General features: G+C 71.6%; 180 protein-coding genes, 2 tRNA genes and 1 pseudogene (1 of these 183 only partly in view). 79 read left to right on the top strand and 104 right to left on the bottom strand.

Features of this window, described 5'->3' with window-relative positions; all coding sequences use genetic code 11:
* Together WMF12_RS24040 and hisS are read right to left on the bottom strand one after the other, a co-directional pair.
* A protein-coding gene (locus WMF12_RS24040; RefSeq protein WP_437873811.1) for a hypothetical protein crosses the window boundary here: on the bottom strand, positions 1–277 show its 5' end (the start). Its footprint begins 1508 nt before the window's first position; the window shows 277 of its 1785 coding nt (coding positions 1–277); its start codon is at positions 275–277; its stop codon lies beyond the left edge, outside the window.
* Positions 274–1536: a histidine--tRNA ligase gene (hisS, locus tag WMF12_RS24035; protein WP_437873810.1), complete on the bottom strand. Its 1263-nt coding sequence runs from the start codon at positions 1534–1536 to the stop codon at positions 274–276. The genes WMF12_RS24040 and hisS overlap by 4 nt, the downstream gene beginning before the upstream one ends.
* 138 nt (positions 1537–1674) lie before the next feature.
* On the opposite strand from hisS, the gene ruvX reads away from it, so the two are divergent.
* Positions 1675–2100 (top strand): Holliday junction resolvase RuvX, encoded by a 426-nt coding sequence (gene ruvX, locus WMF12_RS24030; protein WP_437873809.1) that lies wholly within the window; start codon positions 1675–1677, stop codon positions 2098–2100.
* Positions 2101–2107: 7 nt separating this feature from the next.
* Here the strand turns inward: ruvX and WMF12_RS24025 are convergent, their stop codons facing one another.
* Entirely contained in the window at positions 2108–3676 is a 1569-nt protein-coding gene (locus WMF12_RS24025) for a serine/threonine-protein kinase (RefSeq protein ID WP_437873808.1), read from the bottom strand.
* Positions 3677–4031: 355 nt separating this feature from the next.
* On the opposite strand from WMF12_RS24025, the gene rpsO reads away from it, so the two are divergent.
* From rpsO to WMF12_RS24000, 5 genes are all read left to right on the top strand, one after another.
* On the top strand, positions 4032–4298 hold the full coding sequence (gene rpsO, locus WMF12_RS24020) for a 30S ribosomal protein S15 (protein WP_272093461.1): 267 nt from the start codon (positions 4032–4034) through the stop codon (positions 4296–4298).
* Positions 4299–4853: 555 nt separating this feature from the next.
* Positions 4854–7127, top strand: a complete 2274-nt coding sequence (gene pnp, locus WMF12_RS24015; protein ID WP_437873807.1) for a polyribonucleotide nucleotidyltransferase — start codon at positions 4854–4856, stop codon at positions 7125–7127.
* Positions 7128–7417: 290 nt separating this feature from the next.
* Positions 7418–8845 carry a pyruvate kinase gene (gene pyk / locus WMF12_RS24010; protein WP_437873806.1) on the top strand — a complete coding sequence of 476 codons (1428 nt, stop codon included), beginning with the start codon at positions 7418–7420 and terminating at the stop codon, positions 8843–8845.
* On the top strand, positions 8842–10752 hold the full coding sequence (locus WMF12_RS24005; RefSeq protein WP_437873805.1) for a serine/threonine-protein kinase: 1911 nt from the start codon (positions 8842–8844) through the stop codon (positions 10750–10752). The genes pyk and WMF12_RS24005 overlap by 4 nt, the downstream gene beginning before the upstream one ends.
* An 85-nt stretch (positions 10753–10837) precedes the next feature.
* Positions 10838–11899, top strand: coding sequence for a hypothetical protein (locus tag WMF12_RS24000; RefSeq protein WP_437873804.1), 1062 nt, complete (start codon positions 10838–10840; stop codon positions 11897–11899).
* An 18-nt stretch (positions 11900–11917) separates the two neighbouring features.
* Here the strand turns inward: WMF12_RS24000 and WMF12_RS23995 are convergent, their stop codons facing one another.
* Entirely contained in the window at positions 11918–12676 is a 759-nt protein-coding gene (locus WMF12_RS23995; protein WP_437873803.1) for a class I SAM-dependent methyltransferase, read from the bottom strand.
* 96 nt (positions 12677–12772) lie between these two features.
* Here WMF12_RS23995 and WMF12_RS23990 point away from each other — a divergent pair, with 96 nt between their 5' ends.
* On the top strand, positions 12773–13270 hold the full coding sequence (locus WMF12_RS23990; protein WP_437738974.1) for a hypothetical protein: 498 nt from the start codon (positions 12773–12775) through the stop codon (positions 13268–13270).
* Between the two features lie 64 nt (positions 13271–13334).
* Here the strand turns inward: WMF12_RS23990 and WMF12_RS23985 are convergent, their stop codons facing one another.
* Together WMF12_RS23985 and WMF12_RS23980 are read right to left on the bottom strand one after the other, a co-directional pair.
* Positions 13335–18413 (bottom strand): translocation/assembly module TamB domain-containing protein, encoded by a 5079-nt coding sequence (locus WMF12_RS23985; RefSeq protein ID WP_437873802.1) that lies wholly within the window; start codon positions 18411–18413, stop codon positions 13335–13337.
* 210 nt (positions 18414–18623) lie between these two features.
* A complete protein-coding gene (locus WMF12_RS23980) occupies positions 18624–20330 on the bottom strand; it encodes a protein kinase domain-containing protein (protein ID WP_437738972.1) in 1707 nt (568 codons plus the stop codon).
* 350 nt (positions 20331–20680) lie between these two features.
* On the opposite strand from WMF12_RS23980, the gene WMF12_RS23975 reads away from it, so the two are divergent.
* Complete coding sequence (locus tag WMF12_RS23975) at positions 20681–22204, top strand: phytoene desaturase family protein (protein WP_437873799.1); 1524 nt, start codon at positions 20681–20683, stop codon at positions 22202–22204.
* Positions 22205–22430: 226 nt separating this feature from the next.
* On the opposite strand, the gene WMF12_RS23970 is transcribed toward WMF12_RS23975, so the two are convergent.
* Positions 22431–23786 (bottom strand): hypothetical protein, encoded by a 1356-nt coding sequence (locus tag WMF12_RS23970; protein WP_437873797.1) that lies wholly within the window; start codon positions 23784–23786, stop codon positions 22431–22433.
* A gap of 387 nt (positions 23787–24173) precedes the next feature.
* The gene (locus WMF12_RS23965; protein WP_437747935.1) at positions 24174–24767 is read right to left on the bottom strand and encodes a hypothetical protein; all 594 of its coding nucleotides are present in this window, start codon (positions 24765–24767) and stop codon (positions 24174–24176) included.
* 525 nt (positions 24768–25292) lie between these two features.
* On the opposite strand from WMF12_RS23965, the gene WMF12_RS23960 reads away from it, so the two are divergent.
* From WMF12_RS23960 to WMF12_RS23950, 3 genes are all read left to right on the top strand, one after another.
* Positions 25293–25805 (top strand): GNAT family N-acetyltransferase, encoded by a 513-nt coding sequence (locus tag WMF12_RS23960; RefSeq protein ID WP_437873796.1) that lies wholly within the window; start codon positions 25293–25295, stop codon positions 25803–25805.
* 150 nt (positions 25806–25955) lie between these two features.
* A complete protein-coding gene (locus tag WMF12_RS23955) occupies positions 25956–26564 on the top strand; it encodes a TetR family transcriptional regulator (protein ID WP_437747933.1) in 609 nt (202 codons plus the stop codon).
* 56 nt (positions 26565–26620) lie between these two features.
* Entirely contained in the window at positions 26621–27628 is a 1008-nt protein-coding gene (locus WMF12_RS23950) for a Rieske 2Fe-2S domain-containing protein (RefSeq protein ID WP_437873794.1), read from the top strand.
* A gap of 118 nt (positions 27629–27746) precedes the next feature.
* Here the strand turns inward: WMF12_RS23950 and WMF12_RS23945 are convergent, their stop codons facing one another.
* The 15 genes from WMF12_RS23945 to WMF12_RS23875 form a co-directional block, all read right to left on the bottom strand.
* Positions 27747–28553 (bottom strand): ferritin-like domain-containing protein, encoded by an 807-nt coding sequence (locus tag WMF12_RS23945; RefSeq protein WP_437873793.1) that lies wholly within the window; start codon positions 28551–28553, stop codon positions 27747–27749.
* 70 nt (positions 28554–28623) lie between these two features.
* Complete coding sequence (locus WMF12_RS23940; RefSeq protein WP_437873792.1) at positions 28624–29664, bottom strand: hypothetical protein; 1041 nt, start codon at positions 29662–29664, stop codon at positions 28624–28626.
* A gap of 219 nt (positions 29665–29883) precedes the next feature.
* Positions 29884–30591, bottom strand: coding sequence for a hypothetical protein (locus WMF12_RS23935; protein WP_437873791.1), 708 nt, complete (start codon positions 30589–30591; stop codon positions 29884–29886).
* Positions 30592–30932: 341 nt separating this feature from the next.
* Positions 30933–31271, bottom strand: coding sequence for a cytochrome C oxidase subunit IV family protein (locus tag WMF12_RS23930; RefSeq protein ID WP_437747928.1), 339 nt, complete (start codon positions 31269–31271; stop codon positions 30933–30935).
* Between the two features lie 15 nt (positions 31272–31286).
* Positions 31287–31952, bottom strand: coding sequence for a cytochrome c oxidase subunit 3 (locus tag WMF12_RS23925; protein ID WP_437873790.1), 666 nt, complete (start codon positions 31950–31952; stop codon positions 31287–31289).
* Positions 31927–33585, bottom strand: coding sequence for a cytochrome c oxidase subunit I (locus tag WMF12_RS23920; RefSeq protein WP_437873786.1), 1659 nt, complete (start codon positions 33583–33585; stop codon positions 31927–31929). Before WMF12_RS23920 ends, WMF12_RS23925 begins: the two co-directional genes overlap by 26 nt.
* Positions 33582–34673: a cytochrome c oxidase subunit II gene (gene coxB / locus WMF12_RS23915; protein ID WP_437873785.1), complete on the bottom strand. Its 1092-nt coding sequence runs from the start codon at positions 34671–34673 to the stop codon at positions 33582–33584. The genes WMF12_RS23920 and coxB overlap by 4 nt, the downstream gene beginning before the upstream one ends.
* Entirely contained in the window at positions 34670–35506 is an 837-nt protein-coding gene (locus tag WMF12_RS23910) for an SCO family protein (protein ID WP_437873784.1), read from the bottom strand. The genes coxB and WMF12_RS23910 overlap by 4 nt, the downstream gene beginning before the upstream one ends.
* Positions 35506–35898: a hypothetical protein gene (locus tag WMF12_RS23905; RefSeq protein WP_437873782.1), complete on the bottom strand. Its 393-nt coding sequence runs from the start codon at positions 35896–35898 to the stop codon at positions 35506–35508. The genes WMF12_RS23910 and WMF12_RS23905 overlap by 1 nt, the downstream gene beginning before the upstream one ends.
* The gene (locus WMF12_RS23900; RefSeq protein ID WP_437873781.1) at positions 35895–37082 is read right to left on the bottom strand and encodes a hypothetical protein; all 1188 of its coding nucleotides are present in this window, start codon (positions 37080–37082) and stop codon (positions 35895–35897) included. The genes WMF12_RS23905 and WMF12_RS23900 overlap by 4 nt, the downstream gene beginning before the upstream one ends.
* On the bottom strand, positions 37079–37711 hold the full coding sequence (locus tag WMF12_RS23895) for a c-type cytochrome (protein WP_437873780.1): 633 nt from the start codon (positions 37709–37711) through the stop codon (positions 37079–37081). Before WMF12_RS23895 ends, WMF12_RS23900 begins: the two co-directional genes overlap by 4 nt.
* Positions 37708–38241, bottom strand: a complete 534-nt coding sequence (locus tag WMF12_RS23890) for a DUF3341 domain-containing protein (protein WP_437873778.1) — start codon at positions 38239–38241, stop codon at positions 37708–37710. The genes WMF12_RS23895 and WMF12_RS23890 overlap by 4 nt, the downstream gene beginning before the upstream one ends.
* 1 nt (position 38242) lies before the next feature.
* Positions 38243–39589, bottom strand: a complete 1347-nt coding sequence (gene nrfD, locus WMF12_RS23885; RefSeq protein ID WP_437873777.1) for an NrfD/PsrC family molybdoenzyme membrane anchor subunit — start codon at positions 39587–39589, stop codon at positions 38243–38245.
* On the bottom strand, positions 39586–42609 hold the full coding sequence (locus WMF12_RS23880; protein WP_437873775.1) for a TAT-variant-translocated molybdopterin oxidoreductase: 3024 nt from the start codon (positions 42607–42609) through the stop codon (positions 39586–39588). The genes nrfD and WMF12_RS23880 overlap by 4 nt, the downstream gene beginning before the upstream one ends.
* Positions 42610–42764: 155 nt before the next feature.
* Positions 42765–43415 (bottom strand): cytochrome c3 family protein, encoded by a 651-nt coding sequence (locus tag WMF12_RS23875; protein WP_437747917.1) that lies wholly within the window; start codon positions 43413–43415, stop codon positions 42765–42767.
* A gap of 237 nt (positions 43416–43652) precedes the next feature.
* On the opposite strand from WMF12_RS23875, the gene WMF12_RS23870 reads away from it, so the two are divergent.
* Positions 43653–45116: a PQQ-dependent sugar dehydrogenase gene (locus WMF12_RS23870; protein ID WP_437873773.1), complete on the top strand. Its 1464-nt coding sequence runs from the start codon at positions 43653–43655 to the stop codon at positions 45114–45116.
* 73 nt (positions 45117–45189) lie between these two features.
* On the opposite strand, the gene WMF12_RS23865 is transcribed toward WMF12_RS23870, so the two are convergent.
* Positions 45190–46302: a hypothetical protein gene (locus WMF12_RS23865; protein WP_437873772.1), complete on the bottom strand. Its 1113-nt coding sequence runs from the start codon at positions 46300–46302 to the stop codon at positions 45190–45192.
* Positions 46303–46312: 10 nt separating this feature from the next.
* Positions 46313–47800, bottom strand: coding sequence for a serine/threonine-protein kinase (locus WMF12_RS23860; protein WP_437873771.1), 1488 nt, complete (start codon positions 47798–47800; stop codon positions 46313–46315).
* A 300-nt stretch (positions 47801–48100) separates the two neighbouring features.
* Between WMF12_RS23860 and WMF12_RS23855 the strand changes: the two genes are divergently transcribed.
* Positions 48101–48724 carry a TetR/AcrR family transcriptional regulator gene (locus WMF12_RS23855; RefSeq protein ID WP_437873770.1) on the top strand — a complete coding sequence of 208 codons (624 nt, stop codon included), beginning with the start codon at positions 48101–48103 and terminating at the stop codon, positions 48722–48724.
* Between the two features lie 111 nt (positions 48725–48835).
* Here WMF12_RS23855 and gcvA read toward each other — a convergent pair whose 3' ends face one another.
* On the bottom strand, positions 48836–49771 hold the full coding sequence (gene gcvA, locus WMF12_RS23850; RefSeq protein ID WP_437873767.1) for a transcriptional regulator GcvA: 936 nt from the start codon (positions 49769–49771) through the stop codon (positions 48836–48838).
* A 69-nt stretch (positions 49772–49840) separates the two neighbouring features.
* Between gcvA and WMF12_RS23845 the strand changes: the two genes are divergently transcribed.
* From WMF12_RS23845 to WMF12_RS23830, 4 genes are all read left to right on the top strand, one after another.
* Positions 49841–50491 carry a glutathione S-transferase family protein gene (locus WMF12_RS23845; protein ID WP_437873765.1) on the top strand — a complete coding sequence of 217 codons (651 nt, stop codon included), beginning with the start codon at positions 49841–49843 and terminating at the stop codon, positions 50489–50491.
* Between the two features lie 401 nt (positions 50492–50892).
* Positions 50893–51135 carry a hypothetical protein gene (locus WMF12_RS23840; protein WP_437873764.1) on the top strand — a complete coding sequence of 81 codons (243 nt, stop codon included), beginning with the start codon at positions 50893–50895 and terminating at the stop codon, positions 51133–51135.
* A gap of 20 nt (positions 51136–51155) precedes the next feature.
* Entirely contained in the window at positions 51156–51884 is a 729-nt protein-coding gene (locus WMF12_RS23835; RefSeq protein WP_437873763.1) for a hypothetical protein, read from the top strand.
* Positions 51830–52774: an SAM-dependent methyltransferase gene (locus WMF12_RS23830; RefSeq protein WP_437873762.1), complete on the top strand. Its 945-nt coding sequence runs from the start codon at positions 51830–51832 to the stop codon at positions 52772–52774. The genes WMF12_RS23835 and WMF12_RS23830 overlap by 55 nt, the downstream gene beginning before the upstream one ends.
* Positions 52775–52945: 171 nt before the next feature.
* Here WMF12_RS23830 and WMF12_RS23825 read toward each other — a convergent pair whose 3' ends face one another.
* The gene (locus WMF12_RS23825) at positions 52946–53425 is read right to left on the bottom strand and encodes a hypothetical protein (RefSeq protein WP_437873761.1); all 480 of its coding nucleotides are present in this window, start codon (positions 53423–53425) and stop codon (positions 52946–52948) included.
* A gap of 520 nt (positions 53426–53945) precedes the next feature.
* On the opposite strand from WMF12_RS23825, the gene WMF12_RS23820 reads away from it, so the two are divergent.
* From WMF12_RS23820 to lon, 4 genes are all read left to right on the top strand, one after another.
* Complete coding sequence (locus WMF12_RS23820; RefSeq protein WP_437747909.1) at positions 53946–54548, top strand: RNA polymerase sigma factor; 603 nt, start codon at positions 53946–53948, stop codon at positions 54546–54548.
* Complete coding sequence (locus WMF12_RS23815) at positions 54545–55417, top strand: tetratricopeptide repeat protein (RefSeq protein ID WP_437873760.1); 873 nt, start codon at positions 54545–54547, stop codon at positions 55415–55417. The genes WMF12_RS23820 and WMF12_RS23815 overlap by 4 nt, the downstream gene beginning before the upstream one ends.
* Positions 55418–55466: 49 nt before the next feature.
* Positions 55467–57227 carry an LA_2272 family surface repeat-containing protein gene (locus tag WMF12_RS23810; RefSeq protein WP_437873758.1) on the top strand — a complete coding sequence of 587 codons (1761 nt, stop codon included), beginning with the start codon at positions 55467–55469 and terminating at the stop codon, positions 57225–57227.
* 235 nt (positions 57228–57462) lie between these two features.
* A complete protein-coding gene (gene lon, locus WMF12_RS23805; RefSeq protein ID WP_437873756.1) occupies positions 57463–59862 on the top strand; it encodes an endopeptidase La in 2400 nt (799 codons plus the stop codon).
* 335 nt (positions 59863–60197) lie between these two features.
* Here lon and WMF12_RS23800 read toward each other — a convergent pair whose 3' ends face one another.
* Positions 60198–60743 (bottom strand): TetR/AcrR family transcriptional regulator, encoded by a 546-nt coding sequence (locus WMF12_RS23800; protein WP_437873755.1) that lies wholly within the window; start codon positions 60741–60743, stop codon positions 60198–60200.
* An 89-nt stretch (positions 60744–60832) separates the two neighbouring features.
* On the opposite strand from WMF12_RS23800, the gene WMF12_RS23795 reads away from it, so the two are divergent.
* Positions 60833–62086: an FAD-dependent monooxygenase gene (locus tag WMF12_RS23795; RefSeq protein ID WP_437873889.1), complete on the top strand. Its 1254-nt coding sequence runs from the start codon at positions 60833–60835 to the stop codon at positions 62084–62086.
* Positions 62087–62320: 234 nt separating this feature from the next.
* Here the strand turns inward: WMF12_RS23795 and WMF12_RS23790 are convergent, their stop codons facing one another.
* Positions 62321–63889 carry an aldehyde dehydrogenase family protein gene (locus WMF12_RS23790; RefSeq protein ID WP_437747904.1) on the bottom strand — a complete coding sequence of 523 codons (1569 nt, stop codon included), beginning with the start codon at positions 63887–63889 and terminating at the stop codon, positions 62321–62323.
* Positions 63890–64237: 348 nt separating this feature from the next.
* Between WMF12_RS23790 and glgB the strand changes: the two genes are divergently transcribed.
* Positions 64238–66472 (top strand): 1,4-alpha-glucan branching protein GlgB, encoded by a 2235-nt coding sequence (gene glgB, locus WMF12_RS23785; RefSeq protein WP_437873753.1) that lies wholly within the window; start codon positions 64238–64240, stop codon positions 66470–66472.
* A gap of 88 nt (positions 66473–66560) precedes the next feature.
* On the opposite strand, the gene WMF12_RS23780 is transcribed toward glgB, so the two are convergent.
* The 6 genes from WMF12_RS23780 to WMF12_RS23755 form a co-directional block, all read right to left on the bottom strand.
* The gene (locus WMF12_RS23780) at positions 66561–67190 is read right to left on the bottom strand and encodes a hypothetical protein (RefSeq protein WP_437873752.1); all 630 of its coding nucleotides are present in this window, start codon (positions 67188–67190) and stop codon (positions 66561–66563) included.
* Entirely contained in the window at positions 67187–67753 is a 567-nt protein-coding gene (locus WMF12_RS23775) for an FMN-binding protein (RefSeq protein WP_012237124.1), read from the bottom strand. The genes WMF12_RS23780 and WMF12_RS23775 overlap by 4 nt, the downstream gene beginning before the upstream one ends.
* A gap of 75 nt (positions 67754–67828) precedes the next feature.
* Entirely contained in the window at positions 67829–69196 is a 1368-nt protein-coding gene (locus WMF12_RS23770; RefSeq protein ID WP_437873751.1) for a protoporphyrinogen/coproporphyrinogen oxidase, read from the bottom strand.
* Positions 69197–69218: 22 nt separating this feature from the next.
* On the bottom strand, positions 69219–70664 hold the full coding sequence (locus tag WMF12_RS23765; protein WP_437873750.1) for a hypothetical protein: 1446 nt from the start codon (positions 70662–70664) through the stop codon (positions 69219–69221).
* Positions 70665–70730: 66 nt separating this feature from the next.
* Positions 70731–72341, bottom strand: coding sequence for a hypothetical protein (locus tag WMF12_RS23760; RefSeq protein WP_437873749.1), 1611 nt, complete (start codon positions 72339–72341; stop codon positions 70731–70733).
* Positions 72338–72601 (bottom strand): hypothetical protein, encoded by a 264-nt coding sequence (locus tag WMF12_RS23755; RefSeq protein ID WP_162144007.1) that lies wholly within the window; start codon positions 72599–72601, stop codon positions 72338–72340. Before WMF12_RS23755 ends, WMF12_RS23760 begins: the two co-directional genes overlap by 4 nt.
* Before the next feature lie 127 nt (positions 72602–72728).
* On the opposite strand from WMF12_RS23755, the gene WMF12_RS23750 reads away from it, so the two are divergent.
* Positions 72729–73424 (top strand): SMI1/KNR4 family protein, encoded by a 696-nt coding sequence (locus tag WMF12_RS23750; RefSeq protein WP_437873748.1) that lies wholly within the window; start codon positions 72729–72731, stop codon positions 73422–73424.
* A 194-nt stretch (positions 73425–73618) separates the two neighbouring features.
* On the top strand, positions 73619–75175 hold the full coding sequence (locus tag WMF12_RS23745) for a serine/threonine protein kinase (protein WP_437873747.1): 1557 nt from the start codon (positions 73619–73621) through the stop codon (positions 75173–75175).
* 182 nt (positions 75176–75357) lie between these two features.
* Here the strand turns inward: WMF12_RS23745 and infC are convergent, their stop codons facing one another.
* The 3 genes from infC to WMF12_RS23730 all read right to left on the bottom strand — a co-directional run bounded on the left by infC (position 75358) and on the right by WMF12_RS23730 (position 76763).
* Positions 75358–76077 carry a translation initiation factor IF-3 gene (infC, locus tag WMF12_RS23740; protein WP_437873746.1) on the bottom strand — a complete coding sequence of 240 codons (720 nt, stop codon included), beginning with the start codon at positions 76075–76077 and terminating at the stop codon, positions 75358–75360.
* A 244-nt stretch (positions 76078–76321) separates the two neighbouring features.
* Complete coding sequence (locus WMF12_RS23735; protein WP_437873745.1) at positions 76322–76657, bottom strand: hypothetical protein; 336 nt, start codon at positions 76655–76657, stop codon at positions 76322–76324.
* 34 nt (positions 76658–76691) lie between these two features.
* Positions 76692–76763: transfer RNA gene (locus WMF12_RS23730), tRNA-Val, on the bottom strand.
* Between the two features lie 485 nt (positions 76764–77248).
* Between WMF12_RS23730 and WMF12_RS23725 the strand changes: the two genes are divergently transcribed.
* From WMF12_RS23725 to WMF12_RS23685, 9 genes are all read left to right on the top strand, one after another.
* Positions 77249–78391 carry a transketolase gene (locus tag WMF12_RS23725; protein ID WP_437873744.1) on the top strand — a complete coding sequence of 381 codons (1143 nt, stop codon included), beginning with the start codon at positions 77249–77251 and terminating at the stop codon, positions 78389–78391.
* 202 nt (positions 78392–78593) lie between these two features.
* Positions 78594–79028, top strand: coding sequence for a preprotein translocase subunit YajC (yajC, locus tag WMF12_RS23720; RefSeq protein ID WP_437519798.1), 435 nt, complete (start codon positions 78594–78596; stop codon positions 79026–79028).
* 55 nt (positions 79029–79083) lie between these two features.
* A complete protein-coding gene (secD, locus tag WMF12_RS23715) occupies positions 79084–81237 on the top strand; it encodes a protein translocase subunit SecD (protein ID WP_437873742.1) in 2154 nt (717 codons plus the stop codon).
* 75 nt (positions 81238–81312) lie between these two features.
* Positions 81313–82554: a protein translocase subunit SecF gene (gene secF, locus WMF12_RS23710; RefSeq protein WP_437873741.1), complete on the top strand. Its 1242-nt coding sequence runs from the start codon at positions 81313–81315 to the stop codon at positions 82552–82554.
* 88 nt (positions 82555–82642) lie between these two features.
* Complete coding sequence (gene recJ / locus WMF12_RS23705) at positions 82643–84397, top strand: single-stranded-DNA-specific exonuclease RecJ (protein WP_437873739.1); 1755 nt, start codon at positions 82643–82645, stop codon at positions 84395–84397.
* A gap of 40 nt (positions 84398–84437) precedes the next feature.
* Positions 84438–85217, top strand: coding sequence for an ABC transporter ATP-binding protein (locus WMF12_RS23700; RefSeq protein WP_437555176.1), 780 nt, complete (start codon positions 84438–84440; stop codon positions 85215–85217).
* A 71-nt stretch (positions 85218–85288) separates the two neighbouring features.
* A complete protein-coding gene (locus tag WMF12_RS23695) occupies positions 85289–86362 on the top strand; it encodes an MlaD family protein (protein ID WP_437873738.1) in 1074 nt (357 codons plus the stop codon).
* A 141-nt stretch (positions 86363–86503) separates the two neighbouring features.
* Positions 86504–87646 carry a pyridoxal phosphate-dependent aminotransferase gene (locus WMF12_RS23690; RefSeq protein ID WP_437873737.1) on the top strand — a complete coding sequence of 381 codons (1143 nt, stop codon included), beginning with the start codon at positions 86504–86506 and terminating at the stop codon, positions 87644–87646.
* 368 nt (positions 87647–88014) lie between these two features.
* Positions 88015–88086 (top strand) — tRNA-Val (locus WMF12_RS23685).
* A 250-nt stretch (positions 88087–88336) separates the two neighbouring features.
* Here the strand turns inward: WMF12_RS23685 and WMF12_RS23680 are convergent.
* On the bottom strand, positions 88337–89299 hold the full coding sequence (locus tag WMF12_RS23680; protein ID WP_437873736.1) for a hypothetical protein: 963 nt from the start codon (positions 89297–89299) through the stop codon (positions 88337–88339).
* A 39-nt stretch (positions 89300–89338) separates the two neighbouring features.
* Complete coding sequence (locus WMF12_RS23675; protein WP_437873735.1) at positions 89339–90955, bottom strand: TIGR02266 family protein; 1617 nt, start codon at positions 90953–90955, stop codon at positions 89339–89341.
* A gap of 262 nt (positions 90956–91217) precedes the next feature.
* On the opposite strand from WMF12_RS23675, the gene WMF12_RS23670 reads away from it, so the two are divergent.
* The gene (locus WMF12_RS23670) at positions 91218–91583 is read left to right on the top strand and encodes a PilZ domain-containing protein (protein WP_012237106.1); all 366 of its coding nucleotides are present in this window, start codon (positions 91218–91220) and stop codon (positions 91581–91583) included.
* Positions 91584–91829: 246 nt separating this feature from the next.
* Here the strand turns inward: WMF12_RS23670 and WMF12_RS23665 are convergent, their stop codons facing one another.
* From WMF12_RS23665 to pilB, 6 genes are all read right to left on the bottom strand, one after another.
* On the bottom strand, positions 91830–93473 hold the full coding sequence (locus WMF12_RS23665; RefSeq protein ID WP_437873734.1) for an EB domain-containing protein: 1644 nt from the start codon (positions 93471–93473) through the stop codon (positions 91830–91832).
* A gap of 248 nt (positions 93474–93721) precedes the next feature.
* Positions 93722–94819 (bottom strand): OmpA family protein, encoded by a 1098-nt coding sequence (locus WMF12_RS23660; protein ID WP_437747883.1) that lies wholly within the window; start codon positions 94817–94819, stop codon positions 93722–93724.
* Positions 94820–94878: 59 nt separating this feature from the next.
* Positions 94879–95205, bottom strand: a complete 327-nt coding sequence (locus WMF12_RS23655; RefSeq protein WP_012237102.1) for a DUF4398 domain-containing protein — start codon at positions 95203–95205, stop codon at positions 94879–94881.
* 108 nt (positions 95206–95313) lie between these two features.
* Positions 95314–96006 carry a transcriptional repressor LexA gene (gene lexA / locus WMF12_RS23650; RefSeq protein WP_012237101.1) on the bottom strand — a complete coding sequence of 231 codons (693 nt, stop codon included), beginning with the start codon at positions 96004–96006 and terminating at the stop codon, positions 95314–95316.
* 188 nt (positions 96007–96194) lie between these two features.
* Positions 96195–97334, bottom strand: a complete 1140-nt coding sequence (locus tag WMF12_RS23645; protein ID WP_437873733.1) for a type IV pilus twitching motility protein PilT — start codon at positions 97332–97334, stop codon at positions 96195–96197.
* Positions 97335–97338: 4 nt separating this feature from the next.
* Complete coding sequence (gene pilB, locus WMF12_RS23640; protein WP_437747881.1) at positions 97339–99039, bottom strand: type IV-A pilus assembly ATPase PilB; 1701 nt, start codon at positions 99037–99039, stop codon at positions 97339–97341.
* 105 nt (positions 99040–99144) lie between these two features.
* On the opposite strand from pilB, the gene WMF12_RS23635 reads away from it, so the two are divergent.
* On the top strand, positions 99145–100368 hold the full coding sequence (locus WMF12_RS23635) for an FHA domain-containing protein (RefSeq protein ID WP_437873732.1): 1224 nt from the start codon (positions 99145–99147) through the stop codon (positions 100366–100368).
* Positions 100365–101708, top strand: coding sequence for a serine/threonine-protein kinase (locus WMF12_RS23630; protein ID WP_437873731.1), 1344 nt, complete (start codon positions 100365–100367; stop codon positions 101706–101708). Before WMF12_RS23635 ends, WMF12_RS23630 begins: the two co-directional genes overlap by 4 nt.
* 14 nt (positions 101709–101722) lie before the next feature.
* Here WMF12_RS23630 and WMF12_RS23625 read toward each other — a convergent pair whose 3' ends face one another.
* Entirely contained in the window at positions 101723–101911 is a 189-nt protein-coding gene (locus WMF12_RS23625) for a hypothetical protein (protein WP_437747878.1), read from the bottom strand.
* A 274-nt stretch (positions 101912–102185) separates the two neighbouring features.
* On the opposite strand from WMF12_RS23625, the gene WMF12_RS23620 reads away from it, so the two are divergent.
* On the top strand, positions 102186–104987 hold the full coding sequence (locus tag WMF12_RS23620; RefSeq protein WP_437873730.1) for a tetratricopeptide repeat protein: 2802 nt from the start codon (positions 102186–102188) through the stop codon (positions 104985–104987).
* Between the two features lie 114 nt (positions 104988–105101).
* Here WMF12_RS23620 and WMF12_RS23615 read toward each other — a convergent pair whose 3' ends face one another.
* Positions 105102–107249, bottom strand: a complete 2148-nt coding sequence (locus WMF12_RS23615; protein WP_437873729.1) for a M3 family metallopeptidase — start codon at positions 107247–107249, stop codon at positions 105102–105104.
* 188 nt (positions 107250–107437) lie between these two features.
* Positions 107438–108955 (bottom strand): PPC domain-containing protein, encoded by a 1518-nt coding sequence (locus WMF12_RS23610; protein WP_437873728.1) that lies wholly within the window; start codon positions 108953–108955, stop codon positions 107438–107440.
* Positions 108956–109399: 444 nt separating this feature from the next.
* Between WMF12_RS23610 and WMF12_RS23605 the strand changes: the two genes are divergently transcribed.
* Positions 109400–109675, top strand: coding sequence for a hypothetical protein (locus WMF12_RS23605; protein ID WP_437555147.1), 276 nt, complete (start codon positions 109400–109402; stop codon positions 109673–109675).
* 40 nt (positions 109676–109715) lie between these two features.
* Here the strand turns inward: WMF12_RS23605 and pruA are convergent, their stop codons facing one another.
* Positions 109716–111356 carry an L-glutamate gamma-semialdehyde dehydrogenase gene (gene pruA, locus WMF12_RS23600; protein ID WP_437873727.1) on the bottom strand — a complete coding sequence of 547 codons (1641 nt, stop codon included), beginning with the start codon at positions 111354–111356 and terminating at the stop codon, positions 109716–109718.
* A 198-nt stretch (positions 111357–111554) separates the two neighbouring features.
* Between pruA and WMF12_RS23595 the strand changes: the two genes are divergently transcribed.
* The gene (locus WMF12_RS23595) at positions 111555–112559 is read left to right on the top strand and encodes a DUF2804 domain-containing protein (RefSeq protein WP_437873726.1); all 1005 of its coding nucleotides are present in this window, start codon (positions 111555–111557) and stop codon (positions 112557–112559) included.
* 33 nt (positions 112560–112592) lie between these two features.
* On the opposite strand, the gene ligA is transcribed toward WMF12_RS23595, so the two are convergent.
* The gene (ligA, locus tag WMF12_RS23590; RefSeq protein WP_437747872.1) at positions 112593–114623 is read right to left on the bottom strand and encodes an NAD-dependent DNA ligase LigA; all 2031 of its coding nucleotides are present in this window, start codon (positions 114621–114623) and stop codon (positions 112593–112595) included.
* Positions 114624–114636: 13 nt separating this feature from the next.
* A complete protein-coding gene (locus tag WMF12_RS23585) occupies positions 114637–115122 on the bottom strand; it encodes an NUDIX hydrolase (RefSeq protein ID WP_437747871.1) in 486 nt (161 codons plus the stop codon).
* A gap of 152 nt (positions 115123–115274) precedes the next feature.
* Between WMF12_RS23585 and WMF12_RS23580 the strand changes: the two genes are divergently transcribed.
* Both WMF12_RS23580 and WMF12_RS23575 read left to right on the top strand, forming a co-directional pair.
* Positions 115275–116018 carry a hypothetical protein gene (locus tag WMF12_RS23580; RefSeq protein ID WP_437873725.1) on the top strand — a complete coding sequence of 248 codons (744 nt, stop codon included), beginning with the start codon at positions 115275–115277 and terminating at the stop codon, positions 116016–116018.
* A 62-nt stretch (positions 116019–116080) separates the two neighbouring features.
* On the top strand, positions 116081–116899 hold the full coding sequence (locus WMF12_RS23575) for a carbon-nitrogen hydrolase family protein (protein WP_437873724.1): 819 nt from the start codon (positions 116081–116083) through the stop codon (positions 116897–116899).
* 85 nt (positions 116900–116984) lie between these two features.
* Here WMF12_RS23575 and WMF12_RS23570 read toward each other — a convergent pair whose 3' ends face one another.
* The 3 genes from WMF12_RS23570 to WMF12_RS23560 form a co-directional block, all read right to left on the bottom strand.
* A complete protein-coding gene (locus WMF12_RS23570; protein WP_437873723.1) occupies positions 116985–117830 on the bottom strand; it encodes a helix-turn-helix domain-containing protein in 846 nt (281 codons plus the stop codon).
* A gap of 123 nt (positions 117831–117953) precedes the next feature.
* Positions 117954–119891 (bottom strand): DNA gyrase/topoisomerase IV subunit B, encoded by a 1938-nt coding sequence (locus tag WMF12_RS23565; protein WP_437873722.1) that lies wholly within the window; start codon positions 119889–119891, stop codon positions 117954–117956.
* A 2-nt stretch (positions 119892–119893) separates the two neighbouring features.
* Positions 119894–122296 carry a DNA gyrase/topoisomerase IV subunit A gene (locus WMF12_RS23560; RefSeq protein WP_437873721.1) on the bottom strand — a complete coding sequence of 801 codons (2403 nt, stop codon included), beginning with the start codon at positions 122294–122296 and terminating at the stop codon, positions 119894–119896.
* Positions 122297–122606: 310 nt separating this feature from the next.
* Here WMF12_RS23560 and bamA point away from each other — a divergent pair, with 310 nt between their 5' ends.
* Together bamA and WMF12_RS23550 are read left to right on the top strand one after the other, a co-directional pair.
* Positions 122607–125252 (top strand): outer membrane protein assembly factor BamA, encoded by a 2646-nt coding sequence (gene bamA / locus WMF12_RS23555; RefSeq protein WP_437747865.1) that lies wholly within the window; start codon positions 122607–122609, stop codon positions 125250–125252.
* 214 nt (positions 125253–125466) lie between these two features.
* Complete coding sequence (locus tag WMF12_RS23550) at positions 125467–126249, top strand: rhomboid family intramembrane serine protease (protein ID WP_437747864.1); 783 nt, start codon at positions 125467–125469, stop codon at positions 126247–126249.
* A gap of 42 nt (positions 126250–126291) precedes the next feature.
* On the opposite strand, the gene WMF12_RS23545 is transcribed toward WMF12_RS23550, so the two are convergent.
* The 9 genes from WMF12_RS23545 to WMF12_RS23505 all read right to left on the bottom strand — a co-directional run bounded on the left by WMF12_RS23545 (position 126292) and on the right by WMF12_RS23505 (position 138073).
* Positions 126292–126639 carry a hypothetical protein gene (locus tag WMF12_RS23545; protein ID WP_437873720.1) on the bottom strand — a complete coding sequence of 116 codons (348 nt, stop codon included), beginning with the start codon at positions 126637–126639 and terminating at the stop codon, positions 126292–126294.
* Between the two features lie 87 nt (positions 126640–126726).
* Positions 126727–128646, bottom strand: coding sequence for an RNA polymerase sigma factor RpoD (rpoD, locus tag WMF12_RS23540; protein ID WP_437301468.1), 1920 nt, complete (start codon positions 128644–128646; stop codon positions 126727–126729).
* A gap of 118 nt (positions 128647–128764) precedes the next feature.
* Positions 128765–130714 (bottom strand): DNA primase, encoded by a 1950-nt coding sequence (gene dnaG, locus WMF12_RS23535; protein ID WP_437873719.1) that lies wholly within the window; start codon positions 130712–130714, stop codon positions 128765–128767.
* Between the two features lie 199 nt (positions 130715–130913).
* Positions 130914–131471, bottom strand: a complete 558-nt coding sequence (atpC, locus tag WMF12_RS23530; RefSeq protein ID WP_437873718.1) for an ATP synthase F1 subunit epsilon — start codon at positions 131469–131471, stop codon at positions 130914–130916.
* A gap of 7 nt (positions 131472–131478) precedes the next feature.
* Entirely contained in the window at positions 131479–132903 is a 1425-nt protein-coding gene (gene atpD / locus WMF12_RS23525; RefSeq protein WP_437747860.1) for a F0F1 ATP synthase subunit beta, read from the bottom strand.
* A 242-nt stretch (positions 132904–133145) separates the two neighbouring features.
* Complete coding sequence (rsmA, locus tag WMF12_RS23520) at positions 133146–133976, bottom strand: 16S rRNA (adenine(1518)-N(6)/adenine(1519)-N(6))-dimethyltransferase RsmA (RefSeq protein ID WP_437747859.1); 831 nt, start codon at positions 133974–133976, stop codon at positions 133146–133148.
* A gap of 9 nt (positions 133977–133985) precedes the next feature.
* Positions 133986–135656, bottom strand: a complete 1671-nt coding sequence (locus tag WMF12_RS23515; RefSeq protein ID WP_437873717.1) for a DUF58 domain-containing protein — start codon at positions 135654–135656, stop codon at positions 133986–133988.
* Positions 135657–135662: 6 nt separating this feature from the next.
* Positions 135663–136640 carry an AAA family ATPase gene (locus tag WMF12_RS23510; protein ID WP_012237073.1) on the bottom strand — a complete coding sequence of 326 codons (978 nt, stop codon included), beginning with the start codon at positions 136638–136640 and terminating at the stop codon, positions 135663–135665.
* Positions 136637–138073: a DUF4350 domain-containing protein gene (locus tag WMF12_RS23505; protein ID WP_437873716.1), complete on the bottom strand. Its 1437-nt coding sequence runs from the start codon at positions 138071–138073 to the stop codon at positions 136637–136639. The genes WMF12_RS23510 and WMF12_RS23505 overlap by 4 nt, the downstream gene beginning before the upstream one ends.
* Before the next feature lie 282 nt (positions 138074–138355).
* On the opposite strand from WMF12_RS23505, the gene WMF12_RS23500 reads away from it, so the two are divergent.
* The 10 genes from WMF12_RS23500 to WMF12_RS23455 all read left to right on the top strand — a co-directional run bounded on the left by WMF12_RS23500 (position 138356) and on the right by WMF12_RS23455 (position 145527).
* Positions 138356–138538, top strand: a complete 183-nt coding sequence (locus WMF12_RS23500) for a hypothetical protein (protein WP_157906850.1) — start codon at positions 138356–138358, stop codon at positions 138536–138538.
* Between the two features lie 403 nt (positions 138539–138941).
* Positions 138942–139208 carry a 30S ribosomal protein S16 gene (rpsP, locus tag WMF12_RS23495; RefSeq protein WP_012237071.1) on the top strand — a complete coding sequence of 89 codons (267 nt, stop codon included), beginning with the start codon at positions 138942–138944 and terminating at the stop codon, positions 139206–139208.
* 1 nt (position 139209) lies between these two features.
* Positions 139210–139461: a KH domain-containing protein gene (locus WMF12_RS23490; protein WP_012237070.1), complete on the top strand. Its 252-nt coding sequence runs from the start codon at positions 139210–139212 to the stop codon at positions 139459–139461.
* A 12-nt stretch (positions 139462–139473) separates the two neighbouring features.
* Positions 139474–139986, top strand: a complete 513-nt coding sequence (rimM, locus tag WMF12_RS23485; RefSeq protein ID WP_437873715.1) for a ribosome maturation factor RimM — start codon at positions 139474–139476, stop codon at positions 139984–139986.
* A gap of 40 nt (positions 139987–140026) precedes the next feature.
* On the top strand, positions 140027–140821 hold the full coding sequence (gene trmD / locus WMF12_RS23480; RefSeq protein ID WP_437873714.1) for a tRNA (guanosine(37)-N1)-methyltransferase TrmD: 795 nt from the start codon (positions 140027–140029) through the stop codon (positions 140819–140821).
* Positions 140818–141393, top strand: coding sequence for an RNA methyltransferase (locus tag WMF12_RS23475; protein WP_437873713.1), 576 nt, complete (start codon positions 140818–140820; stop codon positions 141391–141393). The genes trmD and WMF12_RS23475 overlap by 4 nt, the downstream gene beginning before the upstream one ends.
* A gap of 71 nt (positions 141394–141464) precedes the next feature.
* The gene (gene queG / locus WMF12_RS23470; protein ID WP_437873712.1) at positions 141465–142646 is read left to right on the top strand and encodes a tRNA epoxyqueuosine(34) reductase QueG; all 1182 of its coding nucleotides are present in this window, start codon (positions 141465–141467) and stop codon (positions 142644–142646) included.
* A 72-nt stretch (positions 142647–142718) separates the two neighbouring features.
* On the top strand, positions 142719–143666 hold the full coding sequence (locus WMF12_RS23465) for a lysophospholipid acyltransferase family protein (protein WP_437747851.1): 948 nt from the start codon (positions 142719–142721) through the stop codon (positions 143664–143666).
* A gap of 89 nt (positions 143667–143755) precedes the next feature.
* Complete coding sequence (locus WMF12_RS23460) at positions 143756–144481, top strand: DUF72 domain-containing protein (RefSeq protein WP_437301456.1); 726 nt, start codon at positions 143756–143758, stop codon at positions 144479–144481.
* Positions 144478–145527, top strand: coding sequence for a hypothetical protein (locus tag WMF12_RS23455; protein ID WP_437873711.1), 1050 nt, complete (start codon positions 144478–144480; stop codon positions 145525–145527). The genes WMF12_RS23460 and WMF12_RS23455 overlap by 4 nt, the downstream gene beginning before the upstream one ends.
* A 319-nt stretch (positions 145528–145846) precedes the next feature.
* On the opposite strand, the gene rpmB is transcribed toward WMF12_RS23455, so the two are convergent.
* From rpmB to WMF12_RS23440, 3 genes are all read right to left on the bottom strand, one after another.
* Positions 145847–146071 carry a 50S ribosomal protein L28 gene (gene rpmB / locus WMF12_RS23450; RefSeq protein WP_012237062.1) on the bottom strand — a complete coding sequence of 75 codons (225 nt, stop codon included), beginning with the start codon at positions 146069–146071 and terminating at the stop codon, positions 145847–145849.
* Positions 146072–146392: 321 nt separating this feature from the next.
* Positions 146393–147475, bottom strand: a complete 1083-nt coding sequence (locus WMF12_RS23445; protein WP_437747849.1) for a hypothetical protein — start codon at positions 147473–147475, stop codon at positions 146393–146395.
* Positions 147476–147488: 13 nt separating this feature from the next.
* A complete protein-coding gene (locus WMF12_RS23440; protein WP_437873710.1) occupies positions 147489–148352 on the bottom strand; it encodes an N-formylglutamate amidohydrolase in 864 nt (287 codons plus the stop codon).
* A 158-nt stretch (positions 148353–148510) separates the two neighbouring features.
* Here WMF12_RS23440 and xerD point away from each other — a divergent pair, with 158 nt between their 5' ends.
* A complete protein-coding gene (gene xerD, locus WMF12_RS23435) occupies positions 148511–149401 on the top strand; it encodes a site-specific tyrosine recombinase XerD (protein ID WP_437873709.1) in 891 nt (296 codons plus the stop codon).
* 15 nt (positions 149402–149416) lie between these two features.
* Here the strand turns inward: xerD and WMF12_RS23430 are convergent, their stop codons facing one another.
* The 8 genes from WMF12_RS23430 to WMF12_RS23395 all read right to left on the bottom strand — a co-directional run bounded on the left by WMF12_RS23430 (position 149417) and on the right by WMF12_RS23395 (position 158519).
* A complete protein-coding gene (locus tag WMF12_RS23430) occupies positions 149417–151159 on the bottom strand; it encodes a serine/threonine protein kinase (RefSeq protein ID WP_437873708.1) in 1743 nt (580 codons plus the stop codon).
* 4 nt (positions 151160–151163) lie between these two features.
* Positions 151164–151793 carry a hypothetical protein gene (locus tag WMF12_RS23425; protein WP_437747845.1) on the bottom strand — a complete coding sequence of 210 codons (630 nt, stop codon included), beginning with the start codon at positions 151791–151793 and terminating at the stop codon, positions 151164–151166.
* A 160-nt stretch (positions 151794–151953) separates the two neighbouring features.
* Positions 151954–153000 carry a DUF4340 domain-containing protein gene (locus tag WMF12_RS23420; protein WP_437873707.1) on the bottom strand — a complete coding sequence of 349 codons (1047 nt, stop codon included), beginning with the start codon at positions 152998–153000 and terminating at the stop codon, positions 151954–151956.
* Complete coding sequence (locus WMF12_RS23415) at positions 152997–154982, bottom strand: Gldg family protein (RefSeq protein WP_437873706.1); 1986 nt, start codon at positions 154980–154982, stop codon at positions 152997–152999. Before WMF12_RS23415 ends, WMF12_RS23420 begins: the two co-directional genes overlap by 4 nt.
* A complete protein-coding gene (locus WMF12_RS23410; RefSeq protein ID WP_437747842.1) occupies positions 154979–155704 on the bottom strand; it encodes an ABC transporter permease in 726 nt (241 codons plus the stop codon). Before WMF12_RS23410 ends, WMF12_RS23415 begins: the two co-directional genes overlap by 4 nt.
* On the bottom strand, positions 155701–156771 hold the full coding sequence (locus tag WMF12_RS23405) for an ABC transporter ATP-binding protein (RefSeq protein ID WP_437873705.1): 1071 nt from the start codon (positions 156769–156771) through the stop codon (positions 155701–155703). The genes WMF12_RS23410 and WMF12_RS23405 overlap by 4 nt, the downstream gene beginning before the upstream one ends.
* A 275-nt stretch (positions 156772–157046) precedes the next feature.
* On the bottom strand, positions 157047–157937 hold the full coding sequence (locus WMF12_RS23400) for a hypothetical protein (protein ID WP_437747840.1): 891 nt from the start codon (positions 157935–157937) through the stop codon (positions 157047–157049).
* A 270-nt stretch (positions 157938–158207) separates the two neighbouring features.
* Positions 158208–158519, bottom strand: coding sequence for a cupin domain-containing protein (locus WMF12_RS23395; RefSeq protein ID WP_231865009.1), 312 nt, complete (start codon positions 158517–158519; stop codon positions 158208–158210).
* Between the two features lie 181 nt (positions 158520–158700).
* Here WMF12_RS23395 and WMF12_RS23390 point away from each other — a divergent pair, with 181 nt between their 5' ends.
* Positions 158701–159888 carry a BMP family ABC transporter substrate-binding protein gene (locus tag WMF12_RS23390; protein WP_437873704.1) on the top strand — a complete coding sequence of 396 codons (1188 nt, stop codon included), beginning with the start codon at positions 158701–158703 and terminating at the stop codon, positions 159886–159888.
* Positions 159889–160027: 139 nt separating this feature from the next.
* Here the strand turns inward: WMF12_RS23390 and WMF12_RS23385 are convergent, their stop codons facing one another.
* The 5 genes from WMF12_RS23385 to WMF12_RS23365 all read right to left on the bottom strand — a co-directional run bounded on the left by WMF12_RS23385 (position 160028) and on the right by WMF12_RS23365 (position 165161).
* Positions 160028–160702 (bottom strand): cysteine hydrolase family protein, encoded by a 675-nt coding sequence (locus WMF12_RS23385; RefSeq protein WP_437719281.1) that lies wholly within the window; start codon positions 160700–160702, stop codon positions 160028–160030.
* A complete protein-coding gene (locus WMF12_RS23380; RefSeq protein WP_437873888.1) occupies positions 160699–162288 on the bottom strand; it encodes an ABC transporter ATP-binding protein in 1590 nt (529 codons plus the stop codon). The genes WMF12_RS23385 and WMF12_RS23380 overlap by 4 nt, the downstream gene beginning before the upstream one ends.
* A gap of 2 nt (positions 162289–162290) precedes the next feature.
* Positions 162291–162986 carry a biuret amidohydrolase gene (gene biuH, locus WMF12_RS23375; protein WP_437873703.1) on the bottom strand — a complete coding sequence of 232 codons (696 nt, stop codon included), beginning with the start codon at positions 162984–162986 and terminating at the stop codon, positions 162291–162293.
* Between the two features lie 145 nt (positions 162987–163131).
* Positions 163132–164061, bottom strand: a complete 930-nt coding sequence (locus tag WMF12_RS23370) for an ABC transporter permease (protein ID WP_012237045.1) — start codon at positions 164059–164061, stop codon at positions 163132–163134.
* On the bottom strand, positions 164061–165161 hold the full coding sequence (locus WMF12_RS23365; protein ID WP_437873702.1) for an ABC transporter permease: 1101 nt from the start codon (positions 165159–165161) through the stop codon (positions 164061–164063). The genes WMF12_RS23370 and WMF12_RS23365 overlap by 1 nt, the downstream gene beginning before the upstream one ends.
* Before the next feature lie 485 nt (positions 165162–165646).
* Here WMF12_RS23365 and WMF12_RS23360 point away from each other — a divergent pair, with 485 nt between their 5' ends.
* The 4 genes from WMF12_RS23360 (at position 165647) to pbpC (ending at position 177859) form a co-directional block, all read left to right on the top strand.
* Positions 165647–166630, top strand: a complete 984-nt coding sequence (locus tag WMF12_RS23360; protein WP_437873701.1) for a hypothetical protein — start codon at positions 165647–165649, stop codon at positions 166628–166630.
* A gap of 539 nt (positions 166631–167169) precedes the next feature.
* Positions 167170–169302: a GH116 family glycosyl hydrolase gene (locus WMF12_RS23355; protein ID WP_437873700.1), complete on the top strand. Its 2133-nt coding sequence runs from the start codon at positions 167170–167172 to the stop codon at positions 169300–169302.
* Positions 169303–169504: 202 nt separating this feature from the next.
* A complete protein-coding gene (locus WMF12_RS23350; protein ID WP_437873699.1) occupies positions 169505–175273 on the top strand; it encodes an MG2 domain-containing protein in 5769 nt (1922 codons plus the stop codon).
* Between the two features lie 3 nt (positions 175274–175276).
* Positions 175277–177859, top strand: coding sequence for a penicillin-binding protein 1C (gene pbpC / locus WMF12_RS23345; protein ID WP_437873698.1), 2583 nt, complete (start codon positions 175277–175279; stop codon positions 177857–177859).
* 110 nt (positions 177860–177969) lie between these two features.
* Here the strand turns inward: pbpC and WMF12_RS23340 are convergent, their stop codons facing one another.
* Positions 177970–179244 (bottom strand): DUF1501 domain-containing protein, encoded by a 1275-nt coding sequence (locus WMF12_RS23340; RefSeq protein ID WP_437747832.1) that lies wholly within the window; start codon positions 179242–179244, stop codon positions 177970–177972.
* Positions 179245–179252: 8 nt separating this feature from the next.
* Positions 179253–181595: a DUF1588 domain-containing protein gene (locus WMF12_RS23335; RefSeq protein WP_437873697.1), complete on the bottom strand. Its 2343-nt coding sequence runs from the start codon at positions 181593–181595 to the stop codon at positions 179253–179255.
* A gap of 448 nt (positions 181596–182043) precedes the next feature.
* On the opposite strand from WMF12_RS23335, the gene WMF12_RS23330 reads away from it, so the two are divergent.
* Complete coding sequence (locus WMF12_RS23330; protein ID WP_437747830.1) at positions 182044–183345, top strand: sigma 54-interacting transcriptional regulator; 1302 nt, start codon at positions 182044–182046, stop codon at positions 183343–183345.
* A 32-nt stretch (positions 183346–183377) separates the two neighbouring features.
* On the opposite strand, the gene WMF12_RS23325 is transcribed toward WMF12_RS23330, so the two are convergent.
* The 3 genes from WMF12_RS23325 to WMF12_RS23315 form a co-directional block, all read right to left on the bottom strand.
* The gene (locus tag WMF12_RS23325; RefSeq protein WP_437873696.1) at positions 183378–184061 is read right to left on the bottom strand and encodes a hypothetical protein; all 684 of its coding nucleotides are present in this window, start codon (positions 184059–184061) and stop codon (positions 183378–183380) included.
* Between the two features lie 68 nt (positions 184062–184129).
* Positions 184130–185278, bottom strand: coding sequence for a GNAT family N-acetyltransferase (locus WMF12_RS23320; RefSeq protein WP_437873695.1), 1149 nt, complete (start codon positions 185276–185278; stop codon positions 184130–184132).
* Positions 185268–186404 carry a quinone-dependent dihydroorotate dehydrogenase gene (locus WMF12_RS23315; RefSeq protein WP_437747827.1) on the bottom strand — a complete coding sequence of 379 codons (1137 nt, stop codon included), beginning with the start codon at positions 186402–186404 and terminating at the stop codon, positions 185268–185270. The genes WMF12_RS23320 and WMF12_RS23315 overlap by 11 nt, the downstream gene beginning before the upstream one ends.
* Positions 186405–186689: 285 nt before the next feature.
* On the opposite strand from WMF12_RS23315, the gene WMF12_RS23310 reads away from it, so the two are divergent.
* Positions 186690–187982 (top strand): M18 family aminopeptidase, encoded by a 1293-nt coding sequence (locus WMF12_RS23310; RefSeq protein ID WP_437873887.1) that lies wholly within the window; start codon positions 186690–186692, stop codon positions 187980–187982.
* 215 nt (positions 187983–188197) lie between these two features.
* Here WMF12_RS23310 and WMF12_RS23305 read toward each other — a convergent pair whose 3' ends face one another.
* The gene (locus tag WMF12_RS23305) at positions 188198–189250 is read right to left on the bottom strand and encodes an agmatinase family protein (protein ID WP_437873694.1); all 1053 of its coding nucleotides are present in this window, start codon (positions 189248–189250) and stop codon (positions 188198–188200) included.
* Between the two features lie 497 nt (positions 189251–189747).
* Between WMF12_RS23305 and WMF12_RS23300 the strand changes: the two genes are divergently transcribed.
* Positions 189748–190692, top strand: a complete 945-nt coding sequence (locus WMF12_RS23300) for a fatty acid desaturase family protein (protein WP_437873693.1) — start codon at positions 189748–189750, stop codon at positions 190690–190692.
* A 242-nt stretch (positions 190693–190934) separates the two neighbouring features.
* Here WMF12_RS23300 and WMF12_RS23295 read toward each other — a convergent pair whose 3' ends face one another.
* Together WMF12_RS23295 and serC are read right to left on the bottom strand one after the other, a co-directional pair.
* Positions 190935–191255, bottom strand: a complete 321-nt coding sequence (locus tag WMF12_RS23295) for a KGG domain-containing protein (protein ID WP_044965509.1) — start codon at positions 191253–191255, stop codon at positions 190935–190937.
* A 546-nt stretch (positions 191256–191801) separates the two neighbouring features.
* Entirely contained in the window at positions 191802–192887 is a 1086-nt protein-coding gene (gene serC / locus WMF12_RS23290) for a 3-phosphoserine/phosphohydroxythreonine transaminase (protein ID WP_437873692.1), read from the bottom strand.
* A gap of 193 nt (positions 192888–193080) precedes the next feature.
* Between serC and WMF12_RS23285 the strand changes: the two genes are divergently transcribed.
* Both WMF12_RS23285 and WMF12_RS23280 read left to right on the top strand, forming a co-directional pair.
* Entirely contained in the window at positions 193081–194067 is a 987-nt protein-coding gene (locus WMF12_RS23285; RefSeq protein ID WP_437873691.1) for a ferritin-like domain-containing protein, read from the top strand.
* A 14-nt stretch (positions 194068–194081) separates the two neighbouring features.
* On the top strand, positions 194082–195248 hold the full coding sequence (locus tag WMF12_RS23280) for a 1-aminocyclopropane-1-carboxylate deaminase/D-cysteine desulfhydrase (RefSeq protein ID WP_437747822.1): 1167 nt from the start codon (positions 194082–194084) through the stop codon (positions 195246–195248).
* 36 nt (positions 195249–195284) lie between these two features.
* Here the strand turns inward: WMF12_RS23280 and WMF12_RS23275 are convergent, their stop codons facing one another.
* Positions 195285–195917, bottom strand: a complete 633-nt coding sequence (locus WMF12_RS23275) for a hypothetical protein (RefSeq protein ID WP_437873690.1) — start codon at positions 195915–195917, stop codon at positions 195285–195287.
* Between the two features lie 159 nt (positions 195918–196076).
* On the opposite strand from WMF12_RS23275, the gene WMF12_RS23270 reads away from it, so the two are divergent.
* A complete protein-coding gene (locus WMF12_RS23270; protein WP_437873689.1) occupies positions 196077–197288 on the top strand; it encodes a hypothetical protein in 1212 nt (403 codons plus the stop codon).
* Positions 197289–197351: 63 nt separating this feature from the next.
* Here the strand turns inward: WMF12_RS23270 and WMF12_RS23265 are convergent, their stop codons facing one another.
* Entirely contained in the window at positions 197352–198404 is a 1053-nt protein-coding gene (locus tag WMF12_RS23265; protein ID WP_437873688.1) for a rhomboid family intramembrane serine protease, read from the bottom strand.
* Positions 198405–198605: 201 nt separating this feature from the next.
* On the opposite strand from WMF12_RS23265, the gene apaG reads away from it, so the two are divergent.
* A complete protein-coding gene (gene apaG, locus WMF12_RS23260) occupies positions 198606–198989 on the top strand; it encodes a Co2+/Mg2+ efflux protein ApaG (protein WP_044965505.1) in 384 nt (127 codons plus the stop codon).
* A gap of 244 nt (positions 198990–199233) precedes the next feature.
* Here the strand turns inward: apaG and clpA are convergent, their stop codons facing one another.
* The 6 genes from clpA to WMF12_RS23230 form a co-directional block, all read right to left on the bottom strand.
* Positions 199234–201549, bottom strand: a complete 2316-nt coding sequence (gene clpA, locus WMF12_RS23255; protein WP_437747818.1) for an ATP-dependent Clp protease ATP-binding subunit ClpA — start codon at positions 201547–201549, stop codon at positions 199234–199236.
* Entirely contained in the window at positions 201546–201869 is a 324-nt protein-coding gene (gene clpS / locus WMF12_RS23250; RefSeq protein WP_272093285.1) for an ATP-dependent Clp protease adapter ClpS, read from the bottom strand. The genes clpA and clpS overlap by 4 nt, the downstream gene beginning before the upstream one ends.
* 273 nt (positions 201870–202142) lie before the next feature.
* On the bottom strand, positions 202143–204719 hold the full coding sequence (locus WMF12_RS23245; protein ID WP_437873687.1) for a glycogen/starch/alpha-glucan phosphorylase: 2577 nt from the start codon (positions 204717–204719) through the stop codon (positions 202143–202145).
* A 305-nt stretch (positions 204720–205024) separates the two neighbouring features.
* A complete protein-coding gene (locus WMF12_RS23240) occupies positions 205025–205339 on the bottom strand; it encodes a hypothetical protein (protein WP_437873686.1) in 315 nt (104 codons plus the stop codon).
* Positions 205340–205456: 117 nt separating this feature from the next.
* Positions 205457–206239: a DUF899 domain-containing protein gene (locus tag WMF12_RS23235; RefSeq protein ID WP_437873685.1), complete on the bottom strand. Its 783-nt coding sequence runs from the start codon at positions 206237–206239 to the stop codon at positions 205457–205459.
* Positions 206236–206388 (bottom strand): hypothetical protein, encoded by a 153-nt coding sequence (locus WMF12_RS23230; protein ID WP_437873684.1) that lies wholly within the window; start codon positions 206386–206388, stop codon positions 206236–206238. The genes WMF12_RS23235 and WMF12_RS23230 overlap by 4 nt, the downstream gene beginning before the upstream one ends.
* Positions 206389–206487: 99 nt before the next feature.
* Between WMF12_RS23230 and WMF12_RS23225 the strand changes: the two genes are divergently transcribed.
* From WMF12_RS23225 to lspA, 5 genes are all read left to right on the top strand, one after another.
* A complete protein-coding gene (locus WMF12_RS23225) occupies positions 206488–207801 on the top strand; it encodes a helix-turn-helix domain-containing protein (RefSeq protein ID WP_437873683.1) in 1314 nt (437 codons plus the stop codon).
* Positions 207802–207828: 27 nt separating this feature from the next.
* Complete coding sequence (locus WMF12_RS23220) at positions 207829–208482, top strand: Vgb family protein (protein ID WP_437873682.1); 654 nt, start codon at positions 207829–207831, stop codon at positions 208480–208482.
* A gap of 398 nt (positions 208483–208880) precedes the next feature.
* A complete protein-coding gene (locus WMF12_RS23215) occupies positions 208881–210530 on the top strand; it encodes a DUF1588 domain-containing protein (protein ID WP_437873681.1) in 1650 nt (549 codons plus the stop codon).
* A gap of 22 nt (positions 210531–210552) precedes the next feature.
* Positions 210553–211938, top strand: coding sequence for a DUF1552 domain-containing protein (locus WMF12_RS23210; RefSeq protein WP_437873680.1), 1386 nt, complete (start codon positions 210553–210555; stop codon positions 211936–211938).
* 105 nt (positions 211939–212043) lie between these two features.
* Positions 212044–212520, top strand: a complete 477-nt coding sequence (gene lspA, locus WMF12_RS23205) for a signal peptidase II (RefSeq protein WP_437873679.1) — start codon at positions 212044–212046, stop codon at positions 212518–212520.
* Positions 212521–212679: 159 nt separating this feature from the next.
* Here lspA and WMF12_RS23200 read toward each other — a convergent pair whose 3' ends face one another.
* The 3 genes from WMF12_RS23200 to WMF12_RS23190 all read right to left on the bottom strand — a co-directional run bounded on the left by WMF12_RS23200 (position 212680) and on the right by WMF12_RS23190 (position 215368).
* Positions 212680–213429 (bottom strand): hypothetical protein, encoded by a 750-nt coding sequence (locus WMF12_RS23200; protein ID WP_437873678.1) that lies wholly within the window; start codon positions 213427–213429, stop codon positions 212680–212682.
* Positions 213430–213475: 46 nt separating this feature from the next.
* Complete coding sequence (locus WMF12_RS23195) at positions 213476–213940, bottom strand: DUF3565 domain-containing protein (protein ID WP_437873677.1); 465 nt, start codon at positions 213938–213940, stop codon at positions 213476–213478.
* Between the two features lie 126 nt (positions 213941–214066).
* Positions 214067–215368: a ferritin-like domain-containing protein gene (locus tag WMF12_RS23190; protein WP_437873676.1), complete on the bottom strand. Its 1302-nt coding sequence runs from the start codon at positions 215366–215368 to the stop codon at positions 214067–214069.
* A gap of 329 nt (positions 215369–215697) precedes the next feature.
* On the opposite strand from WMF12_RS23190, the gene WMF12_RS23185 reads away from it, so the two are divergent.
* From WMF12_RS23185 to WMF12_RS23170, 4 genes are all read left to right on the top strand, one after another.
* Positions 215698–216795, top strand: coding sequence for a Nif3-like dinuclear metal center hexameric protein (locus WMF12_RS23185; RefSeq protein ID WP_437873675.1), 1098 nt, complete (start codon positions 215698–215700; stop codon positions 216793–216795).
* Between the two features lie 132 nt (positions 216796–216927).
* Positions 216928–217299, top strand: a complete 372-nt coding sequence (locus WMF12_RS23180) for a hypothetical protein (protein ID WP_437873674.1) — start codon at positions 216928–216930, stop codon at positions 217297–217299.
* Complete coding sequence (locus tag WMF12_RS23175; protein ID WP_437873673.1) at positions 217299–217769, top strand: hypothetical protein; 471 nt, start codon at positions 217299–217301, stop codon at positions 217767–217769. The genes WMF12_RS23180 and WMF12_RS23175 overlap by 1 nt, the downstream gene beginning before the upstream one ends.
* A 254-nt stretch (positions 217770–218023) precedes the next feature.
* Positions 218024–219493, top strand: a complete 1470-nt coding sequence (locus WMF12_RS23170) for an MATE family efflux transporter (protein ID WP_437873672.1) — start codon at positions 218024–218026, stop codon at positions 219491–219493.
* A 7-nt stretch (positions 219494–219500) separates the two neighbouring features.
* Here the strand turns inward: WMF12_RS23170 and nudC are convergent, their stop codons facing one another.
* From nudC to WMF12_RS23155, 3 genes and pseudogenes are all read right to left on the bottom strand, one after another.
* Positions 219501–220337 carry an NAD(+) diphosphatase gene (gene nudC, locus WMF12_RS23165; RefSeq protein WP_437873671.1) on the bottom strand — a complete coding sequence of 279 codons (837 nt, stop codon included), beginning with the start codon at positions 220335–220337 and terminating at the stop codon, positions 219501–219503.
* A 174-nt stretch (positions 220338–220511) separates the two neighbouring features.
* Positions 220512–220682 (bottom strand): annotated as a pseudogene (locus WMF12_RS23160) (hypothetical protein); the annotation flags it as partial.
* Between the two features lie 43 nt (positions 220683–220725).
* The gene (locus tag WMF12_RS23155; protein ID WP_437873670.1) at positions 220726–223389 is read right to left on the bottom strand and encodes an ATP-binding protein; all 2664 of its coding nucleotides are present in this window, start codon (positions 223387–223389) and stop codon (positions 220726–220728) included.
* Between the two features lie 123 nt (positions 223390–223512).
* On the opposite strand from WMF12_RS23155, the gene WMF12_RS23150 reads away from it, so the two are divergent.
* From WMF12_RS23150 to WMF12_RS23140, 3 genes are all read left to right on the top strand, one after another.
* A complete protein-coding gene (locus WMF12_RS23150; protein WP_437873669.1) occupies positions 223513–224022 on the top strand; it encodes a hypothetical protein in 510 nt (169 codons plus the stop codon).
* A gap of 357 nt (positions 224023–224379) precedes the next feature.
* A complete protein-coding gene (locus WMF12_RS23145; RefSeq protein WP_437873668.1) occupies positions 224380–226668 on the top strand; it encodes a protein kinase domain-containing protein in 2289 nt (762 codons plus the stop codon).
* Positions 226669–226732: 64 nt separating this feature from the next.
* A complete protein-coding gene (locus tag WMF12_RS23140; protein WP_012236999.1) occupies positions 226733–227056 on the top strand; it encodes a hypothetical protein in 324 nt (107 codons plus the stop codon).
* 16 nt (positions 227057–227072) lie between these two features.
* On the opposite strand, the gene WMF12_RS23135 is transcribed toward WMF12_RS23140, so the two are convergent.
* Positions 227073–227399: a rhodanese-like domain-containing protein gene (locus tag WMF12_RS23135; RefSeq protein ID WP_044968969.1), complete on the bottom strand. Its 327-nt coding sequence runs from the start codon at positions 227397–227399 to the stop codon at positions 227073–227075.
* Between the two features lie 81 nt (positions 227400–227480).
* Entirely contained in the window at positions 227481–230348 is a 2868-nt protein-coding gene (locus WMF12_RS23130; RefSeq protein WP_437873667.1) for a PAS domain S-box protein, read from the bottom strand.
* Positions 230349–230686 lie beyond the last annotated feature (338 nt).

The following is a 230686-nucleotide window of genomic DNA, read 5'->3' as shown; positions in this document are numbered from 1 at the left end:
GGGTCTGGATCGGGCTCTCCTCGGACGTCGGCGCCGCGTGCGTCTCCGGCGTGCCGGGCGGCGGCTTCGGCGGCGCGCTCGCGGGCGGCGGCTGCGTCATGCCGGGCTGGCCGAAGCCGAGCTGCGCCGCCGCGACGGACGGCGCGGCGAGCGCGGCCAGCGCCGCGGCGAGCGACAGCGCCGATCGCGCGCGCCGAGCGCGGCCCCGCCCCTCGCCCGCCGGCGCGCCGCGCGCCCCTCGCGAGCAGCCCTGCGCTCCCATCGCCTCGGAGGTCAACGCGCTCCCCGCTGGCCGCCGGGCGACGCCTCGAGGGCCCGATCCGCGAGCACGCGCGCCGCACCCTCCAGCGGGATCTCCTCCTGCACGTGCGCCACGAGATCCTTGATCTGGAGCACACCGCGCTCGATCTCCGCGTCGCCCAGGATCACGCAGAGCCGCGCGCCGAGGGAGTCCGCGCGCCGGAGCATCGCCTTGAGCCGCCCGCCGCGCCCGTCGAGCTCGACCGGGACGCCGAGCGCGCGCAGCTGCTTCGCCAGCACGAGCGCCTGATCCGCGCCGCTCTGGCCGAGCGGGGCGAGGAAGCAGCCAGGCCTGCGGCGGGGCGAGGCGTCGGGCATCATCGTGAGCAGCCGCTCCATCCCCATCGCGAAGCCGATCGCGGGCACGCTCGGCCCGCCGAGCCCCGCGACCATGGCGTCGTAGCGGCCGCCGCCCGCGAGCGTGCTCTGGGCGCCGAGATCGCCCGCGGTCGCCTTCACCTCGAAGAGCGTGCGCGTGTAGTAGTCGAGCCCCCGCACGAGCGACCGATCGACGACGTAGTTCACGCCGAGCACGTCGAGGCAGCGGCGCACGCCCTCCCAGTGCGCCCGGTCCGCGTCGTCGAGCAGATCGAGGATCGACGGCGCGTCGCGCGACACCTCGTGATCGCGCTGGTCCTTCGAGTCGAGGATGCGCAGGGGGTTCTTCTCGAGGCGGCGCTGCGAGTCCTCGCTGAGCTCGGCCTTGCGCGGCGTGTAGTGGGCGAGCAGCGCCTCGCGGTAGCGCTCGCGCGTGCCCGCGCTGCCGAGCGAGTTCACGTGAACCACGAACTCGCCGACCCCGATGTGCTGCAGGAAGCCGGCGACGAGGTCGATCGTCTCGGCGTCGCAGAGCGGCCCGGGATCGCCGAAGAGCTCGCAGCCGGCCTGGTAGAACTGGCGGTAGCGCCCCTTCGCCGGCCGCTCGCCGCGGAACATCGGGCCGAGGTAGTACCAGCGGGTGACCGGCTCCTTCGCGTGGACCGCGTGCTCGACGTAGGCGCGCGCGGCGCCCGCGGTGCCCTCGGGGCGGACGGTGAGCTGATCGCCGTGGCGTTCGAAGGAGTACATCTCCTTCTCGACCACGTCCGTCGTCTCCCCCATCTGGTGCCGGAAGAGCTCCGTTGGCTCGAGCAGCGGCGTGCGCACCTCGGCATAGCCGTGGAGCTCCGCGTGGAGGCGGAAGGCCCCCTCGAGCTTGTGCCAGCGCTCCACCTCTTCGGGGAGGATGTCGTTCATCCCCCGTACCGCGCGCAGTTCCATCGCGCGGCGCTTATGGTCGGTGCTGGCGAGCGGGTCAAGCCGGTCGGATGCTTCCGGGTTACGCTCGGGTCTCGCCGGCGCGTCGCCCGAGGGCTATGGGGTCTTTCCAGAGGCATGGCGAAGGCGAAGGCACGCGCTGCGGCGATCGATCTTGGGAAGGCCCGCGTGGGCGTGGCCGTGACCGACGAGCTCGGGCTCTACGCGCACCCGCGGCCGCTGCTCGACGGGCGAAACCGGAAGGCGCTCCTCACGGCCCTTGCAGCGCTCGCCCGGGACGAAGGCATCACCCGGTTCCTGGTGGGGCTGCCGCTCGAGATGAACGGGGACGAGGGGCCCGCCGCGCGGCGGGCGGTGGCCTTCGCGCAGGCGCTGGCGGACGCGGCCGGCGTCGAGGTGGAGCTCGTCGACGAACGGCTGACGACGGTCGAGGCGGCACGGCGGCTGCGCGACGGGGGCGTCTCGGGGCGGAAGAGCAAGGAGCGCGTCGACGGGGCGGCGGCGGCGCTGCTGCTCCAGGCGTGGCTCGACGGACGGCGGTAGGGCGGAGCTAGCGGCTCTCGCTGCGGAGCAAGAGGTACGCGCCGGCGGCGCCGACCGCGCCGACCGCGAACAGCACGACGTCCCACATGGGCCACGCGACGCCGGCCGCGCGCCGGAGGACGACGGCCTCCACCACCCGCACGAGCAGCGACGCGAAGCCGTACGCGCACAGGCCGACCACGATCGGCCGGCGCAGGTTGTCGGCCAGATCGACCGCCTTCATGCTGTTGTTCCAGACGGTCTTGCGCACGTGGCTCGCGCTGATCAGCGCGGGGGTGATCAGCGCGAAGCCGATCCCGGACGCGAGCAGGACGGCCTCGAGGCCCGTCAGGTTGTCGGTCACCTGGCCGCCGCGCGACAGGCGGATGATCGCGGTGACGAGCGTGATCAGGCTGCCGGCGACCCAGAAGAGGCCGAGCGCGAAGAGCAGCAGGATGAGCGGCCTCGCCATGCTCACCTGCTGCGCCTGGCGGAGCTGCATCGTCGGCGCCACGCGCGGCGCCGACGGCATCGACACGCGCGGCCCGGGCAACCCGGGGGCGTCGAGCTCCTTGGGCTCGGCCTCGCTGGTGTCGTAGAGCGCGAGCTCCGCGTCGAGCTCCTCCATCGTCTGGTACCGATGGCCGGGCTCCTTCGCCATGGCCCGCTGGATGATCATCTCGAGCGGCTCGGGGATGCTCGGCTCGAGCGAGCGCGGGCGGGGCGGGTCCTCGGTGAGGACCGCGGTGAGCGTCGCGGTCGGATCGTTGCGGTCGAACGGGCGGCTGCCGGTGAGGGCGCAGTAGAGGATCGCGCCGACGGCGTAGATGTCCGCCCGGTGATCGACGCGCTCGCCGCGGGCCTGCTCCGGCGCCATGTACGAGGGCGTGCCCATGATCATGCCGGTCTGCGTGAGCGCGGCGCCCGGCGCGTCGTCGACCTTGGAGATGCCGAAGTCGATCACCTTGGCCGTCGGCATCGCGAGGTCGCCGGTGAGGAACACGTTCTCCGGCTTCATGTCGCGGTGCACCACGCCCTTCGCGTGGGCCGCGGCGAGCGCCTTGCAGATCTGCCGGACGATGCGCACGGCGGGGCCGGTCTTCATCTTGCCGGCCTCGTTGAGGTAGTCGGCGAGCTCCTTGCCTTCGAGGAACTCGTTCACGAGGAACGGACGGCCCTCCGCGGTGCGGTGGACGTCGAAGACGGTGACGACGTACGGGCTCTGCACCGCGGCCGCGGCCTCGGCCTCGCGCTGGAAGCGCGAGATCACCTGGGGCTGCCGCGCGAACTCCGGGTGCAGCATCTTGATGGCGAACCGCTTGCTGGAGATCCGCGTGTGGCGCGCCTCGTAGACGCGCCCCATGCCGCCCTCGCCGACGACGCGCACGACCGTGTACGTCTCGTTGAGCGTCTTGCCGACGAGATCGTCGCGGAGCGCGTCGTCCTCCGACTCATCGAGCGTCGCGGCGTCGCGCGGGCAAACCCTGAACTCGGCCGGGTACCGGACCCCGCAGGTGGGGCAGACCTTGGGGGTCGAGTTGTCGCTCCCGGAGGTCGGGAGCGCCGTGGCGGAAGCGGAAGAGGAGAGGCTCGTCATCGCGTTCGCGATATGAAGGTCCGACTGCGAGCCGCGCGCGTCCGACTGCGGTCGGGAGGCTTCGTCGGGGGGCCGGATGGTGCCGGGCATCGCCGACCGAGGGTAACCAATCGGCCGTTCTGGGGGTGACAAATCGCGCGGCCGTGTCGACCGCGTTGACGGACCGAGGCACCTGCGTATACTCGCGCGCTCCTCAGCTCACTGGCCTGAACTTCGCGGGCTCCCGCCACTACGGGCGTGGGGCTCACATTCAGGCGTCACTTGGCCAGCCGCCGGTCCCGTTCTTCGGTTTTCGGAGAGGACGAGCCGGCCCGGACGCTCGGTAGCGCACCGGCAGGGCCATGGAGAGCCAGCCATGCTGCACTCGGTTCAGAAGACGGACATCATCCAGAAGTACGCGATCCACGACGGCGACACCGGGTCGCCGGAGGTCCAGATCGCCCTCCTCAGCGAGCGGATCAACCAGCTGCAGGAGCACTTCCGCACGCACCAGAAGGACCACCACTCCCGCCGCGGCCTGCTGAAGCTGGTGAGCCAGCGCCGTCGGCAGCTCGACTACCTGAAGCGCGTCGACATCGAGCGCTACCGCGGCCTCATCAGCCGCCTCAACCTCCGCAAGTAGCGCGATTCTCGGGCCGATCAGGCCTGAGGTCCCGGCGCGAGGCGTGTGCCGCACGCCCGCGCTGCGCGAAAGCAGGCGACCTCGCCTGCCGTCGGCCTGCCGGGCCTGTCTGTCCCACCTGCTGCTTCACCCCACTGCCGGCGGTTTGCCCCAGCGGCCCGTCCACGTGTGATCGGTCCTGCTCGCGGCCCGCACGCGTGCGGTCCGCCTCATCCGCGGCTCCGCGCCCGCCTTTCTGCACAAGCACCCCTGCGCGCGCGGTCGTTCCGGTCCCTTCCGTTCGGGAGGTTTTGCGGGACGCACCCCTGAACGCCTGCGTTTTGCGCTGGCGAGAGTGGAGCGGACGCTCTAAGGAGGTCACTCATTGACCACGGACCGGCGGGGCGATCGGGCCTCGCCGTTCCCGAGCGCGGGCTCCGCGCGTCTTCGTCTTCGCTTCGTGCGCAGCAGGTCGGCTCCTGCGCAGGAACCGAGGAAGAAGAGCAGCCCCTCGCGCTCGGCGTAGCGCCGCACGCAGCGGCCCTCGCGATCGTGCGAGAGAGAGCTGAAATCCCAATGTTCGTTCGTGAATCCGTCATGGTGGGTGGCCGTGCCCTCACCCTCGAGACCGGCCGCCTGGCCAAGCAGGCCCACGGGGCCGTGCTCGTCACCTACGGCGATACGATGGTGCTCGTGACCGCCGTCTCGCAGGACGAGCGGCCGGGCCTCGACTTCTTCCCCCTCACCTGCGAGTTCGTCGAGAAGACGTACGCCGCCGGCAAGATCCCCGGCGGCTTCTTCAAACGCGAGGCGCGCCAGCGCGAGGAGGAGATCCTCTCGAGCCGCCTCATGGATCGCCCGCTCCGCCCCCTCTTCCCGGAGGGCTTCAAGCGGGACACGCAGATCATCGCGACCGTCCTCTCCAGCGACAAGCAGAACAAGGCGGACGTCCTCGCGCTGACGGGGGCGAGCGCCGCGCTGCACATCTCGGACATCCCCTGGCACGGGCCGGTCGTGGGCGTGCGCGTGGGCCGGCTCGACGGCGAGTTCGTGGCGTACCCCACCGTCGCCGACATCGAGCGCTGCGACATCGACCTCGTCGTCGCCTGCTCGCGCGACGCGATCGTGATGGTCGAGGGCGGCGCCGCGGAGGCGACCGAGGCGGAGATCATCGACGCGCTGATGTTCGCGCACGAGACCGCGCAGCCGGTGATCGATCTGATCGAGAAGATGCGCGCCGCGGTGGGCAAGCCGAAGCGCGAGTTCGTCGCGCCGGCGCTGCCGGACGAGATCAAGCGGCGCGTCGCGCAGATCGTCGACGAGGACCTGAAGGCCGCGACGAAGGTGACCGACAAGAAGGCGCGCTACGACGGCTACAGCTCGCTCAAGAAGAAGCTGACCGAGACGCTCAACGCCGAGCTCGGCGCCGAGAAGCTCCTGCCCGTCCAGGGGCTCGTGAAGGCGGAGTTCGAGGAGCGCAAGGCGCACGTCGTCCGCACGTACGTGATCGAGGAGGGCAAGCGCATCGACGGCCGCGACGGCAAGAGCATCCGGCCGATCATGTGCGAGGTCGGCCTTCTGCCGCGCGTGCACGGCAGCGCCCTGTTCCAGCGCGGCGAGACGCAGGCGATCGTCACGACGACGCTCGGCACCTCGACCGATGAGCAGAAGATCGACGGGCTCATGGGGGAGACGTGGAAGCGCTTCTACCTCCACTACAACTTCCCCCCCTTCTCGACCGGCGAGACGAAGCCGCTCCGCGGCCCCGGCAGGCGCGAGATCGGCCACGGCGCGCTCGCCGAGCGCGCGCTCTCCCGGATGATCCCGGCGCCGGATCAGTTCCCGTACACGATCCGCATCGTGTCGGAGACGCTCGAGTCGAACGGCTCGTCGTCGATGGCGGCCGTCTGCGGCGGGTGCCTCTCGCTCATGGACGCGGGCGTGCCGATCAAGTCGCCCGTCGCGGGCATCGCGATGGGGCTCATCATGGAGGGCCAGCGCTACGCGGTGCTCTCGGACATCCTCGGCGACGAGGATCACCTCGGCGACATGGACTTCAAGGTCTGCGGCACGGCGCGCGGCGTGACCGCGATCCAGATGGACATCAAGATCGCGGGCCTGAGCCGGCAGATCCTGGCGCAGGCGCTGGATCAGGCGCGCGAGGGGCGGCTCCACATCCTGGGCAAGATGCTCGAGACGCTGCCGACCACGCGGCCCGAGCTCAGCCAGTACGCGCCGCGGATCACCACGGTGCGCGTGAAGCCCGACCAGATCCGGCTGATCATCGGCCCCGGCGGCAAGACCATCAAGGGCATCGTCGACCAGACCGGGGTCGCGATCGACGTCGAGGACGACGGCACGGTGAACGTCGCGTCGGCCGACTCCGACGCCGTGAAGAGGGCGCTTGACATCATCAAGGGCCTGACGGCCGAGCCCGAGGTCGGCGCGACCTACAAGGGGACGGTCAAGCGCATCACCGACTTCGGCGCCTTCGTCGAGATCCTCCCGAACACCGACGGCCTGCTGCACATCTCGGAGATGGCCCACACGCGCGTCGAGCGCGTCGAGGACGTCGTCAAGGAGGGAGATTCGCTCGACGTGAAGGTGCTGAGCGTCGATCGCGAGGGGAAGATCCGGCTGAGCCGGCGCGAGCTGCTCCCGCTCCCGGAAGGCGAGGAGGGCGATCGGGCGCGCGAGCGCATGGCGCAGGCGCGCGACGCCGGCCCGCCGCCGCGGCGCGATGGGCCGGGCGGGCGAGGCGGCGATCGCGGCGGCGATCGCGGATCGCGGCCCGGCCTGGAGCGCGATCGTGGCGGGCCGCCGCGCGAGCGCCGAGAGCGCCGCTCCTAGTCACAAGACCTCGAGGCGGGACCTCATGCCGCGCTGCGGCGCGCGCTCGAGCCGTCCCGCCGCTCACTCCCCTTCAGAGAGATCTCCGATTCGCAGCGATCCGCGGCCGTGCGCGCGGATCGCTGCTGCGCACGGCCGGACGCCGCGCTCCGCTGCTGCGTTGACGCGCGCGTGCGCCGCGCCGCGCCGCGGCTCATCCCCCAGCTGCTTTGTTGGAATCCGGTGAAGTCCGCATGGCCCGTTCACAATCAGGGTAGTGTCGCGACCCCTGCTCGTGGCATGCTCCGCCCGTGCTCGTACGCAGAGCGAAAATCGTCTGTACCATTGGCCCTTCGTGTGACTCTCAAACGACGCTGGAGCAGCTTATCCGCGCCGGTATGGATGTCGCTCGACTCAACTTCTCTCACGGCTCGCATGAGGATCATGGCAAAGCAATCGCCACGGTCCGTGCGGCTGCGGAGGCATGCGGGAAGCCTGTGGCGATCCTGCAGGACCTCTGCGGCCCGAAGATCCGAGCCGGTCGCTTCCCCGGCAACACCTTCGAGGTGGCTGACGGGGCTACCGTTTGGCTGACCGAGGCGAACAGGGACAGCCCTGTCGCGACGCCCGGCGAGATCCCGATCCTCTACGAGGGGCTCGCGTCCGATCTGCAGGCCGGCGACGTCATCCTGCTCGACGACGGCCGCGTCGTCGTCACCGTGACCAAGGTCGAAGGGGACCGCGTCCAGGCCGGCGTGACGCAGGGCGGACGCCTGCGCGATCGCGTCGGCGTCCACCTGCCCGCCAGGCGTGTGCGCATCTCCGCGCTCACCGAGAAGGACAAGGCCGACCTCAGCTTTGGCCTTGCGCAGGGGGTCGACTACGTCGCCCTCTCGTTCGTCCGCAACGCGGACGAGGTCCGGCACGTCCGCGACATCTGCGAGGCCTGGGGTCGCCCGACGCCGATCGTCTCCAAGATCGAGACGCCAGGCGCCATCGACAACCTCGAGGCGATCATCCTCGCCTCGGACGGGGTGATGGTCGCGCGCGGCGATCTCGGCGTGGAGTTCAACCCGGAGCGGGTGCCGATCATCCAGCGCGAGATCCTCGGCCTCGCCCGCGTGCACCAGAAGCCGGTCATCGTCGCTACCGAGATGCTCCAGTCGATGGTGACCGCGACGCGCCCGACGCGCGCCGAGGCGAGCGACGTGGCGACGGCCGTCTTCGACGGCACCGACGCGGTCATGCTCTCGCAGGAGACCGCGACCGGGGCGCACCCCCCGCTCGTCGTGCGGATGATGGCCCGCATCGTGACGGAGGCCGAGCAGAGCTCGTTCTACCGTTATCTCTCGAGCGAGCAGCCTGGCCAGCGCGCCAACGTCCCCGAGGCGACCGCGCGCAACGCGTGCGACATCGCGCGGGACATCGGCGCGAAGCTGATCGTCGCGTTCACCGAGAGCGGCCTCACCGCGCGGTACGCGTCGAAGGCGCGCCCCGTCGTGCCGATCGTCGCCTTCTCGCCGAACGAGACGACGCGCCGGCGCCTCGCGCTGCTCTGGGGCGTCGTGCCGTTCCCGATCGACGCGCTCCGGAACTCGGACGAGATGATCGAGCGCGCCACCGGGTACCTGCTTGCGAACGGCCTCGTCTCGCCGGGCGACAAGCTCGTCACCATCTTCGGCGCTCCTGTCGGCGTCTCGGGGTCGACCAACACGATTCGGGTGAAGGTCGTTGAATGAGCCTGCCCGCCCGCGATAGGGGCTCGTCGGGCGAGCAGGATTCCCTCTCCAGAAACGCGGGCGCAGACGTCCTCCCGAAGCTCGAGAAATACGAGCTGATCGAGGAGCTAGGCCACGGCGGGATGGCCACGGTCTACCGCGCCCGCGACCCGCGGCTCCGCCGCGAGGTCGCCGTCAAGATCATCCACAAGCACCTCCGGGAGAACGCGGAGGTCGGCACCCGCTTCGTCGCCGAGGCGCGCGCGGCGGCGAAGCTGCGCCACCCCGGCATCGTCGAGGTGTACGACGTCTCCAGCGAGCAGGACCGCGAGCGCTACCTCGTCGTCGAGCTGCTCCGCGGCGCCACGCTGCGCAAGATCCTGGGCGCCCACCGCGAGATGCCGGCCGAGATCGGCGCCGCGGTGGTGCTCGAGCTCTGCGACGCGCTGGAGCACGCGCACGCGTCGGGGATCATCCACCGCGACGTGAAACCGGAGAACGTGCTCGTCGAGCTGCCGTCCGACCGCGCCGGCGAGAGCCGGGACGGCGCGAGCGTGGTGATCAAGCTCACCGATTTCGGTATCGCCAAGATCCTCGACGCTCAGGGCGTCACCTCGACGGGGCAGGTGCTCGGCTCTCCGGCGCACATGGCGCCGGAGCAGATCGAGGGCGGCGAGGTCGACGCGCGCACCGACGTGTTCGCGCTCGGGGTGCTCTTCTACGAGTGTCTCGTCGGGCACCTGCCGTTCGAGGGCAAGAACCCGGCGCAGGTGCTCCGCAAGGTGCTCGAGGGGATCTACCCGGAGGCCGAGCGTGAGCGAGCCACCGTGGGCGCGCGCTGGAGCCGGATCATCGCGGGCGCCCTCGCGCACGACATCGCCGCCCGCCCGGCGAACCCTCGCGCGCTCGCGGATCAGATCAGGGCCGAGCTCACGGCGCTCGGGATCGCGGAGCCGCGCGCCGAGCTCGCCGCCTACTTCGCCGACCCGGCAGGCTACGCCGAGCGGCACGTCGCGCGGCTCGTCCCGTGCCTCGTGGCGCGCGCGGAGGCCGGCCGCAAGCGCGGCGACGTGCCCGGCGCGGCCGCCGACTACAACCGGGCGCTGGCCCTCGCGCCGAACGACCTCACCATCCTCAAGCGGCTCGCGAAGCTGAACGCGAGCCGCAACCGGCAGAAGCTCGCGCTGCGCGCGCTGCTCGTCGCGCTCGGGTCGGTGGCGCTCGGCCTCGCCGCGTTCACGATCGCCCGCGCGCTCCGCGACCCGCCGCCGGTGGACGGGGACGCGCTCGCGGCGGCCGAGCCGCCGCCGACGCCGCCGACGCCCATCGACGCTTTCATCCCGTCGCCGAACGTGCGCGCGGTCGCGCCGAGCGCCAGGGAGGTCGCGAGCGCGCCGCGGCCCCGCGCGCGGCCACCGTTGCCGCACATCCCGCCCTCGGCCGCGCCGACGGAGGACGTTCCGGCGGTGCGCGACGTCGTCTTCCAGATCGTCCCGAGCGGCGCCAGGCTGGTGCTCGATGGCGTCGAGATCAGCTGGTTCGGCGCGAACAAGGTCACGCCCCTCAAGATCGGCACACACACCGTTCACATCAGCGTGCCCAGCTCGCGGTGCTGCAAGCCGTACGCGGGCGTCATCTCGGTCGTGGCGCCGAAGCCCGGCGTCTCCGCGCCGCAGCGGATCATCCACAAGCTGGAGATCCTGCCCAGCACGATCGTCCTGAGCGGCGCGCCGCCGAGCGCGCAGGTCGCGTGCCCGCAGATCGGCCTGATCGGCTACGCGGGCACCCCGCAGGCCGTGACCTTGAACGACGTGTCCTGGAGCGGGAGCTGCCTCTTCACGCCCGCGTCGCCGGAGGCCGCGCCGCGCGTCGGCAACGTGACGCTGGTGGCCGGCGAGCCGAACACGGTTTCCTGGCCGTCCGGCTGACGGCATTGCCGTCATTGTGGCGTCCGCTCCGGAATTCTCAGCATCTTCGTCCAAACTCCGCTACATCACGGCGCACCCCTTCCGCATGGCTGCGCGAACTCCAGGCAGGAGATCTCCCGGCGCTCGCTTCCCATCGGTCGGGGGCTGCCGCGCCCTGCGCGCGCCGCGGTGCCTCGCGGCGGCGGCCGCCGCCGCCCTCGCGCTCTGCTTCGCGGCGCCGGCGCGCGCCGACGACGTGCAGCAGTTCGAGCTCGCCAAGACGCGCTTCGACGCCGGGCATTACGAGGAGGCCGTGAGCCGCTTCGCGGCGATGCTCGATCCCGCGAACGCGCCCTGCGAGCGCGGCCCGATCGAGGCGGAGGGCAAGCCGTGCAGGATCTCCGAGCCCGGCCTGGTCGAGCGGGCGCGCGGCCTCGCCGCCGCGGCGCTCGTGGCGCTGCGGCGCACGAGCGAGGCCGACGCGTACATCGAGAAGATCCTCCTCGACAACCCGGTGTACTCGCCGAACCCGGCGGTGTTCCAGCCCGAGGTCCTCGATCGGTTCACCGCGGTCCGGGCGCGCATCCGGGCGCGCATCGAGGAGGTGACGCGGCAGAAGGCCGAGGCGCAGCACGCGGCGCGGCTGCGGGTCGAGCGGAGCCGCGCGGACGAGCGCCGCTGGGTCGCCGAGATCCATCGCCTCGCCGGGCGCGAGCGGATCGTGGCGCAGAACTCCCGCTGGACCGCGATGCTGCCCTTCGGGGTGGGGCAGTTCCAGAACGGCGACGATGGGCTCGGGTGGTTCTTCCTGGTGAGCCAGGCCGTCGCCGGCGGGACCTCGATCGTCTCGGCGATCGCGCTGGCCAGCTACGAGAACGTCGACATCTCGCCGAGGTCCTCGGGGCAGGGCGGCGGCCCGATGCAGAGCGTCGACATCGACGCGCTGAACAGCCGTATCGGGACCGCCGCGGCCGTCAACCGCGTGGCCTTCGGGGCGTTCGCGACGCTCGTCGCGGCCGGGATCGCCCACGCGCAGATCACGTTCGTCCCCGAGCGGGTCTCCTTCCGGACGCGCCCCGTGCCGCCGCCGCCGCCGAGCTTCACCGCCGCGCCGACGATCTCCGTGGTCCCCGGCGGCATGGTCGCGGGGCTCACCGGACGGTTCTGACCGGGGGCGCCGCGCGGCTCACGCCTTCCGCGCGGCGGCGATCCAGAACCCGCCGAGCTGCGCGAGCGGCGTGTCGCACAGCGCCCACTCCGCCCGGTGCAGGAGGCGCCCGAGGCCCGGCACGCGCATCGCGGCCGCGAACGGCGTCACGATGCGCACCCCGCGCGAGGCGACGACGCGCACGCCGTCCGGCATCAGGGCGGCGGCGGCGGTCGGCGCGTCGAAGCGCGTGAAGACGGCGCTCTCCCGGGTCCTGTCGCTGATGGCGCCCGCCGGGCCGAGCCGCTTCACGAGCCCGCGCAGGCTGTAGGGGTTGTAGAACTCGGCGATCACGTGCCCGCCGGGCCGCACCACGCGCGCCATCTCCGACAGCGCGCGACGGACGTCCTCCACGTGGGCGAGCACCTTGAACGAGCACGCGACGTCGAAGCTCTCGTCGGCGAACGGCAGGTCGGTCGCGCTCCCCTCCACGACGTCGAGCCCGCGCTCCCGGGCGCGCTCGAGCATGCCGGGCGAGAGATCGACCCCGCGCGCGGCGCGCGCGAACGCGCCGATCCGCGCGAGCAGGAGCCCGGTCCCACACCCCACCTCGAGCACGTCGCGGCCCTCGCCGAAGCGGCGCACGAAGTCGACCTCGAGCGCGTCGACGAGGTCGTGGTAGCCCCCGGGATCGCGCCCTCCGCGCCGGGCCTCGTAGCGCGCCGAGAACTCGTCGTAGTACGCCCGCGTCGCGCGCAGGTGCTCGTCCGTGCCGACCTCTACCGTCTGGGCTCCCATGGGCCCGCTATAGTACTCCGCGCCGCGCGCTGCCCGCGCTCCTTGCGCTCCTTGCGATTCACCGCGCCGGGCCGCATCTCTCCTGCGAGGTGACCCATGAAACCCGGCGACCATCCCGATTTCTTCCGCTTCGCGCCGCCCCCAGGGACCTCCCGCGAGAGCTCGATCCGGCTCGATCGCGAGGGCCGTTTCTGGCACGACGGCGCCCGGGTCGACCATCCGGCGCTCGAGCGCGGGCTCCGGTCCTGGATCGGGCGGCACCCGGACGACGGCCGGCCGATCCTCACGAACGGCTACGACTGGTGTTACTTCCAGGCCGAGGACGCGCCGCTCTTCGTCGACGCGCTCCGGATCGGCGAGGGCGGCGCGGTCTCGCTGCTCCTGTTCGACGGCACGGAGGAGCCGCTCGATCCGGCGACGCTCTCCCTCGGCGAGGACGGCGTCGTGTACGCGCGCGCCCGGAGCGGCGCGCTCGAGGCGCGCTTCTCGCGCCACGCGCAGACGCAGCTCGCCCCGCTGCTCGTCGAGGCCGAGCCGCCCACGCTCTGCGTGGGCGGGCGCGAGGTCACGCTGCCCCCGCGGGCCGCGCGCTAGCCCCGCGCGCCGGAGATCCAGAGGAGGATCGCCGTCGCGCCGGGCCGATGCGGCCGCGCTCGGCTCAGTACCGGTGCTGCCAGAGCAGGTCGAGCATGCCCGAGGTCGCCTGGCGCGCGTCGACGCCCACCGTGCCGCGGAGCGTCCAGTGCTCGCTGAAGCGCCAGTCGATGGTGACCTCGGTCCGCGTGCCGCGCTCGCTCGCCGTCCCGCCAGGGGTCGGCCCGCTCGATCCCGTCGCGGCGCTCTGCTGCGCGCCTTCCTGGAAGGTGGCCAGCGCCGTCAGGTTGTCGCTCAGCCGGTAGACCACGCTCGTCCGCAGCGCGCCCTCGGACGTCGTCCCGAACCGCGTCGTCAGCCCGCGCAGCGGCGCGATGCCGCTCAGCAGCGCGTTGAACTGCGCCGACGCGATCTCGCTGCCGAGCGACGCCGCGACGCCGCCGGCCGCCAGGCCCGCGGGCGTCTGGGAGCCCGCGGCCTGCGCGCCCTCCGAGAAATCGGCGCCGAACAGGAGCCGCGCGAGGATGTCCTGCTGCGAGCTCGGCGGGCTCGAGGTGAAGCGCAGCGACCTGTCGGTGATGGGCCGGAGGTTGCCGTTGAAGGCGACGTGGATGCGCGTGCCGTCGGGGGCGTCCCAGTGCGCCGTGACGTTCAGGTGCGGGTTCGACGCCTCTTCCTCGCGCAGGCGCACGCGCCCGCCCTCGATCTCGAACGCCTTGCCGTAGATCTCGAGCTCGCCCCGCGTGACCACGATGCCGCCCGACACCCGCGTGTCCTCTCCGATCACGACGCGCGGCGGCGCGTCCTCGGCGCTCTGCAGGCGCAGCCTTAGCCCCGCGCCGCTGACGAACGCGTCGCGCACGTCGAACGCCACGGAGTAGCGGAGCGCGTCCGCCGCGCGCCGCTGCTTCTCCGGCCCGAGCGGCTGCGAGACGGAGATGTCGGGGTTGTCGCCGAGCGGCTGGACGTCGCGGCTGCTCGTCGCCGGCAGCGAGACGCGGAGCGTGGGGACCGTCGCGTACAGGGCGAGCTCGCCCGGCTTCTTCTCCGCGATGAACGACAGCGCCCCGGAGGCGGTCCCGAGCGGCACCCCCTCGAGCGTGAGCGGGAGGGCCTGGTCCTCGGCGATCGTCAGCGCCCCGGCGCCGTCGCGCAGCCCCAGCCCGGCGAGCCGGAACAGGGCCCAGCCCTGCGCCATCCCGGTCGTGCCCGCCGCGCGGAAGCCCTCGATCCGGAGGACGCCGCCCTCGGCCGTGATGCGGGCGGCCACGTCGCGCAGCTCCTGCCCGAGCTCCGGGATGTGCACGACGCCGTCCGTGACCTCCAGCTGGGCGCGGAGGTTGCCGTCCGCGTCGGACGGGCCACCGAGCTCGATGCGGAGGTTGCCGTCCAGCGTCCCATCGACCTTGCTCAGCAGGCCGCCGACCAGCGGCTGGAGCGCCGCGAGCCGGAAGCGCTCCGCGGAGATGGCGAGGTCCGTGCGCTCGCCGTCGAGGACCGGGATGAACCCGCCGCGGAAGCGCACGCTGGCGAAGGCGTTCGCGCGGATCTTGCCGCCGCGCCGGCCCTCGAGGGCGAGCTCGGTGACGCGGAGGTGCCCGCGCCCGGCCTCGCGCATCGGGTCGATCCGCAGCGCGAGCACGCCGCGCTCGAAGGCGAGGTCGCTCCCGAGCGTGACGCCCGGCACCGTGAGGCGCGCCTTGAGCGACGGCGCGATGTTGAGGCCGCGCATCTCGATCTCGCCGCTCACGCGCCCGGCGATGCCGCTGTCGGCGAGCAGGGGGATCTCGCCGAGCGGGACCTCGCGCAGCGTCGCGCGGAAGGAGCCGGTCCACGCCGGGGGCGGAGGCGCGCCTTTGAGCGCGCGCGCCGGGACGTCCGCGAGCAGGCGCTCGAGCGGGGCGAGCACCTCGGCGCTCACCGTCGCGATCTCGGCCGCGCCGCGCGTGACGTGCGCGTCCAGCGTGGCCTTCTCGCTGTCGTACGTGAGCCAAGCGTCGAGATCGGTGGGGAAAAGGAGATCCGTCGCGCTCGAGGCGCCCGGCGGCGCATAGGTCAAGCCCCACCAGAGGGTGCGCGCCGTCAGGAACGGACGCTCGATCGTGCCGCTTGCGTACGCGTCGATCCGCACCTCGCCGGCGAGCGGCGGGAGCGCCTCGCGCACGAACGAGGGCAGCGTGGCGAGCTGGTCCATCCCACGCCGCGGGATGGAGGCGTGCGCGGCGATGGGCGAGCGCAGGAGCGACGACCACCGGTCCGCGGGCGGCCCCGTGAGCGCCTCGAGATCGAGCTCGATCGCGCCGGAGACGTCGGCGAGCAGCCCGCCGTCGTACAGGGTCAGCGCGGCGTCCGCCTTGCCGGTCGCGCCGCTGAACGAGCCCTTGAGCTGCGCGTCGACGAAGCGCGACTCCCAGGCCGGGCGCTCGGCGCCCAGCCGATGAGGACCGGCGAGCGCGAGGCCGTGCGTCCGCACGAGCACGTCGTGCAGCGAAGGCAACGGATCGCCGGCCGCGCGCGACACCCCGAAGCTGGTCGTGAGCTTGCCGCGCACCTCGCTCACGATGTGCCCGATCGGCATGAGCTGCGCGAGGCAGCCGAGGTCCCAGTCGTTCGCGGCGACCTCGGCCTTCCCGACCAGGGTGGTCCAGGTCTTCGCGTGCAGGAGGGGCCCTTCCAGCGTGCCCTCGGCGCCGGACACACGCACGCTCGCGAGGGTGCCGGCGCACCGCGGGAGGGCGTCGTTCCACGCGCCGTTCGGCGGCTGCCCGCCGGTCCCGTTCGGTTGCGGCGATCTCGCGTCGATGCGCACCGACCCGTCGGCCTTGACCTGGTCGCGCTCGAAGGTCGCCGTGAGCTGCGCCGAGATGCCGGACAGGAACGCGACCTCGCCCCCCGTAAGGCCGAGCCGCACGTGGCCCGAGCGCCCGGTCTCGCGGTCCCGATCGAGCGCGACGTCGACCTCCGCGCGCCCGCGCACGCGGATCGGGATCCCGAGGATCCGGGCCACGCGGCCGACGTCGATGCCGTCGCCCCGGAGGCGTCCGGTCACGTCATCGCCCCGCACCGCGAGCCGGCCCTTCAGCGAGCCGAGCTCGGCCGAGGAGAGATCGAGCCCCTCGACGGCGAGCCCGCCGGCCGAGGAGGTGATCGCCGTGATCTTCCCCGCGACCGCGGCGCCGTCGCGCTTCAGCTGGAGCTCGACGTCGCGGAGGGCGAGGGGAGTGGCGCTCAGCCGCGCGGAGGCGCTCAGGGAGTCGTCGCCGTCGGTGAGCGTCGCGCGGAGCTTCGGCGAGGCGAGCGGGCCGGAGATCTGCGCGGTGACGTCGTCGAGCGCGTGGCCGCCGGCGAGCGCCTCCTTCCCGGAGAGCGAGGCGTCGATCGAGAGCGCGTCGATCGGCCCGGAGACCCGCCCCGCGACGCGCGCGCTGGCGAGCGCGACGTCCTGGCCGACCCGGAGCCCGGCGAACGCGCCTTCGACGCGCGCGTCGAGCGCTCCCTCGTGCAGGCTCCCCTCGACGCGCACGCGGCCGGCGCCGTCGACGGGCCCGGCGAGGCGCGGCGCCGCGGCGATCGCCGGGATGTCGGCCGTCGCCGTGAAGCGGAGGCCCTGCCCGCCCGGCAGGAAGGAGACGGCGGCGTCGATCGGCGCGCCCGGCTCATGGAGGTGCGCGCGCGCGTGGAGCTCGCCGCGGTCGAGCACGAGGTGGACGTCCGCCGCCGGCACGCGCTGCCCGAGCAGCGCGGTGGGCTCGGTCCGCGCCTCGACGGAGAGCCGGAGCAGGTCGCCGAGCTCGACGCGCACCCGGCCGTCCGCAGTGATCAAGGTCGCCGGCTCGGAGCCGCGCTCCAGCGCGGGCTTCGTCGCTTCGGCGCGGAGCCGGGCGGGCGCAACGCGGGGCAGGGCGGGCGCGGCGTGGGTCAGGGTGGGTACGGCGCGGGGCCGGGCGGGCGCGGCCGGGGCGGGCGCCGCGCCGGCCGGTACGGGCGCCGCGCCGGCCGGGGCGGGCGCCGCGCCGCTCGCCGTATCGGGCGAGAGGCGCACGCCGAAGAGCCGCAGATCGACGTCGCGCGCCTGGACCTCCGCGTCGAGCCGCACGGGCCCCGCCACGTCGAGCCGCCCGGTGAGGGCGAGGCCGCCGCCCGCGGGGCCGGCAGGATCCGCCGAGGCCGAGGCCACCACGTCGAGCTGAGGGAGGTGGCCGTTCACGGCCACGCGCGCGGAGATGGGCTCGGTGAGGGGGTGATCCGGGAGGAGGCTCCGCAGCTGCTCCGGCGTGGCGCGCGGGACGCTCACCTGCGCCTCGAGGTGCTCCTCGTCGAGCACGGCCCGCGCGGTGACCTCGACGTCGGCGAGCCGACCGGCGAAGCTGCTCCACATCCGGACCTCGTCCCCGGCGCGGAGGTGGTAGTTCGCCGTGCCCGCCGTCCTGGCCGGCAGGAACGCGCGATCCACGAGGCCCGTCTGATCGACGTCGACCGCGACGCCCTCCGGGCCGACGTGCACCGACCCGAAGAGCCGGCTGACATCGGCGTCCAGCGCGCGCGGCGGAGCGACCTGCCCGTGGACCCACCCGCGCCCGATCTCGACGTGCGAGAGGGCGACGACGACGTCGCGCGGAGGCCCCTCGGGCTTGGACGAGGGCGGGCTTCGCGGCGGCAGCGGCGTGAACGTGTCGCCGAGGGTGACGCCCCCCGCGCCGTTGTCCTGGACCAGCACGTCGGCCTGCTCGACCCGGATGTACGGGACCTCGATGCGGAGCGCGCCCGCGCCGAAGAGCGCGCCGCGGAGCATCGCGAGCACGTCGGCGCGCGCCTCGAGGCCGCTCGCGCGGATCACCTTGTTCCCGCGTGGATCGAGCGCGACCGCGGATCGGATCCGCACGCCGCCCAGGCCGAGCGCGTCGATCTCGTCAGCGACGATCCGCCCCTGGAACAGCGAGCCGAGGAGCCGGTTCGTGGCGTCGCGGGCCACGCGGCGCGCGGCGGGCGTGTCGAGGTGGAGCGCGACGCCGACGGCCGCGGCGCCCGCGAACGTCAGCGTGAGCCCGAGCGCCGCCGCGACGGCGGACGCAGCGCGGCGGGCGCGTCCCGGCGCGCGCGGTGCCGAGGAGCGCCGCGCCTCGGGTGCGGGGTCGGGCGTCACGGCGGGTAGCTTAGTACGCACGGGGCGCGGCGACCGTGCTGGCGCGCGGCGCGACGGCAGGCGGCGGAGGAACGCCGCGCCGCCGGGTCGAGCTCCTCGGGGGCGCGCCCGCGCCGGATCCACGCGCGCCGCAGGGAAGTCCTCGCCGGAGCTCCACGACCTGCGACACGCCGCCACGATGTGCGCCCGAGGCGCGCCGGAGCGGAGCGGTCAGCCGGCGAGCCGCTCGAGCTCCACGAAGAGCGTGCCGAGCTCCGGCTTCGATCGGAGCGGCGCGCAGAAGCGGCTGGCCAGGTGGAGCAGCTCGGCGTCGAGCTGATCGACCCTCCGCCCGATCTCGGCGATGCGCTCCTGGGACTCCCGGCGCCGCGCCTCGAGCTGCCGGTCGAGCTCTTCGAGGCGCTCGCGCAGCTTCTTGATCTGCGCGTCCACCTCGGCCACCTCGTGCTCGCGGGCGATCGCCTCGCTCTCCGCCTCGTAGTCCGCCTTGCGCGACGCATACCAGCCCTCGACGAGCTCGGCCAGCTTGCGGTAGCTGGCGGCGAGCTCGAGGTAGGGCTCGGCGAACCCGCACCGGCCCTCCCAGCGCACGGCCTCCTTGTGCGCGATCAGCACCTCGGGGACGAACGCCTGCGTCGCCGCGCTGAGCGGCGCCACCCTGGCGCGGAACGACCGGGCCTCCTCGCGCGTGAGCGAGGCGTCGACCGTGAGCGCGTCCATCGCCCGCCCGATCTGCATCCGGCCGTCGCGCCACTCCTCGGCGACGCCCTCGAGGCGCCGCTGCTCGTCGAGGGCCCTCGAGCGGAGGTCGGCGTGCTCCCGCACGACGCCGCGCAGCGCCTCGAGCTGCCGCTGGATGTCCACCGGCGCCGACGCGCCGAACGCGCGGGCCGTCATCCGCTCGAACAGCTCGAGCCGGCTGACCCAGGGATCGCGCCCGGCGCCCCTCGAGCGCACCGCCGAGTCGCGCGGCATCGCCTCCGGCGGCGGGGGGAGCGCGATCCGGCTCGCGGCCGCGATCTCCTCGAGCTCCGCGAGCACGCGGTACGCGTCGACGGGGCGCTCGGAGGGCTCCTTCGCCAGCAGGGCGCCGACGAGGCGGTCGAGCGCGTCCGGCATCTCCGGGGCCAGCTCCTTGAGGTGCGGCGGCTGCTCGTTCATGTGCTTCAGGATCCAGCTCGCCGGATCCGGGGCGTCGAACGGCAGCCGCTGCGTGATCATCTCGAACATGATGACCCCGAGCGAGTAGAGGTCCGCCGGGGGGCCAGCGTCGATCGTCGTGCTGCGCTCTGGCGCCATGTACTGCGGTGTGCCGAAGATCTCGCCGAGGTTCGTGAGGCGCGCGTCCTGCGCGCAGCGGGCGATGCCGAAGTCGAGGAGCTTCACCCAGTCGCCCTTCATCAGGAACACGTTCTCCGGCTTGAGATCGCGGTGCACGACGTCGAAGTCGTGCGCTCGGCCGAGGGCGCGCGCCATCTGCACCCAGATGGGCAGGGCCCGCGCGAGCGGCACCCGGCTGCGCTCCACGACGTCGGCGAGGCTCGTCCCCTGGAGCAGCTCCATCACCAGGAAGGGCAGCCCGTCGTCGGTGTCGCCCTGATCGAAGATCTCGATGATGTTCGGGTGCGCGAGCCGCTGCGCGTGCCGTGCCTCGCGCCGGAAGCGCTCCCGCGTCGTCGTGTCCTGCGCGAACTCGCGGTTCAGGATCTTGATGGCGCAGGGGGTGCCGATCAGCTTGTTGTATGCCCTGTAGACCGTGGCCATCCCGCCGATCCCGAGGCCCTGCTCGATGACGTACCGACCCGCGATCGACGTCCCGATGCGGGGATCCTTCTCGGAGACGAGCGACGAGCCGTCGATGAAGCAGAAGGCGCTGTCGGCCGGGTAACGCTGATGGCACTGCGGGCAGGTCTTCATAGCGGGCACGTCGGCTGCAAGGCTACACTCTACGGGGGGCCGCTCTCGAGGGTCAACGCTCGGCGCGCGCCTCGGCGTTTTGTCGAGTCGTGGTGTGCTGCGCTGCCTTGCCCTGCGTGATTCCGCGTAGCCCGGTGTCTCCTCGCGCGGCCCCGCGTTCTCCCATGTGGCACACGCGCCTCCTCGCATCCCGCGGCCTCCCCTCGCGTGGTCTCGCGTGCTCTCGCGTCTGCCAGCGTCTGCTGGCGTCTGCTAGCGTCTGCTAGCGTGATTCCAGCGCGGTTTTCGCGTGATTGCCGGCGGCGCGGCGCGCGCCGCGCGGGCTCTCCGCGATATGTTCTCGTGACGTCATGGACGAGGCTCCCTTGCGCGCGGTGGTGATCGGCTCCGGGGTCGGCGGCGCTGCCGCGGCGCTCCTCCTTGCGCACGCCGGCATCCCGACCCTGCTCGTCGAGAAGGAGCGCCGCCTGGGCGGCTCCTCTGCCGCTTACGAGAGGGACGGCTTCCGTGTCGACACAGCCACGCACATGCTCGGCTGTGGCGAGCAAGGCCCGGTCGGCGAGGTGCTCCGCCGCGTGGGCCAGGGCGATGCGATCACCTTCCAGCAGAGCGACGAGCCGGCGGCGCTCTGCTTCACGGGCGCCCGCGCCGGGACCGCGCGCGCTCGCCGCGTCGTCCTGCGGGCAGATCTCCTCCGGCTCGCCGGGACCGCCCTGGATCTCGCGCGCGGCCTCGACCTCACGCCGCTGGAGGCCGCGGGCGCCGCGCGTCTCTTCGCGCACGCGGCGGCGATGCGCGACGTCGATCTGGCCGCGTGTGACGACGTGACGGCCGAGGCGTACGTGGCCCGCTTCATCCCACGCGCCGCGGCCGCCGCTCGGCTCGGCGGGCTGCTTGGCCTGCCGCTGCTGCTGCCAGGAGCCGAGGCGTCTGCGGGCGAGGCGCTGTTCTCCTTGCGCCGGCTCGCCCGCGCCGGCCGGCAGCGTTATCCCGAGGGAGGCGCGTCGCGGATCCCCGAGGTCTTCTGCCGCCTGGCCCGGGAGCTCGGCGCTGCCGTGTGGACGGGCGCGACCGTACGCCGCGTGCTGGTGCACGATCGTCGCGTGCAGGGCGTCGAGTTCGAGGACGGAACGGCGCTCCCCGCGCGCATCGTGGTGAGCGCGGCCGGGCTCCTGCGCACGGTGTCGGGCCTCGTTGGCGAGCCGCACTTCCCCGACGCCTACGTGGCGCGCGTCCGTGCGATCGCGCCTCAACCGAGGCTGGTCGAGGTCAAGATCGGGCTGCGCAGGCGGCTCGTCTCGGCGGGCGCGCTCGCCGGTCTCGCCGGCGGCGCCGGCGCGCCGGCGTTTCCGTTCTATTGCCTCGCGCCGACGCGCTTCGACCCGTCGCTCGCGCCGCCTGGACATGAGCTCCTCTGCGCGTGCGCCGTACCGGGTGGGAGCGGCGGCGCCTCGCGCGGCGGACCCGGCGCGACGGTCGACGAGCTCTTGCGGGCGCTGTCGGCGGCGGTGCCCGGCGTGCTCTCCCAGGCGATCTTCGTCGACGGATCATCCCCGGACGGAGGCGGAGAGGCGTGCGCTCCGGGCGGCGAGCTCGCGTCGGGGACGGCGCAGACGCCTGGCCAGGTCGGCCGCGCGCGGCCGGCGGTGTACACGCCCGTGAGGGGGCTGTACCTCGCAGGGCGCGCGGCCGGCGGGCGCGGCGCGGGGATGGATCTCGCCGCCTCGAGCGCGATGGAGTGCGTCGACCGCATCCTCGTCGATCTCGGCCGCGATCTCGGCGCGCCCGCCCCGCCCGCGCTGGTCGACATCGCGGGCGATCTGCTCGGGCGCGCCGCGGGCTCCACCGCATCGTGGCTCACGCGCCCCCGCTAGAGCGGCGGTCACCCGCTTCGGATACGGGCCCATCTCGGCGTTTTCGGTGCTCAGCGCACAGGAGTGCGCTTGCGCGCCGAAAACGCCGATCTGGGCCCGTCTCCTGTGCGGGAGACCGCCGCTCTGCTGCCGCTCTGCTGCCGCTCTGCTGCCGCTCTGCTGCCGCTCTGCTGCCGCTCTGCTCTGGATGGTGCAGAGGTGGGCAGAAACCGCTCTGGCCCGCGCTTCAGCGCGTGGTCGTGGTGCCACGGTTGCCCCGCGCGAGCGCGTCGAGCGGCAGCTTCTGATCCTCGAACACGGCATCTAGCTCCTCGCTGCCCCGCTCTCGCACGCCGGAGCGCGGCGACAGCTCGGGGCGCACCGAGGACGCCGGGGCCATCCGCGCCGACAGGGGCCCCATCGTCTTGATCGACGGCGGGGGCTCGGCGCTCGAGAGCGCGCCGGGCGGGACGGAGCGCACCGAGGGGGGCGAGCTCGCCATCGTGCGCAAGGACGGCGGGCTCGGCAGGCTGCGCCTGGAGGAGGGCGGCCCCGCTTGCGCGCTCGACGGCATCGGCGTGGGTCGACGCGCCGCAGGGCCCCCTGGCAGAGGGCGCGACGAGGGGACCGGCGGCACGCTCGGCTGCGCGCGCGTCGACGGAGGTGGACCCGACAGGAGCTGTGAGCGCATCGACGGAGGCGGGCTCGACAGGGGCTCGGGGCGCGACGACGGAGGCAGGCTCGACAGGCGGCCGCTCCCGGCGGCCTCCGCATACGCATATGCGGGGCCCGAGAGCGAGCGGGCGGAGGGCGGCGGTGCCGATGGTGACCCGCCCGGCGCGTACGCGCTCGGCTGCGTGCGCGCCAGCGGCGGCGCGGAGGGCACCGACGGTGGGGAGCGGAACGAAGGCGGCGCGCTCGACGGGGGCACCGGCGTGAGCGCGTGGCTCGCGAGGGGCGCCCGGGCCGACGGCGGGGCGGCGGAGCGCGCCGATGGCGGCGGCAGCGTGCTCTGGCTCGTCGACCTCTCGCGGACCTGCGCCGCGAGGCGAGAATCCGCGCTCGCGCCCGCCCGCTGCGGTGCGCGGGAGTCCGCGCCCGAGGCCGCCTTGTGGCCGAGGGTCTCGCTGCGCTGCGCCCCGATCATCGTGTAGCGCCCGCCTCCCTCGTCGCGCCGACCCGCGTCGCGCTGCGCGTTCATCTCGCGCGTCTCGCGCAGCGCGCCGTTCAGCATCGCCTCGAGCTCTCGCTCGCTGACCTCCTCATCGAGCCGCAGCAGCGTCGAGTGGACGTCCCGGGCGAGCGCCTCGAAATCGGCGGGATCCCTCGCGTAGACGCTGTTGGACAGGAGGATCGCGAGCGGCCGCCGCTCGGCGGCGATCGTCGCGGCGGTGGCCGCGTCGCAGCGGTGCAGGAGCACCCCGCAGCCCGGCGCCACCGCGAGGCACAGGCTGAAGAGCGCCGGCCACGCGGGATCAAGGACCACAAGAATGCTGGGCACATGAAGCGGGGTTGCGGTGATCTGCGCGCGGCGGTCCATGGCAGCCCGAGGATAAACGAAACTGCCCGAGCGATCGTAGTTCTCTTTCTCTGAATCGGTCATTTTTACTCTGCTTGTACGTTCCGCGTACGTTCTGCGTACGTTCTGCGATGAGGCCAGTGGCGTCGATCTCCTACAGCTCGATTGCGTGTGCGCCATTCATTGCGGCGTCGCGTCATCACGTCGTCGCGACGTCGCGACGTCGCGTCATCGCGTCATGGCGTCACGGCGTCGTCGTCGTGACATCGACCTTTCGGCTCCCGCGTCCGCCCGGTGCGCGTCCTGCTCCGTGCGGGGGCGCGCGCGCCGCGCGCCTCCGCACGGATGAGCGGCGGAGGGCGCGCGGCGTGGCAACGCCGGTAGCGCGGTGGGCGTCGCGGGCTCGGTGGACGCGGGGAGACGACGTGGTGTGATGTCTGCGCGGCGCCGCCTCGCCCCGCGGCGCCGCGATCACAGCCCGGTATAGATGGTGGCGAAGGAGGCCGCCTCGCCGCGGAGAAGCAGGCTGAGCCGCGGGTTCGGCACCTTGAAGGTGTGAATCTTGGCGTTCCGCACGTCGAGCACCGCGAAGGCGCCGCCCGGCGTGCTCTCCGCGAGCCCGTTCATGAGCAGGTTCAGCACGACCGAGACGCGCTTGGACGACAGGGGCTCCCCGCGGAAATACATCTTGATGACATGCGGCGTCCCATCGATGACGAGCCCGAGCTCCGGGTTGACGTTGATCTCGAGATCGCCGAGGCGGTACGTCGACGTCGGCGGCTCGAACCATGTCATCCTCGTCGAGGCGAGGAACTTGCGATATCCGTTCACCACCGACGGGTAGATGCGGCGGCGCCGCTCGTCGTGCTGCGCGGCGAGGAAGCCGTCGAGCACGCTGGTGGGCTTTCCGCTCCTGTGCATGTCGACGATCGCCTCTCGCACCTGCCTGTAAAAGTCCGTGTGGAGCTCGTCCTTCCGCTCCTTGAACTCCCTGACGCCCGTCAGCTTGGGCGTCCCGGCCTTGAGAACGAAGTCGACAAAGTACGTGAGCGAGATCTTTTCCATGAAGTCTCCTCCAAAACGAAGCATTCCGGCGCGCCATTTACACGCTCGTGCGAGAGACACGCCGTCGCGCCGCGTTCTTGATGTCTACCATGGATAGTCATCTTCGACCCGTCGGGAAAGGGATCGATCGGACGGACATTGTCCCAACCCGTCAGGGGCGGACGGCCGTGCCTGCGGTCGTAAAAATATTTGTGATTACGTGTATTTGCGTCTGTCTTCGGGCGCCGGTTCACCCTGCGGCGCGGCCTTCCGCTAGGCTGTGCGAATGGCCATGACGAGAAGAGGCGCGCGCGGCGAAGGTAATCGACAGAATCCAGCTGTTGTCCAGGGGATGTCCTGTGGAGAACGCCTGTGGAGAACTGGAGAGGAAGGGTCGTTATCGAGGCGTCGACCCGGTCGGACATGGTCTGTCATAACCGCGTCCTCCTTGGCGCTTGACGCGGCTCGCGGGCGGGGGATCGCGCCGGACGCTGCCCCTTGCGCAGGCCGATCGGCGGAGGGGCGCCGGCCCGGCGGGGTGCGTCGATGATGGACGTCAGGCCGGAGCGCGCGGGGGATGAAGCGGGGATCCGCGCCGTCCACCTCGCGGCGTTTCCCTCGGCGCTCGAGGCGGATCTCGTGGACGGGCTGCGGGACGCGGGGCGCGCGGCCGTCTCGCTGGTCGCGGAGACGGACACGGGCATCGTCGGACATGTCCTGTTCAGCCCCGTGACGATCGCCGGCGACGGCGTCCCCGGCAAGGGCCTCGGCCTCGCGCCGCTCGCGGTCTCGACTGGGCTTGCGGGCCGCGGCATCGGCTCTGCGCTGGCGCGACGGGGGATCGCGGCGTGCAGGGACGCCGGCTTCGCGTTCGCCGTCGTCCTCGGATCGCCTGAGTACTACGCTCGGTTCGGGTTCAAGAAGGCCAGCCTGTACGGCCTCGGCAACGAGTACGCGGCGGACGAGGCGTTCATGGCGATCGAGCTCGCGCAGGGGGCGCTGGAGCGCGCCCGAGGCGTGGTCATCTACAGCCCCGAGTTCGGCGTCTTCACGACCTGAGCCCGAGCCCGGCGTCTTCACGACCTTGTCTCGCGTCCTCTCCGTCAGATCGCCCTGCCCGTCCCGACGGCGACCCCACCCCGCGCGCCCGGCGCCGACCAGGTGACGATCGGGCTTGCTAACATACATTCTCGAATGTATATGAGGTGGGTGCGACGGACGAAGGAGGAAGCAGCGGCGACCCGCGAGCAGATCCTCGACGCGGCGCTGCGCGTCTTCAGCCGCAAGGGATACTCGGCGGCGACGCTGCAGGACGTCGCGGCGGAAGCCGCGCTGACGCGGGGCGCGGTCTACTGGCACTTCAAGGGCAAGGTCGAGCTCTACTCGGCGCTGATCGGCGAGCGCTTCGCCAAGGCGAACGAGGTCTTCGCCGAGGCGCTCTCGCCCCGGTACGCGCCGCTCGAGTCGATCGAGCGCCTGCTCACGCGCTCGCTCGAGTACCTCGAGGAAGATCCAGAGTACCGCGCGGTCCTCTCGATCACGCTGTTCAAGACCGAGCTCACGCCCGAGCTGGAACCGGGATTCCAGCAGAAGATCGCGAACGCGCGCCGCCTCGTCGACATGGTCGCCGACCTCGTGCGAAAGGGCATCGCGGCCGGCCAGATCGACCGCGCCACCGACCCGAGGGCCGCGGCCCTCGCGGCCGTCAGCCTCGTGCACGGAGCGACCGCGCTGCACCTCATGGACCCGACGGCGCTGGAGTCCAGGGCCGTCGTGCGCCGCATGGTCGCGACGTTCCTGCGCGGGCTCCGGCGCTGAGGGCGTTTTTTGTGTCGATTTACATACATTCATGAATGTTTGCTGGAGGTGAGGTCATGTTCCTCAGGGAGTACTGGTATGTTGCCTGTGCGTCCTCGCAGCTCGGGGATGCCCCCCGCGCGGTCCGGGTCCTCGATCGGGACATCGTTGTATTTCGCGGAGACGGCCGCCGTCCCCGCGCGCTCGCGGATCGGTGCTGCCACCGCGGCGTCAAGCTGTCTCTCGGGCGCGTGGCCCGGGGAGAGCTTTCGTGCGGATACCACGGCTGGAGGTACGGCGGCGGCGGCGAGTGCGTGCACATCCCGTCGCTCGCGGGGGACAGGCGCATCCCCGAGAGGTGCGGTGTCCCCGCGTTCCCGTGCGCGGAGCAGGACGGGTATGTGTGGGTCTGGCTCGGCGAGGGCCACGGCGGAGCGCCGCCGCCCGCGCCGAGCATCGACGGCTTTGCGGCGCACCGCTGGGATCAGGGCTCGGTGGAGCTCGGGTGCTCGTCCATCAAAGGCCTGGAGAACAACCTCGACTGGTGTCATCCAGCGTTTGCGCACCCGTGGACCCACTGGCAGTTCTACACGGCGCTCTTCCGCGGCCTGCGCGAGGAGCTCCTCGAGCTGCGGCCGACGCTCGATGGGATGACGCTGCGCGGGCCGGTCCGCGAGGACGGCGGCGCGCCCGGGCAGCGGTCGCTGCAGACGCTGCTCTCGTTCAAGCTCCCCGACCGCGTCGAGGTGCGCTCGCTGGGAGGGCCCTCGCGCCGGATCGTCCTGCACTTCGTCCCGACCGCGCCCGATCGGTGCCGCCTGGAGTGGATGAGCGCGAGGGCGCTGCCCTTCGGGGCGCGCGTGCGCTTTCGCCAGGAAGAGCCGGCGATCCTCCGGCAAGACCGGCTCCTCCTGGAGAGCGCGGAGCACACCTGCGCGGAACAGGGGCCCCTCCGCGAGCACCACGTCGAGGCAGACGCGCCAGCGCTGCTCCTGCGCCGCATCCTCGAGTCGGCGGCGCGCGGCGAATGGGCGCAGAGGCGAGCGAGCCTGCCGGAACGGCGGGTGATCCGGGTGATGGCGTGACGGCGCGTCCGCGCAGGCTCCAGGCTGGCGGCGCTGTGCGCGAGGGCTGGCGGGGTCCGGCTCAGGGGGCGCGGCCGTCTTGCGGCGCCGCGCGGCGGATGGATGGGAGGCGCCCGGCTCAGGGGGGCGCGGCGGACCTGTCCGGCGCTGTCGCCGCGCGCCACGCGGCGGTCGCATCGAGGCCGTGCTCGCCGAAGCGAGGCGCGTAGTCCCGCTCCACGGCGCGCTCCAGGATCTCGCCGTACCGCGCGGGCGGCATCAGGCCCCAGGCGCGGTCGTCGTCGGAGATCGCCGCGCGCCTCGCGCCGCCAGGGGGCATGTAGCTCCTGCGCAGCCGCGTGAACATGCCGTGGAGCTCGCGCTCGACCAGCTGCCGCACGGCCGGCGCGCACGGCTGCTCGAACAGGTAACGGAGCAGCGTCCAGCCGAAGTCGCGGTGTCGCACCTCGTCGCGCAGGATGCGGTCGAGCGCCCGGCGCGCGACCGGCACGGTGCACCCCTCGCGGAGCACCTTGAAGAGCGGGACCGCGACCGTCTCCCCCAGGCAGAACACCTCGACGCCCGCCCGGGCGACGGCCATCTCGAGCGGCTCGTCTCCGCTGCTCCTGAGCCCGAGCGTCTCGCGGCGGAGCGCCGGCAAGGCGCCGCCGCCCGCGCGGGCGTGGACGCGATGGCTGAGGCGAGCGTGCGCGAGCTCGTCCTTGACGATGCGGAGGCCGTCGTCGATGAGATCCGGCGACGCGCCCATCTGGATCAGCCAGAGCGTGAGGTGCTGCGTGATCGCCGCCGAGCGGTACTCGGCCTCGACGCGCCGCCCCCACTCGGCCCGCACCGCGTCGCTCGCCGGAGGGAGGGGGGCGCGCTGCCCGCGCGGCGCCTCCGCGTCAGCGGCGCTGTCCTGGTCTGCGTCGGGGGCGTCCGTCATGGGATCACGCTAGGCGGGGGGTTTGAGGGCGGCAAGACGGGAGGCGGGCGCTCACCGCCCCCCGAGGAGCTCACGGCGACGCGCTCGGGCGCCCGCCAGGCGGCGCGCACACCTTCACGGTCGAGCCGCAGGCGTCACAGGCCTCCTTGTAACAGGGGTTGATGACGAGCTCCTGGCAGCGCGTCCCGCTCGGACACGCCTCGTCGACCTCGCAACCCTGGCTCGGGAAGCAGCCCGCCTCGGCCAGCACGGGGGTATTCGAGGCGTCGCCGCAGCCTGGCGTGAGCCAGCGACACGTCGGCCCGAGGTTGGCGCACGCGTCCTCGGTGGCGGCCGTGAGACAGAGGTCGGGGGGCGGCGGGTTGCAGAAGATCTCGGCTACCTGCCAGCTCCAGGTGTCCTTTTGCTGAACGCACACGGCCTCGGTCGGCATCGGGCCGCAGCCGGTCATCATCTCGTAGGGGCAGGGCCCGCTCGCTGCCACGCAGGGATCCCCGTCGGTCGGCATCACCTCGGGACACACCGGCGCCGGCGGGTTGCAGGCCGGTGAGATCGGTTCGGACCACGTGGCGTCGTCACCGCACGTCACCACCGAGGGGCAACCGGTGGCGTCATAGTGGCAGGTCGTCCCGGGCTCCGCGCAGGCGCCGCCGGCCTTCGGCACCTCCACGGGGCACTCCGGCGGCGGCGGGTTGCAGGCCGGCGAGATCGGGTCGGACCACGTGGCGTCGTCACCGCACGTCACCACCGAGGGGCAACCGGTGGTGTCATAGTTGCAGGTCTTCCCGGGCTGCTCGCAGGCGCTGCCGGCCTCCGGCACCTCCGCGGGGCACTCCGGTGGCTCCGGCGGGTTGCAGGCCACCGTGGGTTCCTCATACCACTCCCCGCGCACACACGTGCTGTCGATCGGGAGGCCGCACGACTCCTCACCATAGTTGCACGAAAGGCCGTCCTCCTCGCAGCTCGATCCGACCTCCGGCGCCGACTCGGGGCAGCCGCCGCTCGTCACCGTGGGATCGCACCCCGGCAGGGCCACCGCGCCCGCGAGCGAGGCCGCCGCGGCGACGGTCACGATGAACGGCGCCTTCAGCACCTTTCGCTTCTTCTGCATGAGCATGGTTCGACGGGTCCTTTCTTTGGCACAGGTTGGCGCAAGGTCACGTCCTCGCGCGCTCCAAGGCTGGGTCGAGCAAGCGAGGTGCCAGGGCGATCCGTGGCGGACCCGGGAGCGACGTCTGTCAGCAGCAGAGGAAAATGACGCCCTGGATGTGCCTCTCCACAGCGTTCGTGGGAGCCGGCGAGCGCTCTCCCGCTCGGGCCGTGAGCCGATTCAGCGGCAGGCGCTGATCTGCACGTCGTCGATGTTCCAGCCCGACATGGGCGCGCCGCCGAAGGCGATGACGGCGCTGTAGCCGAACCGCACGCGCAGGATCGAGCTCTTGTAGGGCGTCAGATCGTAGGTGACGCGCTTCCATCCGGACTCGGTGACATCGTCGTGCGGAGATTCGTAGACGATCCGCCAGCGCGATCCGTCGAAGACCTCGACGCGGGCCTTGTTGCGGTAGGTCGTGTTCAGCCATCGCCAGAACGACAGCGTGACTCGCCCGCTCACGAGCGCGTCGACGGCGGGGCTGGTCAGGTAGCGCTGCGGGTGCGGCGCGGTGACGCTCGGGCTGCCGCCGAGGACCACGCCCGCCACGCCGTCGTCGCCGGCCTCGGTGTGATCGCTCGCCGGATCGGGGAACCCCGCGCGCTGGTCGCTCGACGCCCTCGCAGGCCCGATCTCCCAACCCGCCGCGAGGCTCCACCGGGTCGCCTTGTCCGCGAAGGCCTCCGTGAAGAGGACCCGCGCGGAGCACGGCGCGCTCGGGTCGACGTTCCCGGGGGCGCCGCGGAACGCCGTCGGAGAGGCCGCCGCCCAGTCCAGCGCCAGAGAGCCGTCCCCCTCCGCGAGCCATGGCGCGTCCGCCGGGCCGGGAGTGCACGCGGCCGCGGCGAGGCCGCACAGGACGGCGGCCTGCCCAATCCACCTGTTCATGGTCGCTCCTACGAACGTTCAATGCCGGAGGCGCAGACACCCTTCCGCAGGGCCGTCGCGCGGCATCGAGAGCACGTGTTTGTAGGCCCGAACCGGGGCGGCGGATAGCCCACGTGAGCGGCGGCGGATGCGGTGAGATCGGCGTCGCGCCCTCCGACCACAGCGCAGCTCCCGCGTCGCGCGCCGAGCGGGGCCGCGCGTCCATCGCGACGCGCGACGGCGCCGCGCGGTCATCGCGACGCGCGACGTCGGCGAGACCCCGTCGCCGCGCGACGGCGGCCCGTTACGGCCCGCGCCGGCGGGCGCGCTCGCGCGATGGACGGATCACCGGGATGCAGCCGTCATCGGGGCGCGGCCGTGGCCCTGGGCAGCGGCGATGGCGGGATCGGCCTGCGCGTGATCGTCTCGCGGCTCGTCACGTCGCTGAGCATCAGCGTGAGCAAGAGGCCGAGCAGGAGCGCCGCCACGATCATCGGGAGCGCGTTCGCGAAGCGCTGCTCGATGAGGTGCATGAAGAAGAGCAGCACGAGCACCGTCTTCACCGTGGCGATGAGCAGCGCCGCGACGACATCGGCCTGGCCGAGGTGGGCCAGCGAGAGGAGGTACGAGGCCAGCGTGAGCCCCATCAGGAGGAGCCAGACGATCACGTAGGTCCGCGAGGAGAGGTGCTTGACGGTCATGGGCGCAACGTCCCGTTAGCGGTGCATCAGGTAGAGCATCGGCCAGAGGAATATCCAGATCACGTCGACGAGGTGCCAGTAGAGCCCGCCGAGCTCGACGTGCGTCTCGTTGCCCGCGCCGTACCGGCGCCGGAAGCACCCCCACGCGAGCCAGCCGAGGACCACGAGCCCCGCGGTCACGTGGATCGCGTGGAGCCCGGTCGTCAGGTAATAGAGCGTGAAGAACATCTTCGCGCCGGCATACGGGAGCTCCTCGAAGCGGTAGCCGGCGCCGGGGAAGATCCCCTCGTGGAAGTGCGCCGTGTACTCGACGCCCTTCAGCACGAGGAAGGCGAGGCCGAGCGCGATCGCGCCGAGCAGGAGGCGGCCGGCCCTCGCCGGCCGGTCGAGGCGCACGGCGTAGACGCTCAGCGCGACGAGCAGGCTGCTCGTCAGGAGGATCCCCGTGTTGGCCGTCCCGATGACGGCGTTGTTGTGCGCCACGCCGGCGGTGAACTCGGGGCCGAAGACCGCGCGGTAGGCGGCGTACAGGCCGAAGAGCCCGCCGAAGAGCAGGACCTCGCTGGCGAGGAAGATCCACATGCCGAAGTGCGCGGCGTGGGTCTGCTTCTCGAGGTCCTCGAACTGCATGGCCAGCCGCGCCGGGGCGAGCGGCTCAGCGGGCGGGTGAGACTCGGGCATGGGCCTCCTCGTCGGTCAGGTGGTAATCGTACGGGCCGCGATCGACGACCGGCGTCACGGGGAAGTTGTGCTCCGGCGGGATGGGCGGCGTCATCCACTCGTAGCTCCGGGACCTCCATGGATTGGCGGTGGCGCGCGGCCCCCAGCGCAGGGCGACAAGGAGGTTCACCAGGGCGAGCAGGAGCGCGCCCGAGAGCAGGAAGGCCCCGCCGGTCGAGAGCACGTTGAGCCACTGGTACTGCTCCGGGTAGCTGTAATAGCGGCGCGGCATCCCGGCGTTGCCCGCCAGGAACTGGGGGAGGAACGTCAGGATGAACCCCATGAAGACCCCGAACGACGTGAGCAGCCCCATCGACTCGGAGTAGGTGCGGCCGAACATCTTGGGGAACCAGTAGTGCGCCGCCGCGAGGAACGCGGTGAGCGTGCCGCCCACCATGATGAAATGGAAGTGGGCGACGACGAAGTAGGTGTCGTGCCAGTGGACGTCGAGCGACTGCGTGGCCACGGCGACGCCCGTCATGCCGCCGAAGACGAAGAGGAACAGGAACCAGAGGAAATAGAGCATCGGGGTGTTGAACTGGATGGCCCCCTTGTGCAGCGTCGCCACCCAGGTGAACACCTTGATGGCGGAGAAGATCGCGACGAACATCGAGAGCGCGCCGAAGATCCCGGCGTCGAGCTCGCTGATCCCGGCCACGAACATGTGGTGCCCCCACCCCGTGAACCCGATGAACGCGATGCCGAGCGACGAGAGCGCGATCGCCCAGTAGGACGCCGGCTGCCGCTGCGCGAAGGTGCAGACCACCTCGCTGATGACCCCGAGCGCCGGGAGCACCATGATGTAGACGGCGGGGTGCGAGTAGAACCAGAACAGGTGCTGGAACAGCACGGGGTCTCCGCCCAGCGTCGGGTCGAAGATGCCGAAATGGTAGATGTGGTCTATCCCGACGAGCAGGATCGTCAGGCCGAGGACGGGCGTCGCGAGCAGCATGATGATGCTCGTGCTGTAGATGGCCCACACGAAGAGCGGCACTCGCCCCCAGCCGATCCCGCGGGCGCGCATCGTGTGCGTCGTGGCGATGAAGTTCACCGCCGTCATGATCGACGAGGCGCCGAGGATGAAGATGCCGATCACGACCGGCAGGACGCCCGCGGGCGTGGTCGTGCTGTACGGCGGGTAGAACGTCCAGCCCGTGTCGGCGCCCCCGGCGATCGTCGCCCCCAGCGTGATGACGGCGCCGATCGCATAGACGTAGAGGCTCGCCAGGTTGAGGCGCGGGAAGGCGAGATCCTTGGCGCCGATCATGAGCGGGAGGGCGAAGTTCCCGAAGATGTTCGGGATCGACGGGATCATGAAGAGCCACACCATGACCACGCCGTGGAGCGTGAACATGCGGTTGTAGGTCGCCGCGCTGATCACGGTGGGCCCGGGGGTCAGGAGCTCGGTCCGGAGGACCAGCGCGAAGGCGCCGCCGAGCATCAGCATCGGCACGATCAGCGCGTAGAACATGAGCCCGATGCGCTTGTGATCGGTCGTGAGCAGCCACGAGCGCACGCCCGCGCGGGCGCGGAGATAGTCGGCGTCGTGCGCGCCGTGGATGGGCGCGGTCCCCTCGATCTCGTGGGCTGTCATGGCGTCACCCCCTCCGGCGCCGCGGCGCCCGTGTCGCTGACCCCGCCGTCCCACGGCACGACGGCGCCGCGCGGCACGTCGCGGATCGATTTCATGAGCTCGATGATCGCCGCGACGTCGGGCGGCGTGATCTGTCCCCGGAAAGACGGCATGACCGGCGTGAACCCGCGGTGCACCGCGGCGAGCGGATCCATGATGGACTCCGTGAGGTAGGCCTCGTCGGCGACGCGCTCGCCGCCGCCATCGAGCGGCACGACCGAGCGGTAGAGCCCGGCCCAGGTCGGGCCGACGTGCTGTGTTCCGTCGAGGGTGTGGCAGCGGAGGCAGCCGTGCGTCGCGGCGGCGTGCTCGCCGCGGCTCGGCATCGTCGGCTCCGCCTCGGCGAGCTCGTTCTCCGCCTCGGCGGCGGCCTCCTGCGCGAACGCCGGGGCGCTCGCCACCCCGCCCGCGAGCCAGCGCTCGTAGTCGGCCGGGTCGAGCGCGATCACCTGGCCGCGCATCTCCGAGTGGCTCGTACCGCAGAACTCCGTGCAGAGGATGGGGTACGCGCCGGGCTCGGTCGCCTCGAACCAGGCCGTTGTGTACCGGCCCGGGAGGACGTCCTGCTTGATGCGGAACGCGGGCACGTAGAAGCTGTGGATGACGTCGCGCGACGTCATGATGAGCCGGACCGGCCTCCGCGCGGGGACATAGAGCACCGAGATCTCGCTGTCTCCCCCCGGATAGGCGAACTTCCACATCCACTGCTTGGCCGTGACATAGACGTCGAGCGCGTCCTCCGGCGGCGTGCGCAGGTCGACGAACTGGCGCGTGCCGATGGTCCAGAACGTGAGGAACACGAAGCCCAGGCCGAAGAGCGACACCGTCTCCAGGAAGAGGGCGGGCCGCGCGAAGACCCCGGCGTGCGGCCGAGGCGTGTCCTCCAGCCGACGGCGATAGCGGATCAGGAAATACCCGCCGATGAGCGTGATGAGGGCGGCGCCGCCCATCGTCACGGAGATGACGAAGTAGTGCAGCCCGTCGATCTCGCGGGCGAGCGAGGAGCGCTGCTCGGGCAGGAAGAGCAGCTGGCGCAGGAGCTCGTTCATCGCGCGCGCCCCTCTCCCCTGCGCCGCCGCCCTTGCCAGCCGAAGAAGGCGATCACCGCGGCGGCCCACGCCAGGATGGCGGCCCCGCCGAGCCGCAGGAAGCCGGCCACATACGGGCCGTAGCGGCGGCTCGCGGGGTCGTAGCGATAACACGTCATGAGGACGCGCTCGAGGGGGGTGCCGATCTGCCCGCGGCTCGCCTCGAGGAGCGCGAGGCGGAGATCGAGGGAGGAGAACTCGATGCCATAGAGGACCCGTGAGATGCGGCCGTCCGGCGTGAGGACGAAGATGGCGGCGGGGTGCGCGTATTGCTCCGTCTGCGGGTCGTACCCGAACCGGAAGCCGAGATCGCCCGCGAGCGCGCGGATCTCGGGCAGCGCGCCGGTCAGGAAGGGCCAGGTCTCCCGCGTCGGCGCGCCGGCCATGCCCAGGGCCGACAGCGCGGATGTCCTCTTCCGCGCCGCGGACGCCGGGGTGTCCCGCGGATCGAAGCTCACCGTGAGCGCGCGGTAGTGCTCTCCCAGCCGGTAATCGAGCTTCGCCATGCCGGTGACCAGGCCGCGCAGCACGAGGCCGCAGAGCGTCGGGCAGCGGTAATAGGCGAGGACGAGGACGACCGGCCGGCGCCCGTCGAAGTGCTCGGCGAGCGGGGCGCGCCGCCCGTCCATGTCGGTGAAGGGGAGCGTCGTGTCGATGGCGTTCCCGAGGCGCTCGTCGATGTCGGCCTCGCGCGCCGCGGGCGGGAGCAATGGCCGATCCGCGGCGGCCGTGAGCGGCACGCCCGTGAACACGAGCGCGAGGAGCGCCGTGGTGGACAGGTGTTGCATCCTCATCAGCGGCTCTCCTCCACGACGAGATTCATCGCGTCCTCGATCGGGATCTGCACGAGCCCGCGGTCGCGGTCTGCCCAGCCGAAGCGCCCGAGCTCCTCGCGCTTCCGGTGGTTCAGCGCCGTGCCAAGGCCCTCCTCGCCCGTGGCCTCGCGCCGGAAGATCCGCTGATCCACCCCGGCCACCTCGCCGCGCGGCAGGGAGATCTCCTGGGAGCGCTCGGCGCTCCTTCCCGAGGGGCGGAGCTCCGCCTCGCGCCCGTGCAGGAGCATCCAGGACCAGAGGCCCAGGACGACGAAGATCACGACGACGGCGAACGCGACGGCGAGGATCGTCTTCCAGGGGACGACATCCTCTTCCTGGCGCACGTCGGGACGGCGGTAGTGGGACGTCATATGCTCTCGTAGCGGAGGGCGGCCGGCAGCGCCGGGTCGTTGACGGGGACGAGCGGCCTGCCGCGCACCCGCAGCGCGGCGAACGCGACGCACGGGCCGATCACGGCGAGGAGCGCCGCCAGGTCGAGCCAGTGGAACGGCGCGCGAGCGCCCGGGACCTCGGGCGCGACGAGCCAGTGCATGTCGAGGTAATGCGCGATGAAGATCCAGGCGGCGACGGCCGACAGCCAGGCTGGGCGCCGCTTGATCCCGTAGTTGAGCAGGATCGCGAAGGGGATCACGAACCGCGCGAGCACGAGCACGAGGGACGCGATCGCCCACGGACCGTGGGCGCGGAGCACGTAGAACTCCGCCTCTTCGGGCTTGTCCGCGATCCATATCAGCATGAACTGGAAGAACGCGGCGTAGGCCCAGAAGATGGTGAACGCGAGGAGCAGCCGGCCGAGCGCGTAGTAGTGCGACGCGCTCAGCCCGGGCAGGAGCCCGGCGCGCTCGGCGGCGAACGCCAGCACCGTGAGCAGCGCTATCGCGGCGACGAAGCCGCCGGCGAACACATAGACGGGGAACATCGTCGACACCCACGTCGGCGCGAGGGACATGAGCCAGTCGAAGGCCGCGAACGAGAGCGTGAGCCCGACGAGCGGGAGGCCGGCGACGCTGATCACGCGGAGGCGCCGGCTGTCCGCGAGCGCCGGGGTCGCGTCGCCCTGGATCGAGCCGCGCCGGAGCAGGGCGCCGAAGACGAGCCACACCGTGAAGTAGATCCCCGTCCTCACGAGGAAGAAGGGGAGGTTCAGGTAAGGCGTCTTGTGGAGCACGATGGATCGAACGTGCTCGTCGCCGATCGACTCGGGGTGGAGCCACTCCCCGTAGAGCGCGCCGAGGCCGAACAGGAGCGGGACGAACAGCGCGCAGAGGAGCGGCAGCGCCCCGACGATCGCCTCCGCGAGGCGGCGGACGGCCACAGGCCATGTCGCGGCCATGGCGTGGCAGATCATGAGAAAGAGGAGCGCCCCGACCGCCGTGGTCACGGCGAAGGCGTACGCCGCGAGGTACGCGTAGAAGAGCCGCTCCCGGTCCACGAACGCCCCGACGACGAGGAGCAGGGCGCCGAGGAGCGCGAGGCCGAGGGACCGCGTCACGATCGCGCGGCCGCCTCGGAAGACGGGGAATCGCCGGTTCACGGGAGCTCCTTCCGGGCGCGCTCGCGGAGGGGTGGGGGGAGCGCGTCGAGCGCGGTGCCGCGGCTCTTCCCGAGTGCCTTCACATAGGCCACGATCGCCCAGCGCTCCCTGAGCGGGACGTGCGGCTCGTACGAGCGCATGAGCCCGTAGCCCTCGACGATGACCTGGTAGATGCGCCCGGGCGGGAACGCCTGGACGCGCGGGTCGACGAGCGACGGCGGGCGCCGCAGCGTCATGTTGCGCGCGACCTCCGACTCGCCATCTCCGGCGACCCCGTGGCAGGCAGCGCAGAAGATCTCGTAGCGCTCCTTTCCGCGCCGGAGCAGCTCGATCGTCACCGTGACCGGGACGCGCGCCACGTACGCTCCGCCCGCGATCCCACGGGTGAGCCCGGGATCGCCGAGCACGCGATCGGTCGGTACGGTGCCCTCGGGCGGGCGGCGCATGGCCGAGCCGTCGTCGAAGAGCTCTGTCTCCTGGTAGGCCGTGTACCGCCGCTGGCGGAGCATGCGCTCGAGATCCAGCAGGTCCGCCTCGCCGGGCTCGGCGTCGGCCGAGGTCACCGGCGTGCAGGAGAGGCACAGCGCCGCGGCCAGACAGGAGAGCGAGAGGGGCAGTCCGCGCGTCATGATCGCTCCTTCCCGGCCCAGGCGACGGTGAGGGCGCCGAGATCGGTGAGATCGCGCTCGGTGATGGGGCTGATGAGCGCCGGGTCGCGGGCGTCGATGCCGATCCAGAACCGATCGATGGAGGCGCGCTCGAACCCGGGCACGTCGAACACCGGGTGCCAGAGCTCGGGCAGCCGCGAGAGGACGAGCAGGATGACGAACCCCGAGAGGGCGGCCGAGAGCACCAGCATCTCGAAGGTGATCGGGATGAACGCAGGGGCCGCGTGCCCCGGCCGCCCACCCACGTTGAGCGGGTAGTCGAACGCGTTGCAATACCACTGGACGAGGTAGCCTCCCGCGGTGCCCGCGAGCGCGAAGGGCAGGACGATCCAGTTGAGCGGCGAGCGGCGGAACCCGAGCGCCTGCTCGAGGCCGTGGATCGGGTACGGCGTGAACGCGTCGAGGCGCCGGTATCCGCGGCTCCTGAGCTCCGCGATCGCCTGGAGCATCGCCTCGGGCGTCTCGAACTCGGCGAGCAGACCTCTCCTCATCTCAGTGCTTCTCCTTGTGGCGGAGCTCGTGGTTCAGCTCCTTGACCTCGGCCACCGGCACGAAGGGGAAGAGGCGGAGGAAGATCAGGAAGAGGAGCAGGAAGAAGCTGATCGTCCCGGCGAACATCGAGATATCGACCCACGTCGGGTGATAGGCGTGCCACGCCGACGGGAGGAACTCGCGCTGCAGCGACAGGACGATGATCACGAACCGCTCGGACCACATCCCGACGTTCACGAGGATCGAGATGATCCAGAGAAGGATCATGTTCCTCCGGACCTTCGGGAACCACAGAAGCTGGGGCACGAGCACGTTGCAGATCATCTGCGCCCAGAAGACCGCGGCGTTCGGCCCCGTGGGGCGCGCGACGAAGAACTGGTAGATCTCGTACTCCGACGCGCTGTACCAGGCGGCGAAGAGCTCGATGATGTACGAGTAGATGACGATCCAGGCGGTGACGAGCGTCATCTTGCTCAGGTTGTCGATGTGCCTCTGGGTGACGACGTTCCCGAGGTGGAAGATCCGACGCGCCGGGATGAGCAGCGTCAGCACCATCGCGAAGCCGGAGAAGATGGCCCCGGCGACGAAGAACGGGGGGAAGATCGTCGCGTGCCAGCCCGGGACGAGCGCCATGGCGAAATCGGTGCTCACGATCGAGTGCACCGAGAGCACGAGCGGCGTCGCGAGCCCGGCGAGCAGCCCGTAGAGGAGCCGGTAGTGGCGGTACGCAGACGCGGAGCCGCGCCAGCCGAGCGACAGGACACCGTAGATGATCCGGCGGCGGCGGTCGGGGGCCCGGTCGCGGAGCGACGCGAAGTCGGGGACGAGCCCGACGTACCAGAAGACGAGAGAGACCGTGAAGTACGTGAAGATGGCCGCCGCGTCCCACGGCAGCGCGCTCTTGAACTGCGGCCAGGTCCCCAGCGTCGAGGGGTAGGGGACGAGCCAGTAGGCGAACCATGGCCGGCCGAGGTGCAGGAGCGGGTAGAGGCCCGCCTGCATGACGGCGAAGAGCGTCATCGCCTCGGCGAACCGGTTGATGCTCGTGCGCCAGCGCTGCTCCAGGAGGAGCAGGATCGCGGAGATGAACGTCCCCGCGTGGCCGATGCCGACCCAGAACACGAAGTTGATGATCCCGAACGCCCAGCCCACCGGGATGTTGTTGCCCCAGACCCCGATGCCGGTGGTGACGGTGTAGAGGACGGAGATCGCGAGCAGGACCGTCCCGGCGCCGGTGAGGGTGAACGCCGCCCACCACAGCCTGGATCGCGGCTTCCAGACGACCGACAGGAGCTCTTCGGAGAGCGCCTCGTCGGTGGGTCGCCCGAGGAGGAGAGGCTCCGTCACGGCTCTTCGATCTCCGGGTTCTTGTTGTTGACGCGCGCGAGGTACATGGTCCTCGGCCGGGTGCCCTGGTCGTGGAGCACCGCGTAGCTCCGCGGCTCGCCCCGCCACGCCACCATCGCCGTCTCTTCGTGCATGAGAGAGCCGAACTGGATCGCCTGCGTCGGACAGGCCTGCTGGCAGGCGGTGACGACCTCTCCCGGGCGGATCGGGCGGTCTTCGACCCGCGCGGCGATCTCCGCGCGGCGGATCCGCTGGACGCAGTACGTGCACTTCTCCATGACGCCGCGCTCCCGCACGGTCACGTCGGGGTTGCGCTGGAGCCTCGAGAGCCCGGCGTTGAACGCGTGAAGCTCGCCGTAATCGAACCAGTTGAAGCGGCGGACCTTGTACGGGCAGTTGTTCGAGCAGAACCGCGTCCCGACGCAGCGGTTGTAGGTCATCTCGTTGAGCCCGTCGGGGCTGTGCGTCGTCGCGTTCACGGGGCACACGTACTCGCACGGCGCCTTCTCGCAGTGCTGGCACATCATGGGCTGATGGACGACGGCCGTGTCGCGCGGGTCGTTCGATACGTACGAGTCGATGCGGAGCCAGTGCATCTCACGGCTGTTCAGGACCTCCTCCTTGCCGACCACGGGGACGTTGTTCTCGGCCTGGCACGCGACGACGCACGCGCTGCAGCCGGTGCAGATCGTGAGATCGATCGTCATGGCCCATTGATCCTTCAGCGGCCCGGGGGCCACCGCGGGCATGAGGGACGGCTGTGGCCCCTTCAGCGCTCCCGTGAAGCCGGGGTGCTCGCGGTAGACGGCGAGGGGGACCGAGAGCGCGACCGGGCGCCCCTCCAGGCGAAAGTGCGTCTGCGTCAGGGCGAGCTTGTGCTTCTGGTCGGGCCGCTTCGTCACCGAGACGCCCGCCGCGAAGAACGGCGTGGCCGCGGCGCGGAGCCGGTACGCGTCGGACCCCACCCCGGCGGCGATCGACTCGGCGCCGCTCCGCCCGTAACCGAGCTTGAGCGATACCGTCCTGTCGGCGTGCCCCGGCGCGACGAGGACCGGTATCGATATCTTCCGCCCCCCGAGCTCGAGATCGACGACATCCTCGCTCTCGACGCCGAGCGCCTTCGCCGTCTCCGGGCTGAGCAGCGCGGCGTTGTCCCAGGTGAGCTTCGTGATGGGATCCGGCAGCTCGAGCAACCACGGGTTGTTGGCGAACCGGCCGTCATAGACGCTCGCGTCGACCGAGAAGGCGACCTCGATGGCCTCCGCCGGCGGCGGGGCCGCCGCCGCGAGCTGCGCGAGCGCCGCGATCACGCCGTCGAGCCGCAGCGAGGCGTCCTCGCGCGGGGCCGCGGTGCCCTCGACGAGCCCGCGCCGGAGCGCGTCCTCCCAGAACGCGTCGAAATCGGCGCCGCCGCGGCGCGCGGCCCAGGCGTCGCGCAGGAGCTCTCGCGCGCTCCTCGGCGGCTCGCCCGCGAACACCGCGAGCACCTCGGAGGCGGTCTTGCCCTGGAAGAGCGGCTCGATGAGCGGCTGGACCAGCGAGGTCGTGCCGTCGTACGCGCGCGCGTCCCCCCAGGCCTCGAGATCGTGCGCGGCGGGCACGAACCAGTCGCAGCCGGCGGCGGTCTCGTCCTCGTAGAGGCCGAGGTAGACGCGGCTCGGGACGGAGCGGAGCAGCGCCGCGAGCTCGAGATCCGCGGGCGCCGTGTACGCCACGTTGTTCTCGAGGAGCACGAGCGTATCGACGGCGCCGCGGCGGATCTCCTCGGCGAGCGCCGTGAGGTCCTGCTCGGCGGCGCCGGCCGTGATCAAGGTCCCCGCGGTGGTCCACGCCGCGCGGTCGTTGCGGAGCGCCGCGTTCATGAGGTGCGCGAGCGCGTGCACCCCGGGAGGCTGCCGCTCCCCCGCGACGACGACGCTCGCCAGGCCGCCGCGCGCGAGGTCGCGCGCGAGGGCCCGGACGAAGCGCCTCTCCGCCTCGCTGACCCGCGCCCGGAGCGGCTCGAGCGCGCCGAGCGCCTGGGGAGGGATGAACCCCGGGCGCGCGCCCTCGGTGAGGAGCAGCTCGGCCGCGATCGCCGCGGCGATCGCCGGCACGTCGCTCGGCCGCTTGCGCAGGCGGTGATCGGCGATGCTCCCCGTCGGCGTCAGCCCGGGCTCGATCACATAGAGACGGTTCATGCTGCCCGTCGGCGAGCCGAGGCGCCTTCGCTCGGAGAACTGGCGCGCATACCGCGCGTGGAAAGGCATCGACGCGAGGAAGTCGGCGTCGAGCGCGAGGAGGACGTCCGCCGTCCGGAAGTCGTACTGCGCCTGGAGCGGAGCGCCGAAGGCGAGCTCGGCCCCGCGCGCCGGGTGCGCCGACCTCGCGGGCGCGTGGAACGTGAACCGGGCGGCCGGATAGCGCGCCTGGACGCGGCCGATGAGGTCGAGGACGAGCGGAGAGCCGGTGGGCCGAAGGACGAACCGGAGCCCGGCGCCGCCGTCGCTCCGCGCGCCCCCGAACTGCTGGACGAACGCCTGCCACGTCGCCGGGTCGTGGCCGCGCCGCGCCGCGCGCGCGCGGTGCTGATCGTACAGGCCGAGCACCGACGCCTGCTCGTAGGCGCCGGTGGAGCCGAGGCTCGCCGGGTGCTCCGGGTTGCCCTCGATCTTCGTCGGCCGCCCTTCGTGGCTCTCGACGAGGATGCCCGTGGCGAACCCGTCGAGATCGAGGCTGGTGGCGTAATACCGGAGGACGCCCGGCGTCACCTCGGGCGGCGTCGTCACGTAAGGGACGATCTTGTCCGCTGCCCTCGATCTGCACCCGGACACGCCGGCGAGCGCCATGCTCGCGCCGAGGAGCTTGAGCCAGCTCCGCCGGCTCACCGCGACGGGCTCGCCGCTGCCCCCCGGGAGCTCCCGCGCCGCGGCCTCGCGGAGCTCCGGTGACTCGAGGAGCTCCGCCAGGCTGCGCCAGTACGCTTTGCCGGTCTTGCCGTCGAGCGCGGCGCTCCACGGGGTCTGTCTCTGATCAGCCATCGTCCCTCTTCAGGTCATCGGTGGATCGGCGCCGCCGCCGTGGCGGCGCTCCGCTGCTCGCCGCCTGTTGGCCTTCTGTCTCGCGTGCTCTCGCAGGCTCCCTTTGTGTCTCGCGTGGATCCCTCGTTTGCCTCCCGCGCTGCGCCTGCGCGCGCTCACCTGTGGCAGGTCGAGCAGTGGACGAGGCTCCGCGCCCCGACCTCCTGCGCGATCTGCCGGCCGATTTGCTCCGCGTCGGGGCCGGGGTCCCAGTCCATGTCCACGATCGCGGAGAGCGGGCGGAGGTGACGCTCCGGCGCCCTGTGGCAGTCGAGGCACCAGCCCATCGTCATCGGCGTCGCCTGGCGGACGTCGGGCATCTGGTCCACGCGGCCGTGGCACGTCACGCAGCCGACGCCCTTGTTCACGTGGATCGCGTGGTTGAAATAGACGAAGTCGGGCACGTCGTTGACGCGGTTCCAGACGATCGGCGTGTCCGAGAAATAGCTGTTCCGGACGAGCTCGAGCTTGGGGCTCTGATTCCAGATCTGGCTGTGACAGCCCATGCAGAGGACGGTCGATGGCATGCCCGCCGTGGCCGTCCGCTCGACCGTGTGATGGCAGAACCGGCAATCGATGGCGTCGTCCTGCACGTGGTGCCTGTGATCGAACTGCACCGGCTGCTGCACGGGCAGGTTCTGTCCGGTGTTCCAGTCCGAGCGCACGTAGATCATCGGCGCTGACACGGCCGCCGCGCCGCCGAGGAAGACGGCGGCGATGGCGAGTCGGAAAGCGGTGTTGCTCCAGCGCGGAAAAACGGATGCCATGCTCTCGTGTGCTCGGCCTCGCTCGAAGTGCGGCGATGGGGCCAGCTCCATCGATATCGATGCGTGAATCGCGGGGCTCGTTTCGCGATCTCGCCACGCCCCGAACGCCGGCGCAGGCGCGTCAGGGGGGGCCGCAGCGGCGCCGTCCGGCGTGCGCGCGCGGCGGGCGGGGTGCGCGGGCGCCTCCAACACCGGATCTTCGCCGCCCTGGGCTTCGATCTACGATATCGTCAAGCCATGAGGCCGTCGAGCTCAACCCTGTCGCCCCTTCCGATCATCGCGCTCTCTCTGGCGGCCGAGCTCGCGTTCATCGCCTGCTCGCGCGAGGCGTCGATCTCTCCGCTGCCGCCCGGCACGACCGGCGGTGTCTCGTCGGCCGCAGCCGGCGGAGCAGGCGCGAGTGGGGGTGGCGGCAGCGGGGCTGGCGCGAGCGGCGCTGGCGGCAGCGGGGTGGGCGGCAGCGCCACTGGCGGCGGGACTGGCGCGAGCGGGGCTGGCGGCGGCGGCAGCGCCGCTGGCGGCGGCGGAGCTGGCGGGAGCGGCGGTGGTGAGCCCGTGGCGGGATTCAGCTGCGCGCCGCCGAGCGAGGACGAGGGCGCGCTGAAGCTCACCACGCTCGTCTCCGGTCTCGATCACCCGCTCCTCGTGAAATCCGCGCCGGGCGACCCCACGCGGCTCTTCCTCCTGACGCAGCCTGGCCAGATCCTCGTCCTCGACGATGGAGCGGCGGAGCCCAAGGTGTTTCTCGATATCCGGGATCGCGTCCTGTTCAATGACAACGGCGAGCGCGGCCTCCTCGGGCTCGCCTTCCACCCCGATTACGAGGACACCGGTCGCTTCTTCGTCCACTACACGGACAAGGCGACGGGCGGCAACGCGCGTGTGGTCGAGTTCGCGCGGGGAGAGCGACCGGACGTGGCCAGTCCAGACCCGGTGGCCACGCACCTCGAGGTCGTGGATCTGCATCGAAACCACAACGGCGGTTCGCTCGAGTTCAGCCCGATCGACGGCTTCCTCTATCTCGGGCTCGGCGATGGCGGGGACAACAACGACGCCGGCCCCAACCATGCGGACATCGGCAATGGCCAGGCGCTCACGACGCTGCTCGGGAAGATCCTTCGCCTCGACGTCTCGACACACCCGTACAGCATCCCGGAAGGGAACATGACGGGCGAAGGCGTCCTGCCCGAGATCTGGGACTATGGCTTGCGGAACCCGTACCGCTTCAGCTTCGACGCGTGCACGGGCGATCTCTACATCGCGGACGTCGGTCAGCGCCTCTGGGAAGAGATCAACATCGAGCCGGCCGGGCAGGGACGGAAGAACTACGGCTGGCGCCGGATGGAGGGCGCGCACTGCTTCATCCCCGCGGAGAGCTGCGATCTCGAGGGGACCATCACGCTCCCTGCCGTCGAGTACGGCCACGCCGGGCGGGTCATCGAGGATTGCTCGGTCACCGGCGGCTACGTCTACCGGGGCAGCGAGATCCCGTGGCTCCGGGGGAGCTACTTCTACGGTGATTACTGCAGCGGCAGGGTCTGGACGCTCACCTATGAGGCCGGGGTGGCCTCCGCGCCCGTCGACCGAACGGACGACCTCGGATCGTTCGGCTTCAGCATCGCCAGCTTCGGGCAGGACGGCGCCGGCGAGGTCTACGTCGTCGATCTCGGCGGCACCGTGTACCGGATCGATCCCGAATGAGCGCTCACGGCCCCCTCGCCGCGCGCCGCGGCGGCGCACCGCCGCGCGCGCCGGGCCGGCGCCGCGCCGGCGCTCACATGGACCAGCGGAGCCCGGCGTAGCGCGGGCCGATGACGAGCTCGGGCGGCGGCGCCGGCGTGGAGGCTGCCTGCTTCTCGGGCTGCACCGGCACCTTGCGGCCGCCGATGATGGCGAGCGGGATGCCGACGCCGGCGAGGACGAGCCCGCCGACGACGAGCCCGACCCCGGCGCCTTCCGCGCCGTCCTCCTCGTAGACCGTGTCGTCGGCGAACGGGTCGCTGGAGGTGTCGTACTCGCAGCCGTCGCCGGAGCACGAGGGGGTGGAGGCGATCACCAGGCCCCCGCCCAGGACGGCGACGGCGCCGAGGCTCGTCAGGACGATGCCCGTGACCATCATCCCCTTGCTGCGGCGCTTGGTCAGCGGCGCGGCCGGGCGCCCCGGTGCATACGCGGCGACCGGCGCGAACGGGGCGCCGCTCGCTCGCGGCGCGCCGGGGCCGCCCGGAGGGGGCGCGGCGGCGCCCGCAGGCGCGGCGGGGCCGCTCGGCGGGAGCGCGGCGTCGCGCGCCGGCGCGCCCGCGGGCAGCGGCGGGATGGCCAGCGTCTCCGAGGCGCCCGCCCGGGTGAGCTCCATGGATCTCGCGAAAGGCGCTCGGCCGGCGGCGGAGGCCTCGACCGTGTGTTTCCCGGGATCCACGGGCACCGGCGTGCCCCACTGCGCGCGCCCCACGAGGGCGCCGTCGCGCTTCACCTGGAGGTCGGCCGGGGAGTCGGCCGGCGCCGTGATCGTCAGCCGGATGAGCCGCGGCTCGAGCGCGGCGGCGCGCTGCCGCGCGACCTTCTCGCGCTCCAGCTGGCCGGCGGCCCTCGACGCGCCGGCCACCTCGAGGAACATCGACCAGGCGCTCGCCGTCCGGCCGAGCTGCTCGTAGCAGGCCGCGAGGTTGAACTGCGTGCCGATCCCCGGATCGAGCCGCTGGCTCTCCTCGAGCTTGGGGCACGCGTCGGCGTATTTGCCCTGGGCCATCAGCTGCTTGGCCGCGTCGAACAGGGCCTGCGCGGCCGCCGTGTCGGCCCTCGCGTCGCGGCCGCCCGCAAGGAGGGCGGCAAGGAACATCGCGAGCGCCAGCAGGCGCCCGAGGTGCTGCACGGGCAGGCTCGTCATGGTGGTGTCCTCACTTGCGATCGTCGAACAGGTTGCCGCCGGGCGGCGCAGCGGCCGGGGCGGCGGGCGGCCGGGGGGCCGGAGCCTGCGTGGCGTGCGTGGCGACCGGGGGGCGCGGTGCGGCGCTCGGCCGGCGCGGCGCCGCGGGCTTGCCGCTGGCCGGCGCCGCGGGGGGCGCAGGGGGGATCTCGGCCGGGCCCGGCGCCGCCGTGCGGTCGTCCACCGGCGCGGGGGCCTCGGCGCCGCCGGGCGTGACGGTCGGCGAGAGCGACGCGGGCGCGGTCGCCGGCTGTCCCGCGGCGTCCGCCGGCGACGGCGCCGCCGAGGCGCTGGCGGCCGGCTCGGTCGCTGCGCCGTCGCCGCGCGAGCGGGACGTCAGGAGCGCGAAGACCGCCACCGCGGCGATCAGCGACACGAAGACGCCGGCCGCGACGGCGAGCCCCACCGGCCGCTTTCGCGGCACGACCGTCCCGCTCCACGTCGGCGAGGTGTTCAGCGACGTGTTCACCACGGTCGGCGAGGTCACCCCGCTCGCCGAAGGGAGCTCTGGCCGCGGGGGCCCCGAGCTCCGCGAGATCCCGCTGATCCGGTCGACGGAGAGCCGGGCCCGCCCGGTCGCGAACGGCGCGAGCGCCTCGGCCAGCTCCCCGACATGGCGGAACCGCTGCTCCGGCAGCTTCTCGAGGCACTTGCGGATCACCGCCTCGAGCGCCGGGGGCACGTCGGAGCGGAACGCGGCGAGGGGGCTCGGGATCCCCTGCATGATCGCCACGCAGAGCTGCGGCATCGTCGCGCCGTCGAACGGCGGCGCGCCGGTGAGCAGCTCGAACAGGATGACGCCGAGCGACCAGATGTCGGTGCGCGCGTCGACGTCGCGCGAGGACTTGAGCTGCTCGGGCGACATGTAGAGCGGCGACCCCATGATGGCCTTCGTGTCGGTGATCCGCGGGTCGGAGCCGCCGGTCGCCACCTTCGAGATCCCGAAGTCGAGCACCTTCACGCACGGGGAGGCGTCCGCGCGCCGCGTGAGGAACAGGTTCGCCGGCTTGAGGTCGCGGTGGATGATGCCCGCGGCGTGCGCCTCGGCGAGCGCCTCGCAGGCCTGGAGGACGTACTCGACGGCCGCCTGCGGGGTCATCGGCCCGCCCGCGCGGAGCGCGTCGGCGAGGTCGCTGCCCGACAGGTACTCCATCACCATGTACGGCGTGCCGGAGTCGAGCGTCCCGACGTCGGTCACGCGCGCCACGTGCTCGCTCTTGACCTTCACCGCGGCGCGCGCCTCGCGCACGAAGCGCTCGGCGAGCGTGCGCGACTTCGCCGCCTCGGGCAGGAGCAGCTTGATCGCGACCCGCTCCTCCAGCTGGAGGTGGGTCGCGGCGACGACGACGCCCATCCCACCGGCGCCGATCACCCGCTCGACGCGGTACTTCTCGGCGATGACCTGCCCCGGTCGCACCAGCCCTTCGGCTTCGTCGTGTGTCGGCGCGGTGCTCGTCATGGCTCGGTCCCCTCGCACGCCGGACCGCGGATCCCGTGAACAGCGCGATCTTCGCGGAAAATCCGGTGCAAAGCCACCCCACGATAGCCGCCGGGCGTACGGCGATCAATCTCGGGGCTGGGCTCCGTCGCGCCGGCGCGGGCCGCGCGCCGTCGGGTTCGTGCCATCGCCAGCGCGCCGCCGCGCCCGTGCCAGCGCGCCGCGCCCGTGCCCGCGCGCCGTGGCGTCCCCATGGTCCCTGCCGGCCGCCCGCCAGGACGCTTCCCCCGGCCGTGAATCCGGGAGAACATCGCTCACCTCATGGAGCACGGTTACCCCGGCGGCGAAAGGGAGCGGCGCCAGCGGATCCTCGAGGCGACAGAGCGGCTCCTCCGCCGGTACGGGCCTGCCAAGACCACCGTCGCCGATATCGCGCGCGAGGCCGAGATCGCGGTCGGCGCCGTGTACCTGGAGTTCGCCTCGAAGGACGCCATCGTCGAGGAGCTCTCCCAGGGCGAGCACCGCGCCGTCATGGCCGCGATGCGCGCCGCCGCGGCCAGGGACGACGTGCCCTTTTGCGACCGGCTGCGGGCCGTGTTCGACGCCCGCGCGGGCGCTTTCCTGGAGCTCGCCGGCTCGGGCGCGCACGCGTGCGATCTCGTGCATTGCCAGAGCCGCGCCGTGAAGGCCGCCCACGCCCGCTTCCTCGACGAGGAGCGCGCGCTCCTCCGCGATCTCATCGCGCGCGGCGCCGGCGCCGGCGAGCTCGACGCCGCCGACCCCGAGCTCACAGCGCGCGCCCTCCTGCGCGCCTATGCGAGCTTCGCTCCTCCGTGGCTGTTCCAGGGCTCCCGCGAAGAGGTCGAGGCGATGCTGTCCGCGGTCCACCGGATCGTCCTTTACGGCCTCGTCGGTCGCGGGCCCGCCCGCAGGCCGGGGGGCTGACGCCGCGCCGTCCCATCCCAGCTCGCCTGTCGGCGGCGGCCCTCGCGCATCGAGTGAGAGTTGCTCTCTTCTGAGGAGGCGGATCGCGCGACGCGGGCGGGCGGCTGCGGCTCAGCGTCCGGGCCTGCGCAGGCTCGCGGCCTCGGATACGATCCAGTCCCTGAAGGCGGCCACCGGCTTTCGCCGCAGGCTCGCGCGCGTGCTCACGAGGAAGTAAGCGAGGCCCGTCGGCAGCGCCGGGAGCCTGGGAAAGAGCAGCACCAGGCGGCCGAGCTCGAGCTCTGCGGCCGCGAGCGACCAGCGCGCGAGCGCCACCCCCTGACCGCGCACCGCCGCGTCCACCAGCATCGACGAGTCGGTGAGCTGGCTCTGGCGCACCCGGGCCGGCAGGCGGCGCGAGCGCTCGCGAAACCAGCGGCCCCAGGCGTCGGGGTGGTCGTCCCCGAGCAACACCTCGTGGCTCAGGTCCTCGACGCGCCAGCGCGCGCGCTTGCTCGCGACGCTCGGCGCGGCGGCCACGATCAGGGCGTCGTCCGCCAGCTTGACGGTCAAAAGGCCCGGGTAGCTGCCGAGTCCATAACGAATGCCGATGTCCACCGGCTCTCTCGCGAGATCGACGAGGCGCTCGGTGGCGGAGATGCGCACGTCGACCTCCGGGTGGCTCACAAGGAACTGCCCGAGCCGCGGCACGAGCCAGCGCGCCCCGAACGACGGCGTGACGCTGACCGACACGGCGGGCCGCGCGTCCGCGGCGGGCCGCCGCAGGCGGGCGTTCGCCTCGCGCAGCCTGGCGAACACGACGCCCAGCTCCGCAGCCCAGCGCTCGCCGTCCTCCGTCAAGCTGATGCCGTGCGGCGAGCGCCGAAACAGCGCCGTCTCCAGGGTGTCCTCGAGGGCGCGGATCTGGTGGCTGACGGCGGCCTGGGTCACGCCCAGCTCGCGCGCCGCGCGGGTGACGCTCGAATGGCGCGCCGCGGCCTCGAACGCCTGAAGGGCGGTGAGCGACGGCAGCGGCGGAGGGTGATCCCCCGGGGCGGGGCTGGTCATGAGAAATTCTCATGTACCATGGAAAACATTCGTTCGCTCGTCCAGGCGCGCCGCGGTATCCCGGGAGTCATGAAGCTCTACCGACTCCGATATAGCCCCTTCGCCCGCAAAGTTCAGATGCTGCTCGACCTCCTGGGTCGCCCGTACGAGCTGGTCGAGGTGCCGTACGATGATCGCGACGAGCTGGCCCGCGTGACCGGTGGCTATATCTACGTGCCGGTGCTGGTCGGCGACGACGGCCGGGTGACGGTCGAGTCGCGGCGGATCTGCGAGCTCCTGCTCGAGGACCCTGCCGCCCGGCGCTTGACGCTCGACGTCCTCGAGGGCCCGGTCTGGGCCTACGCGGACTTCTGCGACGGACCGCTGGAGGACGTGCTGTTTCGAATCGCGTCGCCGCGCATCCGCGACGCCTGGGAGCGGCCGGGTCAGCGCGCCCTGTACACGCTGATCAAGGAGCGCAAGTTCGGCGCCGGCTGTATCGAGCAGTGGGAGCGCGACACCCCGGCGCTGCTCGATCGCGCGCGGACCCTGCTCTCGCCGACCGTCCGGACGCTGCAGCGAGCGCCGTTCCTGTTCGGCGAAGCCCCGAGCCTCGCGGACGCCGCGCTTTACGGCAACCTGGCGATGTTGTTCGAAGCGGACCGGGCGCTGCCCGGAGCGCTGGCGGCGGAGCTGCCGGGGTACATGTCCCGGCTCGAGCGGCTCGTCCCGTCGCGGTGACCCCGGGCTCCCCCGCCGCGCTCATTGCCTCGCTCATTCAGAAGGAAGGCGGATCGCGTAAGCACCTTTCTGTCATCTCACACGAAGGCGGGACGACGGGAAGGAGGGAAGAAAAAGCAATGATCTTCCCACCTTCATGTGAACTCTCTCAGAGAAAATGGGAGCACCACCCGGCTCGCCCGGTGGATTGACGCGCTCGCCTGCGCCACCCTACATACTCCTGGGGCGCCAGGCACACGGCCGCGCTCATGCCGATCACCGGTGCTGCTCGCAGCGCTCATCGGGGGCCGTCCGCTCTGCTGCGACCTCGTATTTCAGGGAGATGTGAAGTGAGCTATTCGGCAAATCAAGGCCCTGGCCTGGTCGCATACAACCTGACCCGGAGCGGCTACGAGTACCTCATGCGCCTCATCGATCTGGGCATCATCGAGGGGACGCTCGGCGCGATGGATCTGAGCCCTCAAATCAAGGAGATATTCAAGGCGCTCCACACCGTCGCTGCCGGCGGCGAGGTAAGGATAGTCATCGAGCATCGCGGCAACCCGGACATCGAGAACGAGCTCCAGCAGCGCATCGCGCAGGCGCGTCAGGACGCCAACGAGGTCAATGCGAAAAGCGGATACTATCTCACGATTGCGCCATAGCGCCGTGCGCGGGGGTCGCCATGAGCGGCGGAGCCATCTTTCAGCAGGCGTTGCGTGTCGTCGGCCGCAGCGCCCTCGGCCATCTCGAGCAGGCCGACGTGATCCGGGCGCTCGAGGCAGGCCGCTCCGGGCCGCTCGCGTTCGCTTATGCGGCGGGCGCGGAGGCCGGGCTGGCCCGTGACGCCCTCCTCGCGCGGGGCGCCGCGGTCTTCTTCAGCTTCTGCGCTGCAAACCTCGCGGACGACATCGCCGATGGGGAGTGCACGTACCTGGAACGGCCGACCCGCACCGGTCCGGCTGTCCAGTTCATCCTGCAGAATCTCGCGTTCGCGACGCTCGCGCGCGGCGCGGTGCCGTCCGACGCCGTGGCGCGCGCGGCCGCGGACCTCGTCGCGGCCGCCGGTGCGCAGCTCGCAGAGATGCGGACGACCGTCTGGACGGAGGCAGCGACACGCGAGGTCGCCGAGGCGATCGCAGGGCTCCAGTACGCGGCCTATCTGCGCATTCTCTGGGTCGGGACGCCCCTTGAGCCCTCTGCAGCGCGCGCCGGGCGCGGGCTCGGCATCGCGGCCCATGTGGCGCGCGATCTCGCCACGGGCGACCCGCGTATCCACGGCCTTGCTCCAGAAGAGCGCCGCGCGGTGACCCTCTGGGCGCGCGATCTCGCCATCTCTCTCGCGAAGGAGAGCCTCCGATGCATCGATGCTGCGCTGAGAACGATAGTGCCGACACTGGAAGCAGCCCTCTGAGCCTCACCGAGGAGCAGCAGGTCGTCGCGGCGTTTTATGATGAGAAGACGCGGCGCATCCTGGCCAAGTATGGCCCTGGGCCGCGCGTGCACTATCACACGGGGTTCAGCGATGGCGCCGTCGATCCACGATGGTCTCTCGATGAGCTGCGCGCGCGACTGGTCGAGTCGCAAGAGGCGCTGCTTGCCGAGGTGACGCGGCACATCGCGCCGCGCAGCGGCGGGATCGAGCTCCTCGACGTGGGCTGCGGCCTCGGCGGCGGCTCGCTGTACTGGGCGGAGTCGCTCCGAGCGCGCGTGACGGCGATCACGCTCGTCCCATCGCACGCGGCGGTCGTTCGCGCGTTGTCCAAGATGGCGGGGGTCGCGGACCGCGTGCGCGTCCTCGTGCGCGATGCGCACGCCTTGCCGGGCTCCGACCTGTTCGACGCGGCGGTCGCCATCGAGACGTCTTGCTATCTCGAGCGCCGCACCTGGTTCGAGCGGCTCGCGTCGTTGCTGAAGCCGGGCGGCTCAGCGCACATCGCCGACTGGTTCGTCGGTCGTCCCGAGGCGGCGCCCCGCGTCGACACATACTACCGCACGCGAATGGGCTCACCGGATGCATACCGCAGCGCGGCGCACGCCGCGGGGCTGCGAACTCTCCACTTCGAGACGTGGAGCGATCGGGTCGCCGGCTTCTGGTCGTTGAGCCGCGCCTGGTCGGAGGCTGCCATGATGGGGCGGCCCGTCGACGACCCGGAACGAGCGAGGCTCGAACGGTCACGCTCCGAGCACGCGCACCTCGGGGCGTCGTTCGCCAACGGCGATCTCCTGTATGGGCACATGATCGTTCAACGGGCGCCCCTGGGACGGCGGCTCGGCGCTGCGAGCTGGTCCTCGGCGACGTGAAGGACCTGCTCGCTCTGCAGGGGGCTCACCCCTCACCGTGGCGCTCGCATCGCGAAGGCGATGCCGCCCTGGAGCGAGCAGGGCTGAGACGATGAGGGGCGGGAGCGGCCCGTGAGGTCCCCCGATGAGCTCGCGCGCGGGGCGATGCGCCCCCGGGGAGCGCCGCGCGGCTCAGCTGCAGAGGCCCTCGACGCATGCGCTGCCGCTCGGGCAGTCGCAGTCCACCTCGCAGGAGAGGGCCGGCTCGGGCGGCGGCGCGCAATAGCCGGCCTCGCAGGACTCGCCCTCGGGGCACTCGCACGAGGCCGCGCACGGCGTCTTGCAGGTCCCTTCAACACACACGTCGCCGCTCGGGCAGTCGCACGACGCCTCGCAGGCCCCTGGCGAGCTCCCGTTGTCGCCGCCGCTGCTCGCGCTGTCTTCGCCGCCGCTGGTCGCCCCGCCCTCGTCCTCGCTGCCGCCGTCGTCCGAGGTGTCCTCGTCCCGATCCGGGCGCTCGACGTCGGGAGCGTCGGGAGCTCCGGGCTCGAAACAGTCGTCGTCATCCCAGTCGCAGTCTTCGCCAGTCTCGATGTAGCAACCGACTGTCGTCATCGAGAAGAAGGACAAAGAGAGACCGAGACCCCACTCGAAGGCCGTGCGCATGCTCATGTGTCATCACTCCTGATCAGCGATGGATCCAGGGCAGCGGCGCGGCTCGTCGGCGCGTCGCCCTCTGCCCACTCGGAGCTGCGTGCCCGCTGCCGCGCGCTCCGTTCAACGGGTCGCGCGCCTGCGCACGATCTCGACGGCCGCCGGTCCGGAGCTCCCGGGCGGCGGGATGGACCCCGGCGGTCGATCGCGCCCCCTGGCCGTCGATTTCGGCCGTCCGGATCCCCGGCGGTCGATTTTGCCGACCGGGGTTGAACGTTCCCGACCTCTCCGGGCACGAAACCGACGCGCCGACCATGAACGCTCTCCTCCACGCCGGGCACGACGGGGTGTGCCACATGTCGACCCGGGCTCTCGGACGCTTGTTGATGGCAAACGGGCAACGCCGCCGAGCGCGTTCGGGTGTAACGATGACGGCGCAGGGATGGACCGAGATGGGACGGAGCGAGCAGCGGGTTTTCCGGGCGCAGAGCCGTCCGGCGCCGACGAGCCCCCGCGCGCCGGGGAGAGGTGGCGCCCGATGAAGACCATGGCGCTCCTCATGCCGTTCTTCTTCTCCCGCGGCGCCGAGCGCGCGCAGGACGCGGAGGAGGAGCTCGTCGAGCGGCTGCGGCGCGGGGACGCCGCGGCGGTCGGCGAGGCGTACGACAGGCACTATGGCGCGGTGCGCGGGTTCGCTCGCCGCCTCACCGGCGACGACGCGTCCGCCGAGGACCTGGCCCACGACGTCTTCATCAGCCTGCCGCAGGCCGCGCAGCGGTTCCGCGGCGGCTCGTCGCTCAAGACGTTCCTTATCGCGATCGCGGTCAACCACGCCCGCCACCACCTCCGCGCGGCGGCGCGGCGCCGCGCGGCCATGGCGCGGCTCGCCCTGGAGCCGGACGAGGAGCACACGTCGAGCCCCGAGCGGGAAGCCGGCCGCGCCGCGCTCGCGCAGGCCCTGAACCGCGCCCTCGACGCGCTGCCGACGGCGCAGCGCGTGGCGTTCGTGCTCTGCGAGGTCGAGGAGCGCAGCGCGCGCGAGGCGTCCGAGATCATGGGCGTGCCCGAGGCCACCGTGCGCACGCGGCTGTTCCACGCCAAGCAGAAGCTCCGTACGCTGCTGGAAGAGAGGGCCCCATGAAGGACGACGTGCTCCGCGAGGCCGCGCGCGCCCTGCGCGCGGAGGCAGACGCGTCGCGCGGCCGCCGCGACGAGACGCGCGCCCGCGTGATGAGGAGCCTGAAGGCCCAGCGGGCCCGCCGCCTCGCGATGGTCCGCGTGGTGGTCCCGCTGGCCGCCGTGCTCGTCGGATCGGTCGCGTGGGCCTCGGCCGCGCGCTGGTTCCCAGGCGGCTGGGACGACCTCGCGTCGCGGCTCGGGCTGCGCGTCTCCGAGGCGCCCTACATTCCGCCCGCGCCGCCGCCGCAGCGCGCGCTGTCCGGGCCGCGGCACGCGACCGAGGCGCCCGCGCCGCCGGAGGCCGAGGCGCCCGCGCCGCCGGAGGCCGAGGCGAGCGCGGAGGCGGTCGCGCCGGAGCCGCCGCTGCTGCTTGCGCCGATCGCGGAGCCCCCGATCGCCCCTGCGCCGCCGCGCGCGCCGGTGCTGGCGGTCACGCCGGTCCGGTCGGCCTCGCGCCCGGTCGCGGCCGTCGCGCCGAGCGCCGCGCGCCTGCCGACCGCGCCGCGGCCGGCTGCGGCCGATCCGCAGGCTATCGAGCGTTCGCCGGCCGGCCCCGAAGCGGACGCGCTCTATCAGGCGGCGCACCGCGCGCACTTCGTCGAGCGCAACCCGGCGGCCGCGCTCGACGCGTGGAACGCGTACCTGGCCGCCGCCCCGCACGGCCGCTTCGCGGTGGAGGCCCAGTACAACCGCGCCCTCTGCCTCGTTCGCCTCGGCCGCAAGGACGAGGCGCGGCGGGCGCTCGATCCGTTCGCGCAGGGCGCCCTCGGCGGCTACCGCCAGGCCGAGTCGCGCTCGCTGATCGAGGCGATGCGCAGCGCGGACGAGTGAACGTCGCGGCGCGTGAACGAACGTGCTGCGAGCGGGCACAGCACGGTCGATGAACACACCCGCCCTCGCACCTCTCCCTGCGCCGCCGCGGGGCTCGCCGCGCCGTGACCGGAAGACGTCCGCGCGCGGCGCAGGCCTCCGCGCGGGCGTCCTCCTTCTGCACGCGCTCGCGGCCGCGGGCGCCCTAGCCGCCGTCACCGCGCCCCCCGCGCCTGCCCTCGCCGAGGAGCCGAGCGCCGCGGGCGTCGATCTCGTCGTCGACGGCGCGCCGTGGACGCTCGATCCCGACGCGGTGCGCGCCGCCATCGGGCGCGAGCTCGGCGCCGACGTCACGCTGGCCCGCGCGGCGACCGCCGGGCGCTCCACGCTGGTCCTCCGCGGCGAGCCCGACGGCCGCGTCACGCTGAGCCACAGCGCCGCGGACGGCCGCCGCATCGAGCGCACCATCGACGTGCCGGAGGATCCCGATCGCGCCGCCGAGGCGATCGCCCTGCTCGCGGGCAACCTCGTCCGGGACGAGGCAGCGGAGCTCGCGGCGGCGCTCGGCAAGCGCCCGCCCGAGGCGCCGCCGGCGGCGCAGCCATCGCCTGCGGCGCCCTCCGCGCCGCCCGCGGCCAGCCGGCCGACGCCGCCTCCTCGCGCCGCGCGTCCCGCGAAGGCCACGCGCCCCGCCCCAGCGCCACCGGAGCCTCCTCGGTGCGCGCTCCCCGGCGCGAAGGCCGTCCGCTTCGGCGCCGACGTCTTCCCGTATGTCGGCACCTCGACCTTCGACGGCACGAACGTCGTCCGCCGCTACTCGCTCAACCTCATCGCCGGGTACACGGCGGGCGTCGCGGGCCTCGAGCTCGGCGTCGGGGTCAACATCGCGTCGTCGTTCCTGTGCGGCGCCCAGCTCTCGTCCGGCGCCAACCTCGTGCTCGGTCCGGCGCGCGGCGCGCAGATCACGATGGGCCTCAACGTCGCCGGATCGCTCCGGGGCGCGCAGGTCGGCTCGTTCAACGTCGCCGTCGGCCCGGTCACGGGCGCACAGGGCGGCGTGTTCAACGTCGCCGTCGGGCCCGTGGACGGGGCGCAGCTCGGCATGGCCAACGTCGCGGCGGGCGCCGCGATAGACCTTCAGATCGGCGTCGCCAACGTGGCCGTGAGCGACGCGACCGACGTGCAGGTCGGCGTGGCCAACGTGGCCGCGGGCAAGTCGACCGGCACGCAGATAAGCCTGACCAACGTGGCCGCGGGCGAGTCGACCGGCACGCAGATAGGGCTCTTCAACATCGCCACCGGGAAGGTGGGGGGCGCGCAGATCGGCCTCGTCAACTACGCCGGCGACTCGCCGTTCTCGCTCGGGTTGTTCAACTTCATCCGCAACGGCCGCCTGCACGTGGACGTCTGGGGGCTCGAGTCCGGCATCGTGGTGGCTGGCGTCAAGCACGGGAGCGACCACTTCCACAACATCTACGGGATCGGCCTTCGCACGATCGGCAATCGCCCTCTCCTGGTCTCCGCGCTCGGCCTGGGCGGCCGCATCTCCATCCACCAGCGCGCCTATGTCGACCTCGACGTGCTCGGGTACACGCTCCACGAGCCCTCGACGCTCGAGTCCGCGGCCACGATCGCGCAGGCGCGCGCGCTCCTCGGCTTCCGCCTCTTCCCGGAGCTCGCGATCTTCGGGGGCCCCAGCTTCAACGTCTCGTTCAGCGGCACCCCGAAGGACGCCCAGCTGAGCCCCTACGGCAGCGCCCCCCTCGGCTCCGACGTCACCAGCACCGAGCGCGCCTGGCCCGGCCTCGTGCTCGGCGTACAGGCGTTCTGATCCGGCCGTCGCGCTCGCCGGCGGGGCGGGTTGACGGATGCGTGAACGAATTTACTTTTCGTTCATCGATTCATGGAGCTCGCCCGAGCGGTTGCTCGCGGCGGTCTACGTGAGCCCATCCGCGCGCTGCGCCGCCCTCACGGGCGGAGGAGCGGCGCGTTGTCCACGCAGTCCACCTGACCTTCGACCGATCCGGCAGGGATGGCGCGAGCCGACCGCTGCCACAGGAGTTCGCATGAGCCAGCTTCGCAGCGGCGCCAGCGCGCCTCGTTCTCCCTTTCCCCTGCTCCCGCTCCGCACCGGCGTCCTCTTTCCCGGCACCGTGCTCACGCTCCCGGTGGGGCGCCCCCGCTCGGTGGCGCTGCTCAACGCCGTCCACGCCGGCGACGTGATCGGCGTCATCGCGCAGCGCGATCCGAAGCGCGAGGATCCGCGGCGCGAGGACCTCCACGACATCGGCACGTTCGCGCGGGTCGTCGATATCTCGCGCGTCTCGAACGGCTACCGGCTGGTGATCGAGGGGCTCGATCGCTTCGCGCTCTCGGCCCTGGTCGAGACGGAGCCGACGTGGCGGGCCGAGGGCACCCTCGCGCCCGAGTTCCTCGGCGACGCCGAGGAGGCGCGCCTGCTCGCGGCGTCGCTGCGCGAGCGCGCCCGCGAGGTCGGCCCGAAGACGGGGACCAACCTCGCCGAGATCGCCGCCACGAGCCGGGCGGAGCCGGGCGTCTTCGCGGATCAGGTCGCCGGCGCGCTCGGCCTGCCCACCGAGAAGGAGATGGAGGTGCTCTCGGAGCTCCGCGTGGTGCCTCGGCTCCAGCGGGTCGCCGGCCTGCTCGCCGAGGCGTCCGCGCTGGCGGACCTGAAGAAGAAGATCGACGGCGACGTGCGGCGCGAGCTCGGCAAGGGCCAGCGCGAGGTGATCCTCCGCGAGCAGCTCCGGGCCATCCAGAAGGAGCTCGCGGGCGGCGAGGAGGGCGAGGACGAGCTGTCGGCCCTCCGGCGGCGCCTCGACGAGGCCGGGCTCCCCGAGGAGGCGCGCGCCGTCGCCGATCGGGAGCTCCGCCGGCTCGAGTCGGTCGGCCCGCAGAGCGCGGAGCACAACGTGATCCGCACGTACCTCGAGTGGATCGCGGACCTGCCGTGGAGCGCGAGGGCGGAGGTGAAGGACGACCTCGACGCGGTGAAGGCGAAGCTCGACGAGGATCACCGCGGCCTCGACGACGTGAAGCGCCGCATCCTGGAGCACATGGCGGTGCTCAAGCTGACCGGGAAGGCGCGCGCGACGATCCTGTGCTTCGCGGGCCCGCCCGGCGTGGGCAAGACCTCGCTCGGCCAGTCGATCGCCGACGCCACGGGCCGCCCGTTCGTGCGCATCTCGCTCGGCGGCGTGCACGACGAGGCGGAGCTGCGCGGCCACCGGAGGACGTACGTCGGCGCGCTGCCCGGCCGGATCGTGCACGCGCTGAAGAAGGCCAAGGTGAAGAACCCGATCGTGCTCCTCGACGAGGTCGACAAGCTCGGTGCCGGGTGGCGGGGCTCGCCCGAGGCGGCGCTGCTGGAGGTGCTCGATCCGGAGCAGAACCGGACGTTCGTCGACCACTACCTGGAGCTCCCGTTCGATCTGTCGGAGGTCGTCTTCCTCTGCACGGTGAACGACCTCGGCGCGCTCTCGGCGCCGCTGCGGGACCGGCTCGAGGTCATCGATCTGTCCGGCTACACGCCGGACGAGAAGATCGCGATCGCGCGGTCGCACCTCGTCCCGAAGCAGCTCAAGGAGCACGCGATCGACCCGGGGTCGCTGTCGATCTCGGACGAGGCGCTCGCGGCGATCGTGCGCGACTACACGCGCGAGGCCGGGGTGCGGCAGCTCGGCCGCGAGATCAAGAAGCTCTGCCGGGCGGTCGCGCTGGAGATCGCCCGCGCGGCGGACGGCAAGGCGCCGCGCGTGGTGGTCGAGGCGAGCGATCTCGGGACGTACCTTGGCAAGGTCCGGTTCTTCAGCGACGTGGCGGAGCGGACGAGCGTCGCTGGTGTTGCGACCGGGCTCGCCTGGACGCCGGTGGGCGGGGACATCCTGTTCATCGAGACGTCGCGGATGCCGGGGAAGGGGAGGGTCGAGATCACGGGTCAGCTCGGCGACGTGATGAAGGAGTCGGCGAAGGCGGCGCTCACCTACGTGCGCAGCCACGCCATCGAGCTCGGCGTCGACACGGCGAGGCTCGAGGCGGAGGACCTGCACATCCACGTCCCTGCGGGCGGCGTGCCCAAGGACGGGCCGTCCGCGGGCGTGACGATGTTCACGGCGCTGACGTCGCTCCTCTCCGCGCGGCGCGTGCGCTCGGACACGGCGATGACGGGCGAGTGCACGCTGCGCGGGCGGGTGCTGCCGGTCGGCGGGATCAAGTCCAAGGTGCTCGCGGCGCACCGCGCCGGGATCAAGCGGGTCGTCCTGCCGCAGAAGAACGCGCGCGACGCCGAGGAGATCCCGAAGGAGGTGCGGGCCGAGCTGGAGCTCATCTTCGTCGAGGACATGAGCCAGGTGATCGCGGCGGCGCTGGAAGAGGCGCCGATCGAGGCCGCGGGCACGGGCGGCGTGACCGGCGCGGCGGCGGGGGAGCCGGCGGCGGCTGCGTAGCGGAGAGGGAGAGGGGGGCTGAGCCGAGCCGCCGCGCCGGCGGGGGGCTGTGCGCGGCGGCGCGCGGGTGGGCGCTCGGCCATCCGCCAAGACTGGGGCGGGAGAGCTTGCGCATGAGCCACCGCCCGGCATGTCTCACTTCGGGCCATGCCTTCCGAGACGTTTCGTCGCGCGCCACACAAGGCGCGCCTGGGACGTGGAGCCTCCTGAGAGCTTATGGCACCTCGTTCGGTGCTCGCCGCGCCCACCCGCGCGCCGCCGCGCACAGCCCCCCGCCGTCGCTCACGTTGTCTTGTGGGCGCCGTTGGCCGAAGGGCGAGGCGTGCGTATGCGATTCATGACGTCGGCGCGAGCGCGGCGAGGGCGGCCTCGACAGCGAGCGACTTGACCTTCTCCATCGGCACGTCGGTGAACTCGATGACGCAGTCGGAGAGGCCGCCGATGGCGACGACGGCGCGGGCGCGGGCGGCGAGGGAGGGGCGCGGGCCGATGAGAAGGCGCATCAGGCGGCGGCGCCACTCGATCATGCGCATGCCGAGGTCGAGGTAGGCGAGCGTGGCGAGGTCGCGGACCACCATCGTGAGGGTGTCGCGGTGGCGGTGCAGGAGATCGAAGTAGTCGGCGAGCAGGACGCGCGGATCAGGCTGCGGGCCGCCCTCGCGCTCGGCGACGAACGCGTCCATCTCCGCGAGCAGCGGCTCGACGATGCTCGCGACCAGCGATTCGCGTGAGTCGAAGTGGTAGTAGAGCGCGGGCTTGGTGATGCCGAGGTGATCGGCGATCTCGCGCAGGCTGGTCCGCTGGACTCCCTGGCGCGCAAACAGCTCGCGCGCCACCGCCTGGATTCGCGCCTTGGTGTCGGAGGGCCGGGCTCGGGGCACCTGTGTAGTGTAGCCGCTTACTTACCGTTCGGTAAGCCTTGTGCAGGGTTGGGCCGCGTGCTTACCTATCGGTAAGTAAGGAGGGGCCCATGGAGATCCTCATTTCGGGCGCCAGCATCGCCGGTCCGGTGCTGGCCTACTGGCTCAAGCGGCACGGGTTTCGGCCCACGGTGGTGGAGCGCGCGCCGACGCTGCGCAAGACGGGCGGCCACGCGGTCGACCTGTTTCGGCCCGCGATGGACATCGTCGAGCGCATGGGCGTGCTGGCGCGGGTCGAGGCCAAGAAGACCGGCACCGAGCGCATGACGCTGCTGCGCGAGGGGGTGCAAGGGCAGGTCGACATCGACGTCGGCCGGCTGATGCACGCGGTGTCCGACCGCCACGTCGAGATCATGCGCGACGATCTCAGCGAGATCTTCCACGACGCGACCCGGGCCGACGTCGAGTACGTGTTCGGCGACTCGATCGCCTCGCTCGCCGAGGACGAGTCCGGTGTCGACGTGACGTTCGAGCGCGGCGCGCCGCGGCGCTTCGATCTGGTGATCGGCGCCGACGGGCTGCACTCGAACGTGCGACGGCTGGTGTTCGGCGAGGAGCGGCAGTTCGCCCGTTTCATCGGCGCCTACCTCGCGGTGATCTCGATCCCCAACTACTTGGGGCTGCACGACCACGCGATCGTGCTCGGCGGGGTCGGGCGGATGGCGGCGATCTACGGCTCGCACACGATCGACGACGCGCGCGCGGTGTTCCTGTTCCGCAGCCCGCGCGAGCTCGATGTCCACCACCGCGACGTCGCGCGGCAGAAGCAGTTGCTGCGCGAGGCGTTCGCCGGGGCCGGCTGGGAGGTGCCGCGGCTGATGGCCGAGCTCGATCGGACCCCGGCGTTCTACTTCGACTCGATCACGCAGCTGCGCATGGACTCGTGGTCACGCGGGCGCGTCACCCTGACCGGCGACGCCGGCTATTCGCCCGGGCCGGCGGTCGGCGGCAGCACCAGCCTCGCCGTGGTCGGCGCCTATATCCTCGCCGGCGAGCTGGCCGCGGCCGGCGGCGACCACGCGCGCGCGTTCCAGGCCTGCGAACGCAAGCTGGCCGACTACGTGCGCCGCAGCAGGGTGTTCGCGCTGAACGCCGCCAGGCGCCTGGTCCCGGGCAGCCAGCTCGAGCTGTGGGCGCTGGCGCAGATAGGCCGCCTGGTCAGCGTTGTGCCGCGCGGGGTGTCGCGCGCGCTGGCCAAGCTGAGCAGCCACGGGGTCCGGCTGCACGACTCGATTGCTCTCAAGGAATACGCGCGGGCGCCGGCGGCGGTCCGCCAGTCTGCTGTCCTTGCGGACGCGCCGTGACGCGGGCGGATCCTTGATGTGCCGCTCGGCGACGTCGATCTGCGGCGCCGAGCTCATCCGCCTTGCTCGCGGGCCAGCTCCTCCAGGGCCCGCGGCAGATCCTCGTGAGCGACGAGGCGCGCACGGCCCCCCGCGATGTCGGCGAGGTCCCGATCGAGCTCGGCGCGCTGCTCCGGCGTCTGGTCAGCCGACGTTCTCGAGGCTTCCCGCCGCCGCTGTCGACAGCGCCGCGCCCTAGAAGAGCTCCCCGATGCGCCGCAGGAAGCCGCCGCTCGAGAAGAGCGCGCGCATGCCTCGCTTGAACCAGCTGTACGACGACGCGGTGTAGGGGAACCAGGTCGGGTCCTTCGACCCCAGCGCGATGCGGTCCGCGTTGATGTGCTTGACGTCGCACATCTGCCGGAGCCCGTCCTCGCCCATCACCCGGCCGAAGCCGCTCTGCTTGACGCCGCCGAACGGCGCGTCGGGGAGGGCGCCGTTCATGAGCACGTCGTTCACCAGCACGCTGCCGGCCTGCAGGCGCTCGGCGAGCCGGCGGGCGTGATCGGTGTCCTCCGAGAAGACATAGGCGTTGAGGCCGAGGTGCGACTCGTTCGAGAGGCGGATCGCCTCCTCCTCGGTCGCGACCTGCATGAACGGCACGACCGGCCCGAAGATCTCCTCGGTCATCACCGTCATCGCATGATCGCAGCCCGCGAGGATCGTCGGCTCGAAGAACTGGCCCTGCCCCGGCGCGCGCTTGCCGCCGGCCTTCACGGTCGCCCCCTTGTCGACAGCGTCCTTGATGTGCCGCTCGGCGACGTCGATCTGCGGCGGGAAGATGATCGCCCCCACGTCGACGAACTCCTTGCCCGGATCGCCCTGGTTCAGCCCCTTCGTGATCTCGATGGTGCGCTCGAGCAGGCGATCGTGGATCTCGCGGTGCGCATAGACCCGCTCCACCGCGACGCACACCTGCCCCGCGTTCGCGAAGCCGCCGAAGACGATCGCCTGCGCCGTGCGCTCGATGTCCGCGTCCGCGCAGGCGATGAGCGGCGCCTTACCGCCGAGCTCCATCACGCACGGGATGAGGCGCTCGCCGCAGGCGGCGGCGACCTTCCTCCCGGTGCCGACGCTGCCGGTGAACAGGAGCATCTGGATGCCGCTGTCGATGAGCGCCGCGCCGGTCGGCCCGTAGCCGGTGACGACCTGGAACAGATCCTCGGGCATGCCCGCGCCGTCCCAGATCTCCTTCTGCTTGAGCGCGATGAGCGGCGTCACCTCGCTCGGCTTGAGCACGGCGGCGTTGCCGGCGACGATCGCCGCGAGCACGTCGCGCAGCGCGAGCTGGAACGGGAAGTTCCACGGCGAGATCACGCCGACCACGCCGCGAGGGACGTAGTGGACCCAGCTGCGCCGGTGCTTGAAGAGGTGGAGCTTGATCTCGTGCGGCTCGAGCGCCTTCGGGGCGACCTGCGCGAAGTACGTCGCCATGTCGGCCGCGACCAGGACCTCGTGCAGCAGCGCCTCGTGGCGCGGCTTGCCGCACTCGCGCGAGAGCAGATCGACGATCTCGTCCGTCCGATCGACGATGGCGTCGCGGAAGCGAAGGACGCGCTGGCAGCGCTCCTCCACGGGCAGCGCGCCCCACGCCTCCTGCGCGCGCCGCGCCCGGGCGACCGCGGCACGCACCTCCTCGGCGCTGGTGTTCGGGGCCTCTCCAAGGAGCTCCCCGGTCGCGGGCGCGTAGCTGCGGATCGCCGCGCCCCCGTGCCCGTTCATGCCAGGACCGCTGCCGTTGCCCCCGATCGGGCGTTCGCTCACCACCTGACCCATGTTCGATCCCTCCGCCTGTCGAGCCCGCGTCGCTTGCCGGATGGCCGCCGTGGCTCGCTGCTCGACGCCGGGACCCTACCCTTCCCGAGAAGGTACAGCAAATGAGCATTTGCGCTGTTTCCCGATGAATCCCGACGATTCTCGGCGTGCTCGCGGTCGATCCGGCCCACCGACATCCGCTGTTGCGCTGCGGACAAATGGTGAGCACACCGTGGTTGCGCCAGGGGGGACCGGCGCCGCAGGCCGCGCCGGTGTGCCCGGGTGAGCCTGGTCGGCGTCTCGGGCGGACTCTCGGCATGACGTCGGCGAGTGGAGCCGCTATAGGCGGACCCCGACATGTTGGAACAACGAGAACTCGATCTCATCGCGGCAGTCGAGCATCCGGATCCGCACCACGTGCTCGGCGCGCACGAAGACGAGGACGACCTGGTGGTCCGCGTCTTTCGGCCAGACGCCACCGAGATCGCGGTGGTCCCGGGCGACCCCAGGCTCCGGAGGCAGCCGATGGAGCGCGTCCACCCCGCGGGCCTCTTCGAGGCGCGCTTCCCCGGCGTGTCCTACCCCGCGGACGGACGCTTCCCGTACCAGATCGAGCTGCGCTTCGCGGACGGCAACTCCTCGGTGGAGCTCGACCCGTACGCGATGCCGCCGACGCTCGGGGACATCGATCGCCACCTCCTGGCCGAGGGGCGGCACTGGGAGCTCTACCGCGTCCTCGGCGCGCACGTGCGCGAGGTGGACGGGGTCTCCGGGACGTCGTTCGCGGTCTGGGCCCCGAACGCGCGGCGGGTGAGCGTCCTCGGCGACTTCAACCACTGGGACGGCCGCCGCCACGCGATGCGCCGGATGGGCGAGGGCTTCTGGGAGCTCTTCATCCCTGGCCTCGGCGAGGGCGCGCTCTACAAGTACGAGATCAAGACGCCGGAGGGGCACCTCACGGTGAAGACCGATCCCGTCGCCCAAGCGATGGAGCTCCGGCCGGCCACCGCCTCGCGGGTCTACACGAGCCGCTATGCGTTCCAGGACGGCGACTGGATGCAGGAGCGCGGCAAGATCGACTCCCGCAAGAAGCCGCTCACGATCTACGAGGTCCACGCCGGCTCCTGGCGGCGCGTGCCGGGCGAGGGCCCGCCGTACGAGGGCGGGATGCGCTGGATGACGTACCGCGAGCTCGCCGACCACCTCGTCGAGTACGTGGCCGAGCTCGGCTTCACGCACATCGAGCTCATGCCGGTCATGGAGCACCCCTTCGACGGGTCATGGGGTTACCAGGTGGCGGGCTACTTCGCCCCGACCAGCCGCTTCGGCGATCCCGACGACCTCCGCTACTTCATCGACCGCTGCCACCAGCGGGGGATCGGCGTGATCCTCGACTGGACCCCCGCGCACTTCCCCAAGGACGCGTGGGCGCTCGGGCGGTTCGACGGCACGGCGCTCTACGAGCACCTCGACCCGCGCCTCGGCGAGCACCGCGAGTGGAACACGTACATCTTCAACTACGGCCGCCACGAGGTGCGGAACTTCCTTGTGGCCAACGCGCTCTACTGGCTCGACGAGTTCCACATCGACGGCCTGCGGGTCGACGCGGTCGCCTCGATGCTCTACCTCGACTACGCCGCGCAGGGCGGCGACTGGGTGCCGAACCGGTATGGCGGCCGCGAGAACATCGAGGCCATCGACTTCATCCGGGAGCTGTCGAACCGGGTGCACGAGCGCTGTCCGGGCGCGATCCTCTGCGCGGAGGAGTCCACCGCCTGGCCGTCGGTGACCCACGCGACGTACGTCGGCGGGCTCGGCTTCGACTTCAAGTGGAACATGGGGTGGATGCACGACACGCTCGACTTCTTCAAGCACGAGCCCATCCACCGCGCCTTCCACTACCACCAGCTCACGTTCGGGCTGATCTATGCCTTCTCCGAGAAGTTCCTCCTGCCGCTGAGCCACGACGAGGTCGTGCACCTCAAGCGGGCGCTGCTCTCGAAGATGCCCGGCGACTACTGGCAGATGCTGGCGAACCTGCGCGCGCTCTACGGCTACATGTGGGCGCACCCGGGCAAGAAGCTGCTCTTCATGGGCGGTGAGATCGGCCAGTTCGCCGAGTGGAGCGAGAAGACGGAGCTCGACTGGGGCCTGCTCTCGGTGCCCGAGCACGCGGGGCTCAAGCGGCTCGTGACGGAGCTCAACGCGCTCTACAAGAAGTATCCGGCGATGTACGAGCTCGACGACGAGCACCACGGCTTCCGGTGGATCGACTGCACTGACCACATGCAGACCGTGATCTCGTTCATCCGCTACGGCGACGGCGCGGGAGATCAGATGTCGCCCTCGGGCACGCACGTCGTGTTCATCGGCAATTTCACGCCGGTCCCGCGCCATCACTACCGGATCGGCGTCCCGCGGCGCGGCGCCTACCTGGAGGTGCTCAACACCGATGCGGTCCAGTACGGCGGCAGCGGCGTGGGCAACCTGGGTCGCGTCGAGGTCGAGGACGTCCCGAGCCACGGGTTCCCGCAATCCATCGTGCTCTCGCTCCCGCCGCTGGGGGTGCTCTGGCTCGTCCCCGAGGGCTGAGGCCTCGTCCGGCGCGCTGGTAACCAGGTCCCCAGGGCGCCTTCGCTCGTCGGGGCGAGCGCGCGCCGCGCGGGGCGCGCGCGGCGGTTTACTGGGCCTGGGCCTCGTCGGCCGGCGCTGCCTCGCCTCGCCGCGAGCGCCTCGGCAGCCACATGTCCACGGTCGAGACGACCGCCATGGCGCCGAGCGACAGCAGCATCGCCACGCCGGAGATTGGCATCAGCGCCGCGGCGCCGGGCGCGCTCCGGATGAGCCATGGCGCCGCGATGTGCAGCCCGCTCGTGACGACGGCCGCCGCGACGCCCGCGGTGTGGAGCCACGACGGCAGGCGCGCGAGCAGCCAGAGGTGCGCGAGGATCAGCACGTAGACCGGCACCGAGAAGAGGTGGAAATGCGTCACCTCGAGCAGCTTCCGCTCGGAGATCTGCTCGACCAGGACGCGCGGCGCCTCCGGCGTTCCGGGGAGCTCGAGCTCCGGGCCCAGATCGAGCGCGGGCCCCTCGGCCGCCGCGGGCGCCTGGGTCGGGGCAGGCGGCGGCGCGGCGACCGCCGCGCCCGCGTAGTACGCGGCGGCCCCCGCGTCCTGCACCATCGCCCCGTAGAGGCGCCACGACACGAGCAGCCCGATGACCGACGCGAGCGCGAACGCCGAGTAGAGGAGCTTCGCGCCGAGCGAGAGCGACCTCAGCCGACCGGCTGAAGCTGTGAAATCCCTCACAGACCGCCGCGCTTCAGCGCGAGCTGGAGGACGAGCGCGTCGCGCTTGACGCCGAGGGCCACGGAGCGGGACGAGATGGATGCGCCCGACACGATGTCGATGTCCTTGCCCGCGGTGATCGGGTCGCCCGCCGTCTTGCCGCGGAACTGGGCGCGGAACCGATCGCCGCGGACCTCGTCGCCGTACGCCTCGCGGTACTCGAGGATCTCGATGCGCTCCACCGCGCCGGCCGTCGAGAACTGCACGGCGAAGTCGATCGGCTCGTGCATCCCCTTCTCTTCGTCCTTGATCGCGTAGCCGTCGATCTTGCCGTCGGACTCCGCGACGTACACCACCCACTCGCGCTTGACCGGCGCCCCCAGCTTCTTGCCGAGCTCCTGCGCCTCCGCGTCGCCGAGGACGACCTTGCGATAACCGACCTTCTTCGAGCTCGCGAAGAAGCTCTTCAGGACAGCAGGGACCGTCCAGTACGTCGCGCCGTGGGCGGGAAGCGCCGCCAGGATGAACGTGAGCGCCGCTGCTGCAGCGAAGTGGGCCGTGCGGAGGTCACGAGAAGGACGCATCAAGGCTCCGACGAAGCTGTCATTCGTGAAAGTCAAAGTCAACGGCGTTTGGGCCGCGGATTTGCGGCGCGGGCGTCAGTCGCGCACCTGCACGTCCAGGTAGCGCTCGGCGTTCAGCGCCCACGCTTCCGGGCTGCGGCCGGCCTCGACGTGCGCCACCGCGTCGGCCGCGATCGCGGCGCAGTGATCGAGGTTGCAGTGCAGGAAGAGCGCCTGCCGCCCGAAGGGGACCACGCCGAGCGCGGCGGCGCGGCGCATCGCGGCCCGCCAGTCCCGCAGCCAGCCGCGCCGGTAGAGCGGGTACACGCGGGGCACGAAGCGCTGCCGGGCCTCGAGCGGCGCCACCCCGCGCGGGGCGATGTCGGCGCGCACGAGCTGGTCGAGCAGCGCCTCGAGCGGCGGGCCCGAGGCGAAGTCGCGCCCGCTCCCCCAGGCCCCCTCGGGGATCTCGACGCACAGCACCGTCTCGCCCGGGCGGCGGAGATCGGGCGCGTAGTTCTGCAGCTCGGAGACGCGGCCGAACCAGAAGCGCGGGTCGGGGCAGTAGTAGGTCTCCGGGGCGCCGAGCCGCGCGCGCGGGTACGCCAGGTAGACCAGGTAGAGCCCGCGGTGCTCGAGCGGCGCGTCGGGCACGAGATCCGCGAGATCGCCGGCGAACAGGATCGGCGCCGCGCCGGCGCGCGCGCCCGCCCCGGCCAGACCGAGGGCGGTCCCGCACTCGGCCTCGACGCCGGCCTCCGCGAGGCGCGCCTCGAGGTACGTGATGAGCGACGAGATGCCCGCCGGCGGGTAGATGAACCGCGCGAGATCCGCCGAGGCGCGGCCGTGGGCGAGCCCCTTGAACAGCGCGAGCGGGCTCGTCGTGCTGATCCGCTTCTTCGCGACGGTCTGGGAGAGCTCGGACGGCGGGATGCCCCAGACCTTCTCGGCGTAGGGCCGGTAGAACGACGCGTAGGCCGCCGCGCCGACGCGGTCGCGCACGAACCGCTCGAAGCCGACGTCCTCGCCGGCGAGGGCGCGGTCGTGCTCCCAGCGGGCGAAGGCCGCGCGGCGGCCGCGCTGCGCCACGAACCCGAGGCCCATGGCGGCGCCGGCGCGGAGGCCGAGCGCGCGGAGCATCGAGGGCGCGCTCGGCGGGTAGGGGACGTGGCGCTCGCCGAGCACGAGCACCCCGCGGCGCGGGCGCGAGAGGAACGGGGAGCGCGCGTGCACCTCGCGGAAGAGCGGCTGATCGAGGGCGGCCGGGTGGAGCCGGTGCGAGCCGAGATCGCACGGCAGGCCGCGGAACGTCTCGGCGCCCGCGAGCCCGCCGGTCCGCGCCGCGCGCTCGAGGAGGCGAACGCGCCGGCCGGCCCGCGCGAGCAGCAGCGCGGCGTAGAGGCCGGAGATGCCGGCGCCGACCACGAGGCGCTCGGGCCCGGCGTCGTCTGGGCGGAGTGACATGGTGTGCCCGCGTCTGGCGCGCTCAGTACATGAACCCGAGGCCGAAATTGAGCTGCGTCTGGTCGAACCCGAGGGTGCGGTCGCGCAGCTGGTAGTCGGCCTTCACGACGACCCCCTGGGTCGGCCGGTACGAGGCGCCGAGCGTGAGCTCGCGGACGCCGTACGAGGCGTTGGCCTTGTAGCCCTCGGGCACCGCGGACTGCGTGTCGTACGCCTCGACGCGCGCGAACGGCAGGAGCTCGTGGCCCACGCCGAGCGGGCGGAGCACGTCGAACGCGGCCTCGACATAGCCGCCGCGGATCCGGGAGGCCACGGGGCTCGTGGGATCGATGAAGTTCGGCGCGCCGCCCTCGTTGAACGAGACCATCAGGGCGCGCGCCTCGGGGAGGTGCCACTCGGCGAACAGGACCCGCGTCTCCAGGCCGCTCCTGCGCCAGCGCGCGTCGAGCGACCAGCCGAGGACCGGGACCGACAGATCCACCGGGGTGCCATCGCGAAGGAAGAATTTGCCCTCGCCGTTCGGGCCAGCGTCGCTCGCGTACACCGACGCGCCCGCGACGACCCCGAGCAGCGGCTCGGCCTCGACGCGCGCGACGGCCGCCCATGCGTTGGCGCGGGCGAGCCCGCCGCTCTGCCGCCCGCCGGCGAGGCCGCCCGCGCGGAAGCCGAGCGGATCGAGGCCGGTCATGGCGTAGGCCTCGAAGCGCAGCCAGTCGAGCGGCTGCCCGAACGCGCCGATCCCGATCTCGCGCCACGTCGAGGGGATGACGAGGGTGTCGACCTTGGGCCTGACCACGCCGTGGAACACCGGCGGTTCGTGCCACTGGTTGATGATCCCCATCGGGACGAGCACGAGGCCCGCGCGCAGCCCGAGGGCGCGGCCTGCCGCGTTCCACTCGATGTAGGCCTGCTCCAGCTCCGCGGCGCCCGGGCAGCTCGCGCAGGAGATCGAGTGTTCGACCTCGAGCTCGACGTAGGACCGGATGTCGGCCGTGAACTCGTGCGCCACGAAGAGCACGAGGCGCGGGATGTCGGCGACCCACGCGCGCTCGCCCTCGCGGCCGGTCGTCGTGCCGCGGACATGCACCTCGCCGTAGCCGCCGACGGAGGTGCTGCTGGCGCTCGTCCCGGCGCTGCGGAACCGCTGCTCGGTCAGGCCGCGGACGAGCTCGTGCTCGGGCGCCTCTCCGGCGCCGAGACCGACGGCGGGCTTCCGGGGCTCCGGCGGCGGCGCGGCGTGCTCGGGCGGCAGGTCGAGGACCGGGCCATCCGACGCGGGCTGCGCGGCGGGGGCGGGCTGCGTGGCAGGCGCAGGCTGCGTGGCAGGCGCGGGCTGCGCGGCGGGGGCGGGCTGCGTGGCAGGCGCAGGCTGCGTGGCGGGCGCGGGCTGCGCGGCGGCGGCGAAGGGCAGCAGCGCGCCGAGGACGACGCCCGCGGAGCGAGGCCACAAGGACGTGATCGCTTTCATGACGAGGACCGGGAGCCCGGGGGGCGGGAGTCTTCGCGCCCTTGAAAACGGAGGTCAACCTCGTTTTCAGCGAGGGGGCGCGCCGTGCGGCGCGCGCGAGAGCGCGCCGCCTGCCGGAGGTCCGGCGGGCAGCGCCTCGAGCAGCGCGAGATCGCTCCAGAGCGCGTCGACGTAGCGCGAGCGCGGGCGCGCGAAGCGGATCGCGATCGTGTAGCCGCGGCCTGCGAGCGCGTCGCGCGCCTCCCGCGACAGCGCCTCGCTGGTGATGAGCGCGCCGCCCGGCCCGGCCTGCTCGACGTCGCGGACGAGCGCGGCGTCGTCGCGGACGCGCACGGGCAGCCGGCCCGGCGCGCCCTCCTGGATCATCCGGTCGAGGTCGCGCGTGAGCACCGGGCGCGGCGGCGCGCCGGCGTCGCGGAGGAAGCGCACGATCGCGGCCGCCGGCGAGGGCGCCTCGTGCTGGCGAGCGAGCGAGATCGCGTCGGCGAGCCATTGCGCCGCGAGGGCCGCGACGAGGGCGAAGGGCGCGGTGCCGCGGAGCGCGCGGTGGCGCGGAGCGCCCTCCGCCGCGGGGCGCGCCGCCGAGAGGGCCGCTGCGCCGGCGGCCATGGCGACGAGGAGGAGCGGGACGAGCGGGAGCCAGTGCCGCGGCTTGTAGGCGATGTTTTGCCCGAGGAGCGCCCAGAGGAAGTAAGCGAACGCGGAGGCCCAGAGCTCGGGCTGCTCGCGCAGCGCGCGCGCGGCCCGCTTTCGCGACGCGACGCGGAGCGCGCCCGCGGCGAGGAGCGCGATCAGGAGCGGCGCGCCGAGCCAGCGCGCCGCCGGCGCGTCGGGCCACGCTCCGCCGAGCCCGTTGGCCCAGATCCCCCAGATCACGCCGCGGAGGCGATCGAGCGGCGACGAGACGGTGATCGCCGTCCCTCCCCAGCGGGTGAAGTGCCCGAGCCCCTGGACCCACGTCGTCGCGACGAGGTCGCGCGGCGTCGCGATCAGCACGAGCGGCACGAGCCACGCGAGCGCGCCGGCCGCGAGGTCGCGGCCGCGCGCGAGCCACGCGAGGCGGCCGCCCTCGCCGCGGGCGATGACGGCGAGGCAGGCGAGCGCGAACGGGAAGTACGAGAGCCGCACGCCGAGCCCGACGCCGAGCAGCACGAGCGCCCAGGTGCGCGTGCGCGCCGCCGCGGCGGCGGTATCCAGCGGCGCGGCCGGAGCGGCCGCCCGCGCGCCGCGGGGGCGCCGCGCGCGGGCGCACAGCCAGAGCGCCGCGGTCACCGCCGCGGTGCCGGCCATGTCGCTGAGGAGCTTCTCGGACGACAGCCAGAGGAACGGCGAGGCGAGCGCGAGGACCCCGGCGAACACCGCGGCGCGCCGCCCGGCGACCTCGCGCGCGAGCAGGGCGGTGAAGGCGACGGCGGCCGCGCCGGACGCGGCGCTGACGAGGGCGAGCGCCGCGCGCGGCGTCGCGCCGAGCAGCGCGAGCCCCTTCGCCGCCGCGACGAACACGGGGTAGTACGGCGCGTGCGGGCGGAGCGCGGCCACGTCGAACCGCTCCACGCCGAGCGCGAACCGGAGCGCGTCGATGTCCTCGTCGTGATCGATGCGGAAGAGCAGGCGCGAGGCGAGCGCGGCGGCGGTGAGCGCGGCGAGCGCGAGGAGATCGCGCCGCTCTTCCCTCACGAGCCCGAGCCGGATCCCGAGCCGGGCGCGTGCGTCGGCGCGCCGCAGTCCGGCTGATCCACGCTGGCCGCCCCGGCGCTCGTGGTGGCGCCCGAGCCGGACCCCGAGCCGGGGAGCGGCGCCGCCGGCGTGTCGCACTGATCGAACAGCTCCTCGCCCGCGTAGTCGAGGCACGCGGTCGCGAGCGACGCGACGACGAACGTGGCGCCCGCCACGACGAACGCGGTGCGAAGCGATGCCCAGGAGCCCAAGCCAGCCACGCAAGCACCGTGCCGCTGACCCAAATGACTGTCAAGCGCGTGTGTCCCCCGGGTTGCGCCTGCGCGGCGGGGCGGAGCGTCGCTCGTTTTTTGCTCCTTCCGGCGCCGCGCGCGTAGGGTCGCGCGCATGGAGTGGCTCGAGTCGATGCACCGCATCCGCGCGCTCAAGCTGGAGCTCGCGCGGATGGATCCACGGCGGGGAATGCCGATCGCGCCGCCGGCCGGGGCTCCCGAGGAAGCGATCGCCGGCGTCGAGCGGCGCCTCGGGATGGCGCTGCCGCCGAGCTATCGGGAGCTGCTCTCGCGGCACGACGGCTGGCCGCAGCTGTTCGCCGGCGCCAGCCTGCTCGGGGTGCGCGCGCTCGCGCGCGGCTCGTACATGGACGTCGGGCGGATGGTGCTCGAGCACTGCGACGGCGAGGAGGTGCGCGGCGCGGGCGAGCGCGACGATGCGCCGGCGACCGTGCGCGGCCGCTATGGTGCGCGGAGCGCGCTCGTCCCGTTCGGCATCGACGCGGCGGCCGAGACGGTCTTCGCGTGGGATCCCGAGGCGAGGGCGCCAGACGGAGAGCTCGAGATCATCCTCTGGACGAACGACGTCGGGCTGCGCCTGTCGGGCTTCCCGGAGCTCCTCGACATGGTGAAGGACATGCTCGCCGCGGAGCTGGACGATCGCCGGAAGCGCGCCGTCGCGCAGGTCGCACAGATCGAGCCGGCGGCGCTCGCGCGCGGCGCGGTCGCGTCGAAGAGCCGCGTGCGCGCGGTGGCGGTGCCGCTCACACCTGCACCTCGCCCGTTCATGCGGAGCGCGCTCACGGGCTGAGCGCGCCTCGCCTCGCGAGCCTGGCCGCTGCGATGCCCGCGTAAGGCTGCGTCCAGGGGAGAGGGCGCGCGCTCGTGCGCGCTCGTGCGCGATCGTTACAGACCGCACTCTTTGCGCGCCTCGCCCGCGGGCTCCGATGAAGACGAGCCGGTTGTTTCCGCGCGCAGCGTGGGACGTGGTGTACTAGGTGGACCATGACGGATGCCCACCAGCAGCAGCGCTACCGGGTCATCGAGCGGCTAGCTTCGGGCGGCATGGCCGAGGTCTTCCTGGCGGAGAGCGCCGGGATCGAGGGGTTCAAGAAGCAGGTCGCGATCAAGCGCGTGCTCCCGCACCTCAGCGAGAAGAAGCGCTTCATCGCGATGTTCCTCGACGAAGCGCGGCTGTCTGCGCACCTCTCCCACTCCAACGTCGCGCAGGTGTTCGACATCGGCGTCGGCGACAACGCGTACTTCATCGTGATGGAGTACGTGGACGGCGCCGATCTGAAGGCGGTCCTCGAGTCGATGCGCAAGGCCGGCCGCACCCTCCCGGTCGAGTCCGCCGTGTTCATCACGGCGAAGCTCTGCGAGGGGCTCACGTACGCCCACGAGCTCAAGTCGGCCGACGGGCATCCGCTCCAGATCGTCCACCGGGACATGTCGCCTCCGAACGTGCTCATCACGAAGTACGGCGAGGTGAAGATCGTCGACTTCGGCCTCGCCAAGGCGACGAGCCAGCTCGAGAAGAGCGAGGCCGGGATCATCAAGGGCAAGTTCAGCTACCTCTCGCCCGAGGCCGCGCAGGGCCAGGAGGTCGATCACCGCACCGACATCTTCGCGCTCGGCGCGATCCTCTGGGAGATGCTCTCCGGGAAGCGGCTCTTCCTCGGCGACACCGACTACCAGACGGTCAAGCTCGTGCAGCAGGCGCAGATCCCGCCGCTCTCCGAGAGCAACAAGGCGGTCCCCCCCGAGCTCGATCGCATCATCGCCCGCTCGCTGGCCCGCGATCCCGTGGAGCGTTATGGCTCGGCGCGCGAGCTCGGCCGGGATCTCACGACCTTCCTGTACAGGTTCGGCAGGCCCGTCAGCGCCTACGACATCGCCGAGCACGTCCGCAGCGCCATGGCGCTCCGGAAGCGGGCTCCCACGTCGGACAAGGCGTCGTTCATCGACAGGCTCATCGAGGAGACGCTGCTCGAGTTCACGTCGCTCCCGGACGACAAGGCGGCGCCGAGCACCACGCGCCTGAACGAGCCGCTCAAGATCTCGGCCTTCGAGGACATCGGCAAGTGGGCCGACGAGATCAAGCTCTCGGCGCCGGGGGACAAGCTCTCGGCGTCGGGGGAGGACGTCATGCGGCGGTCCCTCGCCACCGTGTCGGTCGAGGAGGGCAACCTCGCCGCGCTCGAGGAGACGGGGTTCGGCCTTCCGCTCGCCCCTTCCTCCGGCGTCCCCTCGTCCAGGCCAGCGGGTCCGCTGCTCGCGCCGCCTGTGCCGGCGCATCCGCCGCTCGAGAGGCAAGCCGTGCCGACCCTGGCCTCCCCGCGGCCCGTACCCGAGATGCAGCGCCCTGCGCCGCCCACGCCGGCGCCTATCGCGCCGCTCGTCCCGGCCGCGCCGCTCGTCCCGGCCGCGCCGCGCGACCTGGAGCCGGATCTGGCCCCTCCAGCCAGGACCGGGGGCGGCGCGGTGAAGGCCGTGCTGCTCGTCGCCGCGCTCGCCGCCCTCGCCGCAGGCGCGTGGTTCGGCGGCCTGATCCCGCACTGACCCGGCGAAGGGAGCGTGCTCCTTGCGGCGCCCACGGCCGAGCCATGGGCGCTGCGTGCTGGGCGGCGGCGAGGTGGCCAGCGCACGAGCGCTCAGCGCATGTCAGCACGCGTCAACACGCCGCCCTTGCGAGGCGCGCCGCACCGTGATCGGCGTCGTGGCGCGCTCTCTCGCCGGATGCGTTACTCGGTCCCCTCCGCCTCGTCGTCCTCCTCGTCGTCCTGCTCCTCGAGCTCCCTCTCGAGCTTCTCGATCTCCTCGTCCTCCGTGTCGTCCTGGGCAGGAGCGGCGCGCCCTTCCTGGATCGCCTTCTGACGCGCTTTCTCCGCGGCGGCGCGGGCCTGGGCCACCTTCTGCAGGATCGCCGGCTTGGGCGCCATCATCAGCGTCATCGTGCGCTGCTCCATCATGGGGCGCACCTCGACGTTCGCGATCTCCTCGCAGTGCTGGACGATCCAGTCGAGCTGCTCCTGCGCCTTCTCCGGGTGGGTGATCTCTCGGCCGCGGAAGCGCACCGTGAACTTCACCTTGTGGCCTGCGCCGAGGAACCGGTGAGCAGCCCTGGTCTTGAACTCGAGATCGTGGTCGTCCGTCTTGGGACGGAGCTTGATCTCCTTGATCTCCACCACACTCTGCTTGCGCTTCGCCTCGCGGGCCTTCTTCTTCTCGTCGTACTTGTACTTGCCGAAGTCGAGGATCTTGCAGACCGGGGGATCCGCCTTCGGGTTGACCTCGACGAGGTCGAGCCCCTTCTCCTGTGCTCGGCGCAGCGCCTCGTGGGTCTGCATGATGCCGAGCATCTCGCCATCATCACCGATGACGCGGATCTCCGGGACGCGGATGCGCTGGTTGATGCGGATCTGCGGCCCCCGCTGGGCCTGCCGAGGGTCGAAGCGTCTCATCGCCATGTGATATTTCGCTGCCTCCTTGTGTTGTGTGCTCTTGAACGCGACGGTCCGCCGCTTCGCGACCGAGCCCGGTCGTGGCGTCCATCACCACGACAATGTCGCCTGACTCTGCGCCGCAGGCAACGGCAGCAAGCAGGGCGAGCGCCGCGGCGCATCGGCGCTCCGGGCCATGGCGCGCCGGGCTCGACGGGGGTGGGGAAGGGACTGCCGGGCGAGAGAGGCCGGCCGGAGCGGCAGGTCACGAACCCGATGCGCTCACGGCGAGCCGGGGGAGCTTCCGCGCTGCGGTTCGCCGGTCGGCGAGCTCCGCGAGCGGCATCGCCCCGAGGGCCTCGTCGAGGTCGCGCGACCGGAGGGCGGCCACGGCGTTCGCCGAAGAGCCATCCGGAGCGCTCGTCCGGACCAGCCCGATCCGGGCCGAGTCGTCGAAGTGGAAGGGGGTGTGAAGATCGGCGAGGCGCCCGTTGACGTGGGCGCCGAGGATGGGGCGGTTCTTGGCGATGTCGTCGGCGAGAGCCTTGCGCACCGTGGTGCGGGCCGCCGGGGCGGCCAGGGCTGCCTGATCGAGGGCCATGAAACCTCGCAGGCTTAGGTCTCCTGCTGATTTGTAGGCGCGGCCGGTTTCGAACCGGCGACCCCTACCGTGTCAAGGTAGTGCTCTACCACTGAGCTACGCGCCTATGTCCCGCCCGCTCGGCCCGAGGCCGACGAAACGGAGAGCGCCTCCTATCAAGGGGGGGGAAGTCCGTCAAGCGATATGTTTCCTGGGGGTCGCTTTTGTCGTGGCGGCCTGGTGCCTGGTGACCGGTTCCTGGTGTTCCTGGTGAAGGCTCGGGCGGCGGCCGTCCTCGCCCAGCCGGCTTGGTCGAGCGGCGGGTTCGCCGAACCGTCGATGCCGTCGATCGGTCGACGAGGCCCGGCGGCAGCCGCAGGCCGGGCGCGGCAGGCTTCCCCGGCGCGCTCGACGCGCCGGGCGAGCGACCGGTCGGGAGCCGAGCGCGGCGGAAGCTCATTGCGCGGTAGGAGCGTGAATTCTCGGAGTTACGTCCGGACACTGACGAACACCGACGATCGCGATCGCCGCGCTACTCCAGGCCGGCCGCTGCGCGGAGGCCGATCGCGCTCGCGCTTGACCTCGCGTGCGGCTCGGGCGACGAACGATGGGATGGCAGGGCCTGACGGTCTAGGCTCGCCGCCGGATCCGGCGGCGGTGATCGCACATGTCGAGGTGGCCGCGGGGAGCGCGCTGTTCGCCGCGCACGCGGCCGTGCCCGGCAATCTGCCGATCGAGCGCGCCGCGTGCGCCACCGAGGCGATCCGCGGCGCCGCTGCGCGCACGCGCGCCGGGCAGCGTGCGAGCGTCGTGCTGGGCGCCCACGAGCTCGTCGGGGCGCTCGCCGCGCTCGGCGAGGCGGCGGCGGTGCGGACGCCGGTCACCGTGCACGTCATCGAGCGCCGCGGCGGGCTCGCCGTCGGGCGCGACGAGCTCGCGCCTGCGCTCGACGTCGGCGCGGGGGTGCTCGTGACCTGGAGCAGCCAGGAGGCGGCCGACATGACGCTCGTGGCGCGGCGCGCCGCCGAGGACAGCGAGACGCCGTTCCTGCACCTCGTCGACGCGCTGCCGTCGGACGTGTCGGCCCTCGGCGGGGCGCGCGAGCTCGCGGCGCGCTTCCTCGGCTCCGAGCGGAGCGCGCCGACCTTCACCGACGCGGCGCCGGGCGAGAGCGACGGCGACGGGGGGCCTCGCCCGCAGGGCCGCGGCGTCGTCCGGAAGCGGGCCGAGCGGGGCTTCTGCGCGCGCGTTCCGTTCGCGCTCGCCAGCGCGATGCGGGAGCTCTGCGAGCTGACCGGCAGGCCGCTCGGCGCGATCGAGCGCGTCGACACCGCGGACGCGGAGGAGATCCTGGTCGTCGTGGGCTGCGCGTTCCCCGCGGCCCGCGAGGTCGTGCGCAGCCTGCGCGCGCAGGGCCGCCGCGTCGGCCTCGTGGGCGTGCGCGCGCTCCGCCCGTTCTTCGGCGCCGACGTGGTGAAGACGCTCGGGCGGGCCAAGGCCATCGTGGTCCTGGAGCCGCTCGACGTGCCGCTCGCGCCGTACGGGCCCGTCGCCGCCGCGGTGAAGGCGGCGTTCGCGGACGCGCTCACCTGGGCCCCGGGCTTCCCCAGCGTCGGGCGCATCCCGCCGATCCTCTCCGCGACGTTCGCGACGATCGACGGCACCATCACCGAACGCGACGTGCGCCTCTCGCTCGCGGAGATCGCGAGCGGGGAGCGCGCTCGCCGGCACATCGTGTTCGGCAGCGACGGCTGACGCCGCGCGGCAGCGGAAGAGCGGCAGGGGACGCAAGCGCGGAAAGGGCCGCCAGGCTGCATTCCCCGGACGCCCGGGTGAGCCTGCCCGCCTAGCTCCTTGCGCGACCCTTGGATCCTGGGTATGGAGGCGGGCCCCGGGGGGTTGGGAGAGGCCCGCAATTTGCGGGCGAGCCCGTCGGGGCCCGGAGACACGCGTCACCTTGGCAAGCTCAAACTGGTTCCAGCCGAACGCCGCCCCCGGGCGAGCGGGCAACGCGCCCGCGACGCCGGTCGAAGGTCAATCGCCGCCGTCCGGAGGGCAGGAGGCGCCGCCTTCTTCGCCGTTCGGCGGAGGGGCCTTCCAGTTCCTCATCCTGGCGCTGCCGCTGCTGCTCATCTTCGTGATGACGCGGAGCCAGAGCAAGAAGCAGAAGCAGCTCGAGTCGAGCCTCAAGGCGGGCGACCGGGTCGTCACGCAGTCCGGGCTCCTCGGCAGGATCATCGACATCAGCCCGAACTCCCCCAGGGTCAAGCTGGAGATCGCCCCCGGCGTGAACGTGCAGGTCCTGAAGAGCGCGATCCAGGGCCCCGATCCGGGCGAGGTCGCGGCGGCGGACGCCAAGGTCGCCGACGCGGCGAAGGAAAAGAAGTCGTAGGCCGGCGCTCGGCCCAACAGGAAGCTTTTTTGCCGCCCCCGCGGCGCCACACTCCATGCTCCTAAACATCTTCCAGTACGGGTTCGCCGGCGTCGCCGGCCTGTGCCTCCTCGGCGCTTGGCTCAGCCGATCGAAGCGCAGCGTCTTCGCCTGGGCGGCGCTCTCCGCCGGCGCCGCCGCGATCGCGGCCCACTACCACGTGTTCTGGGCCCTCGCGACCTTCGGCCTGATGGTGCCGTGGGCGCTGATCTGCGTCGGGCCGTGGATCGATTTCGGGTGGCGGGTAAAGACGGGCTTCGTCCTGTTCCTGGCGCTCGGCTCGGCGCTCGCCATCTACCCGACTTACCACGACGAGCGGTACGGCCGCCCCGTCCACACCGGCCTCTCGTCGGAGGAGGTCGCGGAGCAGGAGACCCGGGCGAGGGCCGGCGAGCTCGGGTTCAGCCGGTTCCTGACGTCGAACATCCCGTTCCGCCTGGTGCGCGGGCTCGATCTGAAGGGTGGTCTCCGCCTCGTCTACACGGTCGACGTCGACGAGGCGATCAGCGACAAGCGCGATCGGTACTACGACGACCTGCGCGCGGCGCTCGCGAAGTCGTTCGGGTTCCACGAGGGTGACAAGCCGCCGACGATCGAGGAGATGCAGAAGCTCCAGACGAAGCTCCGCATCGAGAAGTCGCGCGAGCAGGCGGACACGATCGCGATCACGTTCGACGACCCGGCGGACTCCGAGAAGATCAACGACGAGTTCCTGGCGAAGTTCCTGCACGAGCTGCAGCTCCAGCGCTCTGCGGATCGCCGCGTGGCGAAGTTCCGGATCCGCGACGAGGTCTCGAGCAGCATCCGTGAGCGGGCGGTGTCGCAGGCCAAGGAGACGGTGCTCCGCCGCGTCGACGGGCTCGGCCTCAAGGAGGCGAGCGTCTCCACGCGCGATGAGGACGTCATCATCGAGGTCCCCGGCGACGACGAGGCCGCGTTCACCACGATCCGCGAGATCATCAGCCAGACCGCGCGGCTCGAGTTCAAGATGGTCGACGACGACCAGGACTTCTTCGAGCCGATCGCGAGGAGCGCCAAGGAGGAGGACCTCCCGAAGGGGCTGACGTTCTCGATCGAGAACGCGCCGGTCGGCCCCGGGAAGACGAAGCCGGTCCACTTCGCCCGGATGGTGCGCGCGGAGCACGAGGAGATGCGCGACACGCTGAAGCGGCTGCGCGAGTGGGTCGGGACGCTCCAGGTCCCGGCGGACAACGAGGTCGGCTACGGCAAGCTGTACGAGTTCAACGAGGAGAAGGACGTCGTCGAGGAGATCGGCTGGCGGACGTATTTCCTCTTCAGCAAGGCCGAGATCACGGGCGACATGGTGCGCGACGCGCAGGCGCTCCCGGATCAGAGCGACGGCGGCCTCGGCGGCTGGTACGTGTCGATGGATTTCACCCCGACCGGCGCCGACCGGTTCGAGGACATCACCGGCAGGAACGTCAAACGGCGGTTCGCCATCATCCTCGACGAGAAGGTCGAGAGCGCGCCGGTCATCCAGACGAAGATCGGCGGCGGCCGCGCGCAGATCACGATGGGCTCGCAGAACCCCGATCAGCAGCTCCAGGACGCGCGCAAGCTCGAGCTGGTGCTCCGATCGGGCGCGCTGCCGGCCCCGATCTCCCCCTCGAACGAGCAGCGCATCGGCCCGTCGCTCGGCAAGGACGCGATCCAGCAGAGCATGAAGGGGGCCATCGCGAGCGGCCTGCTCGTCGTCGTGTTCATGGTGGTGATCTACAGCCGCGCCGGGCTGATCGCGGACATCGCCGTCATCTTCAACCTCATCCTGCAGGTCGCCGTCCTCGCGATGTTCGGGGCGTCGATGACGCTGCCCGGCATCGCCGGCCTGGTGCTCACCATGGGCATCGCGGTCGACGCCAACGTGCTGATCAACGAGCGCATCCGGGAGGAGCTGAGGAACGGCAAGAGCCCGCGCGCCGCGGTCGACATCGGTTACGACAAGGCGTTCAGCGCCATCCTCGACGGCCACGTGACCACGCTGATCTCGGGGCTCATCCTGGCGCAGTACGGCACCGGCCCCATCAAGGGCTTCGCGATCACGCTGATCGTCGGCATCGCGATCAGCCTGTTCACCGGGGTCGTCTGCACCCGCCTGATGTTCGACTGGGCGGTCCGCGGCCGAAAGATCAAGACGCTCTCGCTCGGCTGAGAACGAGGGCGCGCGAGCCGCTCTCCGACCTTATGAGGGAGAACGCGCGAGCGGCTCTCCGATTGAGACACGACGATGGAACTCATCAAACCTGGCCGTCAGTTCGACTTCATGGGCAAGCGCTGGCTCTTCATCGGGCTCAGCGGGGTGCTGCTCATCCTGTCGATCATCTCGTTCATCGTGCCGGGGCCGAAGCTCGGGACCGATTTCAAGGGAGGCACCGAGGTCGAGGTCGCCTTCCGGGCTCCGGTATCGAGCGCCGAGGTCCGCGAGGCCGTCACCAAGGCGGGCTTCGACTCCCCGGACATCGTGTCCGTCGCGGATCAGGCCAACCCGAACCGCTACCTCATCCGGGTCCACGAGGTCTCCGCCCTGTCGGAGCAGCAGAAGGCCGCGGTGCGCGATCGGCTGTGCCTGCCGCCGGAGAACGGCACCGTCCCCGAGGACCGCTGCCCGCCCGCGCTGCGCGCGACCGAGGTCAAGTTCAGCCCCGGCGGCGACAAGATCTCCACGCGCTACGACACCGCGCCCGACCTGGAGGGGATCAAGAAGCAGATCGAGGGCATCGAGGGGGTCGAGCTCAGGGCGGGCGCCAACAACCCGCTCGTCGTGAGCGAGCGCGACCACAAGGTCGAGCTCCACCTGAAGTCGAAGGGTGACCAGCTCATGGATGGCCTCCGGCAGCACCTCGGTGCGGACAAGGTGCCCGAGCAGGCGCTCCGGGTCGAGTGGATCGGCCCGAAGGCCGGCGCGCAGCTGCGCGACGCGGCCATCAAGAGCATCGCCATCACGATCTTCTTCATCATGGCGTACATCGCGTTCCGGTTCGACATCCGGTTCGCGCCCGGTGGCATCGTCGCGCTCGTGCACGACGTCGGCATCGCGCTCGGCGCGATGGTGATCACGCAGCGGGAGATCACCCTCTCCACGGTCGCGGCGCTGCTCACGATCGTCGGCTACTCGATCACGGACACGGTCGTCGTCTACGACCGGATCCGCGAGAACCTCGGGAAGCACCGGGACATGAGCTTCGCGGCCGTCATCAACTTCTCGCTCTCCGAGATGCTCGGGCGCACGATCCTCGTGTCCATGACGACGCTGCTGTCGCTCGTCATGTTCCTCTTCTACGGCACGGGCGTCATCCGGGACTTCGCGTTCACGCTCGTCGTCGGCATCGTCGTCGGCACGTACTCGTCGATCTACGTCGCGGCGCCGCTCACCGAGTGGATCGACCGCCGGTTCTTCGGCGCGAACGCGAGCAAGCGCAAGAAGGTCAGCCGCGTCCGCACGCAGAAGCGCGCCGACGCGGTCGTCTGAGCGCCTCGCCGGGGCCGCGCGGGGCCGCGCTGTCTGAACCGCCCCAGGCCATGGACACATCCCTCCCGTCGGTGTACCCGCTTCTGTGATGAGCACGGCCACGGAGGCGTGGAGGGAGCTCGCCGAGCGCGAGGCGCCGGCCTCGCCCGCGGCGGGGGGCGCCGCGCCCGTCGCGGATCCGGGCGAGGCGTCCGCCGAGGCGCTCGTGATGGCGCGCCAGCTGGGGCTGTCGATCACGGTAGCGGACATCCTGCACCGGGCCGGCTGGGCGCCTGACGAGGCGACCCGGCGCTTCCTCGACCCGCGGCTCTCGCACCTCACGTCGCCCGACGCGATGGCCGATCGCGAGGCGAGCGCGGAGCGGATCGCGCGCGCCGTGCGCGCCGGCGAGCGGATCGCCGTCTTCGGCGACTACGACTGCGACGGGATCACCGCGACCGCCATCATGACCGGCGGGCTGCGCGCCCTCTCGGGACAGGTGGTGCCGCTCCTCGCGACGCGCGCCGAAGGCAGCTACGGCCTCTCGGCGCCCGCGCTCGAGCGCGTGATGCGCGCCGGTCCCACGCTGCTCATCACGTGCGACTGCGGGTCCAGCGATCACGAGCGGCTGGCCGCGGCCCGCGCGGCCGGCATCGACTGCGTCGTCATCGATCACCACCTCGTGCCGGCCGAGCCGCTCCCCGCGATCGCCTTCCTGAACCCGCACCGCGCCGATTGCGGCTTCCCGTACAAGGGGCTCGCCTCCTGCGGGCTCGCGCTCTCGCTCCTGGCCGCCGTGCGCAAGAAGCTCGGTTCGTCGCTCGATATCCGCCCCTACCTCGACCTCGTGGCGATCGGCACGGTCGCCGACGTCGCTCCGCTGACCGGCGACAACCGCGCGCTCGTGCGGGCCGGCCTTGGCGTGCTCCAGACCGGGCCCCGTCCAGGGCTCCGCGCGCTCGCGGCGCTCGCCAACCTCGATCTCGGGCGCGGCGCGTCCGCCGAGGACGTCGCCTTCCGGATCGCGCCCCGCCTCAACGCGCCCGGTCGGCTCGGCGATCCCGACATCTCCCTGGAGCTCCTGCTCGCGCACGACGGCGTGACCGCCTCCGCGCTCGCCGCCACGGTGGAGCAGGCGCAGATGAAGCGGCGCGCGATCCAGGACGAGATGCTGACCTCCGCGCTCGCCGAGATCGAGCGCGCCGGGTTCGATCGGGATCCTGCGATCGTCATCGCGCGGCAGGGCTTCCACCCCGGCGTGGTCGGCATCGTCGCTGGCAGGATCACGGGTCGCTACGGCAAGCCGACGATCGTCATCGCGCTCGAGGGCGCGAAGGGGCGCGGCTCGGTGCGCGGTCCAGCGGGCGCGCGGCTCCACGACGCGCTCACCCGGTGCCGCGCCGAGCTCGTCGGCTTCGGCGGCCACCAGGCCGCGGCCGGCGTCGAGGTGCGCGCCGATCGCGTCGAGGCGCTCCGGGCGGCGTGGTGCGACGCCTTCCGCGAGCAGGACCTCCCGGCCGCCGCGGCGTTCGCGGCCGCCCACGTCCGGCTCGACGATCGCGACGATCCGGCGGCCGTGGCGCGCGATCTCGAGCGGCTCGAGCCGTGCGGCGAGGGCAACCGCCCGTCGTACGTCCTCGTGGCGGGCGCGGCCGTGCGCTCCGCGAGGAACCTGAAGGGCCACCTCAAGCTGGAGCTCACGTTCGCCCGCCGCGAGATCTCGTGCTTCGGGTTCGAGCTGGGCGAGCTCGCGCCGCGGTTCACCGGCAAGCGCGTCGACGTGGTGGGCCGCCTCCGGCGCGACGCCTGGCGCGGCGGGGACGCCGTCGAGATCAGGATCGAGCACGTCGCCGCGTCCGACTGAGCGTTCGCGGCGGGCCTCTGCGGCGTGCTAGCGTGAACGCGTGGCTGAGCCGCTGATCCGGTTCTCGCGTGTGCGCAAGGCCTTCGGTCCGAAGGTCATCTACCGCGATCTGAACCTCGAAGTGTACCCGGGCGAGACGATCACCATCATGGGCGGCTCGGGCGTCGGCAAGAGCGTCATGCTCAAGCTGCTCATCCGTCTGCTCGACGCCGATGGTGGATCTATCCAGTTTCACGGTGAGGAAATCACGCGCCTGAGCGAGTCGCGCATCGCTGGGGTGCGGCAGCGCATCGCGATGCTCTTCCAGGGCGGCGCCCTGTTCGACTCGATCTCGGTCGGTGAGAACGTCGCTTACGGCCTGCACGAGCACTACCGCAAGGAGATGACCGAGGCGCAGATCGCGGATCGGGTCAACTGGGCGCTGTCGCTGGTCGGCCTGCCGGGCATCGAGCAGATGCGCCCGGGGGACCTGTCCGGCGGCATGAAGAAGCGCGTCGGCCTCGCGCGCGCCATCGCGGTGCAGCCCGAGGTGCTCCTCTACGACGAGCCGACGACCGGCCTCGATCCGATCAACACCGAGCGCATCAACCACCTCATCAAGGGGCTGAAACAGGCGCTCAACGTGACGAGCATCGTGGTGACACACGACATGAAGAGCGCGTTCTCGATCTCGGATCGGATGGCGATGATCTTCCGCGGCGAGGTCATCGCGACCGGCACCCCGGACGAGTTCCGGAAGTCTACCGATCCGCATGTCGCCGATTTCATTACCGGGACCGCTCCGGTGAATGAGGACGTCCAGACGCTTCTCGGCGCGTGACGATCCCCCCGAGATCGCGCAAGATGCCCTTCTGCATGGGCAGAGCGCGCGATCTGAAGGTCGGACTCTTTGTGCTGGCGGGCCTTGTGCTCTCCGCCGTAGTCATTTTCCTGATAGGCGACGAGCGGCGGCTCTTCGACTCCTCCGTCGGCTTCACGACGAACTTCGCCGACGTCCAGGGGCTGAAGCCGGGCGCGCCCATCCGCATGGGAGGCATCGACATCGGTCACGTCGCCGAGGTCGGTTACGGCCCTGATCCGAAGGACGCCAAGATCTATGTGAAGCTCGAGATCGTCGAGAGCGAGGCGAGCCGGATCAAGACGGACAGCGTCGCCCAGATCGCGAACAAGGGCCTGCTCGGCGACAAGATGCTGGAGCTCACGAAGGGGCAGAGCCCGGACTCGGTGCCGCCTGGCGGCCACATCCCCGGCGAGGTGCCGACCGACGTGATGGGGAAGGTGACCGGCATGGCCGAGAAGGCCGAGGCGACGCTCGACAACATCCAGAAGGTCTCGGAGAACATCGCCGACGAGAAGCTGCACAGGGATCTCCGCGAGACGGTCGCCTCGGCGAACACGCTGATGAAGCAGGTGACCGAGGGGGAAGGCTACCCGCACCGCTTCCTGACCGATCCCGAGGAGGCCGAGCGCATCTCGCGCACCGTGCAGAGCCTCGATCGTCTCAGCACGGAGCTCGCGAGCGCGGTGCGCGAGGTGCGGGGGGTCGTCTCGCGGGTCAAGGAGGGGCCGGGGTTCGCGCACGACGTCATCTACGGCGACGGCCCGCAGAAGCAGATTCAGCAGTTCGGGAGCGCGGCGGACGAGGTCGCCATGACGCTGCGGGGCATCCGCGAGAGCGACAGCCTCGCGCACGACGCGCTCTATGGCGGCAAGGGCGACGGCGCCGAGGCGCTCGCCAACGTGACGGCGATGACCGGCGATCTGCGGGCGATCGTGCACGACATGAGGGCGGGCAAGGGGACCCTCGGCGCCCTGCTGGTCGATCCGTCGATCTACGAGGACATGAAGAGCCTCCTCGGAAACGTGCAGCGCAACGACGTGCTCCGCGCGCTCGTGCGCTACTCGATCAAGCAGGACGAGCAGAAGCCCGCGGTCCAGGTCGGCGGCGCCACGCCGTCGCCCTAGCGGCACATCCGAGCCGCCCGCGCAAGCGCCGGAGCGGTAGCGCCTTGCGTTATCTCAGGCCGCCCTCTATTCCTCAGTGTCTCGATGCCCAGGAAGCTCGCTGACCGTCTGTCGGCCGTCGCGCCCAGTGCAACGCTCGCCATGGCGGCGAGGGCCGCGCGCCTCCGCGCCGACGGGCACAAGGTCTTCTCCTTCGGCGTGGGCGAGCCTGACTTCGACACGCCGGAGCACATTCGTATCGCGGCGAAGGCGGCGCTGGACGCCGGCGCCACCCACTACACGGCCGTGTCCGGCATCTCCGAGCTGAAATCGGCGATCTGCGCCGCGACCGAGCAGCACCGCGGCTGGCGGCCGCTGCCGAGCCAGGTCACCGTGAGCTGCGGCGCGAAGCACGCGTTGTTCAACCTCGCGACCGCGCTCTTCGAGCCGGGAGACGAGGTCGTCATCCCCGCGCCCTACTGGGTGAGCTACCCGGAGCAGGTGCGCCTCGTCGGCGCCACGCCGGTTATCGTCAACACGACCGAGGAGATGGGGTTCCGCCTCACGGCGGACGCGCTCCAGGGCGCGCTTTCTCCGCGGGTGAAGGCGATCATCCTGTGCACGCCCTCCAATCCGACCGGCTCGGCGTATGCGGAAGAGCACCTGCTCCCGCTCTTGAGCGTGCTGCGGCGCCATGACTGCTGGATCGTCGTCGACGAGATCTATGCCGATCTCACCTACGACGGGTTCCAGCACGTGTCGCTCCCGGCGCTCGCGGAGGATCTCGCGCCGCGGGTCATCGTCGTCGACGGGGTCAGCAAGACCTTCGCCATGACGGGCTGGCGGATCGGCTGGAGCATCGCGCCGGCCGAGGTCGCGAGGGCGCTCGACGTGGTCCAGGGTCAGAGCACCACGAACGCGGCGGCCGTCTCCCAGGCGGCCGCTGTCGCCGCCCTGAACGGGCCCCGCGACGCGGTGTTCGCGATGCGCGCGGCGTTCGCCCGGCGGCGCTCGCTGATGGTCGAGGGGCTCAACGCCGTACCAGGGGTGCGCTGCAGGATGCCGGAAGGCGCGTTCTACGCGTTCGCCGACGTGCGCGGGCTCTGCGGGCGCGCTTTCCAGGGGACGACGCTCGCGAGCGACGAGGACGTGGCGACGTGGATGCTCGAGCAGGCGCACGTCGCCGCGGTCGCCGGCACCCCCTTCGGCGCGCCTGGGTACCTTCGCTTCTCGTATGCCTGCGATGAGGACCACATCGAAGCAGGCCTCGCCGCGCTCCGGCGCGCCGTCGCGACGCTCGATTGACCGCGCGCGTCGCTCTGCGCCGGTGCCCACGCGCGCGCTCGAAGAGCAGCGGCGCCCGTCCCCGATCGCTCGACCGCGACGCCACGCGGACGCGGCGGCCCGCCTGGCTCCGTGCCCCGGTCGCTCACGGGCGGCGCGCAGCCGGCGCGCGCGGGCCCCGCGGCCGGCTCGCTGGCCGCAGCCGCCAGACGCGCCTTCACAGGCGACCCACCGGTTCCGGGCCTACCCCACGGGCCGCCGGCTCCGGGTTTGACGGAGCGCCGCGAAGAAGTTCGGCATCGCCAGCGAGTTCTTCTTGTCGAACGCCGATGTTTGGGTTAAAAGCGCCACGTCTTTCCGAAACGGCCGGGTGACAACCGGCTGGCATCGGGCGCATAACTCAGCGGTAGAGTGCGTCCTTCACACGGACGAAGTCGCAGGTTCAAGTCCTGCTGCGCCCACCCCGATTCGCTCCCCTGGTGAGCTGGTTCCACGCGTCGAGCCGTCTGCGTGGCCGTGCCGCTCCCACTGGATATTGAGCGACTACTTCGGAGCATCGAGTCGCCCACGCGGCCGTGCATGGGACCTCCATGCGTGCCGGAAGCGCTGCGGATATGGCAGGGCGGAAGGCCGGTCGCCGCCGTCACGTCGAGGCGCGACAGCGGCGATGCAAGGGAACAGGCCGCTCCGGGGTTGGCGAGACGAAGGCGGTCAGCGAGCAGCGCTCGCGGCGGGCGGCGCTGCCGCCGCCTTGTCGTTCTTGCGCTTCTCGATGGCGCTGGCCGTCGCGCGAAGCTCCTTCTGGAGGGGGCCGCACCTGAGGCACCTGCGCGTCCGATGGCCCCGGCATGGCTGGGGGGTGCCCAGCGCCTTGATGTAATGGAGCGCGCGGACATCGCCCTCCTCGCGCGCCCTGGCGAGCATCGCCTTGGTGGGGCACTCCGTGAGGCGGCGCAGATCGTCGGCGACGAGCAGCGCCGGCGACGCGAGCTGCCGTACGCTGCTCTCCATCAGCCGTGTGCTCGCGTGGTCCCTGGGCCAATCGCCGAACTTCGGCGCGGTCACCACCTCGTAGAGCAGGTCGGGACCGCGGCTTCCCATGTGCTTGGCCATCAGATCGAACGCCGTGAGGGCGAGGTCCGGGGTGCCGTTCGCTGCCCTCAGGATGATCTGCTTGAGCTCGTCGTTCCCGGCCTCCTCGGGAGCGATCTCGAACAGCCGCTGCGCCGTGAGCAGCGCGGCCGCCATCGCCTTCTCGCGCCCCTGCGCGACCGCGAGCGCCCGGAGGACCGCAGCGTCTTCCGGATACCGCTGCGCGAGCGAGCCGAGCGCAGCGCTCCCTGCGGCCTGGGCGCTCTCGAGCTCCGCGGGCTGAGCGCGGGCAGGCGGCGCCTTCGCCGGGGCCTCGGGCTCCGCGGGCGCGAGCGCCGGCGCCGGCTCGGGGGCCGGCGCGCTGCTGCTCTCGCGGCCGCTGCTGCTGGGCGCGGCGGCCGGCGAAGGGCTCGGCGAGGCGCTGGCGCCCCCCTCGAGCGCCGTCACGGCCGTCGGATCGCGCAGCGCGACCGCGCCGCAGACGAGCCCGGTCGCGGCCAGCAGGCCCAGCGCGGCCAGCGTGGCGGCCGCCTTCGAGCGGCCCAGCCCTGATTCACCGACGTGACTCACCGAGCCGCTCATCGCAGCTGCCTCTCCCGCGGAGGACCCGCGGCCTGGTCATCAACCGTAGGGATCGTCGTTCTTCGGCGGCTTCGGCGCGGCCGGCCTGGGCCTGGGCGCCGCAGGCTTGGGCGCCGCGGGCGCCGCCGTCGCCGTGGGGGCCGCGGGCTCTGGCGCTGGGGTGGTCCCTGCAGGCTCCGCCGTCGCCTTGGGCGCCGCGGGCTCCGCCGTCGCCGGGGCCGCAGGCTCGGCCGTCACCTTGGGCGCCGCAGGCTCCGCGGTCGCTCCGAGGGGCGCGGTGGCGCTCGCCGTCGGCGCCGCCGGCGCTTCGGCGGTCGTCGTGGGCGCCGCCGTCGCGGCGGGCGCAGCCTTGTCCGTCGCTGCGGGCACGACCTCCGTCGGCTGAGGCTTCTCCGCCGGAGCCGCAGGTTTCTCCGCCGGAGCTGCAGGCTTCGCCGCGGGCTGCTCCGGTGCGGCCGGCGGGGTCGCGGGGGGCTTGTCGCTCTGCCCGAAGACGAGCCAGAGCGCGCCGCAGAGCGCCGCCGCGACCAGCAGGATCGTGAGCAGCCGCCCGGTGCCGCTGCTCTCCTCTTCCTGTGCGGGCGGAGCCTGGGCCGCGGGTGCGGCCTTGGCCGTGGCCGCCTTGTCTTCCTTGGGCTTGGCGGCCGCTGGCTTCGCCTTCGCCTGATCGTCGGCCGCCTTTACGTCCTGGCGCGCAGGCTTGCCGTGCAGATCGTCCGCCGGCGCCCGGTCCGCGACCTCGGCCGGCCTCCTGGCTGCGGCCGCCTTCGCTGGTCTCGCCTCGGCCGCGGGCGCATCGTCCCGCGCCTCCCGCTCGTTCGCCAGCTGAGCGACCGCCGGGACCGGCATCGCCGCCGGCTCGGCTAGCGGCCTGACGTGCTCCTCTTTCGGCGCCGGAGCGGGCTCGGCCTTCTTCGGCGGGGCCGCCATGAGCGGCTCCTTGGACGGGCCGATCTCGTCCAGCGAGCCGCCGGCGTCGGCGAGCGCTTGCTTCAGCAGCTCGGCCGCCTGCTTCATCATCGTCCGCTCGTCGGGCGGCGGCATCTCCTTCTCGGGGTTCGTCTGCGGGAAGAAGCTGCCGCCCTCCGCGACGTCGGCCTTCTTCGCCTCGCCCTTGCCCGCGTCGCCCTTCGCCCCGATCGAGCCGAGCCCCAGCATCGTCGACGCCCGCTTCACCTGCGCCTGCGCTGCCTTGGAGGCCGCGGGCTCGGCCTGCGGCGCGCTCGCGGTCGCCGACGGGGCCGTGATCTCCTGCACGTCGTCGCCCAGATCCGTGCGGTCGGTGATGCCGGCCTCGAACGCCGACCCGGCGCCCGCTTGCGCGTCGACGAGCCGGGTGATCACGGCCTTGGATTTCTCATCGATCTTGATGAACTTGACGCCCATGCCCGCCGGGTGCGCGTCGCTCCCCTGCGCGGGCTCGCGCTTCCACACGACGCGGCCGACGCCGGCGATCACGGCTTGCTCGTCCTGCAGACGGATCTCGAACTTGAGCAGCGTGCCAGCGGGGAAGGGCGACGGCGTCTTGATGAAGATGCCGCCACGGCTCACGTCATGCGAGTGGTGCTCGATGAACTCGTCGACCGTGGCGCTCTTGTAGCGCACGGTCATCTGCAGCACTCTCGCTCGCGGATCTTTGCGTGTGTCCTGGGCCATCAGGGTAGAACTCCCGTCTACTTCGCGACTCGCTCCAGCGGATGTGGTCCGCATGTTACCCAAGGTTCGCCGCGAAGCCCAAAGGCTAACACGTGACGGTCGCTTTACCGAACGCAGCCATGGGCGACCGGGCGAGCATGCTGTTCGCGCGGCGCACGGCGCGCGTCACCGCGCCCGCGCCCCTGCGCCGCACGGCTTGGCGAACCGAGCGTGTGCGCGCGTCTCTCGTGATATGTTCGCGTCGACTGGAGAATGCGCCAGGATGGCTGTCCGGGACCACTTTCGCGTTCACGCGAGGCGACGCGTCGATCTTGGGGCGACGCTGCGCGATCGCCAGTCGATCGAGGAGCACGGCGTTCGCATCCGCGATCTGGGGCTGGGCGGCGCCGGCATCGAGCTGTCCGAGGCCCAGCTCGCGTCGGAGCTCCTGGATCCCGAGGCGTCGGTGACGCTCGAGGTCACCGCCCCGAACCTGTGGGATCCGCTGAGCCTCCGCGGTCGTATCGCCTGGATCCGCCGCGGTGCGGCGGGGCGGCCGGCGCGCGCGGGCGTTCGCTTCGAGCACCATGACGCCGGGTCGCTCTACGGCCTCTACCAGCTGCTCGGCACCGAACACTTCGACCTCTAGCGCGGTGGGCGCCCGCTTCGGAGACGGGCCCATCTCGACGTTTTCGGTGCTCGGCGTACGTGAGTACGCCTGCGCGCCGAAAACGCCGAGATGGGCCCGTCTCCTGTGCGGGCACCCCCCGCGCTGCGGCTGGGACGGGGGAGGGAGGAGGGGGTTCGGCTGTACCGACGCGCTGCGCTGCGGCGGGGACGGCGTGCTGGAGCACGCTTGCGCGTGACAACGTCGCTCTGGGTGCGGGAGGCGGCGCTAGAAGGCGAACACGGGGCTGACGGTGGGGGCCAGGACGAGGCCGAGCGTTGGCCACATCAGCATCACCTTCATCTCGGCAGACACTCCGAAGTTCTGGGTGATGCCATAGACCACACCGGCGCCTAGCGCGGAGAAGTTCCGCCCGGTGATCTGGTAGGCATCGAGATTCTCGACGTAGCGGGTGTTCGCCGGACACCTGTTGCTGCTGCTGGTGCGCAGAGGATCCCCCTCCTCGGTGCGGCGATCGCACACATCCACAGGCACCGAGGCGTTCACCTGGGCCAGCCCGATGGGCGAGGCGAAGGCATAGGGGCGGAACCCGCCCTTCTCGACAATTCGATCCCCCAGGAGGAAATACGTGGCGCGGAGCTCCGCATGGAGCGGCAGGAAGCTGAGCGCCTGGAGATGCGGGTTCTGCAGGTCATTGCCCGCCTCGTCCGTCCACGGGTTCGGCCCGTTCTTGGAAGACGGCGAGCCGCCGAACGCGAATCCGACCCGCACGCCGAGGAGCAGCGACAGGTCCGAGAACAGCTGCCGATCGTACGACAGCATCACCCGCCACCCAGCCAGGCTCAGGCCGCCCTTGACCCCGTTCGTTCCCTCCAGATCTGCGGGCTCGCCGTAGAACTGCCGGCCGTCGCCGCCCGGATAGAAGCAGGCGTAGGCGGCGTCGCTGCCCGAGCAGACGAAATCCGTACCGCGCACCAGGAGCAGGTCGAGCTGGCCGGAGACGCCGACCACGTTGCGGTTGCCCTTGCCCTTGCCCTTCGACGCCCCGCCGCCCTCGTCGCTCCCCTGCTCGCAGGTCCCGTTCACGCAGGCGAGCCCCGACTGGCACTCCTCGGTCGCCTCGCAGGCCGAACCCCAGGTCTTGTCCCCGCGCTTGCCGCCAGCCTCGGGGCAGCCAGGCAGGCCTGGCGGGCAATCCTCCTTCGCGGCGCACCGCTTCGGCGGCCCCTGGCCAGGCAGCGACGGCTCCTGCTCGATCTCGTTCTTGATCGGCACCCGGTGAGGCGCCTGCATCGAACCGGCGGTGCCCACCGGATCGCCCGCCTCGTCCCTCAGGATGACGAAATACCGGATATCGCCGGTCGTCGTGACATCCTCGCAGGGGATCTCCACCCCGAAGCCGCTCTCGACACGCCTCATCTCGAGCGACTTCCACTTGGGCGAGCCGAACGGCTTGTAGCGGACCGTCGCCTTGGACGCGTCGATCTCCTCCGGGATCTCGACGTACACGGGCACCGGCGTGTTCACCGCCTGCTCCGCCACCGGCGTGTGGGGAACGTCGCCCGCCGCGGCCTTCGTGGCCTTGCCGCCGCCGTCGCGAGGCGCCTTCCCGGCGGCCTGCGCCTCCTTCTGGGCCTCCTTGAACGCCTGGGCCAGCTCGGTCGTCGTCAGCGCGTCGATGAGCGCCGCCTTCGGATCGGCCTGGAGCGCCAGCACGAACTCGGCCTTGGCCTGCTGGAGCTTGTTGCCGCCGCCATACACCGTGCCGAGCGCGATGTGCAGCTTGCCGACCACCGGCTTCGAGCAGGCGTTCTTGTCGCACTTCTTCAGGGCGTCTTTGAGCTTCTTCTCCGCCTTGTCGAACTCGACAGAGAGGTAGTCATCGTCCATCGCCTGGTTGTGCAGCTTCATCGCCTCCGCGTCCTTTTCGCCGGCGGCGCCGGCGACCGCCGGCGCGCCGAGGACCCACAGCGAAGTCAGTGCAGACGCGAGACGAGCGCGGCGTGAACGACGGAAAAACACGGGTTCAGACCTCCAGGGTGTGCTGGGGAGGGGCTCTTGCTTTCAGGAGGAGGGGGCCGGGTCCGGCCCCCTGGACTGCGCGGTCGAGAGCGACCGTACCCCGACACGCCAGGCGGTGCCCCCCGCGACGGGCTGGACTACTGCGCGCCCTCCGTGCGGACGAACTGCACGCGCCGGTTCAGGGCACGGTTCTGGTCGGACGTGTTCGGCACGATCGGCTGCTCCATGCCGTACCCCTTCGATGTCAGCCGGGCTTCGTCGATGCCCTTGGCTACCAGGTACTTCTTCACGGAGGCCGCACGCCGATCCGACAGCTTCTTGTTGTAGGCCGCGGCGCCCTTGTTGTCCGTATGCCCCTGGATCTCGATCTTGATCTTCGGGTTCTGCTGGAGGACCTCCACCACGGCGTCGAGGATCGGGAAGCTCTCGGGCCGGATCTTGTCCTTGTCGAACTCGAAGTGGATCTGCTGCGTGATCTTGATCTCCTTCTCGGTGACGATGACCAGGCTCGGCTTCTTCGGGCAGCCCGGCTTGTCGCCGCCGACCACGCCCGGCTCGTTCGGGCACTGGTCCTCGAGATCGACCACGGTGTCCTGGTCGTTGTCCGGCTCGGGGCAGCCGTCGGCGTCCTCGTAGCCGTCCGGATCCTCCGGGTCGTTCGCGCAGTTCTTGCCCGTGCTGTCCTTGTCGTTCGCGTCGAGGATCGTGTCGAGGTCGTTGTCGAGCTCGGGGCAGCCGTCCTCGTCGAGGTAGCCGTCCTTGTCCTCGGGCAGGAGCACGCAGCTGTCCTTGCCGTCCGTCAGGCCGTCGCCGTCCGTGTCCGGATCGTCCGGGCAGCCGTCATCGTCCTGGAAGCCGTTCCAGGTCTCGGCGTCGCACGGGCACTTCTTGTCCTGCGGGTCGAGCAGCCCGTCGCCGTCGCAGTCTCCGGGCTTGGGCGGCGGCGCCTCCTCGACGAACCCGCGCTCGGCGCACTTCTGCGGCGGCGAGAGGTCGTACGCGGCGTGCGTGTTCGCCTTCGCGATGTCGAGGTGCTCCTTGGCCCGGACGAAGAAGCCCTGATCGAGCTCGACCGAGGCGAACGACAGGTGCGACTTCGCCATCGCCAGCTCGCGCGGCGCGCAGCGGAGCGCGCCGTTGCGCTCCGCCTGCTTCGCGATGGTGGTCAACGCCTCGATGTCGCCGCGCATGACCGGCACCTGCGTGCACGAGAAGGCGGCCCCGGCGATCGCCACGACAGCGATAGCGCCTGCGCGACGGGCGCGGCGGGAACTGCGGCGCGTCATTCCAATGCTCATCGACCCGCGCCCTCGTGCGCCTGTTTCGCTAGGGTGATCGCCTTGTCCGCGTACTCCTCTGCGACGTCGGCGAAGTCGATCGCGTCGCCGTAGTCGGCGGCCGCGGCCTCCTCCCGAGCCTTCCAGAGGTGCTCGCGCGCGGTGTAGTACTCGTACGGCGCATACTTCTCTGCGCCGAGCGCCTCGGCCGTCTCGAGCTTGCTCGAGGCCGAGTTCGCGGTGAACGCGTAGAGGGTACCGCCGCAGCCGCCCGTGAGAGCCGCCGCGAGCACCATGCCCGCGCCTGAAATCCAAGTCCCGAATCGCCGCCCGTGCGTCGTCACGATCGCGTTCTTTCTGGAGCGGGCACCTAAGACCGTCTGCCCGGCCGTCGCGACGCTATCAAGGCCGCTCGGCGCGCGTCAACCGGCTCGGGGAAGGGAAGGGTAAGGTCAGAGCTTCCGGTAGACGCCGACGACCACGCCGAGGAGCATCGCGGGCTTGAAGTCGCTCGCCCGGACCAGGATCGGCGCCATCGCCGCGTTCGCCGGCTGGAAACGCACGTAGTCCTTCTCGGGGAAGAAGTATTTCACGGTCGCCTCGTCGCCGATCAGCGCCACCACGATGTCGCCGCGCTGCGCGGTGAGCTGCCGGCGCACGAAGATGTAGTCGCCGCTGAAGATGCCCGCCTCGATCATCGAGTCGCCGGTGACGCGTAGGCCGAACACCTCGCGCCCGCCGCGCACGAGCGTGCGCTCGATCCGGACCGTATCGAGGACGTGCTCCTCGGCGAGGATCGGCAGGCCCGCGGCGATCCGGCCGACGACCGCGATCTCGACGAGGTCGTCCTCCTGGTCGTTCGCAGGGGCGTCGTTCCCACCGTTCACGAGCGCGCCGCGAAGATCGGCGCCGCCGCCGGCGCCCGCGCCATCGAGATCGCGCGGGCGGAGCGCGCGCGACTTCATGTCCTCGCGCGTGAGGTAGCCCTTGCGTTCGAGCGCCCGGAGGTGATCGTTCACCCCGTTCGTCGAGCGAATCCCCATATGCGCGCCGATCTCACGCAGCGTCGGCGGGTACCCGCGCTCGCTGATCGACTGCCGGATATAGTGAAGCACCTGCTGTTGTCGCTCGGTGAGCCCCTGCATCGGGCGGAACCTACTGAACGGTTGGGTAGATGTCAAAAAAGTGTGGAGCCCCCTCTCCAAGGCCTCGATTCTACTGTGATTTTCTGGATGCCAGCGGCGCTCGCCCGTCCGCCCGCCTCCCGCCGCGCCGTGAGCCGCGAGGCGCGTCGAGCGTGCAGGGTGAACCGAAGGGCAGGGCGCCGTTGTGGTCAAGGCTGCTTCGGGCCGTTGTTCCGTGAGCTCACCGCCTGGCGGGGCTCCAGCATCGCCCGGATCTCTTCGCCGTCGGCGGCCGCCGCGAACGCCTCCTCCAGCGTGATCATCCGGCGCTGGTAGAGGGACACGAGCGACTGGGCCATCGTCTGCATGCCGCTGCCCGCCTGGCCCACCTGCATCTGCGAGTAGATCTGGTGGAGCTTGTCCTCGCGGATGAGGTTCCGGATCGCCGCGTTCGGGATCATGACCTCCATCGCCATGACGCGCCCCGGGCCGTTCGCGCGCGGCAGGAGGAGCTGCGTCATCACGGCGACGAGCGTGAACGAGAGCTGCTGGCGCACCTGCGACTGCTGGTGCGGCGGGAAGACGTCGATGATGCGGTTGATCGTCGAGATCGCCGAGTTCGTGTGGAGCGTGGCGAACACGAGATGGCCGGTCTCGGCGATCGTCAGCGCCGACTCGACGGTCTCGAGGTCACGCATCTCACCGACGAGCACGACGTCCGGATCCTGGCGCAGGGCGTACCGCAGGGCGTCCTTGAACGACGCGGTGTCGGAGCCGATCTCGCGTTGGTTCACGAGCGACAGCTTGTGCGGGTGCAGGTATTCGATCGGATCCTCGATCGTGAGGATGTGCAGCCGCTGCTCCGAGTTGATCTTGTCGATGATGCTCGCGAGCGTGGTCGTCTTGCCCGAGCCCGTCGGGCCCGTCACGAGCACGAGGCCGCGGGGCTTGGCGGTGATGTCGAGCACCACCGGCGGCAGGCCCAGCTCGTCGAAGTTCATGATCCGGAAGGGGATCTGCCGGAACGCGGCGGCGACGGCCCCGCGCTGCATGTAGATGTTGGCGCGGAAGCGGGCGAGCCCCTTCATGCCGAACGAGAGATCGAGCTCGTTGCGCTGCTCGAACGCCGCCACCTGCTCCTCGCTCAGCACCGAGTAGCAGAGCTGCTTCGTGTCGCTCGGCATGAGCGGCGGGAGCTTCAGCGGCACCACCGTGCCGTCGATGCGCAGGAGCGGTGGCGTGCCGCTCGTGATGTGCATGTCGCTCGCGCCCTTCTCCACCATCGCGCGGAGGAGCTGCTGGAGCGTGTACCGGAGGCCTTCCTGCTGTCCGACGAGCTCGGTGGTCATGCGCTCAGTCCCCCATCGTCACGCGGCCGACCTCCTCGGTCGTGGTGACGCCCGCGAGCACCTTCTCGATCCCGCTCATCCGGAGGGTCAGCATCCCGCCCTTGATCGCGGCGGCCTTGAGCTCGGCCGTGGACGCGCCCTGGAGGACCATCTCCTTCAGCGCGTCGGTGAAGCGCATGACCTCGTAGAGCGCGACGCGGCCCTTGTAGCCCGAGCCGTTGCAGGTCTTGCAGCCCGCGCCGCGGACGAGCTCCGCGCGCGCCACCTGCTGCTCGGTGAAGCCGAAGTCGAGGAGCACCCTCGCGTCGACCTTCAGCGGGACGCGGCAGTCGGGGCAGATCTTGCGCGCGAGGCGCTGGGCCAGCACGAGGTTCACGCTGGCGGTGATGAGGAACGGCTCCACGCCCATGTTGAGGAGGCGCGAGATCGTCGACGGCGCGTCGTTCGTGTGCAGCGTCGAGAGCACGAGGTGGCCGGTGAGCGCGGCCTTGACGGCGATCTCGGCCGTCTCGAAGTCGCGGATCTCGCCGACCATGATGATGTCCGGGTCCTGCCGGAGGAACGACCGCAGCGACATCGCGAAGTTCAGGCCGATGTCGTCGTGCATCTGCACCTGGTTGATGCCGTGCAGGTTGTACTCGACAGGGTCCTCGGCGGTGCTGATGTTCGAGCCGATCTGGTTGAGCTCCGACAGCGCCGAGTAGAGCGTCGTCGTCTTGCCGGAGCCGGTCGGGCCGGTGACGAGGACCATGCCCCACGGCTGGCCGATCGCCCACTTGAAGTCGGCGAGCGGCTTCGGATCGAAGCCGAGCTTCGCCATGTCGAGCTGCAGGTTCGACTTGTCGAGGAGACGGAGGACGATCTTCTCGCCCCAGAGCGTCGGGAGCACCGAGACGCGGAAGTCCATCTCCCGGCCCCTGCCCATCTTCAGCTTGATGCGGCCGTCCTGCGGGAGCCTCCGCTCGGCGATGTCGAGCGAGCTCATGATCTTGAGGCGGCTCGAGATCGCGTTCTTCAGCTTGATCGGCGGCTGCATTTCCTCCATCAGCACGCCGTCGATGCGGTAGCGCACGCGGAGCTTCTTCTCGTACGGCTCGACGTGGATGTCGCTCGCGCCCTTCTTGATGGCGTTCAGGAGGATCGCGTTGACGAGCCGGACCACGGGCGCGCCCTCGGCGGCCTTCTCCAGCTCGAGGACGTTCACGTCGTCGGCCTCGACCTGGAAGCCGACCTCCTCCTCCCCGAACTCGCTCAGCACCTCGTCGTAGGAGGGCCCGACGTTGTAGGCGCGCTCGATCGCCTCCGTGATGCCGGTCTCGGACGCGACGACGGGCTCCACGTTGAAGCCCGTGAGGAACTTGATGTCGTCGATCGCGTGGAGGTTCGTCGGATCGGCCATCGCCACGACGAGCGCCGTCCCCGACCTGGAGATGGGGATGATCTTGTGCTTCTCGCAGACGTCCCGCGAGACGAGGCGCGAGACCTCCGCGTCGATCTCGTACTCGTCGAGGGCGACGGCCGGGACGCGGTACTGCGTCGAGAGGAAGCTCGTGATCTCTCCGTCGGAGATGTACCCGAGCTTGGCGAGCGCGTACCCGAGGTTCTGACCTGTCTTGCGCTGCTCCTCTTGGGCTTGCCTGAGCTGCTGGAGGCTGATGAGCTTTTCGCGGACGAGCAGTTCGCCGAGGCGGTTCGTTGTCGACATCGAGGCCGCAAATCCTGCGGGTGACGAGGGAGGGAGTCAACGCTGGCGGTTGGGGCCGGCGCGCATCAAGGGTAGGATGTCGGATGGTGGCGAGGATGGCGCTGCGTGAGTCTCTTTGAGTGGTTCGGGCTCAGGCGGGGGGACAGCCGACGCAGGGCGGCCGAGGCCAAGGAGCTCGCCGGCGATCTCGCGGGGGCGGTCGAGCTGTACCTCGACGCCGGGATGCCGGACGACGCGGCCCGGGTCCTCCTCCTCCGGGCGGACGCCGAGCGCAGCGTCGAGAAGCGGATCGCCTTCTGCGCGTCGGCGTCCCGCATGGCGGAGAGCCCGGAGCTCAAGCGCTCGGCGCTCGGGCGCAAGGCGCTGCTCGCGTTCGATCTGGTGCGCGCGCGGGGCGCGAGCGTGATGCGGAGCGAGGCGCTGGCGGTCGCGCGCGAGCTCGAGGAGGCGGGCGAGCTCGAGCGCGCGGCCGACGCGTACGCCCTGGTGGGCGACACCGAGTCGGAGACGCGGGTGCTGGCCGCGGCGGGCGCGATCGAGCGGCTCGAGGAGCGGCTCCGCTCCTCGATGACCGTCGAGAGGGACCAGCGAGAGCTCGCCGCGGTCCTGCGGTCGATCGCGGATCTCGACCGGATGGCGGAGCGCCGCGAGGCGATCGCGGTGGCCGAGGCCTGGATCGCGGGGAACCGCGGCGGCGAGCAAGTGGCCGACGCCCTGCGCGCGATCCGCGCGCGGCTCCTCTCGGGGCCGATCCTGTCGCTCGAGCTCGGCGGCGCCCTCCTGCGGTGCGCGCTCGGCGACGAGGTCACGATCGGTCGCGGCGAGGCGACCATCGTCGTCGCGTCCCGCGCCGTCAGCAGGACGCACGTGCGGATCCGGCGCGGCCCGTCCGGCGTCGAGGTCGAGGATCTCGGGACGCGCAACGGCACGACGCTGGCGGGCGCGCGGCTCACGGGGCCGCTGCCCGTCGGCCGCGGCGTGCAGCTCCTGCTGGGCGGGGAGGTGCCGTGCGCGATCACGCCGCGGACCGGGGAGGGGTGCGTGGTGGAGATCGCGGGCGATCGCTTCACGGCGCCGCTCGGCGATCTGCCGGTCGGTCCCTGGCGGATCCGCGTCGATCGGGCGGGGGCCTCGGCGTTCGTCGCGCTGAAGACGCCGCCGGGGGCGCCGCCGCCGTTCCTCGGCGACTACCAGCTCGCGCCGTCGGTCGAGCTCTGCGCGGGCGACGCGATCGCCTCGGCGCGCGGGGGGACGGCGGTCTTCCGGCTACCCCCCGCGGGCGAGGCTCCGTCGATCCGGCGCGGCGGCGCCGAGGGCGGCGCGGCGTGAGCCTGTGGCGGCGGATCAAGGAGCGCCTCGGCGGCGCCGCGGCGGACGGCGGTGCGCCGGCGGACGCGCGCGGCGGCGCCGGGCCGGGCGGGGTGGACGTCGGGGGCAGCGCGCATCCTGCGCGAGCGGAGCGGCCCCAGGCGCATGTGCGCGCGTCGCGTGAAGGCGGAGGCGACGACATCGCGCGCCTGCGGAGCTCCGGCACGCGGGAGGGGCCCTCGACGGACGAGGTCATCGCCGTGCTCCGGCGGGCGCGCGGGACGCTCCGGGAGGCCGAGGCCGTGGCGCACCTCGTCGCGGCGATGGAGGAGCGGGTGCTGCCCGATCCGATCCGCGTGGCCTGCGCGGATCTGCTCGCGGCCCGGGGCGACGAGCAGGGCGCGCTCGCCGTGCTGGAGGGCGCCGCGTCGCGCGAGCGCGGGGGCGCGTCGCGCGCGCAGCCGGTGTCCTCGACCGAAGGCCTCGTCCTCGCGGCCGATCTCTACGCCTCGCTGGGGCAGCTCCCGCGCGCGGTCGGCACGATCGAGCGCGTGCTCGTCCGGGAGATCGGCGCGCCAGGCGCGCGCGAGCGTCACCAGCGCTGGCGGGCGGCGCTCGGCGCGGATCGGCCCGCCGCGGTCGCTCGCCTGGAGGACGCGACCGTGGTCGCGCCCTCGGCGGGCAAGAGCCCGTTCCGCCTGCTCCGGGAGGTGGCGCGCGGCGGCGCCGGCGCGGTCTACGAGGCCGAGGACGAGGTGCTCGGTCGGCGCATCGGGTTCAAGGTCTACCACGGGCGGGGCGGCGACCGGGCGCACCTCACCCGCGAGGTGCGGCTCGCCGCGGCGCTCGGGGGCCCCGGCGTCGTGCGGGTCTTCGACGCGGACCCCGAGGAGGGGTGGATCGCGCTCGAGTGGATCGCGCGGGGGTCGGTGAGAGACGTGCTCCGCGCCGGCGACGCGGCGGCGCTCGCGCCGATCGCGCGGTGGGCGCGTCCGCTCGCGCGCGCGCTCGCCCGAATCCATGAGCGCGGCTACGTCCACGCGGACGTGAAGCCGGCCAACGTGCTCCTGCGCAACCTCGGCGAGCCCGTGCTCACCGACTTCGGGCTGGCCAGGCCGCGTGGCGCGCCGTCCGCCGGCGGCAGCCCAGGGTACGTCTCACCGGAGCGGCTCGCCGGGCGGGCGAGCGATCCCCGCGATGACGTCTACGGCTTCGGTCGCATGCTGGAGGACGTCCTCGTCCACCTCGAGCCGCTCGGTGGCGAGGGGCTCGCTCCCTGGAAGGAGCTGTCCTTGCTGTGCCTCGGCCCGGACGACGACCGGCCGCCGGACGGCGCCGCGCTCGTCCGGGCCGCCCGCTGAGCGCCGCGGCGGGCTCAGCAAGCTTCGAGGCAGCGCTGGTACCGATCGAGCGCGGCCGCGTCGGTGCCATCGAACGCGCCGCAGGGAGCCTCCGCCGCGCACGCCGACGCGCACCGGACGCGGCCGTCGCACGACGCCTCGGCGGAGATGCCGCTGCCGTGGAAGCCGCACTCCTCGGTGTGCTCGGTCGCCTCGTCGCACACGCTCCCGCAGCCGGCCGCGAGGGCGGCCGCGAGCGCAATTGACGCGGCTGACGCGGCTGACGCGGCGCGAGCTGCTCGTGCGCTGCGGGGTGCTTCCGTCCACCAACGACGCCTGCCTTCGCTCATGCCTGTTCTCTGCCGGCTGATCTCTCGTGCGGGGGACCTCACGCTGCGGCGTGGTGCGGCGCAGCGTGGCAACCCGCTTCGCTTCGGGCGCGGCCCTGGGTAGATTGCTCGCCTGCATGCGCGTACGCAACGAGAAGAGGGCGCCCTGATGCGCTTGGCCATCGTCGCCACGCCCAGCTTGCACCGCGATCAGCGGCCGGCGCCCGGCTCGCTCGACGGAGATCTCATCCGGGCCCGCCTCTCGCTGGACGATGCGGGCTTCCGGGTGATCGACGTCGATCCCGCCCGGGATCTCGCGGAGCAGCTCGACGCGCTGTTCGACGAGGTCGTTGCGACGCGGAGGACCCTGGTCGACGCGGAGGACGCCGCGCGCGACGATGCATCCACCCTGTTCCTCTTCTACGCCTCCAGCGCGGTCGCGCTGTCGCCGGACGGGGAGCTCTTCCTCTGCCTCGACCCCGAGAACCCCGGCCTGGGCGACGCGCTGGGCGACATCGCCGCGGTGTTCCGCGATCGCGCGCGCGGCGAGGTGCTCTTCGTCCTGGAGTGCCATCACGGCCCCGGGGCGACCTCGCGCGCCGTCGTCGCCGCCGCGGAGCAGGCGGTGGCGTCTTCCGTGACGGGGGTCGAGCTCCTCGTCGCGGCCCACCCGATCGGCTCGCTCGACGCGGATCTGCCGTCGGTGCTCACCCGCGCCTTCGTCGAGCACCTCGACGAGGCCGAGCCGGAGCGGGGCCTCACCGCGGAGGCGATCTTCCGCCGCGTGGAGGGGAACGCCGAGCTCGCCAGCGCCATCCCGTGCTTCGCGCGGACGGGCGGGCGGGGCTCCTTGTCGGTGCTCGTCCCGCGCGGCGGCGCTCCGGGCGCGCCTCCGGCGGAGAGGCCCGAGGCAGCGCAGCTGGTCGTCGCGGACGAGCGGGACGCCGCCACCACGCCGGCGCCGGCGCCGGACGATCCGGTCGCGCAGTACCTCGCGGCTGGCGACATGCTCGCCGCCGCCGCGGACCTGGAGGGCGCGCTCACGGCGTACAAGAAGGCGCTCGCGCTCGTCGGCGTCGCGCACCGGGACGCCCGCGCGGAGGTGCATCTGCGCATCGCACAGACCAGGTGGCGCCAGGAGCGGCACCGCGAGGCGATCGAGAGCTTCGACAAGGCGCTCGCGCTCGCGCCGGAGCACCGGCCCGCGCTCGAAGCCCTGGTCGAGCTCCACCTCGCCGGGCGCGATTTCGTCCGGCTGCGCATCGCGGAGGAGCGGCTGCTCACACGCGTCGAGGGGGACGGCGATCGCTTCGGGCTCCTCGTCCAGTTCGCAGAGCGCTGGGAGAGCATCGTCGGGGAGCCGGCGCGCGCGCTGGAGCTCCTCGAGCGGGCGCGGGAGCTCCGCCCCGACGACCCCGCGGTCTTGCGCGGCCTGGGCCGGCTCTACCAGGCCGCGGGCGACGTCGAGGCGTCGATCGAGGCGCGCCGCTGCCTCATCGAGCGGATGGAGGAGCCCAGGGAGCGGGCGGTCGCGCTCCTGGAGCTCGCGCGCACCGCGATGCAGGGCGAGGCCCGCGCGACCTTGACCGAGGTCACGCGGGAGCGGGACGGGATCGAGCTGCTCGAGCGCGCGCTGGACGCAGATCCCACGTTCCTCGATCCGCTCTCTCTCATCGCGATCCTCCTCTCGGCGCGGCAGGAATGGGGCGAGCTTGAGCTCGCGTACCGGCGGATGCTCGAGCGGGCGCATCGCATCGCCGACCTGCGCGTCCGGAGCGACGTCACCTGGGAGCTCTGCCGCCGCCTCGGCATGCTCTTCCGCGATCACCTCGAGGATCCCAGCTCCGCGCTGGAGGCGTTCGAGGGCGCGGTGGACGAGCGACCGGACGACGTCCCGGGGCGGCTCAGCGCGGCGTCGCTCGCGCGGACCGCCGGCCGGCTCGAGCGCGCCGCCGCGCACCTCCAGGCCGCGGCGGTGCTCGATCCCGGCAACGTCCAGGTGTTTCACGACCTGTTCGACACGTTCCAGAAGCTGAGGTGGGTCGACCAGGCGTGGTCCGCGGCGAGCGTGGCTGTCTACCTCGGCGCGGCCGAGGCGCGGGAGCGCTTCATCTTCGAGGAGCACCGCCCGGCGGGCCTCGTCCAGCCTGCGCGCGGGCTGAGCGTCGCGACGTGGGACCTCCTGCGCGCGGGCGATCGCGATCGCGCGCTCGAGGAGGTCCTCGCGTCGGTCGCCGGCGCGGCGATCCGCGCGCGGTTCGCCCAGCGCGCGCGGGAGAAGCGGGTTCCCCAGCTCGATCCGGCCGCGCGCGCCGACGCGGAGCGGAACGCGGCGGGCGTGGTTCGCCTGTTCTCGTGGGCGAGCCGGTGTCTCGGGATCGCCGCGCCGGCGGTCTACCTCCGCAAGGACGCGCCGATCGCGGTCGCCGCGGTGCCGGTCGAGGAGCCGAGCGTCCTCGTCGGTGGCGAGGCGCTCCGCGGGAGGACGGCGGCCGAGCTCGCGTTCCTGGTGGGCAGCCACGTCGCGTACCACGTCGGCCCGCACCGGCTGCTGCTGCATTTCCCGTCGCTCGAGGAGCTCGGCGTCTGTCTGGCCGCAGCAGTGAAGGTGGCGCGGCCGTCGGAGCTCGTCCCCGCCGACCTCGAGGGCGCGGTGCTCGCGCTGGTGCCCCTCCTCGACGAGCACCTGACGGAGAGCGAGCGTGACGCCCTGGAGGCCGCGGTGTTCGAGCTCTACGAGATCCGCGCGCCGCTCGATCTCGCGCACTGGGTGGGATCGGTCGAGCGGTGCGCTGCCCGGGTCGGCTATCTGCTGACCGGCGATCTCTCGGTGGCGGCGTCGTCGCTCTCGCGGGGGGACGCGCCGGGCGTGCTGACGGCCGAGGAGAAGATCGGCGATCTCCTCTCGTTCACGGTCTCGGACGCCTACCACGCCTTGCGCGAGGAGCTCGGCGTCGCGATCGAGCCCTGAGCTTTCCCGTCAGGGGTCCGGCCAGGGATGGCTGGACCCTGCGCCGCTGCGCGGTCGAGCGCTCGGCGCACGTCTTGTCGCCTCCGAGCGCTGGCCGCGCAGCGGCCGGCCCGTTCACTCCTTGCCCCGGAGGTAAGCGAGGTACGCGTCGTGGCTCGGCGGGCGGCCGAGGAAGCGGGTGACGAGCGCTCCCGCCTCGACGCCGCCGCCCTTCGCGAGCACCTCGTCGCGGAAGGCGCGCGCGACGGCGGGGTTCAGCAGGCCTTCCTGCTTGAAGCGGGTGAGCACGTCGCGCGAGAGCGACAGCGCCCACTGGTAGCCGTAGTAGCCCGCGTCGTAGGTGATGAGGTGCCCGAAGCTCGACTGCAGGTGCGTCCCCTTCACGAAGGCGAAGGACTCGTTCGCGCGCTGCGCCTGCTCCACGACCACGGTCGCGTCGAAGCCCGGATCGCGGGTGTGGAGCTCCAGATCGATCGACGCGAGGGTGAGCTGCCGCTGCGTCGCGAGCGCTCGACCGAAGCCTCGCGCGCGGGTCATCGCCTGGAAGAGGGCGTCCGGGATCTTCTCGCCGGTCGCGTGGTGCTTCGCGAACAGATCGAGCACCTCGCGCGACCACGCCCACTCCTCGAACATCTGGCTCGGCGCCTCGACGAAGTCGCGCACCGTCGCGGTCCCTGAATAGGAGGCCAGCTCCGAGCGCGTCAGGAGGTGGTGCAGCACGTGCCCGAACTCGTGGAAGAACGTCACCACGTCCTCGTGGGACATCAGCGCCGGCTGCGCCCCAGGCTTCGGGAAGTTGCACTCGAGCGCCGCCACGGGGCTCTGCCACGACCCGTCGTCGAGCAGCTTCGCGGTCCGCACGGTGAACATCGCCGCGTGTTTGTACTTGTCGGGCCTGCTGTAGAGGTCGAGGTAGAACTTGCCGATCAGCTTGCCCTCGGAGCGCACCTCGTACGCGGTCACGTCGGGGTGCCACGCCTTCGCGGGGACCTCCTTGTACTCGAGGGCGTACATCTTCGCGGTGATGTCCATGAGCCCCTGCTTCACCGCGCCGAGCTCGAGGTAATCCGAGAGCGCCTGCGAGTCGAACTGGTACGTGGACGCGCGGACCCGGTCCTCGAGGAAGTAGCGATCGGAGGGGGGGAGCTTGTCGGTCGGCTTGCCTCCGAGCCGCACGTGCTCCTTCATCAGCGCGGAGAACTCGGCCTTGGCGGGCTCTTTCAGCGCGGTCCTGACCTGGTCAAGGAAGCCGCGCACGGCGCCGCTCGTCTTGGCCATCCGCGGCTCGATGGCGTAGTCCGCCCAGCTCTTGTAGCCGAGCATCTTCGCCTTCTCGGAGCGGAGCGCGAGGAGGCGATCGACGAGCTTCACGTTCTTCTCGCCGCCGCGGTTGGTGAACAGGACGTAGAGATCGAGCGCGGCCTTGCGGTCCTTGGCGTAGGTGACGAACGGGAAGAAGTCGGGGTAGTCGGTGGTGATCTCGACCTTGCCGTTCGCCTTGGGCGCGTGCTTCGCGACGTACTCCTTGGGCAGCCCCTGGAGGGCGGCGGGCGCGATCTCGATCGATGCGGTCGACGCGGACAGGTTCGACATGAACTCCTGCCCGATGCGGGTGATCTGCTCGTTCACATCGCGGAGGCGCTGCTGTCGGTCTACCGGCAGCGACAGCCCGTTGCGGCGGAAGTCGCGGAGGACGTCGGAGAGCAGCCGGGCGCGCTCACCGTTCAACGCCTCGCGCGCGTCGCCTTTCTCGGCGTACGCCTCGATGACGGCGGCGAGATCGGCGTCCAGCCACATCGCGGTCGTGAACCTGTCGACCTTCGGCTCGCAGAGCCTCGCGGCCTCTCGCACCGCCGCGTCCGGGTGCGCGACCCCCATCAAGTACGGGAACTCGCCCGCGCTGTTCACCTCGAGCGCGGCGTCGTCGAACCGCCCGAGCGTCGCGGCGTAGGTGAGCTTCTCCGGCGGCGCGCCCCGGAGCGCCCTGATCGCATCGAGGTGCCCCTCCGCGGCGCGCAGGTGCTCGTCGCAGAGCTGCTTCACGCCCTCCACGGTGAGCCCCTGCGCCACGGGATCGAACTCGGCGCGCGGCGGCGCCTCGGACGGCGCGGTCGTCGCCGGCGTCGACGTCGCCCCCTGCGGCGCGGCGCTGCCGGCCGTGGCCGGCGAGGAGACCCCGCCGGTCTGGGGGCCAGCGTTGCAGGCGACGAGCAGGAGAAGCGAGAGGAGCCCTGAGCGCGCGGGTGTGGTGCCGACCTTCATGTCGGTCGGGCTATACCACGGGGAGCGGGGAGGCCCGGGGAGAGCCGCCGGCGATCTGCGCGCCCGGCGTGCCGACGACGGAGCGCGCAGCGCCGGCCTTCGAGGGCGGTCCGGCGCCGCGTGCTCTGGAGCACCCGGCGGCGAGCGCCCGGGAGACGGGCGCTCACGCCATGAGGTGATTCAGACCCTCACTCGGTCTCCGGCGGCAGGTAGGCGAAGAGGCAGTTGTATCCTCGGCTCGTCACGTCGGCGGCGGGCGTTCCGGCCGACACCCTGACGAGCAGCCGGTTGTCCGCTGGGGCCTCCGGGATCGTGACCCGCTCGACGTACAGGTTTTCGTCCTCGGTCTCCGTGGCCGAGTAGGTGGCGGCGTCGATCGATGTGCCGTCTCCGTTCAGCACCTCGGCGCTGAGCTCGCGGACCCCAGACCCGTTGCGCTGCGCTTCGCAGACGACCGAGAACGTCCAGCCCTCTTCCACGTCGTCGAGGGGGACCGCATAGATGTCGACGTCGGCGGTCTCTCCGTCGGCGAGCTGGCCCTCGATCGCGTAGCTGACGCCGCCTCCCCCGTTGGCGAAGGAGACCAGGCCGCCTTCCGGCGTCTCCACGACACCGTTGGTCTCCTCCTCGGCCTCGAGGGGATCGGAGCTCATGCGGTTGTGCAGCAGGATGTAAAAGTCGTTCTTTCCTGCCTCTCCCGCAGGGCGCTTGACGAAGACGAAGTACTCTTGCCCGGCTTCCACCGGGAGGGCGATATCGCCGCCCTTCGTCGGGTCCACCTTCGCGTACGCGTTGGTCAGATCGGTCGAAGCGAACACGGCGATCTCGCTGACGTTCACCGTCGAGCCGTTGCCCTCGATCCCTGTCGGCTGGTCGGCGATCAGCTGGGCGAGGATGACGTTGTCGACCGCCGGGGTCTCCGGCGGGGTGAACGAATACACGTCGACGTCGGTCGCGTTCTCGAAGCTGCCGAACGCGAAGGTGGTGAAGTAGCCCGACTCGTCGTTGTTCAGCTCATAGTGCAGCTGCACGGCCTGCTCGGCGTCATTGTTGGGCTCGATGTCGCCGATGAGGCTGTCGGTATCGCTCTCCGCCGGATCGAGCGAGAGGAGCGCCACCCCGTAGTCGAAGCTCACGACCTCGGCGGGGTCGAAGCAGCCGTTCGGGAAGGCGAACTGCGGGAAGGCGGCGTTGCAATCCTGGACGACGATGAAGTATTCGCCGTCTGCTGGCAGGACGGTGAGCAGCTCGCTGTCATTGGTGAAGCCCAGGGCCGGGTCGTCGTTCTGCGCGAGCTGGTTCCCGTCGGCGTCGAGCAGCGTGATGACGGTATCTGGGTATGTCGGATCCCTCTCGTCATCCGAAGGCCTCGCGTCGCTCAGGATGTACACCGGCTGCCCCTTGGCTCCGGTGAAGCTGTAGTAGTCAGCGTCCTCTTCCAGCGGATCGAGCGTCCCCTCGAGCCAACCGTCCTCGGGTTGGATCGGCTCCGCTTCTTCGGGGCTGTCGTTCCCGTCGTCCACCTCGCCTGAGCCCGTGGAGGTGCTGCCGGCGGCGGGGCCGGTGGTCGCGGAGGACGTCGCGGTGCTTCCGGCTCCTCCCTCGCCGCCGCCGCCTCCGTCGCCCTCGTCGTCTCCGCCGCAGCCTGCGGCGGTCGCAGCGATCGTGCTGAGCACGAAGAAACCCAGAAAATGCATCGACTTCATGGCACCTCCAACGTTTGCTATCCCACAGCGACTCCTGGTGTAGCGGCGTGGGAAATATACACCTACGCTTCTGCTCGTCCTGCGCGCCATGGGAGCGCACGCTTTTGACGGGCGGAGATCTGGAGCATACGTAATGGCCGGGTGCTGCTCCACAGCCGAATGGCCGAGGTCGGATCGGCCTGTAGAGCTCGGTGGTTAGCGCGTCGGATGGCAATGGCTCCGGGCATGACTCCCTGAGAAGAGACCCCAACTTCGTTGGTGCGCTTGACGACTCGGGCGGAACACGGAGTTCGCGGGGGGGCTCACCAGCTCGATGCGCCTCTGGCGGCGCGCGCTTCCAGCAGGGATCCGGGGCAGGGGCGAGCCGGCGCCGCGCGGCCGCCCCCTGCTCGCCTCTCGCCGCCGGCTCGGCCGCGTGCTCCGATGGCCGCTGGAGCTTTCGCCATGCCCCGTCCCGCGCTCGTCCTGGCCCTGCTGCTCTTCGCTCCCACCCCTGGATGCTCGTCGGACATCGACGCGTGCGAGGTGGTCTGCACCAAGAACGCCGAGTGCCAGACCGACAGCCCTGGAAAGGACACGTGCGTCGCGCTGTGCCTCGAGCTGTCCGACCGCGCGTCCTATGCCACGGCCATCGAGCGCACGGCCGAGTGTTACGAGGAGGAGGACCGGTCCTGCGCCGATCTCGCGGGTGGCGTCTGCGACTACTCGCCGGAGGATTGATCGACGAGGCCCGCCCCCTCTCCGGCGCGGGGCGCGCTTCCTACTCGGCCGCCATGAACGGATAGGCGACCGCGCGCGGCGGGGCGAACGTCTCCTTCACGACCCGCGGGGAGACCCAGCGGAGCAGGTTGAACAGGCTGCCCGCCTTGTCGTTCGTGCCGGAGGCGCGCGCGCCGCCGAACGGCTGCTGCCCGACGACGGCGCCGGTCGGCTTGTCGTTGATGTAGAAATTGCCCGCGGCGAAGCGGAGCGCGTCGCTCGCCGCCTCGATGAACGCCCGATCCCGCGCGAACACGGCGCCGGTCAGGCCATACGGCGACGTCTCGTCGCAGAGCGCGAGCGCCCTGTGCTCCTCGCCGTCGGGGTAGACCCAGACCGTGAGCACCGGCCCGAACAGCTCCTCCGCCATCAGCGGGTGGCGCGGATCCGTGGTCTCGATCAGCGTCGGCTCGACGAACCAGCCGTCGCTCCCGTCGTGCGCGCGCGCGCCGCCGCCGCACACGATCGAGCACGCCGCGTCCGACTTCGCCGCGGCGATCCGCCCCGTGAGCCGGGCGTGCGCTCGTTCGTCGATCACCGCGCCCATGAAGTTGCGGAAGTCGGCGACGTCCCCCACGCGGATCGCCCGGATGTGGCCCACGAGCCGGTCCTTGAGGGCCGGCCAGAGCGAGCGGGGGATGTACGCGCGCGACGCGGCCGAGCACTTCTGCCCCTGGAATTCGTAGGCGCCCCGGACGAGCGCCACCGCGAGCGCGTCGACGTCGGCGCTCGCGTGCGCGAAGACGAAGTCCTTCCCGCCGGTCTCGCCCACGATCCGCGGGTAGCTGCGGTAGCGCCCGATGTTCTCCCCGATGCGGCGCCAGATCGACTGGAAGACCGCGGTCGAGCCGGTGAAGTGGATGCCGGCGAAGTCCGGATGATCGAGGCACGCGTTCGAGACGAGCTCGGGCGGGCCCATGACGAGGTTGATGACGCCGCGCGGGAGGCCCGCCTCGATCAACAGATCCATCACGAAGTGCGCGGAGTACAGCGCGTTCGCGGACGGCTTCCAGACCACCGTGTTGCCCATCAGCGCCGGGGCCGCGCACAGGTTGCCCGCGATCGCGGTGAAGTTGAACGGCGTCGCCGCGAAGACGAAGCCCTCCAGCGGGCGAGGCTCCGCGAGGTTCCAGATGCCGGGCGCGCTCGCCGGCTGCTCCGCCGCGATCCGGTGCGCGAAGTGGACGTTGTAGCGGAAGAAGTCGATGAGCTCGCAGGCCGAGTCGATCTCCGCCTGGTACGCCGTCTTGCTCTGCCCGAGCATCGTCGCCGCGTTGATCGTGGGGCGGTACCGGGTCGCGAGCAGCTCGGCGGCCTTGAGGAACACGGCGGCGCGCTCGGTCCACGGCGTCCTCGACCAGGCCGGGTGCGCCCGCCGGGCGGCCTCGATCGCGCGCGCGACGTGCTCGGCGCCGCCTTGATGGGCGCGGGCGAGGAGGAGGTCGCGACGGTGCGGCGCGCGGACCTCGTCGAGCGCGCCGGTCCGGATCGCCTCCCCGTCGATGACCATCGGGATCTCGATCGTCTCCCGCGCCCGGCGGTCGAGCTCCGCCTTGAGGGCCGCGCGCTCCGGGCTGCCAGGCGCGTACGTGAGGACGGGCTCGTTCAGGGGGCTCGGGGGCGTGGCGATGGCGTCGATCATGACGCGAGTCTAGCGGCGGAGCCGAGGGCGCGCAGGCTCCGGCGCCGCTGCTCTCCGCCGCGGCGTGAGCCAGATGGCCGCGGAGGAGAGCGCTCGGCGCAATCACGCGATATCGCGCGATTCGCACAACTCTAACGATGTCAGGTTTCCGGCGTCGCTCGCCTTGGGCGGCGACCACGTCGCCGCTACTCTCGTCAGATGCGCGAGCTCACCACGCCGCCCGATACGATCCTCGACCCGAGCACGGGAGCGGCGCGCGTCGGGTCCTACCGGGGCGATCTCCCGCGCGTCGACCCGGCGCTCCTCGCGCCGCGCAGGCTCGATCGGCTGCTCAAGCACAAGCGATGGGTTTACGTGGCGATCGCGTCCGATGAGGTCTTCGTCGCCGTCGCGGTCGTGCACCTCGGCTACCTGTCGATCGCGTTCAGCGTCGTCTTCGACAAGGCAGGCCGGCGATTGCTCGTGGACCGCGCGACGTTCGGGCCGCCCTTCGCGGTGAGCGTGGGCGACGCGAGCGACGAAGGCCGCTCCGCGCGGGCGTGGCTCCCCCGCGCGCGCGTCCGGATCGAGCGGCCGCGCACGGACGCGACGACCGCGGTGACCGCCGCGCTCCGCGGCGTCGAGCTCGAGGCGCGGCTCGACAGCCGCGCGGCCCCGCCGGCGCTCTCGGCGATCGCGCAGGCCTCGGATGGCTTCCTGATCACCACCGAGAAGCGCCTGCTCCTCGGCGTCGAAGGCGAGGCGTCGGTGCTCGGTCGCCGCATCTCCCTCGACGGAGCGATCGCCAGCTACGACTACACGGGCGGCCTCCTGCGGCGCCGCACGACCTGGCGCTGGGCCCTCGCGCTGGGGCGCGCGGAGAGCGGCGAGCGCGTCGGCCTGAACCTGGGCGAAGGCTTCGTCGGCGACGCCGAGTGCGCGATCTGGATCGACGGCGAGCTCATCCCGCTCGCCGAAGGCCGGTTCACCTTCGACGCGGCGCGGCCGCTCGACCCGTGGCGCGTCCGGACCGCGGACGGCGCCGTGGATCTACGCTTCGTCCCCGGCGCGGCGCACTCGAACCACACGAACCTCGGCTTGCTCGCGTCGGAGTTCATGCAGCCGATCGGCCTCTACTCGGGCACGATCCGCCTCCCGGACGGGCGGCTCCTCGAGCTCCGTGACGTCCTCGGCGTCACGGAGGACCAGGACATCACCTGGTAGGGGCCGGCGGGTCGAGGTCGCGGCTCGCCTCGGTCAGCCGCCGCGGCGCTCGGCGATGAGCTTGTCGAGATCGTCCTCGGTGATGAGCTTCGTACCGTACTTGCGCGCCTTCACCGCCTTGCTCGACGTGGACGCCACGTCGGCGATGACGAGGTAGTTGAGCTCCTTCGTGACGCTGTTCAGCACCCGGCCGCCGTTCGACTCGACGAGGTGGGTGAGCTCGCCGCGGGGACGCGCGCCCGCGCCGGTGAAGCAGAACGTCAGTCCGGCGAGCGGGCCTTCGGCCTCGGGCGCGACCGGCACGATGCCGGCGGCGAGCAGCCGCGCGATCTCGTCGCTGCGGGCGCGCAGCCCTCGAACGATGCTCGCGGCCTTGATCGCGCCGAGGCCCGGGATGCCGGCGAGCTCGTCCTCGCCGGCGGCGAGCAGCTTCTCGATCGTCGTGTACCCCGCCGACACGAGCAGCCGCGCGGTCTGGATCGCGAACCCCTCGATGCCGAGCGCCGCGAGGAACACCGGCAGCGCGAGCGGGAGGCGGCTCTTCAGCTGCTCCAGGCACTTCGTCGCGCTCTTCTCGCCGCGCCGATCGAGGTCGGCGATGCTCTTGACCGTGAGCTTGTAGAGGTCGAGCGGCTCTCGCACGAGGCCCGCGGCCACCACCTGCTCGATCAGCTTGTCGCCCCACTCCAGCGCGCCGACGGCGTCGATCCAGTTGTGGATGCGCCCCTCGATGAGCGCGCGGCACGCGGCGTTCCGGCAGAGGAGGTACTCTCCCTCGACGACGAGCGGCGCGCTGCAGACCGGACAGACCGATGGAGGAACGGCGGCGGGGCCGCGCTTCTCGACGACCTCCTCGACGTACGGGATCACGTCGTTGCGGCGCGAGACCAGCACCTCGTCGCCCACCCCGATGCCGAGGCTCCGCACGTTGGCCGAGTTGTGCAGGGAAGCGCGCCGGACGTTGGCGCCGGCGAGCTCCACCGGCTCGACGATCGCCACCGGGGTGACCCGGCCGCTCGGCCCGGTGTCCCACTGGATCGCCACGACCGTCGTCACCTTGGCGGGCGACGCGAACTTGAAGGCGACCGCACCGCGCGGCCGGCGGTTGACGTCGCCGAGCAGGCCCTGGAGGTGGAGCGAGTCCACGTAGACGACGAGCCCGTCGATCTCGTAGTCGAGGCTCGCGCGGAGCTCGCTCGAGTAGCGCCGGTAGAGCTTCACGACGTCCTCGACGCTGCCGTGCGCGGTCTGCGGCGTCGCGAAGCCGAGCTCGCGCAGCCAGGCGAAGCGCGCCCGGCACGTCGGGATCTCGAGGTGATCGGCGACATCGTAGAAGAGCACGGTGCAGTGCTCCGCCCCCTGGCCGTCGAACCGCTTGGCCGCGCCCGCGGCCATGTTGCGCGGGCTGGTGACGCCGGGGAAGTGGCGCTTCATGTCCGAGAGGCGAAGGATGATCTCTCCGCGCACGGACAGCCGGCCCTTCTCCCGGATCCGCGAGGGGATCCCCTTCATTCGCGCGACGTTCGCGGTGATCCGCTCGCCCCACTCGCCGTCGCCGCGGGTGATGGCGTCGACGAGCTTGCCGCCCTTGTAGATGACCTCGATGGAGATGCCGTCGAGCTTCTCCGCCACGAAGAGGTCAGCCGCGACGCTCGAGATGGAGCCCGGTGCCGGCGGCGCGGCGCCCGTGCCGCCGTCGCCGTGCCCGTCCTTCACGAGGATCTCGTCGCACCGGGCGACCCAGCCCAGGAGCTCGTCCTCGGAGACGACCTTGTTGAGCGAGCCCATCGGGATCTCGTGCCGCGCCTTCTCCCACTCGGTGATCAGGGAGGCCGAGCCGACCCGGGCGAGCACCGGGTGCGCCGGATCGAGGGCGCGGAGCTCGTCCTCGAGGGCATCGAACGCCGCGTCCGAGATCTCGGGGTGCCCTGCGTAGTAGCTCGCCCTGTATTTCTCGATGCGCTCGGCGAGCTCCTCGATCCTCGCCTTGTGCTTCGGATCCGTCGCGAGCCCGCCCTGCAGCGCGTTGCGCGCTCCGGCGTCGTCGTGGTGTGCCTGCGTCATCGCTTGCCTCGGCTCACTCGAGCTCTGTGTCGCCGGCGCGCCGGGCGGCGGCGAAGAGATCCCCCATGTCCATCGCGAGCTCGGACGGGAGCTCGTCTTCCCGGAACAGCCTGACCTCGCGGATCTCGAGCGGGTTTTGCGGAGGGCGCGTCGGCGCGGCGATCCGGGCGGTGACGACGACCGTCACGGCGTGGAAGCGGATATCGCGATCAGGCCGCGAGTACACGCCGACGACCCGCCCGAGCTCGACCTCGGTGACGCCGGCCTCCTCGGCGAGCTCCCGCACGATGCTGTCGCGGAGCGTCTCTCCCCATTCCAGGGTGCCTCCCGGGAGCGCCCATGTTCCGGTGTCACTGCGGCGAACGAGCAGCCACCGGCCGTCGGCGGTCTGAGCGGCGGCGGCGATCCCGACGACAGGTCGCCGGAGCAGCGCGCGCGCGACCTCCTTGGCGAGGGCGAGCACGGAGCGCGGCAACAACGACAGGGGAGCGATTTCCATGAGAATTTTTGTGACGTGCGGGGAAAGCATAGGAGCGATCGGGCGCCGCCGGGAGAGGGTTCCGTGCGGCCTCGGCGGATCCTGCGGACGTCCATGAGCCGTGCGGCTCAGGCTCGGTCGCGGGAGAGAGGCAGGCTACGCTCGTCCCCATCATGGCGATCGAGCGGAGGGCGATGCGCGCTCCTGTCGGGTTGTACGGCTGGGCTGTCCTCTGCGGCGTGATGGCCTGGGGCGCGGCGCTTGCGCTCGCGTCGCTCCCGAGCTGCACCGACGAGCGGCTCGCGACGCCGCGCCCTCAGGCGGGCGTCTCCGCCAGCGCGGGCGCCTCGGGGGGAGCGCCGCCCGATGCGGGCGCCGACGAGGGGCCGGCGAACCTATGCGAGTGCCTCGCGGCCTATGGCGGCGAAGCCGGGCGCTGCGGCGATTGCTTCAACGAGCATGCGTCCCGCGGTGGGCGCTGCGAGGCGGAGCTCGCGGCGTGCGACGGGGAGCCTGAGTGCAGGCCGATCAGCCTGTGCCTCAAGGGGTGCGGCCACAACAAAGCCTGCCAGATGGCGTGTGTGTTCCCGGACGATGCGGGCGCCGCTCACCGGATGTTCCAGCGGGTGCTCGCCTGTGTGTGCGCCGCGTGCAGCGCCAGGTGCACCTACTCCGGCGCGCCGCTCGAGTGCTCCGCGCCCGCCGAGGTGGACGGCAGCGGTGGAGCCGCGGGCGCCGGCGGGGCAGGTGGCGCTGGCGCCGGTGGGGCTGCTGGCGCCGGCGGGGCAGGTGGCGCTGGCGCCGGCGGAGCTGCTGGGGCAGGTGGCGCTGGTGCGGGTGGGGCCGCGGGCGCCGGCGGGGCAGGTGGCGTAGGTGCCGGTGGCGCTGCGGGAGCGTCCGGAGATCAAGGAATCTGACGATCCCTGCGCTCCAGTTGGCGCGTGGTCCACGCCGGGTCCCCGTGCGGTAGGCTTGCCGAATGGAGAAACCGGTGATCTGGGCGGCCCTTCAGCTCTCCAGCCAGGAGAACGTGAGCGAGAACCTGGCGCGGGTCGAGGTGCTCGTCGTCGAGGCGGCGCGCCGTGGGGCGACGACGGTCGTGCTGCCCGAGAACTTCGCGTACATGGGCAACGAGGAGGGGAAGCGTAACATCGCGGAGGACCTCGACGCTGGCGGCGGCCCGATCGCGCGGCGTCTCGCTGACGCGGCGCGCTCCGCCCGGGTGACCGTCGTGGCCGGCGGCTTTCCCGAACGCGCGCACGATCCGGCGCGGCCGTACAACACCTGCGCGGTCTTCGGGGCCGACGGCCGGCTCACCGCGCGCTACCGGAAGATTCACCTCTTCGACGTCGAGATCGCCGACGGAACGAAGTACCGCGAGTCGGCGTCGACGACCGCCGGGGAGCGCCCCGTCGTCACCGAGATCGACGGCGTGAAGCTCGGGCTGTCGATCTGCTACGATGTCCGGTTCCCGGAGCTCTACCGCGCGCTCTCGTCCGGGGGCGCAGAGGCGATCGTCGTCCCTGCGGCGTTCACCCTGCTCACCGGCAAGGACCACTGGCTGGTCCTGCTCCGCGCCCGGGCCATCGAGGCCCAGGCGTACGTCGTGGCTGCGGCGCAGTGGGGCAAGCATCCAGGCGGGCGGGCGACGTTCGGGAAATCGTGCGTCATCGATCCGTGGGGTGAGGTGATCGCTCAGGCCTCGGAAGGGGAGGGGATCGCGATGGCGATGCTCGACCCCTCCTACCTCGATCGGGTCAGGGCGAACCTACCGTCGCTCACGCACCGGAGGCTCTGATCGTCGTGTCATGGGGGTAAGCACTTTGTCCTCGCACCGGAGGCGGCGGTGCCGGCGCTCCGCAGGGTCGATCTCTGCCGTCAGCTCACTCGGCAGAGGCGTCGCTCGGCTCCGTCTCTCCGGCCGAGGGCGGCGTGCTGCCGCGCTTGGACAGGAGGGCGCGGAGCTCTGCAGGCCTGCGGAAGCCGATGCGGCGGGCGACCTCTCCCTCGGTTAGCCCCTCATGCAGGAGCGTTCGCGCGCGCTCCGCACGCACCTCATCGTAATAGACGTGGGGCGATGACCCGAAGGCGGCACGGAAGAGCCGTGCGAAGTGAAACTCGGACAGATCGAGGTCCAGCGCGACCTCGTAAGAACGGATCCTCTGGCCTGCTTCCGCGGCGCTGCGGATGCGGTCGCGGCCGAGCAGGATCCGCTCCGAGGTACTGCGCGGCAGCGGGGCTGCCGCGCGCAGTGGTGGCGTGGATCGGGAGACGCCGGTCGCTGCAGCGCGCTCGCGCGGCGGCTGCGCGCCGTGGCTGGGCGCAGCGACGCCAGGCGTGGGGAGCGACGCCGGCCGTGCGGCAGGCGCGCCGCTCGGAACCGACAGGGAACATGCGGCCGGCATGCTGTGGGACGAGGAGGGTGCGAGCGGAGTCGAGATGGGAAGCGCAGTCGTCACGAGTACCTCTCCAGCGGTGAAAGGGCGGTGTCTCGCGGTCATCGCGGCCACCGGCGCGACGTATTGCAACCAGCAGGCCGCAAGCTGACGCAGCGCTCTCGGCTCCCGTAGGTCGGCATTCAGCAGCACAAAATATCGCGATTGCCCGGCAACCTGCTCGCGATGTCCGACGGGGTGTGGCCTGCCGTTCACGTGGCACAGGCGCCAGAGATCACCCGCGGTTGGCACATTGTGTCTTCGCGACGTGCACGCCATGTCGGTCGCCTGCATCGCGACATCCTCGCGGCGAGCTCATGGGGGTCAGGGAGGATGAATGCTGGAGCGCGGCGCCGCATCCAACGACGTCCGCGCGAGGCGCGAAGTCGCCGCGACCTCTCGAACGAGGGATCGATGTCAGACGTCGATCTCGGCGTTCGGCGCGCGCTCCATGATGAAGCGGAAGCGCGCCTGGGCGTCCTTGCCCATCAGCTCGTTCAGGATGCGATCGGTCTCGATCTCTCCCTCGATCACGATGCGCAGCGCGCGCCGGCGTCGGATGTCGAGCGTGGTCGCCTTGAGGTCCTCCGCGGGCATCTCGCCGAGCCCCTTGAACCGCGAGATATCCGCCTTGGCCGTCTTGGGGAGCTTCGCGAGGACCCGGTCGCGCTCCGCGTCGTCGAGCGCCCAGTGCGTCTCCTTGCCGACGTCGATCCTGTAGAGGGGCGGCTGCGCGAGGAACACGTGCCCGCCGCGGAGCAGGCCGGGCAGGTGCCGGTAGAAGAACGTCAGCAGCAGCGTCGCGATGTGCTGGCCGTCGCTGTCGGCGTCCATGAGCAGAAAAATCCTTCCGTAGCGCAACTTGGAGGCATCGAAGTCCTTTCCAAAGCCGCAGCCCAGCGCGCTCACGATGTCCTGGAGCTCCTTGTTGCCGAGCACCTTCGAGGTCGAGGCCTGCTCCGCGTTGAGCACCTTGCCGCGAAGCGGGAGGATCGCCTGGGTCCGGCGGTCCCGGCCCTGCTTGGCTGAGCCACCTGCGCTGTCGCCCTCGACGATGAAGAGCTCGCTCTCGCTCGGATCGGTCGAGGCGCAATCGGCGAGCTTCCCCGGGAGGTTGAGCCGGTGCGACACCGGCGTCTTGCGCAGGACCTGCTGGGTCGCCTCGCGCCGCGCCTCCCTGGCGCGCGCCGCCAGGATCGCGCGGGCCACGATCGACTCGCCGGCCGTGCCGTTGTGGAGCATCCACTGCTCGAGCGCCGGCCGGACCAGGCCCTCGACCGCCGGCCCAGCCTCCGCGTTGTTGAGTCGATCCTTTGTCTGCCCCTGGAACTGCGGCTCCTGGATGTAGATGGACAGGACACCCACGATCCCCTCGCGGATGTCGTCGGCCGTCAGCGTGACCCCCTTCGGCTGGACCTTCTTCGCGTCCATGAACGCGCGGACCGCCTTCACGATCGCTCCGCTGAAGCCGGACTCGTGCGCGCCGCCCGCGTGCGTCGGGATGCCGTTGACGTACGACTTCACGTACTCGTCGGTCGACTCGGTCCACTGGAGCGCGGCCTCCAGGCGGATCTCGCCCTCGCGCGCGACGTAGAAGATGGACGGGTGCGTCACCGGCTTGCCGCGCTGGGCGACCAGCTTCGGCAAGAAGTCCGCGATGCCGTTCGGGTGGAGGAGTTCGATCGACTCTCCGGACGAGAGATCGCGGAACGCGATCTCGAGCCCTCCGTGGAGGTACGCCTTGGCCTCCAGGCGCTCGCGGATGGTCTCGGAATCGAAGCGCCGGCCCTGCCCGAAGATCTCCGGATCGGGCCGGAAATGGATGCTCGTGCCGTGCTTGCGGGTGGGCGCGCCCTTCTTGAGCTTGCTGGTCGGCGCGCCGCGCGAGAACGTCTGCTGGTGCTCGAACCCGTCGCGCAGCACCCGGACCTCGACGAGCTCGGAGAGCGCGTTGACGACGCTCGATCCGACGCCGTGGAGCCCGCCTGAGACCTTGTAGTTGTCGCTCGCGAACTTCCCGCCTGCGTGCAGCGTGCAGAAGATGAGCTCGAGCGCGGGGCGCTTGTACCTGGGATGGACGTCCACCGGGATCCCGCGCCCGTCGTCGGTCACGGTGGCGCCCTGGAGATCGGCGTCGAGCGTCACCTCGATCCGCTTCGCGTGCCCGTTGATGGCCTCGTCGACGGCGTTGTCGACGATCTCCCAGAGCAGGTGGTGGTAGCCCCTGGCGTCGGTGCCGCCGATGTACATGGCGGGGCGCTTGCGGACGGGCTCAAGCCCCTCGAGCACCTCGATGTCAGCGGCCGTGTAACGTGCGCCGGAAGCGGCGCGGACCGGGGGATTCGTGGCGGCCATGTTCAGCTCACCTCCAGCGTCGGTACGACGACGGCCGGCGGCACCACGCGGGCGAAGCGATCGCGTCGTGCGACCGGCTCGCCCTGGGTGCCGCGCTGGCCGGCGATCTTGCTCGCGGCGATCTCGAGCGTCTTGCCCTTCTCCGTTTCGACCGTGATCGCGTCGCTCGGCCCGAGGGCGATCGCGGCGCCGATCAGGCGCTCACCTTCGGCGACCCGCATGACGACCGAGCCCTTGCCCGGGCCGGAGAGCAGCGCGAGCTCCTCCACGGCCACGCTGAGCGCCCAGGCGTCGCTCGAGGCGCAGAGCACCCGGTCGGCGCCGTCCACCGCGTGGACGAAGAGCACCTCGTCGCCCTCGTTCAGCTTGGCGAAGCGGCGCCCGGAGCGCGTCGATGGATCGCGGTGCGGCCGCAGCGAGAACCTGAAGCCGAGGCCTCCTCGGGTGATCGCCAGCGCGAAGGGCGGCTCCGGCTCGGCGGAGTCCGGGGTCTGCGCCGGGACATCGAGCGCCCTCGGATCGAAGGACATCAGCGCGATCAGCCGCTCGCCGTCTGCCAGCTTGAACAGCTTCTGCACGGGATCGCCGTAGCCGGTCGACTGCGGCACGTCGTGGATGCGGCACACGTAGCACGCGCCGAGGTTCGAGAAGAACGCGACCGTCGACCGCGTCGAGCCGGCGACGACCGCGAGGACGCTGTCTCCCTCGCGGATGCGCGTCGAGGCGAGATCCTTCACCTCGCGGACCCGCTTCACCCAGCCCTGCGCCGAGAGGATCACGTTCGCGTCCTCGGCCACGATGAAGTCCTCCGCCTGGTACTCGGGCTCGTCGATCGATCCGACCACCTTCGTGCGGCGCTTCTCGCCGTAGGATCCCTTGATCTCGACGAGCTCGTCGCGGACGATCCCCCAGCGCTTCGCGTCGCTCCGGAGCAGCCCTTCGATCCGCTTCGCCTCGGCGCGCTTCTCGCCGAGATCCTTCTGCACGAGCAGGATCTCGAGCCGCGCCAGCCGGTAGAGCTTGAGCTCGAGGATCGCGTCCGTCTGCTCCTCGTTGAGGGTGAAGCGCTTCATCAGCTTCTCGGCCGCGTCGGCCTTGCCCTCGCTCTTGCGGATGATCCGGATCACCTCGTCGAGCGCGTCGAAGATCTTCTCGAACCCCTCGAGGATATTGATCCGCCGCCTCAGCTCGCCGAGCTCGAACTCGAACCGCCGCGTCACCGTCGCGTAGCGGAAGTCGAGGAACTTCGTCAGGATCTCGTGCAGGCCGAGCCGTCGGGGCGCGGCGATCTCCGCGTTGTCGGTGGGCACGAGGCAGGTGAGGTTCACCTGCACGTTGATCGCGAGCGGCGTCTGTTTGTAGAGGTACGCCATCACGAGCTGCGCGTCGGCGCCGCGCTTGAGCTCCATCACGATGCGCACCTCGCCGGTCGACTCGTCGCGCACGTCCACGAGCGTCGGCAGCTTCTTGGAGAGGATCACCTCGGCGATCTTCTCGACGATCGCCTTCCGCTCGATGCCGTACGGGATCGAGGTGATCACGATCTGCGGAGCGGCGCCGCGCTTGCCGTCGCCCTCTTCCAGCTGCCACTCGCCGCGGAGCTTCAGCGAGCCCTGGCCCGCTGTGTAGATGGCCTCGAGCTCCTTCTTCGTCGCGTGCAGCTGACCTCCGGTCGGGAAATCCGGGCCCTTCACGTACGAGAGCAGCCGGTGGGTGGTGAGCTCGCGGTTCTCGATCAGCGCGACGCACGCGTCGATCACCTCGCCCAGGTTGTGCGGCGGGATGCTCGTCGCCATCCCGACCGCGATCCCCTGCGAGCCGTTCACGAGGAGGTTGGGGAAGCGCGACGGAAGGACGATCGGCTCGAAGCGGGTCCCGTCGTAGTTGGGACGAAAGTCCACGGTGCGCTGGCCGAGCTCGCTGAGAAGCTCCAGCGCGAGGGGCCGGAGCTTCGCCTCGGTGTAACGCATCGCGGCGGGCGCATCGCCGTCCACGGAGCCGAAGTTCCCGTGGCCGGCGATGAGCGGCGCCCGCATCACGAAGTCCTGCGCGAGCCGGACCATCGCGTCGTAAATCGCGACGTCGCCGTGCGGGTGGTACTTGCCCATCACGTCACCGACGACCGCGGCGCTCTTCCGGTACTTCGCGTCCGGCCCGAGGTGCAGGTCGTGCAGCATCGCGTAGAGGATGCGGCGCTGCACCGGCTTCAACCCGTCGCGGACGTCGGGCAGCGCGCGCGACGTGATGACGCTGAGCGCATAGTTCAGGTACCGGCGCTGCGCCTCGTCGGCGAGCGAGGTGTCGGGCGCCGGGGGCGGCGGCGGCTCGCTGTCACCGGGCCGGCCGCCACGGCGGCCCTTGCGGGACGCGTCACCGTCGGACGGAAGGGAGGGGGTTCGAGACACGCGATGCTCCAGGGAGTGCGCGGGCACCGGACGAACAGGTGCTCCGATGTTCAGGTGAACGCTGGCGAGCCTCGGCAATTACCCAGGGGCTCGCGCTCGGTCAAGGCTGCCTCGCGGGAATTTCTGGCAGCGAGTGCTCGCCTGGGCTCGTGCGGACCCTGGCATAGCGTCAGATGGCCGCGAGATCGACCCGAACACAGGGCAGCGCAGCGCAACCTGGCGGCGACGCCTTGATTTCGGCGTCCGCCCTTGAGACTCACGGCGCGCTGGGCTACGGGGTGGCGCCTTGTACGCGACAGGCACCCGTCCCATGCTTCGCCTTCTCGGCCGCTGGCTGCGGCTCGTCTGGCTCGGCCTCTTCCTGGTGTTCGTTGCAGTAGCGGCGATACGGCCCCGGCTCGCGGCAGCCCAGGTGCCCGGAGGTGCTCCGGGCGCGCAACCGCCCCGGGACGGCGCCACGCCTGCCGCCCCGGCCAGCGCTGCGCAGCCACCCGCGCCGGCCGACGCGACCGTAGGAGCCCAGCCTGGCGCCGGTACACCTGCGCGGGTCGCCGCCGACGCCGTCGAGCCGACGATCCATCTGGCGCCCACGGAGGCCGAGCTCGCTCGGGGGCAGCCGGTCGCTCAGGTCGCCATCGCCGGCAACCGGCGGGTCTCGACCGAGGACGTGCTCGTCTACCTCGGGCAGACGCGGGTCGGCAGGCCGTTCACCCCCGAGGGGCTGGCCCGCGACGTGCGCGAGCTCTGGGACTCCGGCCTGTTCGACGACGTCGAGGTCGACCTCACGCGCCGCGACGACGGCGTGAGCCTGAGGGTGCTGGTCCGCGAGCGCCCGAGCATCAAGGCCATCGAGTTCTCCGGCAACAAGGAGATCGATAGCGAGGACCTCACCGAAGCGCTCTCGGTCGAGATCAAGACCGGCACGATCCTGAGCTACGCGGCGATCCGGCGTGGCGTGCAGAAGCTCCGCGACAAGTACGCCGAGGAGGGCTTCTTCCTCGCCGAGGTCAGCTACGAGGTCAAGCCGGAGCGGGAGAACCAGGTCACCGTCAAGTTCACGATCAAGGAGCACTCGCCGGTCACCGTCCGGCGCATCACGTTCATCGGCAACCAGAACATCTCGGACGAGGAGCTCCGGGAGGTCATGATCACGGGGCAGGGGGGCTTCTTCGCCTTCGGCACCGGCGGTCCGTTCCGCCAGGACGCGTTCGAGCGCGACGTCCTCGTGATCAACGCGCTCTACTACGATCGTGGCTTCCTCGCGGCGCAGGTCGCGACGCCCAGGGTGATGCTCACGCCCGACCGCACGGGCATCGAGGTCACGATCACGATCAACGAGGGGCCTCGCTTCCGCATCCGCTCGCTCCGCGTCTACGAGCGCGACGCCGACGGCCGCGAGATCGAGCCGCTCGGCGGGCGCCGCGCGCTGCGCGAGATGGTGCGGGCCAAGCCGGGCGACTGGTTCAACCGCGCCGAGCTGGCGAAGGATCTCGGCGCGATCCAGACGCTCTACCGGGACGCCGGCTACGCCAACGTCGAGGCGTCGCCTGACACCCAGCTCGACCCGGACAGGCGCGAGGTCGACATCACCGTCGGCATCCGCAGAAACCAGCTCGTCTACTTCGGGCGCATCGAGATCCGCGGCAACACGAAGACGCGGGACAAGGTGATCCGCCGCGAGATGGAGGTGGAAGAGCGGCGGCTGTTCAGCGAGACGAAGCTGGAGCGATCGAAGCAGCGGATCACGGCGCTCGGCTACTTCGAGCGGGTCGACATCTCCACCGAGCAGGGCGACGACCCCCAGCACATCAACGTCAACGTCGACATCGGCGAGAAGCCGACGGGCACCTTCCAGATCGGCGCGGGCTTCTCGAGCGTCGAGAACTTCATCGCGACGGCGCAGGTCCAGCAGGCGAACCTGCTCGGGAGCGGTCAGTCGCTGTCGCTCCAGGCGCAGATCTCCGGATCGCGGCGCCTCATCGACGTCCGCTTCTTCGAGCCGTACCTGTTCGACAGCCCGTTCTCCGCGGCGGTGAGCGTCTACAACCAGCTGCGGACCTACACGGAGTTCTCGCAGACCTCCACCGGCGGCTCGCTCACGCTCGGCTACCCGCTCATCGAGCCGGAGCTGCGCGCACAGCTGACCTACACGCTGGAGAACGACGAGATCTCGTCGGCCACGAACACCGGCCTCGGCACGGCAGAGGAGCGAGCCTCGTTCCAGCGGCTCCCGCTCTACAACCTCTTCAACGCCGGGCTCACGTCGAGCATCCGCCCCGCGCTCACCTTCGACACGCGCAACAACCAGCTCTTCCCGACCTCGGGCATTTATCTGCAGGGCTCGGTGGAGCTCGCCCACAGCGTGTTCGGCAGCGAGAACGAGTTCCTGCGGTACCGCGCCACAGGGAGGTTCTACTACCCGATCACGGACAGCCTGGTCCTCAAGCTGAACACCGAGGCCGGCATGGTGACGAGCCCCAACCCGCAGGGCGTGCCGATCTTCGCCCGCTTCTTCCTGGGCGGCATCCTCGACGTGCGCGGCTTCGAGATCCGGGACATCGGCCCGCGCCTCCCGCTCCGCGAGTCGCTCGATCCGAACTCGCTGCCTATCGCGAACGGCGCGAACATCGGCGGCAACCTGATGTACTACCAGAACCTCGAGCTGGAGTTCCCGATCCTCGAGGCCGTGCAGATCAAGGGCGTCGTCTTCACGGATCTGGGCAACGCCTGGAATCTCGAGAAGCTGTACTGCAACGCCGCCCCCGCATCGCCGCACGACGTCACGAACCCGTGCTTCTCGGCCGAGCGCCTCCTCGACGTCCGCACCTCGTGGGGATTCGGGCTCCGGTGGTTCTCCCCGCTCGGACCGCTGCGCTTCGAGTGGGGCTTCCCGTTCAAGCGGCTGCCCTACGAAGAGACGTACAAGTTCGAGTTCAACATCGGCAACTTCTTCTGAGCCCCTGGCCAGCGGGCGCAGCAGGGACGTGCGCGTTCCCCGGGGGGGCTGACGGGGGGCTGGTGCGCGGCCGGGCGGACCCTGCCCCAGAGCGTCCTGGATGGCGCGCAGCGGACGTTGCGGCCGCTGGAGGGCGGGTCGGCGCCGGGCGGATCGCCGTGAAGTCCGGGGGCAGCGGTTGCTCGTCGGGGGCGCCGCTGTTAGGTGGAGATCCATGCGCCCGGAGCACAGCTCGATGGGGTTCCCCAAGCCAGGCAAGGCCCTGCTGGGGATGATGATCGCGATCGGCTGTATCTGGGTGATGTTCACCCTGGGCCTGAACTGGGGGGGCGCCGGCGAAGGCGTGCTCGAGCCGTTCCTCGGCATCAGCGAGAAGGTGCTCCACGGTCAGGTGTGGCGGCTGCTCACCGCGCCGCTCGTCCACAACCCGAGCGACCCATGGCACTTCGTCACGACGCTGCTCGGCCTGTATTTCCTCGGTGCCTCGCTCGAAGAGCGCTGGGGAGCCAGACGCACGCTGGCGTTCCTGTTCGGCTCCGCCGCCTTCGCGTTCGCGCTCCAGGTGGTGGTGGGCGCGCTCCTCCCGAAGGTGGCACGGCCGGTCTTCTACGGCGGGCTCGGGATGATCGAGGCGGTCGCCGTCGCGTGGGCGCTCGCGCACCGACATGCCACGGTCCGCCTCTTCTTCGTCCTCCCCGTGACGGGCACCATGCTGCTCGTCTTCATCTTCGGGATCTCGGTGCTCAACGTCATCGCCATGCGCGCGCCCCCCGAGGGGCTGATCACGCCGTTCGGGGGCATGCTCGCGGGGTATCTCTTCGGCGACTTCTCCCCGCTGCGTCGCTTCTATCTGCGGATCCGCTTCCGTCAGCTGCAGGCGCAGTCCGCCGCGCTCCGCCGCGTCCCTGCGGCGCGCGGCCGCTCCGGGGGCGTCCCGCTGAGGGTCATCCCTGGCGGCCAGAAGGACCCCCCGAAGGACAAGCGCTATCTCAATTGAAGGGGTCGCGCGGCGCCCCGCCCCGGCCGCGCTCCCAGGTGTTCAGGGCGTGGCGCACCGGCGGAGCTCTTCGAGCGTCTTCGCGCGGGTCAGGCAGCCGAGCTCGCCGGGGTCCACCTTGCTCCCGGCGAGCTCCCGCTTGCAGTCGGATGTCCACTCCGACGAGAGCCTCTCGCCCTCGCTGTCGATCACCACGGAGGCTTTCCCCGGGCCCCCTGGAGCGGTGGACCCCACCCGCTTTGCCTCCGCTGCCCACGCGGTGCGCATGCCCTCGCCGATCGTGCGGCAGTCTTCTTCGGACATCGTCTTGGTGCAGCCGCCGAGGACCGCGCTCGCGAGCACGAGGAGGGCCACTGCGGCGCGCTGCTCGCCAAGCGAACGGCTGCCCACGCGAGCGCGTGCTTGGCCAGCGAGAGGCCAGGAGCGCGGCCTGCGCGGGAGAGCTGTCTTCGGTTGGCGAGCAGGCCAGCCCACGGCCTAGCTGTCGATGAAGCTCTTGAGCTGCTTCGAGCGGCTGGGGTGCCGGAGCTTGCGGAGCGCCTTCGCCTCGATCTGCCGGATGCGCTCGCGCGTGACCTCGAAGTCCTGACCGACCTCTTCGAGCGTATGGTCGCTCTTCTCGCCGATGCCGAAGCGCATCCGGAGCACCTTCTCCTCGCGCGGCGTCAGCGTCTTCAGGACCTTACGGGTCTGCTCCGCGAGGTTCATGTTGATCACGGCCTCCGCGGGCGAGATCACGCTCTTGTCCTCGATGAAGTCGCCAAGGTGCGAGTCCTCTTCCTCGCCGATGGGGGTCTCGAGCGAGATCGGCTCCTTCGCGATCTTCAGGACCTTGCGCACCTTGTCGAGCGGGAGCTCCATCTTCTCGGCGATCTCCTCGGGGGTCGGCTCGCGGCCGTACTCCTGCACGAGGTAGCGCGAGGTGCGGATCAGCTTGTTGATCGTCTCGATCATGTGGACCGGGATGCGGATCGTCCGCGCCTGGTCCGCGATCGCGCGGGTGATCGCCTGCCGGATCCACCACGTCGCGTATGTCGAGAACTTGTAGCCGCGCTTGTACTCGAACTTGTCGACGGCCTTCATGAGGCCGATGTTCCCTTCCTGGATGAGGTCCAGGAACTGGAGGCCGCGGTTCGTGTACTTCTTCGCGATGGAGACCACGAGGCGGAGGTTCGCCTCGACCAGCTCCGCCTTGGCGCGCTCCGCCATCCGCTCCCCCTCGCGGATGTTCTCGTAGGTATCGCGGATCGCAGCGACGTCGATGTTGAGCTCTTCCTCGACCTTCTTCAGGCCCTTCTGGGCGTTCTTGATGGTCGATTCGAAGTCGTTGAGCTCCTCGCGGTTGACGTTGAGCTTCTTGGCGAGCCGCCCCTCGAGGGCGCGGTTGCCCTTCACCTTGATGAGCTCGCGCTTGAGCTCGCCCTTCGAGAGCCCTGTGCGCCGCTCCAGCTCCGTCGCGCCCGCCTCGGCCTTCTCGACCTTCGAGATGAGGCTCTTCAGCTTCTGGACGATCTTGTCGATCGTCCGCTTGTTGAGGCGCATCTCCTCGAGCGTCGTCACGAGCTCGGCTGTCGCCTGCGTCACCTCGACGTCGATCTGCTTGCGGCGGACCTCCGTCTTCACCTCTTTGCGCTCCTCCAGGAGCTCCGCCTTCTTCTTGTCGACGCGCTTCACCTTGTCGATGAGGCGGATGATGCGCCGGTCGGCCTCCTCCTCGTCGAACTCCTGATCGTCGTTCTCGGCGTCCTTGATGAGCTCCTTCACCCGGATCTTGTGCTTCCGGAGCTTCTCTCCGAGATCGATGATCTCGCGGACGGCGATGGGGGAGTCGAGGATGGCGGCGTTGACCTTCTGCTCGCCGATCTCGATCCGCTTCGCGATCTCGACCTCGCCCTCACGGGTGAGCAGCGAGACGCTGCCCATCTTCCGGAGGTACATCCGGACGGGGTCGTTCGACTTCGAGTAGTAGTCGACGTCCTCTTCCTCGCGGTCGGGCGTGACGACGAGCTTCTTCTCGCCCGCCTCCTCGTCCGCGATGCGCTTCGGCGCGATCTTCACCTGGGTCGCGCCGTCGACGATCTCGATGTCCTCGTCGCCGAGGGCGCCCACAACGTCGTCGAGCTGATCGGGCGCGACGTCCGCGGGGAGCGCGTCGTTCACCTCGTCATAGGTGAGAAAGCCTTTGCTCTTGCCGGTTTCGACGAGCTTTTCGAGCGTCTTCCGGTCCTTCTCTGACCGCTCGGCCCGGATGCCCGCGTCTCCTTTGTTGCTTGGGCGTGCCCCCCCCTCGGCGTGCCCGCGTGTCGATGCGTGCCGCGCGCCGTTCAGCGCGCCGCCCCCCGCAGCCCTCGCGACCCCGCCTGCCCGACCGGAAGATTGCTTGGCCTTGCTCGCCATTACCTCATGCTCCACTTACGGCGATCAGCTCGCCGCGACCGACAAGACACCCAATGACTCCGATAAACTCTAGGGATCACGCACGTCGGGTCGCCACGGCGAGGCGACCCGGAACGCATCAAGGAAGACCGAGACCCCCCGCTCTCCGCTGGAATAGCTCACGCAGCAAAGCGTTTTCAGCATCAGCGTCGACCGCGCTCTTCTGGAGCTGGCTCACGACGGCTGCTTTCTGTCGCGCCAGGGCTTGTCTGCTCAACTTTTGTGAATTCTCCAAGAGCGTCGCCTTGGCCGTTGAGGCCGCTTCGAAGACAGGCGAGACCAGCCGTCCAGCCGCGAATGAATGGATCGGAGCCGGGACTTGCGCAAGAAATTCGCTGGCGACAAGACCCATTTCAAAAGTGAAATTTTGACGCGCCGCAACAATCGCCAGGGCGACGTCGCCTTCGAGGCACTCCAGCGCCGTCTGGAGATCGTCGTCGGCCAGCAGCTCGGGAAAATCGAGGATCGCGCCCAGGATCTCCAGGCTTACCTCCTGGATTTGCGTGCGTGAGCGAGCGCGCTCCCACGTCTCGGTCGTCTGTCCGGAGGGGATCACCTCGCGGGTAGGCTGGCTCCGCGGGCGGGAGAGGGACTCCTCGACGACGCGCTCCAGCTGCCGGAGGTCGTCCGGTGAGCGGCCGCCGATCACGAGCTTCGAGGAGAGGCGATCGGCGTAGAGCTTCGCCATCATCCTGAGGTTCGGGTCGTCTTCGTCGGCGAGCAGCGTCGTCACGGCGCGCACGCGGGCGAGCTGCTCGGGCAGCGACGAGCCTCCGAAGCTGTCGCCGTCGAGCGCCTCGTCGATCAGGTGCTCGAGCAGGCCGCGCGCCGCCTTGACGATGCGCGCGATCGCCTCTGGGCCGTGCTTGCGCGCGAGGTCGTCCGGATCGACGCCGGAAGGCAGCACGGCGACGCGCGCGCTGAGCCCCGCCTCACGGCACGGGGCGCGCGCCGCGCGCGTGGCCTTCTTGCCGGCCGCGTCGCCGTCGAACAGCAGGATGACCGCGGGCGCGAAGCGCTTGATGAGCTTCGCCTGTCCGGGCGTGAAGGCGGTACCGAGCGGAGCGATCGCCTGGCCGATGCCGCGCGCGTGGAGCGCGACGACGTCGAAGTTGCCTTCCACGAGGATCGCCTCGCCGCGCTGACGGATCGCCTGGCGCGCCTGGTGCAGCCCGAAGAGGTGCTCGCCCTTCGTGTAGATCGGCGACTCGGGGCTGTTGATGTACTTCGCCGGCGCGCCGTCGGCCTGCGGCGCAGGGCCAGTGAGGCCGAGCGACGAGAGCTCGGAAGGGCTGGGATCGGGCAACGCGCGTCCGCTGAACGCGATCACCCGGCCCATCACGTCGGTCACGGCGAACATGAGCCGGTGCCGGAAGCGGTCGTAGTGTCCGCTCCCCGACGAGCGCGGTACGAGGAGCCCGACGCGCTCCGCGAGGACCGGGGAGACGCCTTGCTGTCGCAGGTACGTGGAGAGCCCGTCCCAGCCGAACGGGGCGTAGCCGATCCGGAACGCCTGGAGGGCGTCGGCGATCGGATCGGCGGCTCCATCGCCGTCGCGGAGGGGCAGGCCGCGCCGCTCGAGCTCCTCGTGAGCGTGGCGCGCGAGCGGGTGAGGAGCGCTGCCCGGCCCCCCGCGGAGGCTGTGCTCGAAGAACGTCGCGGCGAGGTGGTTGACGGCATAGAGGTCGTCCTTCGACCTGCGCGCCGCCTGCGCCTCGCGCCGCTCGACCTCGGTCAGCGACTCCGCCACCTCGATGCCGGCGCGTTCGGCGAGCGCGCGGACCGCCTCGGCGAACGTCCGGCCTTCGAGCTTCATCACGAAGTCGATGGCGCTGCCGGTCTCCTTGCAGCCGAAGCAGTGGTAGAACCCGCGGTTCGGGCTCACGTGGAAGCTGGGCGTCTTCTCCTTGTGAAAGGGGCAGAGCCCGGTGAAGGAGTGCCCTCGGCGGGTGAGGCGCACGCTTTCGCCGATGAGCGCTACGAGATCCGTGCGCTCTTTCACGAGCGCGATCGTCTCCGGAGAGATCATGGGCGGCCTTGGGGGCTCCGTGCGTGCGGGGCCCGCAGATCATCACGGGTGGACTCAGACGGCGTGGCGGCGTCCGCGCCAGCGTCTCGGCGGTACGGGCGGCTCGCGAAGCGGGAGACTTCCCAGTCCCTCGCGGCCTGTGTGGAGACAAGTGTCCTGTGCGGCGGCCGCACGTGCAAGGCGGTAGCCGCCAGAGACGTCACTTCGGATCGGGGAACGGAGAGCCGGGCTTCTTGTGGTCCGTCAGGCTCTCGTCGGGCTGGGAAGCCTCGACCATCTCGTCGACCGGCGGCGCCTCGGCGTGCTCGGCCAGGAAGCGGGTGTCTTCGCGGACCATCGGAGGGGGCGGATCGCCGATGAGCTCGAGCTCGGTGGCGAGCCACTGCTCCTCTTCGATGAGCGCCCGACGGCGCGGATCAGTCAGGTCGCCTTGCCAGTGGTCGAGCTCGGTGTCGACCTCCTTGAGCCGGCGGCGTACCCTCACGACGTCGACGTTGTCCTTCACCGCGAAGCGCTCGGTGAGGAGCAGCGCGGTGTCGCCAGCGACCTCGACGAAGCCATGATGGACGGCCAGGCGGTGCTCCTGACCGTTCTGGTGGTAGGTCACGAGGCCGGTCCGGAGCGCGGCGAGCAGCGGGAGGTGACCCGGGAGCACACCGAACTCGCCGGCGACGCTCGGCGCGGTCACGTCCGTGACCTGCTCGCGCAGCGCGAGACCGGTCGGCGTCACGATCTCGAGGAGGATTGTGTCGGCCATGGCTGCGTCAGGACGCCCTCTGCGACGCCTTGGCCTTCACGTCCTCGATGCCGCCCACCAGGTAGAAGTCCTGCTCCGCGACATGGTCGAGCTTGCCGTCGAGGATCTCCTCGAAGCCCGCGATCGTGTCCTTGAGCGGCACGAGCTTGCCCTCGAGCCCGGTGAACTGGGCAGCCACGAAGAACGGCTGCGACAGGAACTTCTGGATCTTGCGGGCGCGCGCCACGACGAGCTTGTCGTCCTCGCTGAGCTCGTCCATGCCGAGGATGGCGATGATGTCCTGGAGGTCCTTGTAGCGCTGCAGCGTCTGCTGAACGCGCCGCGCGACGGAGTAGTGCTTCTCACCGACGATCTGGGGATCGAGCATCGTCGAGTTCGAGTCGAGCGGATCGACGGCCGGGTAGATGCCGAGCTCCGAGATCGCGCGCGACAGCACGGTGGTCGCATCGAGGTGGGCGAAGGCCGTGGCCGGCGCGGGGTCGGTCAGGTCGTCCGCGGGGACGTAGATCGCCTGGACGCTGGTGACGGAGCCCTTGGTCGTCGAGGTGATGCGCTCCTGGAAGGCGCCCATCTCCGTCGAGAGGGTCGGCTGGTAACCGACGGCGCTCGGGATGCGTCCGAGGAGCGCGCTCACCTCGGAGCCGGCCTGGGTGAACCGGAAGATGTTGTCCACGAACAGGAGGACGTCCTGCCCCTCCTCGTCGCGGAAGTGCTCGGCCACGGCGAGCGCCGAGAGCGCGACGCGGGAGCGAGCGCCCGGGGGCTCGTTCATCTGGCCGTAGATCAGCGCGGCCTTCGAGATGACGGGGCTGCCGTCTGCGAGCTTCGACTCGCTCATCTCGAGGAAGAGGTCGTTGCCCTCGCGCGTCCGCTCGCCGACGCCCGCGAAGACGGACACGCCGCCGTGCGCCTTCGCGACGTTGTTGATGAGCTCCAGGATGAGCACCGTCTTGCCGACGCCGGCGCCGCCGAAGAGGCCGATCTTGCCGCCCTTGCGGTAGGGGGCGATCAGGTCGATGACCTTGATGCCCGTCTCGAAGACCTCGACCTTGGTCGACTGCTCGATGAACGGGGGCGGCTCCCGGTGGATCGGCGCCATCTTCTTGGCGTGCACGGGCCCGGCTTCATCGATCGGCACACCGACGACGTTCAGGATCCGGCCGAGGCACTCGTTGCCGACCGGCACCATGATGGGCTTGCCCGTGTCGCGGACTTCCATCCCGCGCACGAGGCCGTCGGTGGAGTCCATCGCGATCGTGCGCACCGACGACTCGCCGAGGTGCTGGGCGACCTCGAGCACGAGGTTGTCTGGCTCAGCCGAGATGCTCGGGTTGCTCAGCTTGAGCGCGTTCAGAATCTTGGGCAGCTGGCCAGCCGGGAAATCGACATCGACGACCGGTCCGATGACCTGGGTGATCTTTCCAACAACCATGGAGCGGGAGCCCTCCTCGTACGTGCTTTGACGAGTCGCGGGGCCCACTAGCACGGACCTGCGCGTCCGACTAGTGCCGTCTGCCAGAAATTCTGCGGGATTTTTGACGGCCGCGTCGCTGCGGACGCGCGGTCGTGGGCGTGTTTTCCGGGGGCTGGGCTCCACGCGGGACGTCCGGGGGCGACGTCCATCTCGCATCATTCTCCGGCTCCGGCGAGGGGGCGCCGGCGCGCGGCGGGTGCTCAGCGTCCTCTGGGGGCGGCGATCCGCGCAAACGCCTCCACGCTGAGCGTCTCGCCGCGAGCGTCGAGCGAGATGCCGGCGTCCTTCGCGTGCCGCTCGAGCTCCTGGGAGGACCAGCCATAAAGGTTCTTCCAGGCGTTCCGGAGCGTCTTGCGGCGCGCCGAGAACGCGGCGCGCACGGCCGCGCGGAAGGCGTCCGTCTCCTCGGCGCGCCGCGGGCGCCACGGCGTCAGCACGACGACCGCCGAGTCGACCTCGGGCCTCGGGTAGAACGCGCCGGCGCGCGCGATCAGGAGGCGGCGCACGTCGAACGCGGCCTGCACGAAGACTGAGAGCGCGCCGTAGTCGGCGCTGCCCGGGGCGGCGACCAGACGATCCGCGACCTCGAGCTGCACCATGAAAACCGCGCGATCGATCTGATGCGCGACGGTGGTCGCCTGCTCGAGGAGCCGGCCCGTGATGTGGTACGGGAGGTTGCCCGCCACCGCGTGCGGCCGCGCGTGGCCGGAGAGCGCGCCGACCCAGTCGACCTGCGCTGCGTCTGCCTCGAGCAGCGTCAAGCGGCCTTCCTCGAGCGGTCCAGCGAGCTGCTCGCGCAAGATCGGGACGAGGTCGCGATCGCGCTCGATGGCGACGACGTGCGTGGCGCGATCGAGGAGCGGCCGCGTGAGCGCGCCGAGCCCTGCTCCGATCTCGATCACCGCGCCGCCCTCCGTCGTTGTGGCCGCCTCGGCGATCCGGCGCGCCGCATCGACGTCGACGAGGAAGTTCTGCCCGAACCCCTTCTTCGGGGAGAGACCGCGTGTGCGCAAGAGCTCTGCGATGGCCATCGCCCGTCCTTAGATCTGCGGTGGGTGCGCCCCGTCGTGGGCTACGTCTGCGGCTCTGTTCGGCGCGGCCGTCGCGCGCAGCCGCACCACGCGCACGCCGACCTTGCGGAGCACGGCTTCGCGGCGGGTCTGAGCTACCCGCGCGCGGATGAGCACCGCCTCGGCCGCGATCGGCGCGAGCTCCTGGAACGCCTTGTTGGACGGCGTGGGGCCGCTCTGCCCCTCGTCGCCGTCGCTCTCCTGCGGTCGCGGCGCCTCCCAGGGAGGCCCGAGCCCTGGCTCGAGATCCGGGAGCGTCCACACCACGTGAACAGCCTTCCGCGAGAGCCGACGCACGGCCTCCGAGAGCTGGCCCAGCTGTGCGTCGGCCGGAGGCGACGCGAGGACATAGACCATGCTCGCGCGCGGCTTGACGCGCGCGATGTGCGTGAGCGATTCGGCGACCGCCACGGCGGGATCGCGCCGATCCGGCTCGGCGCGCGCGGGCGACTCGATGCCGTAGCTCGCGAGGTAGCGGCGCAGCGTCCGTTCGCGCTGCGAGCGCCCGAGCGGCGTCGGCGCTGAGAACGGCGCACGTGCGCGCATCGACTCCGCGCGGGCCGCCAGCCGGTCGAGGTCGCCGCGGCGCAGATCGTCGAGCCCGCGCGCGTCGAGCGGCCTGAGGTGCTCGATGACGCGCGCCGCGACGTCCGACTCGTCGAGCTCGCTCCGATCCGCGTCGTACGTGCCGCACCCGACGGTGAGCGCTTGCGCGATCTTCTGGCCATGCCCTGGGCCGTGATCGGGCGCGATCGTCACGCGCGGGCCGGGGGCCAGGACGATGAGCCCGACGCGATCGCCGCGCCCGAGGTGCCTCGTCGCGATGGCCGCGGCCTCGTCGATCATGAGATCGAGCGGAGCGCGGCCGAGCGGACCCGCCCAGAGCTCCACGGCCGCATCGACGAGGACCCAGACCACATCCCGCTCCTCGCGCTCGAACTCCCGCACGAGCAGTGTGCCCCGGCGCGCGCTGGCCTTCCACGCGATCTTCCGGAACGGGTCCCCCGGCTGGTGCTCTCGCAGCTCGCGCAGGTCATCTCCTTCGCCGCGTACGCGCCCGGGCTTGCCAGAGGCTGCGAGGAGGTGACTGCGTCCTCCGCGCGGCTGCGTCAGGTACGGCATGAAGGGCCGCGGGAGCACCTCGATGCCATACGGGTTCGCGAAGGTCAGGGGCACCTCGAAGAGGCCCGGGGCGCCGTGGACCTCGAGCGCGAGCCCGTGGAGCCCGTGCTGGCCGACGCGCGGCGTTCGTACGATGACCTTCACCTTGAGCCGACCCGAGGCGGAGACTTCGCCGCGGTTCGGCTCGATGCGCACGTCGAGCTGCGACGAGGCGATGGTGCGCAGCTTGACGTAGCGAGCCGCGAGCGTGTCGCGGTTCCGAACCTCGGCCTCGATCTCGACGGTGCCTCCGCGCGCGGAACGGAGGATCCGCCGCGAGCCGCCCCAGAGCATCTCGAACCCAGCCGCGCGGATGCGCGCCACCGACACCAGCGTCACGCCGCGGGCGAGCGCGATCGCGACCAGGATCGCCCCGCCCCAGCCGACGATCGCCGGTTCGCGCGCGATGAGCCCGGCGCCCATGACCGCGACGCCGGCGATGGCCAGGTGGGCGGCGGTGCGCGTGGGGTAGAGCTGCATGCGGATCTACGCCGGCCGCGCCGCGCGCCGGTACCCCACGCGCTGAACCGCCTCGTCGACGATCGTGTCGCGCGCCTTGGGATCCACGTCGGCCTCGGGTACCAGCACCAGGCGATGGGCCAGCGTCGCTTGTGCCATGCCGCGCACGTCGTCCGGCGTGACGAACGGGCGCCCGCCGATCACCGCCGCCGCCTTGGCCGCCTGGACCAGCGCGAGCGTGGCCCGCGGCGATGCGCCGAGCAGCACGCGAGGGTGTGTGCGCGTGAACGCGGTGAGGTTCACCGCGTACTCGTACAGATCGTCCTCGACGTGGATCCTTCGCGCGACGCCCTGCAGCATGAGGAGGTCCTGGACGGAGAGCGTCGCCCGCGCCCGCGGCGCCTCGACGTTGTGCGCGCGGAGCATCGCCACCTCGTCCTTGTGCTGCGGGTAGCCGAGGCTCACGCGGATGAGGAACCTGTCGATCTGCGCCTCGGGCAGCGGGTAGGTCCCCTCGAGATCGATCGGGTTCTGAGTCGCGAGCACCATGAAGGGCGACGGCAGCTCGAAGCGATCGCCCTCGATCGTCACCTGTCGCTCCTGCATGGCCTCCAGGAGAGCCGACTGGGTCTTCGCCGGGGCGCGGTTGATCTCGTCGGCGAGCACGAGGTTCGCGAAGATCGGACCGGGGCGCAGCGTGAAGGTCCCCTCCTTGGGCGACAGGACATAGGTCCCCGTGATGTCGGCGGGCAGGAGGTCGGGCGTGAACTGGATCCGCCGGACCGACGCGCCCAGCGCGGCCGCGAACGCCTTGACCAGCGTGGTCTTCGCGACGCCGGGGACGCCCTCCAGCAGCACGTGCCCCTGCGCGAGCAGGGCGGTGAGCATCAGATCGATCGCGCGCGACGAACCGATGTACACGCGCGTGATCTCTCGCCGGACCGCCTCGATCCGCTCCTTTGCCGCGGAGATTTCGTCGACGGCGACGGCCTGAACCTGGTTCATCGAGCGCCTTTGTCTGGGTGGGGTGGTGCGAGCTTCGCGTCTGTTGGCGACGGCGACGCCGTCGTAGGATCGGGGGGCGCGCTGGGGTGACGTCCGCGCGGCGGCTTCCGGCCGTCGGCGCCGCAAGCCGCGAGGACATGCCGCACGACGTCGGCGGCGTGCACGAGCGCGGGCCTGGACACGTTCGCCGGTTTGCCGGCGACGACGGACGCTTCGACTCGGTACATGGTGCCCAGAACATCCTTGAAGGCCGAGAGGGCTCGCTCGTCAAGAGATCCCTCTCGCGCGACGAGCCGCGCGACCGTCTCCTGCGCCGGATTCGCCTCCAGGCCGAACCGCAAGGACAGCGCCTCGAACAGGGCGCTCTTCAGCTCGAGGAACGCGAGGCCCCGCGGGGAAGAGGGGGCGGCGAGGACGGCCAAGCGCCCAGCTGCGCCTCCCTGAGCGACGAGCGGCGTCGGACGGGCGTACCGGGGGAGCGGGCTCCGGTAGGGCCGTGCGGAGGCGCGCGCGGTCCAGATGGCGAGGCCGAGGCCGGCGAGCGCCGCGAGCGCGAGGAGGGCGCCGCCCGGAAGCCCGTCGCGGCGGGCGTCCTCGACGGCGCTCGCGAGCGCCTTGACCTGCGCGTCGAAGTCCTTGCGGAGCGACGTCTCGCCGCCGAACGAGCTCTCTTCGTCGAACCGGTTCGCGACGATGTGGAGCCGCCCTCGGCGCGGCTGAGCCCCATCCTCGTCGACCAGGTAGCGCGTCAGGCCCGAGGCGAAGGCGCGGTTGCCCGGGTACCTGAGCATCATGTTCATCAGCGCGGACGGGTCGCCCATCGCGAAGAGCCGGCCCTTGCCGACCTGCCCGGCGACGGCGAGGATCACGTCCGGCTCGCTGACGGCGCGGATCCGCAGCACGGGCGAGAGGTTCGGATGCCGGAGGCCGGTCGCGTGGTTCGTGACGAGCCGCTCCACGTGGCTGACGACGGGGTGCCGGCCGACGGAGTGGCCCCCGACGGTGTCGGCGACGGGCTCCGCGATCGCGAGGGAGGGCCGGTTCCGGAGCGCGGCGAGCGGCCGGGCTGGCGTCGGGATGCGCTCGATCTGGAATCGCCGGAGCGTGTCGTCGCCGCGGCCGAAGTCGTCGATGATGGCGAGCCGCCCGCCGGCCTTCATGAAGGAGGTCGTCTCGTCAGCGTCGAGCGTTTGCAGCGGGTGGAGGACCAGGATGCCGTCCTCTGGGCCGACCTGGCTCCAGTCGAGCACAGCGACGGGGTGGACCCTCGCGGCCCCCAGCTCCGCGCGCGCGATCTCGAGGAGCTCCGAGCAACCCTCCCAGCTCGGGTCGTTCACGTCGAAGGCGGCGCCCGCTGCTCGGGCGGGCGCGAGCAGCGCCATCAGTGCGACCAGCGCCGCCAGGAAGGAGCAGGGTGTGACCTGCGAGCGCACCGGCCGACGCCGATCTTCCCGAACAAGTTCGGAAGCGGAACCGGAACTGGAACCAGAAGCAGAACCCGACCCGAGACCGGACCTTGAGCCTGAGGAGCATGCGTGCGCAAACCACGCGCCGTGCCGCGTCATGAGCGCTGCGAACATACCACTGTCGGCCCGACCGATAACCTTGACCCGCCATCCCACATTGCTAGATTCGCTTCTAAGAGCGGGGTGCTTTCTCGCAGACCTCGTTCCACCAATTCAGCCGAGCACTCTACGAGGTGGAGGGGTTAGTCGATGCTTCCTCCGTTCATCATCGAGCAAATACGGCAGCGCGAAGAAGAGAAGGATCGGTCCAGAAGAGAAGAAATTCGACCGCGCCTCGAGCTGCCGATCGAACGCTACCCCGCACCTCGTCGTCTTCCGGACTCGGAAGAGGACGATCCCAACCGGGGCGTCATCATCCTCGATCTGGGCTGACGCCACGTGTAGCACGCGCTCCCGCGTGAACCCCCTGGAAGCGCTGCTCCAGCAGCGTGTCCTGGACGACGTACCTCCGAGACATTCCCCGTTTTCCTCGCAAATTCCATGAAGTTGGCGACCGTGCATGCACGCGGATCTCGGCTCCGCGCTCGCACCGGGCTCGTCCCGCGAGGACGGTTGGCGACTGGGCGAGGGGGGCTTCGAGCAGGCAGCGGGGGCCCGAAAGTTGTCCTCCGCGGACGTGCCCTGCTCGTGCGGGGTTGACCCTCGGCAGGATCTTCGCCTAGGTTGCGCCCCCACTTCTGGCGCGGAGCACTGAACGAGCTACGCTCCGGCGCCTCCAGAGCAAGCCGTGCACAACGTGGGCACGGGCTCTTCCATATCGATCGAGGTTCTACAGATGGCCGTTCATATTCGCCTCGCCCGCGCGGGCACCAAGAAGACGCCCTTCTACCGCATCGTGGTCGCCGACCAGCGCAGCCCGCGCGGCGGCAGGTTCATCGAGCGGCTGGGCACGTACGACCCGCGCAGGACCGAGATCCGCCTCGATGTTCCCCGCGTGAGGCACTGGATCTCGAACGGCGCCCAGCCGACGCACACGGTGGCGCTGCTCCTGAAGCACCCTGGGCTGGCCCAGGCGGCCGCTCCCGCGGACGCCGCGAAGTAGCATGGCCTCGTCGACGTCTCCGCTGGTCGATCTCGTCGCGCTCGTTGCCCGCGCGCTCGTCGATCAGCCGGACCGGGTCGTCGTGCGCGAGGTCGCGGGAGACCGCTTCCCCCGGATCGAGCTGACGGTCGCGCGCGAGGATATCGGCAAGGTGATCGGCAAGGACGGGCGCACAGCGCAGTCGATCAGGACGTTGCTGAGCGCCGCCGCGAGCAAGTCGGGGCGCCGCGCGCACCTCGACATCCTCGACTGAGACGAGCCCGACGTGGAGCGACGCTACGTTCCCGTCGCGGATGTCGCCCGTCCGCACGGCGTTCAGGGGGAGCTGCGGTTGCGCCTCTACAACGAGGCGTCCGACCTGCTCCTCACGCGCCCTCCGATCAGGCTGCGCCTTCCCGACGGCTCTGCGCGGGACGCGAAGATCGTGGCGACGCGGCCCGTCGACAAGGCGTTGCTCGTGCGGATCGCCGGGATCGACGATCGGGACGCGGCCGAGGCCCTGCGCGGAGCGACGTTGTGCGTCCCTCGGGACGCGTTCGCGCCGCTCTCCGAGGGCGAGTTCTACGCCTGCGACGTGGAGGGGGCGCGCGTGATGACGCCCGACGGCGATCTGCTCGGGCACGTGAGGTCGCTCCAGTCGTACCCGACCTGCGATGTGCTCGTCGTGGAGAGGCAGGGCGCAGATTCCATTGAGATCCCGCTGACCGAGAGCTTCGTCAGCAGCGTGGACGCGGAGCGGCAGGTCGTCCAGCTGGCGACGCTGGAAGGCCTCGTCTGAGCCGCCGTTCCGCGCAAGGGAGCCCGCCTCGGCAAGTGCGATGCGCATCGACGTAGTCACCCTGTTTCCGGAGCTGTTCGAGGGGTTCCTGGCGATCGGCATGGTCGGGCGCGCGCTCGCGTCGGGTGCGCTCGCCGTGCGGACGCGCAGCCCGCGTGAGTTTGGCCTCGGCCGACACCGGAGCGTGGATGACACGCCTTACGGCGGCGGCTCCGGCATGGTGATGCGCGTCGACTGCATCGTCCGCTGCCTGGAGGCGCTCGACGAAGCCGCCGCCGGAGGCGATGCGTCGAGCGCGCCTCCCGGGGCCGACGCGACGGCGTCCTCGGGGCCTCTGCCGCGCGCGCACCGGGTGCTGCTCACGCCGCAGGGGCAGCCTTTCCGTCAGGAGAAGGCCATCGAGCTCGCGGCGCGCCCTGCCGTTGCGCTCGTTTGCGGTCGCTACGAGGGGTTCGACGAGCGGGTGCGCGCTTTCGTCGACGAGGAGATCTCGCTCGGCGACTTCGTGATGACCGGCGGCGAGGTTGCGGCGATGGCGGTGATCGATGCGTGCGTGCGCCTGCTCCCAGGGGTGCTCGGAAACGCTGTGTCGGCGGAGCACGAGTCGCACAGCCCCGCGCTGTCAGGGCTCCTGGAGTACCCGCAGTACACCCGTCCCGTGGAGTTCCGTGGGCACAAGGTGCCCGACGTGCTGCAGCAAGGAAACCACGCAGCCATCGCCCGCTGGCGACGAGCGGAGGCCGAGCTGCGCACGGCCCAGCGCAGGCCCGACCTCTGGCGCAAGGCGCGTGGGGGAGAGCCGCCCCCGGACGAGAGCGGCGAGGCGCGGCGATGAGGCTCGCGCTCGCGCTCGTTCACTACCCCGTGCTCGACCGGTCCGGGGAGACGGTGACCACGGCGATCACGAACCTCGATCTGCACGACATGGCGCGGAGCGCGCGCACGTACGGCGCCGAGCGGCTCTTCGTCGTTCATCCGGTCGCCGCTCAGCGCGCGTTGGCAGAGCGGATCAAGGAACACTGGGTGATCGGCTCCGGCAAGCGCCGGATCCCGGATCGCGCGGTCGCGCTCGATGTGCTGAGCGTGGTCCCCAGCCTGGACGACGTGTACTCCGCGCTGAGCGGCGCAGGTCGGCGCGGCGTCGAGGTCTGGACGACCGCGGCGGCCTCGCGAGGGCTCCCGGTGACGAGCTACGCAGCGACCCGCGCGCGCCTCGCGCAAGCGAGCGATCCGGTGGTGATCCTGTTCGGCACAGGCTGGGGCCTCGCGCCAGAGGTCATCGCCGATGCCGACGTCCGGGTCGAGCCGATCAGGGCGGAGGCGAGCACCGGCTACAACCACCTGAGCGTGCGCGCGGCGTGCGCGATCACGCTCGATCGGCTGCTCGGCGACCGGAACGCCGGGTGATCTCGCGCGGCGCGCGGTCGTCGAGCGTGGCGCCAGCACCGCCGCGCGCCGTTCCGGTCCATCCTCCTGCGATGAGCGAGCGCGAGGCCGATCGTCCCGCCGGGGAGGCGAGCGCGGCGCGACCGATGCCCGACCGGCTGGTGCGCGAGCAGGCGTTCGCGCTCGGCTTCGACGTCGTGGGCGTCGCGCGCGCCGACGAGCCCCTCGGGGTCGAGCACGCACGGTACGTGGAGTTCGTCGCGCGCGGCATGCACGGGGAGATGGGGTACCTCGCGGAATACGCGGAGCAGCGGCGCCGGCTGGACACCAGCGCGATCCTCGAAGGAGCACGCTCGGTCGTGTGCGTCGGCCGCAGGTATGCGCGGCCCAAGGAGAGCGAGCGGCGCGACCCGCCGCTCGCGCAGAGCGTCGCGCGGTACGCGCGCGGGCAGGACTATCACAACCACCTGAAGCGGCGGCTCCGGCGGCTCGCGGCGTTCATCCGCTCGCTCGCGCCATCCGTGCTCGCGCGGCCGCTCTGCGATGTCGAGCCGGTGATGGAGCGCGTCTGGGCGGCGCGCTCTGGCATCGGTTTCGTCGGCAAAAACGGGCTGATCATCACGCCGGGGCAGGGGAGCTACCAGCTGCTCGGCGAGGTGGTCACCACGCTGGATCTCGTCCCCGACGTGCCCATCGCGGAGCGCTGCGGATCGTGCACGCGCTGCCTCGACGCGTGCCCGACGCAGGCGTTCGACGCGCCCTTCGTGCTCGATCCGCGGCGCTGCATTGCGTACCTGACGATCGAACAGAGGAACGCGCCGGCCGAGGCGCTGCGGTCCGGCATGGGTGAGCACCTCTTCGGCTGCGACGTCTGCCAGGAGGTATGTCCCTTCAACAGGACCGCGCCCCCGCCGCTCGAGCGCACCGCGCCGTTCCATCCTCTGGCCCGATGGGAAGCGCGGGACGTCGACGACCTCGTGGCGCTCGACGAGCAAGCGTTCGACGCGCTGACCGTCGGGACGCCGGTCCGGCGCGCGCGACGCGGCGGGCTCGCCCGAAACGCGACGATCGTCGCTGCGAACCGGCTGGCGAGCGGCGCAGAGGGCGCGGCGGCAGCGAGCGCGAAGCGCGCGCTCGTCGCAGCGCTCGCTCATGACGACGCATCGGTGCGCGAGGTCGCCGCGTGGGGGGTGAGCCACGCAGGGGGCGGCGAGCCGGCGGGCCCGGGCGCGCCGAGGCCTGACGGGTCGAACGAGGATCCCGGTGCAGGTTGAGGCGCGCTGCCCGCCGCGATCGAACGCGGCGCGGGAGCGCGGCGGTGCTCGGGCGCTCTTCGCGGGGGCCCGATGATCCGCTACGGTGTGCGCCGGCAAAGCGCCGCGCGCACGAGCACCAACGTGGATCTCCCCTCCAGGCTCCGAGCGCTCCTCGACGATCTACGCCGGCACGATTCCGTCCTCTGGCGGCGGGCAGTCGACGCTGGGGTGACCTACGGCCCGGACCTTCTCGTCCGGCACAGCCCTGCGTTGTTCGGGCTCGTCGTCGGCGCTGTGTTGCCGGAGCAGCGGAGGGCCGTGCGCAGGAACCTCCGGCTGGCGCTGGGCGAGCGGGGGACGCTCGACGAGTACCGCGATGTCGCCCGGGTGTTCATCAACTTCGCCAGCTGTCTCACGGACGCGTTCATCGCGGGCAGCAGCCGGCCCGATCGGCTCACCGGCCTGTGCGTGAACGACGAGCACTTCACGAACGCGTTCCAGCGGGGCCTCGGCGTGATCGTCGTCACGGCGCATACCGGCGGCTGGCAGGCCGCCGCGCCGCTGCTGCGATCGGTGCACGCCGCCGACGTGCTCATCGTGATGCAGCGCGAGCGCGACCAGCGAGCGCAGGCCATCCAGGACGGCACGCGAGATCGGGTCGGCGTACGGATGCAGCACGTGGCCGACGATCCGCTCGCGGTGCTCCCGCTGCTCGCGCACCTCAGGCGGCAGGGCGTCGTGGCCATCCAGATCGATCGACTTCCGTCCGGGATGCGCGGGCGCGACGTCGAGCTCTTCGGGCGACCCTGGCGCGTCCCGGAGGGCCCGCTTCAGCTCGCGGCGGTCAGCGGCGCGCCGATCGTCCCCGTGTTCACGCGGCGGACCGGCTTCATGGAGTACGAGATCTGCATCGCGCCGCCCATCTCGCTCCCCCGCAAGCCAGGATCGTCCGAGCTCGACGTGGCAGCGCGGCAGATCACGGCGGAGATGGAGCGTTTCCTCCGGGACAACCCGACGCAGTGGTTCCACTTCGAATAAATCAAGGATTTTGCTCCCCAAATGAGAAATCGCGCCGCCGTCGGGCACGCGCTGCATCGGCGCGCAAGGTGGGTTAAGAGTCCGCGCTGATGGCCCGCCTCCTCGTCGGACTGCCCTCGCTCAAGGGCGATATTCAGAAGTACAAAGATCGCTTCGATCTGGTCGAGCTCCGCCCGCTCGATACGTCGCTGCCTCGCGCGACGACGCTGCGCAAGTGGCGCAAAGCGGTGCCGCCGGGCTTCGTCTTCAGCGTGGTGCTGCCGCGCGTGGTCGGCGAGCTCGCCGGCGGGCGCGACCTCGACGAGGCGCTCTCGGCCTCGCTCGAGGTGGCGGCCGTGCTGGAGGCGCGGTGCGTCCTGCTCCAGACGCCGGCGTCGCTCCGGCCGACGGCGAGCAACCGCAAGAAGCTCGCGGCGCTCTTCGAGCGCCTGCCCGCCGAAGGGGTCGTGCGCTGCTGGGAGCCCTCCGGGATCTGGGAGCGCGACGACATCGTTGCGACCGCGCGCGCCGCCAAGGTCATCCCGGTGCTCGACGTGGCGCGCGACGCGCCGCCGCCCGGGCCGATCGTCTATACACGGCTGCGCGCGCTCGGGCGGTCCTCGTCGATGGGAGCGGCCGCGCTCGAGCGGGTCGCCGAGCGCCTGCGCGGACGGCGTGAGGTGTTCCTGGTCGTCGAGGGCGACCGTGCGCCGCAGATCAAGTCGCTGCTCGCGGCGGCGCTCGCGCGCACGCCGGATCGCTCGACAGCGTCGGCTGTGGTAAGGCCGACCATGCCCATGCCCAGCACCCTCGTCGCCGAGGACGAGGAGCAGTGATCCGCGGCGCGGCAGCCACCGCGAGCGACTCCTTTGCGGCCTCGGCCGCCCGGGCCGCGCTCGAGTCCTCCGGCAGCGCGATCGACGCGATCGTCGCCGGCTTCTTCGCTGCAGCTGGCGCGCAGCCCGACGTGCTGCTCGCGCCCGCCGTCGCGCTGGCGGCCGGCGTCGGCGTCGGCGCGAGGGCGTTCGATGGACGGGCGATCCAGCCTGGGCGCGGCGCGCCGCGGCCGCGCGGGTTCGTCGATGGGCAGAGCGTCCCGGAGGCCGCGCACGTCGCTGTTCCGCGCTCGCTCGGCATGCTGGTCCTGCTGCACGGCTACCTCGGACGCGCGCGGCTCCGTGAGCTGGTTCGCTCCGGTGTGGTCGCGGCGGAGCGCGCGGGCGCGACCGGGCGCGCCGCGCTGCTCCGCGAGGTCGGCTCGCTCGGCGCGGTGGCGCTCCGGGCGCGCGATGTGGAGCGGGCGCTGCTGGCCGTCGGCGGGGCGGTCGCGGGGGGGACGCTGACCGCCGAAGATCTCGCTGAAGCGGTGCCCGCCGAGGTGGAAGCCGCGTCGACCACGATCGCGGAGGGGGCGACCGCGCTCCAGGCACCCTGGCCGGTAGGGGACGTGGCGCGACCCACGGACGCCATCGTCGCCTGCGACGGCTGGGGCACGGTCGCAGCGCTCGCCTACACGCGCACCGATGATGGCATCACCGTCCCCGAGCTCGAGATCGTGCTCGGCCGCGACGCCGTCCCGGTGCGCCGCGGGATCACGCGCCTCGCCCCTGGCACGCCCCTGCCCGCGGCCGCGCCGATCGGGATCCTCCAGCGCGGCGCCTTCGCGGCTGCGATCGCGCTCGCAGGCAAGCCCACGATCGAGGTGAGGGTCCTCACCGCGCTCCTCGGCGGCACCGCGCTCGAAGCTGCCCTTCATGATGTCCGCACGCAGCAGGGCGCCAGCGCCGCCATCGCCGTCCTGCGCGACGAGCGCGACGCGCGCACGGCCAACCTCGCAGCCGGCTTCATGGCGGGGGCAGGGACGCAGCCGGCAGAGGGGTGAGGCGCAGCGGGCGTCGGTCGGCCGAAGCGGAGATCGGCCGGCCATGCGGCTCCCTAGCCGACGCGGCGCGGGCCATCGAGGGCGCCGTGGAGGAGCGCTGAGGCTGCAGCGAGGTGCAGCGAGCCGCTGCGCAACGTGCGCTGCGGCCGACGCCTGCCAGCTCGCGCCGGCTGCATGCGCCGCGTGCCGTCACGCACGCGGCACTTCCAAAACTGAAGATGGATGGAGGCGAGCCCCGAGAGGGGGAGAACAGAGCGCGGCGCATCCAGCCGCGAAGCGGCGGCCGACATTCAGGCCGGCCGGCGCGCTGGCGCTGGGCCTAGAGCGCGACGCCGTAGCGCTTCGCGTAGGCGACAACGCCGATCTTGTCGATCGTGCGGATGTCGCGTGTCGTGAGGTTGAGCTTCACGAAGCGGTTGAGCTCGGGGACCCAGACGCGCCGGGTCTGAATGTTCACGAGCTGCCAGCGCTTCGTCTTGATGTTGGAGTGGGAGACATTCTGCGCCAGAAGCTTCCGCTTCCCAGTGATGTCGCTCTTCGCCATGACGTCCTCGGTTGGAAGGGGCCCTGCGTCGGTGCCCCGACCGTAAATCGAACTAGCTGGCCGGGCGCACGCCCTGCGCGGGGGAGCAGGGGGGCTCGGGAGCGCGGGAAAGTGAAGGAAGCCGGGGGACATGTCAAGCGTCGTCCGGGGGATCATTGCCGCTGTAGGCTGGAAATCTCTGTCGGAGAGGTCGATCGGTCGATCGCCGCGCTGACGCCGGCCGGACGCAGAAGGGGATGGGGAAGAGCGGGTCGCAACCCGGCCCGGACGAGCCTCTCCCCTCGGTGTCCCCGACGCCCTACGCGCCAGCTGACGCGCGGCCTAGGTCAGCCACTCGCCGCCCGAGGGCGGACGCCGATCCCGCCCGTCCTTCTCGTTCTCGGGGCGGCGTGAGTGCAGATCGATGCGCCGGGCGTCGGCAGCCAGGCGCCAGGCCAGGATCTGGAACAGGCCGAGGCTCGTGATGGCGGACGTCGCCGCGAACGCAAGGCTCGCGGAGAGCACGATGACGATGTCCCGGGGCGAGAAGGTGTCGAGATGCGCGAGCCTGCCGACGACCAGGTCGGCCGTGAAGGCGAGCACCACAGCGACGGCAAGGAACGACCCCGCGCCCGTCGTCTCCGCACCCATGAACCCGGTAAGGCTGGATAGGACCGCCAGGATCACCAGCAAGGCGCCGAGATGGCCCAGGTGCGGATCGTGCAGAGCCAGCTGTCCGATCGCATGCCCGAAGGATGGGAGCGTGACGAGGAAGGCGGCGACGAGCAGCCACCGTGCGCCGCTGTACGCCCTGTAGCGAGACCGGAAGACGAGCGCAGCCGGGAGCGCTATCGCCGCGACGGCCCGGGCGGTTCCCCAGCCGACCGCCGTCCCCGAGCTCTGGAGGCCGAGGACGGTCGCGATCGCCCCGAGCACCACCATGGCGACGGCGCGCTGCCGGTAGCTCACCGACGTGAGCGCGGTGAACAGCGCGACGATGCCCAGGACGAACGCTGGCGGCCCCGCGACAACGCCGTCCGGGCGGAGCCCAGCGATCGACAGGCCGCCGAGCAGAAGGAATCCGGCGCCCACCGCAGCACACCAGATCCGCGCCGCGTCCTGCGCTGGACGCATCGGCGCCAGGTCCTCCATGAGCGCTTCGGACGCGAGGAGCGGCTTGGTGACGTGCTCGCGCGTGCTCGGGGGCGCCACCTCGATCGGGATGGCCGGGTTCGACTCGAGGCGCCGATCGACCGGAGCGGCGCTGATCGACGCCGCAGCCGGTCCTTCCTGGGCGCGGTCGGCCGGGCTGTCGCCGGTTGTGGCGCCCTCCGGCTGGGCTGGTGCGGCCTTTTCCCGTTCAGCGATCGCGCGACGGCTCGCTGGCGGGCGGTCGCGGCTCGCCTCTCCGAAAGGCTTTTCCATTGATGGAGCTGGATCAGATCTCACGGGCGTCGAAGGGAGGGCTGCTGCGGAGCTGACCGAGCAGCTCGGCTGAGGTGAGCCGCGCGACCAGGGTACGACCGAAGTCTCGCACGGCAGGGAATCCTTGCCCATCCATGGCAAGGGATTGCTCGTCCATGTACAGCCGGCGTGCAATCTCGATTTGCACGGCGTGGACGGCACGGTGCGGTTGGCCGTAGTGCGCGGTGCTGAAACCCCCTTTATAGGGGTCATCATGGCGCACGGAGAAGCCGCAGGCGCGCGCGTGCTGATCGACCGCGTCGATCACCGCGCTCGCGGCGGTCGTCCGCCCGCGCGTGCCGGGGACGATGTCGGCCCGAGCGATCGCGCTCTCCGCGTGGCCGCGGCGGCCCTGGCTCGGCATCGAGTGCGCGCAGAGGAGGATCGCGAAGCCGAAGCGCTCGCGCTTGCGGGCGAGGAGCGCGCTGAGGGCGCCGTGATAGGGGCGGTAGAAGCGGTCGAGCCGGCGCTCCACCTCCTGCCGCGGCAGCCGAGCGGCGAGGATCGGCTCGCCGTCCGTGGTCATGCGCCAGATGAGCCCCCGCGGGTAGGGCGCCCGGCCGCCGCCCTCGACCGCGTCGCCGTCGCAGTCGGCCTCGCCCCGGTTGAGATCGACGACCAGCCGGCTCATCCTGGAGAAGAGGAGCGTCGCCCCCTCGGCCGGAGCGTCCTGAAAGAGCGCGTCGACGTACAGGTCCGCGTCGCGCCCGATGCTGCGCGCCGGCGCGATGGTCCAGGACAGCGACTCGGGATCCACGTGGACGCCCGCGTGCGGTACCTCGACGAGGACCGGGCTTTCCGCTCCGCGGGGCTCGATGACCTCGAAGGCTGACACCACGGGGCCCACTGTGACGCATTCCGCGTCCGGCTGGAACCAGGACGGGGAGGTGAAACGCCGGAAGGGAGGAAGACGTATTGCCGTTCGGGGCGTTCTGGGTCGATCCGCTCCGGCCCGGCTTTCTGGCGCGCTTCGCCGCTTTCGAAGTACCGTTGGCCGTGGACCTTGCGACCTGGGTGGACGCCTACCTGGATCACCTTCGCGTCGAGCGGGCTCTGGCGCCCCTGACGCTCGAGGCGTACGGCCATGATCTCGCCAAGCTCGTCGCCCATGCCGAGGCGAGCGGGGTCACGACCGTCGATGGGCTCGACCAGGCGCTGATCGGCACCTACCTGGTCGCGCTCGGCCAGGCGGGCATCAGCGCCAGCTCGGCGGCGCGCCACCTCTCCGCGGTCCGCGGGTTCATCCGCTTCCTGCTCCGCGAGCGCCGCATCGAGCGGGATCCATGCGCGCTGGTCGAGCGACCCAGGGTCGGGCGGCGGCTGCCCAAGGTGCTCTCGTTCGACGAGATCGCGCTCCTCATCGAGGCGCCCGAGCAAGGGACGTTCAAGGGGCTGCGCGATCGCGCGATGCTCCACGTGATGTACGCGGCCGGCTTGCGCGTCAGCGAGGTGGTGCGCCTCAAGCTCGCGGACGTCGACCGGCGCAAAGGGATCGTGATGGCGCTCGGCAAGGGGGGGAAGCGGCGGCTCGTGCCGCTCGGCGAGCCGGCGCTCGCCGCCATCGACGCCTACCTGGAGCTGCGCGCGACGCACCCGCGCAGCGCGGCGACCCAGGTGCTGTTCCTCTCGCCGCGCGGCGGGCCGCTCACCAGGCAGGCGGTGTGGAAGCTCCTCGGCGGATATGCGCGCGCCGTGGGCATCGCCAAGCCGAGCTCGCCGCACAAGCTCCGCCACTCGTTCGCGACGCACCTGCTCGAGGGGGGCGCGGATCTCCGGAGCGTCCAGGCGCTCCTCGGTCATGCGAACGTCGTGACGACTGAGATCTATACGCACCTCGCCGACGACCACGTGCGCGCCGCGTACCGTCGGGCGCACCCTCGCGCGTGAGCGCGCGCAAGATGGCTATTTGCAGCGTTTGAGGAATTTGCCGCAAGGCTTGCTCGCCGCCTGCCCCGCTGGCTGAGCCGGGGGGATCTCGGTGAGCTGGAACTCTTGCACGAGCGGCGTTCCGGCCTTGACGACCACGCCCAGGCTCCGCGGGAAGTAGCCGGTTCGCTTGACGCTCACCTTGTGAACCCCAGGGGAGAGCCCGAGCTCGACCTCCGGGGCCTGCGTCACCTTGCCGTCGATGGTGATCTCCTCGCAGGCGACGGGCTTGCAGGAGATCTTCACCGTCGCGTCGGTCGCTACGCCGGCGTCGGTCGAGGCGCCGGCATCGATCGGGGGCTCGGCGTTCGGGGTCCCGGCGTCGGCCGGCGCGCTGTGGGCTGGCTCGGGCGGAGCGGGCTCGGCCGACGGCGCGGGGGGAGCCGCCGCGGAAGCGCTGGTCGAGGCGCTGGGGCTCGGCTGCGCCTTGTCCTTGCGGTCCAGGACGTACCACGCGGCGGCCGTGCCCCCGACGAGCAGCACACCAACGATGCCCACCATCAGGGAGGCCGCCTTGCCCCACGGCGACCGGGGCGCGGTGCTGACCGCCGTCAGCGCGGGAATGCCGCTTCGACGGGATGCGGTCTGGCTCTGGGCCGAAGGTGACGGCGCCTGCCCGGCGGGCGCGTCGGCAAAAGGCTGCGGCGGCTGCGGCGAGGGCGCCAGCGGCGGCGAAGGTGAAAACGGCGCGTGCGACGGCTGTGGTGAGGGTGAAAACGGCGAGGGCACCAGCTGTGTGGCGTCGCCGGGCGGCAAGGGCGCGGGCGCGCTCGCCGCGGTGACGGCAACGGCCGGCGGCGCGGGCGCGACCGCCTCGTTCACCGAAGGAGACAGGGCGAGCGTCGAGCCCACCTCGATCGCGGCCGCCGAGAAGCCGCTGAGCATGGCCGCGAGCTCGCTCGCGGAGCGGAAGCGCTCGCGCGGATCGTGCGCCAGCGCGCGCGCGAAGGCGCCGTCGAGCACAGGGCTCAGCGGGACGCCGAGCTCCGCGGCCCGCGCGGACGCGGCGAGGCGCGGCGCCATGAGCTCGCGCTGCCAGCCCTGGATGTCCACCTGACCCTGGCAGGAACGCCAGTACGAGCGGCCCGTGAGCGCGAAGAAGGAGACCAGCGCAGCGGAGAAGATGTCGGCGGCGGGTCCCGCCTGGCCGCCCGGCTGAAGCTGCTCGGGCGCTAGCCACGGCGCGGAGAGGACATACCCCTCCTGCGTCGGCACCATGCTCCGCGCGAGGGACGGCCCGAAGTCGGTGAGCTTCACGCTGCCCGGAGCGCTCGGGTCGATGAACAGGTTCGTCGGCTTGAGGCCGTGGTGGGGGACCTCGCGGGCGTGGGCCGCGTCGAGCACCGCCGCGAGAGAGCGGAGCATCGAGCCGACCTCCTCGAAGCCCATGGGCCGGCGACGCACGAGCTCGGCGAGCGACGGAAACGGGATCATGTCCGTCACCGTGAAGGGCGCGGCCGTCGCCGGGTCGTAGCCGGCCTCGAGGATGTGTGCGGCGAGCTCTGGCGGCAGCCTGTTCGTCTCGGCCACGTACCGCTGGAGGTGCTGCATCGCGTCCCCGCGCTGACCGACGACGGGCGAGTACAGCTTGATGGCGACGTCGCGCGCTTGCGCCGTCACCGCGCGGAAGGTGGCCGTCGCGCCCCCGTAGCCGAGGAGCGAGCGGACCGAGAACCTCCCCGCGATGACGCTGCCCGGCGCGACGTTCGGTGCCGTCACGAGATCACTCCGCCGCGACCGAGATCGACTCGATCGATTGCAGGATGGTCTCGTCGGCGCCGGAGTTGTCGTCCTCGGGGACGAAGCCGAGCCCCAGCACGATCTCTCCGTCCTTCCCGGTGTCGCCGAAGATCAGCAGCGGGCCCTTCCTGGTCCCGCGGGCGGCGCCCTCCTTTTGCCACAGGCCGATCTTCCGCCCGGCGACGTCCTTGATGTCGTCGGGCTTCTTCCAGTTCACCTTCTTCTTCGGCAAGGTCACGTTGATCTCGCGCGCCAGCGCCTCGAGCGCGGCGTCGCGCTTCTCGATCGCCTGCTTGCCCTCGCCCGCGTCGATCTGCGCCGTCGCGAAGGCCGGGCCCTCGTCCGCGGCCTGCGCGATCGTGGCGCTCTCCGCCTGGGCATAGGTCCAACCCTTCGCGGGCGTGAACACGAGTGAGCTCTGGGCGATCTTCGCCCGGGTCGACGCCTCTGCCTGGCACTGCTCATCGAGCGCCTTGCAGGGCTTCGGAGCAGGGGGAGGCGGAGGCGGTGGCGCCGCGGTCACGGTCGGCGGCGGCGCTACGGGTTGCGGTGGAGGCGGCGAGCTGCACGCCGCGGCGAGCGCCGCCGCAGCGCCCAGCGCTAGGGTAGGCAATCGTCGGAAGAACATTGCGCCCGAGCGTTGCAGGACCGGACCCGGTACGGCAAGTAAAGAGCGACCGGGGGAGACAGCTTGCGCCGCAGGGCGCGGCCGGCGCCGCACGGAGGCCGACCGCGCCGGGCGGCTGCTCCGGCGCGGTCGCGAGGCGCAAGGGCTACTTGACGACGGCGCCGACGTCCTGTTCGACCTGCTCAGCGACGCCTACCGGCACCTTGCCGTAAAGGCGGGTGCGCTCCGTGACCAGGAAATAGTCGGGCTTGCCGCTCGCCCCGGGAGGCCCCTTCACGAGCTCGGCGAAGCCGATGTCGCCAGAGCGGCCGGTGTACTCGATCCGCACCACGACCTCCTTCTGCTCCGGGGCAACGGCCACGTACTCGGTGGGACGGAGACGGTCGAGCTTGCTCATCCAGTTGCCGACCGTCTCGTCGTTCTGCTCGGGGCTCGCCGGATCGGCCCAGAACTTCTTGCCCTCGTCGCCGCTGCGCACGACCTCGCGGCGCTTGTCCCCGGCGATGACGCGCGCCCTGGCGAGATCGACGTCCTTCCACTCGTGCAGATCCCGCTCCAGGAGCCGTGACTCCGCGGTGTCGAGATCGCGGTAGATGTCGCCCTTGATGGCGTACACCTCGCCCGTGGCCTCGTCGCGCGCGTACCGGTCCGCGCCGCCGGGCGTCGCGCCGCCGAGGACCAGCTTTCGCTCGGCGCCGCGCAGCTTGACGGTGAGCGTGCCCTCGGGCTCGGCCAGCCCGAACTCGGCCGCGCGGTCGTCCGCGATGCGGCCGATCGAGCGCAGCGCCTTCAGCGGCGCGATCGCCTCGGCGAGCTTGTTGCCGGCGGCCACCGAGACGAACGTCGTCGTCTTGACCGTCGGCTCAGCCTCCGCGGGCGGCTCGTCGTCCTGCGCCGCGTCGTCGGGGTTCTGGTGCGGGTCCTTCGGCTTCTCGGCAGGGGGCGTCGTCTTGCGCTCCGCCGTGCCGACGAAGTAGCGGCCCTCCTTGTCCTTCTTCGCCTCGAGGACGACCGTCTTCGATTTCCCCTCGAAGGCGATGCGCTCGACGTCGTCGGCGCGGCCGGCCCAGACGGTCACGTCCGCGACCGAGAGGGCGGCCGCCTTCTCGTCGCGCGTCCAGACGAGGACCGCGAACAACGCCGCGACCACAAGAAGGCCGAGGTGCACGAAAAAGCTGCGTTCCAACCTCATGCGCGCCTCCCGCTCGCGCGCCGCCCGCGGCGCGTGATGAAGAGCCCGAGACCCAGCACCATGGCCGGCGCCACGAGGATCGTGGCCCAGAACCACACCTGGTCCTTCTCCTTCGTGTGCTCGATCCGGACGTCCTCGCTCGTCGTGATCTCCCCGGCGTAGCTCTCCTCGCCGCCGAGCCACCGGAGCGCGTCCAGCGCGAACAGCCCGTTCGCTCCGGCCCGGATCGCCGCGTCGCTGAACATGTCGGCCTCGGCGACCACGAACGCGCGGAGCTCCTTCTTCTCCTTGCCGTCCGCGCCGGGCGCGACCTCCTTCGAGACCGCCGCGGCGAGGTTGTAGGCGCTGCGCTTCTCGTTCTCCGCGTCGAACTTGAAGTTGCCGTTCGCGTCGGCGAACGCCTCGGGCATCGAGCGGACGACGAAGTCGACCTTCAGCTCGTCGCCGCCCTGCTTATCGAGCGACGACGCGCCCGGGAAGAGCGTCGGCGCCTGCTGGGCGTTGCGGCTCAGCGTGGAGACGGACGCGTGCGAGGAGTACCGCGTCGTGATCAGGATCGTCCGATCCGAGTCGTTGTGGCGCCTCACGGCGAAGGCCCGATCCATCGCCAGGATCTCCGGCTTCCACGTGAGCCCCACGATGCCAGCGAGCGGGTTCAGATCGACCTTCGCCTCCGGATCGAGCGCGAACAGGAGGTGTCCGCCGCCTTCGGCGTACTGCTTGAGCGCCCCGATCTCCTCCGGCAGGAACTCCTTCTGCGGGCCGAGCACGAGGACCACGGAGGCGTCCTTCGGGATCTCGCTGCCGAGCCCCTGGGCGAGCCCGAGGTCCTTGACGGTGTAGTTCTGGGACTCGAACACCTTGCGCAGATCCTTGACCGTCCGCCCCGCGACCTGGCCAGCCGTCTCGTTCAGCTCGCCGTGGCCCACGGTCAGGTAGGCGATGCGCGCGGGCCGGATCACCTTGAGCAGCGCCTTCTGGAAGTCGGCGTCGATGCTCTTCAGCTTGGCGCCCGCGCTCTTCATGTCGGAGCCGACGGTGAGCGTCTCGCGCGAGCTGTCGCGCGAGAGCACGATGACGCCGTCCTGCGTGACCTTCGCCTCCTTGGCGAGCGCGGGGACGAGCAGGCGATCCTGCATCTCCACGGTGATCTGCGGCGACGCCGCCTTCACCTCGCGCAGGTAGCCCTCCACCTCGGCGCCGACCTCGTTCTGCTGCGGGAAGAAGGCCGTGATCTTGAGCGGCTCGGTCAGGCTCTCGGCGACGCGCTTCGTGGAGTCGCCCGGGCGCGCCGTGCGGTAGTACGAGAAGTCCACCTTGAGATCGAGCTGGCTCGCGGCGAACACGAAGAGCGCCGAGTAGACCGCGGCGAACCCGAGCGTCAGACCCGAGAGCGTCGCCGCGCGCACCCGCCGGCCCTCGATGCGCTCGGCGCGCCGCATCGGCGCGAGCGCCGCCTCGCCGAAGAACAGCGGCACCGTCGCCATGACGAGCAGCGCGATCCAGGCGACCGTCGTGGCCGCGTCGACGCGCGCGCGCAGCTCGGGCGCGGCGCGCGAGACGCCGAGCATGGCTTGCCCCGCGTCGGTCGTGGTGAAGTAGGCCGCCACCGCGACGACGCCGAGCGCCGACAGGATCGCGAGCGCGCGCTCGACCGCGCGGCGCTCGCCCGTCTCGCGCACCGCGGTCGCGAAGCGCAGCGCGGTGACGAGGACCAGGGTCAAGAACCCGAGCCCCGACAGGGCATAGCGGAGCCACTCGATCGTGGGCACCACGCGCTCGCCGAGGAAGAGGGCGAGGAGCGCGCCCGCGTACGCCGGGACCATCCAGCCCCCGGCGCGGAGCGCAGGCGCCTCGCGCGGCGCGGCGGGCGCCGGATCGCCGGCCGGCGGGGCCTCTCGCCCCGCGTCCGGCAGGGGCGCGGAGCCCGCTCCCTCGCCGCGGATCTCGGCCTCGTCGGCCTGAGCTTGCTTGTCCTTCACCGCCACCTCCGCGCCTTCAGGGTGTGGGTCGCGGCGAGCAGGAAGAAGTACGCGACCGCGACGTAGTACACGACGTTCTCCAGCCGGAGCACGCCGTTCAGGAACGGCTTCTGGTTGAGCGGGTAGAGGTTCAGCGCGCTCACGAAGTCGTTGAGCGGCGGCTCGGTCACGCGGGCGACGAGGAACAGGAAGCCGAGCGTCCCGAGGATCGCCGCCCCGAGGATGACCGCGATGACCTGGCTCGCCGCGAGCGTCGAGGCGAAGAGCCCGATCGCGAGCGACGCGGCGCCGAGCAGCAGCACCCCGGAGTAGCCGACCAGGATGTGCCCGACGGACACCTTGCCGTTCACGAAGATGAGCAGCGGCATGTAGATCGTGATCGCCGTCATCAACGACACCAGCGCGAGCGCGGCGAGGAACTTGCCGGCGATGATCTCGCCGTCGCGCACGGGCGCGGTCTTGAGCAGGATGAGCGTCCCGCTCTCGCGCTCGCCGGCGATGAGCCGCATCGAGAGGATGAGCGCCGCGACCATCGTGATGAACGCCGTGCCGTCGAAGAACTTGAGCAGCACCTCCGCCGACAGCCGCGCGCCCGAGCCGAGCGCCGCGACCTGGAAGTAGATGCCGTCGATGAGCAGCGCAGCGGCAGCGACGACGTACCCGAGCGGTGATCTCAGGTACGCGGACAGCTCCCGCCGCGCGACGAGCAATGTCCCTCTCATGTCTCGCCCTCGCCTTCCTCCGCCTGCTCCTCCGCAGGGGCCTTCCTTGCGTCGCCGCCGGCACTCGCCCTGCCGGCCGCGGCGGACCTGTCCTTCGCCCCGGGCGTCGCGCGCGTGGCGAGCCGCAGGAACACCGACTCGAGCTCGCGCTCGCTCCGCTTCACCTCGAGGATGCCGATGCCCGCCTGCACGAGCTCGGCGCACAGCGCCGCGCGCACGTCGCGGTCGGCCTCGACCGCGAAGCTCACGACGTCGCCCCCCGGCTCGTTGGTGGTGACCTGCTCGACGGACGTGACGCCCTCGACCTCGCGCGCGAGCTCGAGCGCCCGCGCCGCCTGGCCGCGGCCCGCGCCCTCGGCCGCGGGGCCGCGCACCGTGAGCTCGACCCGGACGCCGTGGAGCAGCTTGGCCGAGAGCTCCTGCTCGGTCCCCTGCGCGCCGATCGCGCCGTCCCGGATCACGAGGATGCGATCGCACGTCTCGCTGATCTCGGAGAGGATGTGGCTGGAGAGCAGGATGGTGTGCTTGCCGCGCAGGCTCCGGAGCAGGGCGCGCATCTCGACGATCTGCACGGGATCCAGCCCGCTGATCGGCTCGTCGAGGACGAGCAGCTGCGGCTTGTGCACGATCGCCTGCGCGATGCCGACGCGCTGCTTGAAGCCGTGGGACAGCGAGCTGATAGGGTCCGCGGCCACGTCGTCGAGCTGCGTCACCGCGAGCGCCTCGGCCACCCGCGCGTCGGCCGCGCCGGCGTCGACGCCGCGCAGGCGCGCGGCGAAGTGGAGGAAGGCGCGCACGCTCATCTCGTCGTAGAGCGGCGGCCTGTCGGGGAGGTATCCGATGCGGGACCGCACCTCGTGGGGGTGGTCGACGACATCCAGTCCGTCCACGAGCACACGGCCCGCGGACGGGAGCAGATCGCAGGCGAGGATCCTGAGCGTCGTCGTCTTGCCCGCGCCGTTCAGGCCGAGCAGGCCGACGATCTCTCCCGCCTCGATCGAGAACGACAGGGGCCCGATGGCCTTCCGGTCGCCGTAGTACTTGTATAGGTCGCTGATTTCGATCACGGCCGTGCACCCCTCCGCGAAGGGAAGAAGCTCTCCGCGCCGGCGATTCGGACGCCGCAGTGCGCGGCGGCCCAGGCGCCAGCGGCCCCTTACAACAGCGGGAGGCGGAAATCATTCCCGACGCGGCGCGCGCGGGGGCTTGCTCCGGAGGGGGCTCTCCCTCCAGACGCATCGAGCGGGACACTCGGTGAAGCGGTGAGCGAAGCGACCAGGACGTGATGGATCTCAGCCTCCAGCGCGGCGGGATCGTCGATCCGGCAGCGCTCGCCCCGCCGTCAGCAGTGCTCGGCGATGATCGCCCAGCAGGCGTCCGCGAACTCGCGGTACGTCGATCGGTCGAGCGTCGCCTGCGTCACGGGCATCACGTCCTGGTGCTCGGCGAGCATCGGGCGCAGCGCGCCCTCGATGTCCGCGCTCGTCTCTATCCACAGGAACTCTTCGATGCCGTCGGTGATCTGGCCGCGGATGAGCTTCGGCACCTCGCTCAGGCGGACCTTCTTCGGGCTCCGCCGCGCGATCGACGAGGCGATCTGCTCGGCGTGCGCCGGCCACCGCTTGAGCGCGTTGTGGAACGTGGAGCCGACGAGCCGCAGGATCTGCTGCGCGAGCATCGCCACGCGCGGGCGCTGCACGCGCTCCTCGTTCTCCGCCACCATCGCCAGGTAGTCGTCGCTCAGGAGCTTGCGCAGGTCGCTCGAGAGGATCTGCTGCGACTCCGGCGTCATCCGCAGATCCGCGACGTGCGCGAGGAAGATGTCCCGCAGCATGGTCAGCCGCGCCGTCACCGAGCCGGTCGGGGTCGTGTCGAGGATCTCGGCGAGCGGGTCGATCAGCCGGCGCCCGAAGGTGGTGAGGATGTGATCGAGGATCCGCTTCTGGTGCTGCTTGTGGCCGAGCACAGAAAGCGCGCGCGCGATGTGCGCCTTGCTCGGCGCGTCGACGAGGATCTCCAGCGGCTGGTCCTGCGGCTTCCCCTCGTACATGCGCAGCGACGCGAACATCTCGCGGAACGCGTCCGCCGCGGCCGCCCCCTCGCCCGGCTCGCCGTAGACCCGGATGACGAGCCCCGAGTCGGGACCGGCGTCGAACAGCCGCCGGAGCTCTTCCCGGATGTCCTCGTCCGTGACGAGCGGCCCCGGAGGGAGCGATTTCCCGCGTGAATCCATGAGCGTCCAGCCTACGGCAAAGCGCAGCGTACCTGAACCTCTGTGCCCCGAGAAAGCGAGCGCCGGGTGCACGCTCGCGGTCCGGTGAGGACGTGCCTGCGGCGATGTCGTACCCCGGACCCAGGTCAGGTCGGCGTGGCCTCGCTGGCCTTCGTGTCTGGAAGCGGCGAAGCCCCGCATGGCGCGAGGGGGTGGAAAGGAGGTGTCCAGATGAGCGGCCCGGATGTCCTGATGCGTGAGCCGGTGTCCAGATGATCGGATGAGGATGAATCAGATGAAGACGACGGGCTGCTCCCAGATCGCGAGGACGATGCAGCCCTCGGCGCTCGAGACGCTGTGGCGGCTGCCCGGGGCGTTCATCACGAGCGTGCCGGCGCGGTGGTGCCCGCGCTCGTCCGACTGCGATCCTGTCAGCACGAAGATGTGTTCATGGCCGCGATGGACGTGCTGCGGCACGGATGCCCCCGGCGCGTAGCGCAGGAGCGCGGCCGAGGCGCCTGCGTCGCTGCTGCCGTAAAGGCGGTGAATCTCGACGCCCTCCCGGAGGCGCCGCCAGGGGACCGACTCCGGATGAGCGGCCATCGTTGCCACATTCGCAATGATGAATGGCAACTGCACAGGCACAAAATCCCGCGTCGCTGCTGGAAGTGTAGCTGTCATCGCGAATCTCCAGTGTTGATGGAACCATGCCACAGCGCGCGGTGCGCGCTCAACGGGAATCACGCGAAGCGCGCGAAATTCACGCGTGGGAAAAGCTCCAGAAATGAGGAGTCGCGTACACATCCATGGCGTGAAGAGCACACCGAGAACTCCCGTGTTCCCCGCGGCCGGCGCGGCACGGGGACAGCGCTTCCTCGCCATCCTCCGTCCACTGCTCCTCTCGCTCTCGCTCCTGCCGGCGGCCGGCTGCAGCAAGGAGGGGTCGAGCGATCAGCCGCTCACGGTGGGCTTCATCTACGTCGGCCCCAGGGACGACTACGGCTACAACCAGGCGCACGCCGAGGGGGCCGCCGCGCTCGCCAAGCTGGCCGGCGTGAAGACCCGTGAGGAGGAGAACGTCCCCGAGACGGTCGCCGTGCAGAAGACGCTCGAGAGCATGATCAACCTCGATGGCGCGACGGTGATCTTCCCGACGTCCTTCGGCTACTTCGATCCGCACATCCTCAAGGTGGCGGAGAAGTTCCCGGACAAGACCTTCCTCCATTGTGGCGGCCTCTACGACGGGTCGAAGCACCCGAGCAATGTCGGCAGCTATTTCGGCTACATCGACGAAGCCGAGTACGTGTCCGGCATCGTCGCCGGCATGACGACGAAGAGCGGCAAGCTCGGGTTCATCGCGGCGAAGCCGATCCCGCAGGTGCTCCGCAACATCAACGCCTTCACGCTGGGCGCCCGGAGCGTGAACCCGAGCGTGACGACGGCCGTGATCTTCACCGGCGACTGGTCGATGCCCGTCAAGGAGGCGGAGGCGGCCAACAGCCTCATCGATCAGGGCGTCGACGTCCTGACCGCCCACGTGGACTCGCCCAAGGTGATCATCGAGCTCGCGGAGCGGCGCGGCGCGTTCAGCACCGGCTACCACACGAACCAGGCGACGCTCGCCCCGAAGGGCTACCTGACCGGCGCCGAGTGGAACTGGTCCAAGGTCTACACCGACTACATGACGTTCATCCGCGAGGGGAAGCCGTATCCGCACCTCCTGCGCGGCGGTTTCAAGGAGGGGTACATCAAGATCTCACCCTATGGCCCCGCCGTCTCCGAGGAGGCAAAGAAGAAGGCCGAGGAGGCGAAGGCGAAGCTCACGGAGGGCACGCTCACCATCTTCCAGGGGCCCATCATGAACAATGAGGGCAAGGTGGTGATCGCCGATTCGGTCGCGCAGCAGCAGACCGACATCGCGCTCGAGAGCATGGACTACCTCGTCGCGGGCGCTCTCGGCTCCACACATTAGAGTGGTGGCCGCCCGCTGCGGATACGGGCCCAGATGGACGTTTTCGGTGCTCAGCGCCCTTTCGTGCGCTTCCGCGCCGAAAACGCCGATCTGGGCCCGTATCCTGTGCGGGTGACCACCGCTCCGGAACGGGCATCGATCAGAGCGCTTCGAGGACGGCGGCGGCGGGGGCGGTCCAACCGATGATCGCGCCCTGGGCGCGGACCATCTCCAACGTCGCCGCCTTGAACTCCGGGAAGTAGCTCTCGGTGGCGTCCTCGATCAACAGGCACTCGTAGCCGCGATCGTTCGCCTCGCGCATCGTGGTCTGGACGCAGACCTCGGTCGTCACGCCGGCGATGAGCAGGTGGGAGACGCCGAGCGCCGCCAGCCTGGCGTCGAGCCCCGTCCGGTAGAACGCGCCTTTCCCGGGCTTCGGTACGACGAGCTCCCCGGGCGCCGGCGCGAGCTCGGGCACGAAGTCGTTGCCAGGCTCGCCCAGCACCAGGATGCGCCCCATCGGCCCGACATCGCCGATCCGCATCCCTGGAGCGCCCCGGCCCCGCTTCGCAGGGGGGCAGTCCGAGAGATCCAGCCTGTGACCCTCCTTCGTGTGAATGATGGGCAGGCCGTGGTCGCGGAACGCGTCGAGGACGCGCCGGACCGTCGGCACGATGCGCTGGAGCCGCTTGACGTCGTTGCCGAGCGCCGCGCCGAAGCCGCCGGGCTCGAGGAAGTCGCGCTGCATGTCGATGACGAGCAGCGCCACGGCGTCCCGATCGGCGACGCGGAAGGGGTACGGCCTCGCCGCGATCTCGAGGGGCCGCGCCGTCATCGGTGCCCCGCCATCGCGCGGCCGATCTCCGCGACGTCGGCCGAAGCGATCGGCGACTCGTGGACGATGCGGCCTTCGCTCATCACGAGGACACGGTCGGCCATGGCGAAGATCTCGTCGAGATCCGCGCTCACGAGGAGGACGGCGGTCCCGCGGTTGCGCGCCTTCAGGATGCGGGAGCGGATCTCGGCCACGGCCGCGAAATCGAGCCCGAAGCAGGGGTTTGCGGCGACGAGGAGCTCGATGTCCTCTTCCATGCCGAGCTCGCGCGCGAGCACGGCGCGCTGCACGTTGCCGCCGGAGAGCTTGCCTATCGGGGCGTCGACCGAGGGCGCCTTGATGGCGTACTCCGCGGCGAGGCGCTCGGCCGACCGCCTCAGCGCCGCCCGGCTCACGCCCCAGCGGAGCCTCGTGAAGGGCGGCCTGTCGAAGACGCGGAACCCGATGTTCTCAGCGACCGACATCGCGGGGACGCAGGCGTTGCGCAGCGGCTCCTCGGGCAGGCACCGCACCCGGTGCTGCTGGATCTGCGCGCGCCCGGCGCCGTACGGCTCGCCATGGACGAGCACGCTGCCACCCCGCGCGGCGCGCTGCCCGGCGAGGACCTCGACGAGCTCCTCCTGCCCGTTGCCGGAGACGCCGGCGATGCCGACGATCTCGCCGCGATGGACCGTGAGCGTCACGCCGTCGAGCGCCGGCCGCCCGCGATCGTCGCTCGCGGCGAGCCCCTCGATGCGCAGGATCGGCTCCCCGGCGGGCGCGTCGCCGCGCGCCGCGGAGACCTGCGCCGGCTGCGCGCCGACCATCATCTCGGCCATGGCCGCCGGCGTGAGGTCCTTGACCTTGCCCCGGCCGGCGACCCGGCCGCGCCGCAGCACCGTGACCTCGTCGGCGAACGCCGTCACCTCGCGGAACTTGTGCGAGATCATGAGCACGCTGATCCGCTGCTCGTCGGCCATGCACCGGAGCATCCCGAGCACCTCGTCGGCCTCCCCGGGCGTGAGGACCGAGGTCGGCTCGTCGAGGATGACGATCCTGCTGCCGAGGTAGAGCTGCTTCAGGATCTCGAGCTTCTGCTTCTCGCCCGCGGCGAGCGCGCGGACGGTCCGCTCCGGATCGAGCCGGAACGGCATGCGCTCCATGAACGCGCGGATCGCCTCGCGCTCCTTGCGCCAGTCGATCACGAGGGGGAGCGACGCGCGCGCGAGCACGAGGTTCTCGGCGACCGTCATGTTCATCACGAGGGTGAAGTGCTGGTAGACCATGCCGATCCCCAGCGCCTGCGCGTCGCGCGGGCTCCTGATGGACAGGGCCGCGTCGCCGACCCTCACCTCGCCGGCGTCGGCCTGGTGATAGCCCATGATGCACTTGACCAGCGTGCTCTTGCCGGCGCCGTTCTCGCCGAGGAGCGCGTGGAAGCTCCCGGGCGCGAGGCGCAGCGAGACGTCGTCGAGCGCGAGCAGCGGCCCGAACCGCTTCGTGATCCCCGCGGCGGAGAGCGCCGGCGGCGGCGTGGGGGGGCCGGGCTCCCGGGCGGCGGCGCGGGGCGGCCTCGCCGCGGGGCTCGAGAAGACGCGCGGGTCCATGGTCACGGGAGCGCCTCCAGCAGCGCGGCGGAGGTCGAGACCGCGCCGAACACGCCGTTTTGCATCTTGATCATCTTCAGCGCGGCGGCGTGGTTGCCAGGATCCGTGGCCGCGCAGCAGTCGGAGAGCAGCAGGCACTCGTACCCGCGGTCGTTCGCCTCGCGCATGGTGGTGTGCACGCAGACGTCCGTCGTGATCCCCGTGAGGATCAGGTTCTCGATGCGGCGCTGGCGGAGGATGAGATCGAGATCCGTCGCGCAGAACGAGCCCTTGCCGGGCTTGTCGATGATCGGCTCGCCGGGCAGGGGCGCGAGCTCCGGGATGATCTCCCACCCAGGCTCTCCGCGGACGAGCACGCGCCCGCACGGCCCGGGATCGCCGATGCCCACGCCCGTGCCGCGCCCGCCGTCGGTCCGGCGGGAGCGCCACCGCTTGTTCGCCGGGAGATCGGAGAGGTCCGGCCGGTGCCCCTCGCGCGTGTGCAGGACGTGATAGCCGCCGCGGCGCAGCTCCGCGAGCGCGCGCTGGATCGGCGCGATGCACGCCCGCGTCAGGGAGATGTCGTAGCCGAGCAGGTCGATGTACCCGCCCTTCCCGCAGAAGTCGGTCTGCATGTCGATGACGATCAGCGCTGTCGTCTCGGGGCGGAGCGCGCCGTTGTAAGGCCAGGCGTAGGGATCAGCGGCCACGTAGGGCATCGGTCGAGTCCTCCTGTCATTCAGCGTTTCGCTCGTCTCGTACGGTTCGCTCGTCTCGCGGGGCTCGCTCCTTTCGTTCGTTTCGTCCGTCTCGTCCGTTTCGTACGTTTCACACGGTTCGTCCGGTGCGCGCCGCCTCGCGCGATCAACGCGCGAGCGTCAGCTCGGCGGGCTGATCGCGCAGGGTCTGGGTCGCGGAGCTCGCGGCGACCATGATGGCCAGCGTCACGATGTACGGCGCGGCGTTGAAGAGGTGGTATCCCCAGGTGATCCCCACGGACTGGAGCGCCGGCCCGAGGGCGCTCGCGCCGCCGAAGAGCAGCGAAGCGAAGAGGCAGCGCACCGGGTTCCAGCGCGCGAAGATGACGAGGGCGACGGCCATGAGCCCCTGTCCGCTCGAGAGTCCCTCGTTCCAGCTGCCAGGGTAAAAGAGCGAGAGGAACGAGCCGCCGACGCCGGCGAGGAAGCCGCCGGCCATGGTCGCGCGCCGCCGGACCAGGTTCACGTCGACCCCCATCGCGCGGGCGCTGTCGGCGCTCTCGCCCACGGTGCGGAGCACGAGCCCGAAGCGGGTGCGGTTCAGCGCCCAGAGCAGGAGCGGGGCGAGCGCGGCCCCGATGAGGAAGAGCGCGTTCACCTGGAGCGCGGAGCGGACCTGGGGGAGATCGCTGAAGAAGCCGAGCGATATCGCGGGCAAGCGGGGCGCGGTCGGCTGGATGAGCGGTTTGCCGAGGAAGAAGGCGAGGCCGACGCCGAAGAGCATGAGCGCGATGCCGACGGCGATGTCGTTGACGCGCGGCTTCGAGCACAGCCACGCGTGCAGCGCGCCGAGCGCGGCGCCGATGGCGCCGGCGGCGAGCACGCCGAGCCAGGCAGAGCCCGTGAGGAAAGAGACGCCATAACCTCCCATCGCGCCCATGACGAGCGTGCCCTCCAGGCCGAGGTTCACGCGACCGCTCTTCTCGGTGAGGCACTCGCCGAGGCTCACGAAGAGGAATGGCGTGCTGATGCGGATGGCCCCGGCGGCGACCGCGAGGGGGATGCCCCAGAGACCGAGCGCAGCTGCGTCGTTCATCATGCCACCGAAGGCGCCGGAGCCGCCTGACGGACCTTGGGCTCGCGGGCGGCGAGGGAACGGCCGTAAAGCGTCTCGCTGGCGAGGATCGCGATGAACAGGATCCCCTGGAGCACGCTCACCGTCGCGTCGGGGAGCCGCGCCGTCCGCTGCAGCAGGCCGCCGCTCGCGCCGATGCCGCCGAGCAGGAGGGCGACCGGCATGATCGCGAGCGGGTTGTGGCGCGCGATGAACGCGACGAGGATGCCGGTGTAGCCATAGCCGCTGATCAGCGACGCGTTGGCCCGGCCGTGGACCGCCGCGACCTCCACCATGCCGGCGAGCCCAGCGCACGCTCCGGCGAGCGTGCAGGTGAGCACGACGAGGCGCTTGACCGGCAGTCCGGCGAGGAGCGCCGCGCGGACGTTGCCGCCGCTCATCGCCGCGCCGAAGCCGAACGTCGTCCGGTGCATCAGCACATAACAGAGCGCGCAGGCGAGCACCCCGTAGGCGAGGCCCCAGTGGACCTCGAGGCCGGGCAGGCTCCCGAGCGCGTTCTCGGCGCCGATGGAGGCGGTCGAGGGCTTGTTGAGGCTCGCCGGGTCGCGCAGCGCGCCCTCGACGAGGTGGTTCAGGATCGCGATCCCGATGTAGTTGAGGAGGAGGCTGCTGATCGTCTCGCTCACGCCGCGGTAGACGCGCAGCGCGCCGGCGAGGCCGATCCAGAGCGCCCCGGCGGCGAGCCCGGAGACGAGCATCGCGGCGAGCACGGCGGCGGGCGGCGCGCCCCACGCCCGTGCGGCCAGCGCCGCCGACGCGGCCGAGAGCCCGCCCATGGCGAGCGCGCCCTCGCCGCCGATGACGATCAGGCCGAGGCGCGCCGGCAGCGCCGTGCAGAGCGCGGTCAGCATGAGCGGCGCGGCCCGGAGGAGGGTGTTCTGGAGCGAGAACCACGTGCCGAAGGCGCCGCGGACCATGTCCTGATAGACGCTCAAGGGGTTCACCCCCTGGGCGGCCACGAACGCGCCGAACACGAGGAGCGAGGCCGCGAGGGCCCCGAGGGGGATGGCGATCGCTTCGGTCGTCTCACGCCCGAGCAGCCCGTGCGAGATGACTTTCACGCTGCCGAGGATAAGGCCTCCATTATTTCCACACGTTTTCGGGTAGCTTGCTTGTCGTGACAGGACGGACAGGACGGGCGCCTCGCGCCCTGACAACCCGCTCCGGCCGGCGAGCGACGCGCCGTTGTCATGACGTGCGACACCCCGGGGGGCTCACCGGGTCGAGTGACGCTGTGGTGTGGTGGCCGCGCTGCGATGTGGCGGTAACGCTGCGATGTGGTGGCCGCGGCGACCGCGAACGGTTCGCACAGCGCGGCGGTCTCCGCCTTGCACTCGCCGTCGCCTGCCGGTGAGTTTGCTTGGCGATCATTGCGTGGACGGCGAAGAAAGCGGCGAGCGCTCGCGCGCCTGAAAGTCTGGGAATGCGGAGGCCCGCGCCGTGCGGCCCCGGCGAGCCTCGTTCCTGTGCCCACGCGCACAGCGCGCCGCGCAGAGGACCGCCGATCGATCCCACCCGCAAACCCCTGACTGGAGGTAACGCTGTCATGCGGTTCGAACGATCGATTTTGTTCCTGCTCGGCGCTGGCGTCCTCATGGCGTCCCGCCCCGCGGTGTCGGCGGACCTGACCTGCTCATCGAGCGCGACCCTGGAGGCGCTCGTGACGTGCATTCGCGATCAGATGCCCGGCAGGGACTCAGGGATCTTCGTCACCCCGAGCTCGACGCAGTTGACCGCGTGGCGGAGCGTCGTTCGCACCATGATGGGCGGCAGCTGCAATATCGTGCTTCCGTCCAGCCTGTCGTCATCTACGCGGATCCGGCTCCTCCGCGACGTCAACAATGGACGAAGATACTGTGTGCTCATGGAGGTCGGCGATCGGAACAGCGACGGAACCGTCGATCTCGGGCTGGGCACGTTCCTCGTGGACGCGGCCGCGGAGCGAGAGCTCGCTCATTCGGCGCCGCATGCGACCGCGGACCTGGAGACGGAGATCCAGGCCGTCAGCATCTTCAAGGCGACGAGATCCCGCAGCTTCCTGATGGCCGGCGCTCACCGCGATGCGAGCTTCACCGACAGCGTTTGCCAGAGCTCGTACATGACGTCGGACGTGGCCCACAACGTGACGAACGCGTTTCACGCGACCTATCTGGAGCTCGCGGCCTTTTATGGATCGAGGCCCTGGTGGGGCATTCAGTGGCATGGCATGGCGAGAGACACCTGCGCGGAGGACGTGTTCGCCTCGCACGGCATGGATGTCGCCCCCGTCTCGGGTGACAAGATACTGGAGCTCAAACGCAACTTGCTGGCCAGCAAGCCCACCTGGCGGGTCGGCGTCCCCGGCAGCAGCGACTGTTCGCTGAACGCGACGACCAACGTTCAAGGGAGGCTCCTCAACTTCGTTTCGGCGAGCCAGGTCTGTGGTCGCTCCGCCACGAGTTACAGCGGACGCTTCGTGCATATCGAGCAAGATCCGGCCTTCCGCCTCGCGGACGCCTGGATCAATGCGGTCAAGGCCACCTGGCCATGAGCGCCGCTCCTCGGCCGCGCGCTGCGGAGCAAGCCTGGCAATGAAATGAGGAACGCATCGGTCTCGCTCGCGCGATCGTGTCGTGCGCGTCGTGGAAGACGCCCTGGAGATTTCGCGTCGCGCTAAAGGCCGCGCGGGTGAACAGCGACGCGCGAATTCAGGTTTGCCTCGGAAACGACGGAATGTTTCAGCGGTAACGAAGTGAATGCATTGCCATTGGTACGGTGACGTGTGCGCACGATCTGCATATGCTCGCCGTCATGACATTGCCGCTTGTCCCACTACGCTCTCTGGGTGTCGTCGCCGCCGGTGCCGTCCTCGTCGTGGCGACAGCCGCCTCGTGCGGTGGCGGTGGCTCGAGCTCGTCCTCGTCGGATGGCGGATCGGGGCCTGGCGGCGCCGGTGCCGGAGCAGGAACAGGAGCTGGCGCCGGAACAAGCCAGGGCCCTGCGAGCAGCTCGTCGTCAGGGGCGGGCACCGGCGGCGCTCCACCCGCGGTCGGCTCCGGCGGCAGCGAAGGCGGCGGCCCGCCGGCGCACGTGCCGGGCGAGCCGATCTCCATCCCGGCTCAGGCGTGGAGCAGGGGTATCACGGACGGCGTCTACGAGGACGGCGCGCCCATCGGCGGCTTCGGGGCCGGGACGATCACCTGGCGGTTCGACGGCAGGTTCTACAAGGGCCGCCTCGATATCGGGAGCAATGACCAGAACGTCGACAACAACGCGGGCTTCTTCATGTACCAGAAGGCCGAAGGGGGCGACGCGCAGACGAAGCGCCTCGACAAGGACGGCCTGGGCCAGGGGCAGGCGACGTACTCCTCGCTCTTTCCGCGCTCGTGGGTCGATTACCACGGCGCGGCATTCCCCTGCAAAGCGAAGGTCGAACAATACAGCCCCATCATCCCGGGTGACTACAAGAAATCCAGCTATCCGGTCGGCGTCTATCGGTGGGAGATCACGAATCCGACCGGAGCGCCTTGCGACGTCGCCGTGATGCTGACCTGGAAGAACGATCACGGCGGCAATGGCGCCATGGTGCAGACCTCCGGCGACGACGTCGGCCTGGTCCTCACGCGCGGCGGAGGGGCGGCGAGCTCCGAGGGGCACGGGGAGTTCACGCTCGCCAGCCGGAACGCGCCGGGCGTGGTCGTCTCGTACCAGTCCGCCGACAGCGTCGCCGCCCTGCAGAGCGAGCTCGCCAACGACGGCGCGCTCGCCAACACGACGGGAGGGCACTCGCTCGGGGCGATCGCGTTCAAGGCCACGGTGGAGCCGGGGAAGAGCGCCATTGTGCCGATCGTGCTCGCGTGGGATATCCCGGTCACGCAGGCGGGCTCGGGGGACAGGTGGTACCGCGCGTACACGCGCCACTTCGGGCGGACGGGGAACGCCTCATGGACGATCGCGGCGGAGGCGCTCGCCGAGCACGAGCCGTGGCTCTGGGCGATCCAGGACTGGCAGGCGAGCGTGCTCGACGATCCGAAGTACCCGGAGTGGCTCAAGGGCGCTCTGTTCAACGAGCTCTACTACTATGCCATCGCGGGCACGTACTGGGAGGCCGGCGCGGCGTCCGGCCAGCCGGACGACCCGGACGAGGACATGTTCACCAGCCTCGAGTCGTACATCTACCCGTTCTATGGGACGTCGGACGTGCGCTTTTACGGCTCATGGGCCCTGTTCTCGCTCTGGCCGGACATCGACAAGCAGGAGGTGCGGCAGTTCTGCGACAGCGTGACGACCACGCGCTCCGATAGGCCACGCGCGATCGGGACGACCGCGCACGATTTCGGGGATAACGAGAGCGTCTTCCGCAAGTGGAACGCGTACACGTACCGCGACTCGACCAACTGGAAGGACCTCAACTCCAAGCTGGTCCTGATGGTCTATCGCGACTGGGCGCTCACCGGGAAGACCGACAAGGAGTTCCTCGATTACTGCTGGCCCGCCGTGAAGATGGCGATGCAGAAGGTGAAGGGCCAGGACGGCGACGGCGACGGGCTGCCGGAGAGCAACGGCATCGATCAGACCTACGACGACATGGATCTGCACGGCAACACCGCGTACTGCGGGAGCCTCTTCCTCGCCGCCAGCGAGGCCGCGAAGGAGCTGGCGACCGCGGTCGGTGACACCTCGCTCGCGGGCACTTACCAGACGTGGTTCGATCAGGCCAAGGGCGGCTTCGAGTCGAAGCTCTGGACGGGGGCGTATTACAGGATCGACACGGGGAGCCGGGACACGAACCGGATCATGTCGGACCAGCTCGCTGGCCAGTGGTACGCGCGCGCCCTCGGGCTGCCGCCGATCGTCGACCCGAGCCACGCCGTGTCGGCGTTCACGAAGATCTACGAGAACAACTTCAAGCGGTTCGACGGCGGGACCCGCGGCGTCGTCAATGTCATGACCGCGAATGGCTCGGTCGACGGGACGAGCAACCAGACGCGCGAGTGCTGGGTGGGCACGTCCTGGGGCGTGGTGGCCGGCATGATCCAGGAGGGGCTCGCCGCGCAGGCCGGTGAGATCGGCGCGAGCCTGGTCGACACGATCTGGAAGACCGACGGCCTGTGGTTCCGCACGCCGGAGGCATGGGAGGGCAACGGCAGCATCCGCGCGCCCTACTACATGCGCGCCACGACGCTCTGGGCGGCGAAGCACGCATACGATATCGCGCCGTAGACTCGCGATATCGCCCTCGCGAACACGGCGTTGCCCCCCGACTCGCCGCCGCCCACAGAGCTGCGGCGGTCGCGGCCAGAGCCCGGGCGCCCGCGCGTCACCGGCGCTCGTCGGGTGTGTCTCGCCTGCCACATCACCCGCCCGCATTCCGCCGCGGACTAGCCTCTTGCGCCCGCGGCATCCCCATTGCTGAGTCGCGGCCATGTCCGTCGCTCCGCGCCTCCGATCTGCGCCCGCCGTTCTCGCGGTCATCGCCCTCAGCCTGGCGTGCGTTCAGGGCGCGCGCGCCCCCAACGTCCCGCCCCGAGGGACGCTCGCGCCCGGCGCGCTCGAACCGGGCGGAAAGGCCGCGGCAGGGCCGTTCGCGGTGGTGTTCGGCGCGCCCCGCGGGCAGACCACGAGCCCCGCGGAGATCAGCCTCGTCTTCAACCGGCCGATGCGATCGCTCGATCTCGCGGGCAGCGAGGCCGCGGCGCCCGCGGTCCTGAAGCCGTCCGCGCCTGGACGCTGGCGCTGGGTCGGCACGAGCGGCCTCACGTTCGTCCCCGAAGGCCGCCTGCCGCGCGGCACGGAGTTCACCGTCGAGGTCCCCGCGGGCACCCGCGCGCTCGACGGCAGCGCGCTCGCCGAGCCGTACTCCTTCACCTTCCGCACCGAGCTGCCCGCGGTCGCGCGCGTCGAGCCCTGGTCGGGCAAGGACGACCTCAAGCCGGAGGCGAGGTTCGAGCTGCGGTTCAATCAGCCGGTCGACACCGCCGAGATCGCGCGGCGCGCGTCCCTCACGGTGGGCGATCGAAAAGACAAGGTGGCGTTCGAGGTGCGGCGCCCCGACGCGAAGAACGAGATGCTCGCCGAGCTCGTCCCCCGCGCGCCGCTGCCGCGCGACAGCGAGATCGAGATCGCCGTGGCCGAGGGCCTCCGCGGCCGCGAAGGGCCGCTGCCGGCCGGCGAGGAGCAGCGGTTCACGTACCGCACCTACGGGCCGCTCCGGGCGCTGCGCCCCCAGTGCGATCGCGACACGCCGCAGGGGCGCTGCGCGGCCGACGGCGGGTTCACGCTCGCCTTCTCGAACCCCATCAAGTTCGCGGACGCGAAGCGGGCGATCTCGGTGGAGCCCGCCGTCAAGCTGCTGTGGCCGTCGTGGATCGAGGACGACGAGCCCACGAGCCACATCCCCCTCGGCGGCGCCTTCGCCCCGGGTCGCAGCTACCGGGTGCGCGTGGCCGCCGGGCTGCGCGACGTGCACGGGCAGGCGCTCGCCGGCGTCGTCACCGAGGAGATCGCCTTCGACGATCGCTGGCCCGAGGCGCAGATCGGCCTCGTCGGGAGCGTGTTCGAGCCGGCCCAGCGTCGCGAGATCCCGGTCGTGTCCGTAAACGTGCGCGAGCTCTCGCTCGCGGTCGGCGCGATGACCGAGGAGATGATCCTCGCGCTCCAGGGCGATCCGCACAGCCCGGGGCGCAGCCCGAAGATGGGCGAGATCGCGGCGCTGCCCTCCGGCAAGCAGACGGTCCTGCGCCCGGCCGCCGCGACCAACACGCCGGCGACGCACCTCGTGCGCGCCGCCGAGGTGCTGGGCGGCGAGGGCAAGCGCGGGCCGCTCGCGATCGGGATCAGCTACACCGCCCGGCCCGGAACGCGGCACGCGCGCACCACCTCCGAGGCGGTGATCGCGCAGGTGACCGACCTCGGGATCAGCGCGAAGGTCTCGCCGAGCGGCTCGCTCGTGTGGGTGACGCGCCTGTCGACGGGCGCGCCGGTGCCCGGGGCGCGCGTGTGGATCCGGGCCCCTGGCGCGCCCGCGCCTGCCGCGGTGTCCACCGACGCCGAGGGGTTCGCGATGGTCCCCGCGACGGCGCACGGTCCGGAGGCCACGACGACGCTCGGGCGCAGCGTGGTCTTCGCGCGCGCGGGCGACGACTGGACGTACCGGAGCGTCGCCGACTCGCTCAACGGGTGGCGCTTCGGCGCGGCGTCGGACTTCAGCGAGGCGCGCCCGTTCGGGATGATGTTCTCCGATCGCGGCATCTACCGGCCGGGCGACACGGTGCGCGTGAAGGGGATCTTCCGCGAGGAGGGCGCGCGCGGGGCGAAGACGCCGGCCGGCAAGAGCGTCGCGCTCAAGGTCGAGGGGCCCGACGGCGAGGCGCTCGTCTCGCTCTCCCCGACGCTCGGCGCCTTCGGCACGTTCTCGGCCGACGTGAAGATCCCCGAGAGCGCGCGGCTCGGCACGTACAGCCTCGCCGCCACGGTCCAGGGCGGCGGGGCGGGGTGGGTGGACGCGTGGGGCAGCGTCGAGGTCGCCGAGTACCGCCCCGCCGAGTTCAAGGTCGGCGTCGAGAGCGACAGGCCGAGCTACGTCCGCGGCGACAAGGCGCGCTGGACCGCGCGCGGCGATTACCTGTTCGGGGCGCCGATGACGAACGCGGAGGCGTCGCTCTCCGTGACGCGCGCGCCGGCGTCGTTCTCGCCGCCGGGGATCGAGGGGTTCACGGTCCGCGAGGACGAGCTCACCGACGCGCTGCGGGACCAGGCGCCGCGCGGGTTCGAGGTGCAGAGCGCGCGCGAGAAGCTCGACGCGGCCGGGCAGGCGGCGATCGGCGCGGCGCTCTCGATGCCCGGGCAGCGCGGCACGGAGCTCGTCACGTGCGAGGCGTCGGTCACCGACGTGTCGCGGCAGACGATCGCCGGGAGCTCGACGGCGCTCGTGCACCCGGCCGAGTTCTACGTCGCCCTCAAGGAGCCCGAGCGCTTCGCGAAGGCGGGCGACGTGCTGCGGCCGGAGATCCTCGCGGTCGATCCGAAGGGGGCGCGCGTCGCGCAGGTCGCGGTCCGGGTCGAGCTCGTGCACCGGACGTGGACGCTCGCGCGGGAGGAGAGCGGCAGCGCGTACCGCAGCGTGAGCGCGCCGGTCGACAAGGTCGTCGCGCGGTGCGGCGTCACGACGGCGGCGGCGCCGCGGAGCTGCGAGCTCACGGTCCCGTCGGGGGGCTATTACCTCCTGCACGCGACGGCCAGGGACCGCCGCGGCAACCCCGTCGGCGCCGCCGCCGGGGTCTACGCGCTCGGCGAGGGCGGCGGGGGCTTCGGCGACAGCGACGAGCTCAAGGTCGACCTCGTTCCCGACCGCGACAGCTACGAGATCGGCCAGACGGCGCGCATCATCGTGAAGTCGCCGTTCGCGTCCGCCGACGCGCTGGTCACGGTCGAGCGCGCCGGGATCTCCGCGCACCGGAAGGTGACGCTGTCGGGCGCCATGCCCGTGATCGACGTCCCGATCACGGAGGACCTCCGGCCGAACGCCTTCGTCTCGGTGCTGCTCCTGCGCGGGCGGACGAAGCCGCAGCCCGCGCCGGGGAAGGGCGGGGCGCCTGGGCCCGACGTCGGGGCGCCGGCGTTCCGCCTCGGCTACGCGCCGCTCCGCGTGAACCCGGAGGCGCAGCGGCTCGCGGTGCGCGTCCGCGCCGACAAGGCGGACGCGCGCCCCGGCGATCCGATCCGCGTGGACGTCGACGTCCGCGATCGCGCCGGCCAGCCCGCCCGCGCGGAGGTCACGCTCTACGCCGTGGACGAGGGCGTGCTGTCGCTGACGGGGTACACGACGCCGGATCCGATCCCCGTGTTCGGCGCGCCGCGCCCCTTGAAGGTGGCGACGATCGAGACGCGCGAGGCGCTCGCTCGCGTGCGCAACCCGTTCGCCGACCTCGGCGCCGACAAGGGGCGCGCGGGCGGCGGTGGCGCCGAGGGCGGCACGGGCGTGCGCCGCGATTTTCGCCAGAGCGCCTACTACAACCCCGCGCTCGTCACCGACGCCTCCGGGCAGGTGCACGCGAGCTTCAAGCTGCCGGACTCGCTCACGACGTACCGGGTCATGGCGGTCGTGGCCGCCGAGGACGATCGCTTCGGCTACGGCGAGTCCCGGGTGACGACGAGCCGCCCGCTCATGGCCCGGCCCGCGCTGCCGCGCTTCCTCCGCGCGGGCGACGCGATCGACGCGGGGGTGGTCGTGACCTCGAAGGGGCTCGGGAAGCCGGCGACGGTCGAGGTGGAGGTCACCGCCTCGGGGCTGACGCTCGCCGGCAGCGCCAAGCGCGCGGTCGAGCTCGCGCCGGGCCGGTCGGCCGAGGTCCGCTTCGCGCTCTCGGCGCCGCGGGCCGGCCCCGCGACGCTGCGCTTCCGCGCCACCGGCGGCGGCGCGTCGGACGTGGTCGAGGTGAACCGCGAGATCAAGGCGCCGATGGTGCCGGAGGCCGTCGCGCTCTACGGCGACACCACCACGGCGAGCGCGGAGCGGCTCGGGGACCTGTCGGCGATCCGCGACGACACGGGCGGGCTCACGGTGAGCCTCGCGCCGACCGCGCTCGTGGGCCTCGGCGGCGGCGTGGAGCAGCTCCTCGAGTACCCGTACGGCTGCACCGAGCAGCTGACGAGCCGGATGGTCCCGCTCCTGTCGCTGCGCGACCTCGCGAAGGCCTACGGGATCGCGCTGCCGAAGGACCTCACGGCCGTCATCGGCAAGACGGTCCGGGAGATCCTCTCGCACCAGCGCGGGGATGGGGGCTTCGGCTTCTTCGCCGAGTCGGACAGCGCGGACCTGTGGACCACGGCGTACGCGCTGTGGGGCCTCACCGAGGCCAGGCGCTACGGGGTCGCGGTGCCGCCCGACGCGGTGGAGCGCGCGACGTCGTACCTGCGCCAGGAGCTCAACCGGATCGGCGCCGACCCGCTCCTCCGGGCGACGGCGCCGTTCCTCGTCGACGTCCTTGCGGCGAGCGGCGCCCCCGACCCCGGGCGCGCGAGCCAGCTGTTCGACGAGCGCGACAAGCTGCCGCTCTTCTCGAAGGCGCTCCTCGCGCACGCGATGGTGATCGGCAAGAGCGACAGGGCGTCCGTGGATCAGCTCGTCCGCGAGCTCGAGGGCGCGCTGCGCCTCGACGGTCCGGTCGCGCGGGCCGTCCACAACCACGGCGACGCGTACGCGGTCCTCATGGACTCCGAGGCCCGCACCTCGGCGCTCGTGCTGCGCGCGCTGCTCGCGGCGCGGCCGGCGCACCCGCTCGCGCCGCGGCTCGCGGCGGGGCTGCTCGCGGATCGCCGCGGCGGCACGTGGCGCAGCACGCAGGAGACGGCCTGGGCGCTGCTCGCGCTCGACCAGTACCGGAAGGCGCAGGAGAAGACGGCGCCGGACTTCGACGCGCGGGTGTTCCTGGGGCAGGCGGAGCTGTTCTCCGCGCCGTTCCACGGCCCCACGACGGAGCAGGTCAAGACGTCGATCCCCGCGGCGAGGCTCGCGAGCGCCGCGGGCGCGCCGCTCGCGTTCGCGGTCGACGGGCGCGGCCGCCTGTTCTACGAGGCGCGGCTCCGCTACGCGCGCAAGCAGCTCCCGGCGGAGGCGCTCGACCGCGGCTTCTTCGTCGAGAAGTCGCTCCGCGCGCTCGCGCCCGAGGACCTCGCCGCCGTGGTCGGCGGCGCGTCCACGTCGAGCGAGCGCGCGGCCCCCCCGTCGGTCGCGTTCGCCGGCGGCGACCTCGTGCTCGGCGAGATCGTCGTGGTGACGCCGTCTCCGCGCGACTTCGTGGTCATCGACGATCCGCTGCCGGCGGGCCTCGAGGCGGTCGACGCGCGGCTCGCGACGTCCGCGCGCTCGCTCGACGTTGACGCGGCGGAGGCCCAGGCCGAGGCGGACGACGCCGACGCCGATCAGGACGACCTCCGCGCGACCGGCCGCGCCTACGACCCGAGCCGCTTCGTCCGCGAGATCCGCGACGATCGCGTCCTCTTCTTCGTCGACCACATGGCCGCCGGGATGTACCGGTACCGGTACCTCGCGCGCGCCACGACGCTCGGCTCGTTCGTGGTCCCGCCCGCGCGCGCGGAGGAGATGTACAGCCCCGAGGTCTTCGGCCGGACGGGCGCCGTCACGGTCCAGGTCTCCAGCCGAGGGCCGGACGCGGCGCCGCGTCCGCGCTGAGCCGTGCGCGCGCGCTCCCCGGAAGGGCCCGGCCGCGCAGGGCGGTGGCTTGCGCGCCCCGGCCCGCGCGCGCGGCGGATCCTGCGCCGCGCGGCGCAGATCGCGGTCGCCCTCGCCGTCGCGCCGTGGCTCCTGCTGGCCGCCCTCGCGGCGCTCACGCCGCTTCCGCCGGAGCTCGGGGCGCCCGAGGACCACGCCGTGTCCACGGTCCTGCTCGACCGCCACGGCACGGTGCTCCGCGAGCTCCGCGCTGGAGACGGGGCGCGCGCGCGCTGGCTTCCGCTCTCCGAGGCCGGCGATCGCATCCAGCGCGCGCTCCTGGCCGCGGAGGACAAGCGGTTCGCGCGCCACCCCGGCGTCGATCCGATCGCGATCGCGCGCGCCGTCGGCCAGCTCGCGGCGGAGCGGCGCGTCGTCTCGGGCGGGTCCACGATCACGCAGCAGCTCGCGCGCACGCTCGTCCCGCGCCCCCGCACCGCGCGCGGCAAGCTCGGCGAGGCGGCGCTCGCGCTGCGCATCGAGGCGTCGCTCTCGAAGCGCGAGATCCTCGAGCAGTACCTGAACCGCGTCGCGTTCGGCCCGGGCCTGCGCGGGGTCGAGGCGGCGAGCCGCTTCTACTTCGACAAGCCCACGCGCGACCTGTCGCTCGCGGAGGCCGCCGCGCTCGCCAGCATGCCGCGCGGCCCGGCGCTCTACGATCCGCGCCGCGGCACCGGGCCGCTCGAGCGCCGCAGGAACCGCGTCCTCGATCGCATGCTCGCGGCCGGCCTCGCCGGCGAGGCCGAGGTGGCCCGCGCCCGCGCGGAGCCCATCGCGCTCGCCCCGAAGGGGGGCGGCCTCGGCGCGCCGCACCTCGTCCGCGCCGTGCTCGGCGGCGCGCTGGGCCCGGGCGCGGGCCTTCCCGCCGAGGGCCCCGGCGCCGCGCCGCCCCGCGGCCGGGCGACCTCGATCACGCTGACGATCGACCGCGGCCTCCAGCGCGAGATCGAGGTCCTCGCGCACCAGACCGTCCGCGGCCTCTCGGATCGCGACGTCGGCGCGGCGGCGGTGGTGGTGATCGAGAACGCGACCGGCGAGATCCTCGCGTACGTCGGCTCGCACGACATCGACGACGCCGCCGGGCTCGGCCACAACGACGGCGTCCTCGCGCTGCGCCAGCCCGGCTCTGCGCTGAAGCCGTTCGTCTACGAGCTCGCCATGGAGCAGCTCGGGTTCACCGCCGCGACCGTCCTTCCCGACGTCGAGCTCTCGTTTCCGACGGCGGACGGCAACTATGCGCCGCGGAACTACGACGGCCGGTTCCACGGCCCCGTCCGCCTGCGGGACGCGCTCGCCAACTCGTACAACGTCCCTGCAGTCTGGGCGGCGGCCGCGCTCGGCCCCGAGCGCGTCATCGCGCGGCTCCGGGAGCTCGGCCTCCGCTCGCTCGATCGCGAGCCGTCGCGCTACGGCGTCGCCATCGCGCTCGGCGACGGCGAGGTCCGCCTTGTCGACCTCGCGAACGCTTACGCCACGCTCGCGCGGGGAGGCCTTTACCTGCCGGTGCGCGCGGTGCGCTCGTTCGCTCCCTCGTCGCCTCCGTCGGCCTCACCACAAGCGGCCTCTCCCGCGTCGTCCGCGCGCCGCGGTCGAGACGAGCCCGCCGAGCTGTCCGCGGTGCTTCCCGAGCCCGGCGCGCGCGTCCTCGACGCCGCGCGCGCCCGGGTCATCGTCGACATCCTCGCCGACGACCGGGCGCGGCTCGCGTCGTTCGGCGAGGGCAACGCGCTCGATCTCCCGTTCCCTGTGGCCGCGAAGACGGGCACGTCCAAAGGCTTCCGCGACAACATCGCGGTCGGCTTCACGCCCGACGTCACCGTCGCCGTCTGGGTCGGCAACTTCGATGGCTCGCCCATGGGCGGCGTCAGCGGCATCACCGGCGCGGGCCCGCTGTTCCGCGACGCCATGCTCGCCGCCGCGCGCGTCCGGCCGCCGCGCCCCTTCGATCCGCCCGATCCCGAGCAGCTCGCCGAGGTCGAGGTCTGCGCCCTGTCCGGCATGAGGCCGACCGCCGCGTGCCCGCACCGCCGCCACGAGCTCCTCCCGCGCGGCGACGCCCCGGCGCTCTCGCCGTGCGACATGCACGAGACCGTGCGCATCGATCGCCGCAACGGCCTGCGCGCCGGGGCCTGCCCCGATGCGACGGTCGAGGAGCGCGTCGTCGAGCGCTACGACGCGGAGCTCACCGCGTGGGCGCGCGCCGCCGGCCGCCCCCTCGCGCCCGATGCGGCGTCGCCCCTCTGCGGCGCGCTCCCCGGGCCGCCCGGCGCTCCTCCGGCCGGCGCCGGCGCGCGCGTCCGCGTCGCGTACCCGCCCGACGGCGCCCGGTTCGTCCTCGACCCCTCGATCAACTCGCTGCAGGCGATCCGGCTGCGCGCCGACGTCCCTCCGGGCGTGCCCCGCGTGCGCTTCGTGCTCGACGGGCGCCCCATCGAGGTCGGCCCGCCGTTCGCGCTCGACTGGCCGCTCGTCGCCGGCGCGCACCGGCTCCGCGTCGATGCGGACGGAGCGGCCGCCAGCGAGGAGATCGCGTTCTCGGTGGAGTGAGCGGCGGGCGAGGCGGCAATCCCGTCTCCTCGCCCGCCGGCTCCGATGATGTCACCCGCGCCGCAGTCGATGGTGTCGATGGCGGCGCGGCGCGCCGCCCGCGGGCCACATCACCCGAAGATGGGCAGGTCTTCTTCCTCGGAGAGCGGGAATCGCTCCACGAGCGGATCGTCCGCGATCCCCGCCAGCTTGCGCAGCGCCTTGTGGATGTGCCCCGGCTTGAGCCGGACGCCGCCCTCCTTGGGCGCGAGCGTGACCGGATCGACGTCGAGCGGGTTGTGCCGGTCGTCCGTCGCGCCGATCACCCGGTTCCCCGCGATGCCTGCGCCGGCCAGGATCATGCTGGTGATGTTCCAGTGGTCCTTGCCGTTGCCCTCGTTATAGCCCGGAGTCCGCCCGAAGTCCGAGCCCACGACGATGACGATCCGGTCCGCGATGCCCTGCTCCTCCGCGGCGGTCAGGATGAAGTCGATCCCGTCGCAGATCTGGTCGAGCCGCGGGATGTGGTTGTCGTCGTGGTTGCCGTGCGTGTCGAACCCGCCCACTGACAGGTTGGCGCTCACGCAGATGCCGGCGCGGTAGGCCGCGAGCGCGACCTGCGCTTGCCGCCGCAGCGAGGCGCTCTCGAACTCCGCGGGCAGGTACTGGATGAGCTGCTTGAGCTCGTTCTGCCCGACGCGCGACGTGAAGAGCGTGCTCATCGCCTGCTTGACGTGGGGCAGCCGCTGCTGCTCGAGCTTCGCCGCGTGCCGCGCCTGCCGCGCCTCAAGGATCCGCGTCATCGTGGCGTCGGTGTGGTACTGCTCGCGGTTCTCTTCGTTCCCCGGATCGATCCTGTTCGGATAGGCGAGCCGCTGCAGGAGGCCGGTGTCGGGTATGCGGGTGACGGCCACGACGTTCGCCGTCGTGTCGTAGCCGCCGTTGCTGATGAACCCCATCGGCAGCGCGCCGCCGTGGACGCCGGCCACGAGCGCCGCGAAGCCGGGTTTGCCCTCGCGGAGCGTGCCGCACCACGTGTTGCGGACGCCGGCGTCGTGGCTGTTCGTCCCGGTGTCGATGCCGTTGATGACGAGCAGCTTGCTGTAGTGCTTCTTGAAGAACGCGTCGTTGCCGCCGACCGGCGCGTACTTGAGATTGCCGGCGGTCCCGATCGCCTCGTGCAGGTAGCTGCGGTTCATCGCTTCCCGCGTCTGCTGCTCCGCGGCGCTCATCGCGCCCTTGGGATCGCAGAGGCTCGTCGGGTCCCAGCCGCCGCTCGCGTGGATGTGGACCCAGAGCGGGCCCGCGTAGGGGCCGGCCGCGGCGGCGTCCCTCGACAGCACGCCCGCTGCGACGACGCCGAGGCCCGCCATAGATGCCAGTTTGAGGAAATCTCGACGTTCCATGGCTGCTCCTACTGGTAAAGAAACCTGAAGTCCGAAAGGAGATAGGTCGTGACGCTCATCCACGCGCGGATCGTGTAGTTCTCGTCGCGCGTGAGCTTCTCTTCGTCGGGGAGCCCCTCTCGAGTCCAGTAGTCGTTGTGCACCTGGCAGGGGCCAGGCAGCGACCTCGAGAGCCGGCCCTCCTCGCCCTCCGGCTTCGCCATGCCCGCCTTGCCCTCCTCCCACGTCTCGAGGAAGACCTTGTATGTCCGCTCGATCTCGGGATCACCGAGCTCGAGCGACTCGCCGAGCACCCGCTTGTGCAGGTACTGGATGTTCTGCTTGATCCCCTCGACGGCCGGCAGCACGTCGAAATCGTTCGTGTCCCGCGGCTCGAACGTCGTCTCGATGTACGGGAAGAGGAGCCGCTCCTCCTGCGGGAGGTAGAGGTCGCGCGGCACCGCGATGCAGGCCATCTCGTTCGCCATCCGGTCGGCGATGTTGGCCATGATCCCGTTCGGCTCCGTGATCCGCTGGATCACGTCCTGCGAGTCGATGCCGCCGTACAGCATGCGGTAGGCGTCGCGCCGGAGCAGGAAGTCGTAGCGATTGCCGTCGTCCTCGAACGCCCGCGGGCGCCACGGATACCCCGTCACCGCCCAGATCTTCCGGTGCAGCTGCTCGGGCCCGAGGAACCGCGTGCCGCCGAGCTGCGTGAGCGCCTCGCCCCGAGACGCCTGCGCCACGTTGCGCGCCCGGAAATAGGGGCTCTTGACGATGGCCTTGACGACCGTCTTCAGGTTGTAGCCGCTGTCGGCGAAGTCGTGCGCCATCGTGTTGAACGCGTGGTACTGGGCGAGGTACGCCCGGAACTTGGCGTTGAACTCCGGATCGTCGTTGGTCGGCGCGGCGAGCGGCTGTTGCCCGGTGAGGCCGGTGTACATCGTATAGACCGCCGAGAGCGCGAAGCGGGGGTCGTCGGCGACGCGCTTCGCCACCCACGAGAGCGCGGTCGGGAACTCGCTGAAAGGCACCGACTCGGCGCCGAAGCCCGGCGGCCGCATGTCCTCGTACCAGGTGTCGTCCTCCTTGTACCGGCCCGCGGAGTCGAAGCTGTGGAACCCGCCTGACAGCGGGTCCAGGGCGGCGTGGCAGACGGTGCACGCCGCGTTGTTCATCGTCGGGTTGAAGTCGGTGATCTTCGTCTGATCGAGCGGCTGCTCGGCCGTCTTCAGGATGTCGGTGCCGAGGAAGAACTGATAGACCATCCTCGCGCGGTGGCGGTTCCTGTTGGTGTTCGTCGTCGGGTGCCTGGACAGGAAGACGGGGGAGGTGAGCACGCCGGCGAGCGGGATCGGATCGCGCTTCGCCGGGACGAACTCGTCCGGATCCGCGTCGTTCTTGAACTCGGCCGTCACGCCGTACGCCTTGGCGGAGAAGGGGCTCACGACCGTGTAGTCGGCGGTGAGGACCTCCTTGAAGGACCTGTCGTTCCGCACGATGTAAGCGATGAGCTCGAGCGGCTCCCTCCCGACGGCCCGGTTCGTCCAGCTCTTCAGCTTGTTGGCGACGTCCTCCAGGTCCCGCGCGCCGTATCTCGCGACCAGCGCCGGATCCTGCGGGAGGCTGTTGTACCACTTCGGATCGTACGCGTCGCTCCGGAGCAGATCGACGGCCTCCTCGCCGTTCAGGTAACGGTCGGTGAGGAAGAGATCGTTGTAGATCTCCTTCAGCCGCACATAGAACGTCTCCTCCGTGAGCATCTGGTCCAGGATCGGATCCAGCGCGGCCATGCCGCTCTGCGCGACGGCCTCCTCCTCGGCCTCGGTCGGCAGGCGCCCGGCGAGCTCGAGGCCCGCCGTGCGGAGCGTCTCCCCGGGCCCGCTCATCACCACGCCGGCGAAGGACGCGTTGACGTCCGTCTCGCAGGACGACGGCTCCTTCGTGCGCCCCACCATCGCCCGGAGCGCCTCGACCTCGGCGCTGTCCGAGGCGAGGACCTGGCCGCCGCCGTGCTCGATGGCCTTCGTCGGCTTGAGGAGGACGTACGACTCGCCGCCGAGCTCGAGCCCGGCGAGCGACTTGAACGTCGCGAGGTTCTTGTCGAGGAACCCCGCCTCGCTGCTCCCGGCGAGGATCAGCTTGGATTCCGCCGCCTGCCCCTGCGGGTTATGGCAGCCGATGCACTTCGTCGAGAGGATGGGGACCCACACCTTCTCGGCGAAGAATTGCTCGTCGGAGATGCACGGGCCGTCGGCCTCGCTGCTGCAACCGGTGGACACGGACGCGAGCGCGCTCGCGCCCGCGGAGAGCCCCAGGAGCCCCAGGGCCGTCGCGGCGCGCTTCCGGAGTAACCATCCTATTCTCGGCATAAGCATCCTCGCCGGGAGCGCTCGTGCGACTCCCACGTTGAGGGGACCGGGAGAGCGGAGCCCCGAATCGCGTTGAAAGAACACACACCGACAGCCCCTATCGCAGGGCGCATCCACCCCGCGATGGCTGGGTCCTCGTTCATCGACCATCGACACCCGATGAGGCGAGCCGGACGAACGTCCGCTTCATCGCTTGCGTAGACCACGTACTCTAACCTCTCGAGGGCCTCTCCCGCTATGCGCTCAGCACATCGCTTGATCAGAATTTCTCGTCGTTCGTGGCGACAGTGCGTCGATTCCTCTAGTAATTGTGAAGTTTTTCGACGAGAGGCTGCGGCTCCTCCGGAAGCCACGTACCCGGTGCGCCCAGGTGGGCGCTTCCCACCCGTGGGCGCGCGGGGCGTGCGTGGATGTGGTCAAGACCAGGGAAATCGAATAACCGTTGGATATGAGCTCGACGAGGGATGCGACCCGCGCTCGCGCGGTTCAGTGGTTTGTTCGCGGCGGCACGCTGCGATCGGCGGGCCGGGATCCCGTCAAGATCGGCATCGCGCCGATCGTGGTGGGGCGCGATCCGAGCTGCGGTGTGGTGGTCGACGATCCGGAGGTCAGCTCGACGCATTGCGATCTTCGCGCGGAGGGGCCGGGCGTGCTCGTCCGCGATCTCGGCAGCAAGAATGGGACGTTCGTGTCGACGGTCCGCATCCGCGAGGCGATCTTGACGGCCGCGTGCGCCATCCAGGTCGGCGGCTCGGTGCTGAGCTTCGAGCCGCTCGACAAGGAGCGCGTCGACGTCGGCTTCGACGAGAGCTTCGGCCCGCTGATCGGCGCCTCGCCGCGGATGCGCCACCTGTTCCGCCTGCTGCGCGAGGTGGCCTCGACGGAGCTCTCGCTGCTGATCACCGGGGAGACGGGCACGGGCAAGGAGCTCGCAGCGCAGGCCATCCATGACGTCTCGAGCCGGCGCGGCGGCCCGTTCGTCGTCGTCGACTGCGCCTCGCTGCCGGGCGCGCTCGCCGAGAGCTTCCTCTTCGGGCACGAGCGCGGCGCCTTCCCCGGGGCGAACGAGCGGAGGAGCGGCGCGTTTCACGAGGCGAACGGCGGGACGATCTTCCTCGACGAGCTGGGCGAGCTGCCGCCCGATCTCCAGCCGAAGCTGCTGCGCGCGCTCACCGAGCAGAAGGTGAAGCGCGTCGGGTCGCGGATCTACGAGCCCGTCGACGTGCGGATCATCGCGGCGACGCGCCGCGACCTCGGCCGCAGCATGAACACCGGGCGCTTCCGGAGCGATCTCTTCTTCCGGATCGCCCAGATGCGCATCGAGCTGCCGCCGCTCCGCGAGCGGCGGGAGGACATCCCGCTGCTCGTCGAGCGCGTCTGCGAGCGCCTGGGGTGCCCCGAGCGCGCCGTGGAGATGGTCAATCTCATCACCACGACGCTCGGCCAGCACGATTTCCCCGGCAACGTCCGCGAGCTCATGAACGTCACCAGCGTGGCCGCCAGCCTGCCGCCCGGCGCCGAGGCGATCGCCTCGATCCTGCCGCTGGAGGGCGGCGGCGACGTGGTCGTGCCGACGTCGGCGTTCGGCGAGGCGAAGCGGAGCGCCGTCGCGGCGTTCGAGCAGCGTTACTTCAGCGAGCTGATCCGCGCGACGAGCGGCAACGTCAGCGAGATGGCGCGCCGCGCGGGCATGGAGCGCCACCACGTGCGGATGTTCTTGAGGAAGCACGGGCTCACCGCGAAGCAGTGAGGGCGCGGAGCGGCGAGGGCGCGGAGCGTGTCCTAGGCGCCGCCTGCGCCGCCGCTGCCGCCCGCGCCGCCGCTGCCGGTCGGGTCGCCGCCCGCGCCGCCGCTGCCGGTCGGGTCGCCGCCCGCGCCGCCGCCGCCGGTCGGGTCGCCGCCCGCGCCGCTGCTCGTCGTGGCCGCGGCCGTGGTCGTGGCCGGGTCCCCGCCGCAGCGCTCCACGCCGCTGCAATCCGCGCAGGAGCACCCCTCGAAGTACTCCGCGCACGAGCCGTTGTCCGTGCAGTGATCCGTGCACCGCGGGGTGCTCGTGCAGTCGGGGCAGGTGCAATCCTCGTTGGCGTTGCACCCCTCGTTGTCGTTGCACCCGCGCCTCGGGCTGCAGGCCGCGACGGTGCCCGCGCAGTCCTGGCAGGTGCAATCCTCGCCGTCGGGGGCGTCTGGCCGCATGTCGCAGGCGCCGTCGTCGTTGCAGCGGCCGAGGCAGCTCGCCGTGTCGGAGCAGTCGGGGCAGCTGCAGCTCTCGGGGACCTGGGCGAGGATCGTACACCGCCCATCCGGGCTGCCGCCGAAGCAGCCGAAGCCGAGCGAGCCGCCGGCGCCGGCGACCGTGGCCGCCGTCGCCGTCGAGGTCGTGTCGGTCGCTTCATTGCTCGAGCAGCCGCCGCTCGCGGCGAGCCCGAAGACGATGGAGGAGGCGAGGAGTGCAAGAAAGGCGCGCATGTCTGGCAGCATCCCTCTCCAGCGCGCGTCACGTCAACACCGCATGTCGCGCTGCACCAGGAAGGCGCTCAGCGGAATGCCACGCTCCTGTCCGCCGTCTTCGCGCGGACGGCCGCGCGCTCGCGCACGAGGAACTCGCGCACCGCGGCGTCCAGGCGTGGATGCGCGATGTGGTGCGCGCTGTGGGTGACGCTCGGTGCGAAGCCGCGAACGAGCTTGTGCGACCCTCCTGCGCCCGGCTCGAAGCGGCGCAGTCCCCGGGCGATGCAATCCTCGACCGGGTGATAATAGCAGACGTTGAAATGCAGGAACGGGCGCTCCTCCGACGCGCCCCAGTAACGGCCGTAGAGCGTCGTGGGCCCGGCGAGGTTGAGCGCGCCCGCGATGGGGCGTTTGCCTTCCCGCGCCAGGACGATCTCGACGCCTCCCTGGGCCCCGCCGCCGCGCAGCCGGGCCGCGATCTCCTCGAAGAAGGCGCGGTTCAGGTACTGCCGGCCCCAGGCGAACTTCTCCACGGTGGAGACGTAGAAGCCGAACATGGCATCGACGATCTCCGGCGTGATCTCCGCGCCGCGCAGCGTATCGATCGACAGCCCCTGCCTCGTGGACTCGCGCATCTCGCGCCGGATCTGGTGCCGCCGCTTCGCGTTGAAGCGCGCGAGGAAGTCGTCGAGCGTCCGATACCCCTCGTTCTCGAACTGGAACTGGACGCCGCAGCGGTGCGCCATGGCGGCGTCGGAGAGGGCGGCGGCCTCGTCCTCGGTCGGGAACAGGACGTGGGCGCTCGAGATGCGGCTCCGCGCGACCAGCTTGCGGAGCGTCTCGGCGAGGACGGGCAGCAGCGCCGGGCGGTCCTCCGGCCGGCGCACGAGCAGCCGCGGCGTCGTCGCGGGGGTGAACGGCACCGCGACGACGAGCTTCGGGTAATACGGCGCGCCGATCTGGTGGGACGCAGAGGCCCAGCCGTGGTCGAAGACGAACTCTCCCTCGCTGTTGTCCTTGAGGTAGGCGGGCGCCGCGGCGAGCAGCGCCCCCTCGGCCCGGAGCGTGATGTGGTGGGGCAGCCAGCCCGCCGCCTCGCCCACGCACCCCGTCCGCTCGAGCGCGTCGAACCACGCCCAGGTGAGGAACGGCGCCTCGCTCACCCCGTGCAGCGCGTTCCACTCGCTCTCCGGGATGTCGCGGATGGTGTCGTGGACGTGCGCTTCAAGCTCCATGGCCGATCATAGCAGCGCGCGTCGCGCCGCCTGGCCGGCTCACGAGGTCCTGGATCGACCGCGCGCCGGAGCGGGCCACGAGGTCCGACAGCCCGCGCGCGATCGCGGCGGGGAGGAGGGGGCCGCCGTAGATGAAGCCGGTATAGATCTGCACGAGGTCGGCGCCCGCCTGGAGCTGGTCCATCGCGTGCTCCGCCGACTCGATGCCTCCGGCGCCGATCACCGTGACGCCGCTCCCGAGGCGCGCGCGGATGCGCCGCACCATCGCGAGCGAGCGCTGCCGGAGGGGCGGGCCGCTCAGCCCGCCCGCGCCCATCGCCTCGACGGCCGCCGGGCTCGTCGCGAGCCCGTCGCGCCGCACGGTCGTGTTGGTCGCGATGACGCCGGCGAGGCCGACCTCCTCGACCACGGCGAGCAGCGCCTCGAGCTCCTCGTCGCCGAGGTCCGGGGCGACCTTGATGAGCAGCGGCAGCGGCGCCCCGGCGGCGCGGTTCTCCCGCGCGATCGCGGAGAGCAGCGCCCGCGCGATCGCCGGGCCCTGCATCGCGCGGAGGTCCTTCGTGTTCGGCGACGACACGTTGATCACGACGAAGTCGGCCGCGCGCCGCGCCTCCCGGAAGCTCGCGAGGTAGTCGTCGATCGCCGGCTCGATGGGATCGAGCGGCGCGACCCTGGACTTGCCGATCGAGATGCCCACCGGCACGCCCACGGCCGCCGCGCCGCCGCGGCCGAGCAGGCGCTCCGTGACGCGGGCCGCGCCCTGGTTCGGGAACCCGAGCCGGTTGATGAGCGCCCGGTCGGCCGGCAGCCGGAAGAGGTTCGGCGACGGGTTCGCGGCCTGGGGCTGCGCCGTGACGGTGCCGAGCTCGACGAAGCCGAACCCGAGGGCGGCGAGCGCGCGGGCCCGGCGGGCGTCCTTGTCGAAGCCGCCCGCCACGCCGAGCGGGGAAGGGAAGTCGAGCCCCATGGTGCGCACGGCGATGCGCCCATCCCGGGGCGCGAGGCGGGCGTGCACGAGGGCGCGCAGCGGCGCTGCGTGCTCGAGCGGGGCGAGCGCGAGCATGCCGAGCTCGTGCGCGAGGCTGGGCGGCAGCGCGAAGAGGAGCGGTCGGACGAGGCGGTACATCGGGGCGCGTCTCCGTTGCGGGTTGCGGCGCGCGGCGTCGGAGGAGGTCCTGCGAGCCGCGCGGTGGTGGCGGATACCATGGCGCACCGGCCGCGTGGGCCGCCATCTCGGCATCGGCGAGCGCGCGGAGGCGCGTTCGCACGCACGGAGGCGCGCGCCGGGCGAGGCTCGGCGGCTCTGCTAGACTCCGCGCCCTCCATGACGCCCCCCGAGATCCTCGATCGCACAGGCGATCCCAGGCCACTGACCGACCTTGGCGAGCGCTTCGCGAGGAGCGCGGACGAGATGGCGGCGCTGCGCGAGCGCGGCGTCGCGGCCGCCCGCGACCTCTGCGCGTTCATCGATCGCTCGCCGACGCCGTACCACGCCGTGCGCGAGGTCGCCTCGCGGCTCGTGGCGGCCGGCTTCTCGGAGCTCGGGGAGCGCGACGCGTGGGCGGTCGCTCCGGGCGATCGCCGCTTCGTCATCCGGGGCGGGTCGACGATCGTCGCGTTCGTGGTCGGGGCCGAGCACCCGGCGCTCGGCGGCTTTCGCGTCATCGGCGCGCACACCGACTCGCCGAACTTCCGGGTGAAGCCGAGCGCCGAGCTCTCGCGGAGCGGCTACCAGCAGCTCGGGGTCGAGGTCTACGGCGGCGTCCTGTACTCGACCTGGCTCGACCGCGATCTCAGCGTGGCCGGCCGCGTCCACGTGCGCAGGGACGGGCGGATCGAGCGCCTCCTCGTCGACCTGGGCCGCCCGGTCGCCCGCGTCCCGAACCTCGCGATCCACCTGAACCGCGGGGTCAACTCCGAGGGGCTCGTGCTGAACGCGCAGAAGCACCTCGTCCCCGTGATCGGCCTGGGCAAGGAGGCCGATCTCAACGCCCTGCTCGCGCGCGCGGTCGACGCGCCGCGCGACGCCATCCTCGGCTTCGATCTCTGCCTGTACGACACGCTCAAGGCGTCGCTCGGCGGCCTCTCCGACGAGTTCATCTTCGCGTCCCGCCTGGACAACCTCGCGAGCTGTCACGCCGCGACGGCCGCGCTGATCGGCGCCGCTCCTTCCGCGGCGACGCGGGTCATCGCGCTCTACGACCACGAGGAGTGCGGCAGCCGGAGCGCCGTGGGGGCGGCGGGGAGCGTGCTCCGCGACGTGCTCGCGCGGATCGTCGACGTCTACCCGGGGCGCGAGCCGCAGGCGTTCGCCCGCGCGATGGCCGGGTCGCTGCTCGTCTCGGCGGACATGGCCCACGCGGTGCACCCGAACTATGCCGATCAGCACGAGCCGCGCCACGCCCCGCAGATCAACCGCGGGCTCGTGATCAAGTCGAACGTGAACCAGTCCTATGCGACCGACGGCGCGACGGCCGCCGCGCTCGAGGCGCTCTGTCACGACGTGGGCTACGCCCCCCAGCGCTTCGTCGTGCGCAGCGATCTCCCCTGCGGCAGCACGATCGGCCCGATCACGGCGGCCTCGCTCGGCATCGCCACGGTCGACGTCGGCGCGCCGATGCTCAGCATGCACTCCTGCCGCGAGATGGCCGGCACCCTAGACGTCCACCTCGCGCTCGAGACCTACCGCCGCGCGCTTTCGTGAGGCTTGAGGCGGGCACCCGCGGCGGATACGGGCCCACCTCGGCGTTTTCGGTGCTCAGCGTACGAGAGTACGCTTCCGCGCCGAAAACGCCGATCTGGGCCCGTCTCCTGTGCGGGTGCCCGCCGCGATCGCCTCGTTGGGGGGAGAGTGCGCGCGTGCGCGCGGAAGAGGGCGGGATGGGGCCGCCTTCTGCGGGGGGCGACGCGCTCGCTTCGTTAACGGCTGCGGGTGTCGTGGGAGAGGAGGGTGAAGCCGATGAGCTTGTAGAGGAGGCGGGCGCCGACGTTGCCGTCCCAGTCGTCGCTGTCGTCCTTGGGCGCGACCTCGTTCAGGTCGAAGCCGACGATGCGCCGGCCGCTCTTCTGGATGCGGCCGATCAGGGCGACGGCTTGCTGGAACGTCAGCCCGCCGGGGACAGGCGTGCCGGTGCTCGGACACAGCGTCGGATCGAGGCCGTCGATATCGAAGCTCACATAGACGTCGTCGGGGAGATCCTCCACGATCGAGTCGGCGATCAGGTGGAACGGCTCCCCCTCGAAGAGCCGATCGGCGATCGAGGCGTCGATGTGGGCGACGATGCGCCCGTTCGACTCGCGGATGAACCGGAGCTCGTCTTCGCTCATGTCACGCAGCCCGACCTGGACGATCCGCGGGATCTTCGGGTGGTTCGTCGCGACGTTGTGCATGATCGAAGCGTGGGAGTCGGTGAATCCCTCGTACGCGTTGCGGAGATCGGCATGCGCGTCGATGTGCAGGATCCCCATTCCCGGGTAACGCGCGGCGTGCGCCGCGATCGCGCCGTAGGGGGAGGAGTGATCGCCGCCGATGACGCCGACGAGCTTGCCTCGCTCCATCCATCGCATGGCGATCTCCGTGACGCGCTCGTTCAGCCGGCGGGAGAGCGCGTTGACCGCCGCGAGGCGCGCCTCCAGGTCCCGGTCGCCAGCGACCTCCCCGTGCGCCGCGATCACCGGCTCGGCGGCGGCGCACGCCTCCGCGTTCCAGCGCACGATGTCCGGATCGACGTCGAGCATCGCGATGCCCTGCTCGTACGGTCTGCCCGTGTGCAGGTCGAAGAGGTCGACCTGCCGGCTGGCCCGCAGGATCGCCCCCGGGCCCTTGGCGGCGCCGCGGCGGTAGGACACCGTCGGCTCCCACGGCACCGGGACGAGGACCACCCGGGCGTCCTCGGCAGTGTGTGGCAGCCCGTAAATCCCGTTTCCGATGGCGGGACCGTTCGGATCGAAGCCGAGAGGGGATGAGCTCACGGGGCCACGTTGGCGGTTCGCGACCAGGTCGTCAAGCGCGAGCCGCCTCCGGCCCAGCGCACGCCGGAGCGCGCCGGAGCGCGCCGGAGTGCGCCGCCGCACGCGCCGCCGAGCACCGGCGCAGCGGCTTCCTCACCGGCACACCGGCGCAGCGGCTTCCTCACCGGCACACCGGCGCAGCGGCTTCCTCACCGGCACACCGGCGCAGCGGCTTCCTCACCGGCACACCGGCGCAGCGGCTCCCACGCCTGCACACCGGCGCGAGGTGCGTAGAGACGATCGCACCGAGCGTGAGACATCGGCGTGAAACACGGATGTCGGGTGGGGATGGCGCGGAGCGCTCGTCGGAATGCAACTTCGGGCTTCCAGCTGCGACGAAATGCGCTAGGAAGAGCGCCGAGAAGATGGGCCGCTGCGCCCGTCCGGGCCGGTCAGCGCTGCTCGGCGCTGCCGGTCGGTTCGGCGCGTGGTCCTGGTAGTAGACGCGAAGAACAGCCATGCTCCGGTACCGCGCCGATATCAAGACACTCCTCTTCGTCGCGACGTATTTCGTGCTCGTGGCGGTGCAATGGGTCTACGCGCCGCGCGCGCTATGGCTCGCGATTCCGCTCCTCGCCACGACGTGCGTGTTCTCGTTCCTCGGAGCGGTCGCGACCCACAACGCGGTCCATTGCCCCGTGTTCCGGCGGCGATGGATGAACCGCGCGTTCCAGGTCGCGCTCACGCTCACCTACGGGCATCCCGTCAGCGCCTACGTCCCGGGCCACAACCTCAGCCATCACAAGTACACGCAGTCCCGGCGTGACGTGATGCGGACGACGAAGGTGCGCTATCGGTGGAACCTGCTGAACGGCCTCTTTTTCATGAGCCGCGTGGTCCGGGACATCCTACCCGCCGACATGCGCTACTTCAAGGCGATGTACCGGCGGAACCCGCCGTGGTTCCGTCAGATGCTCCTCGAGTCGGCGGTGTTCCTCGGCGCGATGGGGGCCCTGCTCGCGCTCGACTGGCAGAAGTTCCTCCTCTACGTCCTGATCCCCCACCAGTACGCCGCGTGGGGGATCGTGACCATGAACTACCTCCAGCACGACGGCTGCGACGAGAACAGCGAGTACAACCACTCGCGCAACTTCGTCGGCCGGCTGGTCAACTGGTGGACGTACAACAACGGCTTCCACTCCATCCATCACATGGAGCCCGGCCTCCACTGGAGCCTCCTGCCGGCGGCGCACGCGAGGCGCGTGGCGCCCTTCATCCACCCGGGCCTCGACCAGCCGTCGCTCCTCGCCTACCTCTTCCGCAGCTTCGTCTGGCCTGGCAAGCGCCTGCGCTACGACGGCGCCCCGGTCGTGCTTCCGCCGGAGGAGCCCGACGAGGAATGGATCCCTGGCCCGAAGGAGACGCCCAGCGACGTCTCGCTGGGCGCGATCGCGCCCGGCTGACCCGCCGGCTCCTGCCCCGCGCTGGAGGCTCGGCGCCGCCCTCCTGGGGCGGCGCGCCGGGCGCTTGGCCGAGATGTGCGGGGGGGGGGGCCACGCCGGCGCGGCGCGCGCGGTCCTGTGGCGCCTGGAGACCTCCCGAGAGGCACCTCGCGGTGACGACTGGGAGGCCAGGGTCGTGGCCGTCGCGAGGGGGTAGGGGGCTGGCCCGGCGCCCCCGGCGCCGGGCCCTGCGCGTCCCCCGGTCAGCGCGGCTGATTCTCCCGCGGCTGGTCTCCCCGCGACTCGCCGCCGCGACGGCCGATCTCGGCCATGTGCTGGCGATCGCCGCTCACGGCCTCGCCGCCTTTGCGGCCGATCTCGGCCATGTGGGCCCGGTCCTGGCTCACGCGCTCGCCGCCACGGCGACCGATCTCGGCCATGTGCTTGCGGTTCTGGCTGACGACCTCGCCGCCCTTCTTGCCGGCGGCGCGCGCCTCGTCGCGCGTGAACTCGTGCGCCGTGCCCTTCTCGTGGGCTGCCTTCCCGCCCTTGCTGGCGATCTTGCGCTGACGGTCCTCGTCCATGGCGGCGAAGCCACGCTGCTGCCGCTCGTTGGCAGCCCGCTGCGACGCTGACGAAGGCGGGGGTTCGCTCGGCGAGGCCCCTCTCTCCTCCTGGCCCTCCTCACTCCTGGAAATCATACGATCATCCATGCTCGCCATCATCCTCTCCTTACGGTTGGCTCGCTCGATTCAGGTCTCCGAACGGGGCCTGCGAGCCGGTAAAGGACGGCGTTCCCCCCGTCCCCTCCCGGGCCGGTCGAGACCGGCGATGGCCGCTCTCTTCCGGTGCTGGTCGGGGAGCGGCCTTCGCCGTCCCCTCCCGGTGCTGGTCGGGGAGCGGCCTTCGCCGTCCCCTTCCAGTGCTGGTCGGGGAGCGGCGTTCACCGCCTCCCTCCCAGCTGCGGAAAGGCCGACAGACCCTTTCCGCGAAGGCCTGTTGTGCCGGGCGGAACAACGTCAAGCGGGCTGAAGGTTGGGACGCGACGAATTAGGGGGAGGCTCACCGAGCGTGTTTTGGAAACAGCCGCGAACCTGGAAATACCGAGAACGTCGTGCTCCCGCCGCGAGTCAAGCCCTCTTGGCGAAATCCCGCATGAACGCCGTGAGGCGCTCTACCGATGCAACGGGTACTGCGTTGTAGATCGAAACCCGGATACCCCCGGTCGACCTGTGTCCGGCGAGCCCCACCATACCCTCCTTTGCGGCCTCGGCGACGAAGCGTTTTTCCATCTCCTCGCTGGCCAGCCGGAACACCACGTTCATGAACGAGCGGCTCTCCTTCTCGACCGGCGCCCGGAAGACGTCCGGGTGCGCGTCGATGGTTTCGTACAGCAGCTCACCCTTCTTGCGATTCCGTCGCTCGACCTCCTCGAGCCCACCGATCTCAAGCGTATACGCGAGCACGTTGCGCATGAGGTAGATTGCGAATGTCGGAGGTGTGTTGTAGAGCGAGTTGTTGGCAGCGTAAGTGGCATAACGGAAAATGACGGGAATGTCTTTTCGCGCGCTGTCAACGAGATCCTTGCGGGCGAGCACGACCGTGATCCCGCTCGGTCCGATGTTCTTCTGGGCACCGGCGTAAACCAGGGCAAACCTGGAGATATCCATCTTCCGCCACAGGATGTCGGACGACATATCCGCGACGAGCGGCACGTCGCCCGTATCGGGCAGCCAGTGCCACTGCGTGCCGAACAGCGTGTTGTTCGTCGTCATGTGGACGTAGGCGGCGTTCGGATCGAGGGAGAGCTCTCCCTGGTGGGGGATGCGGGTGTACCGCTTGTCGACGGCGGTGCTCCCGGCCACGTGCACCGTCCCGACGCGCTTCGCCTCCTCCAGGGCCTTCTCCGACCAGCCGCCGGTCAGGATGTAGTCGGCGCTCCTGCCGGGCGGCAGGAGGTTCATCGGCACGACCGCGAACTGCATGGCCGCGCCGCCCTGCATGAACAGCACGTGGTAGTCGTCCGACAGGCCGAGCAGCTGCCGGAGCAGCGAGATCGCCTCGTTGTGCACCGCCTCGAACGCCTTGCCGCGGTGGCTGTGCTCCATGATCGACATGCCCGTCCCCTCGAAATCGAGGAGCTCGCGCTGCGCGCGCTCGAGGGCGGGGAGGGGGAGCCCGGCAGGGCCGGCGTTGAAGTTGTGGACACGCGCCATGGTGCTTCTCCTGAGGTTCAAGTCGGCGGTTCCTGATGCCGCCGTGTCGGCCGTATACCACGGGGGGCGCCGCCTCCGCCGGACGGGCCGAGCAGGAGCGCCGCCGCGGCGGATCGCGCCGCGCCGGGCCCTTCGCCTCGGACCTGCCCGCGGCCGCGATCTGGGCTAAATTCACCGCACCGGAGGGCGAGTGATGCTGGTGACCCGCGAAGAGATGGCGTTCGATTTCCAGGGCGCCAGGCTCGATCCCGTCAAGGACAAGGACGTGATCGTCTGGGCCGTGCAGCAGTTCCTCTACGGGGAGATCACCGGCGTCCAGATTGGGCACTGGCTCTACAACGCCCCCGACCTGGAGTCCGCGCGCTTCCTCGCGCGCCAGGCCGTCGAGGAGTTCCAGCACGTCGGCAACTTCCTCCGCATCCTCGAGATCCTGGGCGCGCCGCCGGACAAGGCCGCCTGGAGCGTGCGCTTCCTCGCGACCGGGCTGATGGGCGGGGACTGGGCCGAGCACGTCGCCCTCGAGATGGCCCTCGGCGAGGGGCTCGTACTCCAGGCCTTCTACGCGATGATCGAGACCGTGGATGAGCCGGAGATCGTCGCCATCCTGAAGCGCGGCGTGCGGCAGGAAGAGCGGCACGTCGAGTTCGGCGAGCAGCAGACGAGGAAGGCCATCGCGGGCAGGCCGGCGCTCCGGAGGCGGCTGCTCGGCCTCGCGCTGGTGTCGCTCTGGGGCGTGTCGCGGCTCGAGGCGTTCATGAAGAAGCGCCTGCCGATGGACCACCCGGCGCTCAAGCGCCTGCCCGATCTGGTGCGCCACACGGTGCGGATCGCGGAGCTCCGGCTCATGCGGATCGGCCTGACCGAGGCGCCGATCTCGTCGATGTCGTCCGGCCGCAAGCTCGCGCTGGTGGCGGAGGCGTACGGGGGCAAGCTCGCGCTCGGCCTCGCGTCGTGGGTGCTCTCGGTGCTGCTCTTCCCGCTCCGGCTGCTCGGCCTCGCGGGGCCGAAGCGGCTGACGGACACCTACCTGAGCGATCCCCTGGTCGCGCGCGGCGGCCGCCTCGGCGCTGGCGCGGAAGCTGGCGCGGAAGTTGGCACGGAAGACGACCCCGGCGGCGCCGGTGAGCAGGCGGGCCCGGGCGGCAGGCAGGCGGGGCACGGCGCGGCGGCGCGCGCCTGAACGCGAGGTGGAGCGTGGCTGACGGCGAGGACGAGGAGCGAGCCACCCGCGCCGGGGCGACCGGCGCGGCGGGGCCTCCCGGGGCGCGCCCTGCCCTCTCGCCCGCGTTGCCCGCGTCGCGGGAGCTGCCGCTCTTCGCCGAGCTGCCCGAGCTCTCGGGGCAGGTCCCGTGGCGCCCCCTCGCACACGCGCCGACGCCGGTCGTCCCGTGCGCCGCGATCGAGGGGTACCTCGGGCGCGGCGGCGTCTGGGTGAAGCGCGACGATCTGATCTCGCCGCTCTACGGCGGCAACAAGGTGCGTCGCTTCGAGTTCCTGCTCGCCGACGCGGAGCGGCGCGGCGCGAGGACGCTCGTCACCGTCGGCGGGCTGGCGTCGACGCAGGTCACCGCCACGGCCCTCTTCGGCCGCGCGCTTGGCTTCGCCGTCACCGCGGTCCTGTTCGATCAGCCGATCACCCGGTTCGGCCGCGGCGCGCTCCTCGCCGACGCGGCCAGCGGCGCCGAGCTCGTCCACGGCGGCGGCTACGCGACCACCGCGGTCCGGGCGATCCGGGCGCTGCGCCGGGCCGACCGGCCGTATTTCATCCTGCCAGGCGCCTCGTCCGCCCTCCCGTGTCTCGGCTACGTCGACGCGATGCTCGAGCTCGCGGAGCAGGTCCAGCGCGGCGAGGTCCCCCGGCCCGATCGCATCGTCGTCCCCTCGGGGACGGGCGGCACGCTGGCGGGGCTCACGCTGGGCGCCGCGGTGCTCGGCTGGCCGACCACGATCGTCGGTGTTCGCATCACCGAGCGCATCGCGTCGAACCGCGCCGTCGTCCGGTACGAGATCGGCAGCATGAAGCGCCTGCTCGCCCGGCGCGCGCCGCGCTTCACCCGGCGTCGGCTCCCGCCGGTCCGCTTCGAGATCGATCACCGCGCGATCGGCCCCGGGTACGGCATGCCGACCCCCGCGTCCATCGCCGCGATCCCCGAGGTGGAGCGGCTGATCGGCGTGCCGGGGGAGGTCACGTACAGCGCGAAGGCGCTCGCCGCGCTGCGCGGGATCGCGCAGGAGCGCCCGCGGGAGACGATCCTCCTCTGGCAGACGCTCTCGAGCGCGCGACCGCCGCTCGCGGAGGGCGGAGCGGCGGCGCTCCCGCCGGCGTTCGCGCGGTTCTTCGACGGGGAGATCGCGTACTGAGGGCGCGGCGCGTGGTCGACGCGCCGCGCCGTGGCGTCACTTCAGGCGCAGGCTGTTCACGAGCTTGTCGAAGTCGGCGCGCGCCCCGGTGACCGTCTTCTCGGGGCCGGTCATCTTGAAGAACCAGAGCCCGCCGGACGGCGTCTCGGCGATCGCGCCGAGGAGGGCATGGTTCGGCTTCGGATCCGAGGCAGGCATGCCGGGCATCCCGGAGCCGGCGAACGTCCCCTTCACCTCGACGATGGTGACCTTGAGATCGCCGGCCTTGAGGTCGGTGCGCTTGGGGGAATCGTCGCTCTTCTGGGAGAACTGGCCGGCCCAGCGCGTGATGTTCGCGTCCACGCTGCCGCCCGCCTGGCTCACGCTGAGCTCGGCGTCCTCGGTGTCACCGGCGGCGCGCTTGATCTTGTACGTGGCCTTGCGCATCGTGTTGGGGTTCGGCGCGCTCTCGAAGCTCGCCGGGGCGTCCCACGCGAGATCGCCGCCGCCCGCCTGCTGGCCGCTGGCCGGCGCCGGCTTCGGAGCGGGCGTCGCCTCGGCAGGCGCGGCGGGCTTGCTGGTCGCCGGCGCCTCGGGCGCGGATGTGGCTGTCGGCTCGGGGGTCTTCGAGCACGCCGCGGCGAGCGCGGCGACGAGCGGCAAAACCATGGCGGAGCGGAGCTTGATCATCGTGGGAGGCCTCGGCGGGGTTCGCGGCGACTGTAGTCGCCGTGCCCGCGGCCTCAAGCCGGATCGGACCGCGGCGAGCTCCCGGCGCGCTCTTGCCGGAGGCGCCCGGCGGGTCGTTCAGCCGCGCGCATTGCCGTGATACCACCAAAATACAAATACATGGACCCCACCTTCCGGCGCGCGTTCAACGCTGCCTTCGGGCCGTCGACCTACGCGGACTACCTCGGCCGGCTCGAGCGGCGGCTCGGGTGCGCGATCCCGTTCCGCGTCGCCGAGACGCCGCTGTTCCTGCCCCACAGGCTGCGCGACGACCTCGAGCGCTCCGCGACGGAGATCGTGCGACAGATCTCGAGCCCCGCGCTCATCGCGCAGATGAAGCGCGCCATCCCTGCGCACCTCGACGTCCCGGGCATGGATCCGCTCCCCAACTGCGTGCAGGTCGACTTCGCGATCGTGCGCGGCCCGGACGGCGGGCTCACGGGCAAGGTGGTCGAGCTGCAGGCGTTCCCGTCGCTCTACGCGCTCATGCTCGTCCAGGTCGAGGTCATGGCCGAGGTGCTCGCCGGGATGCCGGGCCTCGACCGGCGCTGGTCGTGCTGCTTCGGGGGCCGGAGCACCGCGGACGTCCTCGCGCAGCTTCGCCGCGCGATCCTCGCGGGAGAGCCCGAAGAGTCGGTGGTCCTGCTCGACCTCGCGCCGGAGAAACAGAAGACGTACCCCGACTTCGTGGCGACGAAGCTGCTCGTCGGTGTCGACGCCGTCTGTCCGACGGCGCTCGTCCGGGAGGGGGACCGGCTGTTCCGCCGCGTCGGCGGGCGGCTCGTCCAGGTCCGCCGGCTGTACAACCGCGTCGTGTTCGACGAGCTCGAGTCGAAGCGGGTCGAGCTCCCGTTCCGGTACGGCGATCCGCTCGACGTCACGTGGTGCTCGCACCCGAACTGGTACTGGACCTGGTCGAAGTACACGCTGCCCTACATCGATCACCCCGCGCTCCCGCGGGCGCGGACGCTGAGCGCGCTCGAGGGCGCGCCGCTGGATCTCGAGCGCTACGTGCTCAAGCCGCTGTTCTCCTTCGCGGGCTCCGGGGTGAAGGTGGATGTCACGCCCGAGGACATCGCCGCGATCCCGGCGGGGGAGCGCTCGGGCTGGCTGCTCCAGGAGAAGGTCGCGTACGAGCCGGCGCTCGCGATGCCCGACGGGAACGGGGTGAAGGCCGAGGTGCGGATGATGTTCCTGCGCGCGCCGGACGAGCCCGAGCTCTCGCTCGTCCTCAACCTGGTGCGGCTCTCGCGCGGGAGGATGCTCGGCGTCGATCAGAACCGCGACCTGACCTGGGTCGGCGGCACCGTGGGGATCTGGCCTGTCGACTGAGGTCGCGCGCAGGTGATGAGCGCGCGCCACGCGCCGGGGACGAGCGCCGCCGCGGTCGTGCGCTCAGGCGATGAGCGCGATCTGCCACGCGCCGAGGACGAGCGCCGCCGCGGTCGCGCCCAGCGCGACCTGGACGACGGGGCGCCGCGGCGCGGGCCGGTTGCGCAGCGAGAGGCCGGCGACGACCCCGATCGCGGCGCCGCTGAGCAGCCCGAAGGCGTGCGCGCCGAGATCGGAGCGTGGGCTCGCGCCGAGGGCGCCGAGGAGGGCGAGGCCTCCCACGAGCGGCGCGACGAGGTGGAGGAGGTGGCGCTTCTCGCCGCTCTCCTTGTCGTGCGCGCGGTCGAGCATCAGCTGCGTGGCGGCGAGCAGCCCGATCGCGCCGAACACCGCGGTGGAGGCGCCGATCGAGGCGTGGTGCTGGCCCATGCTCTGGTGCCAGAGCGCGTTCGCGAAGTTCCCGATCGCGCCCGAGGCGACCACGGCGAGCGCGGCGCCGCCCGGCCCGAGGCGGCGCTGCACGGCGGACGCGAAGACCGTCCCGGAGATGACGTTGCCGAGCACGTGGGCCGAGTCGGCGTGCAGCGTGAGCGCGGTGATGGCGCGCCACGGCTCCGGTCCCACGACGAGGTCGGCGACGGACGCGCCGCGCTGGAACCAGCGTCCGCCGCCGCTCGCGGGCCCGGTGACGAGGAAGAAGAAGAGGGCGAGCGCGGCGAACGCGACGCCCGCGACCATGGACGGAGGGTGCCGCAGCCGCTCGCGCGGGCGGAGCGGGGGCCAGTTGCGGTTCTCCGCTTCGTACCGATCGATCGAGCCCGCGGCGAGGGCGTAGTCCTCGTCGCGCACGAGGAGCACCCAGCCCGCCGGCGTGTACCGCACGGCGTGCCAAAGCTCGCTCGACTGGAGGACGAGGGCCCACTCGCGGATCTTGCGCTCCGGCATGACGGGGCCGATGGCCGTGAGCCCGAGGCCGTGATTTTCCGCCTCTCCGGAGGTGGGATCGCCGTTCTGGATCATCGCCGCCCTCTCGCCGCGCGCCGGCGGCAGGATCGCGATCGGGACGAACGGCTCGCCAACTGCATCTCGAACACAGACACGGTTCTGTTCGCCCACGGCGGGTCCTCCACGGTTCGTCGACCCAAGGTTCATCGAAACGTGCGGATGAGCCCGGAAGCTGTCAACGCCGGGTCTCCGGGAGCCTGACCGTCTCGTCGTCACGCCGAGCCGCGGCGCTCCTTGCCGGTTGCCGGCTCTGTGCGCGCGCTGCGCGGCCGGGCCCTTGTGCGCGCGCCGCAGCGGTGGCAGTGCGTGGTTGTGTCGACGGCCATCACGCAGGGCATCCGGGTCACCGTCTCGACGGTCTACGTCCCCACGCAGTCATCCCCGACGGAGCACCGCTACGTCTTTGCTTACACCGTGCGGATCGCGAACGAAGGCACCGAGCCCGCCCAGCTGAGGACGCGGCACTGGATCATCACGCACGGCAGCGGGAAGGTGGAGGAGGTGCGCGGCCCTGGCGTCGTCGGCCAGCAGCCCTCGCTCAAGCCTGGCGAGCACTTCGAGTACACGAGCGGTTGTGTGCTCGAGACCCCGCGCGGCACGATGCGCGGCACCTACCAGATGCACCGCCCTGACGGCCGCGTCTTCGACGCCGAGATCGCGTCGTTCACCCTGGCGATGCCGCACTCCCTGAACTGACGCCGCCCCCGTTACCCCCCAACCCCCCTTGGAAGAGCCAGCGGGGAGGGGGTGCCCGTGCGCGCGGGCGGCGGGGTAGGGCCCCACGAACCCGAGCGCCGGCCCGCATCGCAGCCTATCGCTCCCGACCCGCCTCTCCCGCACCCACGGCAATCGCCTCCCAAAAGGCGCGAGTTCGTGGGAGGGGCCCCCGCCGCCCGCGCGCACGGGCACCCCCCTCCCCGCTGGCTCCGTCGCTGCCGTCCTAGCCGACGGCCTCCGGCTCGACCGCCGCCCCGTTCGCCTTCGCCTTCTCCGGCCCCCCCCCGTTCGCCGCCGAGAACTTGAACGTGAACTCCCCGCCTTCGAAATCGACGGCGACGTTCCCCCCGTTCTCGAGGGCCCCGAAGAGCAGCTCGTCCCCGAGCCGCCGCTTGATGTCGTTCTCGATGACGCGCCCGAGCGGCCGCGCCCCGTTCGCCGGATCGTACCCTCGCGTCGCGAGCTCCGCCCGCGCCCGGTCTGTCACCTCGACCGTCACCGATCGATCCGCCAGCATCGCCGCGAGCTCGCCGACGAACTTGTCCACGATGCTGCCCATCACCGACGGATCCAGCGCCCGGAACATGATGCGCGCGTCCAGCCGGTTCCTGAACTCCGGGCTGAACGTGTTCTTGTAGGCCTTGTCGTCGTCGCCCGCCGTCCCTCGCTCGCCGAAGCCGACGCGCGCCTGCGCTAGCTCCCGCGCGCCCACGTTGCTCGTCATGATCAGCACCATGTGGCGGAAGTCGCTCTTCTTGCCGTTGTTGTCGGTCAGCGTGCCGTGGTCCATCACCTGGAGCAGGACCTGGAACACGTCCGGGTGCGCCTTCTCGATCTCGTCGAGCAGCAGCACCGCGTGCGGCGTCTTCGCCGCCGCCTCCGTGAGCAGGCCGCCGCGGTCGAAGCCGACGTAGCCGGGCGGCGCGCCGATGAGCCGGGAGACGGTGTGGCGCTCCTGGTACTCGCTCATGTCGAACCGCAGGAACCCGATGCCGAGCGCCCTGGCGAGCTGCTTCGCGAGCTCGGTCTTGCCGACGCCGGTCGGGCCCGAGAACAGGAACGAGCCGATCGGCTTCTCCGGCGCGCGCAGCCCCGCGCGCGACAGCTTGATCGCCGACGCGAGCTGCTTCACCGCCTCGTCCTGGCCGAAGATCACCGAGCGCAGCGACTGCTCGAGATCCTTGAGCTGCGCCTTGTCCGACGTCGACACCTGGCGCGGCGGAATCTGCGCCATCTTCGCGACGACGAGCTCGATGTCCGCCGCCTCGACCGTGTACCCGTCGCCGTGGCGGAGGCGCGCCGCCGCGCCCGCCTCGTCGAGCAGATCGATCGCCTTGTCGGGCAGCCTTCGATCTTGCAGGTACCGCGCCGACAGCTTGGCCGCGGCCTCGATCGCCTCGGCCGTGTACGTGATCTTGTGGAACTCCTCGTAGCGCTTCTGCAGGCCCTTCAGGATCTGCGCCGTCTCGTCGACCGAGGGCTCCGACACCTCGATGCGCTGGAACCGCCGCGCGAGCGCGCTGTCGCGCTCGAGGTGGCCGCGGTACTCCTGGAACGTCGTCGCGCCGATGCAGCGCAGGCGGCCCGAGGCCAGCGCGGGCTTGAGCAGGTTCGACGCGTCCATCGTCCCGCCGCTCGCGGCGCCGGCGCCGATGATCGTGTGGATCTCGTCGATGAAGAGGACCGAGCCCGGCTGCTTCTCGAGCGCGCGCAGCACCGCCTTGAGGCGGTTCTCGAAGTCGCCGCGGTACTTCGTGCCGGCGAGGAGCGCGCCCATGTCGAGCGCGTAGACGGTCGCGTCCTTGAGCGGCGCGGGCACGTCCTTCTTCTCGATCCGCTGCGCGAGCCCCTCCACGATCGCCGTCTTGCCGACCCCGGCGTCGCCGATGAGCAGGGGGTTGTTCTTGCGCCGCCGCGCGAGCACCTGGATCGTGCGGGCGACCTCGTTCTCACGGCCGACCAGCGGATCGATGCGGCCCTCGGCCGCCTCCTTGTTGAGGTTCGTCGTGAACGCCGCGAGCGGATCCTTGACCGGCTGCGCGGCGCCGGGTTCGCCGCCCTCCTCCGGCGGCTCCTCCCGGAGGCCGTCGTCCTGGCCCGTCTTCGAGATGCCGTGCGAGATGTAGTTCACGACGTCGAAGCGGCTGATGCCCTGCTCGCCGAGGAGCGTCACCGCCGGGCAGTCGCGCTCGGCGAACATCGCCACCAGCACGTTCGCCCCCTTGAGCTCCTTCTTGCCCGAGGACTGCACGTGCATCGCGGCGCGGCCGACCACGCGCTGGAACCCGAGCGAGAGCGTCGGGCTCGTGTCCGCGTCCTCCGGCAACACCTCGATCTCCTCGTCGAGGAAGCGCTCGAGCTTCTTCTTGAGCAGCGGGGTGTCGCCCCCCGCGTGCCGGAGGACCTCGGCCGTCTCCTCGTCGAAGAGCAGCGCGTAGAGCAGGTGCTCGATGGTCACGAACTCGTGCCGGCGGCGCGAGGCCTCCCGGGTGGCGAGCGAAAAGGCGATCTCAACTTCGGGGCTGATGCGCATGGTCATTCCGGCTCGGCGGTCAACCGAAGGGGCATCGCGTGCTCCTTGGCGAAGTCCTGGACTTGGGCGACCTTGGTCTCGGCGACATCCTTCGTGTACACGCCGGCGACCCCGTGGCCGCGATGGTGCACGCTCAGCATGATGTGCGTGGCCTCCGTCTCGGTGCGGTGGAAGAACTTCATGAGGACGAGCACGACGAACTCCATCGTCGTGTAGTCGTCGTTGTGGAACACGACCTTGTAGCGGCGGGCCTTCTCGACCTTCCGTTCGCGCTCGGTCGCGAGGTCGCCCTGCTTGTCTTCTCTTTCCTCAGGATCGTTCGGCATAAATCCGTCGGGAAGGATAGCAAGAGCCCCGCCCCGGCGAGCGGCCGACGAAGCTGGCTCATGCCCCGGAAGCATGCTCCGCCGCGGCGCCCTTCGCCACGCGCGGGCCTGGATTTTCCGTCCGCCGTGGCGCCCGGCTCATGGAACCGGGCCGAGGGTGCTGTTGGGTTCGTTCGCGGGCGCCGGCTTGGTCCGGCTGGCTCCGGCCGGCGGGGCGCCGCCGCCCCGCCGCAGGCGCGCGAGCGGCCCGCGGCGGAGGGCGCGCCGGCGCCGTCAGACGAGCGACATGGCCGCGCCGAGGTCGATCTCGACGGGCGTGAGGCCCCAGATGTCGCGCGCGTACTCGCGCACCGTGCGGTCCGAGGAGAACTCGCCCACGCGCGCGATGTTGAGCGCGGACTTGCGCAGCCAGCTCTGCCGGTCGGCGTAGGCCGCCTCCACCTCGCGCTGACAGGCGGAGTAGGCCTTGAAGTCGGCGAGCATCATGTACTCGTCCCGGCCGAGGAGCCGGTCGAGCAGGGGCTGGAAGAGCTCGCGGTACTCCGGGGAGAAGAAGCCCGACGAGATGAGCTCGACCACCTCGCGGAGCTCCGGGTCGGCGGCCACCGCGGTGCGCCCCTCGAAGTGCTCGCTGCGGCGGGCGATCACCTCGTCGGCGGTCAGCCCGAACAGGAAGAAGTTCTCCGGGCCCACCGCGTCGCGGATCTCGATGTTCGCGCCGTCGAGCGTGCCGACGGTGAGCGCGCCGTTCAGCGCGAGCTTCATGTTCCCGGTGCCCGACGCCTCCATGCCCGCGGTCGAGATCTGCTCGGAGACGTCGGCGGCGGGGATGATGCGCTCGGCCAGCGAGACGCGGTAGTTCGGCATGAACGCGACCCGGAGCCCGCTGTGGCGCCGGTCGCCGTTCACCACGTAGGCGACGGCGTGGATGAACTTGATGATGAGCTTCGCCTGCCGGTAGCCGGGCGCCGCCTTGGCGCCGAAGATGAAGGTCCGCGGCATGATCTGCTCGCCGCGCTTCTGGCGCAGGTAGAGCGCGACGATGTGGAGCGCGTTGAGCAGCTGGCGCTTGTACTCGTGGAGGCGCTTGATCTGGACGTCGAAGATCGAGGAGGGGTCGACGTTGATGTCGAGCTCCTGCGCGATGACCTTCGCGAGCGCCACCTTGTTCGCGCGCTTCACCGCGGCGATCCGCTCGATGAACTCCGGGTCGTCGAGGTGGCGCTCGAGCTCGCGCAGCCGCTCGAACTCCGTCACCCACTTCGGGCCGACCTTCTCGGTGACGAGCGCGGCGAGCGCGGGGTTGCAGGCGAGCAGCCACCGCCTGAACGTGACGCCGTTCGTCTTGTTGTTGAACCGCTCGGGCCAGAGGTCGTAGAAGTCGCGGAGCAGGTCGCGCTTGACGAGCTCGGAGTGGAGCTTGGCCACGCCGTTCACCGAGTGCGAGCCGACGACCGCGAGGTGGGCCATGCGCACGTGGCGCTCGTGGCCTTCCTCGATGAGGGACATCCGCGCCACGCGGTCCTGGTCCTGCGGGTGGGCGTCCATGACCTCGCGCAAAAACCGCCGGTTGATCTCGTAGATGATCTCGAGGTGCCGCGGCAGGAGCCGCTCGAAGAGCGCGACGGGCCAGCGCTCGAGCGCCTCGGGCAGCAGGGTGTGGTTCGTGTACCCGAAGGCCCCGACCGTCTGCTTCCACGCGTCCTCCCAGGCGAGCAGGTGGTCGTCGATGAGGACGCGCATCAGCTCGGCGATCGCGATGGCGGGGTGGGTGTCGTTCAGCTGGATCGCGTTCTTCTCGGCGAAGCGCGAGAAGTCCGGGTGGACGCGGTTGTAGCGGTTCACGATGTCGGCGATGGAGCAGGCGACGAAGAAGTACTCCTGCCGGAGGCGCAGCTCCTTGCCCTTGTCGAAGTTGTCGTTCGGGTAGAGGACCTTGGAGATGACCTCCGACTGGTTCTTCTCGTGGACGGCGTGCACGTAGTCGCCGGCGTTGAAGAGCTCGAAGTCGAACTCCTCGCCCGCGCGGGCCGACCAGAGGCGGAGGGTGTTGACGGTGTTCGACTGGTAGCCCGCGATGGGCGTGTCGAACGGGACGCCGATGACCTGCTCGGAATGGCGCCAGACCACGCGGAAGCCGCCGCGCTTGTCGGGGACGCGCTCGGTGTAGCCGCCGAACGAGACGGGGACGGCGTGCTCGGGGCGCTCGATCTCCCAGGGGTTGCCGAAGCGGAGCCACTCGTCGGCGCGCTCGACCTGGTAGCCGTCGCGGATGACCTGCTCGAAGATGCCGAACTCGTACCGGATGCCGTACCCGTAGGTGGGCAGGCCGATCGTGGCCATGGAGTCGAGGAAGCAGGCGGCGAGCCGCCCGAGGCCGCCGTTGCCGAGCCCGGCGTCGGGCTCCTGCTCGACGAGCTCATCGAGGTCGAGGCCGAGCTCGCCGAGCACGGTCTTGTAGCTGTCGTAGATGTCGAGCGCCTGCAGGTTGGCGACGAGCGCCCGGCCGAGGAGGAACTCTGCGGAGAGGTAGTAGCCGCGCTTGACGTCCTGCTCGTAGTAGGTGTGCTGCGTCTTCGTCCACCGGTCGACGAGGCGGTCGCGCGCCGAGAGGGCGAGGGCGACGTACCGGTCGAACGACGTGGCGGACATGGACTCCCGGGCGCGCGAGTAGTGCAGGTGATCGGCGAAGGCGCGGCGCAACGCGATCGGGTGCATGCCGGTGCGGGCGTCCGGCGCCGGGTTGCCGCGGAAAAATGCGGCGGGGGTGTCGCGCTGCTGGGCGTTGCCGTCTCTCTGGGCGGGGGTTTCTCTCTGACGGTTGGGATCGGCGTCGATCGGGTTGGCCATGGCGGCGCACTTTAGACGGATCTGGCCCGCGCTGGTTGGCTGCGCGACGTGCTCGGATGAGGTTCCGTGTGGGCGTCGGTTGCCGATGATCCCCGGGTCAAATTGTGGTAGTAACGGAATCCAGTCCGGCGACCTGGTACGGGGCGAGCGCTGTCAGCCGGTGCTGCGGCAGAGCGGCGGGATAGCCGACGGCTGGCGGGGCGCGGCGCGGCGGCGTGAGCGGCGGCGGGCTCACGCTCGCTGACGCGGGCGGCCAGGTGCGTCGACCCGCTCCGACAGTGACGCCGGGACGCGCTCGCGTCGTCTCAGCGCGGGCAGCCGCCGAGCAGCGGCGACCCGAGCAGATCGAGCTGCTCGACCGCGCGCTGCGGCCGGCGCGCGCGCAGGCCCGCGCCCGTCCCCGGGGCGGCGCTCCAGGAGCTCGCCCGCAGGACGAGCTCCTCGCGGAGCGCCACGAGCTCGCGCGACGGCAGGGTGCTCGTGTCCGTCACGAGCCGCGCTCCGTCACGGTAGCCGGTCCACACGGTGTAGCCGTCCCGTGTGACCTCGATCCCGAACCTGGGGCCATAATCCGTGATCTCGTAGCTGCGCCCCAGGGCCAGGAAGCTCCACTTCTTCATCGCGACCGTCTCGCCAGTGTCCGTCGAGGCAGCCGGACCGGCCAACAAACCGGGGGGCGGGCCCCGCACACCGCGGCCCACGGGCGTGATCCGCGCGGAATCCGCGAGGAGTCCGGGTCACCCGGGCCCGCGCGCCGGAGCGGCGCACCCACACGAGCCTCCTTCTCCAGCCGCTTCGCTTCGCGAGGTGCCTGACGTCGTGGGGTACCTGTCGTGATGGCGGACCCACGCCATCGTGTAAGGGAGCGCGGCCTCGTCCCGGCCGAGGGGCGTGAGATCCAGGTAGTTGTAGGTGCCGATCAGGACATCGAGCCCGCGCGCGTAGGTCGAGTAGGTGTGGAAGACCTCGTCGCCGTCGCGGGCGAAGACGCTCAGCCCAGGGGCCTCAGGGAAGGGGGAGCTCGCCTTCTTGAAGTTGTACTCCATATCTCCTCGAGCGCGCTCCTCCTCACGGAACGAGACGTGATAGTCATAGTTGAAGTCCGTCTCGTCCGAGGAGACCCACGGGAACGTCCAGCCCATTCGCGCCTTGAACGCCTCGAGCTTGGCGAGCGGCGCGCGGGAGACGGCGCAATACGCCGTGTCGCGGGCGGCCAGGTGGACGTGGCCACCCTGGATGTTGTCGGCCACGTACGAGCAGCTCTTGCAGCCCTCCTCCCAGCTCGGCGCGAACATGAAATGGTAGACGAGGAGCTGCCGGCGCTCGCCGAAGAGCTCGCGCAGCGTCAGCTTGCCTGAAGGGGCGTCGAACACATAGGCCTTGTCGACCCTCACCCACGGCAGCTCGCGGCGCGCGGCGCTCAGCGCGTCGCGCCGCCGGTCGTGCTCTTTCTCTCTCTCCAGCAGCGCGAGGCGCGCCGCCAGCCACTCTTCCCTCGAAACGACCTTGGCGAGGCTCATCGGCGCTCTCCCTTCGACGCGGGGGCGCCCGCGGCGCTCCTGCCATGGTTCCGGCTCCGGAGCTTCTTGACGGCGATCGCCGTCACGGCGCCGGCGGAGGCCGCCTGGGCGAGGACCCATCCGATGGACGCGAGGCACGCAGGGCACATGGGGATCTCCTCCTGTGGGCGGCGCGCGCGGCATCTCGCCGCGCCAGCCGCTGACCCGTGGAAATGACCACGGCGCCCCTGGCCGCGACAGCAACATCGATGTCGCGATCCGTTGGCGCGCGCCGCCGGGCGTGCGACGCTGCCGCGATGGATGCGACGGCCGAGATCCCCGCCGAGCTCGGCGCGCTGGCGGCCCGCTCGCTCGCGGCGGGCGACGCGCTCGACGCGCTGAACGTGGTCGGCCCCTTCGGAGGGCCACACGCGCTCGCGCTCCGCGGGATCGCGCTCGCGCAGATGGGCGCCTATCCGGAAGCGAAGGCCGCGCTCGGCCGCGCCGCGCGGGGGTTCGCTGCGGCGGGCGCGGAGCGCGCCCGGGCGCGATCGAGCGCGGCCCTCGCGGAGATCGCGCTCGCGCAGCGGGAGATCGGCGAGGCGTGGCAGGGGCTCGTCGAGGCGGGCGACGCCCTCGAGCGCGCCGGCGATCTCACGAACGCGGCGTGGGCTCGCCTGGGCGCGGCGCGGGCCGCGCTGCTCGAAGGCCGCGTCGCCGAGGCGGAGCGGGCGCTCGCGGCCGCCGAGGCCACGGTCACGAGCGACGCGCCGGTGTTCACCAGGGCTGCGCTGGCGCTCGTGCGCGCCGAGGTGCACGCGCGGCTCGTGCGCGCGTCCTCGGCGCGACGCGCGGCCGAGCAGGCCGCGGCGTGGGCACGGGCGAGCGGACATCCGCTGCTCATCGCCGAGGCCGAGCGCTTCCTCCGCGCGCACGACGAGCCCGTGGCGCGCCTCGTCCAGGGCGGCCGCGACGAGCCCGTGCGTCTCGCCGACGTCGAGGCCCTGGTCGCCGCGCCCGCGGGGCGGGTCGTCGTGGACGCGCTCCGCCGCCGCGTGCTCGACGTCGGCGAGGTGCGGGCCGACCTCGCGCGCCGGCCGGTCCTGTTCGCCCTGCTCGAGGCGCTCGCGCGCGCTCACCCGGCGGCGATCGCGAGCGACGACCTCGCGCGCGCGGCGTTCGGCGTTCGCGCGGTCAACGAGTCCCACCGGCGGCGGCTGCGCGTCGAGGTGGGGCGCCTGCGCGCCGAGCTCGGCGGCGTCGGGGTCGTGCGCGCGCTCGGGAACGCGTACCGCTGGGAGCTTGGCGCGGGCGTGGAGGTGGTCGTCCTCGCGCCGCTCGAGCCGGGCGACGCGGGCGCCATCCGCGCGCTCCTCTCGGACGGCGCCGCGTGGAGCGCCTCGGCCATCGGCGCCGCGCTCGGCAAGAGCGCGCGCACGGTGCAGCGCGCGCTCGCGGAGCTCTCGCTCGCGCGCGCTGTCGAGGTCACCGGCAGCGGCCCCTCGCGGCGCTACGCGAGGCCCAGAGCGGCGCTGTCGATCGCGTCACAAATGTTGCTCCTCGGGCTCGCGCTCCCTGGTTGAGTGCGCGGGGCGAGGAAGGAGTGGACCGTGAAAGCCCGACAGGCCGAGATCATCGCGGAGCGCACGTTCGAAGGGGTGGAGTCGATTCACGGGGTCGCGTTCGACGGACAGGCGGTGTGGTTCGCGCACGGCGATCGCGGAGACCTCATGTCCGCCGAGCCCGAGAGCGGCCGCGTGCTGCGTCGCCTGAAGGCGCCCGCCAGCGCGGGGGTGGCGTTCGACGGGCGCCACCTGTGGGTCGTCGGGGGCGGCAGGATCCGGAAGATCGATCCCGCGAGCGGGGCCGCGGTCGGTGAGGTGCCGGGCTTCGACGCGACGCCCGTGAGCGGGCTCGCGTGGGCCGACGGCGCGCTCTATGCGGGCATCTACCGCGAGCGGAAGATCCTCAAGATCGATCCCGAGCGCGGGGCCGTCCTCCGCACGCTCGTCTCCGATCGGCTCGTCACCGGCGTCACGTGGACCGACGGCGATCTCTGGCACGGCGTGATGTGCGAGGAGGAGGGCGCGCCGTCGGAGCTCCGCCGCGTCGATCCCCGGAGCGGCGAGGTCCTGGACCGGCTCGCGCTGCCGGAGAGCGTGCGCCTCTCCGGCGTCGAGGCGGATGCGAGCGGCCGCCTGTGGTGCGGCGACCCGGCGACAGGCAGGCTCCGCGCGGTGAAGAAGCCGCGAAAAGCGGTCTGATTCACCCTGGGTTCGACCTGCCGGGCGCAGCCGGCCAGGGTTTCGAGACAAACTTACAGCATGAGTGGCACTGCACCGACAGGGAACGGCTGGGTCGCTGCGCGCGGCGATGATCAGAACCGAACCCTTCGGGAATGTGAAGGCGCGTAAGGCGCGGATCGAGATCCATTCGAGGGGACCGTTCTGCTCGGCTCTGGATGGGTCGTCTTGCGCAGCGGGACCTTCGCCATCCACTGCAGCGTAACAATGATGCTGTAAGATGGTAGGTGGCTTCGGGCGGTTTGATTTGCGGACAGCGTTGGACTTCCAGCCTCCTCGACGGGAGCGGTCTCGATCGGCGCCGCGCACCCATGTGGAGATCCGATATGCGTTTTCGCTCTTTGGGCTGGATCTTCGTTTTGGGTTCTCTGGCGCCCGCCTGCACCGGGCAGCTCGGCGATCCGTCCTCGGGCGCGGCTGGCGGCGAGACCGGCGGCGACGTTCCCCCGCCGCAGGCCGACGGGAGCTTGCCGTACGCGGCGCCCACGCCCGCCTCCGCGGCGCTGCGCGCCCGCACATGGCTGCTCACCCCGGAGGAGTACGCTCGCTCCGTCCAGGGCTTGCTCGGCGTGTCGATCGACATTTCGGACATGGAGCCCGTGCCGGACAACGGCGTCTATCCGAACATGTCCACCAGCGGGCTCGTCCGCGTGACCCTGGCCGAGCAGTACGCCGCCAAGGCCGAGGCCGCGGTGCTCGCGCTCGGCGATCGGCAGCTCAGCGCATTGATTCCGTGCGGCAAGGTCGACGCGACGTGCAAAACGGACTTCGTGCGCGCGGCGGTCAGCAAGGCGTTCCGGCGGCCCGCGACGGCGGAGGACCTGACCAATTATGGCGAAGTGTTCGATCTCGCCGCCGAGTCCGGGGATCCGGCGCTGCCGTTCCGCTGGGTGCTGAAGGGCGTGCTGAACTCGCCTTATTTCTTGTACCGGACCGAGATCGGCGCGCCGAGCGATGAGGCGAAAGCGGCGTTCCGGCTGACTGACCACGAGATCGCGACCTTCCTTTCGTACAGCGTGCTCGGCGAGCCGCCCTCTGCGACGCTGGTCGCCGCCGCCGATCGCGGCGAGCTGGCCGATCCCGCGCTGCTTCCTGGCCACATCGACCAGCTGCTCTCGACGCCGGGCGCCGCCGACCAGCTCGGTCACTTCCTCGTCCAGTGGTTGCGGTTGCACACGTTCGAGGCCGAGGTGGAGAAGTTCGAGGACGTGTTCCCCGGCTTCGCCGATGTGAAGGGGACGATGTTCGCCGAGACGCAGCGCTTCCTCCGCGCGAACGGAGGCATGGAGGGCTCGATCGCGAGCCTGCTCACGGCGCCTGTACCCGAGGTCGATCCAGCGCTCTCCGCGTTTTACCGCAGCGACGCCTCGGGCGCGACGGACACCGCGCGGAGCGGCCTGCTCTCCCTCGGCTCCGTGCTCTCCAAGACCGCCAAGCAGTACCTCACGTCCCCGACGCTCCGCGGCCTGTTCATCCGCGATCAGCTGCTTTGCCAGCACATCACGCTGCCCGAGAACTTCACCCCGCCGCCGATCGAAGAGAGCGAGCTGCGCATGACCCCGAAGACCACGCGCGAGCTGTACGAGACGCACAACGCGCAGGCGGTCTGCGAGAGCTGCCACGCGCTGATCGACGGCGTCGGCTTCATGCTCGAGAATTTCGACGGCGCGGGCCGCTATCGGACGCTCGAGCAGTACAGGAGCCCGTCGCTCACCGCGCCCATGGCCGCGCCGCAGCCGATCAACGCGGTGGGGTGGCTGCTGAACACCGACGTCGACGGGGAGTACGACAGCGCCGCGGGGCTGGGAGAAGCGCTGTCGCGCAGCACCTGGGTCCGCGAGTGCCTGGCGCGGCAGGCCTTCCGCTTCTATTTCGGCCAGGTCGAGTCTGCGCGCGGTATTCCGCCGGTCGTGCAGGGCACGGCGGCGCTGGATCGCACCGGTCTCCTGCGCGACCTGCTCGTGGCGCTCCTGTCTTCGCCGAGCACGCTGGAGCGCGTGCGCGACTAGCTACGGCCATCGAGGTTCGAACATGCCCAGGCCCTTCGACGTATCCAGACGAGACATCCTGAAGACGGCGGCCGGCGCGATCTTCCTGGCGCCGCTGCTGCGCCACCGCGAGGTCGAGGCGCAGACCGTCGTGCCCAAGCGGCTGGTGCTGATCTTCACGCCCGACTCGCACCCGCCCGAGTGGTGGCCGACCGGCAGCGGGTCGACGTTCCAGCTCCAGGAGCCGCTCGCCGATTTCCGCGGCCTCGAGAGCGACATGTTGTTCTTGCGCCGGCTCGACCATGCCTGGACGGTCGGGAATCACCACGAGGCGGGCATGGCGCAGCTGTTCACGGGCGCGCGCTTCATCGACGAGAGCTCACACCACGCGAACGGTCCCTCGCTCGATCAGATCCTGCTCAAGAGCTCCGACCTGCGCGGCGGCACGCCGCTCGCGAGCATCCACCTGTGCGTCGCCGATCGCGGCGGCGCCGACAAGCGCCATATCATCTCGTACAGCGGCCCCGGCCAGCCCATGACCCACACGGCCGACCCCGCGCGCGCGTTCAGCACGATCTTCAGCGGCGTCACCTTCGACGGCGCCGCGCCGACGCCCACGCCCGGCGGTATGCCGGACGCCGTCGCGGCCGCGAAGCGCAAGGCCGACCAGCGGATCCTCCAGATCAACACGCGCGAGCTCAAGACCATCCAGGGCTTCCTCGGCCAGGCCGAGCGCCAGAAGCTGGAGCTCCACGTGGAAGCGTTGTTCGAGCTCGAGAAGCGCATCGCGGGCATGGGCGGCGGCACGTCGGTCCCGGCCGGCGCGGCGTGCGAGCGCGCGGACACCTCCGGCTACAACGGCAGCACCAACAACGCGACGACGATCACGCGCTGGGCGCAGATCCAGGCCGACATCATCGTGAGCGCGTTCACGTGCGATCGCACGCGGGTCGCGGACTACCACTTCAGCTTCTCCGGCGGCCACCACGAGGGCCTCCTCGGCTTCGGCCAGAGCTGGCACGACGTGGTCGCGCACGTCAGCCGCACGAACGACAGCGTCAGCGTCGGTGGTGAGTCGATGACCACGCGCCAGGCCTTCATGCTGTTCGATCGCTTCTGGGCGAGCCATATCGCGTACCTGGCGAAGAGGCTCGCGGGCATCCGCGAGGGCAGCGGCACGATGCTCGACAACACGATCCTGCTCTGGGGCGTGGAGAGCGGCACGAACCACAGCCACAACCCGCGGGACATGCAGTACCTGGTCATCGGCGGGAAGAACCTGGGCGTGAACGTGGGCCAGTACATCAACAACACCACCGCGCAGAGCTCGAACAAGCTGCTCACGTCCGTGATGAACGCGCTCGGCCACGCCGCGACCGGCATCGGCATCGAGCCGAACTGCGGACCGCTGCCGGGCTTTCTCGCCTGAAACCCGCTCGGGGGCGGCGCTGGCTCCACACCGTCCTCTCTCGAGCGAGAGACCGGGAACAAACCGCCAGGGCGCCGTGTTCCGTCGGCCATGGCGCGACGTGTGATGGGCTGGGTCCTGATTCTGTTCACGCTGGCCCTGGTGGGGTGCGATCATGCGACCAAGGCGGTCGCGCAGGCCGCGCTCGAGCAGCGAGGTCCCCTGTCGATCGTGCCGGGGGTGCTCGATCTCCGCTACGCCGAGAACCGCGACATGGCCTTCAGCCTGCTCCGGGGCATCCAGTCGCCGGCGAAGGTGGCGGTCCTCCTGGTGTGCTCGATGGTAGTCCTCGGCGTGGTGCTCCTGGGCTGGTGGAGCAGCCGCCGCGCGTCGCTCACCGAGCAGGCCGGGTACGCGCTCATCGTCGCCGGCGCGGTCGGGAACGCGATCGATCGCGGCGTCCGCGGCTACGTCGTCGACTTCATCCACCTTCACCGCTGGCCGGTGTTCAACGTCGCTGACATCGCCATCGTGGCGGGCGGGATCCTGCTCGGGATCGCGATGTTCCGGCGCGCTCGCCAAGAGCCGCGCGAGGTGTCCTGAGCTTCGCCTCGTGAGACGGTCTCGCCCGAGCACGCCGGCTCCACGAGCAGCGCGGCCAGCGGCGGCAAGACCTGGAGGAAGAGCATGCGCGCCGCATGTCTTCCGGTCCGGTGTCTGAGATATCTCGAGAAGATTGGCCGCCCGGTAGCGCCGCTGGGCTCAGTTACAGAGCAGCCTCTTCAGCTCATCCGTGGTCTTGGGCTTCGCGCCCGCCAGGGCGGCGGAGGCGATCTGCTGCGTTTTCTTGGCCCTGGAGCAATCGTCAGGCCCGTTGGGCGCCTGCTCCAGCAAGGGGCCGAGCTTCTCCGTGGGACCTTTCGCGCGCTTCTTGATGCAGAGCACGGGCTCGCCTTCGTGAACATAGTACCGGCGCTGCGTGACGCTGCTCGTCGTCGCCGGCTTGTCCGGCGTACCCCTCGTCCCGTCAAAGGCCCAGGATCCATCGTCGTGCAGCGCGAAGACCAGCTGGCCCTGGTCGTAGTAGAACTGGTACGCCGACTCGCCGTGCCCCGCGTCGGCGGCCGCGATCTCCGCCTTCTGGATCGCGCCGTCCGCCTGGTACAACCGGAGCTCGCCGCGTCCCTCGCCGCCGGCGCACTCGAAGCGGAGCTCGCTTCGCGTCAGGTCCTTGCGGGCCTGGATGTCCTGATACCGGGCCCTGATCTTCTGGATCCGCGGATCGTCGAGGCTCGCCTTGGAGCCGCCGGCGGTGTCCGTGGCGGACTGGGGTGCTGCCGCGGGCGCCGGGCTTTCTGCGGCGGAGGTGCCGGCCGGGGGCGTGGTCGCGCCGGGCGCCGGAGCTCGGCCTGGTTCTGCAGGAGCCGCGGAGACGCTCGCCGACGGGGTGGGAGAAGGCGGGCTACACCCGATGACGGCGGCGACGAGCAGGGCGATGGAGGATCGGCTCATGAGGACCCAGAACGCTTGGTGCGACCGTCCCATTCGGCGGGCCGGGTTACCCGCCCTTGCGTCGAAACTCCACGAAGAACCGCACCGGGCCGTCGGGGTCGACGTGGTGTAGCACCTCGGGGGCGACGATCCCTGGGCTCTCTGGATCGAGAGAGAGCTCTCGACCGCCGAGCCCATCGATCCGGTAGCGCAGCTGCCCCGAGATCACGTGGATCACCCCCCATACGCCGGGCTTGGTGGAATGGTTCTTTCGCAGGCCGGAAGGGATCGTGACCTCGTCGAACTCGGCCGTGCGCTTGTACGCGACCAGCCCGTCGGGCATCTCGAGCCGATCGCAGCGCACGCAGTCGAGCTCGGTGCCGAGCATCGATGCGCGGCCCTCGGACGTGACGACCCAGGGGCGCGAGAAGAACGGCGGCTTGTGCCGGACGTGCTGGCCATGTCCACAGCTCAGCTCGGCCACCCAATCGTTCACATCGTCCTGGTGGTAGCCTGTGATCGATCGACGCATCGTCTCGATCTACTGACCGTCTTCTGGATGTTTTTCCACTCGATCTGCGTGCAGCGTGTCCGGAGCGAGCTGCGCCTGCGCATCGTCCATCTTCCACCTTCCGGTACACGTCGGATCGCGTCCTCGCTAGGACCACGCGCCCAGCAGCGCGCGCATCGCAGGCGCGATGACCTCCGCGACCGCGCGGCGGTGGGAGGCGGCCAGCGCCGCGCCGTCAGGGCGCCCGTGCGCGGCGAGGGCGCCGGCCTCGGCGTCCGGCGCCGTGGCGGCCGGAGGAGGCGAGGCGAGGGCCGCCTCGAAGGCCTCGCAGACCGCCCGGCGCACCGGCTCGCCGCCCGTCTGGAGCGCCCAGGCCACGAAGCGCCACGCGAGCTCGGCGTGCCGGGCCTCGTCCTCGGCGATCGTGGCAAGGGCGCTCCGGACCGCGGCGTCGGTGGCGCGCGAGCGCTGCTCGCTGGCTTGCACGGCGGCGAGCGTCTCGCCGACGCAGCCCTCGCGGACGGCGCGCGCCGCGAGCTCGGGCAGGCCCGAGGCGACCTCGACCCGCCCGCCGAACGCGAACGGCGCCGGCGCGAGCGCCGCGCCGGCGTACGCGCTCGCCAGGCCGAAGCAGAGCGCCGCGTGGCGCACCTCGTCGCCCGCGGCCTCGTGCGCGGCCGCGAGCATGTCCGGGGGGGCCCCGACCGCCATCAGCTCCAGCGCGAACCGCGCGAAGGAGGCGACCGACGCGTGCTCGAGCAAGGCGTCGCGGAGCCATGCCTCGGCCAGCGCGGCGCGGGTCGACTGCGTCAGCGCCGCCACGTCCGGGTGCGCCGCGGCGCCCCACGCGCTCGCCGCTCGCCGCTCTGCCCGCGCGGTGCGCGCGCGCTCGCCCACGAGGAACGGGCGGCCTGTGCCGCCGCAGGTCGCGACGAACTCGTAGCAGCACTCGCTGCCTCGGAGGACGCCTTCACCGAGGCTTGTGTACCAGCACCCCGCGGGCGCACCGGGCGGCGAGCCCGGGACGGAGGAGCTGTAGGGGTCGAAGGTTGGGCACGTGCCCGCGGGTGAGCCGCCGATGCCGCCCTCGCCGGCAGTCCCCCCTTCGCCGGCAGCTCCCCCGACACCGCCCTGTCCTCCCTGTCCCGAGGGCCCCAGGGCGACACAGACCGTTCCTTCCTCGGTCCACTGGACGCCGCCTGCCTGGATTGATGTGACGGCATCGCCGCCTGGCCCGCCATTCCCGCCCATCCCTCCGCGCGCCCCCGAGCTCTCGTCGCCCGACGCGGGGCCACCGCCTCCGCCCGACGCGCGCTCCAGGGTGACGTCGCCGCCGCAGGCGGCGCCTCCAACTGCCACGTTGAGCGTCGCGGTGGCGAGGATCGCGCGTGTCAGCTGGTGAGCGAGCGCGATCCGGAATTGAGCCGGAGAAGAGGGGATACTGGCCATGGTGCCAGAGAACAGCAGCATCCATACCAGCGCAGGATCCGCGGGCGCAGCCTTTCAACGCGGGGATGACCGGCACAGCATGGCACAGCCCTGGTCTGCATCGATTGCGCCGCTGCCGCGGCGAGCCCTCGCGGGCGGCGTGACCCGCGCGCGCGTCGACGTCGCGCTGCGCTGCGCTGCGCCCGCCTGGCGTCGAGCCGGCCGCCCAGGTCCCGGCGCGACGCGGCGCCTCCGGCTGCGCTCGGCGCCGCCGTCGCGCGGAGCTCGGCTCCGCGGTCGCCGCGTCGCCGCTGCGCCGAACCGCGGTCGCCGCTGGTATAGAGGCGCTCATGACCCTCCTCCGAGACGTCCTTTCAGCGCTCGAGTCGATCGCGCCGCTCCGGTTCGCGGAGCCCTGGGACAACGTCGGCTTGCTCGCGGGCGACCCGGCGCGGCCCTCGTCGGCGGCGCTCCTCGCCATCGATTACACCCCTGAGGTCGCCCGGGAGGCGCGCGATCTCGGCTGCGATCTCGTCGTCGCCTACCATCCGCCCCTCTTCGAGGCCGTGAAGCGCGTGGTGGCGCCGAGCCCCCTCTTCGCCGCGATCCGCGACGGCATCGCGCTGTACTCGCCGCACACCGCGCTCGACGTCGCCGAGGGCGGCACCAACGACGTCCTCGCCGACGCGCTCGGGATCTCGCCGGACCGCGCGCCGCTCAGGAGGGCGCCCTCCAAGGCGTGGCAGCACAAGCTGGTCGTCTTCGTCCCGGAGGATCACGCCGACGCGGTAGCCGACGCCCTCGCCGAGGCGGGCGCGGGCCGGATCGGCCGGTATTCGCGCTGCAGCTTCCGCACGCTGGGGACGGGCACGTTCTTCGGGGAGGAGGGCGCGAACCCCACGGTCGGCGAGAAGGGCCGGCTCGAGCGCGTCGCCGAGGTGCGGCTGGAGATGGTCTTCCCCCGCGACCGGACCGCCGCGGTCGTGCAGACGATGCGCGCCGCGCACCCGTACGAGGAGGTGGCGTTCGATCTCGTCGAGCTCGCCGCCGAGCCGCTCAGGGCCGGCATCGGGCGGATCGGACCGCTCGCCGGCGCCGCGCCGGTCTCCGAGCTGCTGGGCCGCGTCAAGGAGGGCCTGGGGGTCGACGCCTTGCTCGTGGCCGGCCCCGAGCAGCGCGCCGTCTCCCGCGCGGCCACGTGCGCCGGCGCGGGCGGCGCGCTCCTCGACGACGCCATCGCGCAGGGGGCGGAGCTCTACCTGACCGGCGAGCTGCGCCACCACGACGCGCTCCGCGCGGCGAGCGCGGGCGTCACCGTGGTGTGCGCGCTGCACTCGAACAGCGAGCGCGCCGCGCTGACGCGCCTCGCCGAGCGCCTCCGCGCCGCGGTGCCGTCGCTGCGCGTCGAGCTCAGCGCGCAAGACCGGGATCCGTTCTCGATCCGCTGACGACGCGGCGCTGCGCCCGGAGGGGGCGGGGCGCGGAACACGCCAGGGCTCGGCGGCGCGCCAGGCTCATCGAGGTCCCCTGGCTCGGTCGGGACCGACCGAGGACGGCAGTGAAGTGCTACGATGCCTTGCATGCGGACCGCGAACGAAGCACTCCCTCCGCCAATCCCCCCTGCAGAGCACATTCGCAAGCTGGTGGAGGCCAACCGGGTCGAGGAGGCGCGCCGTTATGTCCAGGAGTTGCTCGCCCAGGGGGACACGAGCGTGGAAGGCTGGGCGAAGGTCCTCCGTCCGCCCCGGATCGTTGCCTCACCCGACCGTGCCCGCAGTGACTTTGCGGCAGACTACGCCTGGCTGCGAGAAAACCGGCAGGCCTACCTCGAACGCTGGGTGGCGCTCCACGATGGCAAGCTGCTCGACACCGACGTCACGCTGCGCGCGCTGGTCGAGCGGCTGACGGAGCGTGGGCAGATCGAAGGTGCGTTCGTGGTGCAGGTCGACTGATGGCCAAAGGCACGATGCGTCTCGAAGGGGTCGCGCAGCCGTGGGCCGACTCGTCAGCGCGGTATCGGGTCGCGACCGAGCACGAAGGGACGCTGCTGACAGTCGCTGTTCGCTGCCGGATCGCCGGTCTTCCGTTCGAGAGCCAGGCGCTCCTCGACACGGGCGCCGCGTGGTCGATCATCGGAGGCGACCTCGCCGACATGCTGCAAGCGCAGCTTGGCGGCACGGGACAGACGATGATCCTGTCGACGCGACTTGGTCGCATCCGCGGCGCTCTTCACGATCTCGACGTCCTGCTCGTCGCCGAGCGCGGCGAGAGCCTCACGGTGTCGGGCAGCATCCTTATCGCCCCGGGATGGATAGGACCGGTCGTGCTTGGCTACCGTGGGTTCCTCGAGCGCCTCCGCTTCGCGCTCGATCCGGGCTGTGGCCCGGACGACGCGTGGTTCTTCTTCGCGAGCGCAGGTTGAACGGTCGCAAAGGGAGAGGAGAGCTTCCCGCCCGAGGCGGGATGTGGTCGCGGAGGAAGCGTGGCGGGTCGCCGGGCGACTCGGCCCGGTGGTTGACTGCCGATCGGCGTCGATGGCGCCGCCGCCGCGCGCGCCAGGAGAGTAGCCCCTCCCATCTGTAGTAGCCCCTCCCATCTGTAGTAGCCCCTCCCATCTGTAAAGGTGTGCAACGCCGCTGGACGAAGCGACCCGCAGCGATCAGCTTGCCGGCCCTCATGCGCGACCACGGCACGCCACCCGCCCCCGACCTGCGCGCGGACGCTCTTGCACCCTCGCCGCCCTCGCCCGGCTCGCGCCGCGGCGCGGGCGTCTGGTCCACGCTCCGCGACGCGGTCCGCGGCGGCGAGCACGACTTCACCACCGGATCCATCGACCGGGCGATCGCCCTGCTCGCGATCCCGATGGTCATGGAGATGCTCATGGAGTCGCTCTTCGTCGTGGTCGACGTCTTCTGGGTCTCGCGGCTCGGGGCCGACGCCGTCGCCGCCGTCGGGCTCACGGAGTCGCTCCTCGCGCTCGTCTACGCCATTGCGATGGGCCTCGCGGTCGCCGCGTCCGCGACGGTCGCGCGGCGGGTCGGCGAGGGGCGCCACGAGGAGGCGGCCGCCATGGCGGGGCAGGCGATCGTGCTCGGCCTGCTCATCTCGCTGCCCATCTCGGCGGTCGGCGCGCTGCTCGCCCCGCGGCTGCTCGCGGCGATGGGGGCGACGCCCGGGGTGATCGCGATCGGCGCGCCGTTCGCCTCGATCATGCTGCTCGGCAACGCGACGATCCTGATGCTGTTCGTCATCAACGCGATCTTCCGCGGGGCGGGCGACGCGGCGCTGTCGATGCGGGTGCTCTGGCTCTCGAACGCGCTGAACATGGCGCTCGGCCCGTGCCTCATCTTCGGCCTCGGCCCGTTCCCGGAGCTCGGCGTGGCCGGCGCGGCGGTCGGGACGACCCTTGGCCGCGGGACCGGCGTCGCGCTGCAGGTCTTCTTCCTCACGCGCGGCAGCGGCCGGGTGAGGGTGCGCGCGCGGCACCTCGTCCCCGACCCGGGGGCGCTCGCGGCGCTGCTCCGGCTCTTCGCGAACGGCGCGCTGCAAAACGTCATCGGCATGGCGAGCTGGAGCGGCCTGGTGCGCATCATCGCGCCCTTCGGGAGCGCGGCGCTCGCCGGTTACACGATCGGGATGCGCGTCATCGTGTTCGCGATCCTGCCGGCGCTCGGGCTCTCGAACGCCGCCGCGACCCTGGTCGGGCAGAACCTTGGCGCGGGGCGCCCCGACCGGGCCGAGGCCGCCGTGTACCGCGCGGGCATCTGGACCACCGTCATGCTCGGCGCGGTAGGCGTCGTCTTCGCGGTGGGCGCCCGCGCCATCGTCGGCGCGTTCACGGACGACGCCGAGGTGCTCCGGTTCGGCACGCAGACGCTGCGGATCCTCTCGTGCGGGTTCCTGTTCTACGGCTTCGGCCTGGTGTTCACGCAGGCGTTCAACGGCGCCGGCGACACCTGGACGCCCACGCTGCTGAACTTCGCCTGCTTCTGGCTCTGGGAGATCCCGCTCGCCTGGGGCCTCTCGGGCGCCGCGGGGCTCGGCCCGGCGGGCGTGTTCGTCGCGATCGCGGTGGCGTTCTCGACGTTTGCCGTCGCGGGCGGGCTCGTGTTCCGCCGCGGCGCGTGGAAGCTGCGGCGCGTCTGAGGCGCCGCTACCGCGCCGGCCTCGCGAGCCAGGCCTCGATGAGCTTCCGGGCGATGCTGAGCGGCGGCGGCAAGAGCGGCAGCGCGTCGCGGTGGAACCAGCGCGCGTCCTCGAGCTCGCGCGTGTCGACGCGGAGCTCGCCGCCGGCGTAGCGCGCGGTGAAGCCGACCATGATCTGGTGGGGGAAGGGCCACGGCTGGCTGCCGAAATAGACGATGTCGGCGACGTCGACGCCCGTCTCCTCGTGGACCTCGCGCGCGACGCACGTCTCCAGCGTCTCGCCCGGCTCGACGAACCCGGCGACGAGGCCGTACATGCCCGCAGGGAACCGCGCCTGGCGCGTCATCAGGACGCGCGGGCCGTCCTCGACGAGCACGATCGTCGCCGGCGTGATCCGGGGGAAGTAGTTGCTCGCGCAGCGGACGCAGCGCTTCACGCGCTCGTCCTGCCCGGTCTCGAGCGCAGTGCCGCATGCAGCGCAGTACTGGTGCGCCCTGTCCCAGTGCTGCACCTGGTATGCCGTGCCCGCGATCTCGAACAGCTCCGGATCGATGCGCCCGTGGAGGCGCCGCAGCGAGACGTAGGCGTACCCCGCCGGCGCCGGCGCGCCCTGCGCGAGCTCGGCGGAGCGGCAGGCGCGCCCGTCCAGCTCGCCGAGCGGCTGCGCGCGCGTGACGGAGACGCCGAGATCGGCGAGATCGGCCGCGATCGGGAGGTCGAAGCGATCGCCGCCGTCGCTGGGCGCGCGGACGAGGAGGTCGTCGCCGTGGAACGCGAACCACGCGATCTCGGCAGGGGCCGAGCTCGGACGGCCGAGCCCGGCGCGGAAGCGGGAGGACGGCATGGCGTTACCTGGGGCAGAGCCGCGTGGGCTCCCCGTCGAGGCGTCGCTCAGGTGCGCCGATCGGCTGCATGCGGGGGAGCCTAGCGCCTCGATGGAGGGAGGGATACCGCGACGTCGCGCGAGCGTAGCGACTCGCTCCCAACGTGAGCGCAGAGCGCCCTCGCGACGAGAGACTCAGCGAAGCGGAGGCCCATGGCCTCGGGCCGAATGCCACACCGCCATGATCGTCACGGTCCGGGTCGTGTCGTTGACGACGTAATACACGTGGTAGCTCGTTCGTGGCAGCAGGACGCGGCGCATGCCGTCGATATCGCTCTCCTCGTACGATATGCCTGCGTCAGGGAACGCGCTGAGACGAGCTGTGGCGGCGGTGAGCTCGTCTCGGAACTCACGCGGGGCCGGCGAGCGTCGCGGCCCAGGCGAGCGCCACGAACGCGACCTCGACGTCGTTCTTCTTGGGGACGAGGCGCTTCGTCTCGATGCCCTCGCCGGCGCGGAGGGGGAGCTGCTCCAGCGCCGCGAGCTCGGCGGCCTGCGCGGCGTGGAGGTCGCGGAGCGCGGCGTCCGCCTCGGTCCACTCCTGCCGCGCGCGCTCGAGCTTCGCGGCGGCCTTGTCGCGCTGGGTCCCGGCGCGCCGGGCGGTGTCCCGGCCGGCGACGAGCCCGAGGAGCGCGGCGCCCACCGCGCCGGGGAGCGCGGCCACCTCGGCCTCGGCCTGGCCGTACCGCGCCTTCGCGGCGGCGATGCGCTCGCCGAGGCGCGCGATCTTGGGCGCGAACCGGCCGACGACCTGCTGCTCCTCGGCGGCGGCGAGCCGGGCCGCGGCGGCGCGGCAGCGGGCGGCGAACGCCTCGAGGGGCTCGCCGTCGTCCTGCGCGAGCCCGAGCTCCTTGTGGACGGCCACGGCGGCCTCGGTCGTGCGGTAGGCGTGCTCCCGGAGAGCGCGCGCAGCGGCCTGCGCGGTGGCGCGCTTCGCGAGCGGGGCGGGCAGCTCGGCGAAGCGGGCGCCCGCGGCGGGCGATGTGGCGAGCAGCGAAGCGTCGAGCCGGGAGACGCGCGAGAGATCCGGCTTGCCGTCGGGTAGGAGCGGGGCGGCGAGGAGCTGGCTCCGGTTGAGGGCGACGCCGAGCTTCGTGTCGCGCAGGTGGGCGATCACGGAGGCAGCAACCCAGGGGATGTAACGGAAGCCCTCCGGCGCGGCGGCGGGGGCGTGCGCGTAGAGGCTCCGCCATCCATCGGGCGCTGGCGGGGGCGCCGTCGCTGCCGGGGGCGGCGGTGCCGGCGCGCGGGCGCCGGCGTCCGCACGAGCAGCCGCGCTGCGCCGCGCGGGCTGCGGGGCGGCGGGCGTGTGGCGCGGGTCGAGGACGACCGTCCCGCCCGGGCCCACGGGCGCGCGCTGGGCGGGGCTCGCTGGATCGGGCGAAGCGCGCCTCGGATCGGGAGATGCACGCCTGGGATCGAGAGAATCGGCTCTTGAATCTGGATGTACATACCTTGAATCGAGAGAATCGGCTCTGGGATCTGGATGTACAGACCTGGAATCGAGAGAATCGGCTCTGAGATCTGGATGTGCAGACCTTGAATCGAGAGAAGCGCGTGTCGGATCGGGCGCGGGCGGGGGAGGGGAGATGCTCCGGACGAGGCGGCCGATCTCGCGCCGGGTGACCGGGCCACGCAGCCACGACAGGCTGAACCGCGTCTCGGCGAGGAACGACGGCGGCTGCATGTGGACGTCGCGCACGAAGAACGTGCGTGGGGGGAGCGCCTTCAGCGTGGCCGAGAGGGCCGCGGCCTCGACGCCGCCGGCGCCGCCGTCCGCGCCCGAGAGCCCCTCGACGACGCGCTCGCGGTCGGCGTCGGTCTGGAGCCGGCCCACGAACCACGCGCCGGCGTTCGAGAGCGCCTTGTAGTCGAGGTCCATCGGGTTCTGCGTGGCGAGGACGACGCCGACCCCGAAGGCGCGCGCCTGCTTCAGCAGCGCGAGCAGCGGCCGCTTCGTGGGCGGGTTCGCCGGGTGCGGGGGCAAGAAGCCGAAGACCTCGTCGAAGACCACGAGGGCGCGCAGGTCGCTCGTGCCCGAGAGGCCGCGCACCCACGAGAGCAGCTGATCGAACAGCAGCCCGAGGACGAGGAGCCGCTCGTCGTCGTCGAGGTGCGCGACGCTGACGATCACCGCCGGGGTCTTGGCGCCGCCGCTGCCGCTGCCAACCTGCGGCGCGAGCCACGACGCGACGTCGAGCGGCGCGCCCTTGCGCCAGGTGGCGAACGTGGGCGAGGCGAGCAGGGTGTTGAGCTCGCGGGCGAGCGCCTGGCGCTCCTTGGGGGCGAAGAACTCGTCGACGCCGAGGGCGCCCACGGCGGCGATCGGCGGATCGGCCAGGTCCGCGAGCAGCTCCTCGAGCCCCGCGGCCCGCCGCGCGCGCAGCCGCCGCTCGGCGAGGTGCGCGAGCAGCACGTGCTCGCGGCTCCGGGCCGGATCCGGGTCGCGGCCGACGAGCCGGAGCAGGAGCGACAGCGAGGCCGAGAGCGCCTCGCGGGCGGCCTCCTCGTCCTCGTCCCAGAGCGGGGAGGGGGTCTCGAGCGCCGACAGCACGTGGACCGGCTCGCCCGCCGTGGTGCCCGGCGTCAGCAGGCGCGGGGCCATGCGGGCGCGGAGCGCGGCGACGTCGCCCGACCCGAGCCCCGATGAGGCGAGGCCGTCGCGCCAGCGCGCCGCGAGCCCCTCGGCGACGTCGGCCGTGGAGCGGCCGTCGCGCGCGGCCGCCGAGGGGTCGATCCACGGCTCGAACTCGGCCGCGGAGAGCTCCGGGAACGTGAAGAGCAGGTTGGGCAGGTCGCCCTTCACGTCGACCATGAGCACCGGGACGCCCGAGCGCAGCGCCTCCTCGACGAGGACCATGACGAGCCCGGTCTTGCCGCTGCCGGTCATGCCGACGACCACGCCGTGGGTCACGAGGTGGTGCGCCGGGAGCTCGAACGGGCGCGCGCCGGCGGCGCCGGGATCGCCCGAGAGCGGGCGGGAGCGGCCCAGGGTGAAGGGGCGGGTCGGCATGAGGGCGGGCTCGTGCCATGGCGAGAGGGCTGTCGCAATGCTGCTGGGGGCGGGGGGCGCGCGGTGACGCTTGGCGAGCGTGCAGGGCAGGGGGTCTCCGGATCCATGAGGCACACGTGTCTGATGAGCCGCTCGCTGGCGGAGCTCGAGGACGCGGTACGCGCGCTCCTCGCCTGGTCGGAGGCATCCGGCGTCCCCATGCTGGTCATCGGCGGGGTCGCGGTGTCGATCCTGAGTAAGCCGCGCACGACGAGAGACGTGGATGTCGTCGCGTGGCTTCCGAACCAAAGCGAGTGGCCCCTCTTCCTGGCCGATGGGGAGCGGCATGGAATCGTTCCCCGCATCCCAGATGCGCTGGGGTTCGCCCTCAACTCCCGCGTCCTTCTGCTTCGACACGATCGATCCGGTGTTCCCATCGACCTCTCGATGGGGGCCTTGCCGTTCGAGGAGAACGCGGTTCATCGCGCAGTCCCGACGGATCTAGGCGGTTTGCGCGTTCCGCTTCCAGTGCCCGAGGATCTCCTCGTCATGAAGGCCATAGCCCATCGCTCGCGCGACATGGTGGACATCGAATCCATCCTGAGCGTGCATGCCGATGTTGACGAGAAGAAGACTCGTCCTCGCAAGCGATGATGTGTGGCGGGAACTCGATGTAGGGGTGTCCCGGAGTCCGCCGTGGCACGGGTGACGGTGCGCCCGCTCCAGCTCGACCACCCGCGCCGGCGCGCGGAGCGACGGTTGTTGGTCGCGGCAGGGCTGCTCCCAGGGCCGCGGTAGCTGTCAGGGGCGAGCGCGGGGGGCGTGAGGACGTCTGGGCCTCGCGAGCCGCGCGTGGCCGATGGCGCCCACCATGGGAGTGATGGAAGGTGCGCGGCCCGCCTACGGCGACCCTCGCGACCGCGTTCCGCTGCCCCCGCATCCGGTCGCCCCCACCCCCGACGCCCCGCATCTTCGCGTCAAAAAAAGCGGGAGCGCGGCTATAGTGTGCCCATGGAGGTCGGGCCATCGGAACCGGATGCCCCCGCGTCAACGGCGGGCATCCCAGCGATAGGCGAGGTCTTCGCGCAGAAATACCGCCTCGAGCGCAGCCTCGGCCGGGGCGCCATGGGCGTCATCTTCGCCGCCGAGCATGTCTCGCTGCGCCAGCGCGTGGCCGTCAAGTTCCTCCTTCCCCGCGCGATGACGCTGCCCGGCGCGAGCGCCCGCTTCCTGCGCGAGGCGCGCGCCGCGGCGGCGATCCGCAGCGAGCACGTCGCCCGCGTCATCGACGTCGGCACGGGCGATCTCGGCGTCCCCTACCTCGTCATGGAGTACCTGCGCGGCCGCGATCTCCAGCGGGAGATCGAGGCGCGCGGCCCCTTGCCCGTGTCCGAGGCGGTCGATTACGTGATCCAGGGCTGCGAGGCCATCGCGGAGGCGCACGCGCGCGGCATCGTCCACCGGGACCTCAAGCCGGGGAACCTCTTCCTCACGACCGGCGCGACCGGCGCGCCCATCGTCAAGGTGCTCGATTTCGGCCTCTCCAAGTCGGCCGCCGCCGAGGACGACGGCAAGCTCACGGCGTCGGAGATGATGCTCGGCTCCCCCTGCTACATGTCGCCCGAGCAGGTGCGGTGCTCGAAAGACGTCGACGCGCGCACCGACATCTGGTCGCTCGGCGTCATCCTCTACCAGCTCCTGACGGCGCGGTTTCCCTTCGAGGTGTCCAGGATCTCGGCGCTCTTCGTCGCCATCGCCACGCAGGCGCCCACGCCGCCGCGGGTGCACCGGATGGATCTGCCAGCCCGGCTCGAGGACATCATCCTGCGCTGCCTCGAGAAAGAGCCGGAGCTGCGCGTCCAGACCGTGGCGGATCTGGCGCGAGAGATCGCGCCGTTCGGCTCGGAGCACTCCGCCCGCGCCCTGGCGCAGATCGAGGCGATCGCCCGGGGCAAGGCCTTTCCGTCGTCTCGGCCCCTCGGGCCCTCGGGCGACGGCGTCGCGAGCACGCTCCCCGCCGCGGCCAACGACGGCCCGGGCGCGTCGTCGACCCTGCCTGACGCCGACAAGGGGGCGGGAGCCGGGGCAGGTCCCTGCTCGACGGCGCTCTCGCCCGGCGGCGACCACGTGACCACCCTGCCCAGCCAGGGCGCCGCGGCGGCGACCTCGGCCAGCGCCGACGCCGCCCCGTCCAGCGAGCGTCGCACGCTCCCGCTCGTGGCCGTCGCGGAGCGGCCCACGCTGGCGCTGGCGCGGAGCAGCGGCCCCACGACCCCGGCGCAGGACAGCAGGCCCACGCTGAAGATGGTGCGGAACGACCGGTCTTCGCACGGGGGGAGCTCCGAGGACGGCCCCACGCTGACGATGCCCCGGAGCGACGGCCTCGCGCTGAAGATGGCGCAAGGCAGCGGTTCCGTGCTGGCGACAGCGCAGGGCGGCGGTGCCGCGCTGAAGATGGCGCAGGACATCGGCCCCGCGCCGGCGACAGCGCAGGACAGCGGCGCCGCGCTGAAGACGGCGCAGGACAGCGGCATCGCGCTGAAGACGGCTCCCGAGGACGGCCCCACGCTGACGATGGCGCGCGAGGAGGGCCCCACGCTGACGATGGCGCGCGAGGAAGGCCCCACGCTGACGATGGCGCGCGAAGAAGGCCCCACGCTGACGATGGCGCGCGACGACTCCCCCACGCTGACGATGGCGCGCAAGCGGGGGGCGCCGCCGCATCAGCTCGGCGCGGGCAAGCGGGCGGTGCCGCTGACCCAGCCGGACGGGAAGGAGATCGCCTGGAGCCCGCGCGAAGGGACCGAACGCCGCCGCGATCGGTGGCGCTCCCGCGCGTTCCGCTGGCGCCGCAACGCGGGCGCGTGGATCGTGGCCGCCGCAACTCTCCTCGCCGCGGTAACGCTCGGCGCGGCGCGCTGGACAGCGAGCTCGAGCGCGCCGGTGGCCGCCAGGTCGCCGGCGGGCCAGGACGCGCCGATGACCCTCGCGAGCACGGCCGGCCCTGCGCCGTTCGGCACGCCCGCGCCCTCCGGCGTCGCGCCGGCCCCGGAAGCGCCCTCGCAACCCGCGGATCCGGCCGGGGCCGACTCGCCCTCCGCGGTCGACGCTGCCGCCACGACGCCCGACCCCGCAGCGGTCCCCGAACACCGCCGGCAGGGGGTCCGGCCTCCCAAGGTGCGGCGGCCCGGCACCCTCGCGCCCTCGCGCTCGAGCACCGCCTCGCCAGAGCGCGACGTGTACGGCGGAGGCGCCGAGGACGTGTACGAGGGCCTGGAGACGATCCGCGACAAGCGGTAGACCCGGCCTCGCGCTCCCCGCGCGGACGGCGTCTCCGCGCCGGCGGGCCGCAGGGACAGGCATCATGGCGAAGAAGAAGCTCTCGGCCCGCGCCGCCCGGCGCGAAGGCGATCGCACGTCGGCGAAGCTCACCCGCGACATCGAGCGGCTCGCGCTGCTCGAGCCGGGCCACACCCCCGGGCGCGCCATCCCCCTCGACGCGGCCTCGCAGGTCGAGGTGGCCGCCCGGTCGATCCCGTGCCCGCGCTGCCGCGGCGCCTTCCGCGTGGAAGACCACACGGCCGAGACGCTCGACGGCGTCCGCCTCCGCGTCGCGAAGGTCGCCTGCAGCGCGTGCGGCGCAGGCCGATCGCTCTACTTCCGGCTCGGCGCCGCCTCGCTCAACTGAGCTCGTCGATGGGGGATCAGTACCTCGGGACGCTCTCGTCGATGTGGATCGACCACGCGTCGATGCCGCCCTGGAGCGAGGCGACGCGCTCGTGGCCGAGCTTCTCGAGGAGGGCGGCGGCCGAGAGGCTCCGGACGCCGTGGTGGCAGTAGGCGACGACCAGCGCGCCCTCGCCGGGCGCGACCTCGTCGGCCCGCTCGACGAGCTCGTTCAGCGGGATCAGCGTGCTGCCCGGCAGCGCGGCGATCTCGTGCTCGCCGGGCGTGCGCACGTCGAGGAGGTACACGGGCTCGCCCGCCTTCAGCTTCAGAAAGAGGTCTTTCACGGAAATCTGTTGGACCATGGCCGTGCTCGCCATCCCGCCGTGGATGGCGCCGTAAAGGCTTCTACCTAATCCAGGGAGCTCCCCCGGAGCAACCGCCGCTCATTGGCTCGTCCGATCGGTCGGAGCCGTCGGGTTCGTCAGATTCGTCAGATTCGTCAGATTCGTCCGATCCTTGGCCAGCGCCGCGATCACCCCGACGAGCTCGGCCGGATCCAGGGGCTTGGCGACGTGCGCCTGGTACCCGGCGCCGAGCGCCCGCGCCTTGTCCTCGGCCCGCGCCAGCGCGCTGAGCGCGACGGCCGGCGTCGCCCCGCCGCGCGCCTCGCCGAGGCCCCGCACCCTGCGGATGAGCTGGAATCCGTCCTCGCCAGGCATCCCGAGGTCGCTGACGAGGACGTCGGGCCGATCCTGCGAAAGGATGGCCAGCGCCTCGGCGGCGGACCCCGCCGTCGTGACCGTCGCCTCGCACTCCTCCAGCACGCGCTGGGCGACCTCGCGCGCATCGGGCTGGTCGTCGACCACCAGCACCCGCATGCCGGCGAGCGACGCGCCCGGGTAGTCGGCCAGCGCCTCGGCGTACGCCTCGCTGGGGCGCTCCGCCGCGTCGGGCGCCTCCTGCGAGACGCCGGCGAGCGGCAGCGTCACGGTGAAGGTCGCGCCCAGATGCTCGCCCTGGCTCGCGACCTCCACGGTGCCGCCGTGCAGCTCGACCAGGTGCTTGACGATCGACAGCCCGATGCCGAGCCCGCCGTGCTTCCTCGTCGAGGACGCGTCCGCCTGCCGGAAGCGCTCGAACAGGTGGGGGAGGAACTGCGGGGCGATGCCCATCCCGGTGTCGGTCACCGACAGCGCGGCGTGCGCGCCCGCGCGCCGCAGCGCGACGTCGATCCGCCCGCCCGGGGGCGTGAACTTCACGGCGTTCGACAGGAGGTTCCAGACGACCTGGTGGATCCGCGCCGGATCCCCCCTCAGGGAGCTCGCCTCGGGGTCGATGCTCGAGGCGACCGCGATCCCCTTGGTCTCGGCCGCGAGCTGGATCGCCTCGAGCGCGCTCCGGATGACCGACGGCAGGTCGACCGGCTGCACGTCGAGCCGCAGCTTCCCCGAGACGATCCGGCTCATGTCGAGCAGCTCGGACACCATGTCGGCCTGGAGCCGCGCGTTGCGCTCGATGACCTCGAGCCCCCGCGCGAGCGTCTGCGCCTCGGGCGCCCGGCCCCGCAGGATGCGCGCCCAGCCGAGGATGGCGTTGATGGGCGAGCGCAGCTCGTGCGAGAGCGTCGCGACGAAGTCGTCCTTGACCCGGCTCACCCGCTCCGCCTCGTCGCGCGCGGCGCGCTCGCTCTCGAGCAGCTTCTGGCGCTCTTCCTCGGCCAGCCGCTCCGCGGTGACGTCCTCGGTGATCCCCATGAACGAGTCCACGGTGCCCTCGGGCCCGAGCTCGGGGATGATCCGGGCGCGGAACCGCCGCCCGCCGAGGCTGAACTCCATCCGCTGTGGTCTCGCCGTCGCGAGCGCCTCGCGGCACGCGGCCTCGCTCACCTCGATCACCTCGGTCGGGAGCCCGTTCTCGCGAGGCGTCCTGCCGATGTAATGCTCCGGCGGGAACCCCATCACCGTCCCCGAGGTGGGCGACATGAAGGTGCAGCGCAGGCCGAGGTCCAGGCGGTAGATCACGTCGGGCGAGTTCGCCATCAGCGACGCGAGCTCCCGCTCGCGCGCGCGGAGCTCGTCCTCCAGGCGCCCGCGCTCGGCGATGACCCGCTGCGCCTCGTCGAGCGCCGCAAGGAGCCGGCCCTCGCTCTCGCGCAGCGCCTCCTCCGTGCGCTTGAGCCGGCTGACGTCGAGACAGATGCCGACCCAGGCGGTGATCTCGCCTCGCTCGTCGCGGACCGGGACGCCCCGGTTGAGGACGGGGTGGACGGCGCCGTCAGGGCTGACGTAACGGAGCTCCTCCTCGAACGGCTCACCCCGTCGCACGCACTCCTCGAAGATCGCGACCTTCTGCCGGTCGTCCGGGTGCAGCGTCTCGATCCACCCGTGACCCGAGCATTGCTCCTGCTTTATCCCGGCCATCTGGAGGAACGCGTGGCTGCTGTAGATGTTCTGTCCTGTCCGGTCGCTGACCCAGAGGCCATAGTCGATGGATTCCCCGATGGCGCGGAAGACCTGCTCGCACCGCTGGACCGCCGCCTCCGTCTGCCGGAGCGCCGTCATGTCGAGCACGATCGCGAAGCCGGCCTCTTTGTACCGCTCACCGGGCAGCAGACAGCCGCTCACCAGCATCCTGAGGCGCGTGCCGTCGCGCAGCACATAGGTCCTCTCGAAGGGCGTGAACGCCCACCCGCTCGACCGCAGCTCCGCCAGGGCGCGGTCGCCGGCGGCGCGATCCTCCGGCGACATATCGGCATCCCAACGGACCAGGCCGGCCGTGACCTCTTCCCGCGTGTGGCCCACGAGCTTCAGATAGGCGTCGTTCGCCTCGACGATGCGTCCGTCATGCGTCCAGAAGGCCATCGGGGCCATGTTGCTGTAGAAGATGTTCCGCAGCTTGGCCTCGCTCTCCGCCAGCGCCTGCTCCGCGGCGAGCGCCCGCTCCTCCGCGCTCCTCGGCTCGGTGATGTCCTCGACGAACACCACCGCGCGATACGGCCTCTGCCGGACGTCACGGACGAAGACGCCGGTCACGTGGAGCCAGCGGACGCCGCCGTCCTTGCAGCGGCAGCGCATCTGGAAGGTGAGCTCCTCCTCGTCGGCTTCGAGGAGCGAGCGCCACGCGGCCAGCGAGCCCGCGCGGTCTTCCGGCAGCGCGAGATCCGACAGCTTCTTCTGGAGCAGCTCGCCCTCCGAGTAGCCCAGCAGCAGGCAAAGCGAGCTGCTGACGCGCAGGATCCTCCCGCTCGTCGCGTCGAGCCGCGCGGTCCCCCTGCTGGGCGCTCGTGTCGCCCAGGCTGGCTGTCCGGCCATTTCCCCCATCCGCCGCCCGCCCTGATCCTCCATGCACCCGCCCGCTCGGCCGTGTGTGCATGGCGTTCCCCCTGCTGTTTCGTCCGGCCACGCTATCACGATCGCGTGACGCTGCGGGCGGCATGGCGCCCCGAACGCCACCGTCCTCTCCTCGTCCGGCTTGCCTGGGCGGAGCCTGCTGCGTCCGCTCCGCCTCTTCCGTCTGCCGTGTCGGTTGCGCCAGCGCGACAGCGGTGTCGGTTGCGCCTGCCGCGCCGGTCCCGCTCCGATCGCGCGTCGCAGGCGATCCGGCCTGGACATGGAGGAGTTTGCTTGCATTCTCGCTGAAACCAGGCTTC

The sequence above is a fragment of the Sorangium sp. So ce363 genome, assembly GCF_051520435.1.
Lineage (GTDB): Bacteria > Myxococcota_A > Polyangia > Polyangiales > Polyangiaceae > Sorangium > Sorangium cellulosum_B.
The sequence above is the reverse complement of the archived record's forward strand: the minus strand, read 5'-3'. Positions and strand labels throughout refer to the sequence as shown.

Excerpts from the sequence above, each read along its gene's own strand:
- WMF12_RS23475 (WP_437873713.1), top strand. The coding sequence starts at position 140,818 with ATGAGGCTCGCGCTCGCGCTCGTTCACTACCCCGTGCTCGACCGGTCC.
- WMF12_RS23820 (WP_437747909.1), top strand. The coding sequence starts at position 53,946 with ATGAAGACCATGGCGCTCCTCATGCCGTTCTTCTTCTCCCGCGGCGCC.
- WMF12_RS23340 (WP_437747832.1), bottom strand. The coding sequence starts at position 179,244 with ATGGAACGTCGAGATTTCCTCAAACTGGCATCTATGGCGGGCCTCGGC.
- WMF12_RS23665 (WP_437873734.1), bottom strand. The coding sequence starts at position 93,473 with ATGAAGCTGCACAACCAGGCGATGGACGATGACTACCTCTCTGTCGAG.
- WMF12_RS23865 (WP_437873772.1), bottom strand. The coding sequence starts at position 46,302 with ATGACGAGCCTGCCCGTGCAGCACCTCGGGCGCCTGCTGGCGCTCGCG.
- WMF12_RS23565 (WP_437873722.1), bottom strand. The coding sequence starts at position 119,891 with ATGGCCGCCACGAATCCCCCGGTCCGCGCCGCTTCCGGCGCACGTTAC.
- pruA (WP_437873727.1), bottom strand. The coding sequence starts at position 111,356 with ATGATCGACGCCATCGCCACGCCCCCGAGCCCCCTGAACGAGCCCGTC.
- WMF12_RS23905 (WP_437873782.1), bottom strand. The coding sequence starts at position 35,898 with ATGACGTCCCACTACCGCCGTCCCGACGTGCGCCAGGAAGAGGATGTC.
- WMF12_RS23960 (WP_437873796.1), top strand. The coding sequence starts at position 25,293 with ATGATGGACGTCAGGCCGGAGCGCGCGGGGGATGAAGCGGGGATCCGC.
- WMF12_RS23855 (WP_437873770.1), top strand. The coding sequence starts at position 48,101 with ATGGAGCACGGTTACCCCGGCGGCGAAAGGGAGCGGCGCCAGCGGATC.
- lon (WP_437873756.1), top strand. The coding sequence starts at position 57,463 with ATGAGCCAGCTTCGCAGCGGCGCCAGCGCGCCTCGTTCTCCCTTTCCC.
- WMF12_RS23835 (WP_437873763.1), top strand. The coding sequence starts at position 51,156 with ATGAGCGGCGGAGCCATCTTTCAGCAGGCGTTGCGTGTCGTCGGCCGC.
- WMF12_RS23315 (WP_437747827.1), bottom strand. The coding sequence starts at position 186,404 with ATGTACCGCCTCGTCCGACCGCTCCTCTTCGCGCTGCCGCCCAGCCTC.
- nudC (WP_437873671.1), bottom strand. The coding sequence starts at position 220,337 with ATGCCGTCCTCCCGCTTCCGCGCCGGGCTCGGCCGTCCGAGCTCGGCC.
- WMF12_RS23275 (WP_437873690.1), bottom strand. The coding sequence starts at position 195,917 with ATGATCAAGCTCCGCTCCGCCATGGTTTTGCCGCTCGTCGCCGCGCTC.
- WMF12_RS23870 (WP_437873773.1), top strand. The coding sequence starts at position 43,653 with ATGAGGCCGTCGAGCTCAACCCTGTCGCCCCTTCCGATCATCGCGCTC.
- lspA (WP_437873679.1), top strand. The coding sequence starts at position 212,044 with ATGGGCTGGGTCCTGATTCTGTTCACGCTGGCCCTGGTGGGGTGCGAT.
- rpsP (WP_012237071.1), top strand. The coding sequence starts at position 138,942 with ATGGCCGTTCATATTCGCCTCGCCCGCGCGGGCACCAAGAAGACGCCC.
- WMF12_RS23815 (WP_437873760.1), top strand. The coding sequence starts at position 54,545 with ATGAAGGACGACGTGCTCCGCGAGGCCGCGCGCGCCCTGCGCGCGGAG.
- WMF12_RS23380 (WP_437873888.1), bottom strand. The coding sequence starts at position 162,288 with ATGGACCCGCGCGTCTTCTCGAGCCCCGCGGCGAGGCCGCCCCGCGCC.
- WMF12_RS23460 (WP_437301456.1), top strand. The coding sequence starts at position 143,756 with ATGGCCCGCCTCCTCGTCGGACTGCCCTCGCTCAAGGGCGATATTCAG.
- hisS (WP_437873810.1), bottom strand. The coding sequence starts at position 1,536 with ATGAACGACATCCTCCCCGAAGAGGTGGAGCGCTGGCACAAGCTCGAG.
- WMF12_RS23975 (WP_437873799.1), top strand. The coding sequence starts at position 20,681 with ATGGACGAGGCTCCCTTGCGCGCGGTGGTGATCGGCTCCGGGGTCGGC.
- WMF12_RS23320 (WP_437873695.1), bottom strand. The coding sequence starts at position 185,278 with ATGGAGCTTGAAGCGCACGTCCACGACACCATCCGCGACATCCCGGAG.
- WMF12_RS23235 (WP_437873685.1), bottom strand. The coding sequence starts at position 206,239 with ATGAGCCTCGCCAAGGTCGTTTCGAGGGAAGAGTGGCTGGCGGCGCGC.
- WMF12_RS23965 (WP_437747935.1), bottom strand. The coding sequence starts at position 24,767 with ATGGAAAAGATCTCGCTCACGTACTTTGTCGACTTCGTTCTCAAGGCC.
- WMF12_RS23765 (WP_437873750.1), bottom strand. The coding sequence starts at position 70,664 with ATGAAAGCGATCACGTCCTTGTGGCCTCGCTCCGCGGGCGTCGTCCTC.
- WMF12_RS23350 (WP_437873699.1), top strand. The coding sequence starts at position 169,505 with ATGTCCGTCGCTCCGCGCCTCCGATCTGCGCCCGCCGTTCTCGCGGTC.
- WMF12_RS23925 (WP_437873790.1), bottom strand. The coding sequence starts at position 31,952 with ATGCCCGAGTCTCACCCGCCCGCTGAGCCGCTCGCCCCGGCGCGGCTG.
- WMF12_RS23745 (WP_437873747.1), top strand. The coding sequence starts at position 73,619 with ATGACGGATGCCCACCAGCAGCAGCGCTACCGGGTCATCGAGCGGCTA.
- WMF12_RS23510 (WP_012237073.1), bottom strand. The coding sequence starts at position 136,640 with ATGAACCAGGTTCAGGCCGTCGCCGTCGACGAAATCTCCGCGGCAAAG.
- WMF12_RS23995 (WP_437873803.1), bottom strand. The coding sequence starts at position 12,676 with ATGGGAGCCCAGACGGTAGAGGTCGGCACGGACGAGCACCTGCGCGCG.
- WMF12_RS23370 (WP_012237045.1), bottom strand. The coding sequence starts at position 164,061 with ATGAACGACGCAGCTGCGCTCGGTCTCTGGGGCATCCCCCTCGCGGTC.
- WMF12_RS23615 (WP_437873729.1), bottom strand. The coding sequence starts at position 107,249 with ATGAAGGTCGGCACCACACCCGCGCGCTCAGGGCTCCTCTCGCTTCTC.
- WMF12_RS23145 (WP_437873668.1), top strand. The coding sequence starts at position 224,380 with ATGGAGGTCGGGCCATCGGAACCGGATGCCCCCGCGTCAACGGCGGGC.
- WMF12_RS23735 (WP_437873745.1), bottom strand. The coding sequence starts at position 76,657 with ATGGCCCTCGATCAGGCAGCCCTGGCCGCCCCGGCGGCCCGCACCACG.
- WMF12_RS23890 (WP_437873778.1), bottom strand. The coding sequence starts at position 38,241 with ATGAGGAGAGGTCTGCTCGCCGAGTTCGAGACGCCCGAGGCGATGCTC.
- WMF12_RS23410 (WP_437747842.1), bottom strand. The coding sequence starts at position 155,704 with ATGAGAGGGACATTGCTCGTCGCGCGGCGGGAGCTGTCCGCGTACCTG.
- WMF12_RS23675 (WP_437873735.1), bottom strand. The coding sequence starts at position 90,955 with ATGGCCCAGGACACACGCAAAGATCCGCGAGCGAGAGTGCTGCAGATG.
- infC (WP_437873746.1), bottom strand. The coding sequence starts at position 76,077 with ATGAGACGCTTCGACCCTCGGCAGGCCCAGCGGGGGCCGCAGATCCGC.
- WMF12_RS23140 (WP_012236999.1), top strand. The coding sequence starts at position 226,733 with ATGGCGAAGAAGAAGCTCTCGGCCCGCGCCGCCCGGCGCGAAGGCGAT.
- WMF12_RS24000 (WP_437873804.1), top strand. The coding sequence starts at position 10,838 with ATGGCTGCGCGAACTCCAGGCAGGAGATCTCCCGGCGCTCGCTTCCCA.
- WMF12_RS23910 (WP_437873784.1), bottom strand. The coding sequence starts at position 35,506 with ATGAGGATGCAACACCTGTCCACCACGGCGCTCCTCGCGCTCGTGTTC.
- WMF12_RS23645 (WP_437873733.1), bottom strand. The coding sequence starts at position 97,334 with ATGACCACCGAGCTCGTCGGACAGCAGGAAGGCCTCCGGTACACGCTC.
- WMF12_RS23210 (WP_437873680.1), top strand. The coding sequence starts at position 210,553 with ATGCCCAGGCCCTTCGACGTATCCAGACGAGACATCCTGAAGACGGCG.
- WMF12_RS23300 (WP_437873693.1), top strand. The coding sequence starts at position 189,748 with ATGCTCCGGTACCGCGCCGATATCAAGACACTCCTCTTCGTCGCGACG.
- WMF12_RS23950 (WP_437873794.1), top strand. The coding sequence starts at position 26,621 with ATGTTCCTCAGGGAGTACTGGTATGTTGCCTGTGCGTCCTCGCAGCTC.
- WMF12_RS24025 (WP_437873808.1), bottom strand. The coding sequence starts at position 3,676 with ATGACGAGCCTCTCCTCTTCCGCTTCCGCCACGGCGCTCCCGACCTCC.
- WMF12_RS23670 (WP_012237106.1), top strand. The coding sequence starts at position 91,218 with ATGGCTGTCCGGGACCACTTTCGCGTTCACGCGAGGCGACGCGTCGAT.
- WMF12_RS23335 (WP_437873697.1), bottom strand. The coding sequence starts at position 181,595 with ATGCCGAGAATAGGATGGTTACTCCGGAAGCGCGCCGCGACGGCCCTG.
- WMF12_RS23585 (WP_437747871.1), bottom strand. The coding sequence starts at position 115,122 with ATGGAAATCGCTCCCCTGTCGTTGTTGCCGCGCTCCGTGCTCGCCCTC.
- gcvA (WP_437873767.1), bottom strand. The coding sequence starts at position 49,771 with ATGACCAGCCCCGCCCCGGGGGATCACCCTCCGCCGCTGCCGTCGCTC.
- rpoD (WP_437301468.1), bottom strand. The coding sequence starts at position 128,646 with ATGGCGAGCAAGGCCAAGCAATCTTCCGGTCGGGCAGGCGGGGTCGCG.
- WMF12_RS23170 (WP_437873672.1), top strand. The coding sequence starts at position 218,024 with ATGCGCGACCACGGCACGCCACCCGCCCCCGACCTGCGCGCGGACGCT.
- WMF12_RS23175 (WP_437873673.1), top strand. The coding sequence starts at position 217,299 with ATGGCCAAAGGCACGATGCGTCTCGAAGGGGTCGCGCAGCCGTGGGCC.
- WMF12_RS23155 (WP_437873670.1), bottom strand. The coding sequence starts at position 223,389 with ATGCCGACCCGCCCCTTCACCCTGGGCCGCTCCCGCCCGCTCTCGGGC.
- WMF12_RS23880 (WP_437873775.1), bottom strand. The coding sequence starts at position 42,609 with ATGGCTGATCAGAGACAGACCCCGTGGAGCGCCGCGCTCGACGGCAAG.
- WMF12_RS23550 (WP_437747864.1), top strand. The coding sequence starts at position 125,467 with ATGCGCCCGGAGCACAGCTCGATGGGGTTCCCCAAGCCAGGCAAGGCC.
- WMF12_RS23830 (WP_437873762.1), top strand. The coding sequence starts at position 51,830 with ATGCATCGATGCTGCGCTGAGAACGATAGTGCCGACACTGGAAGCAGC.
- WMF12_RS23295 (WP_044965509.1), bottom strand. The coding sequence starts at position 191,255 with ATGGACGAGGACCGTCAGCGCAAGATCGCCAGCAAGGGCGGGAAGGCA.
- WMF12_RS23750 (WP_437873748.1), top strand. The coding sequence starts at position 72,729 with ATGGAGTGGCTCGAGTCGATGCACCGCATCCGCGCGCTCAAGCTGGAG.
- WMF12_RS23195 (WP_437873677.1), bottom strand. The coding sequence starts at position 213,940 with ATGCGTCGATCGATCACAGGCTACCACCAGGACGATGTGAACGATTGG.
- dnaG (WP_437873719.1), bottom strand. The coding sequence starts at position 130,714 with ATGATCTCTCCGGAGACGATCGCGCTCGTGAAAGAGCGCACGGATCTC.
- WMF12_RS23725 (WP_437873744.1), top strand. The coding sequence starts at position 77,249 with ATGGCAGGGCCTGACGGTCTAGGCTCGCCGCCGGATCCGGCGGCGGTG.
- rpmB (WP_012237062.1), bottom strand. The coding sequence starts at position 146,071 with ATGGCGAAGAGCGACATCACTGGGAAGCGGAAGCTTCTGGCGCAGAAT.
- WMF12_RS23575 (WP_437873724.1), top strand. The coding sequence starts at position 116,081 with ATGGAGAAACCGGTGATCTGGGCGGCCCTTCAGCTCTCCAGCCAGGAG.
- WMF12_RS23395 (WP_231865009.1), bottom strand. The coding sequence starts at position 158,519 with ATGGCCGCTCATCCGGAGTCGGTCCCCTGGCGGCGCCTCCGGGAGGGC.
- WMF12_RS23400 (WP_437747840.1), bottom strand. The coding sequence starts at position 157,937 with ATGGATTCACGCGGGAAATCGCTCCCTCCGGGGCCGCTCGTCACGGAC.
- WMF12_RS23130 (WP_437873667.1), bottom strand. The coding sequence starts at position 230,348 with ATGGCCGGACAGCCAGCCTGGGCGACACGAGCGCCCAGCAGGGGGACC.
- WMF12_RS23490 (WP_012237070.1), top strand. The coding sequence starts at position 139,210 with ATGGCCTCGTCGACGTCTCCGCTGGTCGATCTCGTCGCGCTCGTTGCC.
- WMF12_RS23360 (WP_437873701.1), top strand. The coding sequence starts at position 165,647 with ATGCGGTTCGAACGATCGATTTTGTTCCTGCTCGGCGCTGGCGTCCTC.
- rsmA (WP_437747859.1), bottom strand. The coding sequence starts at position 133,976 with ATGGCCATCGCAGAGCTCTTGCGCACACGCGGTCTCTCCCCGAAGAAG.
- queG (WP_437873712.1), top strand. The coding sequence starts at position 141,465 with ATGAGCGAGCGCGAGGCCGATCGTCCCGCCGGGGAGGCGAGCGCGGCG.
- glgB (WP_437873753.1), top strand. The coding sequence starts at position 64,238 with ATGTTGGAACAACGAGAACTCGATCTCATCGCGGCAGTCGAGCATCCG.
- WMF12_RS23200 (WP_437873678.1), bottom strand. The coding sequence starts at position 213,429 with ATGAGCCGATCCTCCATCGCCCTGCTCGTCGCCGCCGTCATCGGGTGT.
- WMF12_RS23680 (WP_437873736.1), bottom strand. The coding sequence starts at position 89,299 with ATGAGCGGCTCGGTGAGTCACGTCGGTGAATCAGGGCTGGGCCGCTCG.
- WMF12_RS23595 (WP_437873726.1), top strand. The coding sequence starts at position 111,555 with ATGCGCGAGCTCACCACGCCGCCCGATACGATCCTCGACCCGAGCACG.
- WMF12_RS23860 (WP_437873771.1), bottom strand. The coding sequence starts at position 47,800 with ATGACGAGCACCGCGCCGACACACGACGAAGCCGAAGGGCTGGTGCGA.
- WMF12_RS23225 (WP_437873683.1), top strand. The coding sequence starts at position 206,488 with ATGTCGCGATCCGTTGGCGCGCGCCGCCGGGCGTGCGACGCTGCCGCG.
- WMF12_RS23180 (WP_437873674.1), top strand. The coding sequence starts at position 216,928 with ATGCGGACCGCGAACGAAGCACTCCCTCCGCCAATCCCCCCTGCAGAG.
- WMF12_RS23240 (WP_437873686.1), bottom strand. The coding sequence starts at position 205,339 with ATGAAGAAGTGGAGCTTCCTGGCCCTGGGGCGCAGCTACGAGATCACG.
- WMF12_RS23945 (WP_437873793.1), bottom strand. The coding sequence starts at position 28,553 with ATGACGGACGCCCCCGACGCAGACCAGGACAGCGCCGCTGACGCGGAG.
- WMF12_RS23605 (WP_437555147.1), top strand. The coding sequence starts at position 109,400 with ATGCCCCGTCCCGCGCTCGTCCTGGCCCTGCTGCTCTTCGCTCCCACC.
- WMF12_RS23385 (WP_437719281.1), bottom strand. The coding sequence starts at position 160,702 with ATGACGGCGCGGCCCCTCGAGATCGCGGCGAGGCCGTACCCCTTCCGC.
- WMF12_RS23190 (WP_437873676.1), bottom strand. The coding sequence starts at position 215,368 with ATGGCCAGTATCCCCTCTTCTCCGGCTCAATTCCGGATCGCGCTCGCT.
- WMF12_RS23620 (WP_437873730.1), top strand. The coding sequence starts at position 102,186 with ATGCGCTTGGCCATCGTCGCCACGCCCAGCTTGCACCGCGATCAGCGG.
- WMF12_RS23420 (WP_437873707.1), bottom strand. The coding sequence starts at position 153,000 with ATGAGGTTGGAACGCAGCTTTTTCGTGCACCTCGGCCTTCTTGTGGTC.
- secD (WP_437873742.1), top strand. The coding sequence starts at position 79,084 with ATGCTCCTAAACATCTTCCAGTACGGGTTCGCCGGCGTCGCCGGCCTG.
- secF (WP_437873741.1), top strand. The coding sequence starts at position 81,313 with ATGGAACTCATCAAACCTGGCCGTCAGTTCGACTTCATGGGCAAGCGC.
- WMF12_RS23840 (WP_437873764.1), top strand. The coding sequence starts at position 50,893 with ATGCGCCTCATCGATCTGGGCATCATCGAGGGGACGCTCGGCGCGATG.
- WMF12_RS23610 (WP_437873728.1), bottom strand. The coding sequence starts at position 108,955 with ATGAAGTCGATGCATTTTCTGGGTTTCTTCGTGCTCAGCACGATCGCT.
- WMF12_RS23325 (WP_437873696.1), bottom strand. The coding sequence starts at position 184,061 with ATGCGCGCCTTTCTTGCACTCCTCGCCTCCTCCATCGTCTTCGGGCTC.
- WMF12_RS23845 (WP_437873765.1), top strand. The coding sequence starts at position 49,841 with ATGAAGCTCTACCGACTCCGATATAGCCCCTTCGCCCGCAAAGTTCAG.
- WMF12_RS23515 (WP_437873717.1), bottom strand. The coding sequence starts at position 135,656 with ATGCAGCTCTACCCCACGCGCACCGCCGCCCACCTGGCCATCGCCGGC.
- WMF12_RS23980 (WP_437738972.1), bottom strand. The coding sequence starts at position 20,330 with ATGAAGACCTGCCCGCAGTGCCATCAGCGTTACCCGGCCGACAGCGCC.
- WMF12_RS23285 (WP_437873691.1), top strand. The coding sequence starts at position 193,081 with ATGCTGGTGACCCGCGAAGAGATGGCGTTCGATTTCCAGGGCGCCAGG.
- pilB (WP_437747881.1), bottom strand. The coding sequence starts at position 99,039 with ATGTCGACAACGAACCGCCTCGGCGAACTGCTCGTCCGCGAAAAGCTC.
- WMF12_RS23270 (WP_437873689.1), top strand. The coding sequence starts at position 196,077 with ATGGACCCCACCTTCCGGCGCGCGTTCAACGCTGCCTTCGGGCCGTCG.
- clpS (WP_272093285.1), bottom strand. The coding sequence starts at position 201,869 with ATGCCGAACGATCCTGAGGAAAGAGAAGACAAGCAGGGCGACCTCGCG.
- WMF12_RS23230 (WP_437873684.1), bottom strand. The coding sequence starts at position 206,388 with ATGTGCCCTGCGTGCCTCGCGTCCATCGGATGGGTCCTCGCCCAGGCG.
- WMF12_RS23935 (WP_437873791.1), bottom strand. The coding sequence starts at position 30,591 with ATGAACAGGTGGATTGGGCAGGCCGCCGTCCTGTGCGGCCTCGCCGCG.
- WMF12_RS23875 (WP_437747917.1), bottom strand. The coding sequence starts at position 43,415 with ATGGCATCCGTTTTTCCGCGCTGGAGCAACACCGCTTTCCGACTCGCC.
- WMF12_RS23990 (WP_437738974.1), top strand. The coding sequence starts at position 12,773 with ATGAAACCCGGCGACCATCCCGATTTCTTCCGCTTCGCGCCGCCCCCA.
- WMF12_RS23810 (WP_437873758.1), top strand. The coding sequence starts at position 55,467 with ATGAACACACCCGCCCTCGCACCTCTCCCTGCGCCGCCGCGGGGCTCG.
- rpsO (WP_272093461.1), top strand. The coding sequence starts at position 4,032 with ATGCTGCACTCGGTTCAGAAGACGGACATCATCCAGAAGTACGCGATC.
- serC (WP_437873692.1), bottom strand. The coding sequence starts at position 192,887 with ATGGCGCGTGTCCACAACTTCAACGCCGGCCCTGCCGGGCTCCCCCTC.
- coxB (WP_437873785.1), bottom strand. The coding sequence starts at position 34,673 with ATGAACGAGCTCCTGCGCCAGCTGCTCTTCCTGCCCGAGCAGCGCTCC.
- WMF12_RS24005 (WP_437873805.1), top strand. The coding sequence starts at position 8,842 with ATGAGCCTGCCCGCCCGCGATAGGGGCTCGTCGGGCGAGCAGGATTCC.
- WMF12_RS23690 (WP_437873737.1), top strand. The coding sequence starts at position 86,504 with ATGGCGGCGAGGGCCGCGCGCCTCCGCGCCGACGGGCACAAGGTCTTC.
- WMF12_RS23245 (WP_437873687.1), bottom strand. The coding sequence starts at position 204,719 with ATGGCCAACCCGATCGACGCCGATCCCAACCGTCAGAGAGAAACCCCC.
- WMF12_RS23445 (WP_437747849.1), bottom strand. The coding sequence starts at position 147,475 with ATGGAAAAGCCTTTCGGAGAGGCGAGCCGCGACCGCCCGCCAGCGAGC.
- WMF12_RS23135 (WP_044968969.1), bottom strand. The coding sequence starts at position 227,399 with ATGGTCCAACAGATTTCCGTGAAAGACCTCTTTCTGAAGCTGAAGGCG.
- WMF12_RS23825 (WP_437873761.1), bottom strand. The coding sequence starts at position 53,425 with ATGAGCATGCGCACGGCCTTCGAGTGGGGTCTCGGTCTCTCTTTGTCC.
- recJ (WP_437873739.1), top strand. The coding sequence starts at position 82,643 with ATGAGCACGGCCACGGAGGCGTGGAGGGAGCTCGCCGAGCGCGAGGCG.
- WMF12_RS23770 (WP_437873751.1), bottom strand. The coding sequence starts at position 69,196 with ATGTCACTCCGCCCAGACGACGCCGGGCCCGAGCGCCTCGTGGTCGGC.
- biuH (WP_437873703.1), bottom strand. The coding sequence starts at position 162,986 with ATGCCCTACGTGGCCGCTGATCCCTACGCCTGGCCTTACAACGGCGCG.
- WMF12_RS23895 (WP_437873780.1), bottom strand. The coding sequence starts at position 37,711 with ATGACGCGCGGACTGCCCCTCTCGCTCTCCTGTCTGGCCGCGGCGCTG.
- clpA (WP_437747818.1), bottom strand. The coding sequence starts at position 201,549 with ATGACCATGCGCATCAGCCCCGAAGTTGAGATCGCCTTTTCGCTCGCC.
- WMF12_RS23580 (WP_437873725.1), top strand. The coding sequence starts at position 115,275 with ATGGCGATCGAGCGGAGGGCGATGCGCGCTCCTGTCGGGTTGTACGGC.
- pnp (WP_437873807.1), top strand. The coding sequence starts at position 4,854 with ATGTTCGTTCGTGAATCCGTCATGGTGGGTGGCCGTGCCCTCACCCTC.
- WMF12_RS23930 (WP_437747928.1), bottom strand. The coding sequence starts at position 31,271 with ATGACCGTCAAGCACCTCTCCTCGCGGACCTACGTGATCGTCTGGCTC.
- trmD (WP_437873714.1), top strand. The coding sequence starts at position 140,027 with ATGCGCATCGACGTAGTCACCCTGTTTCCGGAGCTGTTCGAGGGGTTC.
- atpC (WP_437873718.1), bottom strand. The coding sequence starts at position 131,471 with ATGGCCGACACAATCCTCCTCGAGATCGTGACGCCGACCGGTCTCGCG.
- WMF12_RS23390 (WP_437873704.1), top strand. The coding sequence starts at position 158,701 with ATGAGGAGTCGCGTACACATCCATGGCGTGAAGAGCACACCGAGAACT.
- WMF12_RS23500 (WP_157906850.1), top strand. The coding sequence starts at position 138,356 with ATGCTTCCTCCGTTCATCATCGAGCAAATACGGCAGCGCGAAGAAGAG.
- atpD (WP_437747860.1), bottom strand. The coding sequence starts at position 132,903 with ATGGTTGTTGGAAAGATCACCCAGGTCATCGGACCGGTCGTCGATGTC.
- WMF12_RS23970 (WP_437873797.1), bottom strand. The coding sequence starts at position 23,786 with ATGACCGATTCAGAGAAAGAGAACTACGATCGCTCGGGCAGTTTCGTT.
- WMF12_RS23465 (WP_437747851.1), top strand. The coding sequence starts at position 142,719 with ATGATCCGCTACGGTGTGCGCCGGCAAAGCGCCGCGCGCACGAGCACC.
- WMF12_RS23330 (WP_437747830.1), top strand. The coding sequence starts at position 182,044 with ATGAGCTCGACGAGGGATGCGACCCGCGCTCGCGCGGTTCAGTGGTTT.
- WMF12_RS23310 (WP_437873887.1), top strand. The coding sequence starts at position 186,690 with ATGGCGGCGCTGCGCGAGCGCGGCGTCGCGGCCGCCCGCGACCTCTGC.
- WMF12_RS23150 (WP_437873669.1), top strand. The coding sequence starts at position 223,513 with ATGAGCCGCTCGCTGGCGGAGCTCGAGGACGCGGTACGCGCGCTCCTC.
- WMF12_RS23795 (WP_437873889.1), top strand. The coding sequence starts at position 60,833 with ATGGAGATCCTCATTTCGGGCGCCAGCATCGCCGGTCCGGTGCTGGCC.
- WMF12_RS23920 (WP_437873786.1), bottom strand. The coding sequence starts at position 33,585 with ATGACAGCCCACGAGATCGAGGGGACCGCGCCCATCCACGGCGCGCAC.
- WMF12_RS23570 (WP_437873723.1), bottom strand. The coding sequence starts at position 117,830 with ATGCAGGCGACCGACATGGCGTGCACGTCGCGAAGACACAATGTGCCA.
- WMF12_RS23775 (WP_012237124.1), bottom strand. The coding sequence starts at position 67,753 with ATGCGTCCTTCTCGTGACCTCCGCACGGCCCACTTCGCTGCAGCAGCG.
- WMF12_RS23940 (WP_437873792.1), bottom strand. The coding sequence starts at position 29,664 with ATGCAGAAGAAGCGAAAGGTGCTGAAGGCGCCGTTCATCGTGACCGTC.
- lexA (WP_012237101.1), bottom strand. The coding sequence starts at position 96,006 with ATGCAGGGGCTCACCGAGCGACAACAGCAGGTGCTTCACTATATCCGG.
- ruvX (WP_437873809.1), top strand. The coding sequence starts at position 1,675 with ATGGCGAAGGCGAAGGCACGCGCTGCGGCGATCGATCTTGGGAAGGCC.
- ligA (WP_437747872.1), bottom strand. The coding sequence starts at position 114,623 with ATGACGCAGGCACACCACGACGACGCCGGAGCGCGCAACGCGCTGCAG.
- WMF12_RS23185 (WP_437873675.1), top strand. The coding sequence starts at position 215,698 with ATGACCCTCCTCCGAGACGTCCTTTCAGCGCTCGAGTCGATCGCGCCG.
- bamA (WP_437747865.1), top strand. The coding sequence starts at position 122,607 with ATGCTTCGCCTTCTCGGCCGCTGGCTGCGGCTCGTCTGGCTCGGCCTC.